Genomic DNA, 226,770 nt, shown 5'->3' with positions numbered 1-226,770 from the left:
GGACAGCATCGGCGCTTCCATTCTGCTGCCTTGCGATGTGGAAGACCTGAACAGCGTGGATGCTGTCTTCTCTGCCCTGAAGGACAAATGGGGCAGCATTGATTTTCTGGTGCATGCGGTGGCTTTTTCCGACAAGTCGGAGCTGAAGGGCCGCTATGCGGATACCAGCCGCGAGAATTTCTCGCGCACCATGGTGATTTCCTGCTTCTCCTTCACGGAGGTGGCCAAGCGTGCCGCCGCTTTGATGAGCGATGGCGGCTCCCTCATCACCCTCACCTATGGCGGCGCCACGCGGGTGATGCCGAACTATAATGTGATGGGCGTGGCCAAGGCGGCGCTTGAGGCTTCCGTGCGCTATCTGGCGGCTGATTACGGGCCGGCGGGTATCCGTGTGAACGCCATTTCGGCCGGCCCGGTGCGCACATTGGCGGGCGCCGGAATTTCCGATGCGCGCCTGATGTTCAATTACCAGAAGCGGCATGCCCCGCTGCGCCGCACCGTCTCCACGGATGAGGTGGGCAATTCGGCGCTGTATCTGCTTTCGGATCTTTCCAGCGGCGTGACGGGCGAGATCCATTTCGTGGACTCGGGCTACAATATCATGTCCATGCCTCATCCGGATGTGCTGAAGACACAGGAAGATGCGGAAGCCAAGCTGGCGGGTGAAACGCCCTCCAAGGCTGCCGAATAGGGCAGGGCGCAGGATTCTCCGCGCAACCGGACGCCAGATGAGTGAGTAGACTGACGCCTCCTGCCTTCCGGCTGGGGGCGTTTGTGCTTCTGGTCTGCCGTCCGGGAGCCTATAGGGATAGGACTGTCGCGCCGGACCGGGGTGCTGACCTGTCGCGCGGGCGTCACGGGGCTGTGTTTGGTGCAGGCCAGCGGGCCATGGGCGTGTGTGGGGTGAACCGTCACATGGCATCTGGCCCGGTCACAGGCGAGTTTGAAACCTTCTTCCCCTGGGAAAAACAGGCACAGGAGGCGTGCAGGCTGATGAATCGTCAGGTCATCCTTGTTGCGGCCGCCAGCGTCTTGGTCGGCATGGTGGTGCTGGGCCTCAAGACGCTGGCCTATCAGGTCACCGGCTCTGTCGCGCTGTTTTCGGATGCTCTGGAGAGTATCATCAATGTGGCCGCTTCGGCCGCGGCGCTGGTTGCGCTGTGCGTTTCGGCGCGCCCGGCGGATGAGAACCACCCCTTCGGCCATACCAAGGCGGAGTATTTCTCCGCCGTCGTGGAAGGGGTGCTGGTCATCGTGGCCGCCATCACCATTCTGCGGGAGGCCTGGCTCGGTTTTCTCGATCCGCAAATGCCGACAGATCCCTGGCAGGGCATGCTGCTGAATGGCGCAGCCACGGTGCTGAACACATTATGGTGCTGGGTGCTGCTGCGTATTGGCCGCAGGCATCGCTCGCCCGCGCTGATCGCCGATGGCAAGCATCTGCTGGCGGATGTCATCACCTCGATCGGTGTTCTGGCGGGCTTCGTGCTGGTGCCGCTGACAGGCTGGGCGCAGCTGGATTCCATCATCGCCGCACTGGTTGCGGTGAATGTGCTGTGGATGGGCTGGGGCCTGATGCGCGAATCCGTCGGCGGTCTGATGGATGAGGCGGCGCCGCCGGACATGGTGGAGCGCATGCGCAAGCTGGTGGCGGCGCATGGGGAGGGAGCGCTGGAGGCGCATGATTTCCGCACCCGTCATGCCGGACGGCTGATCTTCCTGGAGTTTCACCTTGTGGTGCCGGGCCAGATGAGCGTGGCCGAGGCGCATGCCATCTGCGACCGGATCGAGGCCGCATTCCATGAGGATATGGAAGAGGCCAGCGTCACCATTCATGTCGAGCCGGAACATGAGGCCCTGCGTCAGCAGCGCGAAAAAGCGGCAGGCGGGATCATGGTTCTCTAGGTCACCGCTCTCCGGCCCTGAGGCGGATGCTGTGGGCCGGAACGTTTCCCGGCCTCACGCCCCCCTCACGCCCCCTTGGGGCGAAATGCGGTGACGATGTCGGGGTCGGTTTCAATCCGCGCGGCGCCGATGAGGTCGAGGCAATAGGGAATGGCCGGAAACACCGCCCCGAGGCAGGTGGCGATGGAGGCCGGCTTGCCGGGCAGGTTCACGATCAGCGTCTTGCCGCGCACACCGGCTTCCTGCCGGGAAAGAATGGCGGTGGGCACCTCGTTCAGGCTGATGCGCCGCATCTGCTCGCCAAAGCCGGGCAGGGGCTTTTCGATCACCTGCGCCATGGCTTCCGGTGTCAGGTCGCGGGGCGAGGGGCCGGTGCCGCCGGTGGTGCAGATGAGATCGACGCCGGCCGTATCACACAGGGTGATGAGGGTATCGCGCACACTCTCCAGCCCATCCGGAATGATGCGGTAATCGGCGCTCCAGGGGCTGGTGATGGCGCGGCGCAGCCAGGCTTCAATGGCCGGGCCGCTCTTGTCTTCATAATCACCCGCGCTGGCGCGGTCTGAAATGGTGACGATGCCGATGCGGGCCATGGGCTCTCCTGCTCTGCATCCTGCGATGCTCCGCGACAGAAAAGGGCGGCTTTGCGTGCCCTTGTATCCAGCCATTCCCGGCGGGCCTGGCCCTCCGGGAATGTCAGCGTCCTTTCCGGCGGAACGCGATCAGACGTCCACGCTGGCCTTCAGGGCGTTTTCCTGAATGAACTCGCGGCGCGGTTCCACCACATCGCCCATCAGGCGGTTGAACAGGTCATCGGCCGCCGCGCCCTCCTTCACCCGCACCTGAAGCAGGGAGCGGGCATTGATATCGAGCGTGGTTTCCCAGAGCTGGCCGGGGTTCATCTCGCCAAGGCCCTTGTAGCGCTGGAGGCTGAGCCCCTTGCGGCCGACATCGGTAATGGCATCGAACAGGTCGACCGCGCCGAACATGGGCTGTTCATCGCTCCGGCGGCGCAGAATGGCGGTGCCGGTGAAGACGCCCTCGAGTTCGCGGGCCAGCGCATCCAGCCGCCGCGCCTCCGGGGAGGCGAGGAAGGTGGCATCCAGACGGGCCACTTCCTGCACGCCGCGCACGGTGCGGGAGAAGGTGAAGCCGCTCTCATCGGCCGCAGCCTGCCAGCCGCGCTCGGTTTCCTCGGCCAGCGTGTCCAGCCGCCGGGTGACATCCTCAAGGGCGGCGGGGGCGGCATCCACATTGCCCAGGGCGGCCGCGCCCAAGGCGCCGGCAAGCGCTGCCTGTTCCACCACGGCCCGGTTATAGCGCGGATGGAGCGACAGCAGGGTGGCGCGCATCTGGCGGGAGAGTTCCACCACATGGGCGAAGTCCTGCCCGATGCGGACCTCGCCGGAGGACAGGGTGAGGGAAGAATCCTCAAGGCCGGCGGTGATGAGATAGTCCTCCAGCGCCTTCTCGTCCTTCAGATAGGTCTCGGACTTCCCGCGCGTGACCTTGTAGAGCGGCGGCTGGGCAATATAGAGATAGCCGCGCTCCACGATCTCCGGCATCTGACGGAAGAAGAAGGTGAGCAGCAGCGTGCGGATATGGGCGCCGTCGACGTCCGCGTCGGTCATGATGATGATCTTGTGATAGCGCAGCTTCTCGATGTTGAAATCATCGCGGCCAATGCCGGTGCCCAGCGCGGTGATGAGCGTGCCGACCTGCTCGGATGAGAGCATCTTGTCGAAGCGGGCGCGTTCCACATTCAGGATCTTGCCGCGCAGGGGCAGCACGGCCTGGAAGGCGCGGTCCCGGCCCTGCTTGGCGGAACCGCCAGCCGAGTCACCCTCGACGAGGAAGAGTTCGGATTTTGCCGGGTCACGTTCCTGGCAGTCGGCCAGCTTGCCGGGCAGGGAGGCCACATCCAGCGGGCTCTTGCGGCGGGTCAGGTCGCGGGCGCGGCGGGCGGCCTCACGCGCGGCGGCCGCCTCCACCACCTTGCCGATGACAGCCTTGGCGGGAGCGGGGTTCTCCTCGAACCAGTTGGAGAGGGCATCACTCACCAGCGCCTCGACCACCGGGCGCACTTCGGAGGAGACCAGCTTGTCCTTGGTCTGGGAGGAGAATTTCGGGTCCGGCACCTTCACGGAAAGAACGGCGGTGAGGCCCTCGCGGCAGTCCTCGCCGGTGGGCTCCACCTTCTCCTTCTTGGAGATGCCGGAGGAATTGGCATAGCCCAGCACCTGCCGGGTGAGGGCGGCGGCAAAACCGGTGAAATGGGTGCCGCGATCACGCTGGGGAATGTTGTTGGTGAAGCACAGCACGCTCTCATGGTAGCCGTCGGTCCATGAAAGGGCGGCTTCCACGACAATGCCGTCGCGCTCGGCACGGATGACGATGGGCTCTTCCAGCAGGGCGGTCTTGGAGCGGTTGAGATATTTCACGAAGGCTTCGACGCCGCCTTCATAATGCAGTTCCTCGCGCACCGGCTCGGGGCCGCGCGCGTCGGTCAGCACGATCAGCACGCCGGAATTCAGGAAGGCCAGCTCGCGCAGGCGGTGCTCCAGCGTGGCGAAATCGAATTCGGTCTTGGTGAAGGTCTCGGTGCTGGGCAGGAAGGTGACCATGGTGCCGCGCTTGCCTGCCGGGGCATCCCCCACCACCGCCAGCGGCGCTTCGGCATCGCCATGGCGGAAGCGCAGGAAATGCTCCTTGCCATCGCGCCAGATGGTCAGGTCCAGCCGGGTGGAAAGGGCATTCACCACCGAGACGCCCACGCCATGCAGGCCGCCGGAAACCTTGTAGGAATTCTGGTTGAACTTTCCGCCCGCATGGAGCTGGGTCATGATGACCTCGGCGGCCGAAACCCCTTCCTCCGGGTGGATATTGGTGGGAATACCGCGCCCGTCATCGGTCACGGTCACCGAGCCGTCGGCGTTGAGGGTGACGGTGACCTCCTTCGCCCAGCCGGCCAGCGCCTCGTCAATGGCGTTATCCACCACCTCATACACCATGTGATGCAGGCCGGAGCCGTCATCGGTGTCGCCGATATACATGCCCGGCCGTTTGCGCACGGCATCAAGGCCGCGCAGCACCTGAATGGACTGGGCATCATAGCTATCGGAAGAGGCTTCGGGCATGGGTTCAGCCATAGGAGTCTCGAATCGTTTTGCTGTGCGTCGCGAACTTAGCGCAAACACTTATCTTGTGGCGACTGATACGGCAGCGCCGGCCATGGCGGTGCCGCACAGGCGGTTGAGGATGCGCATGGCGCGCGGGGTGGCGATGAAGCGGCGCGCCTTGTCTGCCAGATGCACATAGGCGGACAGAACCACCATGAGCACCAGGGCGATGATGCCGCTCATTTCCAGAAATCCTGGCAGGGAAATGCGGCCAACATCCAGCAGGGTGGGCAGCAGCGCAATATAGAAGGCCATGGTCTTGGGGTTGCCGATGGTCAGCGAGAGGCCGCCGGCAAACGTGCTGAAACGGCCTGTGGCCTTCATGGCCCCCTGTTCCGCAGGCGCTTGCGGAGGCGCGGTCCACATCCGCCAGGCCAGAAGGAGCAGATAGGCTGCCCCGGCCAGCCGCACCAGAATGAAGAGCGGGCCGAGCGCGCTCGCAAGCGCCGCCAGTCCGAGAACCGCGCTGGCCAGCCAGAGAATATCCCCGAGGATGATGCCGGTAATGAAGGAAAGCGCGCCGGCGCGCCCACGGGCCAGCGTGCGCGCGACAAGCGCAACCACGGCAGGCCCCGGACTGGCCGCGGCCAGAGCGAGAACCACCGTGAAAAGGACAAGGCTAGCCGGTTCCATGCCCCCTAGTGCGCCGCCTGCGCCTCAAGGTCAAGCCATAGGGTTGGTGCACGGTATCAGGTAACCTTTCGGCGGCCTCAGCGCCCGGTGCTGGCGCCTTCCATCTGTCCGATCTCCTGCAGGCTCGACTGGAGGGCGAGGCGGTCCAGCATGGCCAGCGGCAGACTGTCGAACACGGTGATGCGGTTCTTCAGATAATGGAAGGCGCGGCTGAAGGCGGCTTCCTGCTCCATCGGGGTGCCTTCCACCCGCGCCGGATTCTCGATGCCCCAATGGGCGGTGAGCGGGTGACCGGGCCAGACAGGGCATTCCTCGCCGGCCGCGTCATCGCAGACGGTGAAGACGAAATCCATATGCGGCGCATCGGGGGTGCTGAACTCGTCCCAGCTTCTGGGGCGGAGGCTGCTGGTGTCATGGCCGAGGCGGCGCAGGGTTTCCAGCGCCAGTGGATGCACGGCATCGGCCGGGCGGGTGCCGGCGGAGAAGGCGCGGAACCGGCCCTTCCCATGCGTGTTGAGGATCGCCTCAGCCATGATGGAGCGTGCCGCATTCTTTGTGCACAGGAACAGCACATTGAAGACGCGCTCCGGTGCGGCAGTGTCGGGCACGGCGGATGAGGCGGCGGTATCTGGCATGGTTCCCCCGGAGCTTGGCTGCATGGCACGTTCGGCCTTTCCGCGCAGCAGCCCGAAAGCCGTGCCGGAACATGCCGATCCTCGCCCCTATAGCCGGCTTGCCCGAAAGATTTATGTCAGTGCGGGGATGCCTGTTCCGGGCTGTGCGGGGCCAGTTCCACACGGTCTCCCAGCCGCAGCATGCCACCTGCGAGGGGGCGCAGATACAGGCCGCAATCGGCGTGGTCATAGAACCGGCGCAGGGCCGCCACCACATCCAGATCGCGTTCCGCCGTCTCGGGGTTCACCTCGGTCGCCGGGCAGCGCACGGTCCGCTTGAGGACGGTGAAGGGCGTGCCGGCAATGGTGAGGGTGCGCCCCACCAGATCCAGCTCCGCCCCCGGCGCCCAGCCATCCACATGAATGTTCATGCGGAAACGCAACGGGCTGATGGCCCGGCCGGTGCGTTCCGCGAGTTCGCGCACGGTGGCAAGATTGAGCAGGGACACGAAGCCGGACGTGGCCGAATCCATGAAGCGATATCCCGGTGGCGCATTCAGCACCTTCAGCGGTCCGCGCGCCTCCAGCCCCATGAAGCCGGTGAGAAAATCCTCTATGGCCGCCCGCCCCTCGGCGGTGAAAAGATTGCCGCGGGCGAGTTCCTGGCCATCACGGGTGAGGATGAGCGTGCTGGTCGCGTCATCATAATGGGTCCTGAGATGGGCCAGACGGGCCTGCCGCATCAGCATCAGATAGGCGATCTTCGGCCGGTGGACCGGATTATCGGGATCAAAGCCGCTGGGGCCATTCTCCACCGCGTGAATGCGGTCTGCCGGGAACCAGCCGTCATCGCCCAGCGTCACTTCACTCAGCGGTTCGGCGCTCAGGCCCTTCACCGGATGGCGATAGAGGGCGATGATGCGGGCAGCGTTCATGGCGGGAGCCTTTCCGGTGAAAGACATGACAAGACACAAAGCGACAAGACACAGGGTGGCCGGGGCCTGCGCCAGGCGGGATCTCCACACGCGCCCCTATTCGGGCGTGAGTGGGGCGGTGGGGGAGGGGGCGGATTTTTTCTCCGTTTTTCCGTCATCTGCCCCCTTCCGTTGCTCATATGTCACACCCATATGATCTCCAGAACAGGCACCAGCCTGAACGGCGGCTGCCGGTTTTTCCGGGGCCGTATCCCGACGCTGCCATATGCTTCGATGGAAGGTGTGACAGGCGAGATGGAGAGTGATGATGAATTTTGAAATCTATACCGAACGCGCACGCGGTTTCGTGCAGTCCGCCCAGTCTCTGGCCGTGCGCGAGGGGCATCAGCAGTTCACGCCCGAGCATCTTCTCAAGGTGCTGATGGATGATCCGGAGGGTCTGTGCGCCGGTCTGGTGCAGCGCGCCGGGGGCAACCCCGTGCAGGTGCGCGCCGATGTGGAAGCGGCCATCGCCAAGCTGCCGAAAGTCTCCGGCGGTTCGGGGCAGGTGTATCTGAGCTCCCAGCTTGCCCGCGTGTTCGAGGCTGCCGAGCAGGCCGCCAAGAAGGCCGGGGATGGCTATGTCACGGTGGAGCGCATCCTGCTGGCGCTGGCTCTGGAAAAGGAGACGGAAGCCGGCAAGATTCTGGCCCGCTCCGGCGTCACCCCGCAAAATCTGAATACCGCCATCGAGGCGCTGCGCAAGGGCCGCACGGCCGATACCGCAACGGCTGAGAACGCCTATGAAGCGCTGAAGAAGTTCGCCCGTGACCTGACCCAGGCCGCGCGCGACGGTAAGCTCGACCCGGTGATCGGCCGTGATGAGGAAATCCGCCGCACCATTCAGGTTCTCGCCCGCCGCACCAAGAACAATCCGGTTCTGATTGGTGAACCCGGCGTCGGCAAGACCGCGATCGTGGAGGGCCTCGCCCGCCGCATCATTGATGGGGACGTGCCGGAAAGCCTGAAGGGCAAGAGCCTGCTGGCGCTGGACATGGGCGCGCTGATTGCCGGTGCGAAATATCGCGGCGAGTTCGAGGAGCGCCTGAAAAGCGTGCTCTCCGAAATCGAGGCGGCGGAAGGCGGCATCATCCTGTTCATTGACGAGATGCACACGCTGGTGGGCGCGGGCAAATCCGATGGCGCGATGGATGCCTCCAACCTGCTCAAGCCCGCCTTGGCGCGCGGTGAGCTCCATTGCGTCGGCGCGACCACGCTCGACGAGTATCGCAAGCATGTGGAGAAGGACCCGGCGCTGGCCCGCCGTTTCCAGCCCGTCTTCGTTTCCGAGCCGACAGTGGAGGATACCGTCTCCATCCTGCGCGGCCTGAAGGAGAAGTATGAGCTTCACCATGGCGTGCGCATCACGGACTCGGCGCTGGTTTCGGCGGCGGTGCTCTCCAATCGCTACATCACCGACCGCTTCCTGCCGGACAAGGCCATCGACCTGATGGACGAGGCGGCCTCGCGTCTGCGCATGCAGGTGGATTCCAAGCCCGAGGAGCTGGACAATCTCGACCGCGAGATCGTGCGTCTGCGCATCGAGCAGGAGGCGCTGAAGAAGGAAACCGACACCGCTTCCAAGGACCGGCTCGCGAAGCTGGAAAAGGAGCTGGCGGAACTGGAGGAGAAAGCCTCCGTGCTCACCTCCCGCTGGAAGGCGGAGAAGGAGAAGCTGGGCGAGGCGACAACCCTCAAGGCCAAGCTGGACCAGGCCCGTGCGGATCTGGCCGCTGCCCAGCGGCAGGGTGAATACCAGAAGGCCGGTGAACTCACCTATTCGGTGATTCCCGAGCTGGAGGCCCGCCTTGCCGAGGTGGAGAAGGCCGGGGCCAATGGCGGCACCATGGAAGAGGCGGTGACGCCTGACCATATCGCCGGCGTTGTCTCGCGCTGGACCGGTGTGCCGGTGGACAAGATGCTGGAAGGCGAGCGCGAAAAGCTGCTGCGCATGGAGCAGGAACTGGCGCGCCGCGTGGTTGGCCAGTCCGAGGCCGTGGCGGCGGTGTCCACTGCGGTGCGTCGTGCCCGTGCCGGCCTTCAGGACCCCAACCGGCCCATTGGCTCCTTCCTCTTCCTCGGGCCCACGGGCGTTGGCAAGACCGAGCTGACCAAGGCGCTGGCCGAGTATCTGTTCGACGACGAGACCGCGATGGTCCGCATCGATATGTCGGAATATATGGAGAAGCACTCCGTGAGCCGGCTCATCGGTGCCCCTCCCGGCTATGTCGGCTACGATGAGGGCGGTGCGCTCACCGAGGCCGTGCGGCGTCGCCCCTATCAGGTGGTGCTGTTCGACGAGGTGGAGAAGGCCCATCCGGACGTGTTCAATGTTCTCCTTCAGGTGCTGGATGACGGCCGCCTGACGGACGGGCAGGGCCGCACGGTGGACTTCCGCAATGTGCTCATCGTCATGACCTCGAATCTGGGTGCCCAGTTCCTGGCCGATCCGCGCCAGCCGCTTGGCTTCCAGGTGGAGGGCGAGGACGGGGAGAAGGTGATCTCCGACGAGGAGGCCTATAATCTGGTGATGGAGGCGGTGCGGCATCATTTCCGCCCCGAATTCATCAACCGTATCGACGAGATCGTGATGTTCCATCGCCTCAAGCGCGAGCAGATGGATGCGATCGTCGATATCCAGATGGGCCGGCTGCGGAAGCTGCTGGAGGATCGCAAGATCACAATCACCCTCTCGCCCGAGGCGCGCAGCTTCCTGGCTGATCAGGGTTATGACCCGGCCTATGGGGCGCGTCCGCTGAAGCGGACGATCCAGAAGCTGGTGCAGGACCCGCTGGCCGAGAAGATCCTCGGCGGGCAGGTGCTGGATGGCACGACGGTGAATGTGGTGCTGGAAGGCGATCATCTGGCCTTTCACACCGGCGCCGCCCGGCCGGCCGATGCGGCCTGAGGACAAGGCGGGCCTGCCCGTGCGGCCTGTCTGGCCTCACCTGTGATGAAGAAGACCCTCCCGCCCTGCGGGAGGGTTTTTTCTTGCGCGCAGTCCCGGGCGGCCGGCGCGGGCGGGGCGATTCTTCCGGGCGGCTCCTGTCCCCAGTTTGAGTTTGCAATAATGCAAAACATGGACAGTCGCAGCCGGTTCCATCGCTGATTGAGAGGTTTTTTGATACCATATTTCGCAGGGAAAGCTTTGCTCTCCGGCCTGCACATGTCTTATGCAACTTTTTCCGTAATCACGGCGGCTTGAACCACCTGTCATATGGGAGTAGTGAGGCCCCGCTCGTTTGACGCCGCCATGTGCAGGCTCATTCCCGGGGACGATGGTATGGCCCGCAACACGTTCGCCCTTTTCAGGGTCGGCCAGATCGGTGGTTTGCCCGCCTTTTCGGTCAGGCTGGAAAGCCTGGGCGCACTCGTGTTCCCGCAGTTTCTCTCCTGCCCGCACCGGCGCGGGATGCAGAATGGCTTTGCCCGTTTCCTTCACATGATGGACATCGGTTTCCCCCAGTATGGGGCTGAAAGCCCGAAGCCTGTACAGGCAGGGGTGGAATCCGTCGCGGCAGGTTCTATCATGCGCTTTAATCTGGCATGCGCCATTCAGGGATGGATGCAGGCCAGCCAGAAGGTCACACCCGTCTTGGGCAAGTGATCTCGATCCATGGCGGCGCTTCCATGAAGGAGGCGCCGTTTTCGTGCCGGTGAAGTCGCCGGCGAGGTGTAGGAGACGAATGTTCCCCTCCTCGGGAACTGTTTGCGATGTGCCCCAGGGCGCTTTCAGGCGGTTCCCTATCTGGGATGGAGGTCGTTTCGCAGCCGGTCCCGGGCGCAGGCCCGTGCGGTTCGGAACGGTTCAGGGGGGAAGGGGCACTTCGCAACCCTTATAGGGGACGAAGAGATGAATATTCATGAGTACCAGGCCAAGGCGCTCCTGAAGACATACGGTGCGCCCGTCTCGCGTGGCGTGCCCGTGCTCAAGGCTGATGAAGCCGCTGCAGCCGCCCAGGAACTCGGCGGCCCGCTTTGGGTCGTGAAGTCCCAGATTCACGCCGGTGGCCGTGGCAAGGGCAAGTTCAAGGAAGCGCATGCGGGCGAAAAGGGCGGTGTCCGCCTCGCCCAGTCGGTTGACGAGGTTCTGGCCCACGTCAACCAGATGCTCGGCAACACCCTCGTCACCATCCAGACCGGCCCGGCCGGCAAGCAGGTCAACCGCCTGTATCTGGAAGACGGTTCCGACATCGAAAAGGAATTCTACCTCTCCCTGCTGGTGGATCGCGTGACCTCGCGCGTGGCTTTCGTGGTCTCCACGGAAGGCGGCATGGATATCGAGGAAGTCGCCCACAACACCCCTGAGAAGATCCTGACCTTCTCGGTGGACCCGGCGACCGGCGTGCAGGGCTTCCATGGCCGCAAGGTGGCCAAGGCTCTCGGCCTGACCGGTGATCTGGCCAAGCAGGCCGGCAAGCTGGTGGAAGTGCTCTATGAGGCCTTCAACGACACCGACATGGAAATGCTCGAGATCAACCCGCTGATCGTCACCAAGGACGGCCAGCTCAAGGTTCTCGACGCCAAGGTGTCGTTCGATTCCAACGCGCTCTTCCGTCATCCCGAGCTCGCCGAGCTGCGCGACCTGACCGAGGAGGACGAGAAGGAAATCGAGGCCTCCAAGTATGACCTCGCCTATATCGCGCTCGATGGCACCATCGGCTGCATGGTGAACGGCGCGGGCCTTGCCATGGCGACCCTCGACATCATCAAGCTCTATGGCGAAGAGCCGGCAAACTTCCTCGACGTGGGCGGCGGCGCCAACGAGGAGAAGGTGACCGCGGCGTTCAAGATCATCACCTCGGACCCGAACGTGAAGGGCATCCTGGTGAACATCTTCGGCGGCATCATGAAGTGCGATGTCATCGCGCGTGGCGTGCTCGCCGCCGTGAAGGCCGTCGGCCTTCAGGTTCCGTTGGTCGTGCGCCTTGAGGGCACCAATGTGGAAGAGGGCAAGCAGATCATCCGCGAGAGCGGCCTGAACGTGATCCCTGCTGACGACCTGGACGATGCCGCGCAGAAGATCGTGGCCGCTGTGAAGAAGGAAGCTGTCTGATGTCCGTGCTGATTGATGCGAACACCAAGGTCATCACCCAGGGCTTCACGGGCAAGACCGGCACCTTCCACGCCGAGCAGGGCATCGCCTATGGCACCAAGTTCGTGGGCGGCACCAGCCCCGGCAAGGGCGGCACCACCCATCTCGGCCTGCCGGTGTTCGACACCGTGATCGAGGCCCGCGAGAAGACCGGCGCCGATGCCTCCGTCATCTATGTGCCCCCGGCGGGCGCGGCTGATGCGATTCTGGAAGCCATCGATGCCGAGATCCCGCTCATCGTCTGCATCACCGAGGGCATCCCGGTGCTGGACATGGTGCGCGTGAAGCGGGCGCTGGAAGGTTCCAGGTCCCGCCTCATCGGCCCCAACTGCCCCGGCATCGTCACCGCCGGCGAATCGAAGATCGGCATCATGCCGGGCAACATCTTCCGCAAGGGCTCGGTGGGCGTGGTCTCGCGCTCCGGCACGCTGACCTATGAGGCGGTGTTCCAGACCTCGCAGGAAGGCCTCGGCCAGACCACCGCTGTCGGCATCGGCGGCGACCCGGTCAAGGGCACCGAGTTCATCGACGTGCTGGAGATGTTCCTGGCCGACCCGAAGACCGAGTCGATCGTCATGATCGGCGAGATCGGCGGTTCCGCAGAGGAAGAGGCCGCGCAGTTCATCGCCGATGAGGCGAAGAAGGGCCGCAAGAAGCCGATGGTGGGCTTCATCGCCGGCCGCACGGCTCCTCCCGGCCGCCGCATGGGCCATGCCGGCGCCATCATCTCCGGTGGCAAGGGCGGCGCGGAAGACAAGATCGCCGCCATGGAGGCCGCGGGCATCCGTGTGTCTCCTTCCCCGGCACGCCTCGGCAAGACGCTGGTGGAAGTGCTGAAGGGCTGATCGGTCCTGGATGAACCGCCCCGCCTTCTCCTCCCGGGGAAGGCGGGGCAGGTTGCTTTTGAGGGGGCTGGTCCCCACATGAGACGTTGGGATGGCAAATAAAGTGTTGCTTTTATGCAGCAACCCTTTTCAGCTGTTCCAGGGAATGTAGATGGCCCTGTTTTTCGCCTTGATCGTGGGCGATGAGGGGGCCGCTGAAGTGGTGGTGTGGATGGCGGGTTTTACCCTTTGTCCAGCCCGTCATGTCAGAGTGCCAGAAGAGCCCTGTCTGCAACAGCCACGCTCGGGCAGGGGCTGAAAAGATGTATCGGAGTGTCCGGTCGTCGAGGAGTGGCTGGTAGCGGCTGTCTGGCTGCACGTTCCGCGCGAAGGCGTGTGGAAGGTGGCGGCCGGCGCCATCCGGGATGAAGCCATGTCGCGCGCAGAACAGAACGACGTTTTCCTTTCCACCTCATTCCTTTACGGCGCCAATGCGGCCTGGATTGAAGACCTTTATGCCCGTTATGAGCAGGACCCGAATTCGGTCGATGCCGAGTGGCAGGCCTTTTTCGGCGCGCTGAAGGATGATCCCACGCAGGTCATCGAGAATGCGCGCGGGGCCTCCTGGAAGAAGCCGAACTGGCCGCGTCATGCCAGTGGCGATCTCGTATCGGCCATGGATGGCCAGTGGGCCGAGGTCGAGAAGGCGGTTGCCGACAAGGTGAAGGCCAAGGCCGAGAAGGCCGGCACCAGCCTGACCGAGGCCGAGATGCAGCAGGCCTCGCGCGATTCCGTGAAGGCGCTGATGATGATCCGCGCCTATCGCATGCGCGGCCATCTCCAGGCCAATCTTGATCCGCTGAAGCTGGCTCCCCTGCCGGAAGCGCCCGAGCTGGACCCGGCCTCCTACGGCTTCACCGAGGCGGATCTGGACCGCAAGATCTTCATCGATCACGTGCTGGGCCTGGAATTCGCCACGGTGCGCGAGATGATCGCCATCCTGCGCCGCACCTATTGTGGCGATGTCGGCGTTGAATTCATGCACATCTCCTCGCCCGAGGAGAAGGCCTGGATTCAGGAGCGTCTGGAAGGGCCGGACAAGGAGTTCAACTTCACCCGCGAGGGCAAGCGCGCCATCCTCAACAAGCTGGTTGAGGCCGAGGGCTTCGAGAAGTTCCTCGATGTGAAATATACCGGCACCAAGCGCTTCGGCCTTGATGGCGGCGAGAGCCTGATTCCCGCCCTTGAGCAGATCATCAAGCGCGGCGGCAATCTGGGTGTGAAGGACATCGTGTTCGGCATGGCCCATCGCGGCCGCCTGAACGTGCTGACCCAGGTGATGGGCAAGCCCCACCGTGCGCTGTTCCACGAGTTCAAGGGCGGCTCCTGGGCGCCGGACGATGTCGAGGGCTCCGGCGACGTGAAGTACCATCTGGGTGCTTCCTCGGACCGTGAGTTCGACAACAACCGCGTCCATCTCTCGCTGACCGCGAACCCCTCGCATCTTGAGATCGTGGATCCGGTGGTGCTGGGCAAGGCCCGCGCCAAGCAGGACCAGTTCGGTGATTCCGAGCGCACCACCGTGCTGCCCCTGCTGCTGCATGGCGATGCCGCCTTTGCCGGCCAGGGTGTGGTGGCCGAGTGTCTTGGCCTTTCCGGCCTGAAGGGGCACCGCACGGGTGGGTCCATCCACTTCATCATCAACAACCAGATCGGCTTCACCACCAATCCGCGCTATTCGCGCTCCTCGCCCTATCCTTCCGATGTGGCGAAGATGATCGAGGCGCCGATCTTCCACTGCAATGGCGACAACCCCGAAGCGGTGGTGTTCTGCGCCAAGGTGGCGACGGAGTTCCGCCAGCGCTTCCACAAGCCTGTCGTCATCGACATGTTCTGCTATCGCCGCTTCGGCCACAATGAGGGCGACGAGCCGGCCTTCACCCAGCCGAAGATGTACAAGGTCATCCGCAAGCACCCCACCGTGCTGGAGCTCTACGGCAAGAAGCTGGAAGAGGAAGGCGTGGTGACCGCCGGCGAGCTGGACACCATCCGCGCCCAGTGGCGGGAGCGTCTGGAAGCCGAATATCAGGCCGGCCAGGCCTACAAGCCCAACAAGGCGGACTGGCTGGATGGTCGCTGGTCCGGCCTCAAGGCCACCCATGAGAGCGATGATCCGCGCCGTGGCGAGACCGGCGTTGCCGAGGACAAGCTGAAGGAAATCGGTGAGAAGATCACCCGCGTGCCGGAGGGCTTCAATGTCCACCGCACCATCCAGCGCTTCCTCGACAATCGCCGCAAGGCGATCGAGACCGGCGAGGGGATCGACTGGGCAACCGGCGAGGCTCTGGCCTTCTGCTCGCTGCTGGAAGAGGGCCGTCCGGTCCGTCTGTCCGGGCAGGATGTGGAGCGCGGCACCTTCTCCCAGCGCCACTCGGTGCTGACCGACCAGGAGACAGAGGCGCGCTACAAGCCCTTCAATCACCTCTCCGAGACCCAGGCCAAGTATGAGGTCATCAACTCGATGCTCTCGGAAGAGGCCGTGCTGGGCTTCGAATATGGCTACTCCCTGTCCGAGCCGAACGCACTCGTGCTGTGGGAAGCCCAGTTCGGTGACTTCGCGAACGGCGCGCAGGTGGTGTTCGACCAGTTCATCTGCTCGGCGGAGCGCAAGTGGCTGCGCATGAGCGGCCTCGTGTGCCTGCTGCCGCATGGCTATGAGGGGCAGGGGCCGGAGCATTCCTCCGCCCGTCTGGAGCGCTATCTCCAGCTCTGCGCCGAAGACAACATGCAGGTGGCGAACTGCACCACCCCGGCCAACTATTTCCACATTCTGCGCCGCCAGCTGAAGCGTGACTTCCGCAAGCCGCTGATCCTGATGACGCCGAAGTCCCTTCTGCGCCACAAGAAGGCGGTGTCCAGCCTCTCCGACATGGTGGCGGGCACGTCCTTCCACCGCGTGCTGCATGACCATGCGCAGACCAACCCGGATGTGGCGGGCCTGACGCTGGTGCCGGATGACAAGATCCGGCGTGTCGTGCTGTGCACCGGCAAGGTCTATTACGACCTGCTGGAGGAGCGCGAGAAGCGCGGCGTCAATGACGTGTATCTGCTGCGTGTGGAGCAGCTCTATCCGTTCCCGCTCAAGACGCTGGTGCAGGAGCTTTCCCGCTTCAAGGGCGCGGAGATCGTGTGGTGTCAGGAGGAGCCGCGCAATCAGGGCGCGTGGGCCTTCGTGCAGCCTTATCTGGAATGGGTTCTGGACCAGAACGGCCGTACCGGCGAGCGTCCGCGCTATGCGGGCCGTCCGGCCTCCGCGGCGACCGCCACCGGCCTCATGTCCAAGCATCTGGCGCAGCTCAAGGCCTTCCTGGATGAGTCCCTCGGCTGATGCCGGGGGCCTCTTCAGGCTTGATCCTGAGCTGATCTCCACAGAACATTGACCTCATTCGAATTCCAAAGAAAGAAGACAACGCCCATGGCTACCGAGATCCGCGTTCCCACCCTCGGCGAATCCGTGACGGAAGCAACCATTGGCAAGTGGTTCAAGAAGCCCGGCGAAGCTGTCGTGGCCGATGAGCCGCTGGTTGAGCTGGAAACCGACAAGGTGACGGTGGAAGTGCCTGCCCCCGTCTCCGGCGCACTGGCTGAGATCATCGCCAATGAAGGCGATACGGTTGAGGTCGGCGCGCTGCTGGGCGCGATCGCCGAAGGCGCTGGCGGCTCTGTTGCCGCGCCTGCCGCAACCGCCGCGCCGGCCCCGGCGGCCGCCCCTGCCGCTGCTCCTGCCGCCCCCGTGGCAGCCGGTGGCAATAATGGCCCGGCCGTGGCCCGCATTGCCGCCGAGAGCGGCGTGAACCCGGCCGCCGTCGCCGGTTCCGGCAAGGATGGCCGCGTCACCAAGGGTGACATGCTCGCCGCCATCGCCGGCGGTGTCAGCGCTGCTCCGGTGTCTGCCCCGCGTCCTGCTTCCGCACCGGTCGATGCCGCGCGCGAAGAGCGCGTGAAGATGACCAAGCTGCGCCAGACCATTGCGCGCCGGCTGAAGGACGCCCAGAACACCGCCGCCATGCTCACCACGTTCAACGACGTGGACATGTCTGCCGTGATGGCCCTGCGCGCCCAGTACAAGGATGCCTTCGAGAAGAAGCATGGCACCAAGCTCGGCTTCATGGGCTTCTTCACCAAGGCCGTGATTGCGGCGCTGAAGGATCTGCCGGCGGTGAACGCCGAGATCGACGGCACCGACATCGTCTACAAGAACTACTACAATATCGGCATTGCGGTCGGCACCGAGAAGGGCCTCGTGGTGCCGGTGGTGCGTGACGCCGACCAGCTCACCGTCTCCGATATCGAGAAGCAGATTGCCGGTTATGGCCGCAAGGCGCGTGATGGCAAGCTCGGCATCGAGGACATGCAGGGCGGCACCTTCACCATCACCAATGGCGGCATCTACGGCTCGCTGATGTCCACCCCCATCCTGAACGCCCCGCAGTCCGGCATTCTCGGCATGCACCGCATCGAGGAGCGTCCGGTGGTGGTGAAGGGTCAGGTGGTCATTCGTCCTATGATGTATCTGGCGCTCTCCTATGATCACCGGATCGTCGATGGCCGCGAGGCCGTGACCTTCCTGGTGCGTGTGAAGGAGACCCTTGAGGACCCGGCGCGTCTCGTGCTGGACCTCTGAGAACGGGAACCGGGCATTGGCGTTCGGATCACACCCACCACCCATCCCGCCGCATCCGTGTGCGGCGGGAGGCGGGGAGATGATCGCCCTTTGCGAGACCGTACGCGGTGCCCGGTGTACCTTTCCTCAGATGGCGAAAGATGGCGTGCAGAAGCTGCACGCCAATCTCGCCATGAGCGGGCCGGCTGCCCCTGACGGGGCGGGCGCCGCCATCCAAATCAATTTTTCCGATCCGGGTGCGGTTGATGCCGCCTGCGCGCGTGCCGCATCTTCGGGCGCAACCGTGATCATTTCACCGGCCGACATGTTCTGGTGCGCGCGCCCTGCGCGCGTCCGCGATCCGTTCGGCCATGTCCGGGCCTTCAACGCCGCGTTGGACCCTCACTGACATTTCGAAAGTGCATCCCATGTCCTACGATCTGATCGTCATCGGTACCGGCCCCGGCGGCTATGTGGGCGCCATTCGCGCCGCCCAGCTTGGCCTGAAGGTGGCCGTGGTGGAAAAGCGCGGCGCCCATGGCGGCACCTGCCTCAATGTCGGCTGCATCCCCTCCAAGGCGCTGCTGTATGCTTCCGAGCTGTTCGAGGAAGCCGGCCACAAGTTTGCCGATATGGGCATTGGCGTTGGCAAGCCGCAGCTTGATCTGGCCGCCATGCTCGCCTTCAAGGAGCGCGGGATCGACGGCAATGTGAAGGGCGTCGAGTTCCTTCTGAAGAAGAACAAGATCGATGCCTATTTCGGCACCGGCAAGATCCTTGCCCCCGGCAAGGTGGAAGTGACCCTGAATGAGGGTGGCAAGGTGGAGGTTCTCGAAACGAAGAACATCCTCATCGCCACCGGTTCGGATGTCGCTCCGCTGCCGGGCGTGACGATTGATGAGGAGCGCATCGTTTCCTCCACCGGCGCGCTGTCCCTGCCGCAGGTGCCGGGCAAGCTGGTGGTGGTTGGCGCTGGCGTGATCGGGCTTGAGCTTGGCTCGGTGTGGCGTCGTCTGGGCTCTGAAGTCACCGTTGTGGAATATCTCGACCGCATCCTGCCCGGCATGGATGGCGATGTTGCCAAGAACTTCCAGCGCATTCTCTCCAAGCAGGGCTTCAGCTTCAAGCTGGGCGCGAAGGTCACAGGCGTCGACAGCTCCGGCAAGACGCTGAAGGTCTCGATCGAGCCGGCGGCTGGCGGCGAGGCGGAAGTGCTTGAGGCGGATGTGGTGCTGGTGGCGATTGGCCGCCGCCCGTATACGGCTGGCCTTGGCCTTGAGGGTGCTGGCGTGGCGCTGGATGAGCGCGGCCGCGTGGTGACCGACGCGCACTTCGCCACCAATGTGCCCGGCATTTACGCCATTGGCGATGTGATCGCCGGCCCGATGCTCGCCCACAAGGCCGAGGAAGAGGCCGTGGCGCTGGCCGAGCAGCTCGCCGGCAAGGCCGGGCATGTCAATTACGACATCATTCCCGGCGTGGTTTACACCTTCCCCGAGGTCGCCACAGTCGGCAAGACCGAAGAGGAGCTGAAGGCGGCGGGCGTGGCCTACAAGGTGGGCAAGTTCCCCTTCACCGCCAATGGCCGCACCAAGGTGAACAACACCACGGACGGCTTCGTGAAGATCCTCGCCGATGCCACCACCGACAAGGTGCTGGGCGCGCATATCATCGGCCCCGAGGCGGGCGAGATGATCCACGAATGCGCGGTGCTGATGGAGTTTGGCGGGTCTTCCGAGGATCTCGCCCGCACCTGCCATGCCCACCCCACCCGCTCTGAGGCGGTGAAGGAGGCGGCGCTGGCCGTGGAGAAGCGCGCCATCCATATGTGATGCGTTTCCCGCCGGGCCGGGAAGAAACAGGAAGCGCGCCTTGCCGTCAGGTCGGGCGCGCTTTTTCATTCGGCATGGCGTCTTGCGCCAACTGATGCTTGAGACATCATTTCTGCTGCCTTGACATGAAATTTTCCGCTTTGACAGCTGGCAAGGCTGGACAATGGCGTGGCGCATGTCCCAATGGTCCCTGAAGGCGCAAAAGCTGCATTTGCAAGCCGGCGCGCAGAAAGCAGCCCCAGCGGAGGATGGCATGCAGGACGACGAATATATCTATGATGAGGAAAGCGGTGAGTGGCTGCCCGCAAGCGAAGTGGCCAGCCGCAAGGCCGCTGCCAGTGAAGTGCAGGTGAAGGATTCCCAGGGCACCATTCTGGCGGATGGCGACCAGGTGGTGCTCATCAAGGATCTGCCGGTGAAGGGCGCGGGCCAGACGCTGAAGCGCGGCACGCTCATCAAGTCCATCCGCCTCACGGACAACCCGGAAGAGATCGATTGCCGGTTCGAGGGCATCAAGGGGCTGGTACTGCGCACGGAATTCGTGCGCAAGCGCTGATGCTGTGGCCGGGGTGAGGAGCGGAGCGGCTTGCCCGCTCCTTCATTCTGCCGAGAAGGTCACGGCCTCGATCCGCCAGCCATCCGGGTCCAGAAGGAATGCGGCGTAATAGCTTTCGGCATAATGCGGGCGCAGGCCGGGTGCCCCGTTATCCGCGCCGCCATGAGCCAGCCCGGCGGCATGAAAGGCCTGCACGGCGCTTCTGTTCTGCCCCCAGAAGCAGAGGTGAAATCCGGGCGGGCAAAAGATGGGGCCGCCCCGTTCCTCCACCCAGAAGGGGGCTGCACCCGGCGCGCCATCCGGCCCCGGCAGGGTTCCGGGCGGTCCCCAGCAGGCCGAGTGGCCAGCAGGCTCCACCTCATCCGCTACCCGCACCAGTCCCAGCGGGGCCAGAACAGAATCATAAAAGCCGATCGCGCGCGTCAGATTTGTGGTGCCGAGCGACATATGCTCGAACACGGGGCGGATGGGCGTGTATGGCGCTGTCCTGTTCATGAGGTCACCCTATTGCGCGCGGATGGGCGGCGCGCCAGGCATTCATCAGGGCCGTGGAATCCACCTGGGTATAGATCTGTGTGGTGGAGAGCGAGGCGTGGCCGAGCAGTTCCTGAATCGCCCGCAATTCTCCGCCGCGCGCCAGCAGGTGGGTGGCGAAGGAATGGCGCAGGGCATGGGGCGTCGCACTGTCCGGCAGGCCAAGGGCCCCGCGCATGCGCGCCACCGCCATCTGCACGATACGGGGATTGAGCGGCCCGCCCCGCTGCCCGCGAAACAGCGGTGTGCGCGGGGCCAGCGGGTGGGGGCATTGCGCCTTGTAATCCATCACCGCTGCCCGCACCGGGGCCAGAAGCGGCACCATGCGGGTCTTGTTGCCCTTGCCGGTGACGGTGATCTGGTCTGATCCGGGATCGATGTCATCCGCAGTCAGGCTCAGGGCCTCGGCAATGCGCAGGCCGGAGCCATAGAGCAGGGCGATGATGGCGGCATCGCGTGCCAGAACCCAGGAATCCCGGGCCTCACAGGCACGGGTCTCGGGGTCGGCGAGCGCGCGCGCGGCATCCACCGAAACCGGCTTGGGCAGGCTTTTGGGCACTTTGGGCGCCCGCACGGCGGCAAGGGCGGCCAGCTTGCCATGGCCTTCCTGCTCCAGATGCCGGGCGAAGGACCGGGCAGCGGCAAGAAGGCGCACCAATGTGCGCGGGGCAACCCCCTCCGCCCGCCGGGCCGCCAGCACCGCGCGCACATCGGCGGGGGCGAGAATCGCCAGATCCTTCAATGCCGGCGGATGGCCCAGATGCTGGGCAAGCCGGGAGAGCACCGCCAGAAGGTCGCGTGCATAGGCTTCAACCGTCTGGAAGGAAAGGCGCCGTTCATGGGTGAGCCGGTCCAGCCAGCGCTCGGCTGCCGCGCGCACATCCGGGGCGGCAGCTTCCAGCAGATCCCGGCGCGCACGCGCGGCTTTCTGGGCATGGGACATGGCCATGAGAGGGGCTCCAACCGGAGGGGCTTGAGAGGAACGGACAAAAACCCGTTGGGAATCAGCCTATTCTCTCTGCGGCAACCTTTCCATTTTCCTGCTTGCGAGAAGCTTTGCCAGCCGCGGTACTCTGGGCTATCAATGCAGCCTCAGAAATCCGCCTGTTTTGGGGTCCATGGTCCTCGAATTGCGGAAAACAATGCCCATATAAGGGCGACAACTCACCCGCAGGTGTGGATTGAACGGGCGCTGCCGCAGGCCGCGTCCGGTGCCGGAAGCTGATGGAGGGCGACATGGCGGCCGTAAAGGAAACAGTCGAGCAGGTTCGTTCCATCGGCGTGGACCAGTATAAATACGGGTTCGAGACGCAGATCGAATCCGAAAAGGCCCCCAAGGGGCTGTCCGAGGACATTGTCCGCTACATTTCCGAGCGCAAGAACGAGCCGGAATGGATGCTGGAATGGCGCCTCGATGCCTATCGCCGTTGGCTGACCATGCAGGAGCCGGGCTGGGCGCGCCTTGATTATCCTCAAATCGATTTTCAGGATCTCTACTATTACGCCGCGCCGAAGGCCTTCAAGCCGCTGAGCTCGCTTGATGAAGTGGACCCGGAAATCCTGCGCACCTATGAGAAGCTGGGCATTCCGCTGCGCGAGCAGGAAATGCTGGCCGGTGTCGTGCGCCCGGAAGGTGAGGGCACCCGCATCGCCGTGGACGCGGTGTTTGATTCGGTCTCCGTCGCCACCACCTTCAAGGAAGAGCTGAAGGCCGCCGGCGTCATCTTCATGCCGATCTCCGAGGCACTGCAGGAACACCCGGATCTGGTGCGCAAATATCTCGGCACGGTGGTGCCGGTGACCGACAATTTCTACGCCACGCTCAATTCCGCGGTCTTCTCCGACGGCTCCTTCGTCTATGTGCCGCCGGGCGTGCGCTGCCCCATGGAGCTGTCCACCTATTTCCGCATCAATGAGCGCAATACCGGCCAGTTCGAGCGCACGCTGATCATCGCCGACAAGGGCTCCTATGTGTCCTATCTGGAAGGGTGCACCGCCCCCCAGCGTGACGAGAACCAGCTTCATGCCGCCGTGGTCGAGCTGATCGCGCTCGAAGATGCGGAGATCAAGTATTCCACCGTCCAGAACTGGTATCCGGGCGATGCCGAGGGCAAGGGCGGCATCTATAATTTCGTCACCAAGCGTGGTGATTGCCGTGGCGACCGCTCCAAGATCTCCTGGACGCAGGTGGAGACCGGCTCCGCCATCACCTGGAAATATCCAAGCTGCGTGCTGCGGGGAGATGAATCGCGCGGCGAGTTCTACTCCATCGCCATCTCAAACGGCCGCCAGCAGGTGGATTCGGGCACCAAGATGATCCATCTGGGGAAGAACACCTCCAGCCGCATCATCTCCAAGGGCATTTCGGCCGGGCACTCGAACAATACCTATCGCGGCCTCGTCTCCGCCCATCGAAAGGCGGAGAATGCGCGCAACTTCACCAACTGCGACTCCCTGCTCATTGGCGATACATGCGGCGCGCATACCGTGCCCTATATCGAGGCCAAGAACCCCACGGCCCAGTTCGAGCATGAGGCCACAACCTCCAAGATCTCCGAGGAGACGCTGTTCTACTGCATGCAGCGCGGCCTCACCCAGGAGGATGCGGTGGCGCTTGTGGTGAACGGCTTCGTGCGGGATGTGCTCCAGCAGCTTCCCATGGAATTTGCCGTGGAAGCGCAGAAACTCATCTCCATCAGCCTCGAGGGCAGCGTCGGCTAGCCTGCCTTGCACACAACATATGCCGGCCCCACCACCGGGCCGGCCCAAAGAACAGACGCTCAAAGGAAACCACCCATGTCTCCCCTGCTGGAAGTCCGCGACCTTCATGCCCGCATCGAGGATGGTCGCAAGATCATTGAAGGCATGAATCTCGTCATCAATCCCGGTGAGGTGCACGCCATCATGGGGCCCAACGGGGCGGGCAAGTCCACCCTGTCCTATGTGCTCTCCGGCAAGCCGGGCTATGAGGTGACCAGCGGACAGGTGCTGTTCCGCGGCCAGGATCTGCTGGAGATGGAGCCGGATGAGCGCGCCGCCGCCGGCCTGTTCCTCGCCTTCCAGTATCCGCTGGAAATTCCCGGCGTGCCCACCATGTCCTTCCTGCACACGGCGGTGAACGCCCAGCGCAAGACCCGCGGAGAGCCCGAAATGGGCGCGCCGGAACTGCTGCGCAAGGTGCGCGCCATTGCCAAGGTGCTCGAGATCGATTCCGACATGCTCAAGCGGGCGGTCAATGTCGGCTTCTCCGGTGGTGAGAAGAAGCGCAACGAAGTGTTGCAGATGATGCTGCTGGAACCCAGCCTCGCCATTCTCGATGAAGCTGATTCCGGCCTCGATATCGACGCGCTGAAGATTGTCTCCAACGGTGTGAACAGCCTGCGCTCGCCGGAGCGCTCCAATCTCATCATCACCCACTATCCGCGCCTGCTGGAATATATCGTGCCGGATGTGGTGCATGTGTTCGCCAATGGCCGCATCGTGCATTCGGGTGATGCCGATCTTGCGCGCGAGCTGGAGGCAACCGGCTATGCGAAATATATGGATGCGGCGTGATGGCCATGAGTGCTGACGTCCGGATCTTGACTGCGCGCCCGGCCTCCGGGCCCGCGCGCACCGCCGCTGAAACGGCGCTCGCCACCGCCTTTGAACAGGTGAAGGCGCGCCTGCCCGGCAATACCGCCCTTGCGGCCCGTCGCGAGGCGGCTTTCGCCCGCTTTGCCGCCGCCGGCCTGCCGCACCGTCGCGTGGAGGAGTGGCGCTATACCGATCTGCGCCAGATGATGCGCGACATGGCGCCCCTGGTGGAGGCCCCCGCCCAGCCGCTGACAAGCGCGCCGCAATCTGCCGGCCTGCTCGCGCAGGTGGAGGCGCGCCGCCTTTATGTGGTGGATGGCGCCTTCGTGCCCGGCCTTTCGGATCTGGCGGATCTGGAAAACGGCCTGACCATTCTCTCGCTGGCCGAGGCGCTGCGCGGGGATGTCAGGCTGGGTGATGTTTCTGTTGCCGAGCGGCTGGATGCCACCTTCCCCTGCACGGACGTGATGGCCGCGCTCAACACGGCTTTCATGGCGGATGGCCTTGTCATCCATCTGGCCGAGGGGGTGGAACTGAAGCGCCCGCTGGAGTTCATTCATGTGAACACCCGCACCGCGCCCGTTTCCATCTATACCCGCTCGCTGGTGGTGCTGGAAAAGGATGCGAAGGCCACGCTGGTGGAAAGCCATGACGGGCCGGATGGCGTGGCCTATCAGGTCAATACCGCACTGGAACTGGTGGTGGGCGAGGGTGCGCAGCTCAACCGGGTGAAGCTGGTGCGCGAGGGCGATGCCGCCCTGCACATCGCCACTGTGCTGCTGGATGTCGCCGGTTCCGCCCTCCTGAAAACCGCGCATTACACGCTGGGTGGCCGAATTGTCCGCAACCAGATCTTCTCCCAGCTTTCCGGCGAGGAGATCCATGCGGTTTTTGGCGGCGTGTCCATGCTGTCCAACCAGCAGCATTCGGATACGTCTCTGGCCGTGGAGCATCTGGCTCCCAATTGCGAGAGCCGTGAAAACTTCCGCGCCGTTCTCGATGGCCGTGCGCGTGATGTGTTCCAGGGCCGCATTGCCGTGCGCCGCGAAGCGCAGAAAACCGATGCGCGCATGATGACCCGTGCGCTTCTGCTTTCCGATACGGCCGAGGCTGACAACAAGCCGGAGCTGGAAATTTTCGCCGATGATGTCCAGTGCGCCCATGGCTGCACCACGGGCAATCTGGATGAGCAGGTGAAGTTCTATCTCATGGCCCGCGGCATTCCCGAAAAGGAAGCCGAGGCCCTGCTCATTCAGGCCTTTGTGGGCGAGGTGTTGGACACCATCGAGAATGAGGGTGTGCGCGATGCGCTGATCGAGGCCACCCGCGTCTGGCTGAAGGACCGTAACTGATGAACCATCCTGCCGTGACCGGAGCCGGTTATGATGTGAACCGCGTGCGGGAGGATTTTCCCATTCTCTCGCTGAAGGTGCACGGCAAGCCGCTGACCTATCTCGATAATGGCGCCTCCGCGCAGAAGCCGGTTCAGGTGCTGGAGCGGATGGATCAGGTCTATCGCACCGAATATGCCAATGTGCATCGCGGCCTGCACTACCTCGCCAATGCCTCCACCGAGGCTTATGAGGGCGGGCGCGAACGGGTGGCGCGTTTTCTGAACGCGCGGCGGAATGAGGAGATCGTCTTCACCCGCAGCGCCACCGAGGCCATCAATCTGGTGGCCGCCACCTTCGGGGCCTCACGCATCCAGCCGGGCGATGAAATCGTGCTCTCCATCATGGAGCATCACGCCAATATCGTGCCCTGGCACTTTTTGCGCGAGAAGCTGGGGGCGGTTATCAAATGGGCGCCGGTGGACGAGAATGGCGCCTTTCATCTGGATGCGTTCGAGGCACTGCTGAGCGAACGCACGAAGATGGTCGCCGTTACCCACATGTCGAATGTGCTGGGCACGGTGGTGCCGGTGAAGGATGTGGTGCGCATCGCCCATGCGCGTGGCATTCCGGTGCTGGTGGATGGCGCGCAGGGGGCCGTGCATCTGGATGTGGATGTGCAGGATATCGACTGCGATTTCTATGTCCTCACCGGCCACAAGCTGTATGGGCCAACCGGCATTGGCGCGCTCTATGCCAAATATGAGCTGCTGGAGCGGATGCCGCCCTTCAATGGCGGCGGCGAGATGATCCGTGAGGTGCGGCAGGATTCCATCACCTATGGAGATCCGCCCCACCGGTTCGAGGCCGGCACGCCGCCGATCGTGGAAGCCGCGGGGCTGGGGGCTGCGATCGATTATATCAACTCCATCGGCAAGGACCGTATCCGCGCCCATGAGGAAGATCTGACGCATTATGCGCAGGCGCGGCTGCGGGAGCTGAATGCCATCCGCATCATTGGTGATGCGCCGGGTAAGGGGTCCATCATCTCCTTCGAGATGCAGGGCGCCCATGCCCATGATGTCGCGACGCTGATCGACATGGATGGTGTCGCCGTGCGTGCCGGCACCCATTGCGCCATGCCGTTGCTGGAGCGTTTCGGGGTGAATGCCACCTGCCGTGCATCCTTCGGCCTCTATAATACGCGCGAGGATGTGGACCGCTTCATTGCCGCGCTGAAAAAGGCGCAGGATATTTTCGGCTGAGAGCAGGCAGGCAATCCATGACATCAGGGCAGGGTTCAGGCTTCGTGGCCGAGCCCTGCCTGTCCTGGATGCTGAATGGACAGGCCGGTCGCCGGATGTTTCCGCTGTGACATGATGTGATGGAGATTGCCCGCTCAGGAGCGGGGAAGATGGGTGCGTCTTGTTCCGCCGCAGGCCGGAGGATCTTCAGCCGCATCGAACACAAGCCGGCCGATACAGAAAAACCGGAAAGATGGTTCTGGAACTGAAAGCGGGTGGAGCAGAACTGCTCCACCCGCTTTCTTGTCTTCATGGCGCATCATGGAGCTGATGCGCCAGCCCTTCGGTCACTCACTCGGCATCCACCGGCGCATAGACCGGCCACCACTGCGCCTCACGCACGGCCTCGACCGGATCGGCGAGATTGTCGGCACGGGCCAGACCCTGCGCCTGCGCGGTGCGGATCACCTCGGTCGCGACAACGCTGGAGGTGGTGCGCAGATCGGCATTGGAGGGCAGAAGGGAGGCGCCCGGCGCATCTTCGGGGGCCTGTCCGGCCACGGCCTGGGCGGCGGCGAAGATCATCTCGTCCGTCACCTTGGCCGCGCGGCCGACAATGGTGCCAAAGCCGAGACCCGGATACAGCGCGGCATTGTTGGCCTGACCGATGACATAGGTGACACCGTTATAGTGCACATCGTCAAAAGGCGCGCCCGTGCCCACCAGCACCTTGCCGTCCGTCCACTCGATGAGATGTGCGGGGGTCGCCTCATGCAGCAGCGTGGGGTTGGAGAGGGGGAAGATGATCGGACGCTCCACATGGGCGGCCATATCCTTCACGATGCTCTGCGTGAACATGCCCGGCGTGGTGGAGGTGCCGATCATGATGGTGGGGTGCACTTCACCCACCACGGTGGCAAGGTCGATGATGCCATCCTTCGCGGCGCGTTCCGCCCGCAGGGATTCCATGGCCGGCCAGCGGCTGTCATCGGCGGGGATCGGCTCACACGGCGTGCGCTTGAGGTTTGCGACCTCGGCCAGCGGGCGGGCATAGGGGCGCTGATAGTCCAGCAGATGGTCCGCCATGTCCTCGGTCAGCAGGCCGGGCAGGTCGACGATCCAGATCTTGCGGGTGGCTTCATCATGCGGCACGCCATGGCGCACCATATGGTCACGGATCTGGTCGGCAATGCCGCAGCCGGCGGTGCCGCCACCCAGAATGACCACACGCTGCTCGGCCCAGCTCTTGCCGGTGCGCTCAACCGCGTTCAGCAGGCCGGCCAGAACGATGGCACCGGTGCCCTGCATGTCATCATTGAAGGTGGGCAGCTTGTCGCGATGGCGGGCCAGAATGCGGCGGGCATTGGTGGAGCCGAAGTCCTCCCAGTGCAGCATGGCCTTGGGGAACAGCTTGTGCGCGGCCGCCACATAGGCATCCACGAAGTCATCATACTGCTTGCCGCGGATGCGCGAGTGGCGATAACCCACATAGAGCGGATCATTCAGCAGCTTCTCATTATTGGTGCCCACATCCAGCACAACGGGAATGACCCGGTGCGGGTCCACACCCGCCGCTGCCGTGTAAACCGCGAGCTTGCCAATGGAAATGTCGATACCATTGGAGCCCCAGTCGCCAATACCCAGGATTTCCTCCGCATCCGAAGCAACCAGAAGGTCGATATCGTCCGCTCCCGCACCGAATGCGGCAAGCTTTTCCTCGATCTTCTCAGGCTCGTTGATGGAGAGGAACACGCCACGCGGACGGGTCATCACCTCGCTGTAGTTCTCGATGGCCTCGCCGACAACCGGATCATAGACAACCGGAAGCATCTCCATCATGTGGCGCTGGAGAAGGGCGTAGAACAGGGTGACATTATTATCGTGCAGCCGCCACATATAGATATGCTTGGCCAGATCTGTCGGCGCGGCATGATAGGCGGCATAGGCGCGCTCAAGCTGCGGCTCCATCTCGGTGGTGACGACAGGCGGCAGAAGGCCATTGAGCCCGAGTGCATCACGCTCCGCCGCAGTAAAGGCCGTGCCCTTGTTGAGCGCGGGGTCCCGCAGAACCTGATATCCGCGGGCGGTGGTCTTGATCCGGCGGCCCGTTGCGTCCTTTACAACCTTTGCCTGTCTGCTGAACATCCTGCTTCTCCGCTATGGAATTTTCGTGTGTGCCTATGGCGCTTAAATTAGGGAATAATATTGTATTTTCCAGATCATTCCCGAATATATCGCGATCATGAAACTGTTTTGTGTCTTCCCGTATCTGCCTGTGATGAATGTATGATTTATCCAATACTTGTATAAATCAGGGTCAGGATGCCTCGCTTTGCAAACATCAGGCCCCGGCCAGCCCCTGACCCACCATGTCGAGCGGCTTCACAATCTGGTCGAACTGCTCTTCACTCACCTTGCCGGAGGCGAGGGCGGCGTCCTTCAGCGTGGTGCCATTGGCAATGGCCGCCTCGGCAATATGCGCCGCATTCTGGTAGCCGATAACCGGGGACAGGGCTGTCACCAGCATCACGCTGCCTTCGACATATTCCTGGATTTTCTTGCGGTTGAGGTCCGTGCCTTCCACCGAGAAGGTGCGGAACTTCTCGCAGCCATCAGCCAGAATGCGGGCTGAATGCAGGAAATTGTTGATGATGACCGGGCGCATGGCGTTCAGCTCGAAATTGCCCTGGCTGCCTGCAATCGCCACGGCGCTGTCATTGCCCATCACCTGAATGGCGATCATCACAATCGCCTCGCACTGGGTGGGGTTCACCTTGCCGGGCATGATGGACGATCCCGGCTCGTTGGATGGCAGGATCAGCTCGGCAAAACCGCAGCGCGGGCCGGAAGCCAGCCAGCGCATGTCATTGGCGATCTTCATCAGCACGACAGCCAGATTGCGCAGCGCCGCATGGGCCCGCACCATCGCATCCAGAGAGCCCTGCGCCGTGAACTTGTTGGGGGCGGTGATGAAGGGCTTGCCGGTGAGCTCGGCGATCTTCGCCGCCACATCCTTCGAGAAGCCCTTGGGCGCGTTCAGCCCGGTGCCGACGGCCGTGCCGCCGATGGCCAGCTCATACAGGCCGCTGCGGCTGGCCTCGATATCGGCAATCGCGGCACGGATCTGCCCGGCCCAGCCATGCCATTCCTGCCCCACGGTGAGGGGTACGGCATCTTCCAGATGGGTGCGGCCGATCTTGACCACATCCATCCAGCCATCGGCCTTCTTCTCGATCTCCTCCACAAGCAGGGTCACCTGCGGCAGAAGCTGCGTATCCAGCGCCAGAACCGAGGCGATGTGCATGGCGGTGGGGAAGGTGTCATTGGATGACTGCCCCATATTCACATCATCATTCGGCCCCACCGGATGCTGGCTGCCCAGCGTGCTGCCCAGAAGCTGGATGGCGCGGTTGGAGAGAACCTCGTTCACATTCATGTTGGACTGGGTGCCGGAGCCCGTCTGCCAGACATAGAGCGGGAAGTTCTCATCCAGCTTGCCGGCAATGGCCTCATCGGCGGCGCGGACGATGGCGTCCTTCTTCCAGTCCGGCAGGCGGCCGGCGGCATTGTTCACCAGCGCGGCGGCCTTCTTCACATATCCATAGGCGTGATAAACCGCCTTGGGCATATGGTCGTCACCAATGGAAAAATGGACCAGAGAGCGCTGGGTCTGCGCACCCCAATAGCGGTTCGCAGGCACCATCACCTGGCCCATGCTGTCAAATTCCTGGCGCTCGCCCGTTGCGGCAAGGCCCAGAGGAATGTCCTGAATGGTGGGGTGGGACTCATCGTCAGCCATAATGCCCTCAACTCCCTCATGAATGGGAAAATACCCGCTCACCCGCACAGGCCATGGGTAAGGGGCGTGTTTGACAAGGAGACAACAGGAAACGGGCGTCACAGCCCTTGCCTGAACGTTCACGACAGCCGGAGGCGCTGTTTTCACAGGCCGGAAAACCGCTTGCGCGGCGCAGATATGCAGGGATTGCATCATCCCGGGCGGGATGAATGCACACCGGATGCGGAAGGGTTGCGCGTGCGCCCGCCCGTGCAGGCAGGGTGGGAAAAGGACGAAATCACCATGCGTGGTCCTTCATGTCCCCTGAATGTCTCATGATGTGTGCTGCATCGCACTTTTATTTAATCAGTCCAAATAAAAGTGTTTATCCATGCTCACATTATGTGCTTTCATGAACATTAGTGGAGTGATCTTGGCCGAACAACCTCTATTTTTGCAGGTGCGGAAAATATCGGCATATTCCCGGAAGCCCTATTCTATTTATCGATAGATGCAATCAATGCAGGAAGCTGCATTTCCCGGCTGGTCTCGTCACATAAACATGATACCAACGAGGGAAGGCCCCGACGAACAACAGCGTGGAACGATGAAACAAGATAGCCTGATAGATACGGATGAGTTGCAGGCATTCCAGGCGGTGATATCCAGAAAGAGTTTCAGCGAGGCAGCCGATTTTCTGGGCGTTGCACAGTCAACCATCAGCCAGCGCATCGCCCGTCTTGAGAAGCGCGCCGGCCGCCAGCTCATCCGCCGCACGACACGCAGCGTGGAGATTACGCCCGAGGGCGAGTCGATGCTGATCTATGCGAATGCCATTCTTTCCATTGCCGAGGATGCGCGCCGCCGCCTTTCCCATCCGCCCATCGCCGGTGTGCTGAAGGTGGGGATCGAGGACGAGTTCGCCACCACCAATCTGCATCGCATCCTCAGCATCTTCCATTCCCAGCATCCGCATTTCGAAATCCAGTTCCTGACCGGGCGGAACGAGTATCTGCACGACTCCCTGCACATGCGGGATACGGACATCATTCTGGGGAAGTGCCACAGTGGAGATCACGGCGGAGATCTCATCTGGCGGGAGGATATCATCTGGGTGGGCCGGCCGGACATGGAGCCGGTGCGGGCGAGCGAGACCCTTCCCCTCATCACCTATCTGGGGCCAAGCCTCACGCGGGATCTGGTGGAGCAGGCGCTGCTGGAATCCCAGCGGCCATGGCGGCTGGTGGCGCAGGGCAGCAATCTGCTCGGCCTTCTTGCGGCGGCGGAGGCGGGGCTGGGCGTCATGGCCATTGGCCGCAACTTCATGACATCCAATCTCCAGCAGCTTCCGCAGGGCTGGAGCCTGCCCGAGCTTGGCACGCTGGATTATGTGATCCAGCGCCGCACCGGCACAGCAGACCCGGCCATTCATGTCTTCATCGAGGTGTTGCGCGGCTTTGTCAGCCAGTTCGCCGAACGGGGTTCTGCCGATCCGGCAGGGCTTGATCGGCAGGATCTGCCAGGGCAGGCCTGAGTTCAGGATGTGACAAGCTGTGGCAAGATGGGGAATGTGCTCCATCATCTTGCCGCAGCTTCATATTTTCCTGAGCTGGGCAAGGGCGTGCGCGATGGAGATACCGCACACGCCTATTTCGGCGCGGTGGACAATCTGGCCAAGAGCGACACCCATGCCCTCGGCATTGCCCGCTCCGATGACGGGCAGAAGACATGGACCCTGCTGGGCCTGCTGCCCATGCTGGACCCGCCCCGCCCGGATGCGGCCGACACCATCGCCAAGGCGAAAGCCCTTGGCATCGATGTGAAGATGGTGACGGGCGATGATGTGGCCATCGGCTCTGAAATCTCCCGCAAGCTGGGCATCGGCTCGCACCTTCTGGTGGCGGGGGATGTTCACCGTGCCGGTGCAGGATTGGAAGCTGACATGAAAACGGCGCCCGGAGAGATCCGGGCGCCGCTTTTGTGTGTGGCCGGGAACAGGCTCAGTGGTTGGAGGCGGCTGCCCGCCCATAGCCCGTCTGGGCCCGCACATACTGGTCCTCGAACGCGGCGTTTTCCGCCTGTGCCCGCACGCTCTTGTCCGTCTTGGAGACGATGAACGCCATCAGGAAGGCGGCGGACATGGAGAACAGGGCCGGGTTGTCATAGGGGAAGATGGCTTCGGGGAAGCCGATCACGTTCTTCCACACCGCGGGCGAGAGGATCACCAGCGTCACCGCCGAAACCAGTCCGGTAATGCCGCCGGCCAGCGCGCCGCGCGTTGTCAGGCCCCGCCAGTACATGGACAGGATCAGCACCGGGAAGTTGGAGGAAGCGGCAATGCCGAAGGCCAGCGCCACGAGGAAGGCGAGGTTCTGCCCCTTGAACAGGATGCCGAGCCCGATGGCGATGACGCCGATCATCACCGTGGCGATTTTCGTCACCTTCATTTCCGAGCCTTCCGCCGCCTTTCCACGACGGAACACATTGGCGTAAAGGTCATGGCTGACCGCCGCCGCACCCGCCAGGGCAAGGCCGGACACCACCGCCAGAATGGTGGCGAAGGCCACGGCGGAGAGGAAGCCGAGCATCAGGTTGCCACCGGTCGCCTGCGCCAGATGGAGCGCCACCATGTTGCTGCCGCCGATCATCGCGCCGCCGACTTTCCCGCCCACGAAATATTCGGGATTGGTGGAGACGATGGCGATGCCGCCGAGACCGAGAATGCAGATCAGCAGGAAGAAATACCCGATGAAGCCCGAGGCATAGACCGCGCTCTTGCGAGATTCAGCCGCATCGGGAACGGTGAAGAAGCGCATCAGGATGTGCGGCAGGCCAAGCAGGCCGAAGCAGGCGCCCAGCGCGAAGGAGATGGCCTGCACCGGGTCCCGCAGCAGCACGCTGGGGCCCATGATGGCCGCGCCATCCTTGTGCACCGCCACTGCCGCCGTTGTCAGCCGCCCGAAATCGAAGCCGAAATGGGCGAAGGTGAGAACGGCCAGAAGCGTGCCGCCGAACAGCAGCAGCGTCGCCTTGATGATCTGCACCCAGGTGGTGGCGATCATGCCGCCGAACACGACATAAACCGTCATCAGCACGCCGACGGTGATGACCGCGTGATTGTATTCCAGCCCGAACAGCAGCTGGATCAGCTCTCCGGCGCCCACCATCTGCACGATGAGATAGAAGAACACCACGATCAGGCCGCCACAGGCCGCCATGATGCGCATCGCCTTCGGATCGAGCCGGTAGGACACGATGTCGGAGAAGGTGAAGCGGCCCAGATTGCGCAGGCGCTCGGCCATCAGGAACAGCAGCACCGGCCAGCCCATGAAGAAGGCGATGGCATAGAGGAAGCCGTCATAGCCGCGCATATAGACAAGGCTGGTGATGCCCAGAAGCGTGGCGGCGGACATGTAGTCGCCAGCCACCGCAAGCCCGTTCTGGAAGCCGGAGATGCCACCGCCGGCGGTGTAGAAGTCCGAGGCGGTCTTGCTGCGCTTGGCCGCCCACCATGTGATGCCGAGGGTCGCCAGAACGAACAGGGCGAAGATGGTGATGGCGGTGATGTTGAGCGGCTGCTTCTGGGCGCTGTCCTGTGCGAAGGCCAGCGTCGGGACAAGGCTGAAGCCGGCGGCGGAGGCGGTGAGGAGAATGCGGTTCATTTCGTCACCTCTTCCACCACTTCGGCCATGTCCCGGCTGTCGACATTGGCGCGGTTCACATAGAGGATGGTGAGCAGCCAGGGAATGATGATCACGGCCGCGCCGAGGGGCCAGCCGATGGAGGTGGTGCCGCCCGCGCTGATGGGCTGGCCAAGAATGGCGGGGGCCAGTGTCGCTGTCAGCATCAGGCCGAAATAGAGCACCATGGTGATGGCGAACAGGGTCCAGGCCAGCCTGTTTCTTCGGCTGGCTATCGCCTGGAACCGCGGATCGCGCGCGATCCGGGCATTGATGGTGTCGGTCATTCTTGTTTCCTCCTCAGGGGGGTCGCGCCTGTTCCGCATCCTCGTGTCGTGCGGGGGCTGTCTTGGAAGTGTCCGGTGAAGGGTCGCGTCCATCCGGCCGGCGCTGCACGGCCGGACGGACAGGCTGTCATCGGTGCATGCGCATCGCGTTGCGTTTCCCGCTGTGGTGTCACGCACATGCGGAAGGCGGGCGCGCCATCACGCTGGCGCGTCCGCTGCGAAACGGCGTGTCCTCAAGCGCGACCCCTTGGCGGGGCCGCCAGCCATGCCGGCGAGAACCCGGGACGGGCCGCGCCGGAAACGGCTTCAGAGTTCACGCGCGGTCTCACGCAGGATGAATTTCTGCACCTTGCCGGTCTGTGTGCGCGGCAGGGGGCCAAAGATGATGGCCTTGGGTGTCTTGAAACCGGCGAGCTGGGTCTTGCAGAAGGCGAGCAGCTCCTCCTGTGTCACGCGCGCGCCCTCCTTGAGCACCACGAAGGCGCAGGGGGTCTCGCCCCACTTCTCGTCGGGGCGGGCGACGACGGCCGCTTCCAGCACATCGGGATGGCGGTAGAGCACATCCTCCACCTCGATGGAGGAGATGTTCTCGCCGCCCGAGATGATGATGTCCTTGGAGCGGTCCTTGATCTCCACATAGCCGTCCTCATGCCAGACAGCGAGATCACCGGTGTGGAACCATTCGCCGTCAAAGGCCTCGGCAGTGGCGGTGGGGTTCTTCAGATAGCCGGCAAAGACATTGTTGCCGCGCATGAAGATCTCGCCAATGGTTTCGCCATCGCGCGCCACCGGCTCCAGTGTCTGGGGATCGGCAACCATCAGGCTTTCCAGCACCGGCCCGCGCACGCCCTGCCGGGCCTTGATGGCGGAGCGGGCATCGAGATCCAGCCCGTCCCAGTGCGATTGCCAGATATTGATGACGGATGGGCCGTAGCATTCGGTGAGCCCATAGACATGGGTCACATCCCAGCCCATGCGCTCCATGCCGGCGATGACGGAAGCGGGCGGCGGCGCGCCGGCGACCATCGCATGGACCTTCTGGTGGATGCCCTCCCGCAATGCGGCGGGCGCATTGTTGATCATGTTGAGCACGATCGGCGCACCGCAGAAATGCGTTATCCCCTCATCGCGCATCAGGTCGAGCACGGTCTCGACCCGCACCGCGCGCAGGCACACATTGGTGCCGCCAGCGGCCGCGATGCTCCAGGGGAAGCACCAGCCATTGCAGTGGAACATCGGCAGCGTCCACAGATAGACCGGCGCCCCCGAAAGCCCCCACGACATGACATTGGACACCGCGTTCAGATAGGCGCCGCGGTGGTGATAGACCACCCCCTTCGGATTGCCCGTGGTGCCGGAGGTGTAGTTGAGGGCGATCGGGTCCCATTCATCGGCGGGGCCGCAGAAGGTTTCGTTCTCGTCGCCTTCCTCAAGAAAGGCTTCATAATCCTTCTCGCCGATCCGCGCGCCTTCGCCGTCATAGACGGGATCGTCAATATCGATCACCGGAATGCGGCGCGACAGCAGGGCCAGGGCCTGCCGGGCGGTGGCGGAGAACTCCCGGTCGACGAACAGGATGCGGGCCTCGCCATGGTCGAGGATGAAGGCGATGGATTTGGCGTCGAGCCGGGTGTTGATGGCGTTGAGCACGCCGCCCATCATCGGCACGCCGAAATGGGCTTCCAGCAGCTCGGGGGTGTTGGTCGCGAGGAAGGCGACCGTATGGCCCGGCGTGATGCCGCGCCCGCGCAGGGCGGAGGCGAGCCTGTGGCTGCGCCGGGCGGTTTCGGCCCAGCTGCGGCGGGTGGCGCCATGCACCACGGCGGTGCGGTCCGGCCATATGGATGCCGCCCGTTCCAGAAAGGTCACGGGTGTCAGGGCAATATGGTTGGCGGCATTCTTCTCCAGCCCGATCCCATAGGGAGAGGGGGGCGTCATCATGGCATTGTCCTCCACATGGTGGCGGTGCCACGGCCTCTCCGCGCGGAGTTTTATGAGGGCGCTTTCCGCGCTTCTTTATTCTCCCTCGCGGCGCCTTGGTTCGGGCACCGTCATCGCGCGCAAGTTGCAGTTGGACTGTTGCGCAGGCTTTTCCGGATTACAACGAATTGTAACAAAGCCATTCGTATCATTCCCAAGGGGAACATCTGGCCCTACCGTCCTGTCCTGAAAAGCCCGGATGTCGATGTCAGGCATCAGTCCGGGTCAGGAAGCGCAAAGCTTCCGGGAGGACGCCATGCCACGTTCGTTCACGACGCTTCCGCCAGCGGATGATGCGCGCCTGCGTGTCATCACCGATGCCTTGCCGGTGGGTGTCGCCTATGTCGACCAGAACAAGATCTACCGCTTCGCCAACCAGCGTTTCGCCGCGGCTTACGGGTGGACGCCGGAGGACATGCAGGGCAAGCATGCCGACGAGTTCATCTGGCCCGATGCCATGGCGGTGGGTGATCCTTTCTTCGCGGCCGCCCATTCGGGCCAGTCGGTGGATTTCATTCATCCCGTTGGCCATGTGGACGGACGGATCCTCACCGTGCGCACCTTTCTGCGGCCGGATATCGCCGAGGACGGGACCGTTCTGGGCTTTTATGTCTGCTCCATCAATGTCACCCAGCAGAAGCAGGCCGAGGCCACGCTGCTTCAGGCCCAGAAGATGGATGCGGTGGGCCAGCTCGCCAGCGGCATTGCCCATGACTTCAACAATCTGCTGGCGATCATTCTGGGCAATCTCCTCCCGCTTCGGGAGGGGCTGGTTTCGGATGAGGTGCTGGAGGACTATATAGAGCCCTCGATCCGCGCCGGACGACAGGGCGCACGGCTCACCCGCCAGCTTCTGGCCATTGCCCGCCGCCAGCCCCTGCGGCCCGAGCGGCTGGATGTGGAAGCCGCCATTGCCGGTCTTGTCACGCTGCTGCGGCGCACGCTTCCCGCCACCATCCGCGTCTGTGTGGAGCGGCAGGGCGAGCCGGTGCCGCTGAATGTGGATCGCGCCCAGTTCGAGATCTCCCTTCTCAATCTGTGCCTGAATGCGCGCGATGCCATGCCTGATGGCGGGGAGCTGCGCATCTGCGTGGAATATCCCCCGCTGGAGACGCAGAAGCGTTTGATCCGTATCGTCGTGGCGGATACGGGCACGGGCATGGATGCGCATACGGCGGCCCAGGTGTTCCAGCCCTTCTTCACCACCAAGGGCGCTGGCAAGGGCACGGGGCTGGGGCTCAGCATGGTCTGGGGGTTCGTGCGCCAGTCGCAGGGGGCCATCTCGGTGGAAAGCCGCCAGGGGGTGGGCACCCGTTTCACCATATTGCTCCCCGCCGCCGCCGCGCAGACCATGCCGGAGCAGGCGGAGAGCGCGGAGGCCGCCAGTGCCCGGCAGGGTCTGATCCTTCTGGTGGATGACAATCACGAGATCCGCCGCACCATCCGGCGCCAGCTGGGCCATGCCGGCTATGTGGTGCTGGAGGCGGGCAGCGGTGATGAGGCGCTGGAACTGGTGCGGGGGGTGGATGAGCTGCGCGCCCTTGTGACCGATGTGGTGATGCCGGGCATGTCCGGTTTCCGGCTGGCGCGGGAGGCGGCGCGGTTGCGCCCCGGCCTGCACATCATCCTAATGACGGGGTTCGATGGTGCGGATGAGAAGGATAGGGACGGGCTGTCCCTTCCGGTGCTGGTCAAGCCCTTCGCACCGGAGGAGCTGGTGCGCCTGATCGAGGGCGGGCGGACAGTGCGGATGAAGAGCGATACGGCCCCGGCCGGAGACGGGCCGCGAGAGGAAATATAAGATGTCGACGGTACGCCCGCTGGTGCTCATCCTTGAAAACGACGCCGATCTGGCCGCCATTCTGGTGCGCACATTCGGCGAGCAGGGTTTTGAGGCGCAATCGGTGGGGCTGGTGCGGGATTTCGAGCGTCGGCTCGCGCAGGTACGCCCGGCCATCTGCATTGTCGACATGAGCCTGCCGGATGGCGCCGGGTTCGAGGTGATTGCCCGCCGGCTGAAATCCGAGGCCATTCCCGCCATCGCCATCAGCGGGGTGTGGACGGATGTGTCCTACCGGGTTCTTGGCCTGGAAATGGGGGCGGATGACTATCTGCTGAAACCCATCGACCCGCGCGAGCTGGTGGCGCGGGTGCGGGCGGTGTTGCGCCGGGTGGAGGGCGCCGCGGGCGCGGAGGACAATATTGTCCGCTTCAGTGGCTGGACCGCGGATTTCCACGGCCATCGCCTGATTGCACCCAATGGAGATGAAATCGACCTCTCGGCCAGCGAGGTGCGCCTGCTGCGCGCGCTCGCCTCCCGCCCCCAGCGGGTGCAGACCCGCGAAACCCTGATGGAGGGAGATGAGACAGCCGGCAATATTGCCTTTGACCGTTCGATAGATGTGCGCATCTCGCGCCTGCGCGCCAAGCTGCGCGAGGACCCGCGCAATCCGCTCATCATCAAGACCGTTTATGGCGCGGGCTACATGTTCGCGCCCGCGGTGGAATGGAGCCGGGGCGGATAGGCCGGAACCGGCCGCTCCCGGGCGATGGCGCGGACCGGCGCGATGCATGGATGCATGGTGCGGGTGAGCGGATCAGGAGGCGATCAATGGCCCGGTGCACCGGGCGCAGGCGTGCTGCTTCTGGCCATCTGCCGGAAGCGCGAGGGCGGGTAGCCTGTCCAGCGTGAAAAGGCCCGCGTGAAATTGGACTGGTCCTCATAGCCGAGGGCGGCGGCGACATCTGATATGGGCAGGGCGGTGTGTCCCAGCAGAAACAGGGCCCGCTTGCGCCGCGCGGCCTCCAGCACTTCGCGATAGGTGTAGCCCGCATGGCGCAACCGGCGTTGCAGCCCCTGCATGCCGATGCCCGTCAGGCGGGCGGCCCCGTCAATATCGCTCTGTCCGCTATGCAGGCGCAGGGCGACTATGGCGGAGAAGGAGCGCACAGGTTCGGGGGCATCGGGCAGAGCGACATCGGAGAGCACATCTCCCGACACCGGATGTTGCCCGGATATGGCGAAGGGCCGGACACGCGATGCAGGCAGGTCCTCATGGCGTATGGCGATGCCCGCCCCCTTGCGCCCGAAGCGGATGGGCACGCCCAGTTCATGCTCTATATGCCCGGCCTCTCCATCCCGCATATAGTCCACCTCGACCCAGTCCGGCCACCAGTTCGGGCCGAGAAAATCCCGTGCGACATCCATCATCGGAAAGATGAGATGGTCTGTATGGAAAATATTGAGCGGGATGAAGCGTGGGCGAACCACGCGCCAGACGACATGCCGCTTGTGATACTCCATCTCGAAGGTGAAGCCCGAGGCCTGATGCAGGTGGCTGGAGAGATTGATATTGTGCAGGCCCCTGCCAAGACTTTCCACATGCTCGATCTGCCGGGACCAGTGCCCATAAGCCTTGTAGGACATCTGCCGGCCGATATGCAGACCCAGCGTCCTGTCGCCGAGCATGTTCGAGGCGCGTGCAAACAGGCCGAATATGGACCGCGCCGGAATGGGCAGCTGGGGCAGTTCGCACAGGGCAAAGGGCAGCCCTTCCTTTTCAAGGGCCTTGAGAAGTCCGGATATGCCGACCCGCTCTTCAAGGACCTGCGGAAGTGGCCCCATGCCGGAGGCCCGGATCAGCGGAACAGAATGGAGCGTCTGCATGAAAGCCTCCACATCGGCCGAAACCTGCCTCTCTGGCTTGCTCCTGATGGAGCCCTTTCCCCCGGAACAGTCCCGGATGCCGATCAGAACAGCAATAAAAAATGGCAATTCATCTGGAGGTCGGCCGGAAAGCCGGGCCTGTGTTGTCGCACCCCTGCCGCCCTTCTGGTTCCGTCCGGAACGGGCGGTGTGCGGCGGAAACATCTGCCTTTGCGGAAAGGGTGCGGCCTGACGTGAAAAGACAAGCTGGCTTGCGATGTTTTTTCTATCCAGCCGCAGGAACGCAAGTCCGTGGACTTCCAAGGCGGAACTGATGCCGCCCCCTATCTGGAGATGGCTGCTGCTGTCCCGGTGCCGGCATCTGTGACCGGGTGAACGAGCATGCCTGAGCGCTGCCCGGCACGTCGCCTGAAGCGAGGATATCGCAATGGGATCAGGCTATTTCAGTGATGATTTCAAGCGCGATGCCGTCGTGCAGATCATCGATAAAGGGCACTCTGTTGCCGAGATGTCCAGGCGGCTGGGTGTCAGTCGTCACACGCTTTATGCCTGGAAAAGACAGTTTGCGCGCCCATCGGGCGTGAATGCGGAAAGGTCGCTGCCTGCGCCCCGTCATCACAAACCCGTCCGCATGGTGCCGATCCGGTGGATCGAGGATTTGCGCGATGCGGTTCATGGCGCGGGCCTGCGTGCGACGCAAATGTCCAGAGGCCCTCTCTCGGGCAGTCTGGCCAGCATAGAGGATGAGGGGTTTCTCTATTCCAGTGGACATATGCAGGGGCAGGTCGCCCTGTCCGGCCATATGCTGCCGAATACAGTCACCATCGGCTTTGCCCTGCGCGCGCCGCCGGGAACAAGGCATGGACAACATGAAATAAGCACGGGAAACCTTGCGCTGCTCATGCCGGGGGAAGAGCACCACGCCTTCTACATGCCGGACTCGCTCTATCTGGCAACCACGATCCGGCCCGAGCGGTTTGAGATGGAGGGGGCCCATGAGGATCTGGTGTTCGACAGGCACAAGTTCGCCGGGTCAGGCGTCCATCGCTACAAGGCGCCACCCGGGGTGACGGCGGCGATCGGGCGGCGTCTCGATTTGCTGCATGCAGCCGGTTCACCGGCGCCCGTGCGCGATCTCATCGCGGCGCTGCGCCTGATGCGGCGTGTGATCGTGACCTATTTCGGGCGCGCGGCCCATGGACGGGCGCTGACCGCGCAGCCCGGCCTCCAGTCGCGCATCTTCGCCCGCGCCCAGCGCCACATCGAAGAGCATCTGGATGGCCATATCACGATCGATGCGCTGGCGGCGGCGGCCTTCACCTCGCGGCGCACGCTGTATCGCACGTTCCTGCGCATGGTTGATGAGTCACCGCAGGCCTATGTGCGCCGCTTGCGCCTGCACCGCTTGCGGTATGATCTGGTGAGCGAGGCGGAGGCGCGCTGCACGGTGGAGATGGCGGCGACACGCTGGGGCATGGGTGAGTTCGGACGGATCGCCGGGCGGTATCGCGAGCTGTTTGGCGAGCTGCCGTCGCAGACCCTCAAGCGAAGGCGTGCCGATCGGGGGAGCAGGCGGCCTGACCGGTGAGCGGCTTGTGCCGCGCGGAGGCTTCAGGCCCTCATCCCGGTGTCGGGGTGAGGGGATAATGCCCGGTGTTTCCACCGGCAGGGCCATGCGGTCACCTGAGTACTGTGATGAAAAAGGCCCGCCCGGAGGGTGAGGGGCTCCGGGCGGCAGGTGGTCCGCTGGGAAGAACGATCGTGACCGGCTGTCGCCGCGTCAGAGGACGACGGGCGCTTCCAGATAGCGGAAATACTGCTGTGGCTTGGGCGTGTCCTGATCCTCGGGCCGGACATAGGTGATGGTGGAGCGACCCCAGTGGCTCTCCGGCACCAGCATCACGCGGATGAAGCTTGCCGGCCCATCCTGGCCCGCCTGGGCGAACACCTCCTCAGGTCCACGCTCCAGCCAGGTATCGCCAGGCCTGGCCACCCAGCGATGTCCGAGGGAATTGATGTCGATCTCGCCCGTATGGAGGCAGCGCACGCCCGCTGCGGCATGAATATGGGTATAGGCGATGCCGCCGGGGGGGAATGCCACCCTGTCACAGCGGATCGCATAGCGCACGCCGGGCTCAAGGGTGAGGGGATAGGCGGAGCGTCTGGTCAGTGCGCCCTTGTCCTCGGCGCAGCTGTCATCGCGCGGCACGGCTTCCCAGCACCAGATCTCGGCCGCAGGGCCGATCACCCTGATGGTCACTGCCCGGGTGGAGTGGCAGGCGCTGTCGGGCGCAAGGCTCATGAGCGCGCCTTCCGTGATGACATTGGCGTGGCCGCTCCGCAGATACAGAACGCGGCAGGCCGCGGGCAGGGAGGTTTCGCCCTGGCCCTCCGCGAGGCGGATGGTCGAGAAGCGCAGCATGTAGGCCGTCATGTCAGTGGGTCTCCTCGGACAGGGGTGCAATATTGTAATGGGGGGCGACCCGGTAGGGTTGAACCGTGATGTTCTGCCAGACACCTTCAAGAAAGAAGGGGTCATTGTTGATCCACTCATCCAGCGCGGCGCGGGAGTGGAACTGGACCACGGCGGCCGAGCCGATGACATGGCCAGCCTCGTCCAGCAGGGCACCCCCGATCAGCAGGTTGCCGGCGTGCTGGAACTGCTCTGCGCGGGCAAGATGGCGCGGGCGAACCGCAGCGCGGCGGGCCGGCGCATCGGCATCCGTACCGTCGAGCATGGTGACAAGATATTGCATGGGATGCTCCATTGATGGTGCGCGATGAAGACTGTGTTCAGTCAAGTTCCTTGCCGACCGTCTCCGGCAGCCAGAAGAGAACGATGCAGGCCGCCACCATGAAGAAGGATGCGGTGACACCCAGCGCCGCCGCAACGCCATAGCTCGCGGCCACGAAGCCGCCAATGGCAGGCGCAACAGCGCTGATGGCCCGTCCGGTGTTGTAGATGAACCCCTGTGCGGTGGCCCGGATGCTGGTGGGATACAGCTCGGCAAAGGTTGGCGCGAACCCTGAGAAAAAGCCGTTCGAGAAGAAGGCCACGATCGCCCCCATCACCAGCAGCGTGCCCTGTGATGACACATTGGCATAGAGCGGGATCAGGACGGTGGAGGCGCCAAAGAACAGGAGAAAGGCGGCTTTGCGCCCGATCCGGTCGGCGATGTATCCGAAGGTGATGCAGCCCACGGCCGCCCCCACCTGCATCACGACGATCCACAAGGTGGATTTCAGCACGTCAAGCCCTGCACCGCCTTCTGCCGCGCTGGAGGCCAGATAGGTCGGAATCCAGGTGAACAGGCCCCAATAGCCGCACATGGCCGCGGTGGTGAAGGACATGGAGACGATGGTGTTGCGGCGATAGGTGCCGAACAGGGTGCGCATGGAGTGGCGGAATGTGGGCCGTTCCTTCTGCTGCACCCAGATTTCCGGCTCATGCACATACAGGCGGATGATGACGGCGAGAAAGGCGGGAATGAGCGCGCAGGCAAAGGCCCAGCGCCAGCCAAACTGCGGCACCACGATTGCGGCGATAAGGGCGGCCATGGCGTAGCCCAGCGGAAAGGCGCTCTGTACCCAGGCCATCACCTTGCCGCGATGCTGGGCCGGCCATGTCTCGGTGATGAGCGCGGCCCCCGCCGACCATTCACCCCCCACGCCAATGCCCAGCAGGACGCGAAAGAACATCAGCATGCCCAGGGAGGTGGCAAGGCCGCAGGCCGCCGCGCCCACCGAATAGCAGATGATGGAGAGCATCATCGCCCGGGTGCGCCCGATGCGGTCGGCCAGAAAGCCGAAGAACAACCCGCCGAATGCAGTGGCCACCAGTGTCACCGAGGCGACCACCCCGGCCATGTCCTTGCCGAACCCCAGATCCTTCCCGACATGCCCGATGACCATCGCGAACAGCATCAGGTCCATGATGTCGAGTGCCCAGCCGAAATAGGCCGAGCCAAAGCTTTTCCATTGTTCCCGGGTTGCGTTCCGATACCAGGGGGCGGCAGGCGCCGCCTCGCTGCGAACGGTCATTTCGCTCGCCATGTGGCCAATCCTCCCAAAATCCGGTGCTTCTTTGTTTGTTCATCAGCCGGTATTGAACCCTATGCAGGCGGTATCATATCTTCAAATACTTACTGCGTGATAGTGTGATACTATCAGGGTATGAAGCGTTCCGGGAAACGGAACCGGTCACAGGGACATGACCTGCGGGAGAAACGCCATGGACATGCGGCATCTGAATTATTTCATCGCGGTTGCCGAAGAGGAGAATATCGGCCGTGCGGCGCGGCGCCTGAACATCTCACAGCCGCCGCTGACACGGCAGATCCACCAGCTGGAGGACGAGCTGGGGGTGATGCTGTTCGTGCGCACGCCGCGCGGGGTGGAGATGACGGAAGCCGGCGTGCTGCTGCTGGAGCAGGCCCGCAACATCCGCACCCTTGTGGATCAGACGATCGAGCAGACCCAGAGGGCGGGGCAGGGCCGGCTGGGCCGGCTTGATATCGGCATTTTCGGGTCTGCCATTCTCGATGTGGTGCCCAAGCTGCTGATGGCCTTTCACAGCCAGTATCCGGGTGTGCGGGTGGTGCTGCACACCATGAGCAAGGCCGAGCAGATCGAGGCGCTGCGGCAGCGACGGATCTCGGTGGGTTTCAACCGGCTCCTGACGCCTCTGGAGGATATCGAGGTCCGGCCGGTGCTGACCGAAAGCCTGCTTGTCGCCCTTCAGGCAGACCACCCCATGGCCGCGCGGGAAAAGGTCAGCTTTGGCGAGCTGGCGGGGCACCCCATGGTGCTGTTTCCCACCGGCGGGCGGCCAAGCTTCATCGACAAGGTGATCAGCCTGTTCGGCGAGGTGAGGGTGCCGCTGACGATCTCGCAGGAGGTGGGCGATGTGGTCACGGCCCTTGCGCTGGTATCGGCCGGGATGGGCTTCTGTCTCGTTCCGGAATCGGCGACAGTGCTGCAGTTCCGCAATGTCGTATACCGCCCGCTGGCCGATGCGCCAGCGAACGGGATCGTGGATCTGAGCTGCATCTACCGCAAGGATGACCGCTCTGCGGTTCTCGCCTCCTTTCTGGAGACGGTGGAGACGTATCGGAGCGGGGCGGCCCCGGCCGAGGACAGGCGCAAGGGGCGCAAGACCCGGCCGCGGGCCCGATAAATGGTGGACCGGCCGTTATTCCTCATGCCCCGTTGTGGCGGCCGCGGCGCGGGCCTCCACCTCGGCCTTGCGGACGAGCGAGGCCGGCACACCGCCAATCGCCCAGTCTTCCGGGTCCACACGCCGGCAGCTCCCGCGGACCAGCTCCCGCGGGGTGCCGAGCGTTTCCACGATCAGGTCTGTGAAAGCCATGAGCAGGCGCTGGCGCTCAGCTACGGGGCGCCCCTCCAGCACGATGAACTCGAACCAGGGGGCATGACGACCGCTATAGATCACCAGATCACCTCCCACCGCGACCGCATCGGGGGCATGGCGGGCGATGAAGGCCCGCACACGCTCGACAGGTGTCGCGAGGATTTCTGAATAGAGCCGGGACGCGCCTCGCAGGAGACGTTCGTCCTGTTCGGCCGAGGTCAGCCCCGCGACAAGATGGAAGGTGACGATTGGCATCATGGATCTCCTTGCTTGAGGGCCTTGCGGGGATCGGGCTTCCGGCTCAGGGGAGCCCGCGCCGGCGTCCCGAATCCAGCATCAGGGCGGAGCCTGTCATCGCGTCCGCCTCCGGCGCGAGGAGGAGGGATACGGCCCAGGCAACCTGTTCGGGGGTTGTGAGGCGTCCAATGGACGATTCCGCCGCCATCTCCGCAAGAACATCCTCCATGGTGATGTTGCGCAGCGCGGCCCGGTCTGCGGCCACACGGCGCAGACGCTCTGTATCTGCGGGACCGGGGACGATCAGATGCGCCGTCACCCCGCGCGCGCCATAGGCCAGGCTGAGCTGGCGCACGCCATTGACGAGAGCGGCGTTGGCGATGCCGGCAGAAGCCGCATAGGCTGTCGGCTCAAGCCCGTAATGGCCGCCAATGGCGACGATCCGCGCGCCGGCGGAAAGCTGCTCATCCACCGCGCGCACCAGCCGCAGCAGGCCGCCGACCTTGATGTTCACCGCATCCACCAGGGTCGATGTCGGGGCAGTGAGAATACCGCCCGCAACGCCCACGCCCGGCCCGTGCACCACCATGCGCACCGGCCCGTTCACCGCCGTGGCGATCGCCTCGATCGCGGTATCCGATGAAATATCGGCGGCGCATGGCTCGACCTGCGGCACCCGGGCCTTCAGCTCCGCCAGAGCCTCGGTGGTGCGGGCAACCGCAAGGATGCGCAGGCCCGATGCCGCGAGGCGGTTGACGATGGCTGTGCCGAAGGCGCCTGTCGCGCCAACCACGACCGCAATCTCGCTGCCTTGCTCTTCATGTGTTGTCATAGGGGCTCCCATTCATCTGGAGGTGGCACGCCATGCCGGAGGCGGTGGGATTGAGGCAGCTGGCGCATCTTTATATGTGCGCCATGGCTCTCATTGCCGGGCTGTTGCGCGGCAGATGATCCATGAGGGGCGGAGGGGCCTTGCCGTAGCCATCGGCCGCAGTCCGTTCAGGTCACGCTTTCCGGTGACATGAAGAGCCCAGTTCCAGATGCCTTGATCGCATTATCATCCATCCCCGCGCCTCGATTTTTATTTTTGGCGTTTCATCGAAACAGAAACAATGAATAGGCCGGCCAGATCATACCGTCTAATACCGATTTATACTGTCGCTCATTCCAGAGGGGTATCATGACAGGTGCGTCTGCAGCCTGTCCGGCCGGCCGCAGGTCAAGACCCCGCTGCCTGGGCCCGGCCTTGTGATCCGGTTTTCTGGCAATTTGGACATGGTGCCTCGGGAGGGCCGGGCGGGCGTGATCTGTTGAGCGGCCCGGTTCCGGGTCAGATGCCAAGAAGCATCAGCCAGCCGGCGGCCAGCAGCATGCAGGCGATCGTGACCGGCAGGCCCGCCCGCGCAAATTCGCCGAATGTGATGGTGACGCCTTTCGCCGCCGCCTGCTCCACCACGATGATCCCGGCAAGACTTCCAAAGATGATCAGGTTGCTGGAGAAGTTGGTGCCAAGCACAAGCGCGGCCCCCAGCACATCCACCTGCGTACCGGACTGGACGAAGGGGGAAAGCAGTATGACAGCCGGATTGTTCGTCACCAGGTCGCTGATGACCGCGCTGACCCAGAACAGTGTGAGCGGGGAATCAAGATTAATCCCGTAGCTGCGCGCATGGGTCAGAATATCGGCAGGCAGGCCTGTCGCGATCATGGCGCCATTGACCACGAACAGGCCCATGATGAGAAGGAGAAGGCCGCCATCCACCTGCTTCATCAGCGTATCGGAGGTGACGCGGTGGCTCAGAAGCAGAGCTCCGGCGCCGGCAAGGGCAATGAGTTCGCGAGGCCATGAACTGAAGATGAAGGCCACCACAACCGCCAGCATGACAATGGCGGCCTTTGCGGTTCCCAGCCGGTCGAGGGAAACGCTCTGCTCATTTCCCGCCCTGGCCTGCAGGGCGGATGCGGCCTGTGTGTTCAGGGTCCACCGGCCGCGATAGCAGAAGGCGAGGATTCCCCAGACCAGAGGCAGGGAGAGCAGCGCCGGCACCGCCGTGACTTTCAGGAGATCCATGAAGGAGAGGTCAAGGATCTGGGCCACGATCATGTTCTGCGGGCTGCCAATGACCGTGCCCGCAGAACCGGTATTCGTGGCGAAGCAGAAGGCCAGCAGAAACGGCACCGGATTGAGCCCTCGCGCCAGTGTCACGGCCACCAGAAGCGGGGTCATTGCCACCACCACCACATCATTGGTCAAGACGGCAGACAGCAGCCCGCCCGCCACCACGATGACAGCGAGCAGCACGGGAGGCGTGACATCGAGCGAAGCGAGGCGCTGGGCTGTGAAGGCATAAAAGCCGGACACCACAAACGCCCCCGACACAACCATAAGCCCGAACAGCATGCCAATGGCGCGGTAATCTATGGCATTCCACGCCGCCTCCTGCCCGATGGCGCCGGTGACCATCATGGCCAACGCCCCAACGACAGCGGCGCCGGAGCGGCTCAGGCGCAGACTCGGCAGATGGCCGATGCCCATGGCGACATAGACCAGGACAAAAACAACTATCGTGACTTCCATTGCATATCCGCGGATAAACTATTGTTTTATAAGTATGTATGCTTGAAATATCATGAATATGCCGACATTCCAACAAGGTGATGGTGATATTATCATGCTGAATAGTCAACGGATCTGCAAATGTGCGTAATATTTTGGCAGAAAGTGCATAGGCGCGCCGCCGCGTTCCGGCATAGTCTGCCTGAGCTGTCGGCCCGAGGGTGAGCACCGATGCGCGATGGGGGGTGTAGTCGCGATTGTCTTCGGGCCGGCAGTCTGATGTTCAGAAAGATCAGATGTCCGGAAGTAAAGGTGGCCTGTTGGAGCAGATGCCCCGCTCGGCTGCCATGGTCTCAAGGAAGGGTTTGTGATGCTCAGGATCATGGTGACATGCGCTGCTGCGCTGGGAATGGGGCTGGCGGCGCCGGCCCTTGCGCAGGAAGCCCGTTTCAAGGCGCTCGCCGATCTTCCCTTCACTGAAAACCGCCCGACGCCGCAGACCGCCAGTATCCTGCATCAGGATCTCGCCTTCCAGCAGGCGGTGCAGGCCTATCTGTGGGCCATGCCGCTGATCAACACGCTCGGCATGATGTATGGCTCGGAGGAGAAATTCGGCTCTGGCTACAATGTTCTGCCGATCTGGAAGCAGAGGCTGGACACCAGGACGCTGATTACGACGCCCAACTCGGATGTGCTCTATGCCATGAGCTATATCGACATGACCGAGACCGGCCCGATCGTCATGGAGGCGCCCCCAAGGCTGCAGGGCATACTGCTCGATTTCTGGCAGCGGCCAATCCCGGTGGATGGCGGTGTCTATTTCGGTGATGTCGGTTTTGCGGGGCCGGATCAGGGCAAGGGCGGCAAGTTTCTCATCCTGCCGCCGGGATACAAGGGCGATGTGCCCGAAGGCTATTATGTCTACCGCTCGGGCACCCGCAACCTGTTCGTCTTCCTGCGGGGGTTCTTCGAGAATCCGGACAATCTCGCGCCCGCTGTCGCCCATCTGGAGCAGACAAGGATCTATCCGCTGAACCTGCCCGAGACCGCGCGCAAGGCTATGGTCTTTCCGGATGCTTCAGGCGTGCCCGTGAACATGCTGCCGCGCTCCACGGCGGAGGCGTTTGACCAGCTGAAATGGCTGGTCGACAAGGAGGGGGAGGATCTTGCCGGCCCCGATGGCCTTGGCATTCTGGCGAGCATCGGGCTGGTGGCCGGCGTGCCCTTTGCGCCGGACAGCGGAACGCGGGCCAAGCTCGATGCGGCCGCGACAGTCGGCTACAAGACCAGCCGTGTGATCGGGCTGGCAAACGGTGTGGGTGATGTGTCCTACCTCATCTGGCCAGACCGGCAATGGGTGAACCCGATCAACAACAAGCTCTATTTTGAAAAGACAAAACCGCTGAACCTGTCCTTCCGTGACATTGCCCATGGGTTTACGGCGGTGGAGCCGCGGGTCTGGTATTTCACAAACTACTACTCGATCAGCCCGGGCATGGTCAGCCAGGTGCCCGGCCAGGGTGCGGCTTTCCAGATTGCGTTCAATGATGCCAGCGGCACGCCGCTCTCGGGTGATGCAACCTATAAACTCACTCTGCCCAAGGATATTCCGGCCCGTCTGTTCTGGTCTCTGACCCTTTATGAGGCCGCCAATGGCTCGGGTCTTGCCACCCGTGAGCGAAAGTTTCCCTCGCTCGGCTCCCACAACAGGCCGGTGCAGAATGCCGATGGCACGACCGATCTGTGGATCGGCCCGAAGGCGTTGAAGGGGCGTGAGGCGAACTGGCTGCCCACGGCGCCGGGGCGCGGCTTCTTTGCCATTCTGCGTCTTTACGGGCCTGAGGAACCAGCCATCAATCTGAGCTGGAAGCCCGGGGATTTCGAGAAAATCGACTGATGATGCTCCATCCCGGTTGTGTCGTGCCGGGCGGATTGCGCACACATAAGGTGCTCCCATGCTGAAACCTTCCCTTTTCGCCCTGCTTCTTGGCAGCGGCCTTGTCGCCCTTGCGCCGGCTATCTCTCCGCTGAGCGCGCCTGCCATGGCGCAGATGCAGCCGCAAAGGACGTTTGCCGATCTGAATGTCCCCTCGGCCGAGGTCACGCCACAGGCCTCCTATGTTCGGGCCATTGCGCGCATGGCCTATATCTGGGGCTGGCCGCTGGTGAACATGCAGAACCGCTTCGACAGCATCACCCAGGCACCCGTGCCGGCCCTGCTTGGCGGCATGGTGCCCGTCGCCCCGGCGGGCCAGATCGCCATGCTGCATGATTATGTCGATCCGGATGAGCGCTTCATTGCCTGCCCGAACCAGGATGTGGTTTACGGCCTCGGCTATTTCGATCTGGACAAGGAGCCGATGGTCGTGCAGGTGCCCGATTTCGGCAAGCGCTTCTGGGTCTATGCCGCCTATGACCAGCGCACGGACCAGTTTGGAAAGTTCGGCTCTCCCTATGGCACGAAGCCCGGCTTCTATCTGCTGGTGGGGCCCAACTGGAAGGGTGAGGTGCCGAAAGGCATCACTGGCGTCGCCCAATCCTCCACCGCCCTTGGCAATCTTGTGCCGCGCGTTTTCATGGATGACACCGCTGCCGACCGCGTTGCAATCCAGCCGCTCATCAACCAGATCGTCGTCTATCCGCTCAGCCAGTTCGATGGCAGCATGAAGACGGTTGTCTGGAGCAAGCTGCCCCATATCGACAATCCTGATACGGACAGTGCCGGTGAAACCCGCTGGGTGGTGCCGGAAAAGTTCTTCAGCCAGCTTGGCAAGGCGATGGATCGTGTGCCGCCCCTGCCCGGCGAGGAGGCGCTCTATGCCCAGTTCCGCTGGCTGATCGATCTTGCGGAGAAGAACCCGGACATCCGCAAGGTCATCGATGCCGAAGCGGTGGCCAGCGAGCAGGACGTGATTGCCGATTTCTTCCGCTGGGACCGCAATGGCAGGCCGGCGGGCAACAACTGGTACCGTTCGCTGCATAATGCCCAATGGGGTGTCGATTATTATGATCGCACCGGCACCGCGCGTTCCAACATGCTTGAGAACCGCCCCAACGAGACCGAATATTTCTATACTGATTTCGATGGCGACGGTGTGCAGCTCAATTCGGCCAAAAGCTATGAGGTCACCTTCCCCGCAGGGCAGATTCCCCCGGTGAAAGGCTTCTGGTCACTCACGATTTACAATCAGTATCACCTGTTCACGCCGAACAGGCTGAACCGCTACTCCCTCGGCACGAAGAATGCGGATCTGGTGAAGAACAGTGATGGCTCACTCACCATCCATGTCAGCCGGGAGCCGCCCAAGGGCAAGCCGGAGGCCAACTGGCTGCCCGCGCCGGAAGGTGATTTCTCGCTGTATATCCGCGCTTACTGGGGCGAGGAGCCGATCCTCGACGGGTCCTGGCAGCCGCCCGCCATCCGGGCCGGAGGCTGAGGCAGGCCCGGCCCGTCCAGCACCATCTGTGTGGCCGAGCCGGCGCATTGCCGAAGTTCTGCACCCGTGAGTACTTTATATCTGTTGCCAGATAAAGTTTCTGGCTCAGTATAGTTGTCAGTGAACACGAGGGTTCCATTCAAATTGTGGGTGCGCAATCCGCAAGGGTCTTGATGGGAAGGGTATAGCGTTGAAACCACATGATAAATCCCATGCGATTGACAACATTGTCGTGGTGTTGTTCGAGAACCGCTCACTGGACAACATGCTCGGCCATCTTTACGGCCCGGAGGACGGGAAAGAGTTCGAAGGGGTTATCGGGAAGAATCTCAGTAATCCCATCCCGGAATGGGCAGAGCATGGCGCGGAGCGCAAGATAGTGCCCTATACGGTTGCGACCGATATGGATGCACCCAATCCGGACTCGGGCGAAGAATACTATCATACCAATACGCAACTGTTCAATGTGCTGGACCCGGCGAACCGGTTCAAGGGGCCCGAGGGAATCTGCGAGCCCTGGAACACCCCTGCGCCGGGTGCGGTTCCAACCATGTCCGGGTTTGTCACGGACTATATCAGCTTTTTCACATTCGAGATGGGCCGCCAGCCGACCTATGAGGAATATGCGCAGATCATGACCGGCTATACGCCGGAACAGCTGCCTGTCCTCAATGGTATTGCGCGTGATTTCGGTGTTTTTGACCACTGGTTCTCCGAAGTCCCCTCACAGACATTCATGAACCGGTCATTCTGGACAGCCGCGACATCTTCCGGTCTGGTCGTCAACGCGCCCTATGGGAAGTGGTTTACCCAGAACCCTGCCGAGACGATATTTGAACGCCTCGAACAGCACGGCAAGACATGGAAGATCTATGTCGCCGAACCGATGCGGGTGTCCTTTCACGGCATCATCCACCATTCGCGCCTGAGGGAAAAGCTGGCGACGCATGTGGTGCCATTCGCCGAGTTCGAGCGCGATGCGGCGGCCGGGACACTGCCCAATTTCGCGCTGATCGAGCCGAACATGATCGCCGGGCATGGTGACTACCATCCTGCATTCGGGCGCGGCCTTGGGGCCCATATCGATGCGACGGAGCTGGACCCGCCCTCGGCCCTTCTGGCTGGCGAGGCCTTTCTGGAACGGATCTTCAACGCCTACCGCAACAGCACCTCACCGACAGGCACGAATGTCTGGAACACCGCACTGCTGATCGGCTGGGATGAGCCGGGCGGTACCTATGACCATGTGCCGCCGGGCCCTGTCCTGCCGCCCGATCCCGAGGGGCCGGCGGGCGAGATGGGCTTCAGGTTTGACCTGTCGGGCTATCGGGTTCCGGCCATTCTGGTCTCGCCCTGGGTTGCGCAGGGTTCCGTGTTCAATGAGGAATATCGCCATACATCCCTGATCGCGACCCTGCGCAAGGTCTGGGATCTTGGTGAGGCCTTCACCCGCAGGGACGCCCATGCGCGCACCTTTGAAGACCTGTTCACGCTGGATACGCCGCGTGATCCCTCCACATGGGCGAATATCAAGGCCCGTCCCGAGCCGGCCTATCACTATGACACATCCTTCACCGCCAAGGCCCTGAGCAATCTCGGCAAGGGTGTGGGCATGGCTTATATCGACCGCGCCCGGGCGCTCGGCCTGCCGCTGCCGCAACGCCTGAAAGACGACCCCGAGGCGGTGCCGACGGGTGAGGATGTCTATGAGAGTCTGAAGCTTCTGGCGTGGTGTGACTTCCCGCTGCTCAATCCGGATGTCACATCCAAGCATGTTCCAAACCTCTCCGGTAACGGGAAAAGACCCTCGCCGCAAAAGCCCTGAGCATTGTCTGGCGTGGCGGGTTTTCATGGGGCGGGCGGGATCTTCTTCATCCCGCCCGCCGGCAGGGCGGTGAGATCTTCTCACAAGCCCGCGGACGTGCCGGAAAGGCTGTGGCTTGTGTCCGTGAACAGCAGCGAAAACAAGGGAAGCGATGCAGATTCAGTTGCCTGTCCAGCAGTTCAGGTCGCGCGCCCGGCACATCATGTTTTCCGCTGTGATCGCCATGGCCATTGCCGAGTATGGCACATCCGTGGCGCATGCGGGGCCTGAGCCCGTAGCTTCCGCCTCTTCCGCCTCCCCGGCACCTTCCGCTGGCGGTAGTGGCGGCGGGGGCGGGGGCAGCCCGGAACCGGGCTCCGGCTGGAATTATCATCTCTCGGTCTATGGCTGGGCCGTGTCGCTGAAAGGTGATATCGGCATGCGCACCTTGCCGACGATCCCGGCCGATGTCCGGTTTGCTGACCTGCTGAAGAATATGGATGGCGCCCTCATGGGCTCCTTTTTCGCCAATGATGGCGAGTGGCTGTTTCTGGCAGATCTTGTCTATGCAAATCTTTCGCGGAACAGGACACTGAGCGCTCTTGGGGGCGGAAATCTTGGTGTCGGCATGAAGGCGACCATTGCCACCAGCGCCGTCGGCCGCATCCTGCCAACGGGCTGGGAGGAGCTGGACTTCGCGGTGATGGCCGGTGTCCGCTATATGAGCATCAGGGGCGCCGTATCCCTCAACACATATATGCCTTTTTCGGCATTCTCCACCAGCCAGAGGCAATGGTGGGTAGACCCTGTCGTGGGTTTCGTTGCGCAGTGGAAAATAGACCGGTCGTGGTTCATTGATGCCATGGCGGATATAGGCGGCTTCGGCGTGGGCTCGAAGCTGTCGAGCACCGGTTATCTGGGCATCGGATATATGTGGACCGAGAGTTTCTCGACCTCGCTCGGCTATCGTTACCTGTACGAGGATTATGAACACTCTGCCGTCTCCGGCCCGGGGACCTTCCGTTACAAGGCGACCATGCATGGGCCGACACTGGCAATGGGCTGGAAGTTCTGAAGCTCAGCCAATGCCATGAGATCCCTGATCACAGTCCGGGGCGGGTTTTCCGGATCTTTGGCTGCGGCCGGGAGAGGGGATGGGTTGTCACCTCCGGGGCAGGGGCGCGCCCCGGAGGTGGCATCATGTGCAAGCGCCGGCGGATGCCGGGCAGGGCGGCGTGTCAGGTGCAGGGCAGCGGGCCGGTACCAGACTTGTGCCATTCAAGCAGACACTGATTGTCCTGCTGAAGCACCAGTGGAATGAACCACTGGGCCTGCTGGCCTGCGATAAGCTGGTCCTGATTGATCCAGGTGCCGGCTGCCGGAACAACAGTCTTGTAAGACACGTTCGCCGCATCGGCCGGTGCGGTCAGGGTCGGGGTGGAAACGACCGGTTCGGGGCCATAGATACCAGCCGCGGTGCTGTCGCCACTTCTGCGTCCGCCGCTCACCAGCCAGAACTGGTTCTGCTTCGCCGCTGCGTAGGGGTAGAAATCCGCGCGTCCGGTCGGCGGATTGGGGATGGCGAACAGGGCAGGGTCGATCTCGACCTTGAGAGACTGCGGCATGCCCGCCGGTGCGGCGAGAATATCGGTGCGCAGGGCGCCATAAAGGCCCCCCACCTCCGGCACGGCAAGTTCGCCGGCAAGGGCAAGCCCGATACGGCCGAGCGGCGTCTGCGCCACCACCGGCTGGTCCCCGCCTGTCGCCCAGCTGTCGCCCGCCGCTTCAGGATGGGTGACGCGATAGCGCGCAAGGATCTCCCCCTGCGGACCAGCCAGAACCACCGTATGATAGATGGCCGTTCCGTCGCGCTCAGGATAGCTGCCGACGAGATAGCCCTTTCCTGCCTTCGCCGCATTGGCGAGTGCCGTTTCGAACGGTCCGCCCCGGGCCTCCGCCTGGCTTTTGATCTCGTCGGCCGAAAGACCGGAGGGAAGGGCGGACAATTGCGGCAGAACCGTCAGCTCATTCTCGCCCACCTTCACCTGGGAGAGCAGGGAGGGGCCGGCCGGCCACTGCGCCGCCACCAGCGAGGCGGGGCGCGGGTTTCTGGTGGCGTTGCCATCCACCGGGGTGCGGTGGAGCGCCAGAAGCGGGCTGTAGATGTCCGGATGCCGCAGTTTCAGCCTGTCAGTGCGCGCCTGATCGGCCTTGGCCGGCTCAATCGTGGAGGCGAAGACACCGTTCAGGCCCGGAGGCAGCACTTCGGGGGGAACCACGGGTGCCTGCACGAGCTTCTCGCCCTGCGGCGACCAGATGCTGGAGCCGCCATTATAATAGAGCTTGCCGCCCGTGACGGGGTTCGTCTCGACACCGCTGCGCGTTGCGCCCACCACCCAGACGCCATTCTGCGCGCTCATATACTGGACGTTGGAAACGGTGGAATGGTTTCCGGTGGCTTCGGCAGCCGGTGTGCCCGGCATCACCCGGTCCGAGACGGAGTGCCAGCCGATGATCTGGGCGCCCCGCAAGGCCGCCAGCCGGGCATATTGCCAATAGGTGTCGTCATAGCAGATCAGAAGCGCGATCCGGCCGATGGGCGTGGTGAAGACCTCAACACCCGTCGTGCCGGGGGCGAAGACCTTCTGGTCCTGCGGGTTCAGTCCGGTCTTGCGGTACTTGCCGATAATGCCCTGCGGGCCGAGGAGCACGGCAGTGTTATAGGCCAGGCCCGTTTGTGTATCACGTTCGGCGATGCCAACGCTCATATACATGCCCGTTTTCTTGAGAAGGGGCAGCAGGGCGTCTGTCGTCTTTCCGGGGATCGTATCGAGAAACGGGGCGATCTGCTCCGGCCCGCTGAACAGATATCCGCTCACGGCGGTTTCGGGAAACACCGCATACTGGATGCCCTGCCGGCTCACCTCTTCGGCGGCCTCCACGAGCCTGCGCACATTGCCATCGAGATCCCCCCAGGCGGGAACGAAATCAACGGCGGCAACCTTGACCGGATGCTGGCCCATGACCGGCTGGGACTGGGCGGCCAGTGGCTGTGTGGTGGCCATGGCCAATGCTGCGGCCAAAGCCGTACCCCTCAACACCTTGAACATGTCTTCTCCTAAGAGCCAATCTGGAAAGGTGCGGATGGGCGATGCGCCTGCTCGATACATGCCTCTTTCAGGGGATGCGGGGCACCACTGAAGGGGGGCTTTCGATGGCGGCCCGGCCGGAGCCTTCCTGCTCACACTTTAGGCTAAAGCATGACTGCTTGTCCCCTGTTCGGGCAGGAAAACCAGAATTATCATGCCCTTGGCCTTCCGGGCCGGCATTCGGGCCGTTTTCGTGATCATTGGCTGCGCTTGAAACTTGCGGTCATCGGCATGGACGCGCGCGGCTTTCCCGCTTTCCAGCAGGTGCGGCGGCAGGCCCGCACGCGGGTCGGGCACGGTGCCTGTGGTCAGGATGGGAAGCTCCGGGGCGGGGCAGGAGCGTGGAAGAGGTGTGGCGATGTGAAGCCCCGCATGGCGTGCCCCCGGATCACACATCATGTTGCTTCCGGATGGGCGCTCTCTTGCGCCATCAGCGGGTGCCCCGGCTTTTCCCCAGGAGATTTCTGAAGAGATTCCGCAAGCTTTTTATGGGTGCGGTTCTCCGTAATATGCGCCATAACGGGGCGTGCCAGCCGCGCATATGAAATCGTCCGGGGACGGCGCGTAATGACTGATGACCCACTTCCTCCTGCCAGCCCAGCATCCTTGGATCCACCCGCCCGAACACACGCCAGTGCGCGTATGGCGGGCATTATCGTCGCCCTGAGCGTCGTCGTGATCGTTGGGCTGTCACTATGGTTCCTGATCCAGCCACAGCCTCTTATCGTGCAGGGCGAAGCGGATGCGACGCGGATTGACGTCGCGGCACGGGTCGACGGGCGTATCGCTACGCGGCCGGTCGAGCGCGGGGACATGGTTGCGCCCGGCCAGGTTCTGGTCACCATCAGCAATCCGCAACTGGTTGCCAGGCTCGCCGAGGCCGAGGCGGCGAAGGCTGTCGCGGTGGCGGATCTCGCCCGGATCGAGGCCGGCACAAGAGCCGAGGTGGTGGCCGCCCGCAAGGCGGCGATCGATGCCGCCGCTGCCAATGCCACGCTGGCGGAACAGACCTATCAGCGCACCAAGAAACTGACCCAGCGCGATTTCGCCTCCGTCCAGAGACTGGACGAGGCCACCGCCTCCCTCGATGTTGCCAAGCGCAATCTGGAGCAGGCCAGACTGTCCTATGAGGAGGCCGTGGCCGGCTATACGCCCGAGGAGCGCGGTGTTGCCGAGGCGAGCGTGGCCAAGGCGGAGTCGGCCATCGAGACATTGCAGGCGCAGGTCAACGAGCTCACCGTGGAGGCCCCGGAGGCCGCGCAGGTCTACCAGATCGGCGTCGAGCCGGGCGAATATATCTCCCCCGGCGTGCCGCTGATGTCGCTGGTCGATCTCAGCGACATCTGGCTGCGCTTCGACCTGCGCGAGGATCTCGTCAGGAATCTCAAGGTCGGTGATCGCTTCGAGGTGCGCATTCCAGCGCTTGGCAATCGGCCCGTCACCGTTGCGGTGCGCACCATCGCCACGCGCGGCGAATATGCCGGCTGGCGGGCGACACGGGCAACCGGCGATTTCGACCTGCGCACCTTTGAGGTGCGCGCCTATCCGGTCGAGCCGCTGCCCGGGCTTCGGCCCGGCATGAGCGCCTATGCCGACTGGACCGGGGCGCATCGATGATGCCGCCCGGCCTTGTCGCGGTCGCCGCCCGCGAGGTCGCATGGATCTGGCGCGACAAGGTCGCGGTGATCCTGACCATGGTGGTGCCGCTGCTCGCCTTCACGCTGCTGACCGCCACCTTCAGTGATGCCGTGGTGCGCAATCTGAAGGTCGATGTGGTCGACATGGACCGCACGCCGACCTCGACAATGTTCGTGCAGGCCATCGAGGCCGCACCGGGGGTGGAGGTGACGGAGCGCTCCACCGATCTGAGCGGCGCCATGCATGCCGTGCGCTCCGGGAGCGCCATTGCCGCCGTCTATCTGCCGCGCGATCTTGAGCGGGACGTGATGGCGGGCCGCCGGCCGCAGGTGGTGATCTTCTACAACAAACAGTATTTCACCCCGGGAAATATCGCCGCAAGCGCCCTTCAGTCCGCCGTCTCCTCTGTCGCAAAGGAGCTTGCGACCCCGCCGGCATCGAAGGCCAGCGCAACGCCGGGCGCGATGGTGGTTGAGCAATATGTGCTCACCAATCCGGCCCTCAACTATGCCCAGTTCCTGCTGCGCGCCATTCTGCCCACGGTGCTGCACATGATTGTGGCGCTTGCCGGCGGCTATGCCGTCGGCTCGGAATTCGCCTCCCGCAGCAAGGAGGAGTGGCTGGCCGCGGCCGATGGCAGCCCGGTGCTGGCGCTTGTCGGCAAGCTTGCGCCCTATTTCGCCATCTACACCGTCATGGCCGTGATCGGGCTGTACATCATCAATGTGTTCTATGGCGTGCCGTTCAGGGGGAATCCGCTGATTGTGGGGGCATCCAGCCTGCTGCTCATCATGGCCTATCTTTCGCTGGGTGCGCTGTTCCAGCTGCTGACACGCAATCTTGCGGCAGGATTGTCGCTCACGAGCATTGTGTGCTCGCCGGCCTTCGGATTTGCCGGCGTGGGCTTTCCGGTGCTGGCCATGAACTCCTTTTCGCAGGGCTGGGGCAGTGTGCTGCCCTTGCGCTGGTATATTCAGGTGCTGTTCGATCAGGCCGCGCGTGGCGTGCCTGTGGCCGCCTCGGCATGGGCCTTCATCGCGCTGGCGAGCCTTGCGCTGTTCTATTTCGGCCTGAGCTGGCTGCGGCTGCGGGCCATTGCGCGGATGCCTGATCCCGCACCGGAGGACCTGCCGGCGGAAACCGGGGAAGGCCGCAAGGGCGTCGTTTCCGCCTTCACCGCCGAATATGGCCGTGTGCTGCGCGATCGGGGCGTGTTTGGCCTTATCGTGCTGGGGCCGATCATCTATGGCCTGCTCTATCCGCAGCCCTATGTCGGGCAACTGATCCGCGATATTCCCATCGCGGTCGTGGATAATGATGGCGGCGAGATCAGCCGCACCCTGATCGAGAGGCTGAACGCCCATGAGGCGCTGGAGGTATCGCTCCGGCCGATGACGCTTGCCGAGGCACAGGAGGCAATGGCGCGCCGGGAGGTGTTCGGCATCGTGAACATCCCCGCAGGCACCGAGCGGGACATTCTGAAGGGCAATGACGCGCGGCTGCCGGCCTTTGTCGATTCCGCCTATTTCCTGCTCTACAACCGCACCCTGCAGGGCATATTGGAGGCGGCCGGTACGGTGAGCGCGGATCTGCTCTCGCGGGGCGCCCGTACGGATGGCAGCCTGTACCGGGCCTCCCTCGCCTCAAGCTCGCCGGTCGAGATATTGAGCCAGCCGCTGTTCAACCCCACTGGCGGCTATGGCAGCTATGTGGTGCCGGCAGCCTTTGTGCTCATCCTGCAGCAAACGCTGCTGCTGGGGGCCGCGACCGTCGGCGGGGTTGCCTTTGAGCGGGGCGGGGTCGTGGCCCGTCGCCAGCGCGGCGGCCTTGCGGCGGTGATCGGGCAGGCGCTTGCCCATCTGATGCTCGCCTTGCCGGGATTTGCGCTTTATCTGATCGTGCTGCCACGGCTCTACGGATTTTCGGCCGAGGGCCGGCTGCTCGACATGCTGGCGCTGGCGGTGCCGTTCATCCTGTCGGTCAGCTTTCTTGGCCAGTTCGTCGGCGCCTGGTTTCCCCGGCGCGAGACCGCGCTGTTGCTGATCATCGCCTTCAGCCTGCCGTTGTTCTTTCTGGTCGGGGTCGCCTGGCCGCCCGAGGCGATACCCGATCTGCTGCGGCGGGCAAGCTTCGCGCTGCCGAGCACATCGGGCATTGACGGGCTGGTGCGGCTCAACCAGATGGGCGCCTCGCTTGCCGATGTGATGCATGACTGGCGCCGGCTCTGGGTGCTTGCCGTCATCTATGCGGCCCTTGCTGTCATTGCGACCCGCATTTCCACCGCCGGGAGGGGCCGATGAGCGGAACGCGCCGACTTGTCCTCGTGGTTGCGCTTGCCGTGGTGGCCAGCGGCGGGGCGCTTCTCGCTGCCCGCTATGCTGGCCCTCCTCCGCCGCCGGCGCTTGGCATGGTGCGCCAGACCGATATCCGCATTGCGCCGGAAACGGGCGGCCGTCTGGCCGCGCTCAATGTCACTTCCGGGCAGCGGGTGAAGGCCGGGGATCTGCTCGCCACACTGAGCAACCCGGAGCTTGCCGCCTCGGTTGGCGAGGCACGCTCCGCGCTTGCCAGTGCAAAAGCCGAGCGGGACCGGGTGTTCTCCGGTGTGCGACCTGAAAAGGTGGGGATCGCCGCCCAGGAGGTGGCAACAGCCGAGGCCAATCTGGCTCTGGCACAGGCACAATATGACCGCTCCGCCGCACTGGCGGGCAAGGGTTTTGCCAGCCGCCAGCAGCTTGATGAGGACACCGCTTCCCTCGCGAAGGACAAGGCCGATCTCGACCTCAAGCGTGCCGAGCATGCCGAGGTCGTCGCCGGGCCAACCCCGGAGGAGCGTGATCTGGCCGAGGCCAGGGTGGCGCTCGCCGCCGCCAGCCTTGCCGTGCTTGAGGCTGAGCTCGACAAGCTGAAACTGGTCAGCCCGGCGGATGGTACGGTCGGCGTCATGGTGGCCGAGCCCGGCGAGATTCTGGTGCCGGGCAAGCCCGTGATGACGCTTGAGGTTGAAGGCGGGCGCTGGTTTGGCTTCACCCTGCGCGAGGACATGCTTGGCCCACTGAGTGTCGGCAGCACTCTCACCTTGACCGCCGCCGACGGGCAGGAGATTCCCGCCCGCGTCAGCGAACTGCTTCCGCTCGGCGAGTTCGCTACCTGGCGCGCCGCCCGTGCTGTGGGAGATTACGATCTCAACAGCTTCAAGCTCCGCATCGACCCCACCGTGAAATCGGACAGGCTGGAACCCGGCATGTCCGTCTGGCTGCCAAAAACCGCGGCCCCATAGGGCGGCAACCGCCATGCTGTGTGACCCGGATGCGCGTTGCGGCGCGCTTCCGGGTTGGGTGACCGGACTTCGGGCAGGAGGCTGGGCCGGCTGCGCATTCGCGTGAGGGGCTTTTTCGGCGTGTGTGCCATGGGCTACAGGAGCGCCGGGCCTGCGGGCGAGATGAGGCAGCCCAGTACAAAGTGCAGGCCAAAAGTGCGCGGAGCCATGGTCTGCATCCGGGCGTACAAGCCTGCGGTGTGGCCGGGCTCTTTGGGCCGGGCCGGTGTGCCTGCACGCCGCCGCCTAGACTTCTTTTCAGGAGTGGACGTTTACGGCAGTGCATTTCTGCCCCTCCTTTCGCGCGCCACCGGGACGTGTCGGCATGTGGCACCTTCCGCGTGAATGGCCCCAGGCAGATCCAGTATTAATGGATTTTTATGCACGGGGCATTTCGCCTGTCTCGAATTCCTATGGGGAAGCTGGCTATCAGTAGACCCACAGGCATTCGGTAAGAGGACGTGCAATCCAGATGGCAGAATTTCAAGATGTGGACAGAATCCATGGCGCGTATCAAGGAAAAATGAGTGCGCCCTGGAGTCATTCACATGCCAGTTGCGTGCGGCGTGGTTTCCATCTTGGTTGCCCCGTTTTGGGTGGCCCGTTCAGGGGGCAGAAGAAGAGGCGCGCCAAACGAGATATTTTAACAAAAATTGCAGCAGCAATTCTCGGAATTGATATTCTTGTAATCATATCCTCGTGTCTCATTCATGAATAGAAGAGCCTCATATGCCCAAAGCAATCTGGAGACTGTAACGCGCTTTGCCTTCAAGGTGGTGGTCACCCTTGTTCTTGGGTCTATCGGAACCGTAGGGCGCGCAGTTGGTGTCGACGGATGGATGCTTTTCTATGCCGCGCTCTGCATGTTGTTTGCCTGGTTCAGGGGCGAGTCCATTCATGCGCCGAGCTTCACCTATTGGGATGAGATGCTCTGGTTTCTCGCCATCGTCTCTGCTCTGCATATGAGCTTTGGCGGAACTGATTAGTTTCGGCTGACTATGTGCGGTTTTACTTGCGCTGCAATATCCCGCACGCCTGAAATTCCAGTATTGGCAATGGTTCCAGTTATGACAGGTCTCACGATCATGATGGATCAGATTCATCTGAAAGCGCGATTGCGTGGTGTCTTCACTGCAATGATAACGCCGTTCAAGGCGGGAGATGTAGATTATCATGCATTTGAAAAATTGATTGAATGGCAGATCCAGTCTGGCATTCATGGGATCGTTATCTGCGGCACAACTGGTGAGGCTCCAACCCTGACCTGTGAGGAAAGGGAGCGGCTCATCCAGGTCGCTGTCCGGCGGTGTTCAGGCCGGGTGCCGCTGATTGTCGGAACAGGCACAAATGATACGCGTGAAACGATTTGCATAACAGAGCAGGTTTCAAGCCTTGGCGCAGATGCCGCCCTTGTCGTACTGCCCTATTACAACAAGCCAAGCCAGGAGGGCATTTGTCGACATTTCGAGGTTCTGTCTGAGAGCGTCGGCATACCGATAATTGTCTATAATGTTCCGCAGCGGACGGGGGTAGATCTTTCGCTCCCCATATTGCACCGCCTTTCCCGGATCCGGAACATTATTGGACTGAAGGATGCATCAGGAGATGTGTCCAGAGTTTTTGGCAGTGCCAATATTCTTGGAGACGACTTCATGCAGATGTCCGGCCATGATCCGACAACTCTTGATTTTTATCTTTCAGGTGGTCATGGCGCCATATCGGTTATATCGAATGTATTTCCGCATCTTGTCGTAAAAATGCATGACTCATTCATGCGCGGAGATATTCAGCGGGCGCGCTATATCCGCTTCCAGTTGAGCCGCCTTCTGGGTGCTCTGGAGCTTGAGCCCAGTCCTGCACCCATCAAACATGCCATGAAGCTTCAGTATGGTCTGGCCAATGACATGCGCTTGCCGCTGGTTCCGGTATCCCGGGAAACTTCCGGCGCGATCCAGCAGGCCCTCACACATCTTGCGGAACAGGCACCCGACACCATTGATGCGGCTCCCGGCCTGTATCGGGCGGCAGGTGGCTGGGTCTAGACACTTCAGCGCATCAGCAAGCCGAGAATTCACCAATTATTTTTGCATATGGAGAATGTCATGCGCAAAGTAAAAAATGAATCCGTACAGGAGCCGGACCCGAGTAGCGGGATGCGCCGCTTTGCGGTTGGCTGTGATTATAGCGGCCGCTGGATGGTTTGTGATGCGCTCGCCCAGGTCGGCGGTATCTTCCGGAGCAAGACTGCGGCCATGAAGTTTGCGCTTGCTGAGAGCGGCGGAAATATCGATCAGGTTTTGTGCCTGCCCGACAGCCAAAGGCTGAGCATGGACCTTTTCTTCGCGCCCACATTCCCTGTTTTATGCCGCAAGTTGCGGGCGGCTTGATGCCTTCGTAGCAGGCATGCCTCATCCCGAAGCTATTTTCTGAACAGTATTGCCCGCATAATTCCTCCACTTCTGGAAAAGCTTCGACGCTCCCGCTTCACCTTTCAGATATGCGGTAAACCTCTGCCATGTGCAGAGAAGCATATAATCTGCGTGTGGGGAGTGTGGCCGGGCTTGTCCTTGCGCTCTGGAAGAGCGACGCAGGTGGTCTTCAGCCATGCAGGTGCGGACCTTATCGCGCGCCTGCATCCTGTATGCGAATGAGAGTTCCACTCCGGCATCGCTCAGTGTGAGCTTCGGGTTCGCACTGCTTGCCTATTGGCATGGCGCTCTGCCTGGCGAAGCTGACCTTGCGGAAAATCAGGGATGAGATGCAGCACCCGAACAGGGTATGGGATAAGGTCAACAGCCGGCTCTGTGTACCAGAGCCGCTGCCTGTTAATCCTACAATGTCATGAAGTTCAGCAACATCAACCCGTTAGAAGGGTGATGGTGCCCAGGAGAGGTGGGTATAAACCCAATATTCTCAATGGGTTGAAACATGGTGGGGCAAAAAGATGCCCCTTGATGTTTCAGGCTTTCCCGAACGGTGTGACCCACACCGGAAGGCCAGTTCAATGTTGTCCAGACATGAAGAACCCGCCATGCGCTGGCACGCAGGCGGGCTCCAAAATAGCGGCTCATCGAAAACCACATATAATGAGTACCACGGACAGGGTAGCCGATCAGACAAGCATGGCCTTCCTCTGGACCAGTACCGGCAATTCTGATGCCGCGCTTTGATGTTTATGCCAATCCCGGTGGGGTAGGCTATGTACTCGATGTGCAGGCTGATGTGCTGGAGGCATTGAATACGCGGATTGTTGTCCCGCTGATGCCAGTCAACGCTGCACCTTCGCCCGCAAAGCGTCTCAACCCGGTCTTCAGGATCGAAGCTGAACCCCATGTCATGGTCACGCAATTCATGGCCGCGATCCCCCGTACCCACTTGCGCAGCCCAATTACGAACCTGGCTCAGCATGACACCGAGATTATGGCCGCCATTGATCTTGCGCTTGTGGGCTTCTGATCTGCGCACGCCAGGCGTACTGCATCTCTCACAAACGACTGTCTTCGAAGCTGCCCCATACGGATGTTCAGAAATGGCACGGATCGGGTATGCCCGCGTTTCAACCAGGGACCAGACGGTACCGCGTAGTTTGATGTCCTACAGGCGACAGGCTGCTCCCGCGTGTTTGAGGAAACCGCCTCTGGTGCAAGTTGCTGGCCTGCCCGGCATTGCGACCATCTAAACAAGCAATCGAATACCACCGCCCTCGGAACCGGCAAGGCGTTGGTCCTCGCCATGCTCGCTGGCGCTGCGCGTGGCTCCGGTCCCAGCCTTCGGCTGGCCTGGCCTGTTCCTCCGGCTGGCGGAATCCTGAAGGTGTCGGGGCGAGGGACGCCCCAGCAAAATCGACGGCCTGCGGCGCGTCGAACAAGGGACATGAGTTTTTTCAGAGGCCCATATTTCCAAGCGCTTGGGTTTTTGATAGAGTCACACCATGCCAACCATCCTGCGCATCGACGGCCTGCGGGTCGTCATCTATCCAGATGATCACCGCCCAGCCCATGTGCATGTCATCGGGGCAAATGGGGAGGCGGTTTTCATACTGAATTGCCCGGGCGGACCACCCGAACTGCGGGAAGCCTATGGGTTTTCACAGCGGGATGTGTTGAGGATCCAGAAAGACCTTGCGGACCACATTGCCACCCTCTGCCCTGTATGGAGCGAAATTCATGGCGATTTCTGAACAGGACTTTACCGCCGCCGTCGCCCGTGGAGAACAGGCCAGGCAGGGCGGATACGCTGTCACCGCAGAATATGACCCTCGTCAGGGCCGCCTTGTTGTTGGCCTGAACAATGGCGTCATAGTCATGGTGCCAGTGACGCTGCTGGAAGGCTTGGCCAATGCCGCTCCCGATGATCTGGCTGAGATCGAGATTACACCTGCTGGCCTTGGGCTGCATTGGCCCCGGCTGGATGCTGACGTTTATGTGCCAGCGCTCATGCAGGGAGTGTTTGGTTCAAAACGCTGGATGGCTGCTCAACTCGGTGCATCTGGCGGCAAGGTCTCGACCGCAGCCAAGGCCGCTGCTGCGCGCGAGAATGGACGAAAGGGCGGCAGACCCAGAAAGCAGGCTTGATTTCAGCCCCCGTTTTCCACGCCGCCGATCAGGCGGGGCTTGCAGGCGAAGGCCGAAGCGCGCCCCCTCAAAGGCGCTGTAGCGAGGCCGTAGCCTGTGGGAAACGGGGGACGGACCGGGCGCATTACGCGCCCGGTGCCCTGTCCGGAACCGAGCGATTTCGGACAGGGGCTGAATAAGCTGTCCGTAAAATAGCGTGACCTGCTTTCGGATGGGCGCTATATTGTGAGCAGCATTTACGGACAGTTCGGAACCATGCCGCGCACCTTCGCTTATGTCCGGGTCTCCACGACCGGGCAGACCACAGAGAACCAGCTTCAGGAGATCAAGGCCGCAGGCTTCCAGGTCGAACCGCGCCGCATCGTCTCTGAGACAATCTCCGGAAGCACCTCTATTTCACGCCGCCCCGGCTTCTCCCGCCTTCTGGACAGGCTGGAGGCAGGAGACATCCTGATTGTGACCAAGCTCGACCGGCTGGGGCGGGATGCCATGGACGTGAGCTCTACTGTGCGCACCTTGGCCGGATTGGGTGTGAAGGTCTATTGCCTGGCGCTGGGCGGGGCAGACCTCACCAGCTCGGCCGGCACCATGACCATGAACGTGCTGAATGCCGTCGCTCAGTTCGAGCGTGATCTTCTGATTGAACGAACCCAATCCGGACTTCAGCGGGCCAAGGCCGAAGGGAAAACCCTGGGCCGGCCCTCAACGCTGAACGAGACCCAGAAGCAAGCTGTCCGTGAGGAATTGGCAAGTGGGGCGAGCGTTTCAAGCATCGCCCGAAAGTATAAGACCAGCCGGCAGACAATTTTGCGCGTTCATTTTTGACAGATCCCCCAGGCGGTCTCAGCGATTGGTTCCGCCAAGTTTAATAATAAGGGCCGCGCAAGCGGCCCTTATTGTTTTTCTCACCGACCCAGCCCTTCCCGCCCGCGCTCTACCTGGCGCGCCCGATCCTGCTCAATCGCCGCTTCCATCTCGGGCGCACGGCGCTCCGCTTCTGCCCGCGCATCGGCAGCCCTCAGATCCGCGAGATCGGCACCGACCCGCCGTTCAGTGCGGCTGTGAACGTCTGACAGTTCATTCGCGATCTCGACCAGCCCTTCGCGCGCCGCCAGGCGCTGCGGGTCTTCCTTGCCCAGCCAGTTTTTCCGACCGACTAGCGCCAGGGCGTCCTTGCCCTCGGCCTCGCCCAACGCCACTGCGCGGATCTTTTGGCCGAAAGCACGCGCTCCCTCGCGCGTCCCTGCCTCCTGTTCCAGAGCCTTCGCGAAGGCCTGCGGATCGCGTAGCGCGCCGGAAGCCTGGGCAAGACTGGCAATGTCACCCAGCCCGCGCGCAAGGTGTTCCTGGTAGCGCTGGGCCTTCCAGCTCTCTACGTCATCCGGCATATGCCGGACCGGGGCGGTCGGTACGCCCTCGATCTCCTGGACGGACTGGCGCTGCTGTTCCTGCCGCTGTGCCCGGTTCTGCTCGATCTGCCGCAAGGCTTCCAGCCCAGCCCGGTCTGCTGCATGTGTGGCCCGCAGGAGGTCGTAGGCCTGCCGGTCCAGATCGTCAGCCCCGCCACCATATTCTGCATCCAGTTCGATGGCGTCCGCGAGTTCGCGGATCTGCTCGGCACGGTTGACGCGCGCAAGCGCATCCTCGGCCGCCCCCACGCTCATGCCGGCCAGATCTCGCGGATCTACCTGCCCGGCGAGGGAGAGGCTTTCGACCAGTTCCGTATCCTCGCCATAGATGGCTTCGAGCGCGCGGGCGTGACGGCCCGCAAGGGCATCGTCCTGTCTGGCGGGCTGCACATAATCGGGGAGAAGGCGGGCGCGCCGCTCCTGCACAGGTGCGGCTGCAAGGTCTGGGGTCGTCTGCTGTTCCATGATGATCTCCGGGGAGGGTTTGTCGATGCCGCGCCGCTGGGCGAAGTCCAGGGCGTTGTCCTTTTTGCGGATGCGCGAGAAACGCTGGATCAGCCCGTCAAGGGCGAGGTCCGGCCCGTTTCTGACGGCCCATGTGTGGCGTTTGGCGGTACCGCCATCAGGCAGGCGCACGGACTGTGAGCCGCAATGGTCAAGCCGGATGCTGTCGCCCAGCGCGGGATTGGCCTCACCGATAGCCCGTTCAAGGTCCACACCCCATATGGTGGTCTGCGCGCCCGTGCGCGGGTTTTCCAGCGTCACAAAATAGCTCTCGCGCGCCTTGGGCCGGTTCTCGAAGGGTGCGCGGCCATGGGCCAGCAAGCGCCCGGCGCGGCGGTCCATGAAGTCCTCTGCCGCCCCGAACATCTGCATGGCCTGCTTGTGGCGGGTCGTCATGACATAGGCCAGCGCCCGGTCCACGCCCTTGGTCGCCAGCACATAGGAGCGATCCACGCTGATGCCCTGGCTCTTGTGAACCGTCACCGCATAGCCGTGGCTGATGTCCTCATAGGTCTGCGCGTCCACAACAATGGTGCGCGCCGCCTCGCCGTCCAGCCGCACCTTCAGCCGGCCTTTTTCGGCTTTCAGCACGGTGCCAAGGGTGCCGTTCATCACGCCCAGAATGCTGTCATTCTGGCGGAACAGGATCCTGTCACCGGCTGCAAAGGTTTTCACGCCTGCGGAGGTGCGGAAGCTAGCCTCGCCTTGCAGCTCGCCGCGCGCCTGGCGCAGGCTGCGCACCAGGGCATTGAGGCGCAGCACCTCGGCATTTGTCTGGGTGAGAATGATCTGCCCTTGCCCAAGGTCAATGTCGCGCACATAGGCGGCGGCTGTGGCCTGTGCGGCATCCTCGCGGGTGATCGCAGTAGCGAGCCTGGGGCGGCGGCGATGGCAGGCCAGTCGCGGCACGGGGTCATGGTTGATTTTGCGCGCGTCATCGCCGCCGAACAAATGCAAACTTCGGCCTCAGCTGATTTTGAAAACCAGGCGCGATTGGAAATTGCATTGGCGCATTTGCTTGCCCTGAAAGCGGAGAAAATCAGGTGACCGAGCGTGTTACGACTTCGTGCCAGACGGAGGTCCAGCAGGCACAGCGCTTGCTGAAGGCTGTAAAGCGGGCGGGTTTCAGCCGGGCGCGATTGACCTGGCATCCTGATGGACACCTTGAGATTGAGGGTGATGATGGTGAAAGTTCATCGCAATCATCGATTCTAGAAAAAGTTGAGTCGCAAAACCCTTGGGATGAACTGAATAAATGATACGTCCAAGCCGTTCTAGGCCACCGTTTCTCAGCAGCGATCGGGATCGCCATGGGAACCTACGTTGGTATGTGCGCAGGCCCGGCAAGCTCAAAATCCGCATCCGGGAAGAATATGGCACAGATGCATTCTGGGCCGCCTATCGCGATGGTCTGTCTGGAATTCAGCCACCTAAGGCAGATGATTTAGCCAGGCAGCCTCCGGCTGAGGGAACTTTGCATGCGCTCTGCGTAAAATATTTCACATGCGGAGATTTTAGGTCGCTGGATGAGGGGACACAAAAGACGCGTCGCTCTATTCTTGAACGTTTATGTCAAGAGCGCTTGCCCTCGGGAGTAACCTATCGCGAGCTGCCATATAAATCACTTAAGCCATACCACCTTCTCGTTATGCGTGATCAAAAACTAGCAACACCAGGTGCTGCCAATTCAATGATAAAGGCATTGAGGAGGCTGTTTGCGTTCGCGATATCGTACAATCTGATGGATACGAACCCGGCGCGGGATGTGCCTTACTTCGCTCCAGTGCGAGCGGATGGCATTCCTGCTTGGTCGCAAGAGGCTGTCGATCAGTTTGCAGCCCATCATGCAGATGGAACTATGGCACGGCTTGCGCTGCTGCTATTCTGTGAGTTTGGCCAGCGTATATCAGACATTCACAGACTTGGACCTGGAATGATCCGCGGCCAAGTGCTTCACTTTACGCAGTGGAAAAATCGTAAGATCAAGCCAGTCGAGTTGATGCTGCCGGTTAGTGATGAAATGATGCGCATCATTAAAAGCTTGCCAGATGACCGCAAGACGTTTCTTGTAAACGCCTATGGTCGCCCATTTGCTTCGGTTAAGGCTTTCGGCAACAAGTTTCATGATTGGTGCGAGCAAGCCGGACTGGTGGGGCTTTCATCACATGGGTTGCGGAAATTCTTTTCAGCAAAAATGGCGGAAAATGATGCGACTGACCGCCAGATCATGGCCTTCACCGGCCATCGGACGTCGAAGGAGATAGATCGCTACACCAAATCAGCGAACCAAAAGAGACTCGCGATGAGAGCGCGGGACAAAAGAGCAAGACCTTTAACCGTCCCACCATCTTGCGCTTAACGCAGAAGTGAGACATTATAAAAATCTAAGCACTTGTTTGGAAAGGCTATTTCCACTTCTTTAAGAAGAAGTGGTGCCCAGGAGAGGACTCGAACCTCCACGGCCGTTAAGCCACTGGCACCTGAAGCCAGCGCGTCTACCAATTCCGCCACCTGGGCCCCGGCGATCTCTAGGATCGCGTCGAGAAGGCGACTTTTAGGGGGTGACCCTGCCCTTGTCAATCGCCTCCGCACAAATGCTGTCGCGGCTGTGTATAACTCCTGCGCGGATCCAGCCCGGAGCCGCTTTCCCGCTGGAAACACTGGGCTTCTAGCGCTGGCAGCTGGAGCAGAAAAAGGTGGAGCGGCCGCCCTGGACAATGCGCTGCACGGTGCCCTTGCAGCCCGGTGTGGGGCAGGGAGCATTGGCGCGGTCATAGACGCGGAAGGCGTGCTGGAAATAGCCGAGCTGGCCATTCACCTGCCTGTGGTCCCGCAGGGAGGAGCCGCCCGCCAGAATCGCATCGCGCAGCACATCGCGGATGGAGGTCACCAGCAGCTCGGCCCGCCGGGTGGGCTCGCCTGTCTTCGTGGCCAGTGTGCCCGCTGCACGGCGGGGGGAAAGGCCGGCCCGGTGCAGGGCCTCGCACACATAGATATTGCCAAGCCCGGCAACCAGCTTCTGGTCCAGCAGCGCGGTTTTCAGCGGCGTGGTGCGGTTGGCGCAGGCGCGGGCCAGATATTCGGCATGAAAACTGTTGCCCAGCGGTTCCGGCCCCAGATTCTGGAGCATCGGCATGGAATCAAGCCGGTCATAGGGCACGAGCAGGATGGCGCCGAAGCGGCGCGGATCATTGAAGGTGACGGTTGCGCCATTGGAAAGGTGGAACACCACATGGTCGTGCGGCAGGCTTTCCCCGCGCGGATGGTGAAACACCCCCGGCCGCAGGACGGATTGCGCCGCGCTGCCCGGCGCGCCTTCCACGCGGATGGAACCGGACATGCCGAGATGAATGATCATCACCTCGCCGTCGCTCAGGTCCGCCAGCAGATATTTGGCCCTTCGCCCCAGCGCTTCTATGCGTCGCCCCGCCAGCCGCTCGGAGAAATTTTCCGGCAAGGGCCAGCGCAGGTCCGGGCGGCGTGCTTCGGCGCTTTCAATCACGGCGCCCTGAAGGGCAGGCATGAGGCCGCGGCGGACGGTTTCCACCTCTGGCAGTTCGGGCATGGTGCAGGATCTTCGGTTTTTCCCGGGCGGGTCGCGCCCGGAATGAAATGCGCGGACATGCTGAATTTAGGATGGCTGCAGCACCGCGCAAGATGGCCTTATGCCTCCTGACTGTTGCCGGAATGTGTCTGCTCAGGCGCTTCGCCAAACTCCAGCTGCTGGAGCCGCGCCCCGCGCCGGGAAATCTTGTCCGCCGAAATGGTGAGCTTGGCCAGATCATCGCCCGCCTGGCTGAAATGGCGGCCCAGATCGTTCACCCTTTCCCGCAGGCGCGCGACATCCTCGATCAGCGCCCCCACCTCGGTGCGGATGCGGTCTGCCTCCTCGCGCATGCGGGCATCGCGCGCGATGGCCTGAACGAGTTGCACCGCCAGCATCATCAGGCTGGGGGAGACCAGGATGACCCGCGCGCGGAAGGCCGCCTGCACCACGGCGTCCATATGCTCCTGAATATCCGCATAGACGGATTCGGAGGGCACGAAGATGAGGGCGATGTCCTGTGTTTCCCCGGCCAGAAGATAGCGTGTGGCGACATCATTCACATGCTTCATCAGGTCCGTGCGCAGGCGGGCTGCCGCGGCCTTTCGGGCCTCTGCCGTGCGCGCCTCGCGGAACTGGGTCACTGATTCCAGCGGGAATTTCGCATCGATGATGAGGGGGCGGGGGTCCCCGGGCAGGAAGATGGCGCAATCCGGCCGCTTGCCGTTGGAGAGCGTGTGCTGAAAGGCATAGGAGCCCTTGGGCAGCCCGTCGGCGATGATGGCTTCCATGCGCGCCTGCCCGAAGGCCCCGCGCGCCTGCTTGTTGGAGAGGGTTTCGCGCAGGCTCAGAACCTGTGCGGAAAGGTCGGAAAGGCTGCGCTCGGCGGCTTCCACCATCATCAGCCGTTCGGCGATGCGGGTCAGGCTTTCATGGGTGGAGCTGGAGGCATTGGCCATGCTCTGGTTCAGGCGGTGGGAGGTATGGTCCAGCCGCTCGGCCACCACGCGCGCCAGTTCGCTCTGCCGCTGGGACAGCACTTCCGCCATGCTCTGCACGCGGCCGGCCGTTTCGTGCTGGATGCGGGCCAGATCGCGCAGGCGCTGGTCCGCCTCCTGCGTGCGCAGGGCCAGTTCCATGGCGGCCATCTCCCGCATGCGGCCCTGCCGCCACAGGATGAGGCACAGCAGGGCGAGCATGACCAGCCCCGCCAGTGCCGCGGCCATGCCCGGGGAGACGGGGTATTCACCAAGATTGAAGAGCACATCTGACATATGCCCTGTTTGCACGATTCGTTTGCGCGAACAAAGTGCGAACACATTGACCGCGGCCGCGGCTTCACCTAAATCTGCGCATCATGAGCACCCGACCCATTCTCATCATCCCCGATACGAAGCTGCGGACCATTTCCGAGCCCGTGGCCAGTCTTGATTCCGAAACCCGCAAGCTGGTGGAGGATATGTTCGACACCATGTATGACGCGCCGGGCATCGGCCTTGCGGCCATACAGGTGGGCGTGCAGAAGCGGGTCATCACCATTGATCTTGCGCGGGAGGGGGAAGAGAAGAACCCGATTGCGCTGATCAATCCGGAGATCCTGTCCACATCGCAGGAAACCTCCTTCTACAATGAGGGCTGTCTCTCCATCCCCGAATTCTACGAGGAGGTGGAGCGGCCGGCACGGGTCGCCTTGCGTTTCACCGATCTGGAAGGCGCGGTGCGCGAGGTGGAGGCGGACGGCCTGTTCGCCACCTGCGTGCAGCATGAGATCGACCATCTCAACGGTGTGCTCTTCATTGATCATATCTCGAAGCTGAAGCGTGACCGGGTGGTGAAGAAGTTCACCAAGATGGCCCGTCGCGAGGGCGCGGCCTGAGGGCGGCGTCTTTTCATCCTTTTCGCGCGGGGCATTTTCATGCGTATCGTTTTCATGGGCACGCCGGATTTCGCGGTGCCGACCCTCACCGAGATTGTCGGGCAGGGGCATGAGGTTGTGGCGGTCTATACCCGCGCGCCCGCGCCTGCCGGAAGGCGCGGGCTGGAGCTGGTGAACTCACCCGTGCATCAGGTGGCCGAGCGTTTCGGCATTCCGGTTCTCACCCCGCGCACATTGCGCACGGAAGAAGCCGCTGAAGAGTTCCGCGCCCATGATGCGGATGCCGCTGTCGTGGTGGCCTATGGCATGATCCTGCCGCCCGCCATTCTGCAGGCCCCCCGGCGCGGATGCCTCAATCTGCATGGCTCCCTGCTGCCGCGCTGGCGCGGTGCGGCGCCCATCCAGCGGGCCATCATGGCCGGGGATGCGGAAACGGGCGTGGCGGTGATGCGTATGGAGGAGGGGCTGGATACCGGGCCGGTTGGCCTTGTGGAGCGCATCTCCATTACAGCCGACATGACCGCCGGCGAGCTGCATGACCGCATGATGGTGCTGGGTGCGGACCTGATGGTGCGTGCCCTGGGCGCGCTCGAACGCGGCGGGCTGGCGCTGACGCCCCAGCCGGAAGAGGGCGTGGCCTACGCCGCCAAGATCGACAAGGCCGAGGCGCGGATCGACTGGTCCCGTCCGGCGCAGGAGGTGCACAACCGCATCCGCGGGCTGGCGCCTTTCCCCGGTGCCTGGTTCCCCTTCGGCCCGCAGGAGACGCGGGTGAAAGTGTTGCGCTCCACCCGCGCCGAGGGCTCGGGCACCCCGGGTGAGGCGCTGGATGATGCACTCACCATTGCCTGCGGCGATGGGGCGGTGCGTCTGCTGGAACTGCAGATGGCCGGCAAGCAGCCCATGGCGGCGGAAACATTCCTGCGGGGCAATCCGGTGCCGGCCGGCACGCGGCTCGGCTGAGAGCTGCGGATCGGTCTGGCTCCATGCCGCGCTACAAGCTGACGATCGAATATGATGGCACTGCCTTTTATGGCTGGCAGATGCAGGCCGAGCTGCCAACCGTGCAGGGCGTGCTGACAGAGGCCTTCCGGCGTTTCTGCGGGCAAGGCGTGCATGTGGCGGGGGCCGGCCGCACGGATACAGGCGTGCATGCCACGGGACAGGTGGCGCATGTGGATCTGGAAAAGGACTGGCGGGCGGATACGGTGCGCGATGCGATGACCGCCCAGCTGCGTCCGCATCGGGTTGCCGTTCTGCATGTGGAGAAGGTGCCGGACACATTCGAGGCGCGCTTCTCGGCCCGCAAGCGCCATTATCTCTATCGCATCATCAACCGCCGCCCGGATCTGGCTCTGGAGCGCGACAGGGCCTGGCGGGTGCCGCAAAGGCTGGACGCCGGGGCCATGGGGGTGGCGGCGCGCCGCCTGCTGGGCAAGCATGATTTCACCACCTTCCGCTCGGCGGACTGCCAGGCCGCGTCCCCCCTCAAGACGCTCGACCAGCTGGATGTGAGCCGGGTGGGGGATGAAATCCGCATCGTCACCTCGGCGCGCTCCTTCCTCCACCATCAGGTGCGCTCGATGGTCGGCTCGCTGATGCGGGTGGGGGAGGGGCGCTGGAGCGCGGATGATCTGGAAGCCGCGCTCAAGGCTGCGGACCGTGCCAGATGTGGCCCCATGGCGCCATCCTGCGGGCTGTATCTCACGCAGGTGGATTACTGAGGTGGGTGCACTGCCGGGCGGCCTCCCGCCCGGCCATGGTCCGGGCCTTCAGCCCTTGCTTTTCAGGGGAATGGGCTGGGCCTGTCCGGCCTCGTCATGAATGGCGAAACTGTAGCGCCCCAGCGCATCGCGCTCCACCGCATAGGAGAGGCGGCCGGTCACCCGGTTTTCCGGGTCAAAGGTCAGCACCTTCGGACGGATGGAGGCAATCTCGTCCTCCGCCACATAGACCGAATTGCAGATGATGACCTGATCGCCCTTCTGGCAGGTGCGGGCGGCGGCCCCGTTCAGCACGCAGCACCGCGAGCCACGCTCCCCCAGAATGACATAGGTGGAGATGCGCGCGCCGGAATTGCGATTCCAGATTTCCACAAACTCCATGGGCAGAATGCCTGCCTCCTCGCAATGGTCCGGGTCGAGGGTAATGGAGCCATGATAGTTCAGGTCCGCTCCGGTGACGGTGATGCCATGGAGCTTTCCGGCCACGATCTTGCGCATAGGCGTTCTGTCCCTTTCCGCCTGAATGTTCGGAGATATCAGCGGTTTTCACTGTGAGGGGGCTGGTTGGGCCCCCGGCCGGCCCGTTGCGCTGGGCGCGGATCATGCGGGGGCATCCTTAATCCGCATGGGCCGTGAGGGGCAAGGATTATGCGGCTCCGGCAGGGCGGCAGACCATTAAATATGCAGGCTTGGTAACATCGAGATGTAAATCTTGAACGTGAACAGGGCCGCCTGTGCCGTGTGCGTCTCGCTTCTTCCTTGATTCTCGTGCTAGAGCACGCTCCGAATATCAAAGACATGAGGGTTGAGATGGCTCACCCGGCTGCGCCAGAGGCGCGCCCCCTTCGCGTTGGTGTCATCGGTGTCGGCATCATGGGTTCCAATCATGCGCGCGTGCTCTCCGCGCTGCCCGAGGCGGAACTGGTGGCCGTGGCGGACCCGGACCACGCACAGGCTGAGCGGGTCGCCCAGTTTCTGGGCTGTGATGCGGTGCCGGACCACCATGCCCTGCTGGCACTGGGGCTGGATGCGGTCGTCGTGGCCGCGCCCACCCATCTGCACCATTCCGTTGCGCTGGATGTGATTGCCGCCGGCAGCTCGGTTCTGGTGGAAAAGCCCATCGCCTCCACGGCGGATGAGGGGCGCGAGATTGTCGCCGCCGCCAAGGCCCGGGGCGTCACCCTCATGGTTGGCCATGTGGAGCGCTTCAATCCGGCTGTGCGCGCGGTGAAGGAGGCCATCAAGGGCGAGCAGCTCCTGTCTGTGGCCATCACCCGCGTGGGGCCTTTCCCGCCCCGCATGTCCAATGTGGGCGTGGTGATCGACCTTGCGGTGCATGACATCGACCTGATCCGCTGGCTGACCGATTCCGATATCGTGGAAGTGCAGCCGCAGACCTCCGCCGCCATTGCCGAGCGTGAGGACATTGCCCTGCTCCAGTTCCGCACCGCTTCCGGCGTGCTGGCGCACATCAATACCAACTGGCTCACGCCCTTCAAGGCGCGCACCGTGCATGTGGCCACCGCCCGCAAATATGTGATCGGTGATCTCATCACCCGGCAGGTGACCGAGCATTTCGACTACCGCCCGGATGGCTCCTATTCCACCCGCCACATGCCGGTGGCCTATGCCGAGCCGCTGCGCTCCGAGCTGCAGAACTTCCTCTCCGCCGTCCGCTCGGGCCAGACCCCGGAAGTGACGGGCGAGCAGGGCGTGGCCAGCATTGATATCGCCATGTCCTGCCTGCCGGGCCATGGTGCTGCCGCAGCCAGCCGCCAGAGCCGGGCGAACGGCTGAGCGGTCTGTTCCAGTTCCGGTGCGGATGAGTGTGGAACGGGCGTTTGGTCCGTTCCCCGCCGGGGCCGCCGCGCCGGTCGATTTCCCTGTCTTCCCCTTGAGGATCGTCCTCTCATGACTACGTCTTCCGCGCCCGCACCCATTCCCTTCATCGACCTTGCCGCCCAGCGCGCCCGTCTGGGGCCGAGGGTGGATGAGGTGGTGCTGGAGGTTCTCCAGTCCTGCCGCTTCATTCAGGGGCCGCAGGTGCTGGAGCTTGAGGAGAAGCTGGCGAAATTTGCCGGTTCCCGGTTTGCGCTGGGCTGCTCCAGCGGCACGGATGCGCTGGCTCTGCTTCTCGCGGCATGGGGCGTCAAGCCCGGTGATGCGGTGTTCTGCCCGGCCTTCACCTTCTGCGCCACCGCAGAGGTGGTGCCGTGGGTGGGGGCGACCCCCGTGTTCGTGGACGTGAAGACCGATACCTTCAACATGGACCCGGAAAGCCTTGAAGCCGCCATTGAAACGGCGCGGGCGCAGGGGCTGGAGCCGAAGGTCGTCATTCCGGTGGACCTGTTCGGCCAGCCGGCCGACTATGACGCCATTCTGCCGATTGCCGAGAAGCATGGCCTGAAGGTGCTGTGCGATACCGCGCAGGGCTTCGGCGGCACCTGGAACAACCGCCGCACCGGCTCCATCGGTGATGCGACCGCAACCTCCTTCTTCCCGGCCAAGCCGCTGGGGGGCTATGGCGATGGCGGCGCCATCTTCACCGATGACGAGGAACTGGTCGGCATTCTCAAAAGCCTGCGCGAGCATGGGCAGGGCGTGGATCGCTACCAGAATGTGCGCATTGGCATGACAGCGCGTCTGGATACGATTCAGGCGGCGGTGCTGCTGGAAAAGCTGGCCATCTTCGAGGAGGAGATCGCCGCGCGTGAGCGTATCGCCCGGCGTTATCATGAAGGGCTGGGCGATGTGGCGCAGGTGCCGGTGGTGGACCCGCGCGCGACATCCGTCTGGGCGCAATATACCATCAAGCTGCCGGCCGGCGTGCGGGATGATCTGGCCACGGCGCTGGCTGCCGAAGGCGTGCCTACCGCGGTCTATTATCGCCAGCCGATGCATCACCAGCCGGCCTATGCGGAGTTCCCCACCGCCACGCCCAGCCTGAAGGGGGCGGAGGAACTGTGCGCGCAGGTCATCTCCCTGCCGATGCATGCTTATCTGGACGAGCCGACGCAGGACCGGGTGATCGCGGCCGTGCGCAAGGCGCTGGGCAAGTAACCGGCAGGCAGAACCGGGCGCGCAGGGCTGTCATCCTTCCGCGCACAGGCCATATCCGAAGATCAGGCGGGGGCAGTGCCCCCGCTTTTTCATGCAGGCCCTGCATCTGCGGGGCAGGGTGCAGGGGATGCATCATGCAGGCGGCTTGTTCGCCGGGGCGTGCAAGGCTACATCTTTCCCATCGTCCCGCTGGGCCGGAACCGTGCGCGGCCTGAAGCTGCACCCATGCCCGGCCCGGAATGAGGAGGCTGCCATGCCGCTGAGCCACGCCACTGTCGACCCGGAAGAAGTTGCCCGCTTTGATGCCCTGGGCAAGCAATGGTGGGATGAGAAGGGCAAGATGGCGCCTCTCCATGCCATGAATCCGGCGCGGCTGTCTTTTGTGCGTGATGCGCTGGTACGCCATTTCGGGCGCGATGCCCGGTCCCTGCGCCCGCTCAAGGGGCTCAGCATTCTAGATGTGGGCTGTGGCGGCGGCCTGCTGAGCGAGCCCATGGCGCGCATGGGCGCCCGCGTGACCGGTATCGATCCGGCCCCGAACAATATCAAGGTCGCCAGCGCCCATGCCGAAGGGCAGGGACTGGATCTGGACTATCTCCCTGTGACAGCGGAGGAGTTGCAGGCGGGCGGCGCGCGTTTCAATGCGGTGGTGGCGCTGGAAGTGGTGGAGCATGTGGCCGATGTCGGCCTGTTTGTCCGCACGCTGGGCCAGCTTGTGGATGAGGGCGGGGTGCTCATTCTGTCCACCCTCAACCGCACGGCCAAGAGCTTCGCCCTCGCCATTGTGGGGGCGGAATATATCCTGCGCTGGCTGCCGCCGGGCACGCACAGCTGGGAAAAATTCATCACGCCGGAAGAGCTGGAGGCCAGCCTTGCCGCTGCCGGCTATGAGGCGAGCGAGCGCACCGGCATGGTGTATGACCCGCTCTCCAGCAGCTTCAGCCTCTCCGATGATCTTGCGGTGAACTATTTCATGGTCGCCCGTCGCATCTGATGGCGCGCGGGGTGCGGGTCTGCCTGCGGGGCGGGCTCGCATTTTTGTGTCTTGTTTGTAAGGCAGACTTATAATAATCTTGCCTTTGAAATGTTCGAGAACCCATCACCCAATCTGAACGACACGCCGATCGGCTTTCTGCTGGTGGATGTGGCACGCCTGTATCGCGCCCGCATGGACAAGGCGTTCGAGGCCGCCGGCCTTGGCCTCACGGCCGGGGAGGCGCGCACCCTTGCCTATGTCGACCGCCACCCCGGTCTGCGCCAGCGCATGCTGGCCATCAAGATGAATGTGGAGCCGATGACGCTGGTCGGTTTTCTGGACCGGCTGGAGGCGCAGGATCTCATCTCGCGCCAGGTCGATCCGGGTGATCGCCGGGCCAAGATCATTCACCTCACCGCCAAGGCTCCGCCTCTGGTGACTCGCATTCTTGAGGCAGGACGCCAGATGCGGCTGGAAGTTCTGGGCGATATCGCCCCGGCGGAGCAGGCCACATTCATCACCTGCCTGTTGCGCATGAATGCTGCCCTTTCAGGCTGCGAACGGGAGAGCTGAAGCCATGAAGGCACCGGATGATCCATTGCAGGGGGGCATGGCGGTGCGTGGCCCAACCGCACCCGTGCCGCTCATGTCCCAGTTGCGCACGGCCCTTATCGCGGCAGCGCTGGTGACCATTGGCCCTGTCTCGCTCACCATGTACACGCCGGCCATGCCCACTCTGGTGGAGGCATTCGGCACCACGGAAACGCAGGTGAAGGCGACCCTGACGGTCTTCTTCTTCGGCTTCGCATTTTCCCAGCTCGTCTGCGGCCCCCTTTCCGATGCTTTCGGGCGGCGGCCTGTGGCGCTGGGCTTTTTCGGCGCCTATCTGGCCGGCAGCGTGGTGACGGTGATGGCCACCTCCATGGAGGTGCTGATTGCCGGCCGCCTGTTGCAGGGTATCGGCTGTGCCGCCGGCATCGCCATTTCCCGCGCCATCGTGCGAGACCAGTATGTGGGGCAGGCCTCGGCCCGGATCATGAATCTGGTGGGCACCATGCTGGCCATCGCCCCGGCCATTTCCCCCACACTGGGCGGGGTGGTGCTGGAGCTGGCCAACTGGCATGGCATCTTTGTCATCATGTGCCTGTATGGCCTGCTGCTCGTGGTGATGCTCATCTGGTTCGTGCCGGAAACGAACCGCACGCGAAACCGCGCGCTGGTCAGCCCTGCCGGCATCATGCACAGCTATGGGTCGCTGCTGGGCAGCCGTGTCTTCATGCGGGCGGGGCTGGTGATCGGCGCGGTTCTCGGGGGCATGTACACGCTGGCCGCGCTGCTCTCTTTCGTGCTGATCGATACGGTGGGGCTCACCCCGGTCGAGTTCGGCATGGCCATGCTGGTCCAGACAGGGGCCTTCATCATGGGCACGCTGGTGATGGGCCGCCTGCTCCGCCGCATGAGCGCCACCAGCCTGATCGTCCCGGGCCTGGTTCTGGTGATGCTCAGCGCGGCGGGGCTTGCCATTGGCCTGCGCGTTTTCACGCCTTCCGTGCTGACGGTGATGGGGCCGATTGCGCTCTGGGCGGTGGGCGTGGCGATGATCATGCCCGGCTGCACGACAGCGGCTTTGTCGGGCTTTCCCCATATTGCCGGGGCGGCCTCCGCGCTCACCGGCTTTCTGCAGATTGGCGGGGGCATGTGCGGCACTCTGGTGGCGCTGCTGTTTCCCTCGCCGCTCGCGGCCCTGATGACGCTGATCCCCGCCATGGGTGTGCTGTCGGTGATCGCGCATGTGCTGCTGCGGCCGCGGACAGGCACGGCTCCGGTGACGGTTGTGCCCGATGATGAGGCACTGGATGCAACCAATATCGAACTGGCTGTCGATCCGCTCGGCGTGGTGGGGGCCTCCGGTGATGAGATCGAGGCCAGAACCCTGCAACAGAAGAGGTAATTCAGGGGGTTGGACTGTCATCGGAGCGTCGGCATGCATCCTTATGGTGCCGCCAGACCGAAGCGGAGGATTCGCCCGCTTTCGAGAGGCTGCCGTGTGATGATCAGAAAAACTTCCATCCTGTTCCTGTGCCGAGACAATGCCGGCATCAGCCTGATGGCGGAGGCGCTGGCCATTCACCTTCACAACCGTCTTCACAAGCATGTGCGGGCCTTCAGCGCGGCTGTCGGCCCCACGGCCCCGGTGGATGAGGCCGCCCTGGCCTGCCTGCAGGAAGCGGGCGTGCCCACAGACGGGCTCTCTTCCAAGCCTGTGGAGCTGTTCGCCCTTTCCGGGGCGCCGAGGGTGGATGTGGTGGTGCCGTTGCAGGCGGATGTCCACCATGCGGTGGGCGCCCTGCCATGGCTGCATCTGCTGCCCCTGCGTGCGCGGATCTTCGAGGATATCGGCCGGCGCGGGGATGCCCATGCCCGGCGGGTGGCCTATCGCGATCTTCTGCCTGCCCTGCGTCAGGTGGTGCTGGACATCATGGAAATGGAAGCGCCGGGCATGGTGCGGTCTGCGGCATGAAATGACCGTATCGCTTGTGTTTCAGGCGGGGGTGCGGTTTCATGACACCGAATGCTGCGAGATGATGAAAGGGGTGCTGCATGTCCTCCGATATGGAGAAAACCTCTCCGGCCGGCTCCACGCAGGCTCTGGCGGGTGCAGTGGCGGCCCCCGTTCCCGCAACCGGTGCTGATGCGGCAAGCCCTCTGGCCGAGGCATTGCGACAGGCCCTTGCACGGGTGGATGAGGCCGTCGGCGCGCCCGAAACGGCCGAAATGGTGCATGGCGCGCGCAAGGCCATCAAGGAATATCGCGGCCTGTTGCGGCTGATTCCCGGAAGGGTTGCAGCCACGGCCCGCCGGGAAGCGGCGGCAACGGCGCGGGAGCTGGCCCATGCGCGTGACCGGGCCACCGCGCTGGAAGCGCTCGACATGCTGCGTCAGGCCGGGCTTGCGCGGGAGGATGATCTTGAGGCCGCACGCTCTGTCATCGGCCAGGATCAGGCGGATGAGCGCGAGGGGGAAAGCCTGCGCCGGGTCTTGCTCCAGTTTCTGAAGGATACCCATGCCGCGATGGATAGCCGGCTGGTGGCGCAGGCCAATGCGGCCGATCTGGTGGAAGGGCTGCGCCGGGGGTATCGCGCCGCGCGCAAGGCGGACTTCTCCTCTCCCGAAGCCATGCACGAAGTGCGCAAGACGGTTGTCACGCACCGCTACCAGATGAGTTTTCTGGCCGACTGGTTCAAGGGAAAGTGCGAGAAGCGCGCCGCCCGCACCCAGCGCCTGCGGGATGTTCTGGGGGCGTATCAGGATATTGAAACCCTGCGCCCGCTGCTGCATGCCAACAGCGCGGAATTGCGGGATGGATGTCTGTCCCGGCTGGACAGGGCGATGACACGCCTCCAGAAGCGCCTCTCCAAAGAGGCGCGCAAGCGCCACAGGGCGCTGTTTCACCGCTCCTCGAAAGACTTTGCCCGCAAGCTGGGCAAGCTTGATGCGCCGGTCCGCCCTCTGGCGCCACGCACGGCCAAAAGCTGGAAGGTCATTTCCGCTGACGGGGTCGAGGACTAGGGAGCACACTCTCGCAATCCGGCATCTGGATACCGGGAACCTGAGGGCGGGGAGATGTTTCCATCTCCCCGCCGGCCTATTTCAGGCGGGTCCGGTCGATCCAGTTGGCGAACTTGTCTGCAACGGTTTTCAGGAAATCGCGGGTGCGCTCGTCCGTCACCCTGCCATTCTCGTCCAGTGCATCGGCAATCTTGGAGAGATAGGCTTCCGGCTGCTGCATCAGCGGCATGTTGAGGAAGACCAGAGACTGGCGCAGATGATGGTTCGCGCCAAAGCCGCCCAGTGTCCCGGGAGAAACGCTGACGATTGCGGCCGGCTTTTCATTCCAGACGCTGTGGCCATAGGGGCGGGAGCCGACATCAATCGCATTCTTCAGGACAGCCGGAAGGGAGCGATTATATTCCGGGGTAACGAACAGCACGGCCTGTGTGCCGGAAACAGCCTTGCGAAAACGCTGCCATGCCTCCGGGGGCGTGTCTGTCTCCAGATCCTCATTGTAAAGAGGCAGGTCGCCGATCTCGATGATCTCCAGATCCAGACGGGGGGCGGCCAGGGCCCTGAGCTCCAGGGCGACGGAGCGGCTGAACGAGCCCTTGCGCAAACTTCCAACGATAACAGCAACATGGGTGGACATGGTCTATCCCTCCGGTCGTGATTGGCCGCAGAGCGTCCAATCAGATGGAGCGGCACTGTCTGCCCGTCCGATGGCGCATTCATGGCATCAGCGCCGGATCGGGAGCCGCTCGTCGCCTTGGCCCCGGATTGTGCGCCGTTCAGATGGCGTGGCGGTTGGCCGAGGGGCCAAAATGTTCGACATAGCGCGCGCTCAGCGCGGAAACGGGCAGGATGACCAGCACATCCGTGGTGCCGAACTGGTGGTCCACAACCGCGCCCTCGCCCACAAAGCCGCCAAGCCGCAGATAGCCCTTGACCATGGGGGGCAGGGCCTGAAAGGCAGCCTTGAGGGAAATCTCCTCCTTCGGCATGCGGTTCATGTCCACATACCGGCTTTCCAGCGCACGGGCCCGCCACTCCTGCGGGGCCAGTGCATTGTGATGCAGGAAGGAGAGGGGCAGGGCCAGCTCGTCCGGGTCTGTCCCCTCCAGGCTGGCGCAGCCGAACATGGCGTCGATCTTGTTGCGCAGGATATAGGTCCACACCCCGTGCCAGAGCAGCTCCACCGTGCGCTTGTTGCGATAGGGCTTCAGGACGCAGGAGCGCCCGAGTTCCAGAAACCGCAGGCCGGGATGGGTGCGGATGATGCTGTCCACATCAAACTCGCTCTGCGTGTAGAAACCGCCATGGCGCACGGCCACATCCTGCCGCAGCAGGCGATAGGTGCCCACCACTTTCGGCTTGCGGCGGCCCAGAACGACCTTGCCGGCATCATGGTCGAGAACGAGAATGTGGTCGCAAATGGTGTCGAAGGCATCCACATCGCGCCGGGCGAGACGGGTTCCGGCATCCGGGATGGCCGACATTTCCTCATAGAAGACTTCATAGCGCAGGCGCTGCGCCTGTCTCACCTCACGCGCGGTGCGCGCCAGCCGCACTTCCAGCGGGCCAAGACGGCCCAGCACCAGAGGCTCATAATGGGGCGGCAGCGCCTCGCGATGGCGAATGCCGGAATAGGCGCGCAGATCCCGCACCAGATTGCGCGGCGGCACATTCCTGTCCAGAACCGGCGCAGAGGCATCCTGCCGGGCCAGCGTCCCGCGCATGACATCCAGACCACGCCCCATCAGGGCGGGCAGGTCCAGTGCGGATGGCTGACTCATGATGCGCTTCATGTAACGACCCCCCAGTCGCCCGTACAAACGACCATTGCCACGTTTTGCGTCATGCGGCAGACATGTGAAGACGACGACCCTTCACCGGACATTAACGTCACATTCACCATAGTTTTCATACGTCATTGTGACAATCCTCGTCAGGGCTCCTGTGTCATCATGGTTGACGGGCGCGCTGGTGAGCGGACGAAAACGCATTTCAGGCGTCTGGTGGTCTGGCCAGGCGCAGTGTGTATGGCGGCGGTGCGGAACCGTCGTTCAGCCTGGGGGAATGAGACCGATGAGAAAAACGCGCACGCTTGCAGTCACCGCACTTGCCGGCCTCCTTCTGGGGGCAAGCCCGCTGATGGCGCAGCCGGCGGTCACGCCCGCCGAGACCGATGTGGTGGAGTTTCCGGGCCGCGGCGCGGTGGAGGTTCTGAGCTACCCCGCCAAGTTCGTCTCCGCGGATGTGGTGACTCGCCATGCCATTTTTGAAGGGGCCAATGGCAAGCGCTGGTCGGTGGTGATTCCCGCAGGCGTTGCGGATCTGAGCGCCCTGAAGAATGGAGAGAATGTCACCGTGCGCGTTCTGCCGGCGGTGGTGACGGCGCTGGGCAAGGCCCATCAGGGTACGCCCGGAGAAATCATCGAGCAGGTGGCCGTGAATGAGGGATTGCCGGGCCTGCCGGAGGGATATGGGCTGGTGAGCGTGACCATGACCACCATTTTCGTGGGTGTGGACAAGGCTGCCGGCACCGTGACCTTCGAGGGGCTGGGCGGAAAGGTGCACACCGTGCGCGCATTCGACGAGAAGGTGCTGGAAGACCTGCAGAAGGTGGAGCCGGGCGATCTCTCGCAGATCTCCTATCTTGAGGGCATTTCTCTCACCACACCCTGAGGGCGGATCACGGTCTGTCAAACGTGCGGGGCTGCGGGAAGATGGGCTTTGCCAGAAAAGGCATGTGCGTCTCCGCGTCCCCGCAAGACATTCCGCCAGCCTGTGGCAGGTGATGTGCTGGCCATTCCATGAGAGCCGTCCCATTCCGCATGTATGGGGCGGCTTTTGCATTTCCGCACATAGTGTCTCAGGCGGCTGAACGCGCCCGGTCCGCGCTGGCGCGATAAGCGAGTGCCTCGGCCAGATGCTGGCGCGAAATGGTTTCCGCTCCTGCCAGATCTGCCAGTGTGCGTGCCACTTTCAGCACGCGATGATAGCCTCGGGCGGTCAGCTGCATGGCCTGTGCCGCATCGCGCAGCAGGGCCGTTCCGCCTGCATCCGGCTGGGCGACGCGTTCGAGAAGCGGGCCTGAAGCTTCCGCATTGGTGCGGATATCCGGCCGCCCGAGCGCGGCATAGCGTTCGGCCTGAAGGGTGCGTGCTGCCGCGACACGGGCCGCCACCTCCTGCGAGCCTTCGGCGGGCGCCGGCAGCACCAGATCCGCGGCGCTGACAGCCGGGACGGACAAATGCATGTCGATCCGGTCCAGAAACGGGCCGGAGAGGCGCGCCTGATAATCATCCGCGCAACGCGGCCCGCGCTTGCAGGTAAAGCCGGGCTCCCCCGCCCGTCCGCACCGGCAAGGGTTCATCGCCGCCACCAGCTGGAAACGGGCGGGATAGCTGACGCGGTGGTTGGCGCGGGCGATCAGGACCTCTCCGGTTTCAAGCGGCTGGCGCAGCGAATCCAGCACCTGAGGCGAAAATTCGGGCAGCTCATCCAGAAACAGAACGCCATGATGGGCGAGAGACACCTCTCCGGGTCTGGCACGCGCACCTCCGCCCACCATGGCCGCCATGCTGGCGGAATGGTGCGGGGCGCGGAATGGGCGGGTGCTCACCAGCGCGCCATCCTCTATCGCCCCCGCGACCGAGGCAACCATGGAAACCGAGAGCATTTCCTCTGGCGCAAGAGGCGGAAGAATGGAGGGCAGGCGCTGTGCCAGCATGGATTTGCCCGCGCCGGGCGGCCCGACGAAAAGCAAATTGTGCGCGCCTGCGGCAGCCACCTCCAGCGCCCGCTTGGCGGTTTCCTGCCCCCTCACGTCGCGCAGGTCCAGCAGCGTCTTTCCCTGTGCCTGAACACGCGGGCTGGGCCGGGAAAGAGGCTGGCGGCCGGTGAGGTGGTTGGCCAGTTCCATCAGTGAGGCTGGCGCAAGAATATCCATATCCGGGCTGGCCCACGCCGCTTCCGCCCCGCACCCCTGCGGGCAGATGAGGCCATGGCCGCGCGCATTCGCGCCAATGGCGGCCGGCAGTGCGCCGGAAACGGGCGCCAGCGTGCCATCCAGCGCCAGTTCACCCAGAACCGTATATCCAGCCAGCGCCTCGGAGGGGATCGCCTCAATGGCGGCCATCAGGCCGAGAGCGATGGGCAGATCATAATGGGAACCTTCCTTGGGCAGGTCGGCAGGGGCCAGATTGATGGTGATGCGCCGTGCCGGCAAAGCCAGGCCAGAGGCTGAAAGTGCCGCGCGCACCCTTTCCTTTGCCTCTGTCACTGCCTTGTCCGGCAGGCCGACAATGGCAAAGGCCGGCAGGCCGGATGCGACATGCACCTGCACATCCACGGGGCGCGCCTCGACCCCTTCAAAAGCAACCGTCGCCACCCGCTGGATCACATCCAACCCCGAATCTCATATCTCCCGCAAAGCTAGCGCCGGGGTTGTGGTGGCGCAAGAACGGAATGAGAACTTTTTCAGTTGCGCGCCTCAAACACGCGGCCTAGAAAGAGGGAGCATTGAAGCCTTGACAGGAACCTGCCCGTGTCCGTGCCGTCCTCATCTTCCGGTTCCGAGAGTTTTCAGCAGCTTGTCGCGGATCAGTTCGGGCCGCAGGCGCAGGCTTATGTGGCCAGTGCCGTGCATGCGCAAGGGGCGGATCTGGAAGATCTGGCCGATCGGGCCCGGCAGGCGCGGCCCGGCCGTGTGCTGGATCTGGGCTGTGGCGGCGGGCATGTGAGTTTCACGCTCGCGCCTTTTGCCGGTGAGGTTGTTGCATTTGACCTGTCGCAGGACATGCTGGGCGCTGTTGCGCATGAAGCGGCGCGGCGGGGCCTGCACGCCATTTCCACCCGGCAGGGCGTGGCGGAAAAGCTGCCCTTTGAGGATGGCGCGTTCGATTGGGTGGTCTCACGCTATAGCGCGCACCACTGGCAGGATCTTGCGGCAGGATTGCGGGAGGCCCGCCGTGTGCTGAAGCCGGGCGGCACGGCGATCTTCATCGATGTGATGGCCCCGGAATGGGCGGCGGCGGATACCTTCCTTCAGGCTGTGGAACTGCTGCGCGATCCCTCGCACGGGCGTGATTACAGCCGCGCCGAATGGCTGGCGCAGGCAACTGCATCGGGCTTTGGGGTGGAGGCGGAAAAGGCCCGTCGCCTGCGGCTGGAATTTGCGTCATGGGTGGCGCGCATCCGCACCCCGCAACTGCATGTGGAGGCCATCCGCGCATTGCAGAAAATCGCCAGCACGGAAGTGGCCCGCCATTTCGAGATCGAGCCGGATGGAACCTTTACCTTTGATACGCTGACTCTGGTGCTGCGCGCCGCCTGAACCGGCGCGGAAAGGCCGGAAAAACCGCACATTTCAGGAGCGCAGGGGGCGTTCCTGAAACAGGATGGCAGGACTGCGGCAAGGCCCTATTTCTTTTCCAGCAGCAACTGGCCTTCCTTCTCGATCCGCCCGGCAGCCTTGCGCGCCAGCAGATTGAGGAACATGGGCAGTTCAACGCTGAGATGGATCTTCTCTTCCGTCACATCCAGCGTTCCTGTCGCGGTCTTGCCCAGAGCGAGGATGCGGAACTCCAGATGTGAATCCGTCCACTGCTCCTCGGCAATGGTGATGTGGCCGGAAAAGCGGCTGCGCACCGTGCCCAGGCCGGACTGGATGCGCCGTGTTGCCTCTTCCTTGCCGAGGCGATGGGAGATGGAGATGGTGAAAGGCTTGGCCATGCTATGCCTCGACGGATGAAAGTCTGAAGCGGGAACGGCACGGGCGCCGGCCCGAAGGAACAGGAAACCGGAAGCAGGCGGGGCAGTAATGCCCCTCAACCGGGGGCGTCCTGAAGATGCGGACACTGCCTGCCCCTGAGCCTTCCGGCCGATTCCTGCCGGGAGGATGCCAGAAAGCGGCGGGAAGATTGAGGGTTTTGCCTCACATCCTGCTGCGTCCTGTTGAAGCGCATCCCGGTTGCAGCCATTAGACCGCCGGCGCACCTGCCTGATGTGCCGGCCCTGTGTTTCAGGCCGGCGCGAACCGGAGGGATGGATGCGGCTCAATCGCGCTCGGAAGAGGTGATCTGGCCGTTGCGGGGGTCTATCCGGGCTTCGATGCGCTGACCGTCACGGCTTGTCAGGTCCGCTTCATAGCGGTCCAGTTTCATTTCAAGCTTGCGCACCTCATAGCCCTGGGCCTCAAGCTGTACCGCAATCTGCGGCAGGGTCTTCCATTGCGGATCATCCGCCACACTGGAAGCGCCCCTGTTGCGGAGATTTTGCAGCTCGCCGGTCACAGGGTCGATATCGGCCTTCACCAGATTGCCGTTGCGGTCGATCATCTCGGCTTCATAGCTATGACGCTCGCGGTCCAGTTCCAGCACGCGATAGCCGTTTTCCGCCAGATGGGTGGCGATGGCGGAAAGGGATTTCCAGCTGCCGCGCGGAGCCGTCTGGCCCGGCTGCTCGGCCATGGCCGCGCCGGGCAGGGTGGCGGCGGAAAGGGCAAGAACCAGAGGAAGGGCCAGCGGACGCAGAAAGGTGGGGGACAGACGCGGGAACATGGCTTGGCTCCTGAAAGGTTTGTCGTGCCGGCCTTGTCCGCCGCCACGACAGCAGATGCTGGGATGTTCGCGCATCACGCGCGCCGCTTCTCCTCGATCCTGTCCCATATCTGTGCGGCGATATCAGGGCCGCCAAGGCGCTTGATGGCGCGCAGGCCGGTGGGGGATGTGACATTGATTTCCGTGAGATAGCCGTCGATCACATCAATGCCGACAAAGATCTGTCCCATCCGGCGCAAGGCGGGGCCGATGCGGGCGCAGATCTCCTTCTCCCGGTCGGTCAGATCGGTGGGGTGGGCGGCACCGCCGCGCACCATGTTGGAGCGCAGATCGCCCTCGCCGGGAACGCGGTTGACCGCGCCCGCCGCCTCGCCATCCACCAGAATGATGCGCTTGTCGCCATTCTTCACCTGCGGCAGAAAGCGCTGCACCACCCACTGTTCGCGGAAGGTGGTGGCGAACAGGTCATAGAGCGAGCCGAAATTCAGGTCATCCGCCGTGAGGCGGAAGACCGCCGCGCCGCCATTGCCATAAAGCGGCTTCATCACCACATCGCCGAACTCGGCGCGGAACGCCTTGATCTCCTCCAGATCGCGGGTGATGAGGGTGGGCGGCATCAGGTCCGGAAATTCGGTGACGAAGATCTTTTCCGGCGCATTGCGCACATGGGCGGGGTCATTCACCACCAGTGTCCGGGGGTGGATGCGCTCCAGCAGATGGGTGGCGGTGATATAGGCAAGGTCGAAGGGCGGATCCTGGCGCATCAGCACCACATCAAGTCCGGTCATCTCGATCCGGCGCTTTTCGCCGAGGGTGAAATGCGCCCCGGCCTCATCGCGCACCACAAGCGGCTCGACGGTGGCGAACACCTTGCCATCGCGCATGGCGAGGCGGTCCGGCGTATAGTGGAAAAGCGTGTGGCCGCGCGCCTGCGCTTCCAGCAGCAGGGCAAAGGTCGAGTCGCCGGCAATGTTGATGGCGGCGATATGGTCCATCTGGACAGCAACCTGAAGGCTCATGGGGCTTGTCTCTCCGATGCCCGTTTCAGCGTTTCCGCGCCGGGAAGGGCTGTGTTTGGGATATGTTGCCTCAGCCCTCGCACTCAAATGCGCCGGGCAGATGTTCCCCGCTCCCGTCACGCGCCAGCACGATGGCATCGAAGCGCATGTCGAGGGTGTCGGGCAGGGGGGTGCTGGCCAGATAGGCCTGCGCCGCGGCCACGATGCGCTGGCGCTGGCGAAGGGAGAGGGATTCGGCCGCGTGCGCGAGCGTGTCGCGCAGCTTCACCTCACAGAAGATGAGCAGGCTTTCGCGCCGGGCAATGAGATCGATCTCCCCTGCCGGAGTACGCAGGCGACGGGCAAGAATGGTGAAGCCCTGTGCCTCCAGCATCATCGCCGCGCGCTCTTCCCCCGCAACGCCGCGCCTGTGGGCCGCGCGCCGTTTCAGTGTGAGGGCGGAAGGCGCGGGGCTTTCAGTCATCGTCGGATTCAGCGGTTTCGGCTTCCGCAGGGGGCCGCGCGGTTGTGCGCCCCTCGCTGAGGGCCAGCGCGCGGGCATAGACCTCGCGCTTTGTGCGGCCTGTAAGGGCGGTTACGGTTGCCACGGCATCCTTGAGGGAGGATTGCGCCAGGGCCCGGGCCAGCGCGGCATCCACATCCGCATCCCCGGCGGCTTCCTCCAGCGGCGGGCCGATGACGAGAACAATCTCGCCCTTGGGGGACTGGCCCTCATAGCTGGCGGCCAGCGCATCCAGCGTGCCGCGGCGGACATCCTCAAAAGCCTTGGTCAGCTCCCGGCAGACAGCGGCGGGGCGGGGGCCGAGCGTCCGGGCGAGATCGGCAAGGCTTTCGGCGAGGCGCGGGCCGCTTTCATAAAAGACCAGCGTGGCCGGCACATTGGCCAGCGCCGTCACACGGTTGCGCCGCTGCCCCGCCTTCGGGGGCAGGAAGCCATCGAAGAGGAAGCAGTCTGTCGGCAGGCCCGCTGCCACCAGCGCGGCCAGCAGGGCGGAGGCGCCGGGAAGGGGAGTGACCTTGTGCCCGGCCTCGGCGGCTTCCACCACCAGCTTGTAGCCGGGGTCTGATACCAGCGGCGTGCCGGCATCGGAGATCAGGGCGATCCTGTCTCCGGCGGCAAGGCGGGCCAGCAGGCGCGGGCGGGCGCTGGCGCCATTATGGTCGTGATAGGGCACGAGTGGCGTGGAGATGCCATAGCGCTCCAGCAGCCGGCGGGAGATGCGCGTGTCCTCGCAGGCAATCACATCCGCCCCGGCCAGTGTTTCCAGCGCGCGGAGGGTGATGTCGCCCAGATTGCCGATGGGTGTCGCCACCACATGCAGCCCGGCGGCAAGCCTTGGGGCTTTCACCCGCGTGCCGGCGAGGAGGAAGCTGTTTCGTGTTTCATCTCCGGCGGGGGGCGCGGAAACAGGGGTGGGCGCGAGCGTGCTCATGGGGGCAGCATAATCCGGCAAGGAGGAAAATGGGAACGGCCATCCGCGCATGGCTGGGGATAGTCCATGTGGCCAGCTTCATATCCGCGCCTCTTGCGGTGCGCCGGGCACCAGGCCGGGCATCCGGTCCCGCTCCTCCTTCAGAATCCGGATGAGGCGGGCGGCAAGAATCCCCGGCGGGCGGCCCGCCGGGCGCACCAGAACCGTCTCGATCGGCAGGCATGGCCGGAGGGGGCGCAGGACGATGGGCAGATGTGGCAGGTCACGGGCGGGAACGGGATCGACAATGGCAATGCCCAGTCCTTCCGCCACAAGGCCGCAGCGCGCGGCCGTATATTGCGCCATCAGATGGAAGCGGGGCCTGAGGCCGGCGCGTGCAAACATGTCTTCTATGGTCTGCTGGAAGATGCCGGGCGCTCCGGCGATCAATGCCTCGCCAGCCAGATCGGCAAGGCTGATCGTGCGCTTGCGGGCCAGAACATGTCCTTTCGGCAGGGCGCAGACGGCATGAACCATCAGGAAGGTCTCGCTTTCCACGCCCTCATGCCCCTGTCGCGGGCGGCCAAGGCCGATATCGCACTGGCCGGATGCGGCCCATGCCCAGATGGTGTCCGGCGCGGGGACATGGAGCGCGATGCGCACGGCGCCGGCATCCGCATTCAGGCGCTGTATGGCGCGCGGAACAAGGCGTGAGGCGAGCGCCGGCTGGCAGGCAATGCGCAGCATGCCGGTGCCCTGCTCCCGCAGTTGTCGGGCCACCTGTTGCAAATGTTCAAGCCCGGCATAGCTGCGCTCCACCTCGCGCAGAAAGATCTCGCCTTCCTCTGTCGGCGTGGCGCTGCCATGGCCGCGCACGAACAGGGCAAAGCCGAGCTCCGTCTCCAGCTGCGCCATGGCCCGGCTGATATGCGGCTGGCCGATGTCGAGCACGGCGGCGGCGCGGCTCATGCCGCCATGGCGCACCACAGCGCGGAACAGGTCGAGATGGCCGGGATTCATCATGCCTTTTCTGCATCGAAATGGAACTTTCGGTCATTTGACGGCATGGGGATGCCGGCGTCAAATCCGCTGAAAGATGTGAAGTGGATTGAGGACCCGATGCTGCAGCTTCTGCTTTTCCCCCTGCTCGCCGTTGCGGCGGGCGCCAGCGTGGCGTTCCAGCAGGTTCTGAACACGAATCTGCGCACGGCCCTGAGCTCGGCGGCATGGTCCGGGGTGACGAGTTATGCTGTCGGGCTTGCCAGCATGCTGGTGCTGACGCTGGTGCTGCGTGATCCGCTCCCGCAGGCGGCGCTGGCGGCGCGCGTGCCATGGTGGGGCTATAGCGGCGGGTTCTTCGGGGCCCTGTTCGTCGCGGTGGCGATCCTGCTGGTGCCGAAGCTGGGGGCAGCGACCTTCATCGTTCTGCTGGTGAGCGGGCAGATGCTCGCCTCGGTCCTGTTCGACCATTTCGGCATCATGGGCCTGCCCGAACGGCCGATAGACCTTGCGCGCGCCGCGGGCCTTGTGATGCTGGTCGGCGGATGCATCCTCATCCGGCATTAGGATGGGGTGCGCAGGAGAGGAAAAGCCGGCAGGGCGGGCCTGCCGGCACAGGGCTCAGCGCCCGTCAACACCATCGCGGATGGCGCGCAGGCGGGGATAGAGATCCGGAAAGGCATCCTTCTGGGTGATGGCGACCATGCGCACATGCCCTGTCTGGCCAAAGCGGATCCACTGCACCACCTTCACCGGTTCGCCGGTCTTTTCATCAATGGCATTGGCCATGATCTCAAAGCCGTTCATCCGGCCGATGCGCAGCGGCTCGGCCCGCTCCAGCTTCATGTCACGCAGGCCGCTGAGGGTGGAGAGCGCGCGGATGGCAAACTGGCGGCGCTCATCCTCGCGCGGGGCGCCGGGCGCGACAGTGATGACCATATAGGGCTGCTCGGCCCCCTGGATCACATTCTTCGGTCCATCGGTCAGGATGGCGGTGTTGCCCGCCAGCGTGCGCACCACGCGGAAGCCGGCGAGATCATTGAGCGCGAAGGGCAAAGCGGCCACCTGATCCTGCGGTGAGCGGAAGGACAGGGTGGACAGGGCCTCGCGGACCTCCTTGTCCGTCAGCTCTGCCTCCGCGCCTTCCGCCGCCTGCACCGTCACCAGTGATGTGAGCGTATCGGTGCCCACAAGCAGGATCCACTTGCGCACGCTCAGCGGCCCCACGGTCTGCGTGCCGGTGACAAGGAACGCCTTGGCATCCTTGATCTCGAAAGGCGCGCGGCTTTCAACCTTGATGCCCTTGGAGGCCAGGGCCTCATTGGTGAAACCGTCCTCGATCTGCGGATAGGCTTCCGGGGGCAGGTCCACGATGAGGATGGAGGCCCGGCGCTTCTCATCCTCAAACCCGCTGAACTGGGTGCTTTCCACCATGCCCTCGGGCGGGTTCAGGCCGATGACTGATCCGCGGGGGAACTTGAGATCCTGCGCGCCGGCAAAGGCGGTGGAAAACAGCAGAGCAGCACCGAAGGCAAGGCCGGCAAGGCCAGAACGGGCAAAACCTGAAGGCATGGAATACTCCGGTTGGAAACGGGAACGGGCCGGAACCCGCAGAATACGGCATCATAATACTGAAAACACGCCTGATGCATCAGGCATGAGTATGGCCTGCTCGTGATTTCAGGCCACATTGACGCGCCGCAGGGTGAGATTGAAACGTCCCCCCTCCGAAAGAAGGGTGGATGATCCGGGAATGATCCGGTCCACACCATGAAAGGCGAGGCGGCTTTCACCACCGAGCACGAAAATATCTCCCGATTCAAGGCGAATGGTGCGGCTGGGGGAACGCCTTTCCGTTCCGCCCAGACGGAACAGCGCAATATCGCCCAGCGAAATGGACAGGACGGGAGCGGTCAGGTCATTCTCATCGCGGTCCTGATGCAGGCTCATGCGGGCATCGGCGCTGTAGTGATTGATAAGGCAGGCTTCCGGCGGCACGGATTGTGGCGCTTCAAGGCCGCTGAAGCGGTTCCACAGATCGAGGATAACCGGCGGCATGGGAGGCCATGGCGCGCGCGTCTGCGGGTGGAAGGACTGGTAGCGATAGCCATCGGCATCCGAAACCCAGCCCAGCGGCCCGCAATTGCTCATGCGCACGGAGAGGGGCTTGCCGGTACGGGGCATGGTGGGCTGGAACAGGGGCGCCTGCGCCAGAACCTGCCGGATCACGCTCACCAGCTCTTCCTGCGCGGACCGCTCCAGCGCATTGCGGAACCACAGGGCGCCGGGGGCCAGTTCCATGGGGCGGTTCCTCATCGTGCTCGGCTTGTACGTGCCATTGACATGCTCATCCACATCTTCAGCTTATGGGCCATATCGTCTCCCGGTTGAAGCGGCCAGCCTGGGCCGGGGGCCGCAGGCCACACGGTCTTGCCCGAAAATCCGGCGCTTTTGCGCGCTCATCTTTCCTGTTCCTGTTCAGAACTGGGTATGGATCTCATGGGCGCAAGACAGATCAGGGGAAAAATGGTCTAAACTTCCCTCAGGAAAGCAAGAGACGGGGAACATGCGATGGCCCAGCACGGCAAATTCTACTGGAATGAACTTCTGACCGACGATGTGGAAAAGGCACTGGCCTTCTATGGGGAAACGCTGGGCTGGACCTTTCAGGAAATGCCGATGGAAGGCGAGGAGGGGTCCTATTTTGTCGCCATGGTGGAAGATGAGCCGGTCGCCGGGCTGATGGACAAGACCGGCATGGTGCCGCCCACCGTGCCGCCGCACTGGTTCGCATATATCAATGTCGACAATCTGGATGAGCGGCTTGCCCGGCTGGAGGCCTCCGGCGGCCAGATTCTGCGCGAGGCCTTCGATGTGCCCGGCCTTGGCCGCATCGCCATCGTGGCGGATGCCACCGGCGCACCCATGGGCTGGATGACCGCCGAAGAGGAATGATCCCCACGGAGGGATGCAGGAAGGGCGGGGTGAACCCGCCCTTTTCTTTGGGAACGCCTCCATTTTTGCAAATGATTATCAATAGCAATTTTGTTGACGGCATCTTCCGTAGATTGGTATGCAACTCATGTGCATTCTCAATTCATGGAGATTCCCATGCTCGCCAATCCGGAATGGAAGCCCGCCTCTGCACGGGAGCAAGACCGGTCCATCGCCGATGAGAACTGGTGGAAGGCCCTGACGGAGAAGGCCAATGCAGCCTATGCCCAGGGTGATCGTTTCAGTGCCCGCCTTTTCTATGGAGAGGCGCTGCTCACCGCCGGCGGGCTGTTCCAGTCAGCTCTGGAGGGGCGCCATGAGGGGCAGGTTCCGGTGGCGATGATCTATGTCATCTCCTGCCATAATCTGGCGGAGCTGGAATTGCAGTGCGGCAATGGCCCGGCCGCAAGGGTTCATTTCTGCCGGGCGTGCGAGCGCTTGATCGAAGGGGCGGGCAATGCCCATGCCCCTGTTGCCGTGCGGGCCGGCTGCATGCAGCATCTCAAGCCGGCTCTGGCCAGCCTTGTCAGCCATTACCAGTCCTGCGGGGAGCCGGAGGGAACGGTGACCGATCTGCTGAATGCGGCACGAAAGGCCGTGATGAGCGCCTTCCATGCCGTGCGCCATGCAGATCTCGCCCGCCGGGCCTGCGGCCATTGCAGGATTGCCCTGAACTGACAGGCGCGGATACCGGCATCACGCCCGGGCGAAAGAGGGGATGCAGGATCCCTCCCGCCGATGAGCGTGAGCGGTGCTCTCAGGCCAGGATGTCCGCGGCGCGCATGCGGTGCACGCCGGCTTTTTCCATCTGGTCCCATGCGCGGGCCAGCGAGCCGTCAATATCCAGCCCGCGGCACCCATCCTCGATGACATGGGTGGTGAAGCCGTGCCGCACCGCATCCAGAGCCGACCAGAGAATGCAGAAATCGGTCGCCAGCCCGACAAGATAGACATGGCTGATCCCCCGCTCGCGCAGATAGCCGGCAAGGCCGGTGGGGGTGCTGCGATCGGCCTCGAAGAAGGCGGAATAGCTGTCGATACCGCGATGGAAACCCTTGCGCAGGGTGAGCTGGGCATGGGGGATCTCAAGGCGCGAGGCCAGCCGGGCACCGGTTGAATCCTGCACGCAATGGTCCGGCCAGAGGACCTGCTCGCCATAGGGCAGGGCAATGGTCTCGAAAGGGGCCTTGCCGGGATGGCTGGAGGCGAAGGAGACATGGCCGGCCGGGTGCCAGTCCTGCGTCAGCACCACCGTGTTGAAGCGGGTGGCGACATGGTTCGCCACGCCGACGATCTCATCCCCGCCCGGCACGGCCAGCGCGCCGCCGGGCAGAAAATCCACCTGAATGTCCACCACGAGAAGGACGGAACGGTTCTGATCGGGCGCATGCGCCGCGGCTCCGGAGGAGGAAGAAGGGGCCATGGCACATGTCTCCGCGTTGTTTTTACAGGAAAACAGGGGTGTTCTACAGGAAAACAGCGTTGCGGCAAGCCATGACGCCTTGCAGCGCCAGATTGCCCCCCCTATATGCGCCTCGATCGCTGTTGAGGCAGCGAACCCCAATTTTTGGCAAGGGGGCCGACAGACTGTGTCAGGTGGGGCCTGGGACAGTCTTTCACACGGGTGCTGAATGGCCCGGTCGGTCTGCCGGCAAGGAGAAGCAAATGGCCAAGATCATCGGTATCGACCTCGGCACCACCAATAGCTGCGTTGCGGTGATGGAGGGGACCACCCCGAAAGTCATCGAGAATTCGGAAGGCGCGCGCACCACGCCGTCCATCGTCGCCTTCACGGAAGATGGCGAGCGTCTGGTGGGCCAGCCCGCCAAGCGGCAGAGCGTGACCAATCCCGAGCGCACCATCTTTGCGGTGAAGCGCCTGATCGGTCGTCGCTTTGATGACCCGACGGTGGCGAAGGACAAGGATCTGGTGCCCTACCACATCGTGCGCGCCGACAATGGCGATGCCTGGGTGGATGTGGATGGCAAGAAGTATTCGCCTTCGCAGATTTCCGCCTTCACGCTCCAGAAGATGAAGGAGACGGCCGAGTCGTTCCTCGGCGAGAAGGTCGAGAAGGCCGTCATCACGGTTCCCGCCTACTTCAATGACGCCCAGCGCCAGGCCACCAAGGATGCCGGCCGCATCGCCGGCCTTGAGGTGCTGCGCATCATCAACGAGCCGACGGCAGCCGCTCTCGCCTATGGTCTCGACAAGAAGTCCGCCGGCACCATTGCCGTGTATGACCTTGGCGGCGGCACCTTCGACGTGTCCATCCTCGAGATCGGTGATGGCGTGTTCGAGGTGAAGTCCACCAATGGCGACACCTTCCTCGGCGGTGAAGACTTCGACATGCGCCTCGTCTCCTATCTGGCGGACGAGTTCAAGAAGGAGCAGGGCATCGACCTGCGCGGCGACAAGCTCGCCCTGCAGCGCCTGAAGGAAGCGGCCGAAAAGGCCAAGATCGAGCTGTCCTCCGCGGCACAGACCGAGATCAACCTGCCGTTCATCACGGCGGACGCTTCCGGCCCGAAGCACCTGACCATGAAGCTGACCCGCGCCAAGTTCGAGGCGCTGGTGGATGATCTGGTCCAGCGCACTGTCGAGCCGTGCAAGAAGGCCCTCAAGGATGCCGGCCTCACCGCCGGGCAGATCGACGAGGTTGTTCTCGTCGGCGGCATGACCCGCATGCCCAAGGTGCAGGAAGTGGTGAAGCAGTTCTTCGGCAAGGAGCCCCACAAGGGCGTCAACCCGGATGAAGTGGTTGCCATCGGCGCGGCGGTGCAGGCCGGCGTGCTCCAGGGCGACGTGAAGGACGTTCTGCTGCTCGACGTGACCCCGCTTTCGCTGGGCATCGAGACGCTGGGTGGCGTGTTCACCCGCCTGATCGATCGCAACACCACCATTCCGACCAAGAAGAGCCAGGTGTTCTCCACGGCGGAAGACGGGCAGACGGCGGTGACCATCCGCGTCTTCCAGGGTGAGCGCGAAATGGCGGCGGACAACAAGATCCTCGGCCAGTTCGATCTCGTCGGCATTCCGCCGGCCCCGCGCGGCGTGCCGCAGGTGGAGGTGACCTTCGACATCGACGCCAACGGCATCGTGCAGGTTTCCGCCAAGGACAAGGGCACCGGCAAGGAACAGCAGATCCGTATCCAGGCTTCTGGCGGTCTGTCCGACTCCGACATCGAGAAAATGGTGAAGGACGCCGAGGCCCATGCCGAGGACGACAAGAAGCGCAAGGCCGCGGTGGAAGCCAAGAACCACGCCGAAGCCCTGATCCACTCCACGGAGAAGGCTCTCTCCGAGCATGGTGACAAGGTCGGTGCGGCTGAGAAGTCCGCCATCGAAACCGCCATCACCGAGCTGAAGAGCGTCCTTGAAGGGGATGATGCCGCGGCGATCGAGGCGAAGTCCCAGGCGCTGGCTCAGGCCTCGCTCAAGCTGGGTGAAGCCATGTATGCGGCCCAGCAGGGCGGCGATGCCCCCGAGGACGCCGGCAAGAAGGCCGATGACGATGTGGTGGACGCCGAGTTCACCGAGGTGGACGACGACAAGAAGAAGTCCTCCTGATCCCATCGCCTCAGGGCGTGAAGGCCATGACCTCTCCGGGTTCCGACCCGGAGAGGATCTGTGTTTGAGGCATTTCCGGACGAGGTGGAGACCCGTCCGCGTCAGGGAAATGCTCTGGAAACCACCGTCGGACCTGCACTGTGACGACGCCTCTGGCGCGCCGGCCTGATGTGCGGCAGGCGGCATTGCCCGCAAAAGGGCATTGGTGGCGACGGATGAAGACCGACCATGTCCAAACGTGACTATTACGAAACCCTCGAATGTGATCGCGGCGCTGACGAGGTGGTGCTGAAAAGCTCCTATCGCAAGCTGGCGATGAAGTGGCACCCGGACAGGAACCAGGGCAATCCGGAAGCGGAAATCCGCTTCAAGGAAGTCAATGAAGCCTATGAGGTGCTGAAGGACCCGCAAAAGCGCGCGGCCTATGATCGCTTCGGCCATGCCGCATTCGAAAATGGCGGCGGTGGGCCGGGCGGCCCCGGCTTTGGCAATGATTTCGCCTCGTCCTTTGCCGATATTTTCGATGACCTGTTTGGCGGAGCCATGGGGCGCGGGCGCGGCGGAAACGCCGGCGGCGGGCGCGGGCGCGGGGCGGACCTGCGCTACAATATGGATATCACGCTGGAAGAGGCCTATTCCGGCAAGAACGCGCAGATCAAGATTCCCGCCTCCGTACAGTGCGAGGCCTGCAACGGCTCCGGCGCGAAGGCCGGCACCCAGCCCAAGGCCTGCCGCACCTGTGGCGGGGCGGGCAAGATCCGCCATGCGCAGGGCTTCTTCACGCTGGAACGCACCTGCCCCACCTGTCAGGGGCGCGGCAGTGTCATCGAGGACCCGTGCGGGGCCTGTGGCGGCGCGGGCCGGGTGACCAAGGAACGCACGCTTTCGGTGCAGATTCCCGCCGGCGTGGAAGATGGCACCCGCATTCGCCTGGGCGGCGAGGGCGAGGCTGGCCTGCGGGGTGGCCCGGCGGGCGATCTCTACATCTTCCTGTCCATTGAGCCGCATCCCTTCTTCCAGCGCGAGGGGGCGGACCTCTATTGCCGCGTGCCCATCTCCATGTGCACGGCGGCGCTGGGCGGCACGGTGGATGTGCCCACCATCAATGGTGAAAAGTCCAAGGTGAAGATTCCCGAGGGCACCCAGTCGCAGAAGCGCTTCCGGCTGGCGGGCAAGGGCATGCCCATTCTGCGCAGCCATTCGCGCGGCGACATGTATGTGCAGGTGGTGGTGGAAACACCGCAGAACCTGACCAAGCGCCAGAAGGAGCTTCTTGCCGAGTTCGACAAGGAGTGCTCCGGCGAGACCCACCCGGAATCGAGCGGCTTCTTCGGCAAGGTGAAGGAGTTCTTCCAGGGGGCGGGCGAAAGCGCCTGAGGATGAGATATGAGTGCGTCCTTCATGGCACGGTCATGAAGGCGCATCATGTTGCCGGCGCGAGATGAAATTGGCCCGGTGTCTGGTAACCGCATGGAAAATGGGGCAAAGGCGCGCTGAAGCCTGTTTTGCCCCACCCCTGCACCACACGCTTCCATTCTGGAATTTCTTGACCCTGGCCGGTTTCCGTTTTAATCGCCACCCCCAATCCGGTGAGAGCCGGGCTCCCGAGGTGTCTTCGATGTTGTATTCCCAGGAACCGCGTACTGCGAACCACAAGCCCAAGGGCCATGACGAGGTGCGCTTCCTTCATTCCTGGTTCAAGAATCCCCTGAAGACCGGCGCGGTGGCGCCATCCAGCCCGGGGCTGGCCAGAATGATGGCGAGCTATCTCGATCCGCGCGCCGATGGGCCGGTGATCGAGCTGGGGCCGGGCACCGGCCCGGTGACCAAGGCACTTCTGGCCCGCGGCTTTGCGCCCGAGCGTCTTCATCTCATCGAATATAATCCCGAATTCTGCGAGCTGCTCCGCCAGCGTTATCCCGGCGTCAATGTCATCCGTGGCGATGCCTATGCCATGGCTAAGACGCTGAATGGCCGGCTGCCGGGCAATGCGGTGGGCGTTGTCTCATCCCTGCCGCTGTTCACCATGCCGGTTGAAGAGCGCCACCGCATGGTGAATGAGGCTTTTGACCTGTGTCATCCCGGCTCGCCCTTCATCCAGTTTACCTATGCCGTGGTGACCCCGGTGCCGCTGGTTCCGGGCAAGATCGAGGGCAAGGTTTCGCCGCGCGTATGGATGAACCTGCCGCCGGCGCGGGTATGGGTTTATCACCGCCCGTGAGATGCGGTTCTGCCGGGCGTGATGGTATTTCAGGCGGGTGCGGAGATCTGCGCCCGCTTTTTCTTGGCCTGCTCCATGGGCGGGCCTGAAGACCGAAAACAGGAGACGGGGCGATGAGCGAAGGGCAGAGCAGGCTGGCGGCGCGGGATCGTGTCATCGTCGCGCTGGATTATGCGCACCCGGATGATGCCCGCGCGCTGGTGCGCACGCTGGGCGACAGCATCGGCTTCTACAAGGTGGGCCTTGAGCTGACCATTGCCGGCGGGCTGGATCTGGTGAGCGAGCTGATCGATGCCGGGCACAAGGTGTTCCTTGATCTCAAGCTGCACGACATCGGCAATACGGTTGAAAAGGCCACTGCCGCCGCCGCCGCCCGCGGGGTGAACATTCTCACCGTGCATGCCTATCCCCAGACCATGGCTGCGGCCGCCCGCGGCGCTGCGGGCAGCGGGCTGAATGTGCTGGGTGTGACAGTGCTCACCTCCTATGACGATGCGGATCTGGCCGCTGCCGGCTATGCGGGCGGGGTGACGGAAATGGTGCGCCGGCGCGCGGCGGATGCGCGCGCGGCGGGGATTGCCGGCGTCATCTGCGCCCCGACGGATGCCACCATGGTGCGCACCATTCTGGGGCCGCGCGGGCTGGTGGTGACCCCCGGTGTGCGGCCGGCGGGTGCGGATGTGGGCGACCAGAAGCGGGTGGCGACACCGGCCTCGGCGATCCGCTCGGGAGCGGACATGATTGTTGTCGGCCGGCCCATCACCGCCGCTGCCGACCCGCGCGCCGCCGCCGAGCGGATCGTGGAAGAACTTGCGGGATTCTAAGGGGTTGGGCCGATTTTCCACCCCCTGCGCTGGGGGGCTGTGGCAAAACGCCTGTGCGTGCTATCTCTGTGCGTGAAACGAGACCCTGAGACGAATCAGTGTTGCGGCTGATCGCGCACCGTTGGGGCAGGGTGGCATAAAAGAGGCCCGGGTTTGGACGGGCATCGGGGAGCCAGTATTTCGTGTCAGATCTTCGCATTGTTATTGCCGGGGCTGGCGGCCGCATGGGCCGCACTCTCATCAGGGCTGTCCAGGAACATGAGAGCCTGACCCTTGTGGGGGCGCTGGAGCATGGTGGCAGCAGCCATCTGGGCGCCGATGCCGGAGTGCTGGCGGGGCTCGGGCCCATCGGCATCGTGATCGAGGCTGATGACAAGGCCGCGCTCGACAATGTGGATGCGGTGATTGATTTCACCTCGCCGGAAGCCAGTGTCCGCCTTGCCCGCCGCCTGTCCGGCTCGGGCGCGGCCCAGATCATCGGGACCACAGGTTTTTCGGATGAGGAAAGCGCCGCGCTGGCCGAGGCCGCCCGCACGCTCGCCATCGTCAAATCCGGCAATATGAGCCTTGGCGTCAATCTGCTGGCGGCGCTCACCCGCCGTGTGGCGGCGACGCTGGGTGAGGATTTCGACATCGAGATTGTCGAGATGCATCACAATCGCAAGGTGGATGCCCCCTCCGGCACAGCGCTTCTGCTGGGCGAGGCGGCGGCTGCCGGGCGCGGCCACAGCCTGGCCGATGTGGCGGACCGTGGGCGCGATGGCCTGACCGGCCCCCGCAAGCGCGGGGATATCGGCTTTGCCGCCTTGCGCGGGGGAACGGTGGTGGGAGACCACACCGTGATGTTCGCCGGTCCTTCGGAGCGGATCGAACTCACCCACAAGGCTGAGGATCGCATGATTTTTGCGCGTGGCGCACTTGCTGCCGCGCTCTGGGCCAAAGGCCGCGCGCCGGGCCTCTACTCCATGGCCGATGTCCTCGGCCTTGGTGATTTCTGATCAGACGCGGGAGTTATAAATGTCCGAACGCATTCTTGTGCTCGTGCGCCATGGCCAGAGCGAGTGGAACCTGCAGAACCTGTTCACCGGCTGGCGGGATCCCGACCTGACCGAGCAGGGCGTGCTGGAAGCCAAGCGCGCCGGTGAGACGCTGAAGGCGGAAGGGCTGCATTTCGATACGGCCTTTACCTCCGGCCTTGGCCGGGCACAGCGCACCTGTGGCCTCATTCTGGATGCCATGGGGCAGGGCGATCTCAAGCCGCACCAGAGCGTGGCCCTCAATGAGCGCGATTATGGCGACCTCTCCGGCCTGAACAAGGATGATGCCCGCGCCAAGTGGGGCGAGGAGCAGGTCCATGTGTGGCGCCGCTCCTATGATGTGCCCCCGCCCGGTGGCGAGAGCCTGCGTGATACGGTGGCCCGCACCCTGCCTTATTATGTGCAGGAGATTCTGCCCTGCGTGCTGCGCGGTGAGCGCACGCTGGTGGCGGCGCATGGCAATTCGCTGCGTGCGCTCATCATGGTGCTGGAGAAGCACACGCCGGAAAGCATCCTCAAGCGTGAGCTGGGCACCGGCGCGCCGATCATCTATCGTCTTGGCGCGGATTCCACCGTGCTGGACAAGCGCGATCTGGCGCCGGAAAGCTGAGAGATGGAAACGGGGCTTCGGCCCCGTTTTTCATGGTCCTGTGCATTAGGGTCAGGCGGGGTGAGGTCCTTCGGGCGGCATGTCGAAATAGCCTGAAATGATCGCGCATTCGCCATCTTCCGTCTGGCCGTTTCCTATTCTGCCATCTCCTGTTCTGCCCTGTGCAGGCAGGCCGTGACGCTCAATGCGGACGACCGGCAGAATGACCACACGCGGCCCCGGGGGCGGGTCATCCCGGGCTTTCTGGCGCGGGGACCTGGTCTGGAGACGGGCGCTCAGATCACGTCCTGCAGCGGTGCGGGACAGCGGAAAAAGTATGATCGTGCTCATGCCTGCGTTCCTCCGGCAGTGGAGGGCGCTTCTGGCGTCGTGGGCCTTGTGCTGAAGGCCCTCGCGTCTGTCACCGCAGAGGCATGTACCAGTATGCGCCAGCCATGAGGCCGACCGCCGTGGCCGGCACTCATGGACATAACGCCGCGCACGCTAAAAAGTTTCACATCGGTTAAAATCGTCCCGTTCCGGCCGCATGCGCCCGGGCCGGGGGATGTTTAGTCTTCCGCCAGATCGAGAAAATGCCGGCCCTGCCGGTCCTCGATCTCGACGATATGAATGTCGGGATCAAAGCGGATTTCCCGCGCCAGCCGGGCCTCCACATCCGCCTCCGGGCTGCCGGGCGGCAGGAGGGGGCTGAAGATGCGCTGGCCGGATGTCTCCTCGTCAAAGATGCCCTGAAGGGCGGGGCCGTAAAGCGCGGCGGTGCCATCCAGCGCATTCACCTTCACGAAGATGGCCCCGGCCTCTTCGGCGCCACGGCGCACCACCATGGCATAGGCACCCTCCACCTGTGCACGGCGCAGCAGGGCGGAGACGAAGATCGCGCTTTTCAACCGCATGCCTGCCTCACTGCACCTTCATGCCGGAAACGGCGGAGAGTTCCTTCATCAGCCGGGTGCTGATCTGCCCATCCACGGGCAGGTTGCGGTCCTGCTGGAAGCGCTGGATGGCCTGCCGGGTCTGCACGCTTTCCATGCCATCCACCTTCAGCGGGCCATAGCCCAGCTTCGCAAGGGCGCGCTGCACCGTGCGGGTGCGATCGGAGACCGGCAGGCCCTGCGGGGGGCGGATGACGCCGGCGGCCGTGGGCGCATCCCCCACATTGGCGGGCGGGCGCAGGTTTGAAATCCGCTTCGGCGTCGTCAGCCCCTGCACATCCGTTTCATGGGGGCGCACCGGAACAAGCGTGGAGCCCATGTTCGAGACGGACGTGCTGGAGGTCAGGATACCCAGATGTTCCTCGCCGGCTGCGGCTGTGGTGCGCCTTGTGCGCTCCGGCCGCGCCGCGGGCAGGGGAATGGAGGTGAACACAGGCGCTGCGGTCTCCACCGGCGGGGAGACCTCTTCCGCGGCTGTTTCAATGCTGCCCGTCATGACCTTGGCGGCCATGGCGCGCAAGGCCGGCCGGCCGGACTGAAACACCAGCACGTTCGCGATCACGGCCAGTGCCGCGGCTGCCAGAAAGGCGGCCGCGCAAAAATCCAGAAACCGCATGCGCCGTCCGACCTTCGCGCGCGGGTCAGGAAAATCATGATGGGCATGCAGGTCCGGTGTCATCGCGCCGGATGTGTGGTGGAAGCTCATGCCATCCTCCTTGCACGTGTTTTGCGCGTGCCGCGGGAGGAGGGGAAAGGCGACACGACGCTGCTGGTTTCAGTCTCTGCCGGGCGGGCGCGGCTCTCCTCGCGCATGGCGCTCTGCGGCACGATGGTGGCGGTACGGGCGGTCTCCATCGGCTCCATGCGGCCCGGCGGCGGCAGCACGATGGTGACGCTGGTGCCCTTGCCGGGCGCGCTCTGCACCCTGAAGTTGCCGCCATGCAGATTGACCAGCCCCTTCACCACGGCCAGCCCCAGGCCGCTGCCGCGCGATTGCTGGATGCGGTCTCCCGCCTGGAAGAAGGGCTCGCCAAGGCGCGCCACATCCTCCGCCTTCATGCCAGGGCCATTGTCACGCACGCGCAGTACCAGATCATCGCCCCGGTTATGAACCGACACCCGCACCTGCCCGCCCGCCGGCGTGAACTTGATGGCGTTGGACATCAGGTTGAGCATGATCTGCCGCAGGGCGCGCTGGTCCGCCATCATCACCGGCATCCGCCGGCTGGAGGACAGATGCAGCGCCACTCCGGCCTGCTGCGCATTCACGGCCAGCATGGTGATGCAGCCTGAGGCCAGGGCGGCGACATCCACCTGCTCCCCTTCCAGCACATAGGCGCCGGCCTCCACGCGGGAGAGGTCCAGAATATCGTTCACAAGCCCCAGCAGGTGCTGGCCGCTCTGATGGATGATGCGGGCATATTCAGCCTTGCGCGCCTCATCCAGCGGGGCGCCGGCCTCGGTGGAAAGCAGCTCCGAAAAGCCCAGAATGGCATTGAGCGGGGTGCGCAGCTCATGGCTCATGGCCGCCAGAAACTGGCTCTTGGCGGCATTGGCCTCTTCCGCATTCGCCCGGGCGCGGGCCTCGGCATCCACCTGCTGGCGGGAGGCAAGGGCTTCGCGCCAGATCACCCGCACGCGGCCATCCGGCAGGGGAAGGGCGCGGATCTCCAGAGGCAGAAAGCCGGCGCCGCCCGCCGTATCGACGTCCGTCCGCAGGCGTATGGCGCAGGTCACCGGTCCATTGGCCGCGCCGCGCACGGCGGCCAGAAAGGCGGGCCTGTCCGCCACCAGAACACGCTCGAACAGAGCGGTACCCTGCAGGCTGGCGGGGCTGCTGGCGGCAAAGGCCTGCCCATGCAGTTCCACCGCGCAGGATGCGCCCAGCCGGTCATGAACCGTGATGAGAATGGCGCCGGCCTGCTGCTCGGCCTCGCAGGCCCCGCGCGCGGCCCGGTTCAGTCCCGCCGAGAGCACCGCCAGGGCGCCACACAGAAGGCCAACCCCCATGAGGAACACGGTATCCACCGTATTGGCCACCAGCAGGCCGCTGGCTTGCCCCAGAAGCACGATCGTCACGCTGGCAAGCGCCAGAAACCCCAATATACCCAGAGTGATGGCCATGAGGCGGCCAAGCGTGGCCAGACGTGCAAGCGTGGCCAGACGCGGAAACACGCTCCGCTCCGCCTCCTGCTGCGGCATGGCCATAAGGGCTGCGCCCTCCACACCATCTGTCCCGAACTGAGCCACCACGCCCCCTTTTGGAAATCCGTTCCAGCGGCGCGGCCGCTGTCGCATGTCCTGACTATGTGGGCAGGGTGGCACTCAGCCTTTAAGCGAATGCTAAACGGGACAGGCAGATAGTTGCCAGCATTAACGATGTCTTGCTCTCGTTTCTGGAAAGACTTGAAAATGCGCGCGGCATCATCCGTGCCGGGCGGTCCGGCGCGGAGGAGCAGGAGCATGGGAGAAGGGCAGTGGGGCGCGGGCGCCCTATGCTTTCTGCGGGGATAAGGATGCGCAGACGGTGCCCGCCCGCATGGCATCCCCGATACCGATGATCTCGGCCAGAACCGAAACCGCGAGCATGCGCGGATCACGCGAGGAGGGAATGAGGCCGATGGGGCCGCGCACGCGGCTCATGGCTTCCTCGCTCACGCCCATTTCCGCAAGGCGCATCAGGCGCGTGCGCTGGGTGGAACGGCTGCCCTGCGCGCCAATATAGAAGGCCGGCGTGGTGAGCAGATAGCTCAATATGGCCGGCTCATAATCATGATCGTGGTAGAACAGCACGGCGGCGCTGTCGGCGTCGATCTTCAGCGCATCCAGATCAGGCACCCGGACAAGCTTGCTGACCTGACAGCCCAGTGCGCGGGCGGCGTTCAGGCTGGTCTCCTCATGGGAGATCAGCACATGGTCATAGCCAAGGCTGCGCACGAGGCTGGTGAAGAGCGAGGCTTCCGGCCCCGCGCCAAACACCACGAAACGGATGGGCGGGCGAAAGCCGATATGGAAGTCCTGGCCATCCGCCCCGGTGGGCTTCCAGTCCGCGAGCGAGAAACGCCCCTGCGGCGAGATGCGCAGCGAGACCGAATGGCGCGCGCGGCGTGCGGCAGCCAGATCCGCCAGCACGTCATGATCCTGAATGCGGACGAGCTCGATTTCCACCGCACCGCCACAGGGGAGGCGCATGTCTATGAAAGGCGAACCCTCGCCATAGCGCAGATGTCTGGGCTGCCCGCTGGCGCGCACTTCCTGCGCATGAAGAACGAGATCGGCCTCGATACAGCCGGATGTGATGGCGCCGACATAATGGCCATCGGGAAAGATGGCCATGACAGCGCCGGGATTGCGATAGGCCGGGCCATGGGTGGCGGTGAGAATGGCCATGACCGTGCCCGAGCCTCCCTGCTGGGCGGCGTCCCACGGATCGACAAGAGCAGGATGTGTGACAGACAGGGGCATTGCTGTTCCACCTCAAGGCCAGATCGCCCCGCACGGCCCTGTCTTTCACATGGTGCGCCACAGCTTGTGCTCAAGTGGTGCCGTGGATGAGAGGCAAGTCCGAACGGGCAGTCGGAAAACTCTATCGCAGCTTTTGTGGCGAATGAACGGGAAACTTCAAAAAAGTGACCGTTTGGTCACATATTTCCCGGCCCGGACCATTCCCCTGTGCATCCGGCGGGTGTTCCCGGATGGAAGGCATCCGGCACCGGGCAGGTCATTCTGTGAAAAGCCCCCTTGCGGGTGAGGGGCATCTTCCGCAAGGGGGAAGTGACCATGGGGCGGGGCACGGCCCCATGGTCCATGTGTGATCAGCCCAGCGGCGCGGTGGTGGCGTCGTAGGAATAGACCCAGGCCGGATCTTCCGGCTGCTTCAGCCAGGTATTGGCATTGGAGATGGTCTGCACCTTGGTGGCGCGCTCGCGGCGGGTGTCTTCATACAGCTTGAAGGCGGTGGCGTAGTCTTCCGTGCCGGTTTCCTTGAGGGCGCGGGCCAGAATGGCGGCATCCTCAATGGCCATGCACGCACCCTGCGCCATGTGCGGACGCATGGGGTGGCAGGCATCGCCCAGCAGGCACAGGCGGCCGCGGCTCCAGATGCTCATCGGATCGCGGTTCCAGAACGGCCAGCGGGTGACCTCCTCGGTGGCGTCGATCAGGGCCTGCACCACGGGGTGGGAGCCGCCGAAAATGCCTTCCATCTCCTCGCGGGAGGATTCGACGAAGCTGGTCTCGTGCTCCCACTCGCCGCCCACCGGCACGCCGGTCACATAGTAGTATTCGCTGCCGTCATGCTTGGTGGCATAGGCCATGATGTGGCGCGAGGCTTCCCACCACCACTTGGTGCAGCGCTCGAAATCCAGCCCGCTTGCGGCCAGCTTGTCCATGTTGAGCAAGGCGCGGTGACCCACCCAGCCGGAGAAGCGCGGCTTCTCGACACCCAGCAGCTTCTCGCGGATGACAGAGTTGATGCCGTCGGCGCCGATCACCAGCCTGGCGGAAACCTTGCGGCCATTGGCGAAGGTCAGCAGCACGTCATCGCCGCGATCCTCGATGTCGGTCAGGCGATGGTCGAAATGGATGCGGTCCTGCGGGATGATGTTGATCTGCTCGGCATGCAGGTCACCGCGGTGGATGGTGATGTAGGGCGCGCCATATTCCTTCAGCGCGAACTCGCCGAGCGGAATGCGGGAGAGATAGTCGCCGGTGCGGCCATCGCGCGAGAACCAGAAATCGGGGTGCGCGCCGATTTCGGACAGCTTGTCCTCAAGCCCGATGGTGCGGAAGATCTTCATCACATTCGGGCCGATATGGATGCCGGCGCCAAGGCGGGTGAAGACCGGGCTCTGCTCGAAGCAGTGCACATCGAGGCCGGCATTCAGCAGCAGGCTGGCAGCCGCCGCCCCGCCAAGACCCGCGCCGATGACGGCGATGTCGACAGTCTCAGCGGAACCATTTCCAACGGTACGGGATTCAGCGGAACTCATGGGGCAAACCTCATTGGTGTTGTTGGAATTATTGTTTGCGTACAAACAAACTTTTTGCAAGCCGAAAATCCAGTCATCATGCTGGTTTGCAGTGCATTCAAAGGGGGGTGGACAGGCGGCCGGCCGCCCTGGCCGGAAGGGCTCCGGCCAGGGCGGCATGTCCGTTTCACAGCGGGAGCGAAGGCGACTGGTGCGGGCATGAAAGCGCCTGCATCCCGATGCCCGGCCTCAATCTGGAACTGGTTCCGGGCGGTGTTCGCTCACATCACGTTCTGGCAGACCCATGCGCCGGGGAACCGGCGCATGGGGGTCAGTCCCACGCCGGCAGGTCCGGCGCATATCGCGCACGCACATAGCGCACGAGCTGGTCCAGCTCCGCATCCTGGAACTCGGAGCCGAAGGCGGGCATGTCGCGCAGGGTCGTACCCAGCGGAGCGGTGATTCCCTGCCGGATGACGATGCGCAGCGCTTCCGGATTGGGCGCGCGGACTGCCGCGGAGCGGAACAGCGGCTCATGCGCGGCTGTCACCATGTCGGCAATGGCCGGCTCATGGCAGCTCGCGCAGGCTGATTCGAACAGGCGCGAGGCCGGGCCGGGCAGGGGCCGGGCGCTTGCCTGTGCAGGCGCATGGGCAGGGGCCGGCTGGAGCAGGGTCGCCAGATAGACCGACATGGCGCGGATATCCTCATCCGGCAGGTCGTGCAGGCTGTGCACCACCTCCGCCATCGGGCCGGAGGCCACCGCCACGCCGGGGGCAAGGCCGGTGCGCATATAGGCGAAGAGGCTGTCTTCATCCCATCCGCGCGCACCCGCGGCCGTGCCGGCCAGAGGCGGCGCCCACCAGCCATGCACATCCCCGCCCGCATAGGCGGCGCTGCTGTTCTTCTCGGCCCCCAGCATGTTGCGCGGGGTGTGGCAGGCGCTGCAATGGCCCGCCGCCTCCACCAGATATTTGCCGCGATTCCAGATCTCGGAGCGCGCCGGATCGGGCCGGAAGGGAGCGGCGTCATGGAACAGCGTGTTCCACATCGCATTCAGGGGGCGCAGATTCACGCCCGGCAGCATTTCCGCCTGCGGTGTCGGCGCATGCACGGGCTCCAGCGTCTGGAGATAGGCATAGAGCGCGAACATGTCGTCTTCGGAGATTTTCGCGAAGGCGGTGTAGGGGAAGGCCGGGTAGAGATGCTTGCCATCCCGGCTGATGCCATGGCGCATGGCGCGGGTGAATGCCTCATAGGACCACAGCCCCAGCCCGGTTTCCGGGTCGCGGGTGAGATTGGTGGTGTAGACCGTGCCGAAGGGGGTCTCCATCAGCTTTCCGCCGGCATTGGGGAGCCCGTCTTCCTTTGTGTGGCACACGCCGCAATCTCCGGCCGCGAACACCAGCCGCCCCTTTTCCAGCAATGCGGGCGAGAAGCTGGACGCCGCCGGAGCCGGGGTGGGGGGCAGGGCGCGGGCGATGGGCAGGGCCATGGCCCCGATCGTGATCGCGCCGCCCAGGGCCCCGGCCGCACCCAGAAGCCGGCCGGGGCGCAGTTTCTCGAACCAGCCGGAACGGGTGCGCCGGGCCGGAGAATCGGGCGCGGCCAGAGCGCGGGCCTGCATGTCCGGTCCGCGCAGGCCGGCCTCATCCAGCGCCGCGCGCACCTTTTCGGGTGTGAAGGGCGCGGCCCGAAGGCGCACGCCTGTCGCATCGAAAATGGCATTGGCAATGGCGGCCGCCGAAGGCACGGCGGCACTTTCCCCCACCCCGAGGGGCGGATCGCCCGGCCGCTCGATCAGCATGGTCTCGATCTGCGGCACTTCCGGGAAGGTCTGGATGGGGTAGGTGGCCCAGCTCTTGGATGTGGGGGTGATGGAATCGAAGGTCACTTCCTCGCGCAGCACACGGCTGGCGGTCTGCGCCACGCAGCCATGGATCTGCTGGCGCACGCCATCGGGATTGATCACCAACCCCTGATCCTGCCCCACGAACACGCGGGTGAGATGCACTTCGCCGGTTTCCACATCCACCGTCACATCGCACACCCATGCCGCGGATGCTGCCGCCGTGCCGGGGAAGGTGCCATGGACATAGGTGGCGAAGGCGAAGCCCTGGCCATAGGCCATGCGTCCCTCGCGCCGCAGACGCGGGCCGGCATGCGGCTCCCATCCGGCGGCCTCGGCCGTGCGGGTGACCAGTTCGGCCTTGCGCGGGTCATCCAGATGCTTGAGGCGGAAAGCGACAGGGTCCTCCTTCGCCTCATAGGCCATTTCATCCATGAAGCTTTCATGGGCGAAGGTGTTGGGCAGGGCGGAGACGCCGCGCATCCATGCCGCGCGCACCAGCGGGGCCATGTCATGCACGGTGATGTGCAGATTGGGGATGCGATAGGGCGGAATGGAGGTGCGGTCGCCCATGTCGGACGGGCGCGGCTCGGGCGAGACGCGCCCTGTCAGCAGCAGCGCGAGATTGGGGCCGCGATTGGAGGGGTACCAGGTATCCAGCTTGTAGGCATGCACGAAGCCGTCTTCGGAAAGTCCGCCCGCCGCATCCATGAGCTGGGCCGCGCCCTTCGGCTCCCACAGATGCTCCTGCTCGCGGGTGAGCTGCACCCGAACGGGGCGGCCGACGGCTTGCGAGAGCAGCAGTGCATCACCGCACACATCATCCGCGCAATTGCGGCCATAGCAGCCGGCGGCCTGAAGACGGCGGATCTCGATGGCTTCGGGCGGCAGCTCCATGAGCGTGGCCAGATCACCCCGCAGCATGTGCGGGTTCTGCGTGCCGCTCCAGACAATGGGGCTGCCCTTGTTCCAATCCGCTATGGCGCAGGAGGGACCGATGGAGCCGTGCTCGTGATAGGGCCACACATAGGTGCGTTCCAGCCGCAAGCGGCTTTCGGCCATGCCTCGCTTGTAGTCTCCCCGGTCGTCCAGCAGGCGGGGGGTGGATGGCGCGCTGCGAAGCGTGCCGGGAATGTCGGTCATGTCCGGCAGTTCGGGCGGCAGGCTCCAGCGCACATCCAGCGCCTCGGCAATGCGCTGCGCCTGTGCGGCGGTGTGCGCCACCACGCCCAGAAAATCGGCATGGCGCACCACGGCCACGAAACCGGGCATGTGGGAGACGGATGATTCATCGAAGGAGATCAGGCTGCGGCCGATGAAATCGCCCGAATCACGCCCCGCATAAACCGGGCGGACCACATGGCCATGGAGCAGGCCATCGATCTTCTTGTCATGAATATAGGTGAAAGCGCCGGTCACCTTGTCGCCAAGGTCGCGCCGTCCGGTCCTGCGGCCGACAATGTGATAGCTGTTCGGGTCCTTCACCGGCGTGGCGCGGTCCAGCCGCACCACACGGTTCTGGCCTGAAACCAGCTCGCCCATGGAAATGGCGCGTTCGCCGGTGCTGAACACGCCTTCTGCAAGGGCCAGATCCTCCGGCGCCACATTCAGGCGCAGCCCGGCTTCCACCAGCAGCATCTGGCGCACCTGCGCGGCGGCGAGGCGCAAGGGGACAGCGGCGACCTGAATGGTCTCGGAGGCGATGGTCGGGCCCTGGTCCGGGGTGAGGGCGGTATCGCCCAGAATGATGCGGACGCTGGCGAGCGGCAGGTCCAGCTCCTCGGCCACGATCTGGGCGAGGGCGGTCTCGATGCCGGTGCCCAGATCCACATGGCCGTTGAAGCCGGTGGCGATGCCGGCGGCATCCATCTGCAGGAGGTTGGCCCGCCCGGCGGGCAGGTCATCATAGATGGTGATGAGGCCGTCCGGGCGTTCAGACATGGGTGTCCTCCTGCCGGGCGGCCATCAGTTCGGCCGCGCGGCGGACCGAGGCGATGATGTCCTTGTGGGTGCCGCACCGGCACAGATTATGGCGAAGGGCATCGCGAATGCGCTCCTCGTCCGGGTTCGGCTCGCGCTCCAGCAGCGCCACCGCCATCATCACCATGCCATTGAGGCAATAGCCGCACTGGGCGCCCTCGGCTTCCACAAAGCCCTGCTGCACGGGATGCAGCGCGCCTGTCTGCGGATCGGCCAGCCCCTCCAGCGTGGTCACCTCGCGGCCCTGCACATGGCAGGCGCGCAACACGCAGGCCCGGGCCGGCGCACCATCCACCAGTATGGTGCAGGCGCCACACTGGGCGAGGCCGCAACCATATTTGGGACCATGCAGGCCAAACTCTTCACGAAGCACATCAAGGAGAAGCCGTCTTTGATCGACCTCAACCTCCACAGCCCGCCGGTTGATGGAGAATTGGATGTTCATGTGGCGAAACCTGCCTCCCAACAGGATTTGGCCGATAGTAATAGACTTCAAGATTGAATGTATACAAATGAATTTATGTCTCGATCACATCGCCGGGAGCAAGCCGAAAATCGCTCCTGACGCCATTATGTGCACCCGCCTTACAGATAGGCACTCCACTGATTCGCGTGGCCCTGAGGGGGAATTATCGCCTTGCCCCGGCGGGCCGAGGGGGTAAAACTCCCGCCCGTGACCTGACGAGGCGAAAGCACATGGATTATGAACTGGATGATCAGGTCGGCTTTGTTCTGCGCAAGGCCTATCAGCGGCATCTGACGATTTTCGCGGAGCATATCGCCGGTGAACTGACAGCCATGCAGTTCTCCACGCTTTTCCGCCTCGTCAAGGCCGGCGAGCCGGTGTCCCAGAATGCGCTGGGGCGCATGGTGGCCATGGATGCGGCAACCACCAAGGGTGTGGTTTCGCGGCTGGTGGCGCGCGGCCTCATCCGCATGGAGCAGGATATGGTGGACCGGCGGCGTCATCTGCTCTCCGCCACGGAAGAGGGGCGTGCACTGGTGGCGCAGGTGATGCCGCGCATGGAGCAGGTGAGTGCGGATACCCTGTCCCCGCTCAATGCGCGCGAGCAGAAAACCCTGTTGAAGCTGTTGCAGCGCCTGTGCTGAACAGAGCCATGCCAGGCCTTGCATCCGGCCCCGGCATCAGGGCGCCGGCCGGAACCGGGAGAGGGGGGAGCGCCGCGTGAAGGAAGAAACCGCTGCAAAACGCAAGCCGGGCCGCCCGAAGGACGGGGTGGACCTGCGTGACACCATTCTCGACCATGCGGAAATGGCCTTTGCCGATCAGGGGTTTGCCGGGGCGCGGGTGCGCGATATCGCGGCGCGCGCGGGGGTGAATCAGGCGCTGATCCGCTATTATTTTGAAACCAAGGCCAATCTGTTCGACGAGGTGGTGCGCCGGCGCGGCGGCACCTTGTCCATGCACCGGCACCTGTTGCTGGACAAGCTTCTGGCCCGCGAGGCGCAGCCGGATGTCTCGCAGATCGTCCATGCCTATCTGCTCCCGCAATGGGAGATGAAATATAGCGGGCCGGGCGGGGAAGCCTTTGTGCGGCTTCAGGCCCGCCTGCATGCCGAGCCGGAAGAGCATGCCCTCCAGTTGCGCCGCGAGGTCTATGATGAATCGGTCAAGCGGTTCATCACCGCCCTTTCCGCGGCGCTGCCGCATATTCCGCGTGAAACCATCAGCCTGCGCATGGCCTTTCTGGTGGGCACCTATCTGTTCATGCTCAATGATCTGGGCCGGCTGGACGACATGAGCGATGGGCAGATCGGCGCGATCGGGAAAGAGGCGATGCTGCATCATCTGGTGCGCTTCCTCTCCGCCGGCATGAGCGCGCCGCTGGCGTGAGGCGGGCCGGCGCGCGGCCTGTCAATTGTCCGCGCGGCATCGGCCTGTTGCTGTTTTCCGCCTTCCCCCCGTGCCTCACATTTGCGCACTGCCAGCGGTGCCGGCTGCGAGTTTCCGGTTGAAATTATGCAGAAGGATAATTTATGCTGACACCAGCAGGGGAGAGGTGAGGTCACCCGCCCCGCGCCGCATGTGACGGGAATGAGAGGGAGGTCGCCGATGGATCACGCCAGTTTTACCCAGATCTGTCTTCACCAGCTGAAGATGTCTGGTGTGCATGAGGGCGAAAAGCTCGTCGTGCTCACACAGGGCAATGAGCGTCTTGATTATGCCGATGCCTTCATGGCCGCCGGCCAGATGCTCGGCGCGCGCATGTATCACATGCGTCTGCCCTCTCCCCCGCCGGTGGGCGCATGGGCTGTGGGGGTCACCGGCCTTGCCGCGCTGCCCGAGGCGGTCGAGGCGCTGAAGCAGGTGGACATGCTGATCGACTGCGTATTCCTGCTCTTCTCCCCCGAGCAGATGGCCATTCAGGCCGCGGGCACCCGTGTGCTCACGGCCGTGGAGCCGCCGGAACTGCTGGCCCGCATGCTCCCCACCAAGGAGCTGCGCGAGAAGGTGGAAATCGCCGGTGAAATCCTCGCCAAGGCCAAGGTGATGCGCATCACCTCCCGCCATGGCACGGATGTGACCTACAAGCTCAACACCTATCCCACCCTGACCGAATATGCCTGCACCGACGAGCCCGGCCGCTGGGACCACTGGCCCTCCGGTTTCGTGTTCACCGGCGGTGATGATGATGGCGTGGACGGCACCATCGTGGTGGCGCCGGGCGATGTGCTGCTGCCGCAGAACATGTATGTGCGCGAGCCCATCATCTATACCATCGAGAAGGGCTGGATCCAGGACATCCGCGGCGGGCTGGATGCCGAGCTGGTGAAGGCCTATATGGCCGATTTCAATGACGAGCGCGGCAAGGGCATGAGCCATGTGGGCTGGGGCATGAACCCCAATGCCAAGTGGCACAACATGACCCCCGGCGCCTTCCCCGGCGGCATGGGCATGGAGCCGCGCAGCTTCTATGGCAATGTGATGTTCTCCACCGGCCCGAACAACGAGCTGGGTGGCCCGAACGACACCGCCTGCCATCTCGATATCCCGATGCGCGACTGCTCGCTCTTCCTTGATGATGAGCCGATCGTCATCGACGGGGATATCGTGGTGAAGGACATCCAGATGAAGCGCGGCTGAGGCCGCAGGCTCCGGCCCGGCCGGAGCCCCTGCACATGCAACAGGGCCGCCCCCTTGCCGGGGCGGCTTCGCCATGAATGGAGCGGAACATGTCCCAGTCCGAAGTTTACAATCAGGCCGGCTTCGGCCGCCCGGTGCCGCGCGGCACCCGCCCGGCCGTTGTGGTGATCGATTTCACCTATGGTTTTACCGATACCCAATATCCCACCGCCGCCGACATGTCGGCCCAGATGGCGGCTACAAGGCGCATCACCGATGCCGCACGGGCCAAGGGTTTTCCGGTCATCTACACTGCCATTGCCTACCATCCCGGCGAGCTCGACAAGCTGGCCTGGCTGAAGAAGGCGACCGGCATGGCCGCGCTGCTGGAAGGTTCTCGCCTTGTGGAGATCGATGCCGCCACCGGCATCCAGCCGCAGGACACGATCATCACCAAGAAGGGGGCATCGGCCTTTTTCGGCACCAATCTGGCCGGGCTGCTCACCAGCGCTGGCGTCGACACGCTGATCGTGACCGGGGCGACCACCTCGGGCTGCGTGCGGGCCTCGACGGTGGATGCGGTGCAGGCCGGCTTCAATGTGCTGGTGCCGCGCGATTGCTGCGCCGACCGGGCACAGGCCCCGCATGATGCCAATCTGTATGACATGCACCAGAAATATGCCGATGTGACGGATGCCGATGACATCCTCGCATGGCTCGGGACGGTGCCTGCAAAGGCCGGCTGATGATGCGCCCGTTCGGGTGGCATGCGTGAAGAGGGGCGCGTTCCGGGCTGGAACGCGCCCCTCATTGTTTCAGGCCGGCATGGCCGCGTTTTCAGGTGGAGTGGATCTGGCGTGCGGGCCTATTTCGCATCCACCTTCGGCCGCTTCATCGGGAACACGCTGTCTATGGATGCAAAGTCCATGTATCCGAGGCGGGTCAGCGGGCGAAAACGGGTCACATCGAAGCGTCCTTCTTCCGTGATGCAGTCATCGCGCAGATGAATGGCCTCCACGCGCGCCAGAACCATGAGGTTCTGCTCGCCCTCCAGCTCGATGATCTGTGTCATCCGGCATTCAAGAGAGGCGGGCGCGCGGGCAAGGCGCGGGCAGGACATGGTTTCGCATTCCGCCATTTGAAGGCCGAGCGCCTCCGCCTCGCTGATCTCGCGCGGATAATCGGCGGAAGACTGGTTCAGCGCCTCGCGATCGTCGAAGCCGGCGATGTTCACGCAGAACACACCCGTTTCCGAGATGTTGGAGAAGCTGTCCTTGCCCCTCTCCCTGTCAGCCTTGCGGCCGATGGACGAGACCATGATCTGCGGCGGGCTGTAGGCAATGGCGTTGAAGAAGGAATAGGGCGCAAGATTCGTCGCGCCATCCGCGCCGCGGCTGGAAATCCAGGCGATGGGGCGCGGGGAAACGATCGCGGAAAACGGATCTCTTGGCAGGCCGTGGCCTTCTGCCGTGCGGTAGAACATGTGCCGGGGGCCTCCTCATGAACAGGTCGCCCCCGGACCCTTCACCGGAACTGGCGTTCCGTACAGGGGCCGGGGGCGGCGGGTACCGGTTCTGGAATATGCGCCCCGCCTGCCGGCGGCAAGCCTGCGGCGGAGCGCGGGAGGTTCAGAAGATCACTCAAGAACCTGGTTGCGGGATTCCGCATCGATCATCCACACCGAAATGGCGGAGATGAGCAGGAAGGCGGAGATCACGCCAAGGGCCATGTTGAAGTTGGTGGCCATGACCGGGGCGATGATCGAGGGGGCGAGCAGGCCGCCCACACGGGCGATGGCGCCCGATGTGCCCATGCCGCTGGCACGCAGGTTGGTGGGATAGATCTCCGGGGTGAAGGCGTAGATCGAACCCCAGGTGCCCAGAAGCGCGAAGCTCATCAGCAGCGTGGCGCCCACGACGATCAGCGGGGTCTGGCCCAGCGAGTAGACAAGGCAGCCGGCGGCGCTCAGCAGCAGGAAGCCGACGAGGGTGGGCTTGCGGCCCCACTTCTCCACGCCATAGGCGGCAAGGGCGAAGCCCGGAAGCTGCACGATGGCGACAATCACGAGGAAGAGCTGGCCGCGCATGAAGCCGAAGCCTTCCGCCGAGAGGCGCACCGGCAGATACACGAAGATGCCGTAATAGGAGATGGAGATCAGGAACCACGCCAGGAACAGGAACACCGAACGGCGGGCAAGGGTGGGGGAGAACAGCGCCAGAATGGACTTCTTGGCCATCTCTCCGGGTTGAAGCTCGCCAATGGTATTGTTGTTGCCATTGACCCTTGCAACCCGTTCCAGAACCTTGCGCGCCTTTTCCGATTTCCCGACATTGTTCAGGAAGTGCGGGGACTCGGGCACATAGAAGCGCAGCACCACGCCGATGAGCGCCGGAATGCCGGTGACGAAGAAGATGACGCGCCAGGCATCATTGCCAAGACCTTCGGCGAACAGGGCCAGAACGGCAATCGCGATGGTGCCGACCGCCCAGAAGGACTCCAGCAGCACCAGCCAGCGGCCGCGACGGTCCGAGGGCAGGAACTCGGCCATCATGGTGTAATCGACAGGCAATGTGGCGCCCACGCCGATACCGGTGACCAGGCGCAGGAAGAACAGCCATTCCAGGCTGGGGGCAAAGGCCGAGGCAATGCCGCCGAAGGCGTCGATCAGGATGGCGATCATCAGCACCGGCCGGCGTCCGATCCTGTCGGCCAGACGGCCGAACACGAAGGCGCCGATGAGCATGCCGATGAAGAACATCGTGCCGGTCTGCAGGGCCGCCGGGATGGAGACATCAAACGTGCGGGCAATGGATGGCACGGAGAAGCCGATGGCCAGCACCTGCATGGCATCGGCTGCCCAGACGAGGCCGAAAATCACGAACAGGCGGTACTGGAACTTCCCGACCCCTGCGGCTTGAATGCCTTGCTCCATGGTGAGCTTGGAGGATGACATCGAGTACTCCCTATGAAATTTGAATATTGGCGCGGAGACCGGGTTGCGACTTGGGGGCCGTTCCGGAAGGCAGACGGATCCCCCGACAGGGAGAGACTCGGCCCAGTTCAGGCCGAGTACACACTGGAGGCAAGAGGCGGGCCAACCTTTTTCAGGTTGAACCGCGAAATCCCTGGACCATTAGAAGTCGTTCAAAAAACCTCGGGCTTTCTGTGAGCCTCTTAAGTCTTCAGGCGCAAGTTCCCGTGCGCATGTTTTCATCGTTGATGCATGCGATACTGTGATCCGCAATATGGACAGTGCGGGTCTGCTTCTCTTGTGTCTTCTCAGCCCCCTCGGGGGCCTGTACCAGCGGGATGCCAGGCAAGGACTATTCATGGTTCCCGGTGGCGGGGCAGATCTTCTGGATGATGGCGATTGCCCGTCATCACCGGGGCTTGCTCCCGCGGCATTGCCGCGAAAGGGGGCGGAGGCGGGGCTGTTTCGGCCCGGTGTCCGGTCCGCGGGTCCATGGCGCATGGGCCGGAAGGGGCGCCGGCCCATGCGTTTCACAAATGGCTCAGTACGCGCCGGAAAGAAGGGCGCCGGCGCCGGGAACGACGGGCTCCAGCTCCAGGGCCTTGAGCATCTGATAGGTGGTGGCGATGGCTGCGGTGAGGGTGGGCTTGCCGGTCTGGGCTTCCACCTTGGCCACGCTTGCGAGCGAGGGCATCTGCACGCAGGCGGAGAGCACGATGGCATCCACGCCGGACGTATCCAGCTCGGCCACGATGCCCGGCAGATTGGCCGGGTCATGTGCCGCAACCTTCAGATTGTCGGAAATTTCCAGAGCGCGATGGGTCACGACCTCCACGCCCTCGGCCTGGATATAGTCGATCACCATCTTGGTGAGCGGCTTCATATAGGGCGCGACGACGGCGATGCGCTTGGCCTTCATCACATCGAGCGCCTCCACCAGCGCGCCGGCGCTGGTGACGACGGGGGCCGGCGCGCCATTCTCGGCGGTGACGGCCTGAAGGCGCTTCTGGCTTTCGCGGTGATAGCCATGGCCCATGGACATGATGGCGACGAGGCAGGCATAGCCGAGCACATCCACGCGCGCATCGGAGAGCTCCAGCGCGCAGCGGTCGGACTGGGCATCCATGGCCGCCAGCTCTTCCTTCGTCACATGCTTCATGCGCATGCGGGCGGAATGGAAGGTGAAACGCTCATCAGGACGAATGAGCTGGCGGGCGGCCAGCATGGCGGGGATTTCCGTCTCCATCGTGATATTGGAGCTGGGGACAATCTGGCCGATGCGATAGGTCTTGATCATGGTGCGGATCACTTCTTTCCGAAAGATGTTCCAAGAAGAATGTCGAGGGCATCAAAGAAACCGTCGAAATTATCCCAGGGGATCATGTGGCCTGCGTCTGGAACGCGGGTGCTGCGGATGGCGGGATTGAGGGTGATGATTTCCGCCTCATCGGCTTCCTCGATCACGCCGCCACGGCTGGCGATCATCAGGACCGAGGGAACCTTCAGTTTCGGCAGGTCCTGATGGATGTCATCGGTATGGAAGCCCTCGAACGCGGTGACGATCGCCGGCTCGTAGCAGGTGTGCAGCCACTCGGCGCGCAGGGCGCGCTGCTCTTCGGTCCAGGTGGGGCAGAAGGCGCGCATGGCCTCGGCATCCATGCCCTTCTCGGCCAGGCGGATGGAATCCACATACCAGGGCAGCCTGGCCGGATATTCACGCCGGCCGGGGCCGGAGACGGGCGGATCGACCAGCACCAGACGCCCCATCCGGGAATCGTCCTTCGCGGCGGCGCGGATGGCGATGCGCGCGCCCATGGAATGGCCGAGAATGACGGCATTCTCCAGCTTCAGCTCGGCCAGAATGGCCACAAGGTCATCCGCCATGGCATCGAGGCTGTAGTCGAGCCCCGGGCCGCTGGAGGAGAGGCCGCGCCCGCGCGCATCGAACACATAGGTGTCGAACACCTGAGCCAGACGCTCGGCGACAAAGCCCCATGTGATGGCCGGGCTGGTGATGCCGGGCACGAGAACGAGCGGCGCACCCGGGCCGGGATAGCGCAGGAAATGATGGCGAATGCCGTTCGCCTGAATGTTGTGGCCGGTCGGCTGGATGGTGGTCATGCTGCAAGCCTCACTGGGTTATCCACAAGAGGACGTGTCCGCAACAGGCAGCTCCTGTCGCGACCGCTGCATTACAGGGTCTTTTTGACATTGATCATCCTCCTGTTGTGGCGTTTATGCGAGAATGTAGGTTTGCTCTCGGTTCCGCCTTATTTGATATATTGTATGCACTATTTATCCATCTGCGCAAGAGACTGGATAGCGTGTAAATTGCCTTCAAATGCCAATAAAATAAGCGGATTGCCGCCTTTTCATGCGGTTTTCGCCGGTGCTTTCCATAAGACATTAATAGTGCATGCCTTATTTCTCCGGCGCGTGGCGTGCAGCGCCTGCAATTCCGGCGGCGCGGGAAAACATGGCCTGTCCGCGCTGTGGAAAGCGAGATTCCGGCCCGGCCCGGCTGGCCCGCTTGGCTTGTGCGGAAGGCCGGGGCGGATGACTGTAGGCAGGCGGGTTCTGCCCGGCCCGCGCGGATGCAGGATTTGCCGGCCCGTCGCGGAAGCTGTTAGGCAGAGCGCTACGTGAATGGACAAGGGGGGAGCCAGTGGAGGAGCCTGATTCCGCTGCGCGGCAGCGCGAGGCCGAGGACAGCTATGTTTTTTCCGATCAGGTCGGTTATCTGCTGCGCCGGGCCTATCAGCGCCATCTGGCCATCTTTCAGAACAATGCCTGTGATGCGCATCTGACCAGCGTGCAGTTTTCCACACTCTGCGCCCTGCGCGACGGGGGCGCACAGTCCCAGGGTGAGCTGGTGAAGGCGACAGGGGTCGATCAGGCCACCATTCGCGGGGTGATAGACCGGCTGAAGAAGCGCGGTCTGGTCGCCCTGTTCAAGGATGAGCAGGATGGCCGCAAGGTGATGACCACCCTGACCGCGCAAGGCTCCGCCCTTCTGGAGCAGATGATTCCCTGCGCCGCACGGATTACCGAGCTGACATTCGGCCCGTTGAACCCGGTCGAGCGCACCGCGCTGCTCTATACATTGCGGCGCATGCTGGATGAGGAAACGGGGGAGCCATGAGGCGTGTCGGCGTCCTGCTCGCCGCCGGGGCATCGCGGCGCTTCGGCCCGCAGAACAAGCTTCTGGCCTCCTTCCGGGGGCAGGCGCTGGTACGCTGGGCGGCGCAGGCGCTGATTGAGGCCGGCTGCGATGTGACGACGGCCATCATCTGCGCCCCGGAAATCGTGCAGGAGCTGCCGCCGGGCATGGGGCACCAGACCATTGCGCCGGGGCAGGACATGGCCGCATCCTTCCGCGCCGCCATCGCCTTTGCCCGGCAGCAGCAGGCCGGGCGGTTGCTGGTCTGCCTCGGGGACATGCCCAATGTGTCCCCCGCCATGCTGCGGCAGATGCTGGAGCGCGATGAAAGCGTGGCCTGCATCTGTGATGGCGTGCGCATGCCGCCGCTTCTGCTGGTGGCGGAAGATTTTGAACAAGCCCTTCTGAAGGCGGAGGGAGACAGGGGCGCGCGGGCCTTCATCCGCTCCCTGCCGGCGACCTCCCTGATGGAGGTGGACAGGCTGGCCTGCGCCGATGTGGACCTGCCGGCCGATCTGGTCCACGGGGCCTGACGCCCAGCCGCCGTCTGGGTGTCAATGTTTCAGATTGTTATTATATTTCAATTCATTGTGCGTCACCGCATCCGATGCGGCATGCCATCTTAACGATGTCTTGAAAAGCCTGTTTCCGCATCCCCCGGCTCGGTCATGCTTTTGATATGATGGCGGAGCCGCGGGGTGTCCGCGGCGAGCCGTTCAAGAGGGCGTGATGTTCTTTCTGTTACGCATGACCTTCTGGATCGCCCTGCTGCTTCTGCTGTTGCCGCTGGGCCTGAAGGGGACCACGGGCCAGGATGTGAGCGTGTTCGACGCGTTCGGCGCCGTGCAGGCGGTGGTGGCGGATGCTTCCGGCTTCTGCGAGCGCCAGCCGCAGGCATGCGCCATTGGCGGGCAGATGGTCTCCCATCTGACGGAGAAGGCGCAGGCCGGCGCGCAATGGATCGCCGAGGCGCTGAGCAGCCAGAACGGGACCCCTGCCGCCAGCGCGGAAGGCACGGGTCTGAAGGCGGATGATCTTTCCCCGGTATGGGGGGGCGGAGAAAAGGCCCAGCCGGTTGGCCCCGCGCCCCATGCCGGCCCTGATGGCGCACAGCGGCCAAGCTGAAGGCCCGTTTCAACCCCGTTCCATCCGGCGTCCGGCCGCCATGCCGAACGCCGGATTTCTTTTATCAGCGCCCCAAAGGCGTTATAGGGCGTGCATGTCTTGCACGCACAAACCATCCGCGCGCCTCTGCCCGGGCGTGAGGGATGGGCAGAGGGCCGTTACATGGTGGATATCGACGAACTCGTCGCCGACTTTGAATTTCTGGATGACTGGGAAGATCGCTATCGCCACGTGATCGCGCTGGGCAAGGAGCTCAAGCCCTTCCCGGAAGATGCCCGCACCGATGAGAACAAGGTGCAGGGCTGCACAAGCCAGGTGTGGCTGATCTGCGAGCGACGCGAGACACCGGATGGCCCCGTGCTGGAGTTTTTCGGTGATTCGGATGCCCATATCGTGCGGGGGCTGGTGTCGGTTCTGCTGATGCTCGTGTCCGGCCGCACACCGCAGGAGATTCTGGATATGGATATTCTGGGAATCTTCCGCAAGATTGGGCTGGAGGGCCATCTGACACCGCAGCGCTCCAATGGCCTGCGCTCCATGGTGGAGCGCATCCGCGCTTATGCCAGCGCGGCCTCTTGAGCGGGTCGGCTTGCCTGCACTGAATCTGCCGTAATGGCGCTGCCCTGGAGTATGCCATGCCCCTGAAGCAGGCCGGGATGAAGATGCTGCACAGATTCCCCATCGCTCCGGTGCGGGTTGCCCTGTGGTGCGCGGTGCTGGTTCCGGCCCTGATGGGCATGCCGCCTGCACTCTCCATCCAGCCGGCATGGGCGCAGGCCCGGCTTGCGCAGTCCGGAACCGGCGCTGATGCAGGGCAGGGCGCGCATGCATCATCCGCCGCATCTGCCGGGCTTGAGGATGCCGTGCCGGAGGATGACCCCTGGCAGCCGGAGGAGATCTGCCCGCGCGATCAGGTCGCCCCGCGCGATTACAATCGCTGCCTGTTCGATGCCACCCGCACCAGCGAGCAGGCGCTGGAAGCGGCGCTGAGCCGGGCCATGACCTTCATTTCCGGGCGCTCGGACCTGTCTCCGGCGCAGCGTGTCATGTGGCGGCAGCAGCTGGATGAGGCGCAGTATCGCTTCATCATCTTCCGCAATTTCGATTGCCAGAGCGTCGCGCCCTTCGAGGGGCCCCGCGGGATCGGCAATTTCGAGCATCGCGCGCTGTGTCTCATCCGCATGAACAGGGCGCGGGCGGATGATCTGGAGCAGCGCTACAGGGTGGCGCCGCCCTCATCGGTGGCACAGGCGGCAGCTCCGGTGCGGCGGCCCCCGCCCATCGGCGCGCCCGGCGTTTCCGCGCCTGCCCAGCCTGTGGCAGCCGCGCCCGTGCCCGAAGGGCCGGAGCCCCAGCTTGGCGTATGGCTGCATCCCACCGCTCCGGCTGTGGATTGAGCCCCTTCTCCTCAAGCTGCCGGGACCTGTATCGGTTCAGGCATCTGCGCCCATGGAAAAGCGCGCCGGCAAGCTGGTCCGGCGCGCTGATCATCATGGACGGCTTTTGGGTCAGGCTTTCGCGTTGCCCAGCGCCCGCCAGCCAATATCGGTACGGTAGAACCCGTCTGGCCAGTTGATCTTTTCAGCCGCCGCATAGGCGCGGGCCTGCGCCTCGCCAAGGCTGGAGCCCGTGGCGGTGATGTTGAGCACCCGCCCGCCATTGGAGACCAGCTTGGTGCCCTTCTGCTTGGTGCCGGCCTGGAAAACCAGCACATTCTCATCCGCTTCCGCAGCATCCAGCCCGGAAATCTCGCTGCCGACCTGATGCGGGCCGGGATAGCCGCGCGTGGCATAGACGACAGTGATGGCGCTGTCATCTGACCATTGCGGGGTGATCTGGGCCAGCCGGCCGGTGGCGGTGGCGTGCAGCACCTCCAGCAGATCTCCCCGGAAGCGGGGCATCAGCACCTGACATTCAGGGTCACCAAAGCGGCAATTATATTCCACCAGCTTGGGGCCTTCGCTGGTCAGCATCAGCCCGGCATAGAGCACGCCGCGATAAGGGGTGCCGGCGGCCACCATGGCCTTTGCCGTGGGGCGCACAATCTCCTCGATGGCGCGGCGCTCCAGCTCCTCTGTCAGCACGGGGGCGGGTGAATAGGCGCCCATGCCGCCCGTATTGGGGCCAAGATCGCCATCAAAGGCGCGCTTGTGGTCCTGCGCGCTGCCGAAGGGGAGCACGGTTTCGCCATCCACGAGGCAGAAGAGGCTGGCCTCCTCGCCGGTCATGAATTCCTCGATGAGCACTTCCGTGCCGCCACTGGCGAAGATGCCTTCCACGGCCGCCACGGCCTCATCTGTCGTGAGGGCCACCACCACGCCCTTGCCGGCCATCAGGCCATCGGCCTTCACCACGATCGGCGCACCCTCGGCGCGCACATAGGCCGCGGCATCGGCGGCATTGGTGAAGCGGGCAAAGGCAGCGGTGGGAATGGCGTTGGCCTTGCACAGCTCCTTGGTGAACAGCTTGGAGCCTTCAAGGCAGGCTGCCGCCGCACGTGGCCCAAAGGCCGGAATGCCGGCAGCCTCCAGCTTGTCCACCAGCCCGGAGACGAGCGGTGCTTCCGGGCCCACCACCACCAGCTCGATGCCATGATCCTTGCACCAGGTCACGAGCGTGTCATGAGCGGAGAGGGGGATGCCTTCGATCAGTTCCGCATGCTGTGCGATGCCCGGATTTCCCGGCATGGCGTAGAACTGCCCCACGGAGGGGCTCTGGGCCAGTTTCCACGCAAGGGCGTGCTCACGCCCTCCCGAACCGAGCAGCAGGATGTTCATGCGGCGTCTTCCCCTTGTAGCTTGCCCTTGAGCGCCATTCTGGCTGGTGCCTGTCTGGCTATCGGCTCGGGACCATTCAAACAAGACCCTTGGTTCTGCGCTCGCCGCATGGGAGAATGGCGCGCTATGCTTCCAGCTTGGGCCAGCGGGTCCGCAGGGCAGGGGTTTGTTCAATGGTGGATGGCGTCATCGCGCAGGGCAATGCTTCGGAATGGAGCGTTTCGGAGCTCTCCTCAGCGCTGAAACGCACGGTGGAAGATGCATTTGGCCATGTGCGGGTGCGGGGGGAAATCTCCGGCTATCGCGGGCCGCACTCATCCGGCCATGCCTATTTTTCACTGAAGGATGCCGGCGCGCGGATCGATGCCGTGGTGTGGAAAGGCAATTTCAATCGCCTGCGCGTGCGCCCCGAAGAGGGGCTGGAAGTGGTGGCGATTGGCCGTCTGACCACCTATCCGGGTAAATCCAGCTACCAGATCGTGATCGAATCGCTCGAGTTCGCCGGCGCAGGGGCCATCATGGCCATGCTGGAGGAGCGCAAGCGCCGGCTGGCGGCCGAGGGACTGTTCGATGCCACCCGCAAGGTGGAGCTGCCCTTCCTGCCGCAGGTGATCGGCGTCGTCACCTCACCGACCGGTGCGGTGATCCGCGATATTCTGCACCGGCTGGCGGACCGTTTTCCCCGCCGGGTGCTGGTCTGGCCGGTGCGGGTGCAGGGGGAAACGAGCGGTGAGGAAGTGGCCGCCGCCATCCGGGGGTTCAATGCCCTGCCGGAAGGGGGGGCGATTCCCCGGCCGGATGTGATTGTCGTGGCGCGCGGTGGTGGCGCGCTGGAGGATCTGCTCGGCTTTTCCGATGAGGTTGTGGTGCGGGCCGCGGCGGAAAGCGCCATTCCGCTGATCTCTGCCGTGGGCCACGAAACCGATGTCACGCTGATTGATTTCGCGGCCGATGTGCGCGCGCCCACCCCCACGGCGGCGGCGGAAATGGTGGTACCCGTGCGGGCAGACCTGATCGCGGCCGTGGAGGGGCTGGGCGCCCGGCTGGCGATTGCGCCCGTGCGCCTGCTGGAGCGCAGACGGGCGGAGCTGCGGGCCCTGTCGCGCCTGCTGCCGCGGGCGGAAGACCTGCTCGCCATTCCCCGCCAGCGACTGGATCAGGTGGCAGATCGCCTGCCGCGGGCGCTGAAGGCCAATGCCAGCGCGCATCGCCTGCGCCTCACCCGCGCCTCGGCCCGCCTTTCGCCCGAGGCCCTGCGCAACCGGCTGGAACGGGCGCGCGAGCGGCTGGAGGCCCGTGCCGGCCGCCTTCGCTCGGCCACCATGATCCAGCGACGCGAATGGCAGCGACAGAACGCGCAGATGGCCGCATCCATGACGCGCGCCCGGCGGGCGCTGGAGCGGCAGCTTCATGAGCGCGGGCGCCGTCTTGAGGGGGTGGCGCAGCTTCTGCGGGCCTTGTCCTATCAGGGCGTTCTGGAACGCGGCTTCGCGCTGGTGCGCGATGCGGATGGGCAGATGGTGCGTCGTGCCGCGTCTCTCGCGCCGGGTGCGTGGCTGGAGCTGGAGTTTGCTGACGGGCGCCGCCCTGTTCAGGCGCTGGATGATGCCGGAGGCCCGTCCTCCTCTCCGCCATCCTCTCCGTCCTCCGGTCCTGATCCGGCGGGGCGTTCGGTCCGTGCCTCCGGCAAGCGCAAGGCTGGAAGTGAGGCGCAGACCCTGTTCGATTTCTCGTGAGTCGGGGCGGGGCATGGGTTGGAAGAGTGGCCGTTTGCCCCTGCCGCGTCTTTTCAGCCGGCGAAATCGCAGCATTGCGCGCCATCATGCTGTAGAAGACACAGGCTGCTGAGATCCGGCTCATCATGCGTCCGCATGGTTGAGCCAGCATCCGGAACCGTGATGAACACAACCCCTTTCGCCTGGCTGGGCAAAGCCCTATCTATACCGCATCAACTCAGGAATCTGCGTGCTTTCATGAACCGATTTGAACGCTTCCCCGAATCCCAAGGCGAAGCGCAGCTTCAGTATCTCGATGCCGATTTCCGCATTGTGCGTCCCGGCCGTTTCGTGCGCTGCGCTGTAACGGGCGAGCCTATTGCGCTGGATGACCTGCACTATTGGAGTGTGGATCTGCAGGAGGCCTACGCCACGCCCGAGGCTGTTGCCCAGCGCCTCGCCGAAGTGGGCCGGCCCAAAGCCTGAGCGTTTTTCACCCCGCATTTCCCGCACCTGCGCCACAAGGCCGGGTGCGGGGCAGGGTGAAGGACATGCGGGCAGCCGGTGACGGAGGTCGCCTGCCCCTGAACGCTCGCTCTCAGGCGGGTTTGGGGGTGGCCTGCATGCGGGCTTTTGCGCGCTCTTCCGCCGCGGCGATCAAGGCTTCCATCTGCTCCGGCTCGTCCAGAACAAGGCGGATGGGCAGGGAGATGATCCGCTCGCGCAGCACCTTGAAGCGCGGCTCCAGCAGGCGTGCCATGTCCTTCTGGGTTGTCACCAGCAAGGCGCGGGCAAGGGAGGCCTGTTCCACCAGCCCCTCGATCTCGCTCTCACGGAACGGGTGGTGATCGGGAAAGGCGCGGGTCACGGAGACTTCGAGCCCGGCCCGTGTGAGGGTGTTGAAGAACTTCTCCGGGTGGCCGATGCCGGCAAAGGCATGCAGGGTTGCCCCCTTCAGGCTGGCGAGAATATCAACATCCGGCTCGATATGGCCGTGAAGAACCACGCATCCGGCGGCCAGCGCCGCCTGCTTGACCTGATCTCCGGGGCCGCCGCTTTCCAGCCCGTTCTGGCCGATCAGCAGCAGGGCATCCGCCTTCTTGAGCTGCGGCTCCAGCGGTGCGCGCAGGGGGCCGGCGGGGAGCACCGCGCCATTGCCGACGCCAATGCCGGCATCCACCACCAATATGGCGGCATCCTTATGCAGGGTCGGGTTCTGGAAGCCATCATCCATGATGATATGGCTCGCGCCCAGCGAGACAGCCAGACTGGCCGCCGCCAGCCTGTCAGACCCGCCGGAAATGATGGTGGGGGCATGGCGGGCGAGAACCAGCGCCTCATCGCCCACAAGGTCCGGCCCATGGGTGGCAGGGTCCACATGCAGGGGGCTGGTGGCCGAGCCGCCATGGCCGCGCAGCAGGGCGAAAGGTGATGCGCCCCGGGCCTTCAGGCTTTCCAGAACAGCAATGGCGGTGGGGGTCTTCCCCGCCCCGCCCACTGTCGGGTTGCCGATGCAGAAGACCGGCACAGGCACCGTGCCGCCTTCCTGGTCCATGCGTTTGAGGGTGAGGGAGCCGGCAAGCTTCCCGACCGGGGACATAAGCGTGGAGACGAGACCGCCCCGTCGCCACCAGAAGCCGGGAGCGCCGTTCATCATTGGTGTTGCAGCCTGATATGAAGCAGATAAGGCTCGATGGCGCGCAAGGTGCGATCCAGCGCGCCACCCATGTTTTCCAGAACCTCCGCCGCCTTGCGGCTGGTGCGGCCATGCCGGCGCGCATCCGAGAGCAGGGTTTTCGCAGCCAGTGTGAGGCTGTCTGCATCATGGACTGCCACTGCGCCCTCATTATTGTCGAGCGCGGTGTAAATGTCGGAGAAATTGTGCACATGGGGGCCGTGGATCACCACGGTGCCGAGCTGCACGGCCTCGATCGGGTTCTGTCCGCCATGGGGCACAAGGGAGCCGCCAATGAAGGATGCCGGGGCAATGCGGTAGAACAGGCCCAATTCGCCGATCGTATCCGCCACATAGAGCTCGGTCTCCGCTTCCGGCAGATGGCCGATGGCGCGCTGGGCCGTATCCAGCCCCGCGCTTGCGCCAAGTGCGGCGATGTTGCCGCCCCGCTCCGGGTGGCGGGGCGCGATGATGGTGATAAGGCCGGGAAACTCTTCCCGCAGCCGCATATGGGCGGCAATCACCATCTCATCCTCGCCGGCATGGGTGGAGGCCGCCAGCATCACCGGGCGCCGGCCCAGAGCGCGGGTCATGGCATCCAGCTCCAGCGCATCGGCGCCGGGAGGGGGAACATCGAATTTCAGATTGCCGCTCACATCCACCCGTTCCGTGCCGAGCGTGCGGAAGCGCTCCCCGTCCAGTTCGCTCTGGGCAAGGCACAGATCGATGCGGGAGAGCAGGGCGCGCGCGCTCTTGGGCATGCGCTGCCAGCGCCGGGCGGAGCGGGCGGAAAGGCGCCCGTTCACCAGCACGGTGGGCGTGTTGCGCCGCCCGAGCTCCGTCAGCAGGTTCGGCCACAGCTCGGATTCGGCCAGCAGCACCAGATCCGGCTGCCAGTGATCGAGAAAGCGGGAGATGAAGATGGTGGCATCCAGCGGGCAGAACTGGTGAATCACCCCTTCCGGGGCACGTCGTTCCACAAGGCGGCTGGAGGTCAGTGTGCCGGATGTGAGCAGCACGGCATAACCGCGCGCACGCAACTGGCCAACCAGGGGCAGGACGCAGTTGACCTCGCCCACACTTGCCCCATGCACCCAGACCAGCGGGCCTTCCGGACGTTCCGCGCTGGCGATGCCGCGTCTCTCGCCGATGCGCTCCGGGTCTTCCTTGCCCTTGCTCACCCTGTAACCCAGCCATGCCGGTGTCAGCAGCGAGGCGACGGTGCTCGCGCCGCGATACAGGCGAAGGGTGAAGGGAAGACCGCGTGCTTTCATCCGGCTTTGGTCCTGCGAGTGATGAGGCCATTGGAGGGCGCGCCATGGGCAATGGCCTCCGCGCGCGCCGTAATGGCCTCCAGCGCATGCTGCACCTGATCGCGCGCAGCCTTCAATCCCGCCTCATCCACATCGCGATCGACATAGATCGGGTCTCCCACAACAGCAGCTCCCCGCCCGAAGGGCAGGTTGAGGCTGGCGCGATCCCAGCTCTTCAGTGTGATGCGGTTGCGGGTGGCCATGGCGACAGGGATGATCGGGCGTCCTGAATAGCGCGCAACCGTGACCACACCGAGGCCGACCTTGCGGGCGATCTTGGGGACATCCGCCGTCATCGCCACATTGATTCCGGAGGCCAGCGTGTCCAGCAGCTCGAACGTGGCTGAAACGCTGCCCTTGCGGTGAAAATCTCGCGGGGAGGTGGCCCCGGAGCCGCGAATGGTGCCAACCCCCAGCTTCTCCGCCGCAATGGCGTTGATCTCGGCATCCGCATGCCGGGAGATCAGGACCTTGGCCTGATGATGCGGCTGCATGGCGAAGGGGGTGAGAAAATGCTGCCCGTGCCAGAAGGTGAGGATGACGGGCATGCGCGCGTCGATCGTCTCGAAAATATTGGCAGGTTCAACGGTGAAGCGAGTCGTATGCGCGACCAGCCTGAAGTATTGAGCAAAGCTCGTGCCCGCTGCCACCTGAAAGGCGCGGTTGGTCCTCAGTCGCCGCCACATGTGCCTGGATACTCACCTGTCTTGCAGCGCCCCAGATGGAGCGCATACATTCAATAGCCGCCCTGCGCTCCGGTTCAAAGCATATTCACGCAGTATTGCATGTCTGCAATGAAACAGGTGGAAGAGGCCCCGCGGGCGCGGGGCTCCAGAATCCGTGCGCGGTCTCAGTGCTCTTCGGCGTCTTCCGTTTCCGGGTCCAGCAAACGGTGCAGATGCACGACGAAATAGCGCACCATGGCATTGTCCACGGTCTGCTGGGCCTTGGCGCGCCATACGGCTGCGGCCGAGGCGTAATCCGGATAAATGCCAACGATGTCGAGCTTCGACAGGTCCTTGAACTCATTGCTGTCGAGGCTGGAGAGTTCTCCACCAAAAACGAGATGGGGCAGTTGTCGGTTGGCTTTGGACATGGTCATGCCTTGTCTGGCTGGCGCTGCGGGAAGGAATGGGTGCGGGCGGCGGCAAGGGCCAGGCCATGCAGGCCCGTTCCGGCGCTGATCAGGGGGGCATGGCGCGGTGAGGGTGCATTGTAGCGCACCGGCAGGCCATCATAGGTGGTCAGCTGCCCCCCGGCCTCGCGAACCAGAATGTCGGCCGCCGCAAGATCCCAGTCATGACTGTTGGCGCGGGAGAGGGCGATATCGACCTCGCCGGTCGCCACCCGTGCAATGCGCAGGGCCAGGGAGTGGCCGCGCGGCAGGCGGGTGATCGGGGCGGATTTTTCGAGCGCATCCAGCGCATCCGCCGGGCCGATGGCGGCGGCTCCTGAAAGGGTATCGCGCTGGGTGGCCCGCAGAAGCGCGCCATTGCGTCGTGCCCCGCCGCCGCGCATGGCGGTGAACAGCTCGCCGGTAACCGGAGCAAAAAGGGCCCCCAGAATTGGCACGCCATTTTCGACAAGGGCGGCGGAGACGGCCCAGTCCGGCGCGCCGCTCATGAAGCCGCGCGTGCCGTCTATCGGATCGACAATCCAGATGCGCCGTGCGCTCAGACGGGCCTCATTGTCGGCCGTTTCCTCGGAGAGCCAGCCCCATTCCGGTGCGATCGCGCTCAGCGCATCGCGCAGGAAGCGGTCCACGGCGAGGTCGGCTTCCGTAACGGGAGAGCTGTCGTCCTTGGTCCAGGTCTTGATCCCGGCCCGCGACATGTCGAGCGCAAGTGCGCCTGCCGCTGAAACGATTTCCGCCAGTTGGCGGGCGACGCGCTGGTCGGCCGGACAAATGCCAGCATCATCAGGAATGATGTGGGAGGTCTCAACGCTCATGTCACGCCACATAGGCGGGCGGGCAGCGGAAGGCAATGGGCATTGTGCCTAATCTGCCCCGCTTCACCCTTTCCACATGCCGGCCCGCCGGGCGACCGTACCCTGTTACGGCAGTGATACTGGAGGGTCTGCCTGTTTCGGGTTTTCGCATAAGGTGCCCTTATGGAAGGCAGGCTCAGGGCAGGAGATAGTGCAGGAGAGTCGGCACCAGCGTATCGAGCGCCAGCCCCGTGAACAGGATCAGCCCGGCATTGCGGTTGGACTTGAAGATGGCGAGACAGCGATCCGGGTCATCAATATCCAGACTGCGGACCTGCCACTGCAGATGGAGCGCAAAGCCGGCCAGCCCCAGAATGGCGAAGAGCCCGGCGGAGACCGAGAGGATGGCGCCGGCGAAGAACACCACGACCGCCGTGTAACACAGGGCGACGGCAAGCTGTGTCTTGCGACCGAACAGGAGCGCGGTGGAGCGCACCCCCACCACGGCGTCATCTTCCTTGTCCTGATGCGCATAGATGGTGTCATAGGCGAACACCCAGGCCACCGAGCCGGCGAACAGGAGCAGGGCCGGATCATTCAGCGTCTCGAAAACGCTCGCCCAGCCCATCAGCGCGCCCCATGAAAAGGCGATGCCCAGAACCATCTGCGGTACGGAGGTGATGCGCTTCATCAGCGGATAGATCGCCACGACCCCCATGGAGGCCAGGCCGGTCATGATGGCGAATCGCGGCAGGCTCACCAGCACCGCAAGGCCGATGAGGCACTGGAAGGCCAGAAAGGCGAAGGCCGCCGGCACGCTCACGGCTCCGCTCGCAATGGGGCGGCTGCGGGTGCGGGCGACGGCGCGGTCGATCTTGCGATCGAGAATGTCGTTCCAGGTGCAGCCGGCACCGCGCATGGCGATGGAGCCGATGGCGAAGAGAATCAGCAGCTTCGGGTCCGGCCAGCGCTGGTCGGCCGCCATGGCGGCAAGGGCGGTGGACCACCAGCAGGGCAGCAGCAGCAGCCACCAGCCGATGGGGCGATCCATCCGCGCCAGACGCAGATAGGGACGCATGGCCACGGGCGCATACTGGTCCACCCAGTTGCCGCGTGGGGCATCGGCGACAGTTGTGTCGACAGTGCTGTCCTGCACCTTCACGATTCCGGGCTCGCTTTCTTACTGCAGGGCATTGCCACGCAGCGTGTCGAACACTCCGCCGCGACGGTCCACCTGCGGGTTGATGGAATAGCCGGTGGTGATGCCGAGGGCGCTGGAAATGGAGCCTTGCGCGGGCGGGCCGGAAGCCGCGCCACCGGACGAGGGGCCGGCCTCGGCCGCCTGGCAGACGCGGTTGCGCATGTTGATGGTGTTCTTCAGGCTCGCCGCCGCCTGCTTGATCGCGTCGTCGGGAATCTGGCACCAGTCCTTGTTTTCGGTCAGGAACTGGCTCCACTTCGCCTCGGCCGCGGCAAAGGAGCGGAAGAGCGGACACAGGGTCACCGGGTCAGGCTGCTTGGCACTGGTGGCTTTCTGCAGTGCTTTTCCCTTTGCTTCCAGTTCGTCACGCAGGGTGGTGACATCGGTCTGGCAGTCGGCATAAGCGGAGGAGACGGTGAGCGCGCTCCCGATGCACGCCGCCGCCAGCATCAGATTGAATCTGCGCATGGGTGAACCGGCCTTTTCTCTGTTGCCCTCAAGGAGCCTCATCATTGCTGATACAGAGAGCAGACAGTTGGGGCAACCTTGGGGCAATATAATGATGAGCGGATGTCTTCCTGTGCCGGCCCGCGCGGTCCATGCGCGATAAAAGGAAACGGCCTTGGACAGTGCTTGACGGATCGCATCGTCAGGGATAGGTTTTGCGCAACTTTCAAAAGGGGACGCGTTGTGAAGCGCAATTTCGTTATTCTTATTGTACGCGGGGGCGCCACGATCGGTGCAGCTTGAGGCTGTGACGAACTGACGTGGCGCGTGACGAGGGGCCCTTGGGGCCCCTTCGTCGTTTCTGGGCAATCGCGCGGCCCGGGGCACAGGCCTTCCGGGCTGGATGGCCCGGCGGGTTTGAACATGAATAAGGGCGCAGGGAGCGTCACGGGAGTAGGGCCATGACCAAACAGATGACCGGCGCCGAAATGGTGATCCAGGCCTTCACCGATCAGGGTGTGGAGCACATTTTCGGATATCCGGGCGGCGCTGTGCTGCCCATCTATGATGCGCTGTTCAGCCATAATGCCATCGAGCACATTCTCGTGCGCCATGAGCAGGCTGCGGTGCATGCCGCCGAAGGTTATGCCCGCTCCTCCGGCAAGGTGGGTGTGGTTCTGGTCACGTCCGGCCCGGGGGCGACAAATGCCGTGACCGGCCTTGCCGACGCCCTGCTCGATTCGATCCCGCTGGTGTGCATTTCCGGCCAGGTGCCGACCCATCTGATCGGCTCCGACGCCTTTCAGGAATGCGACACGGTGGGCATCACCCGCCCCTGCACCAAGCACAATTATCTCGTGAAGGACGTGAACGACCTCGCGCGCGTGCTGCATGAGGCTTTCTATGTGGCGCAGAGCGGGCGGCCCGGCCCGGTCGTGGTCGATATTCCCAAGGATGTGCAGTTTGCCACCGGCACCTATATCGGCCGCGAGAATATCCAGCACAAAACCTATCGCCCGAAGCTGACGCCCGAGCAGGAGCAGGTGGCGCAGGCCGTGGAGATGCTGGCCAGCGCAAAGAAGCCGATCTTCTACACCGGCGGCGGCGTCATCAATTCCGGCCCGCAGGCCAGCCTGCTGCTGCGCGAACTCGCGCGCATCACCGGTGTGCCGGTGACCTCGACCCTGATGGGCCTTGGCGCCTTCCCGGCCTCCAGCAAGCAGTGGCTGGGCATGCTGGGCATGCACGGCACCTATGAGGCCAATATGGCCATGCACGATTGCGACGTGATGGTCTGCATCGGCGCGCGCTTCGATGACCGCATCACCGGCCGGGTGGATGGCTTCTCGCCCGGCTCGAAGAAGATCCATATCGATATCGATCCATCCTCCATCAACAAGGTGGTGAAGGTGGACCTGCCCATCATCGGCGACTGCACGCGGGTGCTGGAGGAGATGGTCTCGGCCTGGCGCGGCCGGAATCTGAGCATGGACAAGCAGGCCCTGGAAGACTGGTGGGCCCAGATCAACCGCTGGCGCGCCCGCAAGTGCCTCGCCTATCGTCCGTCCGACGAGATCATCAAGCCGCAATATGCGCTTGAGCGCCTGTATGCGGCGGTGAAGGACAAGGATGTCTACATCTCCACCGAAGTCGGCCAGCACCAGATGTGGGCGGCGCAGTTCATGCATTTCGAGGAGCCGAACCGCTGGCTTACCTCCGGTGGGCTGGGCACCATGGGGTATGGCCTGCCGGCCGCTATCGGCGCGCAGAAGGCGCATCCCGATGCGCTGGTGATCGACATTGCCGGTGAAGCCTCGATCCAGATGAACATGCAGGAAATGTCCACGGCGCTGCAGTTTGGCCTGCCGGTGAAGGTGTTCATTCTGAACAACAAATATATGGGCATGGTGCGCCAGTGGCAGGAGCTGCTGCATGGCGGGCGCTACTCCCACTCCTATTCCGAGGGGCTGCCCGATTTCGTGAAGCTGGCCGAGGCCTATGGCGGGGTCGGCATCCGGTGCGAGAAGCCGGGTGATCTCGATGGCGCCATCCAGGAGATGATCAATGTGAAGCGCCCGGTCATCTTCGACTGCATCGTGGACCAGCAGGAAAACTGCTTCCCGATGATTCCCTCGGGCCGCGCCCATAATGAGATGATTCTCGGCGACATGGCCGTGGATCTCGACAGCGCCATCACCGATGAGGGCAAGATGCTGGTGTGATGCCGGATGCCGTGGGGCCGCGCCTTGCGCCCCATGGCCCGCCCGCACCGCATTTTGCCGGCGCGGGCATCCTTCAGCCAGACAGATGCTTCACCAGATTGCCCGAGGGCTTTTTCATGCCGTCCCATTCCGAACGTATCGAGCGCCACACCCTTTCTGTCCTCGTGGACAATGAACCCGGCGTGCTGGCCCGCGTCATCGGCCTGTTCTCCGGCCGGGGTTACAATATCGACAGCCTGACCGTGTCCGAGGTGAGCCAGGAAGGCCATCTTTCGCGGATCACCATCGTCACCACCGGCACGCCCATGGTGATTGCCCAGATTCGCGCCCAGCTGGACCGGCTGGTGCCGGTGCATCGCGTGCTGGATCTCACCGTCGAGGCTGAATGCCTGGAGCGGGAGCTGGCCATGGTGAAGGTGTATGGGCTGGGCGAGGCCCGCTCCGAGGCCCTGCGCCTTGCTGACGCATTCCGCGCCCGCGTCATCGACGCCACGCGGGAGAGCTTCGTGTTCGAGATCACCGGCAAGTCCGACAAGATCGACCAGTTCGCCCATCTCATGGAGCCGCTTGGCCTCGTGGAAGTGGCGCGCACTGGCGTTGTGGCCATTTCGCGCGGTCCCAAGGCAATGTGAGCCGGCGCGCAAAAGGCCGTTCCATTCTGCTGTAATCCGGTGCAAACAGGTCAGGCTCGTCCTGACCGGGGCGCGGCCAGAAGACAGATAAGAAACAATCCCAGAGATAACGCTCAGCAGGAGATTATGATGCGTGTATATTACGACCGCGACGCGGATCTGAACCTCATCAAGGGGAAGAAAGTCGCTGTCATCGGTTACGGCAGCCAGGGCCATGCCCATGCGCTGAACCTGCGCGATTCCGGCGTCAAGGAAGTGGCGATCGCGCTGCGTCCCGGTTCCGCCACTGCCAAGAAGGCAGAGGCCGAAGGCTTCAAGGTGCTCTCTCCCGCCGAGGCCGCCAAGTGGGCCGATGTGGTGATGATGCTCACCCCTGACGAGCTGCAGGCCGACATCTACCGCGAGAGCCTTCATGACAACATGAAGGAAGGCGCTGCCCTGCTGTTCGCCCACGGCCTGAACGTGCACTTCAACCTCATCGAGCCGCGCAAGGACCTCGACGTGCTGATGGCCGCCCCCAAGGGCCCGGGCCACACCGTGCGTTCCGAGTATCAGCGTGGCGGCGGCGTGCCGACCCTCATCGCCATTGCCCAGGACGCCACCGGCAATGCCCATGACCTGGCGCTCTCCTATGCCTCCGCCATTGGCGGCGGCCGCGCCGGCATCATCGAGACCACCTTCAAGGAAGAGTGCGAGACCGACCTGTTCGGCGAGCAGGCTGTTCTGTGCGGTGGTACCGTGGACCTGATCCGCGCCGGCTTCGAGACGCTGGTGGAAGCCGGCTATGCGCCCGAAATGGCCTATTTCGAGTGCCTGCACGAGCTGAAGCTGATCGTCGACCTCATCTATGAGGGCGGCATCTCCAACATGAACTACTCCATCTCCAACACCGCGGAATATGGTGAGTATGTCACCGGTCCGCGCATCATCACGTCCGAGACCAAGGCCGAGATGAAGCGCGTTCTGGAGGACATCCAGTCCGGCAAGTTCACGCGCGACTGGATGCTGGAGAACAAGATCAACCAGGCGTCCTTCAAGGCCACCCGCGCCCGCAACAACGCTCACCCGATCGAGGAAGTGGGCGCCAAGCTGCGCGACATGATGCCGTGGATCAAGGAAAAGGCTCTGGTCGACAAGACCAAGAACTGAGCCATACCAATGGCTTCCCCCACGGGTCCATGGCCTGTGGGGGAAGAGTTCCGGCGGGCGATCGGGGGAGCATTATGCTCCGCTGGTCGCCCGTTTTTTTTAGGGCCTCATGCCCGACGGGATGCAGGCCGGGCAGGGTGAAACCCGCCGGAGTTCGACATGAACAGACAGATTCGCCCGGCGAGAGTGCAGGATGTGGATGCGATTTTCGCCATCCGCACCGGTGTGCACGAAAACCATATGAGCCTTGAGCAACTGGCGGGGCTGGGCATCACACCGCCCGTGCTGGCGGCGATGCTGTCTGCCATGACGCAGGACTGCCCCCTGGTCTGGGTCGCGCAGCTGGATGGCGAACAGGTGAAGGGCGGGATCGCCGGCTTTTCCATGATCGATCAGGACGAGGCATGCCTGTTCGCGGCTTTCATCCAGCCCCGGTTTGAAGGGCAGGGGCTGGGCCGGGCGCTGGTGGCCCAGGCGGAAGAGGCGCTGTTTCGCCATCATCCGCATATCTGGCTGGAAACCGCCTCAGCCAGCCGGGCGTGCGGCTTCTACCGGCATCTGGGCTGGCACATCACGGATGAGCTGGCGGGCGGGGATGTGCGGATGGAAAAGAGCCGCCCCATGGTGCCCCTTTCCACGCAAGGCGGGCAGGGCGCATGAAAAACGGGGCCGAAGCCCCGCTGATGTCCGCCTTGCATGATCCTGCGGCTCAGTATGCGGATGTTGCATCCGGGTGGCGCGTGGCCAGCGGCAGGGAGGCTGTGGCAAGGAAAGAGCGATAGCGGCGACGGGCATCCATGGCCGTGCCATTGTCGCAGATGGCGGCTTCCTGCAATTCCGCCAGTGCCCAGGGGCCGGGCTCGACCGGCAGGGCGACGATCTCGGGCGCATTGTGGGAACTGATTTCGATGATGTCGTGGGCGGTCAGCGCCTGCAGGGCATGGGCGGCAAGCTGGCGCTGATAGGCGCGGCGCTCCGGCGAAAGCTGGTCCCACTCCTCAAGCAGCGGATAGCGGCTCTGCGAGAAGGCATGCATCGCGCGCGCCATGCGCTCCACCATGTCTGTTGAGATCATACTTGTCTCGCTCCGCAAATCGGGCTGCCGGTCGGGTTGTTGTGGGCAGTCTGGGGCTCAGGAGTTTCCCGAAGGTTGCGCGCGGGCAGACACATCCATTTATGGTAAACAGATGCTCAACGGCCAGGATGGCGGACCGGTGGGGACAGGCCCTCACAGGCGGCTGTCATGCGCAGGACATGGGCCGCGCATTCATGTAGCGTACTGGCCGAATCGATCATGGGGAGGGGGAGTGAGATGTCCGTGAAGCTTGAGGATCTGAAGATCAAACTGTTCACCGATGGTGCGGACAAGGCGCAGATCGTGGACATGGCGTCCCATGGTCATATCACCGGCTTCACCACCAATCCCTCGCTGCTGCGCAAGGCCGGCGTTTCCGATTATGAGGCCTATGCCCGTGATCTGGTCAGCGCTGTACCGGACCGGCACATCTCCTTCGAGGTGTTCTCCGACGAGATCGACGAGATGCGGGCGCAGGCGCGTGTCATCGCCACCTGGGGCGAGAATGTGTATGTGAAGCTGCCGGTTTCCAACACACGCGGCGAAACGCTTTATGAGCTGGTGCGCGATCTGGTGCAGGACGGGGTGCGCGTGAACCTCACCGCCATTTTTGATCTGCCGCAGGTGGATGCCGGTGTGGCGGCCCTTGCGGGCGGTGCGCCCTCATGCATCTCGGTATTTGCCGGGCGTCTGGCCGATGCGGGCATCGATTATGTGCCGGCCGTGACCCGTGCCGTGGAGCTTTCACGGGCGACGGATAATGTCGAGGTCATCTGGGCCTCCACCCGCGAGGTGTGGAACGTCATCGAGGCGGACCGTCTCGGCTGCCACATCATCACCGCGCCTGCGGATGTGCTCAAAAAGCTGCCGGCCCTTGGTTCCCGCACGGCCGCTGAACTCTCCCTCGATGCGGTCAAGGCGTTCCGCACCGATGCGCTGGCCGCTGGCCTCACCCTTGAGACCGCAAATCGCGGCTGAGGAGCGGGCAGGCCCGGCCGCAGCCGGTCGGGGCAGTAACATGTCACCTTTCCATGCGCTTCATCTGCACCTGTGACACATCAGGTGCAGATGCGGCATTGCACCGCTGCCGGAGCCTGTTAAACTTCTCCGCAAGGCGCAGCCTGTTCGTGGCACTCGCAACGGGTTTGAGCGCGTGTTTCGCCTTGCGGCGAGGGAATGAAGATGAGGGACGAGGCACACGGGCCCAAGCCGGACCCGGAGCCGTCGTGCCGCGCAGAAGCAGGTACGGTCTGTACCGGTGAGGAGCGTGGCCCGACACGACCACGGTGGCGGCGCGGCAACAGGCCCGCCCCATCGGCGCAGGTCAGCGCCAGCCCTATTTACGCGGCTATCGATCTTGGGACCAACAATTGCCGCCTGCTGGTGGCGCGCCCCACATCGCGCGGGTTCCGAGTGGTGGATGCCTTCTCGCGAATCGTGCGGCTGGGTGAGGGGCTGACCAATTCCGGACGGCTGTGCGATGAGGCGATGGCCCGCGCGACAGTGGCCCTGGATATCTGCGCCTCCAAGATGCATATGCGCGGCGTCACGCGGGCGCGCATCATTGCCACCGAAGCCTGCCGCTCTGCCGGCAATGGCGAGGAGTTCTGCGCCCAGGTGCAGAAACGCACCGGGCTGGTGCTGGAAGTGGTGGACCGCCGCACGGAGGCCGGGCTTGCCGCCGCCGGGTGCGCACCGCTGGTGGACCCGCACAGCGAAGGGGCGGTGCTGTTCGATATTGGCGGCGGCTCCACGGAAGTGGTCTGGCTCGGCCGGCGCGGCGCGGGGGATGATGGCCCGCCACGGGCGCGGGTGCGCTCATGGGTCTCGCTGCCGGTTGGCGTCGTCTCGCTTTCGGAGCGTTATGGCGGAGAGCGGGTTTCCCGCGATGTGTTCCGGCGCATGGTGCTTGAGGTGCGCGGCATGCTGGAAGGCGTGCGCGAGGAATGGGGCGTGCGGCGGTGTGACCGCATCCATCTTCTCGGCACCTCCGGCACGGTCACCACAGTGGCCGGCATCCATCTGGGGCTTGAGCGTTATGACCGCATGCGGGTAGATGGAGCATGGCTGCGCACCCATGATGTGGAAGGCGTGATCGACCGGTTGATGGATATGTCCTTTGACGAGCGCGTGTCCAATCCCTGCATCGGTGCCCAGCGCGCCGATCTGGTGCTGGCCGGTTGCGCGATCATGGAAGCCATTCGCGCGGTCTTCCCGGCGGAACGGTTGCGGGTTGCGGATCGCGGGTTGCGTGAAGGCATGCTGGTGCAGCTGATGCGTGCGGATGGCGCATGGCGGCGCCCGCAGGGCTCCGCGCACGAGACACCAACACATGGCGAGGTAAAGGCGTGAGCACAGCGTCGCGCGGGAGTGACGGACGCCCGCTGAAGGTCCGGGTCAAGACAGCGCGCGGGCGCACCACCTCGCAGCAGAAATGGCTGCAACGCCAGCTCAACGATCCTTATGTCGTGCGTGCCCGGCGCGAGGGCTGGCGTTCGCGCGCGGCCTTCAAGCTGCTGGAGATGGACGAGAAGGCCCATCTGCTGCGGCGGGGCATGCGGGTGGTGGATCTGGGCGCGGCCCCCGGGGGCTGGAGCCAGGTGGCGGCCAAGAAGATCGGGCTTGAGGAAGGCCACGGCAAGATTGTCGGTATCGATCTGCTGGAGATGGAGCCGATCCCCGGCGTGATCTTCGCGCAGATGGACTTTCTGGACAACAGCGCCCCCGCCCGCCTGCTGGAGATGCTGGACGGCCCGGCGGATCTTGTGATGTCGGACATGGCGGCCAATGCCACAGGCCACAAGAAGACAGACCATCTGCGCATTGTCGCGCTGGTGGAGCTGGCCGTGGATTTTGCCCGGCAGGTGCTCGCGCCGGGTGGAGCCTTTCTGGCCAAGGTGCTGCAGGGCGGCACGGAAGGCGAGCTGCTGACCGACCTGAAGCGGGATTTCGCGGTGGTGAAGCATATCAAGCCCGCAGCCAGCCGGGCTGATTCATCGGAGCTTTATGTGCTGGCGACAGGCTATCGCGGCCGGGCCGGGCAGAGTGATGCAGAAAGCGGCGAATCGGCCGGGCAGGGTTGAGGCGCATCGGTGCTGAAGCCGCAGATCCGGTGAAAGCCGGGGCATAAATGCGCCGGAAGTGTCAGGGGCGTTTCCAGCCTTGTTGCGGGAAACGCCCTTTGCATGTCCGCCCCATGCGCGGGAGTGGTGCCGGTGGATCTGTCGCTAGGTGGATCTGTTGCTAGTGCGGATCACTGCCATGGCGCGGATCTGGGGCAAGCTCGGCGGCGCTTTTCTTCCTGTGCAGCAGTTCCTCGCCCGCATTGGCGGGCATGCGCAGGAAGAAGAGCACGCTGGCCACGCTCACCAGCGCCACCATGATGAAGGCCACCACGAAATCATCCTGCTGGAGCTGTTGCGTGCCCTTGCTCTCCTGCATGATCTCCAGCACAAAACCGGAAAAGGCCACGCCCATGGACAGGGACACCTGCTGGAGCACACTGGCAAAGGAGGTGGCGTGGCTCATCTCCTGCGGGCGCACCTCGGCATAGGTCAGGGCGTTCAGGGCGGTGAACTGGAGCGAGCGCAGGAAGCCGCCCACCAGCAGCACCATGATGATGGCCCAATAGGGCGTGAACGGCGTGAAGGCGGCATTGGCGGCCAGAAAGCCGGTTGCCAGAACCGCATTCACCACCAGAACACGCTTGTATCCCAGCCGCTCCAGAATGGGGGCGGCGGTGAACTTCATCAGCATGGCTCCGGCCGCAGCGGCGAAGGTGAGCATGCCGGAGGCGAAGGCGGACAGGCCGAAAGACAGTTGCAGCATCAGCGGCAGGAGAAAGGGCACCGCGCCCACGCCCACGCGGAACAGCGCCCCGCCCACCACACCGGCGCGAAAGCTGGCATAGCGCAGCAGCTTCAGGTCCAGAATGGCATGGGGCGTTGCATGGGCATGGCGCACATAAAGCATCAGGCACAGGGCGCCCATGGCCATGGCCAGCATGGCGGCCCACTGGGGAATGATGGTCTGTCCCAGAACCGCAAAGCCGAAGACCAGCCCCGCCAGCCCGGCCCCGGAGAGGATGAGGCCGCGCAGGTCCAGCGGCGGCACATCCTCCTCACGGATATTCTCGATGAAACGGGAGGCGAGGAATACGCCCAGTATGCCGATGGGCAGATTGATGAAAAAGATCAGCCGCCAGTCGAAATAGGTGGTGATGAAACCGCCGAGAGGCGGGCCGAACACCGGCCCCAGCAAGGCCGGAATGGTGAGCCAGGCCAGTGCCGAGACAAGCTCGGACTTGGGCACGGCGCGCAGGATGACAAGCCGCCCCACCGGCACCATCATCGCCCCGCCCATGCCCTGGATGATGCGGTAGATGACGAAATCCAGCAGGGATGTGGACAGCCCGCACAGGACAGAGCCCAGCGTGAACACGACGATGGCGGTACGGAACACCGTGCGCGCGCCAAACCTGTCTGCCGCCCAGCCGCTGGCCGGAATGAACACCGCGAGCGAGAGCAGATAGGATGTGAGCGCCAGCTTCAGCGAGACCGGGTCTTCATTCATGTCTGCCGCAATGGCGGGCAGGGAGGTGGCGAGCACGGTCGAATCCACCTGCTCCATGAACAGGGCGCAGGCGACGATGAGCGGAATGAGAACGTGCTGGGGCAGGGAAAGGCGCGGCACCGGGATATCCTGTCGGTGAGAGCCCTGTGTAGGCCAGATTGGCGCATCATTGAAGGGCCGGCGGGCAGGTTTGGCCGACGGCCGCGGGATGCGGCGCCCTGATGCGTGTTCCAAAAGAAAAATGCGCGCCACAAGGGCACGCATTTGGGTGTGACGGCTTGGCCATCCGGTTGTCTTGCCCGCATTGCGGGCAGACTTCTCAGAAGAAGCGGCGGGAGCCGTCTTCCTCGGAGATCGCGCCGGGCTCGCGAGTCATGCGCGTGGCGTCATCACGGCGCATGAAATCAGCGAAAGGGTCGCGGGCGTCCTCCCGGGCGTGGGCCGGATTGACTTCCAGCGGCTGGGGGCGACCCACAGGGGTTGCCGGGCCACGATTGTCCTCGACCAGAACCGCACGGCTGGAATCCGTGGTGCGGGAGGCCTTGGCATCCAGCCAGGGCAGCGGGAAGGGAGAGGCGATATAGGCGACGCCATCTTCCTGCTCCCAGGCCACCATGTAGATTTCCTCATCTACCGGCATGCCGGGCAGGGAGAACATCTGCGGGGATTCCCGCGAGGTTCCGCTCCAGCCCAGGGAATGGGCAAGCTGGAAAGCCTCATCCAGAAAACCTGTCAGAGCAGCCAGCCGGTCTGCACGGAGAGACTGTGTAAAGTCGACATCGAGCAACCGGCGGAGATAGCTCTCCACGCTGTCACCTGCAGCCCACTGCGCCCCCGTGGCGAACTGATAAACATACACGCGCGGATTCGCCATTACGCAACTCCACCCTCTTCAGGGAAATCATGGTGCATGGTCTGCCAGAGCTGGCCGGACCACACGATCATTTTTCTTTTACCGTCTTGCGATCCGATTTCAAAGACAACTGCACGTCCTATAGAGCTTGGCCATGGTTTTGACCGGCCGCAATATTGAGGCATCGCAAGGGTTAGTAACTCGTTAATCATAATTGCGGGTTATGTGTATTAACCGGGATAATCCCCACTGGACAAGCATGAATCTGCCTGAAAATCCCCTTTCGAAGCCCGATGACAGGGGATGTGACTCGCCGCGCGATTCATTTCTGCTCGCTTTTGCGGAGAAATGAGGGGGGATGCCGAGGGCAACTTCAGTGCAACCTCAGCGCGTTTTCGGGCTTTTCCTGCCGGCAGGGGAGGCATTGGCGGCCGCCAGCGCCATGCCAAGCTGGGCACTGTCGCCCTCGATATGGAAGGTCTTGAGCCGGGCGGTCGCCCCCGCAACGAGCGTGACGCGGGAGGGCGGGACACCGGCGGCCTGTGCCAGAACCTTGCCCACGGCAGCCGTGGCGGCCCCGTCTTCCGGCGCCGCGCGCACACGCACTTTCAGCACTTCGCGCCCATCGGAGAGGACCACCGGTCCGTCTATGGCATCGCGCCCGCCCTTGGGTGTGGCGCGGACGAAGACCTCTATGCCGCTGGTCGCCGGTCTCCAGAAACTCACGGCCTCAGAACACGGCCGGATAGATGTAATAGGTAATCACCCGCTGGATGAAGAAGATGATGAGGATCACCACCACCGGGGAGAGGTCCAGCCCGCCAAGGCTGGGCAGAATGTTGCGCACCGGTGCCAGAACCGGCTCGGTGATGCGGTAGATGAACTCGCCCACGCTGTGCACGAACTTGTTGTAGGGATTCACCACATTGAAGGCGAGGAGCCAGGAGAGGACGGCACTGGCAATGAGCACCCATACATAAAGATTGAGAACAATCAGAACGACGTCGAGCAGTGCGCGCATCTTGGGGATCCTCGGGGGCGAATCTTCACCAAGCACATAGCCTTTTGAAAGGGGCCTGAACAAGACCATAGAATGAGCGAACCTTGTCATCGGCCTGAAGGCAGGGGGGTGAGCGGGAGGAGTGGTGTCATGTTGCCGTTTGTGTCCCTGTTCCGGCGCCTGCGCCATGGGCTCACCCTGGGCGTTCGGGTGATGGCCTTTGATGAGACCGGCCGCATCATGCTGGTGCGCCATGGCTATACGCCGGGCTGGCATCTGCCCGGGGGCGGGGTGGATGCCGGGGAAACCGCGCCGCAGGCCGCCCGTCGCGAGTTGCTGGAGGAAACGGGCGCGGTGGTGGAGGGTGCGCTTGTGCTGCACGGGCTGTTCTTCAACCCGAAGCTGGGCGGGCGGGATCATGTCCTGTGCTATCGCTGCACCTGCACGCCGCCGTCCGTTCCGCCGCCGAAAGGGCTGGAGATCAGGGAGGCGGGACTGTTCGCCCTTGATGCCTTGCCGCAGGACATTACCCCGGCCACCCGTCGCCGTCTGGCGGAAGTGACGGGTGCACACGCGCCAGCGGACCTATGGTAAGCCGCATCTTCCCTGCCGCCCCGGAGACAAAAGTGCGGCGGGAAAAGCGGCGGGAAAACTTGCCAACTGTGCTTGAGCCCGTTTATCTCGCGGGGCAGAACAGGATAATTGCCCATGTCTTTTGACGCCGATGAGATTGTTGAGCGCCGTCGTTTGCGGCGCAAGCTCGCTTTCTGGCGCATGCTGGGCGTGGTGGTCGTGGTGCTGGCCCTCGTCACCACAGTCTTTGCATGGCGTGAGGATCTGGTGCCCGAGAGCGCGGCCCATGTGGCGCGCGTTCCCATTGGCGGCGTCATCCGCAATGACCGCGAGCGGGTGGAGATGCTGGAGCGTATCCGCAAGTCCAATGCGCAGGCGGTCATCCTGTCGATCAACAGCCCGGGCGGCACGGTCACCGGCTCCGAGCAGCTCTATGATGCGCTGCGCCGTCTTTCCGAGGAGAAGCCGGTGGTGGCGGTGGTGGAGGGGGTTGCGGCCTCCGGCGCCTATATCGCCGCTTTGGGGGCGGACCATATCGTGGCGCGCCGCAATGGCCTCGTCGGCTCGATCGGCGTGATCTACCAGTTTCCGAATGTGACGGAACTGATGAAGACGGTGGGCGTCTCCATGGAGGAGATCAAGTCCTCCCCGCTGAAGGCGGAGCCCAACCCCTTCTCCGTGCCCACGCCGGCGGCCCGCAATGCCATCGATTCGCTGGTGAAGGACAGCTATGGCTGGTTCAAGGGGCTGGTGAGCGAACGGCGCAGGATCGAGGGCGCGGAGCTCGATTTCGTTGCCGACGGGCGTGTCTTCACCGGCCATCAGGGGCTGGGTCTGAAGCTGGTGGATGAAATCGGCGATGAGCGTACCGCGCGCGCATGGCTCGCGAAGAACAGGAATGTCTCGGAGGATCTCAAGGTGCGCACCTGGAATCCCGGAGGCATTGATAACCAGATCGGTTTCATGAGGGCGGGTATCGTGGGGTTCATGAACGCCATCGGGCTGCCCCAGCTGGGCCATCTGCTGGCCGGGGCGGCGCAGGGCGCGCTGGAGCGGAACCAGCTTGACGGTCTTCTGGCCCTCTGGCACCCTCACCCGGATATGTGATAGGAAAACGTAAGCCCTTGTGCATGGTGGATAATCGCCTTCAACCAGGGTTCTCATAAGCCCAGGCCGGGCAAATGTGAGAGAAGAGGGGCCAGCATGATCAAATCCGAGCTCGTGCAGAAGATTGCGGAGGCTAACCCCCACCTTTACCAGAGGGATGTCGAGAATATCGTCAACGCGATCCTGGAGCAGATCGTGTCTGCGCTGGAGCGGGGAGACAGGGTGGAACTGCGCGGCTTTGGTGCTTTTTCCGTCAAGAAGCGCGAGGCCCGCGTGGGACGCAATCCGCGCACCGGGAAGCAGGTGGATGTGGACGAGAAGGTCGTCCCCTATTTCAAGACCGGCAAGGAGATGCGCGAGCGTCTCAATGAAGGGGAGTGAGGCGTCGTGAGCCGCGTCCTCTCCATCGTGATCGGCCTGCCGCTGTGCATCATCATTCTGGCACTGGCCGTGGCCAACCGGCGGATGGTGACCGTATCTTTTGATCCCTTTTCAGCGGATGCGCCCTCTCTGGCCGTGAACATGCCCTTGTTCGCGGTGGTGTTCGCATCCCTGATCGTGGGGGTGCTGCTGGGCAGCGGCGTCACCTGGCTGCGTCATCATCGCTTCCGCAAGGAGGCGCGGGAGCACCGCAAGGATGTGCGCAAGGAAGAGGCCCGGCAGGCGGAAATCCGTCGCAAGTCCGGCGCGGCCACCGTTGCGGCACTGACACTGCCCACCCCGCGCAACTGAGCGGACCCTTTCCGGCAGATTCCCCGGCTGGCATGCCGTTCATCCGCATGATGTGCAGGGCCCGGCCTGACGGGGCTGCCTGCTCGCCACATATCGCCACCGCGATGCGGTCGTTTTTCGGTATGGATGGCATGAAGGGATGGCGGCGGCCTTGCCCGTGGAAGCAGGCCATGCGGACCTGCTGGTAACGCTGTCTGCACCGCAGGAGGCGCGGGCCGGGCAGAAAAGGCCGGGCGGGCTCAGCCGTCCAGAATGTCCACGGTCTTGATCTCATGGCGCTTGGCCTGCGCCCGCTCGATCAGGAATTTCGCGATCAGCGTGAACAGGGCAACGCCCACCAGCAAGGTGGCGGCGGCAAAGGCCGCGATGACCTGACTGTCCTGATACAGCAGCTCGATTTGCAGGGGCAATGTGGAGGTCTGGCCGCGAATATTGCCGGAAACGACCGAAACCGCGCCAAATTCCCCCATCACCCGCGCATTGCAGAGCGCCGCGCCATAGAGCAGGGCGAGGCTCACATTCGGCAGGGTGACAAGGCGGAGCACCTGAAAGCCGGTTGCCCCGAGGGTTACAGCCGCTTCCTCGGCATCACGCCCCTGTGCCATCATCAGCGGAACCAGCTCGCGCACCACGAATGGAGCGGTGACGAACAGGCTGGCCAGAATGATGCCGGGAACCGCGAACAGGATCTTGATGCCATGTTCCAGAAAATAGGGCCCCAGCAAGCCCTGCGCGCCAAAGACGAAGAGATAGGCGACACCCGCGACAATGGGTGAAATGGAGAAGGGCAATTCCACCACGGCCAGAAGCAGATTGCGGCCGGGAAAGCTGAATTTCGTCACCGTCCAGGCCACGGCAATGCCGAACACCACATTGATCGGCACGCATATGAGGGCGACGAACAGGGTGAGGCCGGTGGCATAGAGCGTATCGGGTCGGGCGAGTGCTTCCAGATAGGTGCCGATACCGCCGCGAAAGGCTTCCGCGAAGATCACGGCCAGCGGGCCGATCAGGATGACCGCCGTAACCGCCAGAACGGCCCAGATGATGAGGCGGCGGGTGAGCGGGTGGTCTCCCACGCGCACGCGGGTGCGTTTGGGGCGATGCTGGCTCATGCTCATGCCTCCCGAATGGCGATGCGCTGGTGCCAGGCCTGGATCAGGTTCACCAGCAGCAGCATGAGGAAGGAGATGATGAGCAATGTGGTGGCAATGGCCGCGGCTGCCGCATAATCATATTCCTCCAGCCGGATGAAGGTGAGCAGCGAGACAACCTCCGTGCGGAAGGGCTGGTTGCCGGCAATGAACACCACCGCGCCGAATTCCCCCAGCGAGCGGGCGAAGGACAGGGAGGTGCCCGCCAGAAAGGCCGGGAACAGCGCCGGGAAAATGACAGTGCGGAAAATCCGCAGGTCGGATGCGCCAAGGCTGGCCGCCGCTTCCTCAAGCTCCGGTTCCAGATCCTCAAGCACCGGCTGCACCGTGCGCACCACGAAGGGAATGGAGGTGAAGGCCATGGCGCAGGCAATGCCGGCCGGGGCATAGGCCACCTCGATGCCCCATGAGGCCAGCGGTGCGCCATACCAGCCATTCTTGGCGAACAGGGCCGTCAAGGCCAGTCCGGCAACGGCCGTGGGCAGGGCGAAGGGCACATCCACCAGCGCATCCAGCAGGCGCCTTCCGGGAAAATTGTAACGCACCAGAACCCAGGCCAGCGCCAGCCCGTAAATCATGTTGAACACGGTGGCCACGGCTGCCGCGCCAAAGGTGATCTGGAACGAGGCCAGCGTGCGCGGCGAGGTGATGATCTGGAAATAGCGCATCAGCCCCACATCCGCCGATTTCAGCAGAAGGGTCGCGATGGGCAGCAGCACGATGAGCGCCAGATAGAACAGAGTCAGCCCGAGGGAGAGGCGAAAGCCCGGCAGAATGCGGCGCGGGCGCACCTTGCGCGGCCCGCGTCCGGCTTCGGGAATCCGCGCATCACTCTGCCCGTTCCGGTCGCGAAAGGCGCGTTCAGGCCCGGCAACTCCGGATGCGGAAGAAAGGGTGGCTGCGGCGGCAGTTGGCATGGAACGCTTGGCTCTGGGGGACGCGCATCGGCATCATGAAAGGGTCAAGGCTCCCCTTATGCCTGTTTTGCAATGCAATGTCAGGCGAAATGTGAAATCGTGCCTTTAAACATCACAGATCTGTTGATTGTGGTGCCGGCGCAGGTCCGGCGCCACCACTTTCGGGAGGAACCGCTCTCAGCTATCCAGCCCTTTCATGCCTTCCTCGGTGTAGCGCGCGCCAGCCACGGGCAGGGCTGAAATCGCTTTCTGCAGGCTTTCCAGCTCATCAGCGTGGAGGGTGATTGTGGTGGCGGCGCAGTTTTCGTCGAGATAGGCGAGGCGCTTTGTGCCGGGGATGGGCACAATGTCCTCGCCCTGCGCCAGCAGCCATGCCAATGCAATTTGTGCAGGCGTCGCCCCCTTCTCGCGGGCGAGTGCCCCGATCACATCGACCAGCTTGCGGTTGGTTTCCAGATTCTCGCCGGAGAAACGCGGCAGGGCGGTGCGGAAATCTCCCGCCTCAAACGCCGCATCCTGCTGGAAGCGCCCGGTGAGGAACCCGCGCCCGAGCGGCGAATAGGCAACAAAGCCGATGCCCAACTCCCGGCAGGTGGGAAGGATGTCGTGCTCCACCTCGCGGGTCCAGAGTGAATATTCGGTTTGAAGAGCCGTGACGGGGTGTACGGCGTGAGCGCGCCGCAGCGTCTGTGCATTCACCTCACACAGGCCGATATGGGCAATCTTGCCCTCCTGCTTCAGGGCGGCGAGGGTGGACATCGTCTCCTCGACAGGCGTGCCGGCATCCAGCCGATGCACGTAATAAAGGTCGATCTGCTCGATCCCCAGCCGGCGCAGCGAGCCCTCACAGGCACGACGGATATAATCCGGGCTGTTGTCTATGGTGCGCCGATATTCACCGGGCGCACGCACAATGCCGAACTTGGTGGCGATCTTCAGTTCAGGGTGGCGGGTCGCGAGGAAATGGCCGATCAGCTCCTCATTGTGATGCGGGCCATACATGTCCGCCGTGTCCAGAAACGTGATGCCGCGCTCGACCGCGCGATCCAGAACGGCAAGGGATTGCGTGTCATCGCGCGGACCATAGAATTCGCTCATGCCCATGCAGCCGAGGCCAAGCGCCGAGACATTCAGCCCATGCCCCAAAGTGCGGTGTTCCATGTCATTCCCCATGCTGTGAACTTGCCGGATCTGAGGGATGATGCTTCCCTCTTGTGATGAAGCACAGACCGAAGAGCGACAATCCGTTTTCCGATAATGGAAAATGGGATGATGAAGGCCGGACATCGGATCAGGTGTCCTGGGATGATGCGCGCGTGTTTCTCGCCATTGCCCGCACGGGCACGCTTTCGGGTGCGGCGGAGCAATTGCGCACCGGGCTGGCCACGGTTTCCCGCCGCATCAGCCGGCTGGAACACGGGCTGGGCGTGGCGCTCTTCACGCGCCACCAGACCGGCTACAGGCTGACCGATGAAGGCGAAGCCCTGTTGGCGCGGGCCGAAGTTCTGGAGCAGGCGGGCCATGCCTTTGGCGATCGCGGCCTGCATCAGGGTGTCGCCGGGCGGGTGCGGCTGGCGACGGCCGAGAATCTCGCCAATCCGCTGATCATCCCGGCGCTTCCCCCATTGCTGCGGCAGCATCCGGATCTCACGCTGGAGGTGGTGAGCGATGTGGGCGCCGTGAACCTGCATCGCCGGGATGCCGATCTGGCCGTGCGCATGGTGAAGCCACAGCGCGGCAATGTGGTGTTGCGCCGTTTGGGTCGTCTTGGGTTCGGGCTATATGGCGCGCCGGATTATGTGGCGCGACGCAGGGCCGATGGGGGTTCTGTCCCGCTTGCAGATGAACGTTTCATCGGCTGGGTGGAACAATATGGCCACCTGCCTGCGGCCCAATGGATGGAGCGCGCCCTGCGCGGGCGGCCTCTGGCATTGATGACCAGCACGCTTTCGGCCCAGCTTTCCGCCGCGCAGGCGGGCATTGGCCTTGCGGTGGTGCCCCACTTTCTGGCGCGCCGGGCCGGGCTTGCATGCGTTGCGGAAGATCTGGGTGTCGATCAGCAGATCTGGCTGGTGATCCATGCCGATCTCGCCCACTCCCGCCGCATTCGCGTGGTGGCGGATTATCTGGCGGAGCTGTTTTCCACTCATCGTGCGCTGCTGAGCGGGACGGAGCATCCCGAATGAGGCTGGCCGGAAATGCTCCGGCCAGCCTTGTCTTCACACATCCGCAGTTCACACCCCCGCGGGACGGCGCAGGTCCAGCGTGGTGGGGAACTCATCCGGCCCCCGCTCCGGCCTCACATGCACGATGCCGGGCGTGTGGCCGTCATTCTGGAAGCGGGCAAGGCGACGGGCCTCCGCCTCATAGGCATTCACCGGGAAGGTGTCATAGCTGCGCCCGCCGGGATGGGCGACATGATAGACGCAGCCCCCGCGCGAGCGGTTGCTCCATGTGTCGATAATGTCGAACACCAGTGGTGTATGCACCGGAATAGTGGGGTGCAGGCCCGACCATGGCTGCCACGCCTTGTAGCGCACCCCCGCGACATAGGTGCCGTTGCGCCCGGTAAAGGCCATGGGCACCTGCCGGCCATTGCAGGTGATGACATGGCGGTTGGGGTTGAAGCCCTCCACCTGCACCTGCAACCGCTCGACAGAGGAATCCACATAGCGCGCGGTGCCGCCAGCGACACCTTCCTCGCCCAGCACATTCCAGCATTCCAGCGCCTGCCGCACCTCAAGGTCCACGCCCGCATGCTGCACCGTGCCGAAAGCGGGGAAGCGGAACTCATATTGCGCGCGGAACCATTCGGGGTCGAACGCGTAGCCGGCATCGCCAAGGTCCTGAAGCACATCCAGAAAATCGGCCCAGACATAATGCGGCAGCATGAAGCGGTCGTTCAGGGTGGTGCCCCAGCGGCTGCATTTTCCATCCACCGGCTCTTTCCAGAGGCGGGCGATGAGCGCGCGCAGCAGCAATTGCTGGGCAAGGCTCATGCGCCAGTCCGGCGGCATCTCGAAGCAGCGGAACTCCACCAGGCCCAGACGGCCCGTCGGCCCATCGGGCGAGTAGAGCTTGTCGATGGAGATTTCCGTGCGGTGGGTGTTGCCTGTCACATCCACCAGCAGGTTGCGCAGCATGCGGTCCACCAGCCATGGCGCGACGGGTGGACCGGCTGGCCCGCCAATCATGGAAAAGGCGATTTCCAGCTCATACAGGCTGTCATGCCGCGCCTCATCAATGCGTGGATGCTGGGAGGTGGGGCCGATGAACAGGCCGGCGAACATGTAGGAGAGCGAGGGGTGGCGTTGCCAGTAGAGCAGCAGACTCTTCAGCAGGTCCGGCCGGCGCAGGAAGGGACTGTCGGCCGGGGTTTCGCCCCCCACCACCACATGGTTGCCGCCGCCGGTGCCGGTGTGGCGGCCATCGACCATGAACTTTTCCGTGCCCAGCCGGGCAAGGCGCGCTTCCTCATAGAGAATGCGGGTGATGTCCACACAGCCGGCCCAGCTGTTGGAGGGGTGGACATTCACCTCCAGAACCCCCGGGTCCGGCGCGATGCGGATCAGGTTCAGGCGCGGATCGAAGGGCGGGGGATAGCCCTCCAGATGCACCGGCATGTTCATCTCGATCGCCACCTGTTCGATGGCGGCAATCAGGTCGACATAATCCTCCAGCGTTTCCAGAGGCGGCAGGAAGATGCACAGGCGGCCGCCGCGCGGCTCCACACACAGGGCGGTGCGGGTCTGCATCGCGTCGATCTGCTGGGCGTTGCGCGCAAGATAATCGCGGATCAGCGCCTGGGCATGAATCCCGGTCTCGCGGGGCACGATGCGCGGGGCGGCGGGTGTGCGCTCCACCGGATGGGCCCTGTAGCGCCCGGCCAGCTCCTCGGCATCCGGCAGCGGGCCGCGCGGCTCGAACGGATCAAGCGGACTGGTGAAGGGGTAGCGTGTGGGGGCCAGATAGGCGAGGGATTCCAGCGGCAGGCGATAGCCCATGGGGCTTTCACCGGGAATGAGGAAGAGATAGTCGCGCCTGAAGGTCCAGTGGTCGGAACGCCACACGCTGCCTGCCGGGGTCCAGACCCTTTGCAGGGGCAGGACCGAGCCGGTGGCATTGGCAAGCCCCTGATTGAAGGTGCGCGCCAGCATGCGCCGCTCCACCTCGTCGGCGATGCGCGGATCACCGGGGGAGATGTTCTCCGGAAGGCACTGCTCCTTCCACATATAGTAGATATTGTCCTCATAGGCGGGCTGCACATGCTCGGCCCCCACCGCAAGCTTTTCGGCGATGGCCTTGCAGAAGCGCTCCGCATCCTGGGGGGTCACGCCAAGGTCCTTGTCCTCGGGGGCGATCAGGTCCTCACGCCGCCAGAGGGGCTGGCCATCCTTGCGCCAGAAGAGGTCGAACGACCAGCGCGGCAGGGTTTCGCCGGGATACCATTTGCCCTGGCCATAATGCAGCACCCCCTCGGCCGAGAAGCGCCGGCGCAGGCGGCGGATCAGATCATCCGCCCGGGCGCGCTTGTGCGGCCCCATCGCCTCGGTGTTCCATTCCGCGGCCTGATAGTCATCGATGGAAACGAAGGTCGGCTCACCGCCCATGGTGAGGCGCACATCCTGCGCCTTCAGATCCTCATCCACCCTGTGGCCAAGAGCATCCAGCGCGGTCCATGTCTCGTCGGAGAAGGGATAGGTCACGCGCGGGGCTTCCGCGACGCGGGCCACATGCATCTCGAAGGCGAATTCCGTCTCAGCCTTTTCATTGAGATAGCCGGAAATGGGCGCGGCGGAGCGATAATGCGGGGTGGCGGCCAGCGGAATATGGCCTTCCCCGCACAGCAGGCCGGATGTCGGATCAAGGCCGATCCAGCCCGCGCCGGGCACATAGACCTCGCACCAGGCGTGCAGGTCGCAGAAATCGACATCCGTGCCGGAGGGGCCGTCCAGTGATTTCACATCCGGCTTGAGCTGGATGAGATAGCCGGAGGTGAAGCGCGCTGCCAGGCCCAGATGGCGCAGAAGCTGCACCAGCAGCCAGCCGGTATCACGGCAGGAGCCGAGGCGTCTGGCCAGCGTCTCCTCCGGCGTCTGCACGCCCGGCTCCATGCGGATGACGTAGCCGATCTCGTGCTGGAGCCGCTGGTTGAGCCCGACGAGAAAATCGACGATCCGGGTCTTCTCGCGGGGGATGGATTTCAGGAAGGCATGAAAGAGCGGGCCTTCGCGCTCCAGTTCCAGATAGGGCGCAAGCTCGGCCTTCAGGTCCTCGGCATAGGCGAAGGGGAAATCCTCCGCATATTCCTCGACGAAGAAGTCGAACGGATTGATCACATCAAGCTTGGCCAGCAGGTCCACATCAATCGCGAACTCGTCCACCTTCTCGGGAAAGACGATGCGCGCCAGCCAGTTTCCGAACGGATCCTGCTGCCAGTTGATGAAATGGTCCCGGGGGCTGATCTTCAGCGCATAGGCGGGAATTTCGGTGCGGCTGTGCGGGGCGGGACGCAGGCGGACTGTCTGCGGACCAAGCGACACCGGGCGTTCATAGCGATAGCGGGTGACATGACGCAGACTGGCAAGGATGGACATGCTGGCACCTCATCCGGCGGGTCACGGATGTGACCCAAGGCTGATGCGCCAAAATTAGACAAGCCGGGCGTGTGTCCAAAGCACGTCTTTCAGGCGGTATCTGCCTCCAAAACAGGCAGATACCGCCTTAGGTCGATCCCTTCTGGCACTCGCGGATGCCCATTGCCTCATGCCGAGGCGGGCGGAATGGCCGCTTTCTCCTCCGGTGCCGGTGTGTGGGGCGGCTCGTCACTCTTGCCCCGCAGGCGATTGTCCAGCCGTTGCAGCACCGTATAGAAGGATGGCACGAACAGTACGGCAAGGCAGGTCGAGGCCAGCATGCCCGACACCACCGTGACGCCGATCGAGATCCGCGAGGAGGCGCCCGCCCCGGTGGCGAACACCAGCGGAAGCATGCCGAGAATGAAGGCAAAGGAGGTCATCAGAATGGGCCGGAAACGCAGGCGCGCCGCCTCCTCCGCCGATTCCTCGATGCTCTTGCCCTCCGCATGCTGCTCGCGTGCATATTCGACGATCAGAATCGCATTCTTCGCCGCGAGCGCGATGAGCAGCACAAGCCCGATCTGCGTATAGAGATTGTTCGACAGGCCGGAGCTGACCAGCGCCGTGAGCGCGATCACCGTGCCCAGAAGGGCCAGCGGCACCGCAAGGATGACGCTGAGCGGCTGAATCCAGCTTTCATACTGGCCCGCCAGCACCAGATAGACCAGCAGGATCGCCAGACCGAACACATAGTAGATCTGATTGCCGACCACCTCTTCCTGATAGGACATGGCGGTCCATGCGAAACCCGTGCCCGGGGGCAGGGTGGCATCGGCGATCTGCGCCATCAGGTCCATGGCCTGTCCGGAGGAGTATCCGGTGGCCGCGCCGCCAACGATGGTGGCGGAGGGGTAGAGATTGTAGAGCGAGATGAGCGGGGGTCCCTGCACCATCTTCACATCGATCATGCTGCCGATCGGCACCATGGTGCCCTGCGGCGTGCGCACCTTCAGCGCCATCAGGTTCTGGGCGGTGACGCGGTACTGCGACTCGGCCTGGATATAAACCTGGAACACATGGCCGTAGCGGTTGATCTGGTTCACATAGGTGGAGCCCAGATAGGAGGAGATGGTGGTGAAGATCTGGTCCACCGTCACGCCCAGCGTCTCGGCCATCACGCGGTTCACTTCCACATCGATCTGCGGCGCACTGGCGCGGAAGGACGTGGAGACATGCTGGAGCGCGGACTGGGCATTCGCCTTGTCGACGATGGAATCCGTCACCTGCTGGAGAAGCTGATAGTCGAAATTGTCACTGCGGATCTGCGGCTGCATGGTGAAGCCGGAGGCATTGCCGATGCCCTGGATGGAGGGCGGCACGATCACCAGTGTCTGGGCGCTCTCCACCGCCTTCAGGGCCTTGTTCATGTTCTGGTAGATGTCGCGCAGGCCCTGCCCGGTGGTGGCGTAGCGCTCGCTCCAGGGCTTGAGCGTGACATAGACCACGCCGGCATTGGCGAGCGAGGCATTGTTGTCCAGCACCGAAATGCCGCTGATGCCGAACGCCACCTCCACACCGGGAATGTCCATGACGATATCGGTGATCTGCGAGATCACATTCTCCGTGCGCTGCACATTCGCGCCATCGGGAAGCTGGGCGCCGACGAGGACATAGCCCTGGTCTTCCAGCGGCAGGAAGGATGTGGGCACGCGGGTCAGGCCATACATGGCCAGCCCCATCAGGGTCAGGGCCACCAGCACCATGATCCTGGCATGGCGCACCATGTGGGTCACCAGCCGCACATACCAGCGCTCCGCCACATTGTAGCAGGCATTGAAGGCGCGGAAGATGATGTTGCGCTTTTCCGGCGGCACCGGCTTGCGCAGCCACAGGCCGCACTGGGTGGGGCTGAGCGTGACCGCGCAGATGGCCGACAGAAGCGCCGTGGCGGCAATCACCAGCGCGAACTGGCGGAACATCTCACCCGTCAGGCCGGGAATGAAGGATGCGGGCAGGAACACCGACATCAGCACCAGCGTGATGCCGACAATGGGCCCAAACAGCTCATCCATGGCCTTTTCGGCGGCCCGCCGGCTGGAGAGCCCCTCCTCCATGTGGCGTGATACGCCCTCGACGATGACGATGGCGTCATCCACCACGATGCCGATCGCCAGCACGATGGCGAACAATGTCGAGAGATTGATGGTGAAGCCCATGAAATACATGGCGGCAAACGCGCCGACGATGGTCACCGGAATGGTGGTGGCGGGCACCAGTGTCGCGCGCCAGTCCTGCAGGAAGATCAGGATGACAACCAGCACCAGGGCCGCCGCTTCCGCCAGCGTGACATAAACCTCGTTCACCGAGGCTTCCACGAACTGGGTGGTATCGAAGGGCACATTATAGGCCAGCCCTTCGGGGAAGCGCTTGGCCAGCTCATCCATCTTGGCCTTCACCAAAGTGGAGGTGGAAAGGGCGTTGGCATCGGGCAGCAGGAAGATGCCGATGCCCGCGGCAGGCTTGTTGAGCTGGGAGAAATTGTGGGAATAGCTTTGCGAACCCAGCTCGACCCGGGCGATGTCGCGCACGCGCACAATGCGCCCGCCATCGTCATTATCGACCTTGACGATGATGTTCTCATATTGGGAAACATCATCCAGACGGCCCACAATGTTCAGCGTATACTGGAAGTTGGCGTTTGATGGCGATGGCGGAATGCCGAGCTGGCCGGCGGTGACGATCTGGCTCTGCTTGCGTATGGCGTTGGCGACATCCGTGGGCGTGAGGCCGACGGTCTGCATCCGGTCCGGGTCCATCCAGATGCGCATGGCGTAGGAGCCGGCGCCGAATACCGAGACGCTGCCGACCCCCTCGATCCGCGCCAGTTCGTTCTGGAGGTTGATGACCGCGTAATTGTTCAGGAACAGTCCGTCATAGCGCTTGTCCGGCGAGGTGAGGCTGACGAACTGGAGGATGGAGGTGCCCTTCTGCAGCACCGTCACGCCCTGTATCTGCACGGCCTGTGGCAGGGAGGGCAGGGCGGTGTTCACCCGGTTCTGCACCAGCACCTGCGCCATGTTGGGGTCCGTGCCGATGGCGAAGGTGACAACCAGCGTATAGGTGCCATCCGATGCGGACCAGGACTGCATGTAGAGCATGTCCTGAACGCCGTTCACCTGCTGCTCGATCGGCAGGGCGACCGTATCCACCATGGTCTTGGCGGAGGCGCCGGGATACAGGGTGGTGACGGTGACGGTGGGGGGCACCACATTGGGATATTGCGCGATGGGCAGGCGCATGATCGACACGGCACCGATCAGCACGATGACCAGCGCCAGAACGTTTGCGAGAACCGGTCGCTCGATGAAGAAGCGTGAGATCATGGCCGCTGCCTGACGTTCTGCATGCGGGTCAGTTCCCGGCCGGAGCCGGAGCGGCGGGCGTATTGATCTGCAGGGGCAATGCGGCGCCCGGCGCAGGCACGATGATGGGGGCCGTGCCTGTGATCTCGCCCGGCTTGGGGGTGATCTTCGAGCCGGGCACGGCGCGCTGGATGCCGGAAATGACCACCCGATCCCCCGCCTTCAGGCCGCTCTCTATGGCGCGCAGCCCGTTGCTCTGGAGCTGGCCGAGGGTGACCGGTGTCTGCGAGACCACATTCTCCTCATCAACGGTGAGCAGATAGAAGCCCATCTGGTTGTTGCTGAGGATCGCATCCGGGACCAGAAGCGTGTCCCTTGCCGCACCGACCGGGATACGGACCCGGGCGAACAGCCCGGGAAGCAGGGCCTGGTCCGCATTTTCCAGCAAGGCGCGCACGCTCAGCGTGCCCAGATTGGGGTCCACCTGCGGGGCGATATAATCCAGCTTGCCGGTATGGGGGTATCCCTGCTCGGTTTGCAGGCCCACCTGTACCTGAACGACGCCGGGATTCTCGCGCAGCGTGGCAAGGGCCGTGCCCTCCAGTTCCAGATGGTCGTGAATGCGCAGGGCCTGCTGCTCGTTCAGGGTGAACCAGACATAGATCGGCTTCACCTGAATGATGCTGGCCAGCTTGGTCGGGCCGCCATAGCCCACCAGCGCCCCGACATCCTGAAGATGGGCGGTGACGATGCCATCGAAGGGGGCCGTCACCTCGGTATATCCAAGCTGGATGCGGGCCAGCTCCAGCGCGGCCTTCGCGTTCAGGGTATTGGCGATGGAGGAGGCGCGCTTGGCCCGTGCGACATCCAGAACGGACTGGGACGAGAAGTCCCGCGCGGCGAGCTGATTCTGGCGGTAGAATTCGGCCTCGGCCTGAACCTGATCGGCCTGCCGGGCGGCAAGATTGGCTTCCGCCTGCTCCACATCGGCCTTGTAATTGTCCTGCTCGATCACGAACAGGACTGTTCCCTTCTTCACATACTGGCCGTCTGTATAGTTGATCTTCCGCAGGAAGCCCTGCACGCGGGCATTCAGATCAACCGCATTGATGGATGCCGTATTGCCGGTGAAATCGACATAGCGCGTGACCTTCTGGCTCAGAACCGGAGCAACGGTCACTTCAGGCGGAGGAGGCGGGACATAGCTGTTCTCTTCCTGGCAGGCCGCAAGAAAAACGGCTGCCGCCAAAGCGCAGGACCGGCCAATCCGTTTTGCGTTCCTGTGGAGCAAATGGACAAGAGCCCCCTCGGATCCTGTCATGCTGATCCTCATATGCTGCGGTTCATCCGCGACGGGAAGGTGCGCGATCCTAGTGAACGCATGGGGGGAAGTCCATGACCGGCCCTATGCATTATGTGCCACATGGCGCGCACCATGGTACCGCATACGGGTGCGCAAGGGGCTGAATGGATGAGTTGACGTCAGGTGACACGGTTCTGCCTTGACTTGCTGTCACTGTGGGGGCAGCTTCCAGCCAACTCTCTGGATGGGCCTGCGGCTCATCATCTGAACTTTACGGAACAGCATGCGCAGCTATCTGGACTTCGAGAAGCCGGTCGCCGAACTCGAGGCCAAGGTCGAGGAATTGCGTGGCCTTTCAGTCTCCGGGGACAGCGTCGCCATCCGCGATGATATCCAGCGTCTGGAAGGCAAGGCCCGCGATGCGCTCGCCTCCCTCTATGCCAACCTGACCCCCTGGCAGAAGACCCTGGTGGCGCGCCATCCGCTGCGCCCGCATTTCGATGCCTTCGCCAAGGGCCTGTTCGAGGAGTTCACCCCTCTGGCGGGCGACCGCAAGTTCGGTGAGGATGAGGCGATCATCGGCGGCTTCGCGCGTTTCCGCGGTGAGGCGGTCTGTGTGATCGGCCATGAGAAGGGTTCCACCACCCAGACCCGCATCAAGCACAATTTCGGCATGGCCCGCCCGGAAGGCTACCGCAAGGCCGTGCGCCTGATGGAGCTGGCAGACCGCTTCGGCCTGCCGGTCATCTCGCTGGTGGATACGGCCGGCGCCTATCCGGGAATCGGCGCGGAAGAGCGCGGGCAGGCCGAGGCCATCGCCCGTTCCACCGATACCTGCCTGGGGCTGAGCGTGCCGAATGTGTCCGTCATCATCGGCGAGGGCGGCTCGGGCGGGGCGATTGCCATCGCCACCGCCAACAAGGTGCTGATGATGGAGCATTCCATCTACAGCGTCATCTCGCCGGAAGGCGCGGCCTCCATTCTCTGGCGCGATACCACCAAGGCGCAGGACGCCGCCACCAATATGAAGATCACCGCTCAGGATCTGCTGAAGTTCGGCGTGATCGATGCCATCGTGAAGGAGCCGATGGGCGGTGCCCATCGCGACCCCCATGCGGCCGTGGAGGCGGTGGGCGATGCCATCCAGACCGCTCTGGAGCAGATGGCCGGCATGGATGGCCCTGCATTGCGCAAGGCGCGGCGCGAGAAGTTCCTCGCCATTGGCCGCAAGCTGTGAGTTGATCTGGCAAGGAAGGCGGCGTCCGGTGAGGCGCCGCTTTTTGTTAAGCTTTCATTAACCGGACGGTGAAGTTCGAGCCGCATATGCAGGTGATCTGTGCCTGTTCCGCATCGTCATCGCATCTTGGCCGCATTTCCCCCATTTGCTCGGTACAACGCTCCTCGGCCCTTGGTGCGTCTGCCCTTTGAAAGGTCAGATGCGCGGGGCCTCCGGTCCGGAAGAAAGGGGCGAGGGCACGGTGGCGGGCTTTTTCGTCGTCCGGCCTGCTAACGTTTCGTCAAGAGGCGGGGCATCAGGATGTCCTTTCATCTGAACGGTGCGGATCTGGGGAGTTCTGCGTTGAGCCGACCGAAGAAAACAGCGTCCCGCATGCGCATGGTGGCCCTGGCCGCCGTGGCCGCGCTGTCCATTGCGGCGTGTAACCAGACCGACAATGTATCCCGCAAGGCAAACAAGCCGCTCTCCCCGCAGATGCTTTCGCTCATGTCGCAGAAGGGCATGGCGCCGGCCAGCCCCATACTGGTGCAGATCTTCAAGCAGGAATCCGAGCTGGAGGTGTGGAAGCAGGGGGCGGATGGGCGCTATGCGCTGCTCAAGACCTATCCCATCTGCCGCTGGTCCGGCGAGCTTGGCCCCAAGAAGAAGGTGGGGGACAGGCAGGCCCCGGAAGGTTTCTACAATATCACCCCCGGGCAGATGAATCCGCGCTCCAGCTATTATCTGTCCTTCAATCTCGGCTTTCCCAACGCCTTCGACAAGGCGCATGGCCGCACCGGTGACTTCCTGATGGTGCATGGCGACTGCTCCTCCGCCGGCTGCTATGCGATGACGGATGAGCAGATCTCCGAGATCTTCTCTCTGGCGCGCGAGAGTTTTGCGGGCGGGCAGCGCTCCTTCCAGGTGCAGGCCTATCCGTTCCGCATGACAGCGCAGAACATGGCCAAGCACCGCAAGAACCCGAACATGCCCTTCTGGCGGAACCTGAAGGAGGGTTATGACCACTTTGCCGTGACCCGGCAGGTGCCGAAGGTGAATGCGTGCGGCTACAAATATGTGTTCAATGCCGAAGCCAGCTTTGGCCAGCGCTTTGAGGCGGATGCCCCGTGCCCGAGCTATCAGGTGCCTCCGGCCATCGCCTCGGCTGTCGCCAGCAAGACCCAGCGCGACAATGCGCAGATCGCCGCCCTTTCCCCGTCCTCTCCCCTCGCACCGGTGCGGACGGGTCGCGATGGCGGCATGCATCCGGTCTTCCTGGAGGAGATCAAGCGGCGTGAAGGGCGCTCTTCAGCCGTGGCCTATGCCCCGGCGCCCGGCACCATTCCCGATACCGTGCGCCCGCCGGGGGGCGGTGTGGACAGCGCGGATGCCCAGCTGAGCGAAGTGGTGAGCGAGGAAGAGGTGCTCGTGCCGCTGGTGACGCCGCCGCCATCAGAAGCGATGCGGGCCGCCGCGCCCCCGCAGGCCTCGGAACCCGATGCGGGCAGTGTCACCATGTCTCCCGTGCCGCCGCCATCGGCCGTGCAGCGTGATGACGGAATGACGACAGGCAGTTTCTGACCTGCTGACCCGAGCAGGCGGGGCAGATCTTTCCAGGAATCGAGCCGGCGGCCAGCAGGGTCTGCCGGCTTTTTCATGTCTGGATATTGCGAGGTGTCGGGGCGGGCAGCAGCCGGCGGCTGAGCCGGGAACCGGGGCGCCCGGCTTGCGGTGAGGCGCGGCCATGGAGAGGCCATTCCCGAACGGGAGCAGGCGTGTGGGGGCTGACCTGTCAGCTCACCGCGCGCAGAAGCAAGGCAGACAGATGCAGGCACAAAAAACCGGGTGAATGAAGCCATTCACCCGGTGCTGGAACTGTCAGGCAAAACGCCCGTGGCAGTGCTTGAACTTCTTGCCGGAGCCGCAGGGGCAGGGCTCATTCCGGCTCACCCGTCCCCAGGTTGAAGGGTCGTCCGGGTTCCGGCTGGCCGGGTCAACCTCTGCTGCGGCCGGTTCGGCCATGGCGGCAAAGGCGGCCGAAGCAAGCGCCATTTCATCCTCGCCCGTCGAGGGGTCCAGATGATGCGCCTCCATTGGCGGCAGTTCTTCCATCTGCGGCGGCTGGGCCATGATCTCCACCCGCATGAGCTGGGAGGTGACCACCTCGCGCAGATTGTTCAGCATGGCGGAGAAGAGGTTGAAGGCCTCGCTCTTGTATTCGTTCAGCGGATCACGCTGGGCATAGCCGCGCAGGCCAACCACCTGGCGCAGATGGTCCAGCATCGCGATATGCTCGCGCCACAGATGATCCAGCGTCTGGAGAAGGATGGACTTCTCCACATAGCGCATCAGGTCCGGCCCATACTGCTCGGCCTTGCGGGCCATATGGTCATCGGCCTCCTTGATGGCACGCTCGGTCATCTCAGGCCCGGCAATGCCCTCTTCCTTCGCCCATTCCTGCACCGGCAGGTCGAGCGCGATGGCCTGAAGGAGCGCCTCATGCAGCGCATCCGTATCCCACTGCTCGGGATAGGAGTTCTCGGGAATGAACTTGGCGATGGTATCGCTGACCAGGGCATGGCGCATGTCCACGACAGTCTCGGCGATATCCTCGTCATTCATCAGTTCGAGGCGCTGCTCGAACACCACCTTGCGCTGGTCATTGAGCACGTCGTCATATTTGAGGACGTTCTTGCGCATGTCATAGTTGCGCGCTTCCACCTTCTGCTGGGCTTTCGCCAGCGCCCGGTTGATCCAGGGGTGGATGATCGCCTCGCCTTCCTTCAGGCCCAGCTTCTGGAGCATGCCATCCAGCCGGTCCGAGCCGAAGATGCGCATCAGGTCATCATCGAGCGAGAGGAAGAACTTGGAGTGGCCGGGGTCACCCTGACGGCCGGAACGACCGCGCAACTGGTTGTCGATGCGGCGGCTTTCATGGCGCTCGGTGCCGATGACATAGAGGCCGCCGGCTTTCAGCGCCTCCTGCTTCATCTCCTCCACCTCGGCGCGGATGCGCGCCTCGGCGGCCTCGCGCTCGAGCCCTTCCGGCATGTCCTTCAGTTCGACGGAAATGCGCATCTCCGCCGAACCGCCGAGCTTGATGTCGGTACCACGGCCGGCCATGTTGGTGGCGATGGTGATGGCGCCGGGCACACCGGCCTGCGAGACGATGAAGGCTTCCTGCTCGTGGTAGCGGGCATTGAGCACGGCGAAGGTCTTGCCGGAGCGCTCCCGTCCCGAGAAGGCGTCCGGATCCGTGAAGTCCTTCTGCTTGAAGCCGGCCTTCTTGAGCAGCTCGGCCAGAATCTCGGACTTCTCGATGGAGGTGGTGCCCACCAGAACCGGCTGGCCACGTTCGGCGCATTCCCGGATCAGCTCGATGATGGCATTGTATTTCTCCGCCGCCGAACGATAGACCTCGTCGTCATCGTCGATCCGCGCCACCGGCACATTGGTGGGCACGGAAACCACATCCAGCTTGTAGATGTCGGCAAATTCGGCAGCTTCCGTCTCGGCGGTGCCGGTCATGCCGGCCAGCTTCTTGTACAGGCGGAAATAGTTCTGGAAGGTGATGGAGGCGAGGGTCTGGTTCTCGGGCTGGACCTGCACCCGCTCCTTGGCCTCCAGCGCCTGGTGGAGCCCTTCCGAATAGCGGCGGCCGGGCATCATGCGGCCGGTGAACTCGTCGATGATGACGACTTCATTGTTGCGCACGATATAGTCCTTGTCCCGCTGGAACAGGGCGTGGGCGCGCAGGGCCTGGTTCACATGGTGCACCACCGAGACATTCTCGATGTCATAGAGGCTCTCGGACTTCAGCAGCCCGGCCTCGCTCAGCATGGATTCCATCTTTTCCATGCCGGATTCGGTCATGGAAACGGTGCGCTGCTTTTCATCGACCTCGTAATCCGACTTGCTGAGCTTCGGAATATAGGCATCGATGGTGTTGTAGAATTCCGAGCGGTCGTCGAGCGGGCCGGAAATGATGAGCGGTGTGCGCGCTTCGTCGATGAGGATGGAGTCCACCTCGTCGACAATGGCGAAATGATGCGGGCGCTGCACCATCTGCGCGCGCTCATATTTCATGTTGTCGCGCAGATAGTCGAAGCCCAGCTCGTTGTTGGTGGCGTAGGTGATATCGCAGGCATAGGCCTGCCGGCGCTCCTCGTCATCCAGCCCGTGCACGATGATGCCGGTGGTGAGGCCGAGGAAGCCGTAGAGCTCCGCCATGGTTTCGGCGTCACGTCTGGCGAGATAGTCATTCACCGTCACCACATGCACGCCCTTGCCGGCCAGTGCATTGAGATAGACGGGAAGGGTTGCCACCAGCGTCTTGCCTTCGCCGGTCTTCATTTCGGCGATGCCGCCCTCATGAATGACCATGCCGCCAATGAGCTGCACATCGAAGGGGCGCATGCCCAGCGCGCGCCGGGCGCCTTCGCGCACGGTGGCGAAGGCGGGAACCAGCAGGCTGTCGACGCTGGCGCCTTCGGCGATCTGGCGCTTGAAGTCTGCGGTGCGGGCGCGCAGCGCCTCGTCGGAGAGGGCTTCAATCTCTTTTTCAAGGGCGTTGATCGCCTGAACGCGAGAGCGGTACCCCTTCACCCGGCGATCATTTGCCGAGCCGAAAAGCTTGCGGGCAATTCCACGAAACATGGTAATCTCTGGTTCCGATCCGTCAGGCCGTCGGGAGCGGGCAGGCCGCGAACCGAACCTTCAGGACCTTGATGTGCGCAACCGTGAATCACGGAAGATCTGAACTGCACATCGACACCTGCAATGCGGCGTCAGCAAGTCCGAAGGCGGCACGATGACTGCCTGTTCGAAGACTGCCCGCTCGACCAGTGGCGGACAGCCAGTGCCACGCGCCGCCTGATCAGGGTCACCCGAACGGGCCACGCCCTGACGACGCATCGCACCGAGACTTATGAACGGGCCTGCACAATGTCAATGTGAAGGGGGGATTTGATCAGCCTTATCATGGCAAACGCGGCATTGTTCACCCCTCCTTCCCGCCTTGAGCACATATTCAACGCATCTGATCAGTTGCGATCAGGCCGGAATATGATATATGGCCAGCTTCCGTCGTACCCGGCCGGGGGCTGAACGGACGGTCTTCCTTTGTCTCGCGATGAAAGAGGGCAGGGCGAAAAGCCCGTCGTCCCGTGTCTCCGCCTTCCGCGCTTCGCGCCTTTCGGAAAGGCAAGAAGGGCTCGGCGCCGGTGCGGTGGAGTTTGTAACGAAAGGCAAGAACACATGCCGCTCTATGAGCACGTGTTCCTCGCGCGCCAGGACGTGTCCGCGCAGCAGGTCGAGGAACTGACCGCCCGTTTCAAGGGTGTGATCGAGGAAAATGGTGGTTCGGTCGGCAAGATCGAATACTGGGGCGTGAAGTCCCTCACCTATCGCATGAACAAGAACCGCAAGGCTCACTTCACGCTCATGAACATCGACGCTCCGGCGGCGGCGTTGCAGGAGCTGGAGCGTCAGCAGCGCATCGACGAAGACGTCCTGCGCATCCTCACCCTGCGTGTGGAAGAGCACGAGGAAGGTCAGTCGGCCATGCTGCAGAAGCGTGACCGTGAGGACCGCGGCTTCGGTGGTCGCGAGGATCGTCCCCGTCGCGGGCCGCGCCAGAACGATGCCGCTCAGGCTGAGGGAGAGAACTGATGGCTTTCGCTTCTTCTGGTGGTGCCGGTGGCGCCGGCGGCGGTGCCCGTCGTCCCTTCTTCCGTCGTCGCAAGACCTGCCCGTTCTCCGGCGCGAATGCTCCGAAGATCGATTACAAGGACGTGCGTCTGCTGCAGCGCTACATTTCCGAGCGTGGCAAGATCGTTCCCTCCCGCATCACGGCTGTCTCGGCCAAGAAGCAGCGCGAGCTCGCCCAGGCGATCAAGCGCGCCCGCTTCCTGGGCCTGCTGCCCTTCGTGATCCGCTGATTCTGCCTGGCCTCCTGATTCCTGCGGGAATCAGCACGGGCACAGGCATGGGCCGGCACGTTCCGGCCTGAAGATAGACGCGCTGCGGGGCTCAGCTCCGCAGCGTTTGTTGAGGGAAACTCCCCTCTAACCGCTCATGCTGCGGGACAGCTTGTCAGATGTCGCTCCATTTTCTTGTCGCCATTGCCGCGGGGGTCGCTTCCGCGCTTCTCGCCGCCGGTGTTGCGGCAGGATCAATGGTGGCCGTCCCCCTTTTCTATCTCGCCCCCCTGCCGGTGATGATTACCGGTATGGCCTTCTCACCCGTGGCGGCCTTTGTCGCGGTGCTGGTGGCCAGTGTGGGCCTGTGGTGGAATTTCGGCGGCACTTTCCTTCTGGCCTATGTTCTGGGGATGGGTGGGCCGGCTCTCGGGCTGGCCTATGCAGCCTTGCTCGCGCGCGCCGAGCCGGCGGGTCGTGATGGCCTGCTGTGGTTTCCGGTGGGCGGGCTGGTACTGCTGGCCGCGCTCTTCGCCACAATCATCGTCTGTGTGGCGGTGCTCATCATGGCGCCGGATTATGAGACCTATCGCGCCACCGTCATCAATATGGTGGATGCGATGACGGCATCGCAAACCCGTCTTCCGCCCGAGCAGGACACGGTGCGCATGGCGGAGCTGGTGGCCCAGGTGCTGCCTTCCATGGCCGCGGCGGCCAGCATGGGCTCCTTGCTCGTCTGCATGTATCTTGCGGGGCGGGCAACTCTGGTCTCCGGGCGTCTGGCCCGGCCTTGGCCCTCCCTGTCGGCGGTTCGCCTGCCGGTAAAAACCCTTCCCGCGCTTGCCGTTTCGGCCGTGCTTTCCCTTTTGCCGGGCATGCTGGGGCTTCTCAGCTCGGTGGCGCTTGCCACGCTGGTGATCGCTTATGCACTGGCCGGCTTTTCCGCGCTCCACGCCATGACCATGGGCATGGGCGCGCGTTTTCTGATTCTGGCTGGCGCATGGACAGCGACACTGCTTCTGGGCTGGCCCGGCGTGATCATGGCGATGCTGGGATGCGTGGATGCGGTGATGGATCTGCGTTCAAGATTTCGGGCAGGTCGCCAGCCCCCTCCGGCGAACGACCGGTAAGGCGGCCTTCTCTTTCAACAGACACGACAACTTCAAATTATCAGGAGATTCAAATGGACGTTATTCTGCTCGAGCGCGTGGCCAAGCTGGGCCAGATGGGCGATGTGGTGAAGGTGCGTGACGGCTATGCCCGCAATTTCCTTCTGCCCAAGAACAAGGCCCTGCGCGCCACCAAGGAAAACCGCGCCCGCTTCGACAACATGAAGGTCGAGCTGGAAGCCCGCAATCTGGAGCGTCGCCAGGAAGCCCAGGCCGTTGCCGAGAAGATGGCCGGCCAGGTCGTGGTGATGATCCGTCAGGCCAGCGAGAGCGGCCATCTGTACGGCTCCGTCTCCACCCGTGACATTGCCGAGGGCCTGACCACCGCTGGCTTCGCCGTGGACCGTCAGCAGGTTGTGCTCAACCACCCGATCAAGGCTCTGGGCCTTGTCGAGGTGCCGGTGACCCTGCATCCGGAAGTGGAAGTCACTGTCCGCGTGAATGTGGCCCGCAGCGCTGAAGAGGCGGAGCGTCAGGAGCGTGGTGAAGACGTGCGCACTTCGCGCGACGAGGACGCCGAGATCGAGGCCGAGCTCGCCGAGCAGCGTGCTGAAGTGGCTGCGGAACTGGCTGCCGAGGAAGAGTTTGTCGAGGAGTGATCCGGACCTGATGAACGTCGCAGCTTTGAGATGCGGCGTTCATCGTCTGTTTGAACTCTTGGATTAAACACTCTGGCGGTATCAGATTCACGTGCGGATGGCAGGCCGGGTCGGGTTTACGCGGTTCAGGCGCCTTTCCGAGTGTGGGGGAACGCATGGTCAAGAGAGTCGCCGTTTTTGCCGCGCTTGTGCTCGGCTATGTGGCTACAGGCATGGCGCTGAGCGCCAGTCAGCCTGAGTCGTCACCGACGGCAGAAACTGCGCGCATCAGCGCCGCAGACTGAGATACCCGGTCCGGCCACGCGGCTGGAAAAGGTATGGTTCATATTTGCCCGCCGGCTTCCACCGGCGGGCAAATGCGTTTCAGGGCCTCATCTTCAGGGGTGGGCCTCAGTGCGACCAGTCACACAGAATGCGACCGGGATTGTCGCGCGGAATGGTGGCGCTATAGCCCGCCCCGTTCGCCCGGTGGGCCTCTCCCTTGAGCTGGCCGCGGGCGACCAGATCTCCAAACACCTGCTGCACCCGGGCGCTGGATGCGTTGAAGACGAGAACCGTGGCATAGATGCCATTCTCATTCGCGAAGGCCATTTCCAGCTTTTGCAGGGCCAAACCCTGTAGCGCGCCCTTGAGGGGCATGCTCACCAGTGTGTGGTCTCCGGCATTGCGTGATGAGATGGGGCCGATATGGGCGGCAAGGCCTGCCGGAATCGCCACCTCTACGCTCTCATCCTCGGCCGCCGCTTGCGGCCCCGCGCTGTACACATTTCCATAACGCTGGGCGAGGGAATTGGCGAACAGGCCGAAGGGCGTCCCCTCATAGATGGGGTCGCATTCATGGAAGGTGCTCAGAAAGCTCTCAAGCCCGGCGGCATGGGAGGGCAGGGCGAACAGCAGGGCCGGCGCAAAAAAGGCGGCACAAACCGAGGTTCGTACCGCCTTGTAAAGGCACATTGCTGATGAGAGCTGCATTCCCTGTCCTCCTGTCCCCGCCGAAGGATAGCGGGGGACAGGAGATGCGCAACTCAAAAGAGCATTTTCAGCCCTTGCGATTTGCCAGCGCGGCCTGCGCCGCCGCAAGGCGGGCGATTGGCACGCGATAGGGTGAGCAGGAGACGTAATCCAGCCCGATGCTCTCGCAGAAGGCGACAGAGGCGGGGTTGCCGCCATGCTCGCCGCAAATGCCGAGCTTGATGTCGGGACGGGTTGCGCGCCCGCGCTCCGCACCGATCTTCACCAGCTCGCCCACGCCGTCCACATCGATGGAGACGAAGGGATCGATCTCCAGAATGCCCTTCTGGACATAGACGCCCAGGAAGGTGCCGGCATCATCGCGAGAGATGCCGAGCGTGGTCTGGGTGAGGTCGTTGGTGCCGAAGGAGAAGAACTCGGCGCTCTTGGCGATCTCACCAGCCTGCAGGGCCGCGCGCGGCAGCTCGATCATGGTGCCCACCTGATAGGTGAGCTTGGCGCCGGTCTCTTCCTCAACCGCCGCGGCGGCATTGCGGATGACCTCTTCCACGATCTTGAACTCGGCGGAGGTGGCGATCAACGGCACCATCACTTCCGGCACCACGGCCTCGCCCGTATTGCGGGCGGCGGCAACGGCGGCCTCGAAGATGGCACGCGCCTGCATCTCGGCGATTTCCGGATAGGCAATGGCGATACGGCAGCCACGGAACCCGAGCATCGGGTTCATTTCGTGCAGCTCGCGATTGCGGCGGGTGATCTTCTCCGGGTCCACGCCGAGGCTCTTGGCCACTTCAAGGGTTTCCGCCTCGGTATGGGGCAGGAACTCGTGCAGCGGCGGATCGAGCAGGCGGATGGTGACCGGCAGGCCCTTCATGATCTCGAAGAGCTTGGTGAAGTCATCGCGCTGCATGGGCAGCAGCTTGGCCAGCGCCGCGCGGCGACCGGCCTCATCCTCGGACAGGATCATCTCACGCACGGCGAGAATGCGGCCCTGATCGAAGAACATGTGCTCGGTCCGGCACAGGCCGATGCCTTCCGCCCCGAAGGAGCGGGCCATGCGGGTATCGGTCGGGGTCTCGGCATTGGCGCGCACCTTCAGGCGGCGCACCTTGTCGGCCCAGCTCATGAGCGTGGCGAATTCGCCGGAAAGCTCAGGCTGCTGCATGGGCACTTCGCCCTTCAGAACCTGTCCGGTGCCGCCATCAATGGTGAGCAGGTCGCCCTTCTTGAAGACCTCGCCACCCACGGTCAGGGTCTGCGCGGCATAGTCGATCCGCAGGGAACCGGCGCCGGAGACGCAGGGCTTGCCCATGCCGCGGGCCACCACGGCCGCGTGCGAGGTCATGCCACCACGGGAGGTGAGAATGCCTTCGGCCGCATGCATGCCGTGAATGTCTTCCGGGCTGGTTTCCACGCGCACCAGAATGACCTTCTTGCCCTTCTCCTTCGCAAGCTCGGCCTCATCAGCCGAGAACACGATGGCGCCAGCAGCGGCGCCCGGGGAAGCGGGCAGGCCGGTGGTGAGCACGGTGCGGGCGGCCTTGGGGTCGATCGCGGGATGCAGGAGCTGGTCGAGCGCCGCCGGATCGATACGGCCAATGGCCTCTTCCTGCGTGATCAGCCCTTCATTGGCCAGTTCCACGGCAATGCGCAGGGCGGCCTTGCCGGTGCGCTTGCCCGAACGGGTCTGGAGCATCCACAGCTTGCCCTGTTCCACCGTGAACTCAAGGTCCTGCATGTCACGGTAGTGGTTTTCGAGGATCTGGGAGATCTTCTCGAATTCCTTGAAGGCTGCCGGCATGGCCGCTTCCATGGAGGGCTTGTCGGAGCCCGCCTCGATGCGCGCCTGCTCGGTCAGGTTCTGCGGGGTGCGGATACCGGCCACCACGTCCTCGCCCTGCGCGTTCACGAGGAACTCGCCATACAGGGCGTTTTCGCCGGTGGAGGGGTTGCGGGTGAAGGCGACGCCCGTGGCGGAGGTCTCACCCATATTGCCGAACACCATGGACTGCACGTTCACAGCCGTGCCCCAGCTCTCCGGAATGGAGTGCAGGCGGCGATAGGTGATGGCGCGATTGTTCATCCAGGAGCTGAACACGGCGCTGATGGCGCCCCAGAGCTGCTCGTTGGGATCCTGCGGGAACGGCTTGCCCAGCTCCTGCTCGAACTTCGCCTTGTACTTGGTCACAAGATGCGCCCAGTCATCGGCGGAAAGGTCGGTGTCGAGCGTGTAGCCCTTCTCGTCCTTGTAGTTTTCGAGGATCTCCTCGAAATGATGGTGCGGCACATTCATCACCACGTCGGAATACATGGTGATGAAGCGGCGGTAGCTGTCATAGGCGAAGCGGCGGTCACCGGCGAGCTTGGCCACGGCCTCGACCGTCTGGTCGTTGAGGCCGAGATTGAGCACCGTGTCCATCATGCCCGGCATGGAGGCGCGGGCGCCGGAGCGCACGGAAACCAGCAGGGGATTGGCGGCATCGCCGAAGGACTTGCCCGTTAGGCGGCCGACCTCGGCCAGCGCCTTCTCCACATCCCCCTTCAGCTCGGGAGGATAGGCGTGCCCATTCTTGTAATAATAGGTGCACACCTCCGTGGTGATGGTGAAGCCGGGTGGTACGGGCAGGCCGAGATTCGACATCTCGGCGAGGTTCGCACCCTTGCCACCGAGCAGGTTTTTCATATCGGCTTTGCCCTCGGCCTTGCCGTCGCCGAAGGTGTAGACCCATTTCGTCATCTAAGAGATCCCTTGTGGAGGGGTACTGGAGACATATTGGATGGGCGTGCTTTAGCTTGCACAGAGCAAAGCATCAACTCTTCTGGCGCATGTCACGGGCCTGAAATTGCCCGGTTTTTCGCACTGCAGCAGTTTTGCGTGAACATCCGGGGGGCCGGGCCGGATGGGTGCGGATGGCTTAATTATTTGGAAAGCATAAAAAAAACGACATAGGGCCGGTTTCGGGTCGGCCCGTGCCGCGCACTTTGTTCACCATATTGAAACCTTTTGTGAAGTTGGCTTTCCTTGTGAATCCCGGCCCCTCTCCCCCTCCCGGAGGGGAAAGCGGCGCGCGACTCGCGCATGGATGGCATGCATAAAGCCGGGGAGCGGGGCTCTTGATCATCGCCGGGGCTTCCGTTACCCATCCCGGCATGAACAGAACCGCCCACATCTTCGCCAGCTCTTATTACGCGACGTTCCCATAGGAGCGGCGCGGTTCAGTCATGACCCGGAAAAGCCGCCGTTCAGGCGGCTTTCGTTTTTCCGGCGATCCTCCTGAGCGGCGCTCAGGAGAAGCAGAATGTCCACCCAAGTCGAAGAAAACGCCTTCCAGCCCGTATCGCCTGTGCTGCAAACCCTGCAGGTGCGCGGATATGTGAACCAGTGCACCAATCTGGCGGGGCTGGATGAAGCCTTCAACGCGGGTATCGTGCCCGCCTATGTCGGGTTTGACGCCACGGCGGACAGCCTGCATGTGGGCCATCTTCTCCCCATCATGACGTTGCGCCGGCTCCAGCAGGCCGGGCACAAGCCCATCGTGCTGATTGGCGGGGGCACCACGCGCATCGGTGACCCGAGCTTCCGCTCCGATGCCCGCCCGATGCTGAGCGAGGAGCAGATCGCCGCCAATATTGATGGCATCGCGAAGGTGTTCGCCCGCTTCCTCACCTTCGGGGACGGGCCGAGCGATGCGGTGCTGGTGAACAATGCCGAATGGCTCGATGGCCTGCGCTATATCGACATGCTGCGCGATATCGGCCGCCATTTCTCGGTGAACCGCATGCTCTCCTTCGACAGCGTGCGCTCGCGGTTGGAGGCGCAGGAAAATCTGAGCTTCCTCGAATTCAACTACATGATTCTCCAGTCCTACGATTTTCTGGAGCTTTCGCGCCGTATCGGCTGCCGGCTTCAGATGGGCGGGGCGGACCAGTGGGGCAATATCGTCAATGGCATTGATCTGGTGCGCCGGATCGAGGGGCGCGAGGTGTTCGGCCTCACCGCGCCGCTGCTCACCACCTCTTCGGGGGCGAAGATGGGCAAGACCGCCGCTGGCGCGGTGTGGCTGAACGAAGACCGCCTCTCGCCCTTCGATTACTGGCAGTTCTGGCGCAATACGGAAGATGCCGATGTGGGCCGCTTCCTGCGCCTGTTCACCGATCTGTCCCTTGAAGAGATCGCGCAGATGGAGCGCTGCGAGGGAGCGGAGCTGAATGCGGCCAAGGTGCGCCTGGCCCATGCCGCAACCGCGCTGGCCCATGGCGAGGCGGCGGCAGAGGCGGCGGAGCGGGCCGCGCAGCAGGTGTTTGGCGCCGGCGCCGCGGCGGAGGGCTTGCCGGTGGTGGAGATCAGCGCCGAAGAAGGTGAGGCAGGTCTGCCGCTGGTGGATGTGCTGGTGCGCGCCGGCCTTGCCACCTCGAAAAGCGAGGCGCGCCGCGCCATTGCCGGGCGTGGCGTGCGGCTGGAGGGCGAGATCGTGGAGGATGAGGGGCAGATCCTTTCCGCCGCGACCCTGCCGGCCCGCATCTCGCTGGGCCGCAAGCGCCACATTCTGGTGCGCGGCAGCGGTGGGCAGGCGTAAGGCGCGGGTCCGGCCCTCTGGCTGGCGCCCCGGGCGGGGCACCAGGCCGGGTGGGACGGCAGGCATGGAGGGGGATGGTGACCGGTGGTGGCGGGCAGCCATGCATGCCTGCGCCACCGGGCCGTCATGATCCTGGCCACATCATGCCGCGAAAAAGGCTATATCATCGTCAGGATCGGCTATCTCGGACAGCAGGGAGAAATGCAGATGAGCATGGAAACAGACGTCACACCGCATGAGGGCTCTTCTGTGGTGAAGGTGGCGGAGGCTCCCGCTCCCGAGACGCTGCCGGCCGTCGCCCCCCTTTCCGCCTCTTCCGGGCCGCTGGCGCTGCCGCCGCAACTGCCCAAGATGGACAAGCTGCTGACCGAGATGCTCAACGCCATGGCGTGCCTCGATGATACCGATTTCGAGGACAGCGATGGCGGGGAAACCCTGCGCGCGCTCGATCGGGCGACAGTTGCAGCCGTGGGGCGCTATACCGCCGGCATCTCGCCCACAGCGCTCCTGCTGGCCTGGATGGACTGGTCCCTGCATCTGAGCGTCGCCCCCGGAAAGCGGGTGGAGCTGGCACTGAAGGCGTGGCGCAAGCTGATGCGTTTTTCGGCCTATCTGGCCTCCGGCACGCTGAACCGCGATCTGCCGGGCTGCATCCATCCCTTGCCGGGCGATGACCGTTTCCGTGCCCCGGAGTGGCAGGAATGGCCCTATCGGCTGTGGTACCAGTCCTTCCTGCTGAACCAGCAGTGGTGGCATAATGCCACCCATGGGGTGCCGGGCATGTCGCCCCATAATGAGGGGGTCGTGTCCTTCTTCTCGCGGCAGATGCTGGACATGCTCTCGCCCTCCAACAACCCCTTCACCAATCCCGAGGTGCTGCGCCGCGCCCGGGAGACGAAGGGGGCGAATTTCGTGCAGGGCTTCCAGAATGCGGTGGAAGACATGCGCCGCAAGGCCGCCGGCCAGCCACCCGTGGGGGCCGAGAAGTTCGTGCCCGGCAGCAATGTGGCGGTGACTGAAGGTGAGGTGGTGTTCCGCAACCACCTCATCGAGCTGATCCAGTATCGCCCCACGACCGATACGGTGGCGGCGGAGCCGGTGCTCATCGTGCCGGCCTGGATCATGAAATACTATATTCTGGACCTCTCGCCCCATAATTCCCTCATCCGCTATCTGGTTTCGCAGGGGCACACGGTGTTCTGCATTTCCTGGCGCAATGTGGGGCAGGCGGACCGGGATCTGGGGCTGGATGACTATCGCAAGCTGGGGGTGATGGCCGCGCTCGATGCGGTGAATGCCATCGTCCCCGGCGCAAAGGTGCATGCCACGGGCTACTGCCTCGGCGGCACGATCTTGTCCATTACCGCCGCCGCCATGGCCCGCGCGCATGATGAGCGCCTCGCCTCGGTGACCCTGTTTGCCGCACAGACCGATTTCTCCGAACCGGGAGAGCTTCAGCTCTTCGTTGATTCCAGCACCCTGTATCTGCTGGAAAGCACCATGTGGGAGCAGGGCTATCTGGCGGCGGGGCAGATGGCCGGCGCCTTCCAGATGCTGCGCTCGAATGATCTGGTCTGGTCGCGCATGGTGCGTGAATATCTTCTGGGAGACCGCGGTTCACTCAATGACCTGATGGCCTGGAACGCGGACGCCACCCGCATGCCCTATCGCATGCACTCGGAATATCTGCGCCGGCTGTTCCTCAACAATGATCTGGCGGCAGGACGGTTCGATGTGGAGGGCCGGCCGGTCTCGCTGCAGAATGTGCGCCTGCCCCTGTTCGTGGTCGGCACGGAGCGGGACCATGTGGCGCCGTGGAAATCGGTCTACAAGATCCACCAGCTCACGGATACGGATGTCACCTTCGTGCTCACCTCGGGCGGGCACAATGCCGGCATCGTGAGTGAGCCCGGCCGCCCGCGCCGCCATCACCGCATCCATACCTCCCATCATGGCGAGCTGCATCTGGGGCCGGAAGAGTGGGTGGATGCAACGCCGGTGACGGAAGGTTCCTGGTGGCCGGCATGGACGGCATGGCTGGCCGATCATTCCTCGCCGCAGCGGGTGGCGCCGCCCGCCATGGGGGCCGCGGATTATCCGCCCCTGTGCCCCGCGCCCGGCACTTACATCATGCAGCGCTAGAAACTGGCGCAAGAAGCGCGGTGTGCCGGATGGTCCGCGGCACATCGCCCTCTGCCCCGGCGAAAAGGGGCGGGGCAGGTGTCATGCCATCTGCAGGGCACAGGATGAGACCCTCGGGAGCCGCCTCCATGGCGCTCGCGCGCGCAAGGCTGTTCGGCTGACATGCGTCATGCTATCTGCTTTTGCAGTATGCCCTTGCTGCACGATCATGTTTAGAGGTTTTCCATGAAGCAAAGCCTGAACCTTGCCCGCCCCTATATTCTCAGTATCCTTCGGATTGTACTGGGGCTTGTGATGTTTGCCTTTGGAATGGCCAAGATTTTCCATTTCCACCCCGGTCCCTACACGCCGGCCGCCGGCTCCCTTCCCTGGATTGCAGGCTGGTTTGAACTGGTGCTTGGTTTTGTTTTCCTGCTCGGCTTCCAGACGAGGATCGTGGCCTTTGTCCTGAGCGGCCTCATGGCCAGCGCCTATTTCATCGCCCACTTCCCCAAAAGCTTCTTCCCGACCGAGAATGGAGGCAGCCTGGCTGTCGTGCTCTCGTTTGTTTTCCTCTATTTCGTCACGTCAGGCGCCGGGCCGATCAGCCTCGATGCCGCCCTGGGCAAGAAGACGGACTGAGTGGGCCTGAGGCCCATATGGGGTGCCTTTTGTCCGTGCCTTGGCACCCCGCGCCCGGTGGACTGACCTGTATGGATGTCAGCCCGCATCCGAGCCGGGAGCCCCCAGCATGCGGCTGACGATACGGGCGGTGAAATCCACCATTGGCACGATGCGCCCGTAATTCAGGCGCGTCGGGCCAATCACGCCCAGCACGCCCACCACGCGCCCCTGCCCGTCACGATAGGGGGCAACGATGGTGGATGAGCCGGAGAGCGAGAACAGGCGGTTCTCCGAGCCGATGAAAATCCTCAGGGACTGGGCCTCCTCGGCCCGGCCCAGCAGTTCCACCACATCGCGCTTGGCCTCCAGATCATCGAACAGCAGGCGGATGCGCTCCAGATCCTCCAGCGCATGCAGGTCTTCCAGCAGCTTGGCCTGCCCGCGCACGATCAGCTTGCGCTCATGTGGCGCCTCGTCAGACCATGAGGCAAGGCCGGCTTCCACCACCCGTGCGGTGAGCGAATCGAGATCCTGCCGCAATTCGTCGAGCCGGGCTTCCATTTCGGCGCGGGCCTCGGCCAGAGTGCGCCCGCGGATCTGCGCGTTCAGATAGTTGGTGGCCTCCGTCAGGGCGGCGGCGGGCAGGCCGGGGGGCACTGGCAGCACCCGGTTCTCAACCTGCCCATCCTCGGAAACGAGAATGACCAGGGCCCGGCCGGGGTCCAGCAGCACGAATTCCATGTGGCGCAGGCGGGGATCGGTCTTGGTGGCGGTCACCACCCCGGCCCCGCGTGCAAGGCCGGAGAGCAGCGTGGTGGCCTCCTTCAGCACGCCTTCCACCGAATTGGCACGGGCGGCGGCGGCCATCTGCGCCTCGATGCTGGCGCGGTCCGTTTCATTCACGTCTCCCACTTCCATCAGCGCATCCACGAAGAAGCGCAGCCCGCGTTCGGTCGGCAGCCGTCCGGCGCTGGTGTGGGGGGCAAAGATGAGGCCGGTTGCCTCCAGATCCGACATCACATTGCGGACGGAGGCCGGTGAGAGAGGGGTCGACAGGAGGCGCGAGATGTTGCGCGAGCCGACCGGCTCGCCCGTGGCGAGATAGTTCTCCACGATCTGGCGGAAGATCTCGCGCGAGCGCGCGTCGATCTGCGCCAGGGCGCCTGCGCTGGTGGAGAGCAGAGGGTCCAGCATCGCATGTCTCCTGAAAGGGGCGACAGGGGCACTGCGCGCCCTTCGTTCCTGAGATACCAGCTTGTATGTGCTGTGCTTATATGTGCTGTCTTGCGCTCCCGCCTTCAACCCTCTTTGTGCCGGCCGGGCGGATTGGCGCGCCGCTGTGGGGCGATGTTCCGGATTCTTCCTGCAGGGCGGTATCCACTTCACTCGAAAATGCTCTAAAAGGAGCGCGCAACCGACAAGAACAAGGATGATACCCATGCGCCCGAGCAAGCGTGCCGCCAATGAAATGCGCGCCGTTTCCTTTGAACGGGGTGTGATGCGCTACGCGGAAGGCTCCTGCCTCGTGAAGTTCGGCGAGACCCATGTGCTGGTTTCGGCCACGCTTGAAGAGCGCCTGCCGCCATGGCTGAAGGGGCAGGGCAAGGGCTGGATCACCGCTGAATATTCCATGCTGCCGCGCGCCACCCATGACCGCAACCGGCGTGAATCCTCCACCGGCAAGGTCTCCGGCCGCACGCAGGAAATCCAGCGCCTGATCGGCCGCTCGCTGCGCACCGTGACCGATCTGGTGGCGCTGGGCGAAAAGCAGATCACGATTGACTGCGACGTGCTTCAGGCCGATGGCGGCACCCGCACCGCCGCCATCACCGGCGCATGGGTCGCCCTGCATGATTGCCTGAGCTGGATGTATTCGCGCTCCATGGTGCGCCAGATGCCGCTCACCCAGCATGTGGCCGCTGTTTCCTGCGGGATCTACAAGGAAACCCCGGTGCTGGATCTCGACTATGCCGAGGATTCCTCCGCCGAGACCGACGCCAATTTCGTGATGACCGACAAGGGCGGCATCGTCGAGATTCAGGGTACGGCGGAAAAGACCCCCTTCACGCAGGAGGAGCTGATCTCGCTGCTCACCCTTGCGCGCGGCGGGGTGGACCATCTGGTGGCGCTGCAGAAGCAGGCGATCGCGTGATGGGGCGCACCCTCTCCGGCAAGGTGGTCATTGCCACCCACAATCCCGGCAAATTGCGCGAGATGCGCGATCTTCTGGCCCCCTACGGGATCGATCTGGTTTCCGCCGCGGAACTGAACCTGCCCGAGCCGGAAGAGACGGAAAACACCTTCACCGGCAATGCCCGCATCAAGGCGGAAGCGGCGGCCAAGGCTTCCGGCCTTCCCGCCTTTGCCGATGACAGCGGGCTGGCGGTGGATGCGCTGGGCGGTGCTCCCGGCATTTTCAGCGCCCGCTGGGCGGGGCCGGAGAAGGATTTCGCCCTCGCCATGGAGAAGGTGAACAACGCCCTTGCGGCCAATGGGGCGGTGAAGGCGGAAGATCGCGTCGCGCGCTTTGTCTCGGCCCTGTGCGTGGCCTGGCCGGACGGGCATGTGGAGGAGTTTCTCGGCGAGGTGGTAGGGCAGATCATCTGGCCCCCGCGCGGCGAGAAGGGGTTTGGCTATGATCCCGTCTTCCAGCCGGAGGGGCACAGCCGCACCTTTGGCGAGATGAGCGCCGATGAAAAGCACGGCCTGCCGCCGCTGGGCGAGGGGCTGTCGCATCGCGCCCGCGCTTTTCTCAAGCTTGCGGAAGGGTGCCTGAAGGCCCCTGCATGATCTTCAGGCCGGGGCGGTGCGCTGCCCCGGTTCTTCTTTCAGGATATGTCGCGGCTGGCGGGCTGCATGGTGCAGGTACAGATGGTTTCAGCCGGTGAGAATATGATGTCTGCCCCGCAGCCGAACGCCGGCGCGGAAGGCGGCTTTGGCGTCTATGTGCACTGGCCCTTCTGCCGGGCCAAATGCCCCTATTGCGACTTCAACAGCCATGTGCGGCGCAATCCGCCGGACCAGCAGCGCTTTCTGGCCGCCTACCGGCGCGAGATCGCGCATATGCGCACCCTCACCGGCCCGCAAAATGCCCAGACGGTGTTTTTCGGCGGCGGCACCCCCTCGCTGATGGAGCCGGCACTGGTGGCGGGGATTCTGGAGGCCATCAATGCGGCGTGGCCTCTGGTGGCGGATGCGGAGATCTCGCTGGAGGCCAACCCCACATCGGTGGAGGCGGCGAACTTTGCGGGCTATGGCGCGGCGGGGGTGAACCGGGTTTCTCTCGGTGTGCAGGCACTCGATGATGCCGATTTGCAGTCTCTTGGCCGCATGCACACGGCGCGGGAGGCGCTGAACGCGGTGGCCGTGGCGCGGCGGGCCTTCCAGCGCGTGTCGTTCGATCTCATCTATGCCCGCCCGAAACAGACTCCCGAAAGCTGGGCGGCGGAGCTCAACCGGGCGCTGGATGAGGGCTGTGAGCATCTCTCCCTCTATCAGCTCACCATCGAGGCGGGCACGCCGTTCGAGCGTCTCTATGGCGCGGGCAAGCTCATTCTGCCGGATGATGACGTCTCCCGCGCCTTGTGGGATGTGACGCAGGATGTGACCCGCGCGGCGGGGCTTCCGGCCTATGAAATCTCCAATCATGCGCGGGCGGGCGCGCAGGCGCGGCATAATCTCATCTATTGGCGCTATGGCACCTATGTGGGCATTGGCCCGGGTGCCCATGGGCGCATTCTGGCCAACCGCCCCGGCGATAATCTGGGCCGCCGCGCCACCATGGTCGAGCGCCAGCCGGATCTCTGGCTGGAAAAGGTGGAGGCGCAGGGCCACGGCATGGTGGGCGATGAACCGCTCACGCCCGAGGAGCAGGCCGATGAAATGCTGCTGATGGGCCTGCGCCTGCGCGAGGGGCTGGATCTTGCCCGCTATCATCGCCTTGCCCCGCAGCCCCTGGAGGCCCGGCGCATCCGCAATCTGGAAGAGCAGGGCATGCTGCGGCAGGAAAACGGGCGGCTGATGGCCACCGAACAGGGCTTTCCGGTGCTGAATGCGGTGATTGCCGCGCTGGCGGGATAAGGCTTTTCCCGTCCGGGCATCCCGGTGATGGGGCAGGGTAAAGCCGGCCCTGCGGCGGTGACTTCAGGCGGCGGCAAAGCGATACATGCAGCAGAACAGCCCCGGCCTGCATGGATGAGACCCTGTTCATACCGGGGCGGATGTGTTTCCGCACGGAAGGGCAGGAGCTGGACCACAGGCCCGAGCCATGGAGGCGGGCGCGGGTGGGCCCGGTTTGCGCTGGCCTGTTCACAATCCGGCCGGTGCAGGCGGGGCTTCTGCCGCCTTCTTCCATTCCGCGCTAACATTGCCCCTTCCTCCCGATTCCCGGAGCCAGTCCTTGATGTCCATCCGCCGTTTGCCGCCCGTGCTCGTCGACCGTATCGCCGCTGGCGAGGTGGTGGAGCGTCCGGCCGCGGTGGTGAAGGAACTGGTGGAAAATGCGCTCGATGCCGGGGCCACCACCATAGAGGTGGTGATTGACGGCGGCGGGCGGCGTCTGGTGCGGGTCAGCGATAATGGCCGGGGCATGGGGCCGGATGATCTGAGCCTTTGCGTGGAGCGCCATGCCACCTCCAAGCTGCCGCATGAGGATCTTCTGGCCATTTCCACGCTCGGCTTCCGGGGGGAGGCGCTGCCATCGATCGGCGCGGTGGCGCACCTGTCCATTGCCAGCCGTCCCTCCGGTGCGCGCCATGCCTTCGAGGTGCGGGTGGATGGAGGCATCATCACCCCGCCGCGCCCCGCCGCCTTGGCCGAGGGCACGCGGGTGGAGGTGCGGGACCTGTTCTACGCCACCCCGGCCCGCCTCAAATTCCTGAAATCCGACCGGGCGGAAACCACGGCCGCGGTGGATATCGTCCGCCGTCTTGCGCTGGCGCGTCCCGATGTGTCCTTCACGCTGGTGGCCGAGGGCAAGGCGCCGGTGACATGGCCAGTGCGCAGCATGGATGGGGAAGGGCGCAAGGCGCGCCTTGCCGATGTGCTGGGGGCTGAGGCCGGGCGCAATGTGGTGGAGATTGATGGCCTGCGTGAAGGCGTGCGGCTGGAGGGGCTTGCGGGCCTGCCGAGCTTCTCCAAGGCCAATTCGCTCAGCCAGTATCTGTTCGTCAATGGTCGCCCGGTGCGGGACAAGCTGCTGATGGGAGCGGTGCGCGCGGCCTATGCCGATCTTCTGCCCTCGGACCGCTTCCCCGTTCTGGCGCTGTTCTTTACGCTCGATCCGCGTGAGGTGGATGTGAATGTCCACCCGGCCAAGACCGAGGTGCGGTTTCGTGATGGCGGCAATGTGCGCGCGCTGGTGGTGCGCACGGTGGGCGATACGCTGGCGGCCCGCGTGCCGCGCACCGCTGGCACGATAGCCGAGCGTCTGGTGTCACTGGCCCGTGCGCCGGAGCTGGATGTCCTCGCCCGGCCCGCCTTCGCACCTTCCGCTGGCGCGACGGGCTGGTCTGGTGCTCCGCAACAGGCGGTTCCGGCGGGCGGCTATGACTGGCGCACCTCCCCGGCGCGCCCCCTTGCCGTGCCGGATGGGGTGGCGGAGGCTGGTGTCAGCGCCCCCTTGCCGGATGAGGCCATGCCTTTTGCCCGCATTTCGGGCGTGGACGGGCAGGGGGCTTTCGATATTGCCCCGCCTTCCGCGGATGCGCGTGCCGATGCCGCCCCCCTGAATGCGGCGGATCTTGATCGTCCGCTCGGCGCTGCCCGCGCGCAACTGCATGAAACCTATATCGTGGCCCAGACCCGGGAGGGAATGGTGCTGGTGGACCAGCATGCCGCTCATGAACGCCTCGTCTATGAGCGGCTCAAGGCCGGGCTGGATCGTGATGGCATCACCCGTCAGGGGCTGCTGATTCCCGCTGTCGTGGAGCTGGACCCGGCCGAGGCAGGACGACTGGTGGAAAAGGCTCAGGAGCTTGAGACACTGGGGCTCGTCATCGAGGGGTTCGGGCATGGCGCGGTTCTGGTGCGCGAGGTGCCGGCCCTGCTGAAGGATGCCGATGTCACGCGCCTGGTGCGGGACCTGGCCGAGCATGCGGCCGAATGGGATGATGCCCTGCCACTGGAGCGTCGCCTGCTGCATGTGGCCGCCACCATGGCCTGCCATGGCTCCGTGCGTGCGGGCCGCCGCCTGCGTGTGGAGGAGATGAACGCCTTGTTGCGGGAAATGGAGGCAACGCCCAATTCAGGCGAGTGCAATCACGGCCGCCCCACCTTCATCACTCTTTCCCTCAAGGATGTGGAGAAGCTGTTCGCCCGGCGCTGAGGGCGCGGGCAAGGCTTTTCCCGTCTGCAATGAAACGCCGTCTCGCGCGGAAGGCCCCCGCGAGGCGGCTTTGTCGTGGCCTGTTCAGTTCACCATCAGCGTGATGGCGATGGCATTCACCAGATCGATGAAGAAGGCCGAAACCAGAGGCAGGATGATGAAGGCCATGGGCGCGGCGCCATGGCGGCGGGTCACCGCGGTCATGTTGGCGATGGCCGTGGGGGTTGCGCCAAGGCTGATGCCGGTGAAACCGGAGGCGAGCACGGCGGCCTGATAATCCTTGCCCATCGCGGGGAACACCACGAACAGGATATAGACCACGGCCACCAGTGTCTGGATACCCAGAATGATGAGGATGGACAGGCCCAGCCCGTTCAGCGCCCACAGCTTCATGGACATCAGCGACATGGGCAGGAAGATGTTCAGCGAAAGCTCGGAGATCAGCGCCAGCTCGGTCGTGCGGGCCGGCCAGGACAGGCGCGGCAGGATGCGCGGCACGGTATTGGTGAGGGCGATGGCCACCAGCAGACACACCACGAAGCGGGGCAGGTTGACGCCGAATTCCTCGATCATCTCATCCAGCGAGTAGCCGATGAGGATGACGATGTTCAGCACCAGAATGGCGCTCATGAACTTGTTGTAGGTCACCTGACCCATGATGCCCTGCCGCTCGTTCTCCGGCAGGCCCATCACGGGCGCCTGCTGCGCATCGTTCTTGAGCTTGTAGCGATTGATGAGCAGGCCCGCCACCGGCCCGCCCAGAAGGCTGGCGAGCACAAGGCCGGTTGTGGCGCTGGCAATGCCGATTTCCAGCGCGCCGGGCAGGCCGAAACGCTGGGAGATGATGGGGGCCCAGGCAATGGTGGTGCCATGGCCGCCCACCAGCGAAATGGAGCCCAGCAGCGGGGCCATGCCATCCGGCAGGCCCAGCGCCGAGGCGGTGCCAAGGGCCACCATGTTCTGGAGCGCCAGATAGACGACAGTGACCACCAGCAGGATCATCAGCGGCTTGCCGCCCCGGATCAAATCGGAAATGCGCGCATTCAGGCCGATGCCGGTGAAGAAATACAGCAGCAGCATGTCGCGGGCGGCCAGATTGAACCGGACCTCCAGGTCCAGCAGGCTGTAGCAGCCAAGGGTGGTGAGGGCCGCCAGAATGCCGCCTGTCACCGCCTCGGGAATATTCCAGCGCCTTAGTGGCGGGCAAATCTGGTTGAGGCCAGCCCCGACAAAAAAGACCACGATCGCGAGAGTGAAGGTAATCAGGCCCGAGAGCTCAACAGTTTCCGGCATTTGCCCCTCGCATGCCCGGCAGCGAGCGATCGTTCGCAACCGGTGAAAGCGCATCGTGTGGTCCTGGCCTGTCAGGCTGTGCCAGGAGTTGGAAATATAAGAGGGGCGCAGCCTGTGCGCCCCTTGCAGCATACCCTCTCACACCCGGAGCGCGCCCCGGACATGCCGGAGAGGAACACCTCTCAGGAATCATCGTGAGTATGCGTGAAACGCTCGGCAAGTGCGAGTGCTACATAAGCCGCTATGAACACAACATTGGCGACAACGAGCCAGCGCACCTGCGCCTCGCTCACATCCGTTTCCAGCCGCATCAGGGCCTTGAGCAGGGCAATGGCGGTGATGGCCATGAGCGTGGCGAACAGCTTGAATTTCAGGCCGGCGAAGCTGATGCCCGTCATCCAGGCCGGCCAGTCATCATCGGGCTGGCGATCCAGCCGGGCCACGAAATTCTCATAGCCCGAGGAAACGACGATCACGATGAGCCCGCCCACAAGGGCCATGTCGATCAGCGTGAGCAGCTTCATGATGACAGCGGTTTCGCTCATGGCTGTCAGGTTGAGGGCGAAATCCCACAACTGCATGAAGAAGGCGATGACCAGCAGCACCATCGCCACCAGCAGGCCGACGAACAGGGGCACCATGGCCCAGCGCCCGAGTATGAGGCTGCGGGCGATGATCCGCCGCAGCCCCTTCAGCCTGCTCCCGGCCTGCGGTGTCATCCTCAGAAGCTCCCCAGCGTGGAGCCCAGCACGATCACCACGCACAATGCCAGAAGGGCACCCACAATGCCGGCCATCACGATATCCAGATAGCCCTCCTTGTGGGTGACGCCGCAGACCGAGAGCAGCGTGACCACCGCGCCATTGTGCGGCAGGCTGTCGAGCGTGCCGGAACCGATGACGGCCACGCGGTGCATCAGCGCCGGGTCCATGCCGATGTCACGGGCGATCTGCATATAGGTGGGGCCCAGCGCATCCAGCGCGATGGTCAGGCCGCCGGAGGCCGAGCCGGTGAGGGCGGCCAGGATATTGGTGGCCACCGCCAGTGACACCAGCGGCCCGCCCTCTATGCCCAGCACCCAGTTGCGCACGTCCTCGAAGGCCGGAAGCGAGGCCACCACCGCCCCGAAGCCGACAAGGCTGGCCACCGAGAGAATGGGCAGAACAGAGGCGTTCGCCCCGGCTGTCATGGTGGCGCGCAGCTTGGGCACGCTGCGGAAATTCACGATGATGACGGTGATGATGGCCGCCAGCAGCGCCACGATCACCGACCACACCCCGCCCACGGCCGAGAGGTTCACCCCGCCCCATTCCGGAAGGGCCAGAAAGCCGGTGTCCATGCGGGGCAGGATGAGGAAGGACATCAGCAGATTGACGATGATGACCACGACGATGGGCAGGGCAGCCAGAATGATGGGCGGGCCGGTAGGGGCTTCCTCGCTGCGCTCGATTTCGGCCGGATCGAAGGTGCCGGCGGTGGTGGCCCGTTCCCGCACGATGGGATCATCCACCGCCACCTCAACCGATTCCGTATCCGGGGCGGTGAAGGCGCCGAAGCCCTCGCCGCGGGCGCGGGCCTTCTTCTCCCGCGATGTCAGCCACCACAGGCCGAAGACCAGCATCACCGCCGAGGCGATGATGCCAAGGCCGGGCGCGGCAAAGGGGGTGGTGCCGAAGAAGGGCATGGGAATGGCGTTCTGGATGGAGGGGGTGCCGGGCATGGCCGACATGGTGAAGGTGGACGTGCCCAGCGCAATGGCCGCCGGCATCAGGCGGCGCGGCACGCCGGCGGCGCGGAACAGCGCGATGCCCATGGGCGCGAGCACGAAGAAGGCGACGAACAGGCTGACGCCGCCATAGGTCACGATCGCCCCCGCCAGCACCACGGCCAGAATGGCGCGCTTTGCCCCGAGGGTCCGGGTCATGTGATCGGCGATCGAGGTGACGGAGCCTGAATCCTCCATCAGCTTGCCGAAAATGGCCCCGAGCAGGAACAGCGGGAAGAACTGGGCGACGAAATCCGCCGCATTGGGCATGAAGGTCTGGGTCCAGCTCGCCAGCAGCGGCATGCCGGCAAAGGCCGCCGCCAGCAGCGCGGCGACAGGGGCAAGGATGAGGATGCTGGAGCCCCGGAAGGCGAGATAGATGAGAACGGCCAGGCCGACCAGAATGCCGATGAACCCCATGGCTCAGATCCCTTCCAGCATCATGTCGAGATCGATGGAGGATTCGACGCCGAGCTTGTGGCCATCCTGATCCAGAAAGTCCTGCGCCGCCTTGCGCCCCTCATCCCTGAGCATGCTCAGGAACTCCCACTCGACATTGAGCTTGGAGGAGTAGCCCAGATTGGCCATCAGCCGGTTGGGCACCATATGCATGCGCATCTTGGCCCATTGCGCGCCTTCCGAATTGCCCGGGTCCACCACCCGCCGCAGCAGGGCGATCATGCGCAGTTCCTTCAGCAGCACGGAATTGAACGAAACCTCATTGAGGCGGTTCATGATCTCCGCCGCCGTGCGCGGAATGCCGGGACGTTCCACCGGATTGATGGGAATGAGGATGGTGTCATCCGAATCCAGCTCGCGTACCAGCGGGGTCATGGTGGGGTTGCCGGAATAGCCGCCATCCCAATAGGGGTCGCCATCAATCTCGATGGCCTGGAACATGGTGGGCAGGCAGGCGGAGGCCAGCAGCACATCGGCGCTGATATCGGCATTGCGGAACACCCGCCCGCGCCCGGTGCGCACATTGGTGGCGGTGATGAAGATCCTGACCGGGGAGGTCTTCAGCCGCTCGAAATCGATATTCTGCTCCAGAATGCTGCGCAGCGGGTTGAAGTTCACCGGGTTCAGGTCATAGGGCGAGAACAGGCGGCTCATCATGTCCATGCTGATGAACATGGGTGAGGTGTCGATGGTCCAGCGGCCCAGAAGCCGGTCCAGCGGGCTGCGCTGGAAGGGGCTCATGCGCCCGGCATTGGCCACGGCCTTCCAGTAGCGATCCAGCGCATCGCGCGCGCCCTGGCGTCCATTGGCCGCGAAACCATCGGCCAGAACCGCGGCATTCATCGCCCCGGCCGAGGTGCCGGAGATGCCGGCCAGCTCCAGCCACTCCTCTTCCAGCAGCCGGTCCAGCACACCCCATGTGAAGGCGCCATGGGCACCACCGCCCTGCAAGGCGAGATCGACGAGAAGAGGAGAGCGCGTCATCGGTCCTGTCTCCAGTTGTGGCGGCCCGCAAAGGGCAAAACCGTCATTCGCGATGGTGCGCGCCGCGCTTTCCGCGGGGCCTGCACCCTGTGGTTCCCTGCGGGAGGCCACATGTGCGCTGGCCACCCGCTCTCCCGTTCCCCGCCGTTCAGACGACGGCCGCGTCTGCGGATGTCTCCGGCATGTCCGCCGTGGCATTGTCATGCTCCGGCCCGGTCTGTGGCCCGAACCAGGTGACATACAGCGCCGGCAGGAAGATGAGGGTGAGGACCGTGCCCACCAGCAAGCCGCCCATGATGGCAAAGGCCATCGGTCCCCAGAAGACGGTGGGCGCTATCGGGATCATGCCCAGAACGGTGGAAACGGCGGTGAGCATGATGGGGCGGAAGCGGCTGGATGAGGCCTGGACCACCGCATCCCACACGTTCTTGCCCGCCCGCCTGTCCGCCTCGATCTGGCCGATGAGGATGACGGCGTTCTTGGTGATCATGCCGATCAGCGCCAGCACGCCGAGAATGGCGACAAAGCCCAGCGGCCGCCCGGAGAGCAGCAGCGCCGCCACCACGCCGATCAGCCCCAGAGGCGCCACGGAGAGCACGATGATGAGGCGCTGGAAGCTTTTCAGCTCGAACATCAGCACGGTGAGCATCAGCAGCAGCATGATGGGCACGACAGCCATGACCGAGGCGAGCGAGGTCGCGCTTTCCTCCGCCGTTCCACCCACTTCGATCGAATAGCCGGCAGGAAGGCTCTTGCTCAGGGCCTCGATTTTCGGCTCCAGTTCCTCCACCACTGTTTCCGGCAGCACGCCGGGCCCCACATCCGCCTGCACGGTGAGGGTGGGCACCCGGTTGCGCCGCCAGATGGCGGGGTAGTCCTGCTCAAAGGCGAAGGTCGCGATCTGGCTCAGCGGCACGGTGCGGCCATTGGGCAGGGAGACCTGAAGATTGGGCAGGGTGGCGAGGGAGACGCGCTCCTCATTCGTTGCCCGCGCCACCACATTCACCAGATAGATATGATCCCGCACCTGCGTGACCGGCGTGCCGGAGAGCACCGTGTTCAGCACGGTTGCAAGCTGGGCGGTGGAAAGGCCCAGCAGGCGGGCCTCGTCCTGGTCCACATCGATGCGGATCTGCCGGGCGGGCTCGACCCAGTCGAAATTCACCTTCTCCGCCTTGGGATTGGAGGCAACCACCGCTCCCAGATCCAGCGCGATGGCGCGGACCTTCTCGATATCCGGCCCGGACACACGATATTGTATGGGCCAGCCCACGGGCGGGCCCAGCTCAAGCGGCGAGATGCGGGAAACAAGCTGGGGAAACTCCTCCGCCAGCGCCTTTTCCAGCCGCTTCTGCAACCGGTCGCGCGCGGCGACATCGGTGGCGACAATCACCGTCTGGGTGAAGAAATCATTGGGAAGCTGGACATCGAGCGGCAGATAGAAGCGGATGGCCCCGCGCCCCACATAGGTGCTCCAGCGCTCCACATCCGGGTCATCCTGCAACAGGGCGTCGAAGGCTTCGGCCACCTTCTGGCTGGCATGGATGGAGGCATTTTGCGGGCTGGCCAGATCCACCAGCAGTTCCGGCCTGTCGGACGAGGGGAAGAACTGGCGGGGAATGAGCGGCAGCGCCAGAACCGAGGCCACGAACAGGGCAAGCGTCACAGCCAGTGTGAGCCAGCGCAGTTTCAGGCAGGCAATGAGGAAGGCGCGATACAGCCCCATCACTCCTTTGGGCGGGGCATTCGGGTCTGGCACACTGCCCTGCGGGGGCGCGCGCAGGATCAGCACCTGAAGCAGCGGGGCGAACAGCACCGCCACGAGCCAGGAGGCGATGAGCGCAATCGCCACCACGGCGAACAGGGTGAAGGTATATTCGCCCGCGGAGCTGGCCGCGAACCCCACCGGCACGAAGCCGGCCACCGTCACCAGCGTGCCGGCCAGCATGGCCGTGGCATAGGCCTTGAAGGCGAAGGAGGCGGCCTTGTCCTTCGGGTCTCCGGCGGCAAGGCGGGTGAGGGTGGCATCCGTGGTGGTCATCGCATCATCCACCATCAGCGCCAGCGCGATGATGAGGGCGCCCAGAGAGATGCGCTGCATGTCGATGCCGGAGATCTGCATCATGGCGAACACCACCGCCAGCGTCAGCGGAATGGCCAGCGCGACGATGGCCCCGGCCCGCACCCCCAGCGCAATGAAGGACACCACGAGAATGATGGCGACCGCCTGCCACAGGCTTTCCATGAAATCGGCAATGGCGTTTTCCACCGTCACCGCCTGATCGGCCACAAGCTGGGCCTCGATGCCGATGGGCAGATTGGCGATGATGCGGTTCATCGCCCGGTCTATCTCCTTGCCCATGGCCAGAATGTCGCCGCCCTCCTGCATGGCGATGGCCAGGCCGATGGCCGGTTCACCATTTACCCGGAACATGGGCTGGGGCGGGTCCGCCAGCGCGCGGCGGATGGTGGCGATATCGGCAAGGCGGATGAGGCGGCCATCCACCACGAAGTTCACATTGGCGATGTCGGCTTCGGAATCAAAGGCGCCCGACACGCGCACGGCCAGGTTTTCCGCCCCCGTGCGGATCTCGCCGGAAGGGCGCACGACATTCTGCGTGGCCAGGGCATTGAGCACCGCGGCGCGGTCTATGCCGAGGCTTGCCAGTTCCTGCATCGAGAACTCGATGAAGATCCGCTCTTCCTGCGCCCCCAGAATCTCGATTTTCGAGACATCGGGCACATGCAGCAGTTCGGATCGGACATCCTCCACATAATCGCGCAGTTCGCGATGGGTGAAGCCATCGGCCGTAAAGCCATAGATGATGCCGAAGGTGTCGCCGAACTCATCATTGAAGAAGGGGCCGACAATGCCCTGCGGCAGGGTGTGGCGCATGTCGCTCACGCTCTTGCGCACATGGTACCAGATGTCCGGCACATCGGCGGCGGGGGCCGAGCCTTTCAGCTGCACGAAAATGGTGGTGGTGCCGGGGCGGGTAAAGCTTTCCAGATAGTCGAGCTGCGGCGTTTCCTGCAGGGTGCGCTCAAGGCGCTCGCTCACCTGCTGGAAGGTGTCCTCCAGCGTCGCGCCCGGCCAGTTGGCCTGCACCACCATGGTCTTGATGACAAAGCTGGGATCTTCCGCCCGGCCCAGATTCCGGAAGGCCATCACCCCGGCAATGACCGAAATGGCCATGAGATAGATGACGATGGAGCGATGCCGCAGCGCCCATGCGGAAAGGTTGAAGCCGCCTTTCGCCGCGCCGCTCACCGCGATGCTCCCAGCAGGCGGACCTTCTGGCCCGGATGCAGCGCCTGTACGCCAGCTGTCACCACAATCTCCTGCGGCTTCACCCCATCCGCCAGCGCGACCGAGGTGGGGGTGAAGCGCAGCACCTCCACATTGCGCAGGTTCACGGTGTTGTTCGCCGGGTCCACCACCCATATGGCGGGCTGGCCATTCAGCCGGGTGAGGGCGGAGGCGGGCACTTCGATCGCCTTGTCATTCTCCACCGCCGCATGGCCGACAACGGTGGAGCCAAGGCGCATGGCTTCAGGCGGATTGATGAGGCTCACCCGCACCGGGAAGGTCCGGGTGACAGGATCGGCCTGCGGAGAAATCTCCCGCACACGGCCAGTGGCGGTGACGGACGGGTCCGAGGCGAGGGCGATGGTGATCTGCGGGTCTGCCGGAAGGCTGGCCAGCAGGGCGGCAGGCACCTCGAACACCCCATCGCGCCCATCCTGCCGGGCAACCGTGATGATCGGCTGGCCGGGCTGCACCACTTCGCCGGCCTCTGCATGGCGGGTGGTGACGATGCTGGCGGAATCTGCCCGCAATTCGGTGAAGTCCAGCCGGTCGCGCGCCATCTTCAGCCGCGCCTGTGCATCTTCCACCTGCGAGCGGGCCGCCAGAAAGGCGCGCTCGGCCTGTTCATATTGCGCACGCGGGGTAAAGCCGCGGTTCAGCAGCTCACGCTGGCGTTCATACTGGTTGCGGGTCTGGCTCAGGCTGGCCTGTGCGGCGGAAAGGGCAGCCTGTGCCGAGCGCAGGGCATTTTGCTCATCCTGCGGGTCAAGGCGCGCCAGAACCTGCCCGGGCTCTACCTGGTCTCCCACATTCACAAGGCGTTCGATGATGCGCCCGCCAATGCGAAAGCCGTAGGAAGCCTCATTTCGCGCCTCGACCTGCCCGGTCAGCTGCACGATCTCCGCCGCCGGGCGGAGGGTGGCCACCGTGGTGCGGACCGGGCGGGGCTCAGGCGTCCGCGCCTCTTCCTTTTCGCCACAGGCGGCAAGGGTGAGGGCGGCCAGAAGCAGGGATGCAAACAAAAGAAGAGGAGTGCCCGCCCATCTGTGACGCCCTGTAACAGATTCCGCCATCTGCCCATCCTTCATTTGCGCGGTCGCGCTGCGGTTTCCTTCCACCTTCACCCGGAGGGGCAACGCATCCTCGCGCCTGCCCTGTACACACAAACCTTCAGTGCGCCGCATTGGAACCGGCCGGCACTGTCTTGCTGCCTCAGCTCAGCATATATCCAGAATTAGATATATTCGTCACAAGGCGAAGAACGAGACTTCCTTTGCACTGTACTGAACTTCACCCCCGGAGGAAGAGAAAAGTGCGAGTCTTCGCCACGCTTTTCATCGGCAGATGAAGGTATGTACGGAGGGGTAAGGCCGTGACCACTGGTGAGCTGGCTTTGGACGCGTATCCTTCGGCCGGGATGCGGGCCGGGGCGCGCCGCTCCGCTGTGCGTGCGGGCCTGTGGCTCTCCTGCAATAGGGCGGCGGGCTTCAAGGCCGGGATGATGCGCGGCGTGAAGCTGCCCCGGCCTTTTTGCCGGCTGTGACATCTGCCGTGCGGAGTTTTTCCAATTCCTTGTAATGATGGGACTAATGTCCCAATCCTGCCCCATGGTGCGGCAGGCGCGAACGGGTGAAAGCCGGGTGGGGCGAAGAGCAATATTCCACTTAAGCATATATTGACTCCCCTCAACTTTAGGCGTTGATGCCCCGCATCTGGTATTTTGGTCGGACCAAGTTTGAGCCGTTCCAGAGACCAGTTCATTCAATGGGGGGATGAGCCGGCAGTCAGCTCGGATGAAAGCGCTTCTAAAAGCCTGATCATCAGGCAACCTTGTTCTGAATGGGTGTTTCCTGATGGCGACACCCCAATAATCAGGCGCTTCACGGGGTTCGATGTCGGTATGCCAGGTCAGCCACTCTAAAGTGGTCAGACCAGATGTTCCGCGTCTCCAGCAGGAGAGGTGGGGCTTGAGGTTCGTCCCTTCTGTCGATCACGAACCAGCCCGACCGAGCGGAGCGTCGAACATATGACACCCTGGGCACAAATATATGATCCAGCAGGCAATATCTGGCTCTCCAGCCTGGTTGCCCTCATCCCCATCGTCTTCTTCTTTCTGGCTCTGACGGTTCTGCGCCTGAAGGGCTATGTGGCCGGTACATTGACGGTGCTGCTGTCGCTGCTGGTTGCCATATTCTTTTATGGCATGCCGGTTGATCGCGCGCTCGCGGCGGGTGTGTATGGCTTTTTCTATGGTCTGTGGCCCATCGCCTGGATCATCGTGGCGGCCGTGTTCCTCTACAAGATCGCGGTCAAGACCGGCCAGTTCGACATCATCCGCTCATCCATTCTCTCGGTGACGGAAGATCAGCGTCTCCAGATGCTGCTTGTCGGCTTTGCCTTCGGTGCGTTTCTGGAAGGTGCGGCGGGCTTTGGCGCGCCTGTGGCCATCACGGCGGCGCTGCTGGTGGGGCTTGGCTTCAAGCCGCTCTATGCCGCCGGCCTGTGCCTGATCGCCAATACCGCTCCGGTGGCATTTGGCGCCATGGGTATCCCGATCATCGTGGCCGGACAGGTCACCGGCCTCGATCCCTTCGCGATCGGCCAGATGGCGGGGCGCCAGCTTCCGTTCCTGACCATTATCGTGCTGTTCTGGATCATGGCCATCATGGATGGCTGGCGGGGCGTGCGTGAAACATGGCCGGCGGTGCTGGTGGGCGGTGGCGCATTCGCCATCACGCAGTATTTCACCTCCAATTTCATTGGACCGGAGCTGCCGGACATCACCTCCTCCATCGCCTCCCTGGTCTGCCTCACCCTCTTCCTGAAGGTGTGGAAGCCGGCCCATATCTTCCGCTTCGAGCTGAGCGCGGAAGAAAAGGCCAGGGCAGCCTCCGGTGCGGGTGAAGCCGCCCATGCCGGAAACCACACCCTGGGGCAGATCATCCGCGCCTGGTCGCCCTTCATCATCCTGACGGTGATGGTGACGATCTGGAGCATTGCGCCGTTCAAGGCCCTGTTCGCCGCCAATGGCCCGCTGGCCGGCTGGGTGGTTTCCATTCCGGTGCCGTTCCTGCACCAGCTGGTGGAAAAGATGCCGCCGATTGTCGCCGAGCCGACCATGTATGCGGCGGTGTACCGGTTTGACTGGTTCTCTGCCGTCGGCACGTCCATCTTCATCGCCTGTATTCTGACCGTGCTCTATCTGCGCATGCGCCCGGCGGAAGCGGTGAAGACCTTTGGCGAGACGCTGAACGAGCTGAAGATCCCGATCTATGCCATCGGCATGGTGCTGGCCTTCGCCTTCATCGCCAACTATTCGGGCCTCTCCGCCACGCTGGCGCTGGCTCTGGCGCATACCGGCAAGGCCTTCACCTTCTTCTCGCCCTTCCTGGGCTGGCTGGGTGTGTTCCTCACCGGTTCCGATACCTCGTCCAATGCCCTGTTCGGCGCCCTTCAGGCCCAGACGGCGCACCAGATCGGCGTTTCGGATGTGCTGCTGGTGGCGGCCAATACCACGGGCGGCGTGACCGGCAAGATGATCTCGCCCCAGTCCATCGCCATTGCCTGTGCGGCGGTGGGGCTTGCGGGCCGGGAATCGGATCTGTTCCGCTTCACGGTGAAGCACTCGCTGTTCTTCACCGCTCTGGTGGGCATCATCACTACGCTTCAGGCCTATTGGCTGACATGGATGATTCCCTGAGCCGGGAAGCACCATCATGAAAGGCAGGCCCGCCATGTGCGGGCCTGTTTCGTTTCAGCACCCGCCTTACATCCCGGTGCGGGTCTGCCGGGCTGAAACTCACCCGCCGGAGCGGATTTCCGCCCGGTTCCGGCCGGCCGCCTTGGCCGCATAAAGGGCCTTGTCGGCGCGCCGCAACATGTTGTTCAGGCTCTCATCCGTGGCGTGATGAAGGGCGATGCCGGCGGATGCGGTGAGCGGCACGGTCTGCTCATCCACCGTGAAGGGCCTGTTCTGGATATGGGCCAGAATGGTGCGCACCCGTTCAAGGGCGGTATCCTGCTTCATCCCCTCCAGAAGCAGCACGAATTCCTCGCCTCCCGAGCGGGCGGCAAAATCGCAGGGCCGCAGTGTCTCTTTCAGGCATTGGGCAACCTGCACCAGAGCCCTGTCGCCAATATCATGGCCATAGGTGTCGTTGATGGTCTTGAACTTGTCGACATCGAGAATCGCCAGTGCCAGCCCCTTGTGGGCGGAGCTGGCGCGCTGGACCATGTCCTGCCCGCGTTCCATCAGGGCGCGGCGGTTGGGCAGCCTGGTGAGATAATCCGTCGAGGCCGCCTGCTCGAACTTCTGGCGCAGATAATCGGCGCACATCAGCACGAAGGCGGTGGTGCCGGTGATGGGCAGCAGGGTCGTCACAATGGGTGAGACCATGTTCATCCAGCTTGCATTGCCCTCGATGATGAACTCGCCCCCGAAACGGGTGCTGGCATAATAGATGTAGCGGATGAAGCCGAAGGCGATCACCAGGGAAAACAGGAAGATCAGTATCCGGCGGCTGCTGGAATGGTCCTTTGCGCCGGCCTTGTGCAAGATGTCCACGCACATCCACAAGACCACCACCGTGGCGGCGGAGGCGGCCGTCAGGCGAATGCCGAAATGGGGATAGACGGCCGAGAAAAGGAAGATGAAAACAACGGTGAGAAGGGTTGGCAGGTTTTGCCAGCTTTTCGGGGGCAGGGCATAGAAATGCTGAAGGGCGCGCAGATAGCAGGTGGTGCCGTAAACCAGAAGGCCATTCACCAGGGTCAGCTGAAGGGGGCGGTAAATATCGAGCGTGAAGGAAAGGACAGCGCAGCCCAGCGCGATGAAGACCGTTCCCATTTGCCAGCTGATCGCCGCCGGGCGCAGGCGCTGAGGCAGATCCCGGTAAATGATGGCAAGCACGATACCATTGGCCAGAATGGCCATGGAGATGGCGGCAAATATAGTCCGTGCTTCCATGCATGAGCCCCGTGAGCCTTGCCCATGTTCTTGACCGACGAGGACAGGATTACAAGTCGAATGAGGAGCGGCAGGGGCAACAGGGCAGATACAGATGCGCGCAGCCCTGTGGCGCGCTGAGGGCGATGCCTGGCCCGAGCCGGCGGGATGATCCCCCCGCACTACCCTCAAGCCGGTCTTGCCGCAGCGCATGGATGCGGGAGAGGCGAGGTGCATCGCAGTACAGGCCGGAGAAGGCATCTTCTGCCCCTTGCTGGCGATTTTCGGATGTTCCGAAATCCTCCACCGGGCTCCGGGCAGGGGCTGCATCGCCCTTGCGGGGCTGGCGGCTTTACAGATCAGGCGCGGCGTGTGGTGGGGCCGATGAGTGCTGCCAGTTCCAGTGCGTTGCGCACGCCCATCTTTTCGAGCACCCGCCCGCGATGGACCTCCACCGTGCGCAGGGCGATGCCGAGCGTATCGGCAATATGTTTGTTCTTTTCCCCGCTCAGCATCAGAATCATCACCTCCTCCTCGCGCGCGGACAGGGTGGCGCGCCGGCTGGCAAGATCGCGCTGGATCTGCGCATCCGCCTGCGCGGCCTGGCAGGCGGCCATGGCGTTCAGGGCCAGATCGACGATCTGGTTGTCATTGAACGGTTTCTCGATGAAATCAAAGGCCCCGGCCTTCAGGGCCTGCACCGCAACAGGCACATCGGCATGGCCGGTGAGGAAGATGACCGGGACCACGGAACCCATGGCCCGCAGGCGTTCATGGACCTCGGGGCCGGAGAGGCCATCCATCCGCACATCCAGAATGACACAGGACATGTCATCCAGAGGCTGGGCCCCCAGAAAGGCGTCCCCGCTTTCCCAGCACCGGGCCTTCAGCCCGCGTGATGCCAGCAGGAAGGAGAGGGCGTCGCGGATGGTTTCCTCATCATCGACGATATCGATCATGCCGGTCATGTCTGTTCCCCGGAAGCTGTGGGCAGGATGCCGGTGCGCGGAAGGGTGATGCGAAAGACCGTGCCGCCCCCCGGCGCCGGAAAATGGCTGAGCTGGCCGCGATGCAGCTCCACGATGGACCGGCAGATCTTCAGCCCCATGCCCATGCCCTGCGGCTTGGTGGTGGCGAAGGCATTGAACAGCCGTCCGTCCAGATCCGGCGAAATGCCGCCGCCCTGATCCTGAATCTCGATGATGGCGTCCTCGCCCTGTTCCTTCAGGCGCACACAGACGTCATTGCCATGACGCTGTGCGCCCATCGCCTCCATGCCATTGCGGATGAGATTGATGAGGAGCTGCTCCAGCAGGACGCGATCCGCCTCGACAGGGGTGGGGATGGTGCCGGTGCATTTGAGATGCACCCGGTGCTCGCGCGCATCCGCCGCCAGAAAGCCGATTGTTTCATGGACAACATCGTCCAGCAGGGTGGGGGTGAATTTCGGCTCGCGCTTGCGCACCAGCGCCTGGATGTGATGGATGATCAGCCCGGCGCGGGCCGCCTGATGGGCCAGCTTGCCGGTGGCCTCCTTCATCACCTGCGGATCAGCCCTGTCCTGCTCCATCAGGTTCATCATGCCGGTGGCGTAGGAGGTGATGGAGGAAAGCGGCTGGTTCAGCTCATGGGCCAGTGTGGAGGCCATTTCCCCCAGCGTGACCAGCCGGCCGGTGCGGGCCAGCGCTTCATCCTGCGCCCGGGCCATGCGGGCGGCGCGCTTGGCTTCGGTGATGTCGATGACCGAGCCCATCCAGCCGCGATGCACCCCGCGCGCGTCAATCAGCGGGGCCTCATAGACCTGAATGTCGATATCGTGCCCATCGCGATGGCGGAAACGGGTTTCAAAGCTCTGGCTCACCGCCCCGCCGGCCGCAAGCTTGCGGTGGCGCTCCTCGGTTTCGGGCAGATTGTCCGGGTGCCAGTAGGGCATGGGCGGGGTGTGCCCCACCAGATCCCCGGCCGGCCAGCCGATCAGCTTGCAGAAGGCCGGATTGACGAACAGCACGCGCCCGTTCAGGTCCTTCGCGCGCAGCCCCACTGTCAGGCTTTCCTCCATGGCGCGGCGAAAGGCGGTCTCATCCTGCAACTGCAATTCCACCTTGCGGCTGCGCTTGAGGGCGCGGAACAGGATGAGCAGGGCCAGAATGGCGAAGGTGGCCAGCCCGGCAATGGAGGCGAACAGCACCGTGGCATGGAAGGCGGCGGGGCGTTTGTAGGCGTTGATCTGCAACCAGATGCCATGGAGCGGAGGATCGAAGCTGATGGTGTGCGAGGGGTTCAGCGGGTCCGGCGTCATGCGCTGGCGCTTGGCCAGAACACTGTCATCGGCATCGATGACCCGCACCCCATACTGCTCGGCGATCCACCATGGCAGATGCCGGTGCAACACCTGTTGCAGGGAAAGGGTGGCGGTCATCACTCCCTCGCCATCCGGCAGCTTCATGCCGATGGAAACAGTGCCATCCGGGTTGACCGAACCATAGACCGGGCGTGAGGGCTGGGCATCGATGCGCAGGAGCTGTTCCACCAGCGCATCATCGGAGGGCGCACCGGTGCCGGGCAGGGCGCGGATGCGGGCGCCATCCGGACCATGCCAGACAATGGCCTGCACCTCGGGATTGCCGACAATATGCGTGCGCGCCCGCGCGGCCAGGGTCGCGGCATCGATGCCGCCCGCCGTATCCATGGCGAGGCTGACCAGCATGTCCTCGTCAATATTGAGCTGGAAGCGCAGGGTCTGTTCCACCCACAGCGCATCTGTGGCCAGCTTGATCTGGGCCTGTTCGCTGTCACTGCGGTTTACGGCCCACACCAGCGCCCATACCAGCCCGACAAGGGACAGTATGGCGACAAGGGGCACCAGCGACAAAAGATCAATACGTTGTCGCGGAAGTGTTCCCTCCGCGGCCCAGCGAATGGATCTGAAGGTATCCTGTTCCGCCTCATCTGTCGCAGATCGAACTTTGGTCGTATCCGGAATCACCAGAGGCGTAGTCCTCCCAAGCGTTTGAGTGCCCTTCTTGCGGGAAACCACAATAGCGGCATCGCCAAGGGTGTGACAAGAACGCGAAAACCCGCCGCGCCCAAGGCGGGGGAACCGGAGGAACTGATATGCTTACCCGTCGCACGCTGGTTCGCCTTGCAGGCGCCGCAGCCCTTACGCTGACCACCGCTTTTCCCGCCCTTGCGAATGACAAGCCGGTGACCATCAAGTTCAGCCATGTGGTCGCCCCTGATACGCCAAAGGGCAAGGGTGCGCTCAAGTTCAAGGAGCTGGCGGAGAAGTATACGGATGGCGCCGTGGTGGTTGAGGTCTATCCCAACTCCCAGCTTTACAAGGACAAGGAAGAGCTGGAGGCGCTTCAGCTTGGTGCGGTGCAGATGCTGGCGCCTTCTCTGGCCAAGTTCGGTCCGCTCGGCGTGCAGCAGTTCGAGCTGTTCGACCTGCCCTTCCTGATGGCCAATTATGACGACCTGCGCAAGATCACCGATGGCGAGGTGGGCAAGGGCCTGCTGGCCCGGCTCGAGGACAAGGGCATCAAGGGGCTGGGCTATTGGGACAATGGCTTCAAGGTCATGTCCGCCAATACGCCGATCCAGACCCCGGACGATTTTCTGGGCCTGAAGATGCGCATCCAGTCTTCCAAGATTCTGGAAGCCCAGATGCAGGCGCTCAATGCGGTGCCGCAGGTGATGGCCTTCTCGGAAGTGTATCAGGCGCTGCAGACCGGCGTCGTGGACGGCACCGAGAACCCGCCCTCCAACATGTTCACCCAGAAGATGCATGAAGTGCAGAAGCACGCCACGCTCTCCAACCATGGCTATCTGGGCTATGCGGTGATCGTGAACAAGGCCTTCTGGGATGGCCTGAAGCCGGATGTGCGCGAGAAGCTCGAACAGGCCATGGAAGAGGCCACCGTCTATGCCAACTCGATCGCCAAGGAAGAAAATGAATGGGCGATGGAGCAGATGAAGGCTTCCGGCAAGACCAAGTTCCACGAGCTCACCGATGAAGAGCGCAAGGAATGGATCGAGACCCTGCGCCCCGTTCATGCCCAGGTGGCCAACCGTATCGGCCCGGAGCTGATCAAGCAGTCCTATGAGGCGCTCGGTATCCAGTGATCCCGGACGCGTTTCGGGAATGCTCTTGCAGGGGTGCGTTCACGCACCCCTTTTTTGAACGGGGTTTGCCATGTTCTTGCGCATCCTCGACCGCTTCGAAGAAATACTGATTTCCCTGCTCATGGCCCTGGCCGTGACGCTGATCTTTGTTGCGGTCGTCCATCGCTTCTCCATCGGCTTCGCCGCCGATATCGTGTCCTACGCACGCGCCAACAACATGCCCGAGCTGATGGCCTGGGCACGTTCGGCTTTCCGCTCGATCAATTCGATCAAGCTCACCTGGGCGCAGGAAGCCTGTATCTATCTGTTTGTGTGGATGGCGAAATTCGGCGCGGCCTATGGCGTGCGCCGCGGCATCCATGTGGGTGTGGACATGCTGGTCAACCACCTGCGGGATGACTGGAAGAAGATCGTCACCTGCATCGCCATGTCGGGCGGCATCATCTTCACGGCCATCGTCACCTGGATCGGCGCGGACTTTGTCTATCATGTGGGCAAGGGCGGGCAGATCTCGGCTGACCTCGAAATTCCCATGTGGTTCGTCTATCTCGCCGTGCCGCTCGGTTCCGGCCTGATGTGCTTCCGCTTCATCCAGGCGCTCTATCTCTACATCGTCTATGATTATGTGGCTCACCACGAGCACGAGGAAGTGGACGAGGTGCATGAGGAACAGGCCGCGCAAGCGCGTGTCCTGAAGGAGCAGGAAAAGGCCGGCAACCCCAATAGCGAAAAGGGAGGCCGCGCATGACCGCCCTCATCATCTTTGCCATTCTCGTGGTCATGCTGGCGACGGGCATGCCCGTTTCCATCGCGCTTGGCCTGACGGTGTTCACCTTCCTGTTCGCCTTCACCAATATCCCGATGGACAGCATCGCGCTCAAGCTGTTCACCGGTATCGAGAAGTTCGAGATCATGGCGATCCCGTTCTTCATTCTGGCCGGCAACTTCCTCACCCATGGGGGGGTGGCCAGACGCATGATCCGCTTTGCCACATCCATGGTGGGGCACTGGTATGGCGGCATGGGCCTTGCCGCGGTGCTGGCCTGCGCGCTGTTCGCCGCCATTTCCGGCTCCAGCCCGGCCACGGTGATGGCGGTTGGCTCCATTCTCATCCCGGCCATGGTCAAGATGGGCTATCCGCCCCAGTTCGGCGTGGGAACAGTGGCTTCGGCCGGTGGCCTTGGCATCCTCATTCCGCCCTCCATCGTCATGGTGATGTATGCGGTGGCGACATCGGGCATGATGGTGCAGGGGCCGAATGGCGAGACGGTGCTCTCCGCCTCCATTGGCGACATCTTCATCGCCGGTGTGATTCCGGGCCTCATCCTTGCTGTCATGCTGGGCTTCACCACCTTCCTGCGGGCCTACAAGGGCGGTTATCCGCGTCTGGAGCGGGCAAGCTGGAAGGAGCGCTTCACGGCTTTCCGTGAAAGCATCTGGGGGCTGATGCTTGTCGTCATCATCATGGGCGGCATCTATGGCGGCATCTTCACCCCGACAGAGGCGGCGGCGGTCTCGGCTGTCTATGCCTTCATCGTGGCGGTGTGGATCTATGGCGACATCCGCCTGCGGGATGTGCCGAAAATCCTGCTCACCTCGGCGGGCATGTCGGCGATGCTCCTCTACATCATCACCAATGCGGTGATGTTCGCCTTCATCCTCACCTCGGAGCAGATTCCGCAATCCCTATCTGACTGGATCGTGGATCTGGGGCTGGGCAAGATCGGCTTCCTGCTGATGATCAACATCATGCTGCTTGTCATCGGCATGGTGATGGAGCCCTCAGCCATCGTGCTGATCATGGCGCCGATCCTCTATCCGGTGGCGGTGAAGCTGGGCGTGGACCCGATCCATTTCGGCATCATCCTGATCGTGAACATGGAGATCGGTCTCACCACGCCCCCTGTGGGTCTCAATCTCTATGTCGGTTCGGCCATATCAAAACTTGGACTGACAGCGGTATCGAAGGCCGTGATTCCCTGGTTGCTCACCGCACTGGTCTTCCTGGGGCTCATCACCTACATCCCCGAGATATCGCTGTTCCTGCCCAGACTGATGGGCATGACGAACTGATCCGTTCGTTTCACACAGGTGCCTGAGAATAATGGGCCTGCCCGGCATCAAGCCGGGCAGGCCCGGTTTTTTCCGGGGGCAGGGTGGGGCGTTCGTCCGGCATGCAGAGCCTGCCGCCACCCGCCACGGGGGCGGCCATCCGGCTCTCTCCGGGCAGCTGCGGGAGCTGTTGCGGCAAGGCCGCGCCCCGGAGGAGGGCGGGGGATCCCATCGGTGCGGACATGGATGCACATGCCCGTCCGCCGGAGCTTCCGCTTCCGGCGGCCTTCCGGCTGGCTGCCGTGGGTTCAGGCCGTTCCCGCCAACACCATCTCCTTCAGCGCCACATAATCCGGCTTGCCGGAGCCCAGAAGCGGCACCTTGCCCTTGATCACCTCGGCGGGAACGGAGAGTTCGCTCACCCCCTTCTTGCGGGCGAAAGCCTGAAGGGCGCTGCGGCTGGCTTCTTCCGTCTCGGCCACCAGAACCAGCTTCTCGCCCTTGCGCAGATCGCTCACCGAGGTGACAGCCAGCAGCACGCCGGGCCACAGTTCCGAGGCCAGAGCCTCCACGGCCGCCAGCGAGATCATCTCCCCGCCAATCTTCGCGAACCGCTTGGCGCGGCCGAGAATGGTGACAAAGCCCTCATCATCGATACTGACAATATCGCCGGTATCATGCCAGCCGCGCTCCGGCGGTTCGAGCACGCCCGGATTTTCCACTCGCAAATAGCCGGCCATGATGTTGGGGCCGCGAATGAACAGCCGCCCGCCTTCCTCCACCCCGGGAACCGGCTCAAGGCGCGGCTCGATGCCGGGCATGAGTTTTCCGACAGTGCCGGCCTTGTTGTACATGGGGGTGTTGAGCGCAATCACGGGGGAGGCCTCGGTCACGCCATAGCCTTCCAGAATGCGCAGGCCGAACTTCTCCATATAGGTTTTGCGCGTGGCGGCCTTCACCGGCTCCGCTCCGGCGAAGCAATAGCGGATGGAGCGGAAGTCATAGGGGTGGGCCGTGCGAGCATAGCCGGAAAGGAAGGTATCCGTGCCGAAGATGATGGTGGCGTTGGAGGAGTAGATCGCCTCCGGGATGATGCGGTAATGCAGCGGCGAGGGATAGAAATAGACCGGCACGCCAGAGACCAGCGGCAGCACGGTGCCCGCCGTGAGGCCGAAGGAGTGGAAGACGGGCAGGACATTGAACACCTTGTCGCCCTTGTGAAAGTCCACCCGCGCTGCGGCCTGCGCGGTATTTGCCAGCATGTTGGCATGGGTGAGCACCACGCCCTTGGGCGTGCCCTCGGAGCCGGAGGTGAACAGGATGGAGACCCTGTCCGCACAGGTGCGGGCCACCAGCGGGCGGCTGCGGTTGAGCAGCGCCAGAATCTTGCGGCGCAGGGTGATTTCCGGCCGGATATCCTCCAGCCACACGATACGCAGTCCATCCTGGGCCAGCGCATCCATCACATCCTTCAGCCGGGCCTTCTCGATGAAGGCGCGTGAGGTGACGATGCTGCGCACGTCCGCGGCCTTGCAGGCGGCGCGGAGGTTCAGAAGGCCCGCCGAGAAGTTCAGCATGGCCGGGACCTTCCCGGCGGAGACCAGCGCCAGCCATGTCACGGCCACGCCATTGGCATTCGGCAGCAGCAGGCCCACGGCCTCCTCGCCCTTCAGCACATAGGCCAGCTCATGACCCAGCGCCCGCGCGCCCGTCAGCAGCTTGCCATAGGTGAGGGCGCCGGAGAGCGGATCTTCCACCGCCACGCGGCCCATGCCGTAACTGTCCGCCGCGCGGATCACCTCCTCCAGCACGGTTCCGGTCTTGCCGGAGGTGGAGAAGACCAGATTGGACATGATGGTATAAAGGCTTGCCCCCGCCGCCATGCGCCGCTTGCGCCCGATGATGGAGGGATCGACCTCCAGCCTCTCGGGCGGATTGATGGTGACACGGACCTTGGGGAAAAGCTGGCGGCGGGTCTGCATGGAAGACAGGTGCGAGGCATAGGTGCGCTCCAGCCCGTCAATCTTGATCGGCACCACCATGGAGCGGGTGCGGTCGGCCACCATGGCCGCGCCATCATAGACCTTCATCAGGCTGCCGGTGACGGTGATGCGCCCCTCGGGGAAGATGACCAGCGGGTTGCCCGCCGCCACGAGGCGGATGAGCGTGCGGGTACCCATCGGCTTGGTGGGGTCCAGCGGCACGGCATTGACCATGGGCAGGAAGGGCTTCACCCACCATTTCTGCGCGATGGTGGAATCAATGGCGAAGACCGGCTTGCGCATCGTCCCGTTCTCGGTGATGGCCAGCGCCAGCATCGCATCCAGATAGGACACGTGATTGAGGGCGAGAATGGGAGTGGGGCCGGCTTTCTCAAGGTTCTCCATGCCCTTCACCTCCAGCCTGAAGATGGCCCGGAAGAGGATGGTGATGGCATCGCGCAGCGGCTGGGTGGGCAGGTGGCGAAGCATCAGCACGGCGGCGATGAGGGAGAGCACGCCCAGCGCCAGCGCCACCATGGAGAGCGATGCGCCCGCCCTCTGGGCGAGGCCGGCCGTCAGCGTGGCCGCCACGGTGAAGAGTGCGTTCATGATGTTGTTGGCGGCCACCGCCCGCGCGCGCGCCTCGGGCCGGGCCCATGCCTGGAATGCGGCAAAGGCCGGCACGATGAGGAAGGCGCCGGACATGGCCGCAAGGGAGAGGGTCACCACCAGATTGATGGCGAGGGGACTGGCGAAAAAGGCTGTCGCGGCCGGCTCCTCCACCGGCTGCGCCGCGCCCATCACCCAGGACAGGTTGAGGCTGCACAGGCCGAAGATGAGGGTGCCGAACACCGCCTGCAAAAGCACGATGCGCCCGGCTGAAAGCCATGCCGCAATGGCCGAGCCGATGCCGATGGACACCGCGAACACCATGAAGCAGATGGCGATGTCGATCTCGTTTCCGCCGACACTCTTCACGAAGGGCGGCAGGATGGCGGTGATGATCGCCCCGCACAGCCAGAACCATGACACCATGAGCATGGTGACCAGCAGCCTGCGCTCCTCGAACACATCGCGCATGATCTCCCATGAGGATCGGGCGATGTTCCACTGGATCTTCAGGTCCGGCGCACCGGATCCGGTGCGGGGCATGTAGCAGCTGGCGAGGAAGGCCAGCGTTGCAAAGGTGCCCAGAAGCAGGCCGAAAACCAGCGCGTTTCCCCCGCCCATGGAATAGGAGATGCCGGCCAGAATGGTGCCGGCCAGAATGGCGATGAAGGTGCCCCCTTCAATCCACGCATTGCCCTTGGCCAGCTCGCTGCGCTCCAGATAATCCGGCAGGATGCCGTATTTCACCGGCCCGAAGAGGGCGGAGCCCAGACCGAACAGGAACAGCGAGACCATCATGACCGGGATGGAGCCCATGCCGATGCCGGCAGCCGCCAGAATGGCCACGAGAATTTCCGCGCCCTTCAGATAGCGGGCGACAACGGCCTTGTCATATTTGTCGGCGATTTCGCCGCCGAGTGAGGAAAACAGCACAAAGGGCGCCATGAAGACAGCGCCCGCCAGCGTGACGATTGAGGCCGCCTGTTCTGCCGCAAGCGTTGCCAGAACCACAAAGACCAGTGAGTTCTTGAGGAAATTGTCTGAGAACGCAGCCAGGAACTGGGTCCAGAACAAGGGCGCAAAGCGCCGCGAACCCATTAATCCACGCTGTGGGGACATGCTCTGCTCCGTTCCATCCAACGGCGCAGAAGACCCTTCCGCCCGTGTCCGTCGCCTGTTTCCTGTTCCTGCCGGTTTATCGCGGTCTCCTGCCGCGAGCCAGCATGTTGTTGACACCTGCGGGCGCGCCGGTGCCGGCCCATGGTTGCGGCATGGCCGCAGCAGGGAACAGCGCTCGCCCGCCACCGTGTGACTGGCTCGGGGAGCAAGCGGGCTTGGTCTTGACGGCAGAGGGCGCTAGATCTGTGGCATATGACAAGGAGTCATGCCCGATGATCGATATCCAGCCGCTGGCCATATTGCGCGAGATTGACCGGACAGGAAGCCTCACCCAGGCAGCCGATCAGCTCAACCTGACCCAGTCGGCGGTCAGCCATGCCATCCGCCGGTTCGAGGAGCGCCATGGTGTCAAGCTCTGGGAGCGTGAGGGGCACAAGCTGCGTTTGACGCTGACCGGAGAGTATCTTCTGGGGCTGGCGATGCGGGTGCTGCCGCAGCTTGAACATGGGGCGATCGTGCTGGAGGATTATGCGCGCGGCCGCCGCGGCGCGATCCGTGTGGGGATGGAGTGCCACCCCTGCCAGGATTGGCTGATGCGGGTGGTGGACCCGTTTCTGGCGCAGTGGCCCGATGTCGATCTGGATGTGACCACGGCCTTCCAGTTCGGCGGGCTGGCCGCGCTTCTGAGCCATGAGATCGACATTCTCGTCACCCCCGATCCGGTCGAGCGTCCCGGGCTCGAATATACGCCTGTCTTCGATTACGAGCTGGTTCTGGCCGTCGCCGAAACCCATCCTCTGGCCCGCAAGCTCCAGGTCGAGCCCGAGGATCTGGCCAGTGAAACGCTCATCACCTATCCCGTTTCCCGCGAAAGGCTGGACATCTATACCCGCTTTCTGGTTCCGGCCCATGCCCTGCCACGCCGTCATCGCACGGTGGAAACAACCGATCTGATGTTGCGGCTGGTGGCCTCGGGCCGCGCGGTGAGCGCGACACCCGACTGGCTCTTGCGCGAGGCCAAGGGGGTGAAGGGCGTGCGGATCGGCGAGGGGATCGCGAAGTCCATCCATCTGGGGCATCGCAAGGGCATGTCCGCCAGCTATCTGGAGGGCTTCATCCGTCTGGCCGGAAGTGTCCGGGTCTGATCTGTCTGGGAAGGGTGCGCCCGGGGCTTTGGCCGTGGTGCGGAAGCGTCTGCGGGCCATGGGTGAGGCGTGGCTTCAGAAGCGCATGACGGAATGTCATGCTTTCCTGAAAGAATATCATTTTTTTTCATGTTCGGGCTTCGGCATAAGGAGGGCACTAGCCGACACAGGTCGACCACTGACTGAGCCCGCCTGAAGTCCATTCGGGAAGCGCCGGGCAAGAGGGAAGCGGCCTCGGGCTTTGTCTTGGAAGCCAGGAGACCAGATTCCAATGACCAAAGACTTCACCTTCACCATCAAGAACCTGCCTTTCAACGAGGATTACACCCCCGCCGACAGCACGCGGCTGACCACCAATTTCGCCAATCTGGCGCGGGGGGAAAGCCGCCAGCAGAATCTGCGCAATGCGCTGGAGATGATCGACAACCGCTTCAATAGCCTTGCGCAATGGGACAATCCCAAGAGTGACCGCTACGGTGTCGAGCTGGACATCATTTCCGTCGATCTGGATATTGACGGCACCGGCCATGCCTTCCCGGCCATAGAAATCCTGAAGACGTCGATCGTCGACCGCAAGAGCGGCGCGCGCATCGAGGGGCTGGTCGGCAACAACTTCTCCTCCTATGTGCGCGATTACGATTTCAGCGTCAGGCTGCCGGAGTACAACAAGGATCGCGCCGGCTTCAGCATTCCGGACGATTTCGGCGATCTCCACGGCAAGATCTTCAAGAGCTTCGTATTTTCCGACACCTATAAAGCGCATTTCCACAAATTGCCGGTGATCTGCCTGAGCGTCTCGCACAACAAGATCTATCGCCGCACGACAAATCACCATCCTGTTCTGGGCTTTGAATATCTGCCGAACGAGACCTCCCTGACCGAGCAGTATTTCAGGAAGATGGGCATGGAGGTGCGCTACTTCATGCCGCCCAACAGCGTGGCCCCGCTGGCATTCTATTTCTTCGGGGATCTGCTCAACGATTACACCAATATCGAGCTGATCGGCACCATCGCCACGATGGAGACCTTCCAGAAGATTTACCGTCCCGAGATCTACAATGCCAATTCCGCGGCCGGCGACGTGTTCGAGCCGAGCCTGCAGCATCAGGACCATTCGCTGACCCGGATCGTCTATGACCGGGAAGAGCGCAGCCAGCTGGCTGTCCAGCAGGGCCGGTTCGCCGAAGATCACTTCATCAAGCCGTATCGTGCCATTCTGGACGCATGGTCCGCGCGATACGCCGCCTGAACGCACACACAGATATCCAGTCTATAAGGTTACGCCCCATGACCAAACTGCTTCCCACGTCGACCGCCGGCAGCCTCCCGAAACCCTCCTGGCTTGCCGAGCCGGAGAAGCTCTGGTCGCCCTGGAAGCTCGACGGTGCGGATCTTCTCGCGGCCAAGCAGGACGCGCTTCTCGTGACGCTGGCCGAGCAGGACCGTGCCGGGATCGATATCGTCAGCGATGGCGAACAGACCCGCCAGCATTTCGTCACCACCTTCATCGAGCATCTTGAGGGCGTCGATTTCCAGAAGCGGGAAACCGTCAGGATCCGCAATCGCTATGATGCCAGCGTGCCGACTGTTGTCAGCGCTGTTTCCCGGCAAAAGCCGGTGTTCGTGGAGGATGCCAGATTCCTGCGCGCCCAGACCAGCAAGCCGATCAAATGGGCCCTGCCGGGGCCGATGACGATGATCGATACGCTCTATGACGCCCACTACAAGAGCCGTGAGAAACTCGCCTGGGAATTCGCCACCATCCTCAATCAGGAAGCCCGGGAGCTTGAGGCGGCAGGTGTCGACATCATCCAGTTCGACGAGCCCGCCTTCAATGTGTTCTTCGACGAGGTGAATGATTGGGGCATTGCCACGCTGGAGCGGGCGATCGAGGGCCTGAAATGCCAGACGGCCGTCCATATCTGCTACGGCTATGGCATCAAGGCCAATACCGACTGGAAAAAGACCCTCGGCTCAGAATGGCGCCAGTATGAGGAGATCTTCCCCGGCATCCGGAAGTCAGGCGTGGATCTGGTGTCGCTGGAATGCCAGAACTCGCATGTTCCGATGGATCTGATCGAGCTGCTGCGGGGCAAGAAGGTGATGGTCGGGGCCATTGATGTGGCGACCAACACGATCGAAACTCCGGAAGATGTGGCCAATACCCTGCGCAAGGCCCTGAAGTTCGTGGATGCGGACAAGCTCTATCCCTGCACCAATTGCGGCATGGCCCCGCTTTCCCGCGATGTTGCGCGGGGCAAGCTGAATGCCCTTTCCGCCGGCGCGGAAATCGTGCGGCAGGAACTCTCCGCCACCCGCGCTGCGCAGTAGTCACCACCCGGCATGACCCGGCTTCCGCCCCGAGGCGCTATCGGCATGTGCATGCTGCCGGTCCGCACCCCGGGGCGGGTCCGTGCATGAGGGCCGCGCGTGACCACGGCGCCTGCGGGCGGAAATGGCCGCGCTGAACATGATCCTCACGGCTGTGCAGCCTTGAAGGCATGGGCCTGCCCCTTTTACAGAAGAAGATCCCTATGTCCTCTGGCACCCTTCTGGAGACCATTCCCCCGCACGCCTTGCGCGAATGCTGCGGCCGCTTTGCCTCCGGCGTCACGGTCATCACCACCTGCACACCCGATGGCGTTCATGGCATGACAGCCAGCGCGTTCATGTCCGTCTCTCTTGATCCGCCTTTGATTGCCATATCGGTGGACCGCAAATCGAGAATGCTTGGCAAGCTTCAGGCTTCAGGTCGCTATGCGGTGAACATCCTCTCACATCATATGCGCCCGCATGCCCTTCATTTCGCAGGAAAACGGGACGAGACACTCAGTGACCTGTTTCTGGATCGCCATGGCCTGCCTGTCCTGCGCGATGCCGCGGCTGTGCTGATTGCCGATGTGGTGCAACAGGTCGAGGCGGGCGATCACATTCTTTTCCTGGGCCATGTCAGGCATCTGGAACATGATCCGGAAGCCGCGCCCCTGCTATATCATGCAGGCCGGTTCGGCAGCCTTGCAGCGCATTGCGCGGGTTGAGTCTTTCGGGCAGGGGATTGCTCCCGGCGCACGGATCTTGAACCCGAACCTTCGCGGATGCGCGGACAGGCTGATGGGATGCACAGTTCAGCCGTCTGGTGCCGTGGCTGATCCTTGTCGCGACCGTTCTGTTCGCCCTGGGACCCTGGCTACGCCAGGCCATCGAACGGCATGCTCGCGGTCAGGTGCCGCACCTGGTGGCGACGGGGGTGGAGTTCCTGACCGCACTCTATGGCGGCTACTTCGGCGCCGGCCTGGGCATCATGCTGATGGCGATCCTGACCTTGCTGGGTGTGCGCGATGTCCAGGAGGCCAACGCCGTCAAGAATGCGATGGCTACCGTCGTGACCAGTGCCGCGGTGATGCTTTTCGTCGTCACCGGGTCCATCGCCTGGGCGCAAGGCAGTGCGGTCCTGCTGGGCGCGATCGTGAGGGGCTATGCCGGCGCGCGGTTGGCGCTCGCGGCGTACTTCGGACTGGAGGCGGGCGCGTGATGGATCGCTTGCAGCGGGCGCGCGACGCCCACACCTATGCGAACGTGGCGCTTCCCGGCAGCGCCAATGGCGCGCGATACTGCTTTCCGCGGTCCGCTGCGTTTGCGGACAACGCGGCGCCGACCCTGCCTCCCGCCTGGATCTGCCAACCCGACTCGACCGACTGGGTAGCGTGTCGATTTAATTGGCGAACTTTCTGTGAGGAGTCCCTTCGATGAATCCAATCGATGCACTGACCGCGCTCTGGTCGCTGGGCGGGCTGCCGCCGCAGGCGCTGGCCGGAATCGCGCTGACGGGCAGCGACCCGGTGTTTCCCTCGTCCTTCGCCGTCGGCACCGCCGCGCAGACCAGCATTGCCGCGGCCGCGCTCGCCGCCTGCGAACTCGGCCATGAGCGGGGTGCTCCGCGCCAGCGTGTCGCCGTGGACATGGCCCACGCCGCCGCCGAATGCACCGGCTGGTTCACGCTCGACGGCCAGGAGCCCGAGCTGTGGGACCCGTTCGCCGGCCTGTACCGCTGCGCCGATGGCTACGTGCGTGTCCACACCAACTTCCCGCACCACCGCGATGGCGCGCTGCGCCTGCTGGGCCTGGACCCAGCAACTGCCACACGCGCCGACGCAGAGCAGGCCCTGCTGGGTTGGAAGGCGCTGGACTTCGAGCAGGCCGCGGCCGACCACGCACTGGTGGCCACGGCGTTGCGCAGCTTCGCCGAGTGGGATGCCACGCCCCAGGGTCAGGCGGTGGCCTCGCAACCCTTGATGACCATCACCCGAATCGCCGATGCGCCACCGCGCGCACTGCCGCCCCTGGCGGCCGATGAGCGGCCGCTCGCCGGCCTGCGCGTGCTCGACCTCACGCGCATCCTGGCCGGCCCCGTCGGTGGGCGGGCGATGGCCTCGTTCGGCGCGGACGTGATGCTGGTCAACTCACCGAACCTGCCCAACATCGCTGCTATTGCCGAAACCAGCCGCGGCAAGCGCTCGGTGCACATCGACCTGCGCAGCGAGGCCGGGCGCGAAGCGCTGTGGCGGCTCGTGGAAGACGCCCACGTGTTCTCGCAGGGGTACCGGCCCGGCAGCCTGGCCGCGCTCGGCTTCTCGCCTGAGGCCCTGGCCGCGCGCCGGCCAGGCATCGTCGCCGTGTCGCTGACTGCCTACGGCACGCAAGGGCCCTGGGCCGACCGGCGCGGTTTCGATTCGCTGGTGCAGACGGCGATGGGCTTCAACCACGCCGAGGGCGAGGCGGCGGGCGACGGCAAGCCGCGCGCGCTGCCGATGCAGATCCTCGACCAGGCCAGCGGCTTCCTGATGGCTTTCGGCGCCGCCGCCGCGCTGTGGCGACAGTCGCGCGAAGGGGGAAGCTGGCACGTGCAGGTGTCGCTGGCGCAGACCGGGCACTGGCTGCGCGGGCTGGGGCGCATCGAAGAGGGCCTGCGGGCCGGCAGGCCGGACCTCAGCACCTGGCTCGCCGCCGAAATCTCCGGCTTCGGCCTGCTGCGCGCCGTGTGCCCCAGCGCGCAACTGGCGCGAACACCGGCCGGCTATGCGCGACCGTCAGTGCCGCCGGGAACGGATCGCCCGAACTGGTGAGAGGTTGTCCGCAAGCCGAGAGTTGATACGGCCGGCCCCCTTGAATGAGCGATATTCCAGGTCACCCCGGCGATGCATAGCGTGCCGCACCGATGCCTGCCACGTCAGCCTTGTCCTCTCATCTGCAGCGGACCATTGCCCTGGCGGCGGGCGCATCCGTGGCCAACAGCTACTACAACCAGCCGCTTCTCGGCGAATTGGGCCGGGAGTTCGCGCTCTCTGCGGGGACCGTGACCTGGCTGCCCGTGCTCACCCAGGCGGGCAATGCCCTGGGCGTGCTTTTCCTGGCACCACTGGGTGCCGATGATGTCCAGCAGGTGCGCGCGGGTGATCTCGTAGATGGTCAGGTGCCGCAGCGACGGAAACACGTCCTTCTTGAAGACGCGCCCGATCTGTTCCAAGCTGGTCTGCCGTCCTTCCTCCAGCGAGAGGCAGCGATGGGCCAGCCATTGCTCGTAGACGGCCATGAGGTGTGCTCGCCGGCCAGGACGATCGCGTGCCGCTTGCGCTTGCGTTCGCTGTGGGGATTGACGCCCTTGGCGAGCAGCGAGCGGGCTTCATCGCGAAGCGTACGGGCGTTCTTCAGAGAGAGTGCTGGATACGCGCCGAAGGACATGCGGTCGCGCTTGCCGCCCCGCGAGAAGCGGAAGTGCCAGGCCTTTGCACCGGTGGCTGAAACAAAGAGGGAAAGGCCGTCTGTGTCGGCCAGGGTGTAGGGCTTGCCGGTCGCCTTGGCTTGGCGAACCGTGAGGTCCGAAAGCATGATCCCAACTCCATGAAAGCGAGTTGAGTGCCATGTTTCCCATCGAGCCTCGGCTCCCCCCAGCAACAATGCGGAATCGAGAAGCTCCGCATTGAGATGTACCACTTGATGTACCGGTTTTGACCGGCTGTCAGTGGATCTCGCTGGACGTCACTGGAGCGGGTTCTCTGGAAAAGCCGAATCGTGACAATGACTTGCAACACTCCGTGGACGTCTTTGGAATACCATGGAAAGTTGAAGTGGAGCGGGCGAAGGGAATCGAACCCTCGTATGCAGCTTGGGAAGCTGCCGTTCTACCATTGAACTACGCCCGCATGCCCGGCACAATAAACAGGCTCCTCCCCTGCCAGCAAGTGCAAATGCGCATTCAGGCCCATCTTTGAACAGCCCTTTTCATCTTTTCACGCCGCGCCTGCCCGCCCGAAGGGACATTTCCGGCCGGATGGCTTGAGCTTCCCGCCCAGCCGTGGCACCTCATGCGCAAGATGGAAGGAGAGCTTCATGGTTGATGGCGCAGCGATGTCTGGCAGCACCCCGGCAGGGCAGGGGGCTCCGCCTCTGGTCCATGGCCTGTCTGCATTCGCCGGTGATTATGATGTGATCCTGTGTGATATCTGGGGCGTTATTCATAATGGTGTGGCCGCCTTCCCGGCCGCCTGTGCGGCGCTGGAAAAGGCCCGGGCCGGTGGCGCGCGCGTGGTGCTGGTTTCCAATGCGCCGCGCCCCAATCCTTATGTCTCCATCATTCTGGATGGGCTTGGCGCGCAGCGCAGCGCCTATGATGCGATTGTGACATCCGGCGATGTCACGCGCATGCTCATGTCCCAGCACAGCGGATCGCGGATGTTCCATCTGGGCCCGGAGCGGGATCTGCCGCTGTTCGAGGGGGTGGATGTGACGCTGGTGCCGCTGGAGGAAGCGCAGGGCGTGGTCTGCACCGGCCTGTTCGATGATACGGTGGAAACGCCGGATGATTATGCCGAGATGCTGGCCCGGATGGGGGAGCAGGATCTGCCCTTCATCTGCGCCAATCCGGATCTTGTGGTGGAGCGCGGCCCGCGTCTCATCTATTGCGCCGGGGCCATCGCTGTCGCCTATGAGGCGATTGGCGGTGAGGTGGCCTATTGCGGCAAGCCGCACCAGCCGATTTATGACCTTGCCCTCCAGACCGCCACGGACCTGTGCGGCCGGCAGATCGACCATTCCCGGGTGCTGGCCATTGGTGATGCCCTGCGCACGGATATTCTGGGCGCCAGCCGCATGGGGCTGGACAGCCTGTTCATTGCGGCGGGCATTCATGCGCAGGATTTGCGGGCGGATGACGAGACCGCCCCGGATGAAGGCGCTCTTGCTGCCCTGTTCGAGGGCCAGCCCCGGCCGCGAGGCGTCATGTCCCGCCTGTCCTGGTAGGTGCGGCTGCACATGTCTGGCCCGGCTGTGCGTGGATTGACACTGCAGCAGGGGTGCGCGCGGTGCCTTCCCCATGATATGTGCAGGATCGCGCATGGAGCAGGCCACCCGGCTTCCGTGCGCGCCACATATGTCCATCTGCCTGCCGGCGGGATCTGAATGCCGATGCCTTCTTCTTCGTCTCCCTTCCCCGTTCTTGTGCATGGTTCCGCTCCCCTGCCTGCGTCATGCGCGCGGCCGGTTCTGGCGATCGGCAATTTTGACGGGGTGCATCGTGGCCATCGCGCGGTTTTTGCCGCTGCGCAGCGCATGGCGCAGGAAAAGGGGGTGAAGGCGCTGGCGCTCACCTTCGAGCCGCATCCGCGCAGTTTCTTCAATCCGGCTTCCGCGCCTTTCCGCCTCACGCCGGAGGCGGAGAAGCTCGCGCTCATTGGCCAGAGCGGGCTGGCCGGCTCCATCGTGCTGCCTTTTGATACCGCACTGGCCAGTCTTGGAGCGGAAGATTTCGTGCGCACCATTCTGGTGGAGCGGTACCAGATCAGCGGCGCCGTGGTGGGGTTTGATTTCCATTTCGGCAAGGGCCGGTCCGGCTCTCCCGCCTTTCTGAAAGAGGCGGGCGCGCGATATGGATTTGATGTGACCATCGTCGAGGCGCTGCTGGATGAGGGGGATCCCATTTCCTCCACCACCATTCGCCGGGCACTGGCGGAAGGGCAGGTGGGCCATGCCGCCCACATGCTGGGGCGCCCTTTCCGCGTTTCCGCGCCGGTGCAGCATGGGCAGAAGCTGGGGCGCGATCTCGGCTTTCCCACCGCCAATCTGGCGCTGGGGCCGGATATCTCGCTGGCTTTCGGCATCTATGCGGTGCGCGTGCACACCCCGCAGGGCTGGCATGATGGCGTGGCAAGCTATGGCCGCCGCCCGACATTCGACAATGGCGCGGCGTTGCTCGAGGTTCATATCTTCGATTTCACCGGGGATCTCTATGGCGAGACCCTGCAGGTGGACCTCATCTCCTGGCTGAGGCCGGAGCTGAAATTCGACGGGGTGGAGGCGCTGGTGGAGCAGATCCGGGAGGATGCGCGCCGGGCGCGAGAAATTCTGGAGCCGCGCTGATCGGCCGGTGAGGGACGGGATTCGTCTTTTCGTCCCTGCCGCAACGGCAGGGGTGGCGGATTGTCAGAAAAGGGACAAAAAGTGCTCTCCCGCACCAGATTTGCAGTTTGAGTTAGCCACACCTTAACCGGCGGACGCCCACAGTCAGCATCACTTCTTCATGCTGCGAGTTAAGGCTGCCACCCTTGTCCGCCACTGCCATTCCATCCGCGCCGGAAAACGAGCGCCGCTCTCCCTTCATCCGTCTCGCCGAGCTTCTGGCGCAGACCGAGCCTGCACGCGCGCCCCTGAGCGCGGCTGTCGGGGAGCCGCAGCATGCCATGCCCGGCTTTGTCGGCCCCGTCTTGCAGGCCGCGCTGCCCGGCTTTGGTCACTATCCGCGCGCCGAGGGCACGCTCCCCTTCCGGGAGGCGGCGGCCAACTGGCTGAACCGACGCTACAGCCTTGCCCGTCCGGTTGATCCTGCCAGCGAGGTTCTGGCGCTGAATGGCTCGCGGGAGGGGCTGTTCTCCGCGGCACTGGTGGCGCGCCGTCTTGCCGGTGCGGACAAGTCCCGCCCGGTGATGCTGTTGCCAAACCCTTTCTATGCGGCCTATGCCGCCGGCGCCGAGGCCGCGGGATGCGAGGCGGTGGTGGTGCCCACGCACCGTGACAGCGGCTGGCTGCCGGATCTGGATGCGCTGGAGCCTGAGCTTCTGGCCCGCACGGTGGCGATCTATCTGGCCTCGCCCGCCAATCCGCAGGGCTCCATCGCGGCGCCAGCCTATCTGGCCCGGGTGCTGGAGCTGGCGCGCCGGCATGGGGCCTATCTGTTCTCGGACGAGTGCTATTCGGAAATCTATCTGGGGGCTGAAAAGCCCACGGGCATTCTGGAGGTCGCCGGGGGGGATTACAGCCGCGCCGTGACCTTCAACTCCCTGTCCAAGCGCTCGTCCCTTCCGGGGTTGCGCTGCGGCTTCTGCGCGGGTGATCCGGAATTCCTGAAGGCGTTCCTCGCCTTTCGCTGGGTGGCCGCCCCGCAGGTGCCGGAGCCCTTGCAGGCGGTGGGCATCGCCGCGCTGGAGGATGAGGCGCATGTGGAGGCTTCCCGCGCGCTTTATGTCGCCAAGTTCGATCTGGCGGACCGGATTCTGGCCGGGCGCTATGGCTATGAGCGGCCCGGTGGCGGCTTCTTCCTGTGGCTCGATGTCTCCCATCTGGCGAGCGGGAGCCTGAGCGGGGGCGAGGCGGCCGCGCTGAAGCTGTGGCGCGAGCAGGGGCTGCGTACCGTTCCGGGCGGTTATCTAGCCCGTCGTGATCTGACCGGCGTCAATCCTTGCCAGAACTGGCTGCGGGTGGCGCTGGTGCATGACCTTTCAACCAGCGAGGAGGTGTTGCAGCGCCTCGTCGCCGCACTGGACTGAGGGAGAGCAGGCCATGGCACGCCGCACACAAGTGGACGCCGTGATGCATTCGCGCATGCAATTGCAGTCCTCGCGCTTCGACTTCATTCCCGAGAGCGTGCGGCTGGCCGTGCGCCGGCGCAGCCGGCAGGCCATTGGCCTTGCGGTCATCGGCGTGGGCCTGCTGGCGCTTGTGGCGCTGGGCACATGGTCTGCCAGTGACCCGAGCTTTTCCAACGCCACCAATGCGCAGGTGGAGAACCTGCTGGGCCGGCCGGGGGCGATCCTTGCCGATCTGCTGATGCAGCTTTTCGGGCTGGCATCGCTGGCGCTGGTGCTGCCGCTGCTCTACTGGGGCTGGCGTCTGGTGACCCATCGTCCCTTCAGCGCGGAGAAACTGCGCTTCGCCGCATGGATGGTGGGCCTGCTCGGCGCATGTGTGTTTCTGGGCGCGATGCCCCGGCTGGACAGCTGGCCGACCACAACCGGAATGGGGGGCGCGATTGGCGACCTGTTCCTGCGCCTTGCCAATCTGTTCGGCACCGGGGCAACCGCGGCCATCGGCCATTTGGTGCTTGGCGCCATCGGGGCGGTTCTTGGAGCTGGCGGGCTGTTTCTCGCCCTTGCCGGGGGACGGCGCACGCCGCTGGTGGAAACCGCGGATGAATGGGACGAGGACAGCACTGATGACGAGGATGAGGAGGACAATGCGGCCATCTCCCTCGGTGCGCTGACCCATATGTTCCTCATGCTCAAGGCCCGCCTGTTCGGTGCCCGGCTGCGCCCTGTGCGCAGGAAGGCGCCGGCTCCGGTGGCACCGGGCGTGTCCCGTCTTGAGCCGAGTCTCGGCGGGCGTTCTGCAAGCCCCGTGGAAGCGGCCGCCGCGGCCTTTTCCGCGCAGGATCTGGAGGACGAGGATCCGCTGGCCCCGCCCGCGGGCCGCCGTGCGCCGCGCGGAAGCCGTGGGCGTGCCTCGGGCCGCTACATGTTCCCCTCTCTCGATATCCTGACCGCACCCCCGGCCCAGAACAGGCCGGCGCAGAGCCAGGAGGCGCTGAACGACTCCGCAGCGCTGCTGCAAAACACGCTGGAGGATTTCGGCGTGCGGGGCGAGATCGTGAATGTGCGCCCCGGCCCGGTGGTCACCCTTTATGAGCTGGAGCCCGCGCCCGGCATCAAGTCCTCCCGCGTGATCGGGCTGGCGGATGACATCGCCCGTTCCATGAGCGCCATTTCCGCCCGCGTTGCGGTGGTCCCCGGCCGCAATGTCATCGGCATCGAGCTGCCCAACCCGAAGCGCGAGAAGGTGCTGCTGCGCGAGATGCTGGCCACCCGTGACTTCGGCGATTCCGGCCAGAAGCTGGCGATCGCGCTTGGCAAGACCATTGATGGCGAACCGACGATCGTCGATCTGGCCCGCATGCCGCATCTGCTGGTGGCCGGCACCACCGGCTCGGGCAAGTCGGTGGCCATCAACACCATGATCCTGAGCCTGCTCTACCGCATGAAGCCGGAAGAATGCCGCTTCATCATGGTCGACCCCAAGATGCTGGAGCTGTCCGTCTATGATGGCATTCCCCATCTTCTCGCGCCCGTCGTCACCGATCCGAAAAAGGCGGTGGTGGCCCTGAAATGGGCGGTGCGCGAGATGGAGGACCGCTACAAGAAGATGTCCAAGCTCGGCGTGCGCAATATTGACGGCTTCAATGCCCGCGTGCGCGAAGCCACCGAGAAGGGTGAGACCGTGGCCCGCACGGTGCAGACCGGCTTCTGCCATGAAACCGGCGAGGCCATCTATGAGCGCGAGGAAATGAACCTTGAGGCTCTGCCCTATATCGTCGTGGTAGTGGACGAGATGGCCGACCTGATGATGGTCGCGGGCAAGGAAATCGAGGGCGCGATCCAGCGTCTCGCCCAGATGGCGCGTGCTGCCGGCATCCATCTGGTGATGGCCACCCAGCGCCCCTCGGTGGATGTCATCACCGGCACCATCAAGGCCAATTTCCCCACCCGCATCTCCTTCCAGGTGACCAGCAAGATCGACAGCCGCACCATCCTTGGTGAAATGGGCGCCGAACAGCTGCTGGGGCAGGGGGACATGCTCTATATGGCCGGCGGCGGCCGCCTCACCCGCGTGCATGGCCCCTTCGTTTCCGACGAGGAGGTGGAGGAAGTGGTGGCGCATCTGAAAACGCAGGGCACCCCCGCCTATCTCGACGACATCACCGCCTCGGGTGAGGATGATGAGGAGGATGGCGCGGTGTTCGACAGGGGAGGCTTCGGCGCGCCCGGCAATGATCTTTATGATCAGGCGATCGCGGTGGTGATGCGGGACCGCAAATGCTCCACCTCCTATATCCAGCGCCGGTTGCAGATTGGCTATAACCGCGCCGCCTCACTGGTGGAGCGGATGGAGGATGAGGGGATCATCAGCCCGCCGAACCATGCCGGAAAGCGGGAAATCCTGCTGCCGGAAGAAGCTGCTGAATAAGGCCGGGGGGTGCTTGCGCCCCCCTTTGCGTCTGTGTCACACAGGCAAACCACAGGATTGCCATAGGCTTGCTCTAGAAGAGGTCCTGTTTCGCCTCTGTACGCTTCTCACCAGCGAGTGCCCCGCCGTCGTGATCCGTCCTCGTGTCAGAGATTTCAATATGTTGCCGAACCGCTCACGCGCGCTGACAGGCGGGTTGATTCTCGTCGTGACCCTGGCGTCGGGGCTGTGCGCATCCGCATCCACGGCACGGGCGCAGGACTTTCTGACCAACACGCTGGACAAGATCTTCAAGCCGCAGCAACAGCAGGCTCCTGAACCCGCCCCGCAAATGGCTCCGCCCGCCGGCTGGGAACAGAGCGCTCCGCCGGCCCCGGCTCCTTCCGGGGGAGTCTTCGGGGGCGGCGCGCCTGTTCCTGAACAGCAGGTCACTTCGGGTGGTGCGCCCCTGCCGCCGCCCCGGCCGGCAGAGCTGGGCGGCACGCCGGTGGTGGGCGGCATGGCAACCGGAAACCCCGAAATGGGCGCCCCGCCAGCGCCTTCCCGCCAGGCTGGTGCGGATATTCAGGCTCCGGTGAACGGGCGGGCAACCCCGGCCACCATCCAGCGCATCACCGACTATTACAACTCCGTCCAGTCGATGACCGGCACCTTCACCCAGACCGACCCGGACGGCACCCGGCGCACGGGGGACTTCTACATGCAGAAGCCCGGCCGCGTGCGCTTCCAGTATGATGATCCAAGCCCCATCGAGCTGATCGCCAACGGGCAGTCTGTCGCCGTGCGGGACCGCCGGCTGAATACGCAGGACATCACCCCGCTGGGCCAGACCCCGCTGCGCTTCCTGCTGGCACAGCAGGTGGATCTGGCGCGGGACAGGCATGTGACGGACATCTTCCAGGATGAGCGTTTCGTCACCGTGGTGATGCAGCAGAGCGTGCCGATGGTAGGCACCTACCGGCTTCTGCTGCTGTTCGATGTGAAGAGCGGCGCGCTGAAGCAGTGGATCATCACGGATCCGCAGGGCTATGACACGCAGGTGACGCTGACCAGCGCCAAGCCGAACACCAACCCGGACCCGCGTCTGTTCGTCATCAATTTCGAGCGGATGCGCTAGACCGGCGCGGGCAGGGCAGGGTCTCCGGCATCTGGCCGCGCCCTGTTCGCCATGCCGGCCCCTTGCCCCGCCGCGCGGCTGGGGGTAAGCCAAAGCCTCCTTCTTTCATGAATGCGCAGGCTGCCTTGTCCCTCACCATCTGCACATGGAACATCAACTCCATCCGCATCCGGCTTGATCTGCTGCGCATGGTGGTGGAAACGCTGAAGCCGGACGTGCTCTGCCTTCAGGAAACCAAGTGTCAGGATGACAAGTTTCCGCTGAAGGCCGTGCGGGAGCTGGGCTTTGACCATATTGCCCTGAATGGGCAGAAGGGCTGGCACGGGGTCGCGACCCTGTCGCGCCACCCCTTCACCCAGATCACCCGCGGGGAATTCTGCACCAGGGGCGAGGCGCGCCATGTGGCGGTGACGCTGGGGACGGATGCCGGGCTGGACAAGCCGCTCACTGTCCATAATTTCTACGTGCCGGCCGGCGGGGATGAGCCGGATGTGACCATCAACCCCAAATTCGAGCACAAGCTGGGCTTTCTGGACCAGATGACCTCCAGCCCGCTGCTGCTGGCCGATGCCGCGGCGCAGGAGCATTATGCCGTGATGGTGGGCGATCTGAACATCGCACCGCTGGAAACGGATGTGTGGAGCCATCGCCAGCTTCTGAAGGTTGTCAGCCATACCCCGATCGAGGTTGAGAAGCTGAACCGGCTGCAACAGGCGGGGGGCTGGGTGGATACGATGCGCCGTTTCGTGCCCCCGCAGGACAAGCTGTTCACCTGGTGGAGCTATCGCTCGCGCGATTTCATGGCGAGTGATCGTGGCCGGCGCCTGGATCATGTCTGGGCCAATGCCGCGCTTGCGCCCCATGCCCGCGCCATGGCGGTGCTGAAGGAGGCGCGCGGCTGGGAAAAGCCGTCCGATCATGTGCCGGTGGCGCTCACCTTCGCACCCTGAGACATGCGCGTGCCAGCCGCTTCAGCCGCTGGATGCTGATAACAGCCGGACGATAGCGGATGTTGCCGCACGGCGGGGTCGGGGCTGGCGCAGTGCCCTTTCCTTCGTCAGGACGCGGAGCGCTCCATGAAATTGTCGGCCGGCTGGCTCTTCAGGGGCTGGAGATAGGCATCCGGATAGAAGGGCTCGCTTGTCGGGCGCGGCGAGGATGTCGTTGTCGAGGGCGCATTCAGCATCACCTCGCGGATCTGGTTGAAGGCGGAAAGCCATGCCACGGCGCTTTCGGACGGCGGCACCAGAATGCTTTTGGGATGCTGGCTCAGCCGTTCGGGAAAGGCGCCCAGATTGCTGGCGATGATGGGCAGGCCGCTCGCGATGGCCGCAGACAGGGTGTAGCTGTAGGTTTCCGGGCACAGGGCCGGAAACCAGATGAGGTGAGGGGCCTGCTGGCGGATCAGTTCCATCAGGTCGCCATCCCGGTAGCGGCCGGTTTCGCGATAGGCAAGGCCTGAGGGAATATCCAGCCCGGGTTCGCTGACCCCGATGAGCACGAATTCCAGCGGCTTGTCCCCCGCGGCCAGAACCGTATTGCGAACCGCCGCCGCCCCCTTGTGCGGGGCGAGGGTGCCCAGAATGGCGACGCGCATCGGCTGGTCCGGGGAGAGCGGCTCGGCCATTTCCGGCCAGTGCCGGCCCTGTACGGGCTCATGCGGCACCACCATCATGTTTCCGGGCATGCCCATGCGTTGCAGGCGCAGCATCGTGTCACGGGTGGGACACAGAACGCGCTCGGCCTCATCAAACATCCAGCGGTGCTGCTGGCGCCAGCTGGCAATGTCGGTTGCGCCATGAATGGGGCTGAAGGCAATGCATGCATTGCAGACATCGGCATCCGGCTCACCGCAATAGCGCTCGGTGAGGGAGGAGATCAGGTTGATCTGCGGGCAGACCGGATAATAATCATGGATGGTCAGATCGAATGGCAACCGGCTCTGCCGGACGAGATTGCGCGTGAAATCGCCAAAGCCGATCTGGTGATGAATATGGATGCGCTGCACCTTGCAGGCATGCAGATAGGTGATGAGCTTGGGCAGGTGATGGGCCGCAAAGCTCAGGCAGGGCAGGCCGGGAATGCCGGGAAAGCAAAGATCGCATCCCCATTCGTTCGGCCGCAGGATCAGGCATTCCGCACGCCCTTTCAGGCCCGCGACCAGATCCTGCACATGGCGCTCCGTGCCGCCGCCAAGCCCATGGGTGACAAACAGGATGACGGGCAGGCCGCTCTGGCGCAGCAGCATGGCCGAGGCGGCATAGCGGCTGGGGGCGGCGGGGTTGGCATGGATGTGCCGGCTGACGAGGCGCTCATAACCGGGATGGCGCGCTGTCAGCACCTTCAGCGCCTGATCGCGCAGATGGTCACCCTTGCCGAAGCTCACCTCGCCTTCATGAAAGACATAGGTGTCGCAGGCCAGAAGATGTTCCCAGCCCAGTGCGCTGGCCCGCAGGCAGAAATCATTCTCCTCGCCATATCCGCGCCCGAAGGCATCTGCATCGAACAGGCCGACCTCATCGAGGCAGTCCCGCCGGATATACATGCAGAAACCCACGGCGGTCGGAATATCGACAGAACGGCCCGGATTGGCGCGGCGGAATGCATCATCAAGGCGGTGAAGGTCGTAGCCCTCCGGCAGATGGTCGCCTTGCGGTGTCGGGTAGCTGCAAATGGTGGCATTGTTGGAAAAAGGCGTGACAGTGCCGGTGCGCTCGCCTGCCCAGGCATGGCTGGCCAGACGGTAAAGCCAGCCCTGGGGCACCTGCGTATCGCTGTTCAGCAGCAGCACATCATGGCCAGCCGCTTCCGTCATGCCGCGATTGACGCTGCGGACAAAGCCCAGATTCACCTCATTGCGCAGCAGCGTGATGGCGCCGCTGGCAGCCAGTGTCTCCAGCCATTGCGACAGCTCCGGCTCCGGCGAGCAGTCATCGATGACGATGATGCGGCCTTCCGGGCGGGTCTTGTCGGCCAGCACGGATTCAAGGCACCGCCGTGTTTCGGCAAGACCCCGGTAGACCGGCACGACGATGTCCGCCACCAGCCCTTCCGGCGGTTTGGGAGCCGGGCCCCTGGTTGGCAGATAGCCATTGATATCGAACGAGCGGCGGGTGGGCCAGCCTCGCTTGAGCCCCACCTTCATGTGGAACAGCAGCGGATTGGCCTTCGCCTTCGGATGCTGCGAGACATACCAGGCTGCATCAAAATCCGGATGCGGATCGCGCCCCTCTGCCGCGCCATGCTTCAGATAGTGAATGATCGGCGGAACGCCGGCATCGCGCACGTCCTTGTATCTGTCGAGATACCAGGGGGAGAGAAAGAAGGCATTGGGGGCAAGGCCCTCGCCGATGCCGTGCCAGATGAAATGCTTGAAAGGGTCGTGCTGGGCGCGGATCACATGCGGATACTGCGCCCCATACCATTTTGCATCGAAGATGGCGCGGATGGTTTCCACCATGCCATCTGAAAGCATGGGGTGGCGCCGCTTCTTCTTCCGAGAGCCGGGCGTCATGGTGCCGAGAAGAGCGGTGATGCGCCGAACTGTATCTTTCATCTCAGCCTTGCAGAACTTCGGGTCACTTCGTCTCGTCAAATCACTGGAACAATTGCAGCGTGGTGCTCCGGCGAAAGGGGGTGTGTCAATATATATCAGACATGCGAACAGAATGATGGTGTTGAAACCAGTCTCATATCTTCATGTCTGAATGTTTAATGGGGCAAAAATCAGATAATTCTATCAATGGTTGTAATTATATATTCTGCAATCATAGGTATATTCTGTTTTATGTCCGGTGCGAAACCTGTCCTGACCAAAACGGAGATTCATGTCTCCCGCCACTTGAAAGCAGCCCTGATAGAGTGGGGTCGGGGATCTGGAGGAGAGCGGTCGCGTCCGCACGGGAGGATGCGCCGTAAGGGCCCTCAGGGGAGGAGCGGGCAGCACGAAGGGGCGGTACGGTTTCCCGTCCGCTGATCATGTGAAGGTTTTCAGGGTTCAGGAAACGGGCGGCATGGAAGCCGCCCGGTATCAGTCCTTGCTCTGGTCGGCCTCGGCAATGCGTGCGGGTGCCTGACCGTGATTCATCAGGGCATCAATGCGTTCACGTTCCTTCTGGAACTCGGACAGCATCTTCCCGCGCAGGGCGCGGCCGCGCGGCAGGCGGATACGCAGCGGATCCACAAAGTTGCCGTTGATCTTCACTTCATAATGAAGGTGGGGCCCGGTTGAGAGGCCGGTTGAGCCGATATAGCCGATCACCTGCCCCTGCCGGACAGTTCCCCCGACCCGAATGCCGCGGGCAAAACCGGACTGGTGCGAATAGGTGGTCTCATAGCCATTGGCATGCTGGATGGTGATGTGCT

At 63.8% G+C, this 226,770-nt stretch carries 194 protein-coding genes, 2 tRNA genes and 2 pseudogenes (2 of these 198 only partly in view); 111 read left to right on the top strand and 87 right to left on the bottom strand.

Annotated elements, in window-relative coordinates; translation table 11 throughout:
• Both fabI and ACT6QG_RS13555 read left to right on the top strand, forming a co-directional pair.
• Positions 1-691: the 3' portion of an enoyl-ACP reductase FabI gene (gene fabI, locus ACT6QG_RS13560; protein WP_444978096.1), read on the top strand. The gene continues 158 nt to the left of window position 1, outside the view; 691 of the gene's 849 nt are visible here — the last part of the coding sequence; its start codon lies off the left edge, out of view; its stop codon occupies positions 689-691.
• A gap of 302 nt (positions 692-993) precedes the next feature.
• Positions 994-1,905: a cation diffusion facilitator family transporter gene (locus ACT6QG_RS13555; protein ID WP_444978095.1), complete on the top strand. Its 912-nt coding sequence runs from the start codon at positions 994-996 to the stop codon at positions 1,903-1,905.
• Positions 1,906-1,970: 65 nt separating this feature from the next.
• On the opposite strand, the gene mog is transcribed toward ACT6QG_RS13555, so the two are convergent.
• The 5 genes from mog to ACT6QG_RS13530 form a co-directional block, all read right to left on the bottom strand.
• A complete protein-coding gene (gene mog / locus ACT6QG_RS13550; protein ID WP_444978094.1) occupies positions 1,971-2,498 on the bottom strand; it encodes a molybdopterin adenylyltransferase in 528 nt (175 codons plus the stop codon).
• Positions 2,499-2,627: 129 nt separating this feature from the next.
• Complete coding sequence (gene gyrB / locus ACT6QG_RS13545; RefSeq protein ID WP_444978093.1) at positions 2,628-5,054, bottom strand: DNA topoisomerase (ATP-hydrolyzing) subunit B; 2,427 nt, start codon at positions 5,052-5,054, stop codon at positions 2,628-2,630.
• Positions 5,055-5,102: 48 nt separating this feature from the next.
• Positions 5,103-5,717 carry a LysE family translocator gene (locus tag ACT6QG_RS13540; RefSeq protein WP_444978092.1) on the bottom strand — a complete coding sequence of 205 codons (615 nt, stop codon included), beginning with the start codon at positions 5,715-5,717 and terminating at the stop codon, positions 5,103-5,105.
• Between the two features lie 77 nt (positions 5,718-5,794).
• On the bottom strand, positions 5,795-6,352 hold the full coding sequence (locus ACT6QG_RS13535; RefSeq protein ID WP_444978091.1) for an arsenate reductase ArsC: 558 nt from the start codon (positions 6,350-6,352) through the stop codon (positions 5,795-5,797).
• Positions 6,353-6,468: 116 nt separating this feature from the next.
• Entirely contained in the window at positions 6,469-7,266 is a 798-nt protein-coding gene (locus tag ACT6QG_RS13530) for an MOSC domain-containing protein (RefSeq protein WP_444978090.1), read from the bottom strand.
• Positions 7,267-7,573: 307 nt separating this feature from the next.
• Here ACT6QG_RS13530 and clpB point away from each other — a divergent pair, with 307 nt between their 5' ends.
• From clpB to ACT6QG_RS13485, 9 genes are all read left to right on the top strand, one after another.
• Positions 7,574-10,213, top strand: a complete 2,640-nt coding sequence (gene clpB, locus ACT6QG_RS13525; RefSeq protein ID WP_444978292.1) for an ATP-dependent chaperone ClpB — start codon at positions 7,574-7,576, stop codon at positions 10,211-10,213.
• 375 nt (positions 10,214-10,588) lie between these two features.
• Positions 10,589-10,912, top strand: a complete 324-nt coding sequence (locus ACT6QG_RS13520; protein WP_444978089.1) for a hypothetical protein — start codon at positions 10,589-10,591, stop codon at positions 10,910-10,912.
• Between the two features lie 246 nt (positions 10,913-11,158).
• Positions 11,159-12,361: an ADP-forming succinate--CoA ligase subunit beta gene (gene sucC, locus ACT6QG_RS13515; protein ID WP_444978088.1), complete on the top strand. Its 1,203-nt coding sequence runs from the start codon at positions 11,159-11,161 to the stop codon at positions 12,359-12,361.
• Entirely contained in the window at positions 12,361-13,245 is an 885-nt protein-coding gene (sucD, locus tag ACT6QG_RS13510) for a succinate--CoA ligase subunit alpha (protein WP_444978087.1), read from the top strand. Before sucC ends, sucD begins: the two co-directional genes overlap by 1 nt.
• Before the next feature lie 412 nt (positions 13,246-13,657).
• Positions 13,658-16,612 carry a 2-oxoglutarate dehydrogenase E1 component gene (locus ACT6QG_RS13505; RefSeq protein ID WP_444978086.1) on the top strand — a complete coding sequence of 985 codons (2,955 nt, stop codon included), beginning with the start codon at positions 13,658-13,660 and terminating at the stop codon, positions 16,610-16,612.
• 87 nt (positions 16,613-16,699) lie between these two features.
• On the top strand, positions 16,700-17,908 hold the full coding sequence (odhB, locus tag ACT6QG_RS13500) for a 2-oxoglutarate dehydrogenase complex dihydrolipoyllysine-residue succinyltransferase (RefSeq protein ID WP_444978085.1): 1,209 nt from the start codon (positions 16,700-16,702) through the stop codon (positions 17,906-17,908).
• 130 nt (positions 17,909-18,038) lie between these two features.
• Entirely contained in the window at positions 18,039-18,296 is a 258-nt protein-coding gene (locus tag ACT6QG_RS13495) for a VOC family protein (protein ID WP_444978084.1), read from the top strand.
• A 19-nt stretch (positions 18,297-18,315) separates the two neighbouring features.
• Positions 18,316-19,719, top strand: a complete 1,404-nt coding sequence (gene lpdA / locus ACT6QG_RS13490) for a dihydrolipoyl dehydrogenase (RefSeq protein WP_444978083.1) — start codon at positions 18,316-18,318, stop codon at positions 19,717-19,719.
• Positions 19,720-19,972: 253 nt separating this feature from the next.
• On the top strand, positions 19,973-20,275 hold the full coding sequence (locus tag ACT6QG_RS13485; protein WP_444978082.1) for an alkylphosphonate utilization protein: 303 nt from the start codon (positions 19,973-19,975) through the stop codon (positions 20,273-20,275).
• 42 nt (positions 20,276-20,317) lie between these two features.
• On the opposite strand, the gene ACT6QG_RS13480 is transcribed toward ACT6QG_RS13485, so the two are convergent.
• Positions 20,318-20,770 carry a VOC family protein gene (locus tag ACT6QG_RS13480; protein ID WP_444978081.1) on the bottom strand — a complete coding sequence of 151 codons (453 nt, stop codon included), beginning with the start codon at positions 20,768-20,770 and terminating at the stop codon, positions 20,318-20,320.
• Between the two features lie 4 nt (positions 20,771-20,774).
• Complete coding sequence (locus ACT6QG_RS13475) at positions 20,775-21,758, bottom strand: tyrosine recombinase XerC (protein ID WP_444978080.1); 984 nt, start codon at positions 21,756-21,758, stop codon at positions 20,775-20,777.
• A 287-nt stretch (positions 21,759-22,045) separates the two neighbouring features.
• On the opposite strand from ACT6QG_RS13475, the gene sufB reads away from it, so the two are divergent.
• The 4 genes from sufB to ACT6QG_RS13455 all read left to right on the top strand — a co-directional run bounded on the left by sufB (position 22,046) and on the right by ACT6QG_RS13455 (position 26,981).
• On the top strand, positions 22,046-23,530 hold the full coding sequence (gene sufB / locus ACT6QG_RS13470) for a Fe-S cluster assembly protein SufB (protein ID WP_444978079.1): 1,485 nt from the start codon (positions 22,046-22,048) through the stop codon (positions 23,528-23,530).
• A 75-nt stretch (positions 23,531-23,605) separates the two neighbouring features.
• Positions 23,606-24,364 (top strand): Fe-S cluster assembly ATPase SufC, encoded by a 759-nt coding sequence (gene sufC, locus ACT6QG_RS13465; protein WP_444978078.1) that lies wholly within the window; start codon positions 23,606-23,608, stop codon positions 24,362-24,364.
• Positions 24,365-24,369: 5 nt separating this feature from the next.
• Entirely contained in the window at positions 24,370-25,737 is a 1,368-nt protein-coding gene (gene sufD / locus ACT6QG_RS13460) for a Fe-S cluster assembly protein SufD (RefSeq protein WP_444978077.1), read from the top strand.
• Complete coding sequence (locus tag ACT6QG_RS13455) at positions 25,737-26,981, top strand: cysteine desulfurase (protein ID WP_444978076.1); 1,245 nt, start codon at positions 25,737-25,739, stop codon at positions 26,979-26,981. Before sufD ends, ACT6QG_RS13455 begins: the two co-directional genes overlap by 1 nt.
• Positions 26,982-27,311: 330 nt before the next feature.
• Here ACT6QG_RS13455 and ACT6QG_RS13450 read toward each other — a convergent pair whose 3' ends face one another.
• Positions 27,312-29,105 carry an NAD-dependent malic enzyme gene (locus ACT6QG_RS13450; RefSeq protein WP_444978075.1) on the bottom strand — a complete coding sequence of 598 codons (1,794 nt, stop codon included), beginning with the start codon at positions 29,103-29,105 and terminating at the stop codon, positions 27,312-27,314.
• Between the two features lie 196 nt (positions 29,106-29,301).
• On the bottom strand, positions 29,302-30,759 hold the full coding sequence (fumC, locus tag ACT6QG_RS13445; protein ID WP_444978074.1) for a class II fumarate hydratase: 1,458 nt from the start codon (positions 30,757-30,759) through the stop codon (positions 29,302-29,304).
• A 586-nt stretch (positions 30,760-31,345) separates the two neighbouring features.
• Between fumC and ACT6QG_RS13440 the strand changes: the two genes are divergently transcribed.
• Positions 31,346-32,272, top strand: a complete 927-nt coding sequence (locus ACT6QG_RS13440; protein WP_444978073.1) for a LysR family transcriptional regulator — start codon at positions 31,346-31,348, stop codon at positions 32,270-32,272.
• Between the two features lie 27 nt (positions 32,273-32,299).
• Positions 32,300-32,854, top strand: a complete 555-nt coding sequence (locus tag ACT6QG_RS13435; protein WP_444978072.1) for an HAD family hydrolase — start codon at positions 32,300-32,302, stop codon at positions 32,852-32,854.
• On the opposite strand, the gene actP is transcribed toward ACT6QG_RS13435, so the two are convergent.
• The 3 genes from actP to ACT6QG_RS13420 form a co-directional block, all read right to left on the bottom strand.
• Positions 32,739-34,400 carry a cation/acetate symporter ActP gene (gene actP, locus ACT6QG_RS13430; protein ID WP_444978071.1) on the bottom strand — a complete coding sequence of 554 codons (1,662 nt, stop codon included), beginning with the start codon at positions 34,398-34,400 and terminating at the stop codon, positions 32,739-32,741. The genes ACT6QG_RS13435 and actP overlap by 116 nt on opposite strands.
• Positions 34,397-34,705, bottom strand: a complete 309-nt coding sequence (locus tag ACT6QG_RS13425) for a DUF485 domain-containing protein (protein WP_444978070.1) — start codon at positions 34,703-34,705, stop codon at positions 34,397-34,399. Before ACT6QG_RS13425 ends, actP begins: the two co-directional genes overlap by 4 nt.
• A gap of 306 nt (positions 34,706-35,011) precedes the next feature.
• Positions 35,012-36,643, bottom strand: a complete 1,632-nt coding sequence (locus ACT6QG_RS13420; RefSeq protein ID WP_444978291.1) for an acyl-CoA synthetase — start codon at positions 36,641-36,643, stop codon at positions 35,012-35,014.
• A gap of 298 nt (positions 36,644-36,941) precedes the next feature.
• Between ACT6QG_RS13420 and ACT6QG_RS13415 the strand changes: the two genes are divergently transcribed.
• Both ACT6QG_RS13415 and ACT6QG_RS13410 read left to right on the top strand, forming a co-directional pair.
• The gene (locus ACT6QG_RS13415) at positions 36,942-38,486 is read left to right on the top strand and encodes a hybrid sensor histidine kinase/response regulator (RefSeq protein ID WP_444978069.1); all 1,545 of its coding nucleotides are present in this window, start codon (positions 36,942-36,944) and stop codon (positions 38,484-38,486) included.
• Position 38,487: 1 nt separating this feature from the next.
• Entirely contained in the window at positions 38,488-39,210 is a 723-nt protein-coding gene (locus ACT6QG_RS13410) for a winged helix-turn-helix domain-containing protein (protein WP_444978068.1), read from the top strand.
• An 83-nt stretch (positions 39,211-39,293) separates the two neighbouring features.
• Here the strand turns inward: ACT6QG_RS13410 and ACT6QG_RS13405 are convergent, their stop codons facing one another.
• Positions 39,294-40,352: a helix-turn-helix domain-containing protein gene (locus ACT6QG_RS13405; RefSeq protein ID WP_444978067.1), complete on the bottom strand. Its 1,059-nt coding sequence runs from the start codon at positions 40,350-40,352 to the stop codon at positions 39,294-39,296.
• 427 nt (positions 40,353-40,779) lie between these two features.
• On the opposite strand from ACT6QG_RS13405, the pseudogene ACT6QG_RS13400 reads away from it, so the two are divergent.
• Together ACT6QG_RS13400 and ACT6QG_RS13395 are read left to right on the top strand one after the other, a co-directional pair.
• Positions 40,780-40,887: pseudogene (locus tag ACT6QG_RS13400) on the top strand (transposase); the annotation flags it as partial.
• Positions 40,888-41,052: 165 nt separating this feature from the next.
• Positions 41,053-41,940 (top strand): helix-turn-helix domain-containing protein, encoded by an 888-nt coding sequence (locus ACT6QG_RS13395; protein ID WP_444978290.1) that lies wholly within the window; start codon positions 41,053-41,055, stop codon positions 41,938-41,940.
• Positions 41,941-42,132: 192 nt separating this feature from the next.
• Here ACT6QG_RS13395 and ACT6QG_RS13390 read toward each other — a convergent pair whose 3' ends face one another.
• From ACT6QG_RS13390 to ACT6QG_RS13380, 3 genes are read right to left on the bottom strand one after another with little or no spacing between them, the layout of a single operon-like run.
• A complete protein-coding gene (locus ACT6QG_RS13390; RefSeq protein ID WP_444978066.1) occupies positions 42,133-42,786 on the bottom strand; it encodes a hypothetical protein in 654 nt (217 codons plus the stop codon).
• Between the two features lies 1 nt (position 42,787).
• Positions 42,788-43,108 carry a YciI family protein gene (locus ACT6QG_RS13385; protein WP_444978065.1) on the bottom strand — a complete coding sequence of 107 codons (321 nt, stop codon included), beginning with the start codon at positions 43,106-43,108 and terminating at the stop codon, positions 42,788-42,790.
• 37 nt (positions 43,109-43,145) lie between these two features.
• The gene (locus ACT6QG_RS13380; protein ID WP_444978064.1) at positions 43,146-44,405 is read right to left on the bottom strand and encodes an MFS transporter; all 1,260 of its coding nucleotides are present in this window, start codon (positions 44,403-44,405) and stop codon (positions 43,146-43,148) included.
• Positions 44,406-44,583: 178 nt separating this feature from the next.
• Between ACT6QG_RS13380 and ACT6QG_RS13375 the strand changes: the two genes are divergently transcribed.
• On the top strand, positions 44,584-45,528 hold the full coding sequence (locus ACT6QG_RS13375; RefSeq protein WP_444978063.1) for a LysR family transcriptional regulator: 945 nt from the start codon (positions 44,584-44,586) through the stop codon (positions 45,526-45,528).
• Between the two features lie 15 nt (positions 45,529-45,543).
• On the opposite strand, the gene ACT6QG_RS13370 is transcribed toward ACT6QG_RS13375, so the two are convergent.
• From ACT6QG_RS13370 to ACT6QG_RS13360, 3 genes are all read right to left on the bottom strand, one after another.
• Entirely contained in the window at positions 45,544-45,981 is a 438-nt protein-coding gene (locus tag ACT6QG_RS13370) for a tautomerase family protein (RefSeq protein WP_444978062.1), read from the bottom strand.
• A 43-nt stretch (positions 45,982-46,024) separates the two neighbouring features.
• Complete coding sequence (locus ACT6QG_RS13365; protein ID WP_444978061.1) at positions 46,025-46,792, bottom strand: SDR family NAD(P)-dependent oxidoreductase; 768 nt, start codon at positions 46,790-46,792, stop codon at positions 46,025-46,027.
• 498 nt (positions 46,793-47,290) lie between these two features.
• Positions 47,291-48,538, bottom strand: a complete 1,248-nt coding sequence (locus ACT6QG_RS13360; RefSeq protein WP_444978060.1) for an ArsB/NhaD family transporter — start codon at positions 48,536-48,538, stop codon at positions 47,291-47,293.
• 349 nt (positions 48,539-48,887) lie between these two features.
• Here ACT6QG_RS13360 and ACT6QG_RS13355 point away from each other — a divergent pair, with 349 nt between their 5' ends.
• From ACT6QG_RS13355 to ACT6QG_RS13340, 4 genes are all read left to right on the top strand, one after another.
• Positions 48,888-50,414 (top strand): DUF1254 domain-containing protein, encoded by a 1,527-nt coding sequence (locus ACT6QG_RS13355; protein ID WP_444978059.1) that lies wholly within the window; start codon positions 48,888-48,890, stop codon positions 50,412-50,414.
• Positions 50,415-50,472: 58 nt separating this feature from the next.
• Positions 50,473-51,954 carry a DUF1254 domain-containing protein gene (locus ACT6QG_RS13350; RefSeq protein ID WP_444978058.1) on the top strand — a complete coding sequence of 494 codons (1,482 nt, stop codon included), beginning with the start codon at positions 50,473-50,475 and terminating at the stop codon, positions 51,952-51,954.
• 190 nt (positions 51,955-52,144) lie between these two features.
• Positions 52,145-53,779, top strand: coding sequence for an alkaline phosphatase family protein (locus ACT6QG_RS13345; protein ID WP_444978057.1), 1,635 nt, complete (start codon positions 52,145-52,147; stop codon positions 53,777-53,779).
• A gap of 151 nt (positions 53,780-53,930) precedes the next feature.
• Complete coding sequence (locus ACT6QG_RS13340) at positions 53,931-54,833, top strand: hypothetical protein (protein ID WP_444978056.1); 903 nt, start codon at positions 53,931-53,933, stop codon at positions 54,831-54,833.
• 163 nt (positions 54,834-54,996) lie between these two features.
• Here the strand turns inward: ACT6QG_RS13340 and ACT6QG_RS13335 are convergent, their stop codons facing one another.
• Both ACT6QG_RS13335 and ACT6QG_RS13330 read right to left on the bottom strand, forming a co-directional pair.
• Entirely contained in the window at positions 54,997-56,868 is a 1,872-nt protein-coding gene (locus ACT6QG_RS13335) for a nitrilase-related carbon-nitrogen hydrolase (protein WP_444978055.1), read from the bottom strand.
• 138 nt (positions 56,869-57,006) lie between these two features.
• Positions 57,007-57,306, bottom strand: a complete 300-nt coding sequence (locus ACT6QG_RS13330) for a hypothetical protein (protein ID WP_444978054.1) — start codon at positions 57,304-57,306, stop codon at positions 57,007-57,009.
• A 243-nt stretch (positions 57,307-57,549) separates the two neighbouring features.
• Here ACT6QG_RS13330 and ACT6QG_RS13325 point away from each other — a divergent pair, with 243 nt between their 5' ends.
• From ACT6QG_RS13325 to ACT6QG_RS13285, 9 genes are all read left to right on the top strand, one after another.
• Entirely contained in the window at positions 57,550-58,524 is a 975-nt protein-coding gene (locus ACT6QG_RS13325; RefSeq protein ID WP_444978053.1) for an HlyD family secretion protein, read from the top strand.
• The gene (locus ACT6QG_RS13320; RefSeq protein ID WP_444978052.1) at positions 58,521-60,845 is read left to right on the top strand and encodes an ABC transporter permease; all 2,325 of its coding nucleotides are present in this window, start codon (positions 58,521-58,523) and stop codon (positions 60,843-60,845) included. The genes ACT6QG_RS13325 and ACT6QG_RS13320 overlap by 4 nt, the downstream gene beginning before the upstream one ends.
• Entirely contained in the window at positions 60,842-61,825 is a 984-nt protein-coding gene (locus ACT6QG_RS13315; protein WP_444978051.1) for an HlyD family secretion protein, read from the top strand. Before ACT6QG_RS13320 ends, ACT6QG_RS13315 begins: the two co-directional genes overlap by 4 nt.
• Before the next feature lie 1,124 nt (positions 61,826-62,949).
• The gene (dapA, locus tag ACT6QG_RS13310; RefSeq protein ID WP_444978050.1) at positions 62,950-63,906 is read left to right on the top strand and encodes a 4-hydroxy-tetrahydrodipicolinate synthase; all 957 of its coding nucleotides are present in this window, start codon (positions 62,950-62,952) and stop codon (positions 63,904-63,906) included.
• A gap of 60 nt (positions 63,907-63,966) precedes the next feature.
• On the top strand, positions 63,967-64,251 hold the full coding sequence (locus tag ACT6QG_RS13305) for a hypothetical protein (RefSeq protein WP_444978049.1): 285 nt from the start codon (positions 63,967-63,969) through the stop codon (positions 64,249-64,251).
• A gap of 769 nt (positions 64,252-65,020) precedes the next feature.
• Entirely contained in the window at positions 65,021-65,320 is a 300-nt protein-coding gene (locus ACT6QG_RS13300) for a CcdB family protein (RefSeq protein WP_444978048.1), read from the top strand.
• Positions 65,321-65,795: 475 nt separating this feature from the next.
• Positions 65,796-66,044: a DUF4160 domain-containing protein gene (locus ACT6QG_RS13295; protein ID WP_444978047.1), complete on the top strand. Its 249-nt coding sequence runs from the start codon at positions 65,796-65,798 to the stop codon at positions 66,042-66,044.
• On the top strand, positions 66,031-66,438 hold the full coding sequence (locus ACT6QG_RS13290) for a DUF2442 domain-containing protein (protein WP_444978046.1): 408 nt from the start codon (positions 66,031-66,033) through the stop codon (positions 66,436-66,438). Before ACT6QG_RS13295 ends, ACT6QG_RS13290 begins: the two co-directional genes overlap by 14 nt.
• Positions 66,439-66,693: 255 nt before the next feature.
• On the top strand, positions 66,694-67,263 hold the full coding sequence (locus ACT6QG_RS13285) for a recombinase family protein (RefSeq protein WP_444978289.1): 570 nt from the start codon (positions 66,694-66,696) through the stop codon (positions 67,261-67,263).
• A gap of 80 nt (positions 67,264-67,343) precedes the next feature.
• Here the strand turns inward: ACT6QG_RS13285 and ACT6QG_RS13280 are convergent, their stop codons facing one another.
• Positions 67,344-69,260, bottom strand: coding sequence for a hypothetical protein (locus ACT6QG_RS13280; RefSeq protein WP_444978045.1), 1,917 nt, complete (start codon positions 69,258-69,260; stop codon positions 67,344-67,346).
• 6 nt (positions 69,261-69,266) lie between these two features.
• Here ACT6QG_RS13280 and ACT6QG_RS13275 point away from each other — a divergent pair, with 6 nt between their 5' ends.
• From ACT6QG_RS13275 to ACT6QG_RS13265, 3 genes are read left to right on the top strand one after another with little or no spacing between them, the layout of a single operon-like run.
• Complete coding sequence (locus tag ACT6QG_RS13275) at positions 69,267-69,398, top strand: hypothetical protein (RefSeq protein ID WP_444978044.1); 132 nt, start codon at positions 69,267-69,269, stop codon at positions 69,396-69,398.
• Positions 69,395-69,610, top strand: a complete 216-nt coding sequence (locus tag ACT6QG_RS13270) for a hypothetical protein (RefSeq protein ID WP_444978043.1) — start codon at positions 69,395-69,397, stop codon at positions 69,608-69,610. Before ACT6QG_RS13275 ends, ACT6QG_RS13270 begins: the two co-directional genes overlap by 4 nt.
• Positions 69,607-70,710 (top strand): tyrosine-type recombinase/integrase, encoded by a 1,104-nt coding sequence (locus tag ACT6QG_RS13265; RefSeq protein ID WP_444978042.1) that lies wholly within the window; start codon positions 69,607-69,609, stop codon positions 70,708-70,710. The genes ACT6QG_RS13270 and ACT6QG_RS13265 overlap by 4 nt, the downstream gene beginning before the upstream one ends.
• Before the next feature lie 71 nt (positions 70,711-70,781).
• Here ACT6QG_RS13265 and ACT6QG_RS13260 read toward each other — a convergent pair.
• The 3 genes from ACT6QG_RS13260 to ACT6QG_RS13250 all read right to left on the bottom strand — a co-directional run bounded on the left by ACT6QG_RS13260 (position 70,782) and on the right by ACT6QG_RS13250 (position 73,169).
• Positions 70,782-70,868 (bottom strand) — tRNA-Leu (locus tag ACT6QG_RS13260).
• A gap of 151 nt (positions 70,869-71,019) precedes the next feature.
• Positions 71,020-71,916, bottom strand: a complete 897-nt coding sequence (gene mutM, locus ACT6QG_RS13255; RefSeq protein ID WP_444978041.1) for a bifunctional DNA-formamidopyrimidine glycosylase/DNA-(apurinic or apyrimidinic site) lyase — start codon at positions 71,914-71,916, stop codon at positions 71,020-71,022.
• Positions 71,917-72,014: 98 nt separating this feature from the next.
• The gene (locus ACT6QG_RS13250) at positions 72,015-73,169 is read right to left on the bottom strand and encodes a DNA recombination protein RmuC (protein ID WP_444978040.1); all 1,155 of its coding nucleotides are present in this window, start codon (positions 73,167-73,169) and stop codon (positions 72,015-72,017) included.
• A gap of 83 nt (positions 73,170-73,252) precedes the next feature.
• Here ACT6QG_RS13250 and def point away from each other — a divergent pair, with 83 nt between their 5' ends.
• Genes def through truA form a run of 3 tightly spaced genes read left to right on the top strand, consistent with a single transcriptional unit; the run spans position 73,253 to position 75,495 of the window.
• Positions 73,253-73,771: a peptide deformylase gene (gene def, locus ACT6QG_RS13245; protein ID WP_444978039.1), complete on the top strand. Its 519-nt coding sequence runs from the start codon at positions 73,253-73,255 to the stop codon at positions 73,769-73,771.
• A 33-nt stretch (positions 73,772-73,804) separates the two neighbouring features.
• A complete protein-coding gene (gene fmt, locus ACT6QG_RS13240; protein WP_444978288.1) occupies positions 73,805-74,734 on the top strand; it encodes a methionyl-tRNA formyltransferase in 930 nt (309 codons plus the stop codon).
• 23 nt (positions 74,735-74,757) lie between these two features.
• Complete coding sequence (gene truA / locus ACT6QG_RS13235) at positions 74,758-75,495, top strand: tRNA pseudouridine(38-40) synthase TruA (RefSeq protein ID WP_444978038.1); 738 nt, start codon at positions 74,758-74,760, stop codon at positions 75,493-75,495.
• Positions 75,496-75,543: 48 nt separating this feature from the next.
• On the opposite strand, the gene panD is transcribed toward truA, so the two are convergent.
• Positions 75,544-75,993 carry an aspartate 1-decarboxylase gene (gene panD, locus ACT6QG_RS13230; protein ID WP_444978037.1) on the bottom strand — a complete coding sequence of 150 codons (450 nt, stop codon included), beginning with the start codon at positions 75,991-75,993 and terminating at the stop codon, positions 75,544-75,546.
• Between the two features lie 312 nt (positions 75,994-76,305).
• Between panD and ACT6QG_RS13225 the strand changes: the two genes are divergently transcribed.
• From ACT6QG_RS13225 to ACT6QG_RS13195, 7 genes are all read left to right on the top strand, one after another.
• On the top strand, positions 76,306-77,292 hold the full coding sequence (locus ACT6QG_RS13225) for a Gfo/Idh/MocA family oxidoreductase (protein WP_444978036.1): 987 nt from the start codon (positions 76,306-76,308) through the stop codon (positions 77,290-77,292).
• A 114-nt stretch (positions 77,293-77,406) separates the two neighbouring features.
• Positions 77,407-78,555 (top strand): DegT/DnrJ/EryC1/StrS family aminotransferase, encoded by a 1,149-nt coding sequence (locus ACT6QG_RS13220; protein ID WP_444978035.1) that lies wholly within the window; start codon positions 77,407-77,409, stop codon positions 78,553-78,555.
• Between the two features lie 253 nt (positions 78,556-78,808).
• Entirely contained in the window at positions 78,809-79,549 is a 741-nt protein-coding gene (gene ubiG / locus ACT6QG_RS13215) for a bifunctional 2-polyprenyl-6-hydroxyphenol methylase/3-demethylubiquinol 3-O-methyltransferase UbiG (protein WP_444978034.1), read from the top strand.
• 90 nt (positions 79,550-79,639) lie between these two features.
• Complete coding sequence (locus tag ACT6QG_RS13210; RefSeq protein ID WP_444978033.1) at positions 79,640-80,104, top strand: MarR family winged helix-turn-helix transcriptional regulator; 465 nt, start codon at positions 79,640-79,642, stop codon at positions 80,102-80,104.
• 4 nt (positions 80,105-80,108) lie between these two features.
• A complete protein-coding gene (locus tag ACT6QG_RS13205) occupies positions 80,109-81,482 on the top strand; it encodes a multidrug effflux MFS transporter (protein ID WP_444978032.1) in 1,374 nt (457 codons plus the stop codon).
• Positions 81,483-81,581: 99 nt separating this feature from the next.
• Positions 81,582-82,052 carry an arsenate-mycothiol transferase ArsC gene (locus tag ACT6QG_RS13200; protein ID WP_444978031.1) on the top strand — a complete coding sequence of 157 codons (471 nt, stop codon included), beginning with the start codon at positions 81,582-81,584 and terminating at the stop codon, positions 82,050-82,052.
• An 80-nt stretch (positions 82,053-82,132) separates the two neighbouring features.
• Complete coding sequence (locus ACT6QG_RS13195; RefSeq protein ID WP_444978030.1) at positions 82,133-83,101, top strand: CHAD domain-containing protein; 969 nt, start codon at positions 82,133-82,135, stop codon at positions 83,099-83,101.
• A 76-nt stretch (positions 83,102-83,177) separates the two neighbouring features.
• On the opposite strand, the gene ACT6QG_RS13190 is transcribed toward ACT6QG_RS13195, so the two are convergent.
• Positions 83,178-83,735 carry an NADPH-dependent FMN reductase gene (locus ACT6QG_RS13190; protein ID WP_444978029.1) on the bottom strand — a complete coding sequence of 186 codons (558 nt, stop codon included), beginning with the start codon at positions 83,733-83,735 and terminating at the stop codon, positions 83,178-83,180.
• A gap of 139 nt (positions 83,736-83,874) precedes the next feature.
• A complete protein-coding gene (gene olsB, locus ACT6QG_RS13185) occupies positions 83,875-84,879 on the bottom strand; it encodes a l-ornithine N(alpha)-acyltransferase (protein ID WP_444978028.1) in 1,005 nt (334 codons plus the stop codon).
• A 292-nt stretch (positions 84,880-85,171) separates the two neighbouring features.
• Between olsB and ACT6QG_RS13180 the strand changes: the two genes are divergently transcribed.
• Positions 85,172-85,771 (top strand): hypothetical protein, encoded by a 600-nt coding sequence (locus ACT6QG_RS13180; RefSeq protein WP_444978027.1) that lies wholly within the window; start codon positions 85,172-85,174, stop codon positions 85,769-85,771.
• Between the two features lie 187 nt (positions 85,772-85,958).
• Here the strand turns inward: ACT6QG_RS13180 and ACT6QG_RS13175 are convergent, their stop codons facing one another.
• Positions 85,959-87,491: a YifB family Mg chelatase-like AAA ATPase gene (locus ACT6QG_RS13175; RefSeq protein WP_444978287.1), complete on the bottom strand. Its 1,533-nt coding sequence runs from the start codon at positions 87,489-87,491 to the stop codon at positions 85,959-85,961.
• Positions 87,492-87,635: 144 nt separating this feature from the next.
• On the opposite strand from ACT6QG_RS13175, the gene ACT6QG_RS13170 reads away from it, so the two are divergent.
• Positions 87,636-88,424: a class I SAM-dependent methyltransferase gene (locus ACT6QG_RS13170; protein WP_444978026.1), complete on the top strand. Its 789-nt coding sequence runs from the start codon at positions 87,636-87,638 to the stop codon at positions 88,422-88,424.
• An 86-nt stretch (positions 88,425-88,510) separates the two neighbouring features.
• On the opposite strand, the gene ACT6QG_RS13165 is transcribed toward ACT6QG_RS13170, so the two are convergent.
• From ACT6QG_RS13165 to ACT6QG_RS13140, 6 genes are all read right to left on the bottom strand, one after another.
• Positions 88,511-88,822, bottom strand: coding sequence for a polyhydroxyalkanoic acid system family protein (locus ACT6QG_RS13165; RefSeq protein ID WP_444978025.1), 312 nt, complete (start codon positions 88,820-88,822; stop codon positions 88,511-88,513).
• Between the two features lie 323 nt (positions 88,823-89,145).
• On the bottom strand, positions 89,146-89,649 hold the full coding sequence (locus ACT6QG_RS13160) for a PepSY domain-containing protein (protein WP_444978024.1): 504 nt from the start codon (positions 89,647-89,649) through the stop codon (positions 89,146-89,148).
• Between the two features lie 74 nt (positions 89,650-89,723).
• Entirely contained in the window at positions 89,724-90,668 is a 945-nt protein-coding gene (gene gshB, locus ACT6QG_RS13155) for a glutathione synthase (protein ID WP_444978023.1), read from the bottom strand.
• 70 nt (positions 90,669-90,738) lie between these two features.
• Positions 90,739-91,131 carry a YraN family protein gene (locus ACT6QG_RS13150; RefSeq protein WP_444978022.1) on the bottom strand — a complete coding sequence of 131 codons (393 nt, stop codon included), beginning with the start codon at positions 91,129-91,131 and terminating at the stop codon, positions 90,739-90,741.
• Positions 91,124-92,101 carry a 16S rRNA (cytidine(1402)-2'-O)-methyltransferase gene (gene rsmI / locus ACT6QG_RS13145; RefSeq protein WP_444978021.1) on the bottom strand — a complete coding sequence of 326 codons (978 nt, stop codon included), beginning with the start codon at positions 92,099-92,101 and terminating at the stop codon, positions 91,124-91,126. Before rsmI ends, ACT6QG_RS13150 begins: the two co-directional genes overlap by 8 nt.
• Positions 92,102-92,179: 78 nt before the next feature.
• Positions 92,180-93,103: a LysR family transcriptional regulator gene (locus tag ACT6QG_RS13140; RefSeq protein ID WP_444978020.1), complete on the bottom strand. Its 924-nt coding sequence runs from the start codon at positions 93,101-93,103 to the stop codon at positions 92,180-92,182.
• 96 nt (positions 93,104-93,199) lie between these two features.
• On the opposite strand from ACT6QG_RS13140, the gene ACT6QG_RS13135 reads away from it, so the two are divergent.
• Positions 93,200-93,646, top strand: a complete 447-nt coding sequence (locus ACT6QG_RS13135; protein WP_444978019.1) for a DMT family transporter — start codon at positions 93,200-93,202, stop codon at positions 93,644-93,646.
• A 54-nt stretch (positions 93,647-93,700) separates the two neighbouring features.
• Here ACT6QG_RS13135 and ACT6QG_RS13130 read toward each other — a convergent pair whose 3' ends face one another.
• Together ACT6QG_RS13130 and ACT6QG_RS13125 are read right to left on the bottom strand one after the other, a co-directional pair.
• Positions 93,701-94,651 (bottom strand): hypothetical protein, encoded by a 951-nt coding sequence (locus ACT6QG_RS13130; RefSeq protein ID WP_444978018.1) that lies wholly within the window; start codon positions 94,649-94,651, stop codon positions 93,701-93,703.
• Positions 94,652-94,759: 108 nt separating this feature from the next.
• Positions 94,760-95,380 (bottom strand): alpha-ketoglutarate-dependent dioxygenase AlkB, encoded by a 621-nt coding sequence (locus ACT6QG_RS13125; protein WP_444978017.1) that lies wholly within the window; start codon positions 95,378-95,380, stop codon positions 94,760-94,762.
• Between the two features lie 270 nt (positions 95,381-95,650).
• Between ACT6QG_RS13125 and ACT6QG_RS13120 the strand changes: the two genes are divergently transcribed.
• Positions 95,651-96,034, top strand: coding sequence for a VOC family protein (locus tag ACT6QG_RS13120; protein WP_444978016.1), 384 nt, complete (start codon positions 95,651-95,653; stop codon positions 96,032-96,034).
• A gap of 156 nt (positions 96,035-96,190) precedes the next feature.
• Complete coding sequence (locus ACT6QG_RS13115) at positions 96,191-96,751, top strand: DUF2753 family protein (RefSeq protein WP_444978015.1); 561 nt, start codon at positions 96,191-96,193, stop codon at positions 96,749-96,751.
• Positions 96,752-96,830: 79 nt separating this feature from the next.
• On the opposite strand, the gene pncA is transcribed toward ACT6QG_RS13115, so the two are convergent.
• Complete coding sequence (gene pncA / locus ACT6QG_RS13110; protein ID WP_444978014.1) at positions 96,831-97,496, bottom strand: bifunctional nicotinamidase/pyrazinamidase; 666 nt, start codon at positions 97,494-97,496, stop codon at positions 96,831-96,833.
• A 5-nt stretch (positions 97,497-97,501) separates the two neighbouring features.
• Between pncA and dnaK the strand changes: the two genes are divergently transcribed.
• From dnaK to ACT6QG_RS13080, 6 genes are all read left to right on the top strand, one after another.
• Positions 97,502-99,643, top strand: coding sequence for a molecular chaperone DnaK (dnaK, locus tag ACT6QG_RS13105; RefSeq protein WP_444978013.1), 2,142 nt, complete (start codon positions 97,502-97,504; stop codon positions 99,641-99,643).
• A 228-nt stretch (positions 99,644-99,871) separates the two neighbouring features.
• Positions 99,872-101,020 (top strand): molecular chaperone DnaJ, encoded by a 1,149-nt coding sequence (gene dnaJ / locus ACT6QG_RS13100; protein WP_444978012.1) that lies wholly within the window; start codon positions 99,872-99,874, stop codon positions 101,018-101,020.
• Positions 101,021-101,261: 241 nt separating this feature from the next.
• On the top strand, positions 101,262-101,864 hold the full coding sequence (locus tag ACT6QG_RS13095) for a class I SAM-dependent methyltransferase (RefSeq protein WP_444978011.1): 603 nt from the start codon (positions 101,262-101,264) through the stop codon (positions 101,862-101,864).
• Between the two features lie 113 nt (positions 101,865-101,977).
• Entirely contained in the window at positions 101,978-102,688 is a 711-nt protein-coding gene (gene pyrF, locus ACT6QG_RS13090; RefSeq protein ID WP_444978010.1) for an orotidine-5'-phosphate decarboxylase, read from the top strand.
• Positions 102,689-102,870: 182 nt separating this feature from the next.
• Positions 102,871-103,686: a 4-hydroxy-tetrahydrodipicolinate reductase gene (dapB, locus tag ACT6QG_RS13085; protein ID WP_444978009.1), complete on the top strand. Its 816-nt coding sequence runs from the start codon at positions 102,871-102,873 to the stop codon at positions 103,684-103,686.
• A gap of 19 nt (positions 103,687-103,705) precedes the next feature.
• A complete protein-coding gene (locus ACT6QG_RS13080; RefSeq protein ID WP_444978008.1) occupies positions 103,706-104,335 on the top strand; it encodes a 2,3-bisphosphoglycerate-dependent phosphoglycerate mutase in 630 nt (209 codons plus the stop codon).
• A gap of 548 nt (positions 104,336-104,883) precedes the next feature.
• Here the strand turns inward: ACT6QG_RS13080 and ACT6QG_RS13075 are convergent.
• The 7 genes from ACT6QG_RS13075 to ACT6QG_RS13045 all read right to left on the bottom strand — a co-directional run bounded on the left by ACT6QG_RS13075 (position 104,884) and on the right by ACT6QG_RS13045 (position 114,511).
• Positions 104,884-105,228, bottom strand: coding sequence for a DUF1491 family protein (locus tag ACT6QG_RS13075; RefSeq protein ID WP_444978007.1), 345 nt, complete (start codon positions 105,226-105,228; stop codon positions 104,884-104,886).
• 7 nt (positions 105,229-105,235) lie between these two features.
• Positions 105,236-105,973 (bottom strand): peptidoglycan-binding domain-containing protein, encoded by a 738-nt coding sequence (locus ACT6QG_RS13070; RefSeq protein WP_444978006.1) that lies wholly within the window; start codon positions 105,971-105,973, stop codon positions 105,236-105,238.
• Positions 105,970-107,517, bottom strand: a complete 1,548-nt coding sequence (locus ACT6QG_RS13065; protein ID WP_444978005.1) for a sensor histidine kinase — start codon at positions 107,515-107,517, stop codon at positions 105,970-105,972. The genes ACT6QG_RS13070 and ACT6QG_RS13065 overlap by 4 nt, the downstream gene beginning before the upstream one ends.
• A gap of 243 nt (positions 107,518-107,760) precedes the next feature.
• Complete coding sequence (locus tag ACT6QG_RS13060; protein WP_444978004.1) at positions 107,761-108,732, bottom strand: XdhC family protein; 972 nt, start codon at positions 108,730-108,732, stop codon at positions 107,761-107,763.
• A 350-nt stretch (positions 108,733-109,082) separates the two neighbouring features.
• A complete protein-coding gene (locus ACT6QG_RS13055) occupies positions 109,083-110,258 on the bottom strand; it encodes an FAD-dependent monooxygenase (RefSeq protein WP_444978003.1) in 1,176 nt (391 codons plus the stop codon).
• Positions 110,259-110,568: 310 nt separating this feature from the next.
• On the bottom strand, positions 110,569-114,027 hold the full coding sequence (locus tag ACT6QG_RS13050; RefSeq protein ID WP_444978002.1) for a molybdopterin cofactor-binding domain-containing protein: 3,459 nt from the start codon (positions 114,025-114,027) through the stop codon (positions 110,569-110,571).
• A complete protein-coding gene (locus tag ACT6QG_RS13045; RefSeq protein ID WP_444978001.1) occupies positions 114,020-114,511 on the bottom strand; it encodes a (2Fe-2S)-binding protein in 492 nt (163 codons plus the stop codon). Before ACT6QG_RS13045 ends, ACT6QG_RS13050 begins: the two co-directional genes overlap by 8 nt.
• 251 nt (positions 114,512-114,762) lie before the next feature.
• On the opposite strand from ACT6QG_RS13045, the gene ACT6QG_RS13040 reads away from it, so the two are divergent.
• The 4 genes from ACT6QG_RS13040 (at position 114,763) to ACT6QG_RS13025 (ending at position 117,897) form a co-directional block, all read left to right on the top strand.
• Positions 114,763-115,176 carry a MarR family winged helix-turn-helix transcriptional regulator gene (locus ACT6QG_RS13040; RefSeq protein ID WP_444978000.1) on the top strand — a complete coding sequence of 138 codons (414 nt, stop codon included), beginning with the start codon at positions 114,763-114,765 and terminating at the stop codon, positions 115,174-115,176.
• 76 nt (positions 115,177-115,252) lie between these two features.
• Positions 115,253-115,921, top strand: a complete 669-nt coding sequence (locus ACT6QG_RS13035) for a TetR/AcrR family transcriptional regulator (RefSeq protein WP_444977999.1) — start codon at positions 115,253-115,255, stop codon at positions 115,919-115,921.
• A gap of 219 nt (positions 115,922-116,140) precedes the next feature.
• Complete coding sequence (locus tag ACT6QG_RS13030; RefSeq protein ID WP_444977998.1) at positions 116,141-117,172, top strand: 2,5-dihydroxypyridine 5,6-dioxygenase NicX family protein; 1,032 nt, start codon at positions 116,141-116,143, stop codon at positions 117,170-117,172.
• A gap of 89 nt (positions 117,173-117,261) precedes the next feature.
• Positions 117,262-117,897: an isochorismatase family protein gene (locus tag ACT6QG_RS13025; protein ID WP_444977997.1), complete on the top strand. Its 636-nt coding sequence runs from the start codon at positions 117,262-117,264 to the stop codon at positions 117,895-117,897.
• A gap of 119 nt (positions 117,898-118,016) precedes the next feature.
• Here the strand turns inward: ACT6QG_RS13025 and ACT6QG_RS13020 are convergent, their stop codons facing one another.
• The 4 genes from ACT6QG_RS13020 to ACT6QG_RS13005 all read right to left on the bottom strand — a co-directional run bounded on the left by ACT6QG_RS13020 (position 118,017) and on the right by ACT6QG_RS13005 (position 122,243).
• Positions 118,017-118,634, bottom strand: coding sequence for a flavin reductase family protein (locus tag ACT6QG_RS13020; protein ID WP_444977996.1), 618 nt, complete (start codon positions 118,632-118,634; stop codon positions 118,017-118,019).
• A gap of 153 nt (positions 118,635-118,787) precedes the next feature.
• The gene (locus ACT6QG_RS13015; RefSeq protein ID WP_444977995.1) at positions 118,788-120,104 is read right to left on the bottom strand and encodes an MFS transporter; all 1,317 of its coding nucleotides are present in this window, start codon (positions 120,102-120,104) and stop codon (positions 118,788-118,790) included.
• Between the two features lie 559 nt (positions 120,105-120,663).
• Positions 120,664-121,416, bottom strand: a complete 753-nt coding sequence (locus tag ACT6QG_RS13010; RefSeq protein WP_444978286.1) for a maleate cis-trans isomerase family protein — start codon at positions 121,414-121,416, stop codon at positions 120,664-120,666.
• 11 nt (positions 121,417-121,427) lie between these two features.
• Positions 121,428-122,243, bottom strand: coding sequence for an alpha/beta fold hydrolase (locus ACT6QG_RS13005; RefSeq protein ID WP_444977994.1), 816 nt, complete (start codon positions 122,241-122,243; stop codon positions 121,428-121,430).
• Positions 122,244-122,787: 544 nt separating this feature from the next.
• Here ACT6QG_RS13005 and ACT6QG_RS13000 point away from each other — a divergent pair.
• From ACT6QG_RS13000 to ACT6QG_RS12980, 5 genes are all read left to right on the top strand, one after another.
• Positions 122,788-123,264 carry a MarR family winged helix-turn-helix transcriptional regulator gene (locus ACT6QG_RS13000; RefSeq protein ID WP_444977993.1) on the top strand — a complete coding sequence of 159 codons (477 nt, stop codon included), beginning with the start codon at positions 122,788-122,790 and terminating at the stop codon, positions 123,262-123,264.
• Positions 123,261-123,815 carry a nucleotidyltransferase family protein gene (locus ACT6QG_RS12995; RefSeq protein ID WP_444977992.1) on the top strand — a complete coding sequence of 185 codons (555 nt, stop codon included), beginning with the start codon at positions 123,261-123,263 and terminating at the stop codon, positions 123,813-123,815. Before ACT6QG_RS13000 ends, ACT6QG_RS12995 begins: the two co-directional genes overlap by 4 nt.
• A gap of 196 nt (positions 123,816-124,011) precedes the next feature.
• Positions 124,012-124,407, top strand: coding sequence for a DUF5330 domain-containing protein (locus ACT6QG_RS12990; RefSeq protein ID WP_444977991.1), 396 nt, complete (start codon positions 124,012-124,014; stop codon positions 124,405-124,407).
• A gap of 162 nt (positions 124,408-124,569) precedes the next feature.
• Positions 124,570-124,986 carry a SufE family protein gene (locus ACT6QG_RS12985; protein ID WP_444977990.1) on the top strand — a complete coding sequence of 139 codons (417 nt, stop codon included), beginning with the start codon at positions 124,570-124,572 and terminating at the stop codon, positions 124,984-124,986.
• Between the two features lie 56 nt (positions 124,987-125,042).
• On the top strand, positions 125,043-125,804 hold the full coding sequence (locus tag ACT6QG_RS12980; RefSeq protein ID WP_444977989.1) for a lysozyme inhibitor LprI family protein: 762 nt from the start codon (positions 125,043-125,045) through the stop codon (positions 125,802-125,804).
• 111 nt (positions 125,805-125,915) lie between these two features.
• On the opposite strand, the gene purD is transcribed toward ACT6QG_RS12980, so the two are convergent.
• Complete coding sequence (purD, locus tag ACT6QG_RS12975; protein ID WP_444977988.1) at positions 125,916-127,184, bottom strand: phosphoribosylamine--glycine ligase; 1,269 nt, start codon at positions 127,182-127,184, stop codon at positions 125,916-125,918.
• Positions 127,185-127,357: 173 nt separating this feature from the next.
• On the opposite strand from purD, the gene xseA reads away from it, so the two are divergent.
• On the top strand, positions 127,358-128,920 hold the full coding sequence (xseA, locus tag ACT6QG_RS12970; RefSeq protein WP_444977987.1) for an exodeoxyribonuclease VII large subunit: 1,563 nt from the start codon (positions 127,358-127,360) through the stop codon (positions 128,918-128,920).
• Between the two features lie 237 nt (positions 128,921-129,157).
• Positions 129,158-129,385 carry a DUF2093 domain-containing protein gene (locus ACT6QG_RS12965; protein WP_444977986.1) on the top strand — a complete coding sequence of 76 codons (228 nt, stop codon included), beginning with the start codon at positions 129,158-129,160 and terminating at the stop codon, positions 129,383-129,385.
• A gap of 112 nt (positions 129,386-129,497) precedes the next feature.
• Here the strand turns inward: ACT6QG_RS12965 and lpxK are convergent, their stop codons facing one another.
• The 7 genes from lpxK to ACT6QG_RS12930 all read right to left on the bottom strand — a co-directional run bounded on the left by lpxK (position 129,498) and on the right by ACT6QG_RS12930 (position 135,485).
• Positions 129,498-130,556 (bottom strand): tetraacyldisaccharide 4'-kinase, encoded by a 1,059-nt coding sequence (lpxK, locus tag ACT6QG_RS12960; RefSeq protein ID WP_444977985.1) that lies wholly within the window; start codon positions 130,554-130,556, stop codon positions 129,498-129,500.
• Entirely contained in the window at positions 130,553-131,848 is a 1,296-nt protein-coding gene (locus ACT6QG_RS12955; protein WP_444977984.1) for a 3-deoxy-D-manno-octulosonic acid transferase, read from the bottom strand. The genes lpxK and ACT6QG_RS12955 overlap by 4 nt, the downstream gene beginning before the upstream one ends.
• Positions 131,845-132,573, bottom strand: coding sequence for a lysophospholipid acyltransferase family protein (locus tag ACT6QG_RS12950; protein WP_444977983.1), 729 nt, complete (start codon positions 132,571-132,573; stop codon positions 131,845-131,847). Before ACT6QG_RS12950 ends, ACT6QG_RS12955 begins: the two co-directional genes overlap by 4 nt.
• Before the next feature lie 164 nt (positions 132,574-132,737).
• Positions 132,738-132,989 carry a DUF4170 domain-containing protein gene (locus ACT6QG_RS12945; protein ID WP_444977982.1) on the bottom strand — a complete coding sequence of 84 codons (252 nt, stop codon included), beginning with the start codon at positions 132,987-132,989 and terminating at the stop codon, positions 132,738-132,740.
• On the bottom strand, positions 132,986-133,837 hold the full coding sequence (locus tag ACT6QG_RS12940) for a 3'(2'),5'-bisphosphate nucleotidase CysQ (RefSeq protein ID WP_444977981.1): 852 nt from the start codon (positions 133,835-133,837) through the stop codon (positions 132,986-132,988). The genes ACT6QG_RS12945 and ACT6QG_RS12940 overlap by 4 nt, the downstream gene beginning before the upstream one ends.
• A 175-nt stretch (positions 133,838-134,012) precedes the next feature.
• Positions 134,013-134,978, bottom strand: a complete 966-nt coding sequence (gene ubiA, locus ACT6QG_RS12935; protein WP_444977980.1) for a 4-hydroxybenzoate octaprenyltransferase — start codon at positions 134,976-134,978, stop codon at positions 134,013-134,015.
• 18 nt (positions 134,979-134,996) lie between these two features.
• The gene (locus ACT6QG_RS12930; RefSeq protein WP_444977979.1) at positions 134,997-135,485 is read right to left on the bottom strand and encodes a hypothetical protein; all 489 of its coding nucleotides are present in this window, start codon (positions 135,483-135,485) and stop codon (positions 134,997-134,999) included.
• Between the two features lie 440 nt (positions 135,486-135,925).
• On the opposite strand from ACT6QG_RS12930, the gene ACT6QG_RS12925 reads away from it, so the two are divergent.
• The 4 genes from ACT6QG_RS12925 (at position 135,926) to ACT6QG_RS12910 (ending at position 140,127) form a co-directional block, all read left to right on the top strand.
• Entirely contained in the window at positions 135,926-137,686 is a 1,761-nt protein-coding gene (locus tag ACT6QG_RS12925; protein ID WP_444977978.1) for an acetolactate synthase 3 large subunit, read from the top strand.
• A gap of 116 nt (positions 137,687-137,802) precedes the next feature.
• Entirely contained in the window at positions 137,803-138,318 is a 516-nt protein-coding gene (gene ilvN / locus ACT6QG_RS12920; protein ID WP_444977977.1) for an acetolactate synthase small subunit, read from the top strand.
• A 129-nt stretch (positions 138,319-138,447) separates the two neighbouring features.
• Positions 138,448-139,467, top strand: a complete 1,020-nt coding sequence (gene ilvC, locus ACT6QG_RS12915; RefSeq protein WP_444978285.1) for a ketol-acid reductoisomerase — start codon at positions 138,448-138,450, stop codon at positions 139,465-139,467.
• Positions 139,468-139,626: 159 nt separating this feature from the next.
• Entirely contained in the window at positions 139,627-140,127 is a 501-nt protein-coding gene (locus tag ACT6QG_RS12910; RefSeq protein WP_444977976.1) for a GNAT family N-acetyltransferase, read from the top strand.
• A gap of 49 nt (positions 140,128-140,176) precedes the next feature.
• Here the strand turns inward: ACT6QG_RS12910 and ACT6QG_RS12905 are convergent, their stop codons facing one another.
• Complete coding sequence (locus tag ACT6QG_RS12905) at positions 140,177-140,542, bottom strand: hypothetical protein (RefSeq protein WP_444977975.1); 366 nt, start codon at positions 140,540-140,542, stop codon at positions 140,177-140,179.
• 237 nt (positions 140,543-140,779) lie between these two features.
• Between ACT6QG_RS12905 and ACT6QG_RS12900 the strand changes: the two genes are divergently transcribed.
• The 3 genes from ACT6QG_RS12900 to ACT6QG_RS12890 all read left to right on the top strand — a co-directional run bounded on the left by ACT6QG_RS12900 (position 140,780) and on the right by ACT6QG_RS12890 (position 143,625).
• On the top strand, positions 140,780-141,520 hold the full coding sequence (locus ACT6QG_RS12900; RefSeq protein ID WP_444977974.1) for a transaldolase family protein: 741 nt from the start codon (positions 140,780-140,782) through the stop codon (positions 141,518-141,520).
• A gap of 204 nt (positions 141,521-141,724) precedes the next feature.
• Positions 141,725-142,894 (top strand): Ppx/GppA phosphatase family protein, encoded by a 1,170-nt coding sequence (locus ACT6QG_RS12895; RefSeq protein ID WP_444977973.1) that lies wholly within the window; start codon positions 141,725-141,727, stop codon positions 142,892-142,894.
• Positions 142,891-143,625 carry an RlmE family RNA methyltransferase gene (locus ACT6QG_RS12890; RefSeq protein ID WP_444977972.1) on the top strand — a complete coding sequence of 245 codons (735 nt, stop codon included), beginning with the start codon at positions 142,891-142,893 and terminating at the stop codon, positions 143,623-143,625. The genes ACT6QG_RS12895 and ACT6QG_RS12890 overlap by 4 nt, the downstream gene beginning before the upstream one ends.
• 160 nt (positions 143,626-143,785) lie before the next feature.
• On the opposite strand, the gene ACT6QG_RS12885 is transcribed toward ACT6QG_RS12890, so the two are convergent.
• From ACT6QG_RS12885 to ACT6QG_RS12870, 4 genes are all read right to left on the bottom strand, one after another.
• Positions 143,786-145,234, bottom strand: coding sequence for a DHA2 family efflux MFS transporter permease subunit (locus tag ACT6QG_RS12885; RefSeq protein WP_444977971.1), 1,449 nt, complete (start codon positions 145,232-145,234; stop codon positions 143,786-143,788).
• 199 nt (positions 145,235-145,433) lie between these two features.
• Entirely contained in the window at positions 145,434-145,988 is a 555-nt protein-coding gene (locus ACT6QG_RS12880; RefSeq protein WP_444977970.1) for a hypothetical protein, read from the bottom strand.
• Between the two features lie 363 nt (positions 145,989-146,351).
• Complete coding sequence (locus ACT6QG_RS12875; RefSeq protein ID WP_444977969.1) at positions 146,352-146,693, bottom strand: DUF167 family protein; 342 nt, start codon at positions 146,691-146,693, stop codon at positions 146,352-146,354.
• Between the two features lie 4 nt (positions 146,694-146,697).
• Positions 146,698-146,988 carry a YggT family protein gene (locus ACT6QG_RS12870; protein ID WP_444977968.1) on the bottom strand — a complete coding sequence of 97 codons (291 nt, stop codon included), beginning with the start codon at positions 146,986-146,988 and terminating at the stop codon, positions 146,698-146,700.
• Between the two features lie 129 nt (positions 146,989-147,117).
• Between ACT6QG_RS12870 and ACT6QG_RS12865 the strand changes: the two genes are divergently transcribed.
• From ACT6QG_RS12865 to ACT6QG_RS12850, 4 genes are all read left to right on the top strand, one after another.
• Complete coding sequence (locus ACT6QG_RS12865) at positions 147,118-147,561, top strand: NUDIX domain-containing protein (RefSeq protein WP_444977967.1); 444 nt, start codon at positions 147,118-147,120, stop codon at positions 147,559-147,561.
• Positions 147,562-147,675: 114 nt separating this feature from the next.
• Positions 147,676-148,647, top strand: a complete 972-nt coding sequence (gene sppA / locus ACT6QG_RS12860; RefSeq protein ID WP_444977966.1) for a signal peptide peptidase SppA — start codon at positions 147,676-147,678, stop codon at positions 148,645-148,647.
• A 96-nt stretch (positions 148,648-148,743) separates the two neighbouring features.
• On the top strand, positions 148,744-149,028 hold the full coding sequence (gene ihfB / locus ACT6QG_RS12855) for an integration host factor subunit beta (protein ID WP_444977965.1): 285 nt from the start codon (positions 148,744-148,746) through the stop codon (positions 149,026-149,028).
• A 6-nt stretch (positions 149,029-149,034) separates the two neighbouring features.
• On the top strand, positions 149,035-149,379 hold the full coding sequence (locus tag ACT6QG_RS12850) for a LapA family protein (protein ID WP_444977964.1): 345 nt from the start codon (positions 149,035-149,037) through the stop codon (positions 149,377-149,379).
• Positions 149,380-149,618: 239 nt separating this feature from the next.
• Here the strand turns inward: ACT6QG_RS12850 and cysW are convergent, their stop codons facing one another.
• The 3 genes from cysW to ACT6QG_RS12835 all read right to left on the bottom strand — a co-directional run bounded on the left by cysW (position 149,619) and on the right by ACT6QG_RS12835 (position 152,611).
• Positions 149,619-150,494, bottom strand: a complete 876-nt coding sequence (cysW, locus tag ACT6QG_RS12845) for a sulfate ABC transporter permease subunit CysW (RefSeq protein WP_444977963.1) — start codon at positions 150,492-150,494, stop codon at positions 149,619-149,621.
• A 2-nt stretch (positions 150,495-150,496) separates the two neighbouring features.
• Complete coding sequence (gene cysT, locus ACT6QG_RS12840; RefSeq protein WP_444977962.1) at positions 150,497-151,450, bottom strand: sulfate ABC transporter permease subunit CysT; 954 nt, start codon at positions 151,448-151,450, stop codon at positions 150,497-150,499.
• A 177-nt stretch (positions 151,451-151,627) separates the two neighbouring features.
• Positions 151,628-152,611: an aldo/keto reductase gene (locus ACT6QG_RS12835; RefSeq protein ID WP_444977961.1), complete on the bottom strand. Its 984-nt coding sequence runs from the start codon at positions 152,609-152,611 to the stop codon at positions 151,628-151,630.
• Positions 152,612-152,667: 56 nt separating this feature from the next.
• Here ACT6QG_RS12835 and ACT6QG_RS12830 point away from each other — a divergent pair, with 56 nt between their 5' ends.
• On the top strand, positions 152,668-153,636 hold the full coding sequence (locus tag ACT6QG_RS12830) for a LysR family transcriptional regulator (RefSeq protein ID WP_444977960.1): 969 nt from the start codon (positions 152,668-152,670) through the stop codon (positions 153,634-153,636).
• A 48-nt stretch (positions 153,637-153,684) separates the two neighbouring features.
• Here the strand turns inward: ACT6QG_RS12830 and ACT6QG_RS12825 are convergent, their stop codons facing one another.
• The 3 genes from ACT6QG_RS12825 to ACT6QG_RS12815 form a co-directional block, all read right to left on the bottom strand.
• Positions 153,685-157,047, bottom strand: coding sequence for a transglutaminase family protein (locus tag ACT6QG_RS12825; protein WP_444977959.1), 3,363 nt, complete (start codon positions 157,045-157,047; stop codon positions 153,685-153,687).
• A gap of 167 nt (positions 157,048-157,214) precedes the next feature.
• A complete protein-coding gene (locus tag ACT6QG_RS12820; protein ID WP_444977958.1) occupies positions 157,215-160,412 on the bottom strand; it encodes an efflux RND transporter permease subunit in 3,198 nt (1,065 codons plus the stop codon).
• Between the two features lie 28 nt (positions 160,413-160,440).
• The gene (locus ACT6QG_RS12815) at positions 160,441-161,712 is read right to left on the bottom strand and encodes an efflux RND transporter periplasmic adaptor subunit (protein WP_444977957.1); all 1,272 of its coding nucleotides are present in this window, start codon (positions 161,710-161,712) and stop codon (positions 160,441-160,443) included.
• 265 nt (positions 161,713-161,977) lie between these two features.
• Between ACT6QG_RS12815 and ACT6QG_RS12810 the strand changes: the two genes are divergently transcribed.
• Positions 161,978-162,931 carry an acetyl-CoA carboxylase carboxyltransferase subunit alpha gene (locus tag ACT6QG_RS12810; protein ID WP_444977956.1) on the top strand — a complete coding sequence of 318 codons (954 nt, stop codon included), beginning with the start codon at positions 161,978-161,980 and terminating at the stop codon, positions 162,929-162,931.
• Positions 162,932-163,303: 372 nt separating this feature from the next.
• Positions 163,304-164,491, top strand: coding sequence for a L,D-transpeptidase family protein (locus ACT6QG_RS12805; protein WP_444977955.1), 1,188 nt, complete (start codon positions 163,304-163,306; stop codon positions 164,489-164,491).
• Positions 164,492-164,788: 297 nt separating this feature from the next.
• Here ACT6QG_RS12805 and secA read toward each other — a convergent pair whose 3' ends face one another.
• Positions 164,789-167,566 (bottom strand): preprotein translocase subunit SecA, encoded by a 2,778-nt coding sequence (gene secA, locus ACT6QG_RS12800; protein WP_444977954.1) that lies wholly within the window; start codon positions 167,564-167,566, stop codon positions 164,789-164,791.
• A 600-nt stretch (positions 167,567-168,166) separates the two neighbouring features.
• Here secA and rpsF point away from each other — a divergent pair.
• The 4 genes from rpsF to rplI all read left to right on the top strand — a co-directional run bounded on the left by rpsF (position 168,167) and on the right by rplI (position 170,596).
• Positions 168,167-168,580 (top strand): 30S ribosomal protein S6, encoded by a 414-nt coding sequence (gene rpsF / locus ACT6QG_RS12795; RefSeq protein WP_444977953.1) that lies wholly within the window; start codon positions 168,167-168,169, stop codon positions 168,578-168,580.
• Entirely contained in the window at positions 168,580-168,849 is a 270-nt protein-coding gene (rpsR, locus tag ACT6QG_RS12790) for a 30S ribosomal protein S18 (RefSeq protein ID WP_444977952.1), read from the top strand. The genes rpsF and rpsR overlap by 1 nt, the downstream gene beginning before the upstream one ends.
• Positions 168,850-169,007: 158 nt before the next feature.
• Positions 169,008-169,958, top strand: coding sequence for a YybS family protein (locus tag ACT6QG_RS12785; RefSeq protein WP_444977951.1), 951 nt, complete (start codon positions 169,008-169,010; stop codon positions 169,956-169,958).
• 53 nt (positions 169,959-170,011) lie between these two features.
• The gene (gene rplI / locus ACT6QG_RS12780) at positions 170,012-170,596 is read left to right on the top strand and encodes a 50S ribosomal protein L9 (protein ID WP_444977950.1); all 585 of its coding nucleotides are present in this window, start codon (positions 170,012-170,014) and stop codon (positions 170,594-170,596) included.
• Positions 170,597-170,986: 390 nt separating this feature from the next.
• Here the strand turns inward: rplI and ACT6QG_RS12775 are convergent, their stop codons facing one another.
• Complete coding sequence (locus tag ACT6QG_RS12775) at positions 170,987-171,568, bottom strand: hypothetical protein (RefSeq protein WP_444977949.1); 582 nt, start codon at positions 171,566-171,568, stop codon at positions 170,987-170,989.
• A 67-nt stretch (positions 171,569-171,635) separates the two neighbouring features.
• Positions 171,636-174,305, bottom strand: coding sequence for a pyruvate, phosphate dikinase (gene ppdK / locus ACT6QG_RS12770; RefSeq protein WP_444977948.1), 2,670 nt, complete (start codon positions 174,303-174,305; stop codon positions 171,636-171,638).
• Positions 174,306-174,867: 562 nt separating this feature from the next.
• Here ppdK and tyrS point away from each other — a divergent pair.
• From tyrS to ACT6QG_RS12755, 3 genes are all read left to right on the top strand, one after another.
• A complete protein-coding gene (tyrS, locus tag ACT6QG_RS12765; protein WP_444977947.1) occupies positions 174,868-176,145 on the top strand; it encodes a tyrosine--tRNA ligase in 1,278 nt (425 codons plus the stop codon).
• Between the two features lie 372 nt (positions 176,146-176,517).
• Positions 176,518-178,287 (top strand): PHA/PHB synthase family protein, encoded by a 1,770-nt coding sequence (locus ACT6QG_RS12760; RefSeq protein ID WP_444978284.1) that lies wholly within the window; start codon positions 176,518-176,520, stop codon positions 178,285-178,287.
• Positions 178,288-178,512: 225 nt separating this feature from the next.
• The gene (locus ACT6QG_RS12755) at positions 178,513-178,908 is read left to right on the top strand and encodes a DoxX family protein (RefSeq protein ID WP_444977946.1); all 396 of its coding nucleotides are present in this window, start codon (positions 178,513-178,515) and stop codon (positions 178,906-178,908) included.
• A gap of 78 nt (positions 178,909-178,986) precedes the next feature.
• Here ACT6QG_RS12755 and hrcA read toward each other — a convergent pair whose 3' ends face one another.
• On the bottom strand, positions 178,987-180,084 hold the full coding sequence (gene hrcA, locus ACT6QG_RS12750) for a heat-inducible transcriptional repressor HrcA (RefSeq protein WP_444977945.1): 1,098 nt from the start codon (positions 180,082-180,084) through the stop codon (positions 178,987-178,989).
• 244 nt (positions 180,085-180,328) lie between these two features.
• Here hrcA and rph point away from each other — a divergent pair, with 244 nt between their 5' ends.
• The 4 genes from rph (at position 180,329) to mutL (ending at position 185,215) form a co-directional block, all read left to right on the top strand.
• Entirely contained in the window at positions 180,329-181,042 is a 714-nt protein-coding gene (rph, locus tag ACT6QG_RS12745) for a ribonuclease PH (protein ID WP_444977944.1), read from the top strand.
• Positions 181,042-181,680, top strand: a complete 639-nt coding sequence (gene rdgB / locus ACT6QG_RS12740) for an RdgB/HAM1 family non-canonical purine NTP pyrophosphatase (protein ID WP_444978283.1) — start codon at positions 181,042-181,044, stop codon at positions 181,678-181,680. Before rph ends, rdgB begins: the two co-directional genes overlap by 1 nt.
• A gap of 81 nt (positions 181,681-181,761) precedes the next feature.
• Positions 181,762-182,970 (top strand): radical SAM family heme chaperone HemW, encoded by a 1,209-nt coding sequence (gene hemW / locus ACT6QG_RS12735; RefSeq protein WP_444978282.1) that lies wholly within the window; start codon positions 181,762-181,764, stop codon positions 182,968-182,970.
• Between the two features lie 322 nt (positions 182,971-183,292).
• Entirely contained in the window at positions 183,293-185,215 is a 1,923-nt protein-coding gene (mutL, locus tag ACT6QG_RS12730; protein ID WP_444977943.1) for a DNA mismatch repair endonuclease MutL, read from the top strand.
• Between the two features lie 84 nt (positions 185,216-185,299).
• Here the strand turns inward: mutL and gltS are convergent, their stop codons facing one another.
• From gltS to ACT6QG_RS12700, 6 genes are all read right to left on the bottom strand, one after another.
• Entirely contained in the window at positions 185,300-186,508 is a 1,209-nt protein-coding gene (gene gltS, locus ACT6QG_RS12725; RefSeq protein ID WP_444977942.1) for a sodium/glutamate symporter, read from the bottom strand.
• A 182-nt stretch (positions 186,509-186,690) separates the two neighbouring features.
• Positions 186,691-187,227, bottom strand: a complete 537-nt coding sequence (locus ACT6QG_RS12720) for a YqhA family protein (protein WP_444977941.1) — start codon at positions 187,225-187,227, stop codon at positions 186,691-186,693.
• Positions 187,228-187,229: 2 nt separating this feature from the next.
• Complete coding sequence (locus ACT6QG_RS12715; protein ID WP_444977940.1) at positions 187,230-188,693, bottom strand: GntP family permease; 1,464 nt, start codon at positions 188,691-188,693, stop codon at positions 187,230-187,232.
• A 3-nt stretch (positions 188,694-188,696) separates the two neighbouring features.
• Positions 188,697-189,716, bottom strand: a complete 1,020-nt coding sequence (locus ACT6QG_RS12710; RefSeq protein WP_444977939.1) for a patatin-like phospholipase family protein — start codon at positions 189,714-189,716, stop codon at positions 188,697-188,699.
• Positions 189,717-189,864: 148 nt separating this feature from the next.
• Positions 189,865-192,912, bottom strand: coding sequence for an efflux RND transporter permease subunit (locus tag ACT6QG_RS12705; protein WP_444978281.1), 3,048 nt, complete (start codon positions 192,910-192,912; stop codon positions 189,865-189,867).
• Positions 192,913-192,983: 71 nt separating this feature from the next.
• Positions 192,984-194,099 carry an efflux RND transporter periplasmic adaptor subunit gene (locus ACT6QG_RS12700; RefSeq protein ID WP_444977938.1) on the bottom strand — a complete coding sequence of 372 codons (1,116 nt, stop codon included), beginning with the start codon at positions 194,097-194,099 and terminating at the stop codon, positions 192,984-192,986.
• A 953-nt stretch (positions 194,100-195,052) separates the two neighbouring features.
• Here ACT6QG_RS12700 and lldP point away from each other — a divergent pair.
• Positions 195,053-196,726: an L-lactate permease gene (gene lldP / locus ACT6QG_RS12695; RefSeq protein ID WP_444977937.1), complete on the top strand. Its 1,674-nt coding sequence runs from the start codon at positions 195,053-195,055 to the stop codon at positions 196,724-196,726.
• 99 nt (positions 196,727-196,825) lie between these two features.
• Here lldP and ACT6QG_RS12690 read toward each other — a convergent pair whose 3' ends face one another.
• From ACT6QG_RS12690 to ACT6QG_RS12680, 3 genes are all read right to left on the bottom strand, one after another.
• A complete protein-coding gene (locus tag ACT6QG_RS12690) occupies positions 196,826-197,992 on the bottom strand; it encodes a GGDEF domain-containing protein (protein ID WP_444977936.1) in 1,167 nt (388 codons plus the stop codon).
• Between the two features lie 338 nt (positions 197,993-198,330).
• Complete coding sequence (locus ACT6QG_RS12685; RefSeq protein WP_444977935.1) at positions 198,331-198,939, bottom strand: response regulator transcription factor; 609 nt, start codon at positions 198,937-198,939, stop codon at positions 198,331-198,333.
• Positions 198,936-200,834, bottom strand: coding sequence for a two-component system sensor histidine kinase NtrB (locus ACT6QG_RS12680; protein WP_444978280.1), 1,899 nt, complete (start codon positions 200,832-200,834; stop codon positions 198,936-198,938). The genes ACT6QG_RS12685 and ACT6QG_RS12680 overlap by 4 nt, the downstream gene beginning before the upstream one ends.
• A 251-nt stretch (positions 200,835-201,085) precedes the next feature.
• On the opposite strand from ACT6QG_RS12680, the gene ACT6QG_RS12675 reads away from it, so the two are divergent.
• From ACT6QG_RS12675 to ACT6QG_RS12665, 3 genes are all read left to right on the top strand, one after another.
• A complete protein-coding gene (locus tag ACT6QG_RS12675; protein ID WP_444977934.1) occupies positions 201,086-202,096 on the top strand; it encodes a TRAP transporter substrate-binding protein in 1,011 nt (336 codons plus the stop codon).
• 70 nt (positions 202,097-202,166) lie between these two features.
• A complete protein-coding gene (locus tag ACT6QG_RS12670) occupies positions 202,167-202,844 on the top strand; it encodes a TRAP transporter small permease (protein ID WP_444977933.1) in 678 nt (225 codons plus the stop codon).
• On the top strand, positions 202,841-204,169 hold the full coding sequence (locus ACT6QG_RS12665) for a TRAP transporter large permease (protein WP_444977932.1): 1,329 nt from the start codon (positions 202,841-202,843) through the stop codon (positions 204,167-204,169). The genes ACT6QG_RS12670 and ACT6QG_RS12665 overlap by 4 nt, the downstream gene beginning before the upstream one ends.
• 287 nt (positions 204,170-204,456) lie before the next feature.
• On the opposite strand, the gene ACT6QG_RS12660 is transcribed toward ACT6QG_RS12665, so the two are convergent.
• Complete coding sequence (locus ACT6QG_RS12660; protein WP_444977931.1) at positions 204,457-207,858, bottom strand: acyl-[ACP]--phospholipid O-acyltransferase; 3,402 nt, start codon at positions 207,856-207,858, stop codon at positions 204,457-204,459.
• Positions 207,859-208,130: 272 nt separating this feature from the next.
• On the opposite strand from ACT6QG_RS12660, the gene ACT6QG_RS12655 reads away from it, so the two are divergent.
• From ACT6QG_RS12655 to ACT6QG_RS12630, 6 genes are all read left to right on the top strand, one after another.
• Positions 208,131-209,003, top strand: a complete 873-nt coding sequence (locus ACT6QG_RS12655; protein WP_444977930.1) for a LysR family transcriptional regulator — start codon at positions 208,131-208,133, stop codon at positions 209,001-209,003.
• Positions 209,004-209,274: 271 nt separating this feature from the next.
• Positions 209,275-210,252, top strand: a complete 978-nt coding sequence (locus ACT6QG_RS12650) for a DUF1852 domain-containing protein (RefSeq protein ID WP_444977929.1) — start codon at positions 209,275-209,277, stop codon at positions 210,250-210,252.
• Between the two features lie 38 nt (positions 210,253-210,290).
• The gene (locus ACT6QG_RS12645) at positions 210,291-211,334 is read left to right on the top strand and encodes a methionine synthase (RefSeq protein WP_444977928.1); all 1,044 of its coding nucleotides are present in this window, start codon (positions 210,291-210,293) and stop codon (positions 211,332-211,334) included.
• Between the two features lie 203 nt (positions 211,335-211,537).
• Positions 211,538-212,041, top strand: a complete 504-nt coding sequence (locus ACT6QG_RS12640; RefSeq protein WP_444977927.1) for a flavin reductase family protein — start codon at positions 211,538-211,540, stop codon at positions 212,039-212,041.
• A 95-nt stretch (positions 212,042-212,136) separates the two neighbouring features.
• Positions 212,137-212,535, top strand: a complete 399-nt coding sequence (locus tag ACT6QG_RS12635) for a TSUP family transporter (RefSeq protein WP_444978279.1) — start codon at positions 212,137-212,139, stop codon at positions 212,533-212,535.
• A gap of 214 nt (positions 212,536-212,749) precedes the next feature.
• A complete protein-coding gene (locus ACT6QG_RS12630; RefSeq protein WP_444977926.1) occupies positions 212,750-214,126 on the top strand; it encodes a CoA transferase in 1,377 nt (458 codons plus the stop codon).
• A gap of 104 nt (positions 214,127-214,230) precedes the next feature.
• Here ACT6QG_RS12630 and ACT6QG_RS12625 read toward each other — a convergent pair whose 3' ends face one another.
• The 3 genes and pseudogenes from ACT6QG_RS12625 to ACT6QG_RS12615 form a co-directional block, all read right to left on the bottom strand.
• On the bottom strand, positions 214,231-214,593 hold the full coding sequence (locus ACT6QG_RS12625) for a hypothetical protein (protein ID WP_444978307.1): 363 nt from the start codon (positions 214,591-214,593) through the stop codon (positions 214,231-214,233).
• Positions 214,594-214,640: 47 nt separating this feature from the next.
• A pseudogene (locus tag ACT6QG_RS12620) lies at positions 214,641-214,889 on the bottom strand (Arm DNA-binding domain-containing protein); the annotation flags it as partial.
• A gap of 240 nt (positions 214,890-215,129) precedes the next feature.
• Positions 215,130-215,203: transfer RNA gene (locus ACT6QG_RS12615), tRNA-Gly, on the bottom strand.
• 187 nt (positions 215,204-215,390) lie between these two features.
• On the opposite strand from ACT6QG_RS12615, the gene ACT6QG_RS12610 reads away from it, so the two are divergent.
• The 6 genes from ACT6QG_RS12610 (at position 215,391) to ACT6QG_RS12585 (ending at position 223,355) form a co-directional block, all read left to right on the top strand.
• Positions 215,391-216,299 (top strand): TIGR01459 family HAD-type hydrolase, encoded by a 909-nt coding sequence (locus ACT6QG_RS12610; protein WP_444977925.1) that lies wholly within the window; start codon positions 215,391-215,393, stop codon positions 216,297-216,299.
• A gap of 165 nt (positions 216,300-216,464) precedes the next feature.
• Positions 216,465-217,415, top strand: coding sequence for a bifunctional riboflavin kinase/FAD synthetase (locus ACT6QG_RS12605; RefSeq protein ID WP_444977924.1), 951 nt, complete (start codon positions 216,465-216,467; stop codon positions 217,413-217,415).
• A 185-nt stretch (positions 217,416-217,600) separates the two neighbouring features.
• Positions 217,601-218,818 (top strand): aminotransferase class I/II-fold pyridoxal phosphate-dependent enzyme, encoded by a 1,218-nt coding sequence (locus ACT6QG_RS12600; RefSeq protein WP_444977923.1) that lies wholly within the window; start codon positions 217,601-217,603, stop codon positions 218,816-218,818.
• A 13-nt stretch (positions 218,819-218,831) separates the two neighbouring features.
• Positions 218,832-221,288: a DNA translocase FtsK gene (locus tag ACT6QG_RS12595; RefSeq protein ID WP_444977922.1), complete on the top strand. Its 2,457-nt coding sequence runs from the start codon at positions 218,832-218,834 to the stop codon at positions 221,286-221,288.
• 160 nt (positions 221,289-221,448) lie between these two features.
• Positions 221,449-222,405 (top strand): LolA family protein, encoded by a 957-nt coding sequence (locus ACT6QG_RS12590; RefSeq protein WP_444977921.1) that lies wholly within the window; start codon positions 221,449-221,451, stop codon positions 222,403-222,405.
• Between the two features lie 125 nt (positions 222,406-222,530).
• Positions 222,531-223,355 (top strand): exodeoxyribonuclease III, encoded by an 825-nt coding sequence (locus ACT6QG_RS12585; protein ID WP_444977920.1) that lies wholly within the window; start codon positions 222,531-222,533, stop codon positions 223,353-223,355.
• Between the two features lie 107 nt (positions 223,356-223,462).
• Here ACT6QG_RS12585 and ACT6QG_RS12580 read toward each other — a convergent pair whose 3' ends face one another.
• Positions 223,463-225,961 carry a glycosyltransferase gene (locus ACT6QG_RS12580; RefSeq protein ID WP_444977919.1) on the bottom strand — a complete coding sequence of 833 codons (2,499 nt, stop codon included), beginning with the start codon at positions 225,959-225,961 and terminating at the stop codon, positions 223,463-223,465.
• A 474-nt stretch (positions 225,962-226,435) separates the two neighbouring features.
• Positions 226,436-226,770 carry the end of a peptidoglycan DD-metalloendopeptidase family protein gene (locus tag ACT6QG_RS12575; protein WP_444977918.1) on the bottom strand. 1,579 nt of this gene lie beyond the right edge of the window, so only the last 335 of its 1,914 coding nucleotides appear in the window; its start codon lies beyond the right edge, outside the window; the stop codon is at positions 226,436-226,438.

The organism is Haloleucobacter ellipsoideus, assembly GCF_052491725.1.
The sequence above is the reverse complement of the archived record's forward strand: the minus strand, read 5'-3'. Positions and strand labels throughout refer to the sequence as shown.

What these genes read in the sequence shown, in the direction of transcription:
- ACT6QG_RS13480 (WP_444978081.1), bottom strand. Translation starts at nt 20,770, where the DNA reads ATGAACAGGACAGCGCCATACACGCCCATCCGCCCCGTGTTCGAGCAT.
- ACT6QG_RS12650 (WP_444977929.1), top strand. Translation starts at nt 209,275, where the DNA reads ATGACCAAAGACTTCACCTTCACCATCAAGAACCTGCCTTTCAACGAG.
- ACT6QG_RS13285 (WP_444978289.1), top strand. Translation starts at nt 66,694, where the DNA reads ATGCCGCGCACCTTCGCTTATGTCCGGGTCTCCACGACCGGGCAGACC.
- ACT6QG_RS12670 (WP_444977933.1), top strand. Translation starts at nt 202,167, where the DNA reads ATGTTCTTGCGCATCCTCGACCGCTTCGAAGAAATACTGATTTCCCTG.
- ACT6QG_RS13005 (WP_444977994.1), bottom strand. Translation starts at nt 122,243, where the DNA reads ATGACCACCATCCAGCCGACCGGCCACAACATTCAGGCGAACGGCATT.
- pncA (WP_444978014.1), bottom strand. Translation starts at nt 97,496, where the DNA reads ATGGCCCCTTCTTCCTCCTCCGGAGCCGCGGCGCATGCGCCCGATCAG.
- ACT6QG_RS12945 (WP_444977982.1), bottom strand. Translation starts at nt 132,989, where the DNA reads ATGACCATGTCCAAAGCCAACCGACAACTGCCCCATCTCGTTTTTGGT.
- ACT6QG_RS13455 (WP_444978076.1), top strand. Translation starts at nt 25,737, where the DNA reads ATGAACCATCCTGCCGTGACCGGAGCCGGTTATGATGTGAACCGCGTG.
- ACT6QG_RS13045 (WP_444978001.1), bottom strand. Translation starts at nt 114,511, where the DNA reads ATGAACATCCAATTCTCCATCAACCGGCGGGCTGTGGAGGTTGAGGTC.
- ACT6QG_RS13080 (WP_444978008.1), top strand. Translation starts at nt 103,706, where the DNA reads ATGTCCGAACGCATTCTTGTGCTCGTGCGCCATGGCCAGAGCGAGTGG.
- ACT6QG_RS13205 (WP_444978032.1), top strand. Translation starts at nt 80,109, where the DNA reads ATGAAGGCACCGGATGATCCATTGCAGGGGGGCATGGCGGTGCGTGGC.
- ACT6QG_RS13320 (WP_444978052.1), top strand. Translation starts at nt 58,521, where the DNA reads ATGATGCCGCCCGGCCTTGTCGCGGTCGCCGCCCGCGAGGTCGCATGG.
- ACT6QG_RS12910 (WP_444977976.1), top strand. Translation starts at nt 139,627, where the DNA reads ATGAACAGACAGATTCGCCCGGCGAGAGTGCAGGATGTGGATGCGATT.
- ACT6QG_RS13050 (WP_444978002.1), bottom strand. Translation starts at nt 114,027, where the DNA reads ATGTCTGAACGCCCGGACGGCCTCATCACCATCTATGATGACCTGCCC.
- ACT6QG_RS12900 (WP_444977974.1), top strand. Translation starts at nt 140,780, where the DNA reads ATGTCCGTGAAGCTTGAGGATCTGAAGATCAAACTGTTCACCGATGGT.
- ACT6QG_RS12775 (WP_444977949.1), bottom strand. Translation starts at nt 171,568, where the DNA reads ATGCAGCTCTCATCAGCAATGTGCCTTTACAAGGCGGTACGAACCTCG.
- ACT6QG_RS12630 (WP_444977926.1), top strand. Translation starts at nt 212,750, where the DNA reads ATGAATCCAATCGATGCACTGACCGCGCTCTGGTCGCTGGGCGGGCTG.
- mog (WP_444978094.1), bottom strand. Translation starts at nt 2,498, where the DNA reads ATGGCCCGCATCGGCATCGTCACCATTTCAGACCGCGCCAGCGCGGGT.
- ilvC (WP_444978285.1), top strand. Translation starts at nt 138,448, where the DNA reads ATGCGTGTATATTACGACCGCGACGCGGATCTGAACCTCATCAAGGGG.
- ACT6QG_RS13095 (WP_444978011.1), top strand. Translation starts at nt 101,262, where the DNA reads ATGTTGTATTCCCAGGAACCGCGTACTGCGAACCACAAGCCCAAGGGC.
- ACT6QG_RS13120 (WP_444978016.1), top strand. Translation starts at nt 95,651, where the DNA reads ATGGCCCAGCACGGCAAATTCTACTGGAATGAACTTCTGACCGACGAT.
- ACT6QG_RS12905 (WP_444977975.1), bottom strand. Translation starts at nt 140,542, where the DNA reads ATGATCTCAACAGACATGGTGGAGCGCATGGCGCGCGCGATGCATGCC.
- ACT6QG_RS13365 (WP_444978061.1), bottom strand. Translation starts at nt 46,792, where the DNA reads ATGACAACACATGAAGAGCAAGGCAGCGAGATTGCGGTCGTGGTTGGC.
- ACT6QG_RS13380 (WP_444978064.1), bottom strand. Translation starts at nt 44,405, where the DNA reads ATGGCGAGCGAAATGACCGTTCGCAGCGAGGCGGCGCCTGCCGCCCCC.
- rpsR (WP_444977952.1), top strand. Translation starts at nt 168,580, where the DNA reads ATGGCTTTCGCTTCTTCTGGTGGTGCCGGTGGCGCCGGCGGCGGTGCC.
- ACT6QG_RS12995 (WP_444977992.1), top strand. Translation starts at nt 123,261, where the DNA reads ATGAGGCGTGTCGGCGTCCTGCTCGCCGCCGGGGCATCGCGGCGCTTC.
- ACT6QG_RS13520 (WP_444978089.1), top strand. Translation starts at nt 10,589, where the DNA reads ATGGCCCGCAACACGTTCGCCCTTTTCAGGGTCGGCCAGATCGGTGGT.
- ACT6QG_RS12760 (WP_444978284.1), top strand. Translation starts at nt 176,518, where the DNA reads ATGCTCAACGCCATGGCGTGCCTCGATGATACCGATTTCGAGGACAGC.
- ACT6QG_RS13405 (WP_444978067.1), bottom strand. Translation starts at nt 40,352, where the DNA reads ATGCAGACGCTCCATTCTGTTCCGCTGATCCGGGCCTCCGGCATGGGG.
- ACT6QG_RS13060 (WP_444978004.1), bottom strand. Translation starts at nt 108,732, where the DNA reads ATGCCCCTGTCTGTCACACATCCTGCTCTTGTCGATCCGTGGGACGCC.
- ACT6QG_RS12690 (WP_444977936.1), bottom strand. Translation starts at nt 197,992, where the DNA reads ATGGAAGCACGGACTATATTTGCCGCCATCTCCATGGCCATTCTGGCC.
- ACT6QG_RS13165 (WP_444978025.1), bottom strand. Translation starts at nt 88,822, where the DNA reads ATGGCCAAGCCTTTCACCATCTCCATCTCCCATCGCCTCGGCAAGGAA.
- ACT6QG_RS13425 (WP_444978070.1), bottom strand. Translation starts at nt 34,705, where the DNA reads ATGACCGACACCATCAATGCCCGGATCGCGCGCGATCCGCGGTTCCAG.
- clpB (WP_444978292.1), top strand. Translation starts at nt 7,574, where the DNA reads ATGAATTTTGAAATCTATACCGAACGCGCACGCGGTTTCGTGCAGTCC.
- rdgB (WP_444978283.1), top strand. Translation starts at nt 181,042, where the DNA reads ATGGGGCGCACCCTCTCCGGCAAGGTGGTCATTGCCACCCACAATCCC.
- lpxK (WP_444977985.1), bottom strand. Translation starts at nt 130,556, where the DNA reads ATGATGAACGGCGCTCCCGGCTTCTGGTGGCGACGGGGCGGTCTCGTC.
- ACT6QG_RS12720 (WP_444977941.1), bottom strand. Translation starts at nt 187,227, where the DNA reads ATGACACCGCAGGCCGGGAGCAGGCTGAAGGGGCTGCGGCGGATCATC.
- rsmI (WP_444978021.1), bottom strand. Translation starts at nt 92,101, where the DNA reads ATGAGCACGCTCGCGCCCACCCCTGTTTCCGCGCCCCCCGCCGGAGAT.
- pyrF (WP_444978010.1), top strand. Translation starts at nt 101,978, where the DNA reads ATGAGCGAAGGGCAGAGCAGGCTGGCGGCGCGGGATCGTGTCATCGTC.
- ACT6QG_RS13450 (WP_444978075.1), bottom strand. Translation starts at nt 29,105, where the DNA reads ATGTTCAGCAGACAGGCAAAGGTTGTAAAGGACGCAACGGGCCGCCGG.
- gyrB (WP_444978093.1), bottom strand. Translation starts at nt 5,054, where the DNA reads ATGGCTGAACCCATGCCCGAAGCCTCTTCCGATAGCTATGATGCCCAG.
- ACT6QG_RS13135 (WP_444978019.1), top strand. Translation starts at nt 93,200, where the DNA reads ATGCTGCAGCTTCTGCTTTTCCCCCTGCTCGCCGTTGCGGCGGGCGCC.
- ACT6QG_RS13040 (WP_444978000.1), top strand. Translation starts at nt 114,763, where the DNA reads ATGGATTATGAACTGGATGATCAGGTCGGCTTTGTTCTGCGCAAGGCC.
- ACT6QG_RS12785 (WP_444977951.1), top strand. Translation starts at nt 169,008, where the DNA reads ATGTCGCTCCATTTTCTTGTCGCCATTGCCGCGGGGGTCGCTTCCGCG.
- mutL (WP_444977943.1), top strand. Translation starts at nt 183,293, where the DNA reads ATGTCCATCCGCCGTTTGCCGCCCGTGCTCGTCGACCGTATCGCCGCT.
- ACT6QG_RS13360 (WP_444978060.1), bottom strand. Translation starts at nt 48,538, where the DNA reads ATGGAAGTCACGATAGTTGTTTTTGTCCTGGTCTATGTCGCCATGGGC.
- sppA (WP_444977966.1), top strand. Translation starts at nt 147,676, where the DNA reads ATGTCTTTTGACGCCGATGAGATTGTTGAGCGCCGTCGTTTGCGGCGC.
- ACT6QG_RS13475 (WP_444978080.1), bottom strand. Translation starts at nt 21,758, where the DNA reads ATGGCCATGTCCCATGCCCAGAAAGCCGCGCGTGCGCGCCGGGATCTG.
- ACT6QG_RS12930 (WP_444977979.1), bottom strand. Translation starts at nt 135,485, where the DNA reads ATGCGCAGATTCAATCTGATGCTGGCGGCGGCGTGCATCGGGAGCGCG.
- ubiG (WP_444978034.1), top strand. Translation starts at nt 78,809, where the DNA reads ATGCCGCTGAGCCACGCCACTGTCGACCCGGAAGAAGTTGCCCGCTTT.
- hrcA (WP_444977945.1), bottom strand. Translation starts at nt 180,084, where the DNA reads ATGCTGGACCCTCTGCTCTCCACCAGCGCAGGCGCCCTGGCGCAGATC.
- ACT6QG_RS13375 (WP_444978063.1), top strand. Translation starts at nt 44,584, where the DNA reads ATGGACATGCGGCATCTGAATTATTTCATCGCGGTTGCCGAAGAGGAG.
- ACT6QG_RS12595 (WP_444977922.1), top strand. Translation starts at nt 218,832, where the DNA reads ATGGCACGCCGCACACAAGTGGACGCCGTGATGCATTCGCGCATGCAA.
- ACT6QG_RS13265 (WP_444978042.1), top strand. Translation starts at nt 69,607, where the DNA reads ATGATACGTCCAAGCCGTTCTAGGCCACCGTTTCTCAGCAGCGATCGG.
- ACT6QG_RS12825 (WP_444977959.1), bottom strand. Translation starts at nt 157,047, where the DNA reads ATGTCCATCCTTGCCAGTCTGCGTCATGTCACCCGCTATCGCTATGAA.
- ACT6QG_RS13030 (WP_444977998.1), top strand. Translation starts at nt 116,141, where the DNA reads ATGGATCACGCCAGTTTTACCCAGATCTGTCTTCACCAGCTGAAGATG.
- ACT6QG_RS13300 (WP_444978048.1), top strand. Translation starts at nt 65,021, where the DNA reads ATGCCGCGCTTTGATGTTTATGCCAATCCCGGTGGGGTAGGCTATGTA.
- ACT6QG_RS13140 (WP_444978020.1), bottom strand. Translation starts at nt 93,103, where the DNA reads ATGATGAATCCCGGCCATCTCGACCTGTTCCGCGCTGTGGTGCGCCAT.
- ACT6QG_RS12830 (WP_444977960.1), top strand. Translation starts at nt 152,668, where the DNA reads ATGAAGCACAGACCGAAGAGCGACAATCCGTTTTCCGATAATGGAAAA.
- ACT6QG_RS12815 (WP_444977957.1), bottom strand. Translation starts at nt 161,712, where the DNA reads ATGACAGGATCCGAGGGGGCTCTTGTCCATTTGCTCCACAGGAACGCA.
- ACT6QG_RS13415 (WP_444978069.1), top strand. Translation starts at nt 36,942, where the DNA reads ATGCCACGTTCGTTCACGACGCTTCCGCCAGCGGATGATGCGCGCCTG.
- sucC (WP_444978088.1), top strand. Translation starts at nt 11,159, where the DNA reads ATGAATATTCATGAGTACCAGGCCAAGGCGCTCCTGAAGACATACGGT.
- ACT6QG_RS13075 (WP_444978007.1), bottom strand. Translation starts at nt 105,228, where the DNA reads ATGCGGTTGAAAAGCGCGATCTTCGTCTCCGCCCTGCTGCGCCGTGCA.
- ACT6QG_RS13160 (WP_444978024.1), bottom strand. Translation starts at nt 89,649, where the DNA reads ATGTTCCCGCGTCTGTCCCCCACCTTTCTGCGTCCGCTGGCCCTTCCT.
- fumC (WP_444978074.1), bottom strand. Translation starts at nt 30,759, where the DNA reads ATGGCTGACGATGAGTCCCACCCCACCATTCAGGACATTCCTCTGGGC.
- ACT6QG_RS12950 (WP_444977983.1), bottom strand. Translation starts at nt 132,573, where the DNA reads ATGTGGCGGCGACTGAGGACCAACCGCGCCTTTCAGGTGGCAGCGGGC.
- ACT6QG_RS12640 (WP_444977927.1), top strand. Translation starts at nt 211,538, where the DNA reads ATGTCCTCTGGCACCCTTCTGGAGACCATTCCCCCGCACGCCTTGCGC.
- ACT6QG_RS13250 (WP_444978040.1), bottom strand. Translation starts at nt 73,169, where the DNA reads ATGTCAGATGTGCTCTTCAATCTTGGTGAATACCCCGTCTCCCCGGGC.
- ACT6QG_RS12705 (WP_444978281.1), bottom strand. Translation starts at nt 192,912, where the DNA reads ATGGCCATTTCGGTCATTGCCGGGGTGATGGCCTTCCGGAATCTGGGC.
- lpdA (WP_444978083.1), top strand. Translation starts at nt 18,316, where the DNA reads ATGTCCTACGATCTGATCGTCATCGGTACCGGCCCCGGCGGCTATGTG.
- ACT6QG_RS13535 (WP_444978091.1), bottom strand. Translation starts at nt 6,352, where the DNA reads ATGCCAGATACCGCCGCCTCATCCGCCGTGCCCGACACTGCCGCACCG.
- ACT6QG_RS12880 (WP_444977970.1), bottom strand. Translation starts at nt 145,988, where the DNA reads ATGGCGAATCCGCGCGTGTATGTTTATCAGTTCGCCACGGGGGCGCAG.
- ACT6QG_RS13295 (WP_444978047.1), top strand. Translation starts at nt 65,796, where the DNA reads ATGCCAACCATCCTGCGCATCGACGGCCTGCGGGTCGTCATCTATCCA.
- ACT6QG_RS12675 (WP_444977934.1), top strand. Translation starts at nt 201,086, where the DNA reads ATGCTTACCCGTCGCACGCTGGTTCGCCTTGCAGGCGCCGCAGCCCTT.
- ACT6QG_RS12625 (WP_444978307.1), bottom strand. Translation starts at nt 214,593, where the DNA reads ATGGCCGTCTACGAGCAATGGCTGGCCCATCGCTGCCTCTCGCTGGAG.
- ACT6QG_RS13125 (WP_444978017.1), bottom strand. Translation starts at nt 95,380, where the DNA reads ATGGAACTGGCCCCCGGCGCCCTGTGGTTCCGCAATGCGCTGGAGCGG.
- odhB (WP_444978085.1), top strand. Translation starts at nt 16,700, where the DNA reads ATGGCTACCGAGATCCGCGTTCCCACCCTCGGCGAATCCGTGACGGAA.
- ACT6QG_RS13410 (WP_444978068.1), top strand. Translation starts at nt 38,488, where the DNA reads ATGTCGACGGTACGCCCGCTGGTGCTCATCCTTGAAAACGACGCCGAT.
- ACT6QG_RS13190 (WP_444978029.1), bottom strand. Translation starts at nt 83,735, where the DNA reads ATGTCCACCCATGTTGCTGTTATCGTTGGAAGTTTGCGCAAGGGCTCG.
- sufD (WP_444978077.1), top strand. Translation starts at nt 24,370, where the DNA reads ATGAGTGCTGACGTCCGGATCTTGACTGCGCGCCCGGCCTCCGGGCCC.
- ACT6QG_RS12955 (WP_444977984.1), bottom strand. Translation starts at nt 131,848, where the DNA reads ATGAAAGCACGCGGTCTTCCCTTCACCCTTCGCCTGTATCGCGGCGCG.
- panD (WP_444978037.1), bottom strand. Translation starts at nt 75,993, where the DNA reads ATGCGCAAGATCGTGGCCGGAAAGCTCCATGGCATCACCGTCACCGGA.
- ACT6QG_RS13315 (WP_444978051.1), top strand. Translation starts at nt 60,842, where the DNA reads ATGAGCGGAACGCGCCGACTTGTCCTCGTGGTTGCGCTTGCCGTGGTG.
- rph (WP_444977944.1), top strand. Translation starts at nt 180,329, where the DNA reads ATGCGCCCGAGCAAGCGTGCCGCCAATGAAATGCGCGCCGTTTCCTTT.
- ACT6QG_RS13210 (WP_444978033.1), top strand. Translation starts at nt 79,640, where the DNA reads ATGTTCGAGAACCCATCACCCAATCTGAACGACACGCCGATCGGCTTT.
- ACT6QG_RS13335 (WP_444978055.1), bottom strand. Translation starts at nt 56,868, where the DNA reads ATGTTCAAGGTGTTGAGGGGTACGGCTTTGGCCGCAGCATTGGCCATG.
- ACT6QG_RS12590 (WP_444977921.1), top strand. Translation starts at nt 221,449, where the DNA reads ATGTTGCCGAACCGCTCACGCGCGCTGACAGGCGGGTTGATTCTCGTC.
- lldP (WP_444977937.1), top strand. Translation starts at nt 195,053, where the DNA reads ATGACACCCTGGGCACAAATATATGATCCAGCAGGCAATATCTGGCTC.
- truA (WP_444978038.1), top strand. Translation starts at nt 74,758, where the DNA reads ATGCCGCGCTACAAGCTGACGATCGAATATGATGGCACTGCCTTTTAT.
- ACT6QG_RS12645 (WP_444977928.1), top strand. Translation starts at nt 210,291, where the DNA reads ATGACCAAACTGCTTCCCACGTCGACCGCCGGCAGCCTCCCGAAACCC.
- rpsF (WP_444977953.1), top strand. Translation starts at nt 168,167, where the DNA reads ATGCCGCTCTATGAGCACGTGTTCCTCGCGCGCCAGGACGTGTCCGCG.
- ACT6QG_RS13020 (WP_444977996.1), bottom strand. Translation starts at nt 118,634, where the DNA reads ATGTTCTACCGCACGGCAGAAGGCCACGGCCTGCCAAGAGATCCGTTT.
- ACT6QG_RS13305 (WP_444978049.1), top strand. Translation starts at nt 63,967, where the DNA reads ATGCGCAAAGTAAAAAATGAATCCGTACAGGAGCCGGACCCGAGTAGC.
- ACT6QG_RS13290 (WP_444978046.1), top strand. Translation starts at nt 66,031, where the DNA reads ATGGCGATTTCTGAACAGGACTTTACCGCCGCCGTCGCCCGTGGAGAA.
- ACT6QG_RS12715 (WP_444977940.1), bottom strand. Translation starts at nt 188,693, where the DNA reads ATGGGGTTCATCGGCATTCTGGTCGGCCTGGCCGTTCTCATCTATCTC.
- ACT6QG_RS13055 (WP_444978003.1), bottom strand. Translation starts at nt 110,258, where the DNA reads ATGAGTTCCGCTGAATCCCGTACCGTTGGAAATGGTTCCGCTGAGACT.
- ACT6QG_RS13340 (WP_444978056.1), top strand. Translation starts at nt 53,931, where the DNA reads ATGCAGATTCAGTTGCCTGTCCAGCAGTTCAGGTCGCGCGCCCGGCAC.
- gshB (WP_444978023.1), bottom strand. Translation starts at nt 90,668, where the DNA reads ATGAGCCTTCAGGTTGCTGTCCAGATGGACCATATCGCCGCCATCAAC.
- rplI (WP_444977950.1), top strand. Translation starts at nt 170,012, where the DNA reads ATGGACGTTATTCTGCTCGAGCGCGTGGCCAAGCTGGGCCAGATGGGC.
- ACT6QG_RS13070 (WP_444978006.1), bottom strand. Translation starts at nt 105,973, where the DNA reads ATGAGCTTCCACCACACATCCGGCGCGATGACACCGGACCTGCATGCC.
- dnaJ (WP_444978012.1), top strand. Translation starts at nt 99,872, where the DNA reads ATGTCCAAACGTGACTATTACGAAACCCTCGAATGTGATCGCGGCGCT.
- ACT6QG_RS12895 (WP_444977973.1), top strand. Translation starts at nt 141,725, where the DNA reads ATGAGGGACGAGGCACACGGGCCCAAGCCGGACCCGGAGCCGTCGTGC.
- ACT6QG_RS13325 (WP_444978053.1), top strand. Translation starts at nt 57,550, where the DNA reads ATGGCGGGCATTATCGTCGCCCTGAGCGTCGTCGTGATCGTTGGGCTG.
- ACT6QG_RS12660 (WP_444977931.1), bottom strand. Translation starts at nt 207,858, where the DNA reads ATGTCCCCACAGCGTGGATTAATGGGTTCGCGGCGCTTTGCGCCCTTG.
- ACT6QG_RS12865 (WP_444977967.1), top strand. Translation starts at nt 147,118, where the DNA reads ATGTTGCCGTTTGTGTCCCTGTTCCGGCGCCTGCGCCATGGGCTCACC.
- dnaK (WP_444978013.1), top strand. Translation starts at nt 97,502, where the DNA reads ATGTCTCCGCGTTGTTTTTACAGGAAAACAGGGGTGTTCTACAGGAAA.
- ACT6QG_RS13180 (WP_444978027.1), top strand. Translation starts at nt 85,172, where the DNA reads ATGAGAAAAACGCGCACGCTTGCAGTCACCGCACTTGCCGGCCTCCTT.
- ACT6QG_RS12685 (WP_444977935.1), bottom strand. Translation starts at nt 198,939, where the DNA reads ATGACCGGCATGATCGATATCGTCGATGATGAGGAAACCATCCGCGAC.
- ACT6QG_RS13150 (WP_444978022.1), bottom strand. Translation starts at nt 91,131, where the DNA reads ATGACTGAAAGCCCCGCGCCTTCCGCCCTCACACTGAAACGGCGCGCG.
- ACT6QG_RS12990 (WP_444977991.1), top strand. Translation starts at nt 124,012, where the DNA reads ATGTTCTTTCTGTTACGCATGACCTTCTGGATCGCCCTGCTGCTTCTG.
- ACT6QG_RS12610 (WP_444977925.1), top strand. Translation starts at nt 215,391, where the DNA reads ATGGTTGATGGCGCAGCGATGTCTGGCAGCACCCCGGCAGGGCAGGGG.
- ACT6QG_RS12810 (WP_444977956.1), top strand. Translation starts at nt 161,978, where the DNA reads ATGCGCAGCTATCTGGACTTCGAGAAGCCGGTCGCCGAACTCGAGGCC.
- ACT6QG_RS13530 (WP_444978090.1), bottom strand. Translation starts at nt 7,266, where the DNA reads ATGAACGCTGCCCGCATCATCGCCCTCTATCGCCATCCGGTGAAGGGC.
- mutM (WP_444978041.1), bottom strand. Translation starts at nt 71,916, where the DNA reads ATGCCCGAACTGCCAGAGGTGGAAACCGTCCGCCGCGGCCTCATGCCT.
- xseA (WP_444977987.1), top strand. Translation starts at nt 127,358, where the DNA reads ATGGTGGATGGCGTCATCGCGCAGGGCAATGCTTCGGAATGGAGCGTT.
- tyrS (WP_444977947.1), top strand. Translation starts at nt 174,868, where the DNA reads ATGTCCACCCAAGTCGAAGAAAACGCCTTCCAGCCCGTATCGCCTGTG.
- ACT6QG_RS13355 (WP_444978059.1), top strand. Translation starts at nt 48,888, where the DNA reads ATGCTCAGGATCATGGTGACATGCGCTGCTGCGCTGGGAATGGGGCTG.
- cysT (WP_444977962.1), bottom strand. Translation starts at nt 151,450, where the DNA reads ATGCCAACTGCCGCCGCAGCCACCCTTTCTTCCGCATCCGGAGTTGCC.
- ACT6QG_RS12580 (WP_444977919.1), bottom strand. Translation starts at nt 225,961, where the DNA reads ATGAAAGATACAGTTCGGCGCATCACCGCTCTTCTCGGCACCATGACG.
- gltS (WP_444977942.1), bottom strand. Translation starts at nt 186,508, where the DNA reads ATGCCGGAAACTGTTGAGCTCTCGGGCCTGATTACCTTCACTCTCGCG.
- ACT6QG_RS13540 (WP_444978092.1), bottom strand. Translation starts at nt 5,717, where the DNA reads ATGGAACCGGCTAGCCTTGTCCTTTTCACGGTGGTTCTCGCTCTGGCC.
- ACT6QG_RS12665 (WP_444977932.1), top strand. Translation starts at nt 202,841, where the DNA reads ATGACCGCCCTCATCATCTTTGCCATTCTCGTGGTCATGCTGGCGACG.
- ACT6QG_RS13435 (WP_444978072.1), top strand. Translation starts at nt 32,300, where the DNA reads ATGGGGAATGTGCTCCATCATCTTGCCGCAGCTTCATATTTTCCTGAG.
- ACT6QG_RS13505 (WP_444978086.1), top strand. Translation starts at nt 13,658, where the DNA reads ATGTCGCGCGCAGAACAGAACGACGTTTTCCTTTCCACCTCATTCCTT.
- ACT6QG_RS12940 (WP_444977981.1), bottom strand. Translation starts at nt 133,837, where the DNA reads ATGAGCGTTGAGACCTCCCACATCATTCCTGATGATGCTGGCATTTGT.
- ACT6QG_RS12965 (WP_444977986.1), top strand. Translation starts at nt 129,158, where the DNA reads ATGAACCGATTTGAACGCTTCCCCGAATCCCAAGGCGAAGCGCAGCTT.
- ACT6QG_RS13390 (WP_444978066.1), bottom strand. Translation starts at nt 42,786, where the DNA reads ATGACGGCCTACATGCTGCGCTTCTCGACCATCCGCCTCGCGGAGGGC.
- ACT6QG_RS12980 (WP_444977989.1), top strand. Translation starts at nt 125,043, where the DNA reads ATGCCCCTGAAGCAGGCCGGGATGAAGATGCTGCACAGATTCCCCATC.
- ACT6QG_RS13225 (WP_444978036.1), top strand. Translation starts at nt 76,306, where the DNA reads ATGGCTCACCCGGCTGCGCCAGAGGCGCGCCCCCTTCGCGTTGGTGTC.
- dapA (WP_444978050.1), top strand. Translation starts at nt 62,950, where the DNA reads ATGATGGATCAGATTCATCTGAAAGCGCGATTGCGTGGTGTCTTCACT.
- hemW (WP_444978282.1), top strand. Translation starts at nt 181,762, where the DNA reads ATGGTTTCAGCCGGTGAGAATATGATGTCTGCCCCGCAGCCGAACGCC.
- ACT6QG_RS13395 (WP_444978290.1), top strand. Translation starts at nt 41,053, where the DNA reads ATGTCCAGAGGCCCTCTCTCGGGCAGTCTGGCCAGCATAGAGGATGAG.
- ACT6QG_RS13555 (WP_444978095.1), top strand. Translation starts at nt 994, where the DNA reads ATGAATCGTCAGGTCATCCTTGTTGCGGCCGCCAGCGTCTTGGTCGGC.
- olsB (WP_444978028.1), bottom strand. Translation starts at nt 84,879, where the DNA reads ATGAGTCAGCCATCCGCACTGGACCTGCCCGCCCTGATGGGGCGTGGT.
- ihfB (WP_444977965.1), top strand. Translation starts at nt 148,744, where the DNA reads ATGATCAAATCCGAGCTCGTGCAGAAGATTGCGGAGGCTAACCCCCAC.
- ACT6QG_RS12985 (WP_444977990.1), top strand. Translation starts at nt 124,570, where the DNA reads ATGGTGGATATCGACGAACTCGTCGCCGACTTTGAATTTCTGGATGAC.
- ACT6QG_RS13420 (WP_444978291.1), bottom strand. Translation starts at nt 36,643, where the DNA reads ATGACGCCCCCCTCTCCCTATGGGATCGGGCTGGAGAAGAATGCCGCC.
- sucD (WP_444978087.1), top strand. Translation starts at nt 12,361, where the DNA reads ATGTCCGTGCTGATTGATGCGAACACCAAGGTCATCACCCAGGGCTTC.
- ACT6QG_RS13350 (WP_444978058.1), top strand. Translation starts at nt 50,473, where the DNA reads ATGCTGAAACCTTCCCTTTTCGCCCTGCTTCTTGGCAGCGGCCTTGTC.
- secA (WP_444977954.1), bottom strand. Translation starts at nt 167,566, where the DNA reads ATGTTTCGTGGAATTGCCCGCAAGCTTTTCGGCTCGGCAAATGATCGC.
- ACT6QG_RS13115 (WP_444978015.1), top strand. Translation starts at nt 96,191, where the DNA reads ATGCTCGCCAATCCGGAATGGAAGCCCGCCTCTGCACGGGAGCAAGAC.
- ACT6QG_RS12820 (WP_444977958.1), bottom strand. Translation starts at nt 160,412, where the DNA reads ATGATCTCACGCTTCTTCATCGAGCGACCGGTTCTCGCAAACGTTCTG.
- ACT6QG_RS12925 (WP_444977978.1), top strand. Translation starts at nt 135,926, where the DNA reads ATGACCAAACAGATGACCGGCGCCGAAATGGTGATCCAGGCCTTCACC.
- sufC (WP_444978078.1), top strand. Translation starts at nt 23,606, where the DNA reads ATGTCTCCCCTGCTGGAAGTCCGCGACCTTCATGCCCGCATCGAGGAT.
- ACT6QG_RS12605 (WP_444977924.1), top strand. Translation starts at nt 216,465, where the DNA reads ATGCCTTCTTCTTCGTCTCCCTTCCCCGTTCTTGTGCATGGTTCCGCT.
- purD (WP_444977988.1), bottom strand. Translation starts at nt 127,184, where the DNA reads ATGAACATCCTGCTGCTCGGTTCGGGAGGGCGTGAGCACGCCCTTGCG.
- ACT6QG_RS12870 (WP_444977968.1), bottom strand. Translation starts at nt 146,988, where the DNA reads ATGCGCGCACTGCTCGACGTCGTTCTGATTGTTCTCAATCTTTATGTA.
- sufB (WP_444978079.1), top strand. Translation starts at nt 22,046, where the DNA reads ATGGCGGCCGTAAAGGAAACAGTCGAGCAGGTTCGTTCCATCGGCGTG.
- ACT6QG_RS12755 (WP_444977946.1), top strand. Translation starts at nt 178,513, where the DNA reads ATGAAGCAAAGCCTGAACCTTGCCCGCCCCTATATTCTCAGTATCCTT.
- ACT6QG_RS13130 (WP_444978018.1), bottom strand. Translation starts at nt 94,651, where the DNA reads ATGCCTTCAGGTTTTGCCCGTTCTGGCCTTGCCGGCCTTGCCTTCGGT.
- actP (WP_444978071.1), bottom strand. Translation starts at nt 34,400, where the DNA reads ATGAACCGCATTCTCCTCACCGCCTCCGCCGCCGGCTTCAGCCTTGTC.
- ACT6QG_RS13330 (WP_444978054.1), bottom strand. Translation starts at nt 57,306, where the DNA reads ATGATGTGTGATCCGGGGGCACGCCATGCGGGGCTTCACATCGCCACA.
- ACT6QG_RS13385 (WP_444978065.1), bottom strand. Translation starts at nt 43,108, where the DNA reads ATGCAATATCTTGTCACCATGCTCGACGGTACGGATGCCGATGCGCCG.
- ACT6QG_RS13015 (WP_444977995.1), bottom strand. Translation starts at nt 120,104, where the DNA reads ATGTCATCCTCCAAGCTCACCATGGAGCAAGGCATTCAAGCCGCAGGG.
- ACT6QG_RS12835 (WP_444977961.1), bottom strand. Translation starts at nt 152,611, where the DNA reads ATGGAACACCGCACTTTGGGGCATGGGCTGAATGTCTCGGCGCTTGGC.
- ACT6QG_RS13195 (WP_444978030.1), top strand. Translation starts at nt 82,133, where the DNA reads ATGTCCTCCGATATGGAGAAAACCTCTCCGGCCGGCTCCACGCAGGCT.
- ACT6QG_RS12710 (WP_444977939.1), bottom strand. Translation starts at nt 189,716, where the DNA reads ATGACGCGCTCTCCTCTTCTCGTCGATCTCGCCTTGCAGGGCGGTGGT.
- def (WP_444978039.1), top strand. Translation starts at nt 73,253, where the DNA reads ATGAGCACCCGACCCATTCTCATCATCCCCGATACGAAGCTGCGGACC.
- ACT6QG_RS13220 (WP_444978035.1), top strand. Translation starts at nt 77,407, where the DNA reads ATGACTACGTCTTCCGCGCCCGCACCCATTCCCTTCATCGACCTTGCC.
- cysW (WP_444977963.1), bottom strand. Translation starts at nt 150,494, where the DNA reads ATGAGCCAGCATCGCCCCAAACGCACCCGCGTGCGCGTGGGAGACCAC.
- ACT6QG_RS13485 (WP_444978082.1), top strand. Translation starts at nt 19,973, where the DNA reads ATGCAGGACGACGAATATATCTATGATGAGGAAAGCGGTGAGTGGCTG.
- ACT6QG_RS13275 (WP_444978044.1), top strand. Translation starts at nt 69,267, where the DNA reads ATGGTTGATTTTGCGCGCGTCATCGCCGCCGAACAAATGCAAACTTCG.
- ACT6QG_RS12655 (WP_444977930.1), top strand. Translation starts at nt 208,131, where the DNA reads ATGATCGATATCCAGCCGCTGGCCATATTGCGCGAGATTGACCGGACA.
- ACT6QG_RS12700 (WP_444977938.1), bottom strand. Translation starts at nt 194,099, where the DNA reads ATGGCGGAATCTGTTACAGGGCGTCACAGATGGGCGGGCACTCCTCTT.
- ACT6QG_RS13495 (WP_444978084.1), top strand. Translation starts at nt 18,039, where the DNA reads ATGGCGAAAGATGGCGTGCAGAAGCTGCACGCCAATCTCGCCATGAGC.
- ACT6QG_RS12805 (WP_444977955.1), top strand. Translation starts at nt 163,304, where the DNA reads ATGCGCATGGTGGCCCTGGCCGCCGTGGCCGCGCTGTCCATTGCGGCG.
- ACT6QG_RS13370 (WP_444978062.1), bottom strand. Translation starts at nt 45,981, where the DNA reads ATGATGCCAATCGTCACCTTCCATCTTGTCGCGGGGCTGACCTCGGCC.
- ilvN (WP_444977977.1), top strand. Translation starts at nt 137,803, where the DNA reads ATGCCGTCCCATTCCGAACGTATCGAGCGCCACACCCTTTCTGTCCTC.
- ACT6QG_RS13200 (WP_444978031.1), top strand. Translation starts at nt 81,582, where the DNA reads ATGATCAGAAAAACTTCCATCCTGTTCCTGTGCCGAGACAATGCCGGC.
- ppdK (WP_444977948.1), bottom strand. Translation starts at nt 174,305, where the DNA reads ATGACGAAATGGGTCTACACCTTCGGCGACGGCAAGGCCGAGGGCAAA.
- ACT6QG_RS13025 (WP_444977997.1), top strand. Translation starts at nt 117,262, where the DNA reads ATGTCCCAGTCCGAAGTTTACAATCAGGCCGGCTTCGGCCGCCCGGTG.
- ACT6QG_RS13440 (WP_444978073.1), top strand. Translation starts at nt 31,346, where the DNA reads ATGAAACAAGATAGCCTGATAGATACGGATGAGTTGCAGGCATTCCAG.